General features: G+C 70.7%; 206 protein-coding genes, 1 tRNA gene and 10 pseudogenes (2 of these 217 cut by a window edge). 115 read left to right on the forward strand and 102 right to left on the reverse strand.

The features are described from left to right. Window positions 1–18 carry the start of a dihydrofolate reductase family protein gene (locus ACLJTM_RS19330; protein ID WP_411104895.1) on the reverse strand. Its footprint begins 555 nt before the window's first position, so 18 of the gene's 573 nt are visible here — the first part of the coding sequence; the start codon lies at window positions 16–18; the stop codon falls past the left edge of the window. A 128-nt stretch (window positions 19–146) separates the two neighbouring features. Continuing rightward, on the reverse strand, window positions 147–620 hold the full coding sequence (gene mscL / locus ACLJTM_RS19335) for a large conductance mechanosensitive channel protein MscL (protein WP_411104896.1): 474 nt from the start codon (window positions 618–620) through the stop codon (window positions 147–149). Between the two features lie 256 nt (window positions 621–876). Between mscL and ACLJTM_RS19340 the strand changes: the two genes are divergently transcribed. The 5 genes from ACLJTM_RS19340 to ACLJTM_RS19360 all read left to right on the forward strand — a co-directional run bounded on the left by ACLJTM_RS19340 (window position 877) and on the right by ACLJTM_RS19360 (window position 7,118). Next, window positions 877–1,647 carry an isocitrate lyase/phosphoenolpyruvate mutase family protein gene (locus ACLJTM_RS19340; protein WP_411104897.1) on the forward strand — a complete coding sequence of 257 codons (771 nt, stop codon included), beginning with the start codon at window positions 877–879 and terminating at the stop codon, window positions 1,645–1,647. 324 nt (window positions 1,648–1,971) lie between these two features. Further along, the gene (locus ACLJTM_RS19345; protein WP_411104898.1) at window positions 1,972–2,112 is read left to right on the forward strand and encodes a hypothetical protein; all 141 of its coding nucleotides are present in this window, start codon (window positions 1,972–1,974) and stop codon (window positions 2,110–2,112) included. A gap of 1,067 nt (window positions 2,113–3,179) precedes the next feature. Further along, window positions 3,180–5,465, forward strand: a complete 2,286-nt coding sequence (locus ACLJTM_RS19350) for a helix-turn-helix domain-containing protein (protein ID WP_411104899.1) — start codon at window positions 3,180–3,182, stop codon at window positions 5,463–5,465. A gap of 95 nt (window positions 5,466–5,560) precedes the next feature. Next, window positions 5,561–5,773, forward strand: a complete 213-nt coding sequence (locus tag ACLJTM_RS19355; protein WP_411104900.1) for a hypothetical protein — start codon at window positions 5,561–5,563, stop codon at window positions 5,771–5,773. A 148-nt stretch (window positions 5,774–5,921) separates the two neighbouring features. Continuing rightward, a complete protein-coding gene (locus ACLJTM_RS19360) occupies window positions 5,922–7,118 on the forward strand; it encodes a PP2C family protein-serine/threonine phosphatase (protein ID WP_411104901.1) in 1,197 nt (398 codons plus the stop codon). A 60-nt stretch (window positions 7,119–7,178) separates the two neighbouring features. Here ACLJTM_RS19360 and ACLJTM_RS19365 read toward each other — a convergent pair whose 3' ends face one another. Continuing rightward, window positions 7,179–8,594, reverse strand: a complete 1,416-nt coding sequence (locus ACLJTM_RS19365) for an NAD(P)-binding domain-containing protein (protein ID WP_411104902.1) — start codon at window positions 8,592–8,594, stop codon at window positions 7,179–7,181. A 134-nt stretch (window positions 8,595–8,728) separates the two neighbouring features. On the opposite strand from ACLJTM_RS19365, the gene ACLJTM_RS19370 reads away from it, so the two are divergent. Together ACLJTM_RS19370 and ACLJTM_RS19375 are read left to right on the forward strand one after the other, a co-directional pair. Further along, window positions 8,729–9,091, forward strand: coding sequence for an ArsR/SmtB family transcription factor (locus tag ACLJTM_RS19370; protein ID WP_411104903.1), 363 nt, complete (start codon window positions 8,729–8,731; stop codon window positions 9,089–9,091). Continuing rightward, complete coding sequence (locus tag ACLJTM_RS19375; protein WP_411104904.1) at window positions 9,088–9,582, forward strand: GNAT family N-acetyltransferase; 495 nt, start codon at window positions 9,088–9,090, stop codon at window positions 9,580–9,582. The genes ACLJTM_RS19370 and ACLJTM_RS19375 overlap by 4 nt, the downstream gene beginning before the upstream one ends. A gap of 16 nt (window positions 9,583–9,598) precedes the next feature. Here ACLJTM_RS19375 and ACLJTM_RS19380 read toward each other — a convergent pair whose 3' ends face one another. The 4 genes from ACLJTM_RS19380 to ACLJTM_RS19395 are packed head-to-tail and all read right to left on the reverse strand — an operon-like array spanning window position 9,599 to window position 12,013. After that, a complete protein-coding gene (locus ACLJTM_RS19380; protein ID WP_411104905.1) occupies window positions 9,599–10,381 on the reverse strand; it encodes a sulfite exporter TauE/SafE family protein in 783 nt (260 codons plus the stop codon). 36 nt (window positions 10,382–10,417) lie between these two features. Then, the gene (locus ACLJTM_RS19385) at window positions 10,418–10,810 is read right to left on the reverse strand and encodes a TOBE domain-containing protein (protein WP_411104906.1); all 393 of its coding nucleotides are present in this window, start codon (window positions 10,808–10,810) and stop codon (window positions 10,418–10,420) included. Window positions 10,811–10,866: 56 nt separating this feature from the next. Beyond that, complete coding sequence (locus ACLJTM_RS19390; protein WP_411104907.1) at window positions 10,867–11,646, reverse strand: aquaporin; 780 nt, start codon at window positions 11,644–11,646, stop codon at window positions 10,867–10,869. Window positions 11,647–11,698: 52 nt separating this feature from the next. Continuing rightward, window positions 11,699–12,013 (reverse strand): ArsR/SmtB family transcription factor, encoded by a 315-nt coding sequence (locus ACLJTM_RS19395; RefSeq protein ID WP_411104908.1) that lies wholly within the window; start codon window positions 12,011–12,013, stop codon window positions 11,699–11,701. A gap of 141 nt (window positions 12,014–12,154) precedes the next feature. On the opposite strand from ACLJTM_RS19395, the gene ACLJTM_RS19400 reads away from it, so the two are divergent. Beyond that, window positions 12,155–12,574 (forward strand): arsenate reductase ArsC, encoded by a 420-nt coding sequence (locus ACLJTM_RS19400; RefSeq protein WP_411104909.1) that lies wholly within the window; start codon window positions 12,155–12,157, stop codon window positions 12,572–12,574. Window positions 12,575–12,732: 158 nt separating this feature from the next. On the opposite strand, the gene ACLJTM_RS19405 is transcribed toward ACLJTM_RS19400, so the two are convergent. From ACLJTM_RS19405 to ctaD, 9 genes are all read right to left on the reverse strand, one after another. After that, the gene (locus ACLJTM_RS19405; RefSeq protein WP_411104910.1) at window positions 12,733–13,335 is read right to left on the reverse strand and encodes a hypothetical protein; all 603 of its coding nucleotides are present in this window, start codon (window positions 13,333–13,335) and stop codon (window positions 12,733–12,735) included. 241 nt (window positions 13,336–13,576) lie between these two features. Beyond that, window positions 13,577–13,885, reverse strand: coding sequence for a hypothetical protein (locus ACLJTM_RS19410; RefSeq protein ID WP_411104911.1), 309 nt, complete (start codon window positions 13,883–13,885; stop codon window positions 13,577–13,579). A 153-nt stretch (window positions 13,886–14,038) separates the two neighbouring features. Beyond that, complete coding sequence (locus ACLJTM_RS19415) at window positions 14,039–15,433, reverse strand: M20/M25/M40 family metallo-hydrolase (protein WP_411104912.1); 1,395 nt, start codon at window positions 15,431–15,433, stop codon at window positions 14,039–14,041. 421 nt (window positions 15,434–15,854) lie between these two features. Continuing rightward, window positions 15,855–16,559, reverse strand: coding sequence for a hemerythrin domain-containing protein (locus ACLJTM_RS19420; RefSeq protein WP_411104913.1), 705 nt, complete (start codon window positions 16,557–16,559; stop codon window positions 15,855–15,857). Window positions 16,560–16,846: 287 nt separating this feature from the next. Continuing rightward, the gene (locus ACLJTM_RS19425; RefSeq protein WP_411104914.1) at window positions 16,847–17,533 is read right to left on the reverse strand and encodes a hemerythrin domain-containing protein; all 687 of its coding nucleotides are present in this window, start codon (window positions 17,531–17,533) and stop codon (window positions 16,847–16,849) included. An 82-nt stretch (window positions 17,534–17,615) separates the two neighbouring features. Then, the gene (locus tag ACLJTM_RS19430) at window positions 17,616–18,812 is read right to left on the reverse strand and encodes a hypothetical protein (protein WP_411104915.1); all 1,197 of its coding nucleotides are present in this window, start codon (window positions 18,810–18,812) and stop codon (window positions 17,616–17,618) included. Window positions 18,813–19,013: 201 nt separating this feature from the next. Then, on the reverse strand, window positions 19,014–19,718 hold the full coding sequence (locus ACLJTM_RS19435; RefSeq protein ID WP_411104916.1) for a phosphodiesterase: 705 nt from the start codon (window positions 19,716–19,718) through the stop codon (window positions 19,014–19,016). Window positions 19,719–20,014: 296 nt separating this feature from the next. Beyond that, a complete protein-coding gene (locus tag ACLJTM_RS19440; protein WP_411104917.1) occupies window positions 20,015–20,353 on the reverse strand; it encodes a hypothetical protein in 339 nt (112 codons plus the stop codon). A 14-nt stretch (window positions 20,354–20,367) separates the two neighbouring features. Further along, window positions 20,368–22,107, reverse strand: a complete 1,740-nt coding sequence (gene ctaD / locus ACLJTM_RS19445) for a cytochrome c oxidase subunit I (RefSeq protein ID WP_411104918.1) — start codon at window positions 22,105–22,107, stop codon at window positions 20,368–20,370. Between the two features lie 318 nt (window positions 22,108–22,425). Between ctaD and ACLJTM_RS19450 the strand changes: the two genes are divergently transcribed. Beyond that, a complete protein-coding gene (locus ACLJTM_RS19450) occupies window positions 22,426–22,908 on the forward strand; it encodes a hypothetical protein (RefSeq protein WP_411104919.1) in 483 nt (160 codons plus the stop codon). Between the two features lie 241 nt (window positions 22,909–23,149). After that, window positions 23,150–23,545, forward strand: a complete 396-nt coding sequence (locus ACLJTM_RS19455; RefSeq protein ID WP_411104920.1) for an ATP-binding protein — start codon at window positions 23,150–23,152, stop codon at window positions 23,543–23,545. A 131-nt stretch (window positions 23,546–23,676) separates the two neighbouring features. Here the strand turns inward: ACLJTM_RS19455 and ACLJTM_RS19460 are convergent, their stop codons facing one another. From ACLJTM_RS19460 to ACLJTM_RS19470, 3 genes are all read right to left on the reverse strand, one after another. Beyond that, window positions 23,677–24,228: an isochorismatase family cysteine hydrolase gene (locus ACLJTM_RS19460; protein ID WP_411104921.1), complete on the reverse strand. Its 552-nt coding sequence runs from the start codon at window positions 24,226–24,228 to the stop codon at window positions 23,677–23,679. Window positions 24,229–24,375: 147 nt separating this feature from the next. Further along, window positions 24,376–25,083, reverse strand: a complete 708-nt coding sequence (locus ACLJTM_RS19465) for a HemK2/MTQ2 family protein methyltransferase (protein ID WP_411104922.1) — start codon at window positions 25,081–25,083, stop codon at window positions 24,376–24,378. Window positions 25,084–25,498: 415 nt separating this feature from the next. Then, window positions 25,499–25,924, reverse strand: a complete 426-nt coding sequence (locus ACLJTM_RS19470) for a DUF1360 domain-containing protein (protein WP_411104923.1) — start codon at window positions 25,922–25,924, stop codon at window positions 25,499–25,501. Between the two features lie 354 nt (window positions 25,925–26,278). On the opposite strand from ACLJTM_RS19470, the gene ACLJTM_RS19475 reads away from it, so the two are divergent. Next, window positions 26,279–26,734 carry an SRPBCC family protein gene (locus ACLJTM_RS19475; RefSeq protein WP_411104924.1) on the forward strand — a complete coding sequence of 152 codons (456 nt, stop codon included), beginning with the start codon at window positions 26,279–26,281 and terminating at the stop codon, window positions 26,732–26,734. Between the two features lie 49 nt (window positions 26,735–26,783). Here ACLJTM_RS19475 and ACLJTM_RS19480 read toward each other — a convergent pair whose 3' ends face one another. Then, window positions 26,784–27,392, reverse strand: coding sequence for a hypothetical protein (locus ACLJTM_RS19480; protein WP_411104925.1), 609 nt, complete (start codon window positions 27,390–27,392; stop codon window positions 26,784–26,786). Between the two features lie 269 nt (window positions 27,393–27,661). Here ACLJTM_RS19480 and ACLJTM_RS19485 point away from each other — a divergent pair, with 269 nt between their 5' ends. The 3 genes from ACLJTM_RS19485 to ACLJTM_RS19495 all read left to right on the forward strand — a co-directional run bounded on the left by ACLJTM_RS19485 (window position 27,662) and on the right by ACLJTM_RS19495 (window position 29,931). Then, a complete protein-coding gene (locus tag ACLJTM_RS19485; RefSeq protein WP_411104926.1) occupies window positions 27,662–28,855 on the forward strand; it encodes a PP2C family protein-serine/threonine phosphatase in 1,194 nt (397 codons plus the stop codon). Between the two features lie 146 nt (window positions 28,856–29,001). Next, complete coding sequence (locus ACLJTM_RS19490) at window positions 29,002–29,334, forward strand: STAS domain-containing protein (protein WP_411104927.1); 333 nt, start codon at window positions 29,002–29,004, stop codon at window positions 29,332–29,334. A gap of 138 nt (window positions 29,335–29,472) precedes the next feature. Beyond that, window positions 29,473–29,931: a hypothetical protein gene (locus tag ACLJTM_RS19495; RefSeq protein WP_411104928.1), complete on the forward strand. Its 459-nt coding sequence runs from the start codon at window positions 29,473–29,475 to the stop codon at window positions 29,929–29,931. A 103-nt stretch (window positions 29,932–30,034) separates the two neighbouring features. Here ACLJTM_RS19495 and ACLJTM_RS19500 read toward each other — a convergent pair whose 3' ends face one another. Both ACLJTM_RS19500 and ACLJTM_RS19505 read right to left on the reverse strand, forming a co-directional pair. Beyond that, window positions 30,035–30,466, reverse strand: a complete 432-nt coding sequence (locus ACLJTM_RS19500) for a GNAT family N-acetyltransferase (RefSeq protein ID WP_411104929.1) — start codon at window positions 30,464–30,466, stop codon at window positions 30,035–30,037. A 75-nt stretch (window positions 30,467–30,541) separates the two neighbouring features. Beyond that, entirely contained in the window at window positions 30,542–30,946 is a 405-nt protein-coding gene (locus ACLJTM_RS19505; RefSeq protein ID WP_411104930.1) for a GPI anchored serine-threonine rich family protein, read from the reverse strand. A gap of 276 nt (window positions 30,947–31,222) precedes the next feature. Between ACLJTM_RS19505 and ACLJTM_RS19510 the strand changes: the two genes are divergently transcribed. The 6 genes from ACLJTM_RS19510 (at window position 31,223) to ACLJTM_RS19535 (ending at window position 35,894) form a co-directional block, all read left to right on the forward strand. Next, a complete protein-coding gene (locus ACLJTM_RS19510) occupies window positions 31,223–31,939 on the forward strand; it encodes a hypothetical protein (protein ID WP_411104931.1) in 717 nt (238 codons plus the stop codon). 75 nt (window positions 31,940–32,014) lie between these two features. Continuing rightward, entirely contained in the window at window positions 32,015–32,818 is an 804-nt protein-coding gene (locus ACLJTM_RS19515) for an alpha/beta fold hydrolase (RefSeq protein WP_411104932.1), read from the forward strand. Next, window positions 32,818–34,149 carry a PP2C family protein-serine/threonine phosphatase gene (locus tag ACLJTM_RS19520; RefSeq protein WP_411104933.1) on the forward strand — a complete coding sequence of 444 codons (1,332 nt, stop codon included), beginning with the start codon at window positions 32,818–32,820 and terminating at the stop codon, window positions 34,147–34,149. Before ACLJTM_RS19515 ends, ACLJTM_RS19520 begins: the two co-directional genes overlap by 1 nt. Continuing rightward, complete coding sequence (locus tag ACLJTM_RS19525; RefSeq protein ID WP_411104934.1) at window positions 34,146–34,484, forward strand: STAS domain-containing protein; 339 nt, start codon at window positions 34,146–34,148, stop codon at window positions 34,482–34,484. Before ACLJTM_RS19520 ends, ACLJTM_RS19525 begins: the two co-directional genes overlap by 4 nt. Before the next feature lie 152 nt (window positions 34,485–34,636). Further along, a complete protein-coding gene (locus tag ACLJTM_RS19530) occupies window positions 34,637–35,041 on the forward strand; it encodes a hypothetical protein (protein WP_411104935.1) in 405 nt (134 codons plus the stop codon). Window positions 35,042–35,258: 217 nt separating this feature from the next. Further along, window positions 35,259–35,894: a carbonic anhydrase gene (locus ACLJTM_RS19535; RefSeq protein WP_411104936.1), complete on the forward strand. Its 636-nt coding sequence runs from the start codon at window positions 35,259–35,261 to the stop codon at window positions 35,892–35,894. Window positions 35,895–35,913: 19 nt separating this feature from the next. Here ACLJTM_RS19535 and ACLJTM_RS19540 read toward each other — a convergent pair whose 3' ends face one another. Further along, window positions 35,914–36,894 carry an L-threonylcarbamoyladenylate synthase gene (locus tag ACLJTM_RS19540; RefSeq protein WP_411104937.1) on the reverse strand — a complete coding sequence of 327 codons (981 nt, stop codon included), beginning with the start codon at window positions 36,892–36,894 and terminating at the stop codon, window positions 35,914–35,916. A gap of 627 nt (window positions 36,895–37,521) precedes the next feature. Further along, the gene (locus tag ACLJTM_RS19545) at window positions 37,522–37,971 is read right to left on the reverse strand and encodes a spore-associated protein (protein WP_411104938.1); all 450 of its coding nucleotides are present in this window, start codon (window positions 37,969–37,971) and stop codon (window positions 37,522–37,524) included. Between the two features lie 404 nt (window positions 37,972–38,375). Between ACLJTM_RS19545 and ACLJTM_RS19550 the strand changes: the two genes are divergently transcribed. Both ACLJTM_RS19550 and ACLJTM_RS19555 read left to right on the forward strand, forming a co-directional pair. Beyond that, a complete protein-coding gene (locus ACLJTM_RS19550; protein WP_411104939.1) occupies window positions 38,376–38,879 on the forward strand; it encodes an N-acetyltransferase in 504 nt (167 codons plus the stop codon). A gap of 119 nt (window positions 38,880–38,998) precedes the next feature. After that, window positions 38,999–39,568 carry a DUF6434 domain-containing protein gene (locus tag ACLJTM_RS19555; RefSeq protein ID WP_411104940.1) on the forward strand — a complete coding sequence of 190 codons (570 nt, stop codon included), beginning with the start codon at window positions 38,999–39,001 and terminating at the stop codon, window positions 39,566–39,568. Window positions 39,569–40,073: 505 nt separating this feature from the next. Here the strand turns inward: ACLJTM_RS19555 and ACLJTM_RS19560 are convergent. Then, window positions 40,074–40,580 carry a DinB family protein gene (locus ACLJTM_RS19560; protein ID WP_411104941.1) on the reverse strand — a complete coding sequence of 169 codons (507 nt, stop codon included), beginning with the start codon at window positions 40,578–40,580 and terminating at the stop codon, window positions 40,074–40,076. 527 nt (window positions 40,581–41,107) lie between these two features. Between ACLJTM_RS19560 and ACLJTM_RS19565 the strand changes: the two genes are divergently transcribed. The 7 genes from ACLJTM_RS19565 (at window position 41,108) to ACLJTM_RS19595 (ending at window position 48,201) form a co-directional block, all read left to right on the forward strand. Further along, entirely contained in the window at window positions 41,108–41,623 is a 516-nt protein-coding gene (locus tag ACLJTM_RS19565; protein ID WP_411104942.1) for a hypothetical protein, read from the forward strand. A gap of 154 nt (window positions 41,624–41,777) precedes the next feature. Beyond that, complete coding sequence (locus tag ACLJTM_RS19570) at window positions 41,778–42,143, forward strand: DUF4440 domain-containing protein (protein ID WP_411104943.1); 366 nt, start codon at window positions 41,778–41,780, stop codon at window positions 42,141–42,143. Window positions 42,144–42,329: 186 nt separating this feature from the next. Beyond that, on the forward strand, window positions 42,330–42,956 hold the full coding sequence (locus tag ACLJTM_RS19575) for an ATP-binding protein (RefSeq protein WP_411104944.1): 627 nt from the start codon (window positions 42,330–42,332) through the stop codon (window positions 42,954–42,956). Window positions 42,957–43,759: 803 nt separating this feature from the next. Then, entirely contained in the window at window positions 43,760–45,313 is a 1,554-nt protein-coding gene (locus tag ACLJTM_RS19580; protein ID WP_411104945.1) for a cellulase family glycosylhydrolase, read from the forward strand. Next, window positions 45,310–47,094 carry a glycoside hydrolase family 6 protein gene (locus ACLJTM_RS19585; protein ID WP_411104946.1) on the forward strand — a complete coding sequence of 595 codons (1,785 nt, stop codon included), beginning with the start codon at window positions 45,310–45,312 and terminating at the stop codon, window positions 47,092–47,094. Before ACLJTM_RS19580 ends, ACLJTM_RS19585 begins: the two co-directional genes overlap by 4 nt. An 88-nt stretch (window positions 47,095–47,182) precedes the next feature. After that, window positions 47,183–47,365 carry a hypothetical protein gene (locus ACLJTM_RS19590; RefSeq protein ID WP_411104947.1) on the forward strand — a complete coding sequence of 61 codons (183 nt, stop codon included), beginning with the start codon at window positions 47,183–47,185 and terminating at the stop codon, window positions 47,363–47,365. Between the two features lie 32 nt (window positions 47,366–47,397). Next, on the forward strand, window positions 47,398–48,201 hold the full coding sequence (locus tag ACLJTM_RS19595; RefSeq protein WP_411104948.1) for a hypothetical protein: 804 nt from the start codon (window positions 47,398–47,400) through the stop codon (window positions 48,199–48,201). A 265-nt stretch (window positions 48,202–48,466) separates the two neighbouring features. Here the strand turns inward: ACLJTM_RS19595 and ACLJTM_RS19600 are convergent, their stop codons facing one another. The 3 genes from ACLJTM_RS19600 to ACLJTM_RS19610 all read right to left on the reverse strand — a co-directional run bounded on the left by ACLJTM_RS19600 (window position 48,467) and on the right by ACLJTM_RS19610 (window position 52,019). Further along, a complete protein-coding gene (locus ACLJTM_RS19600) occupies window positions 48,467–50,131 on the reverse strand; it encodes a sensor histidine kinase (protein ID WP_411104949.1) in 1,665 nt (554 codons plus the stop codon). Between the two features lie 131 nt (window positions 50,132–50,262). Then, window positions 50,263–50,988, reverse strand: a complete 726-nt coding sequence (locus tag ACLJTM_RS19605) for an ABC transporter permease (protein ID WP_411104950.1) — start codon at window positions 50,986–50,988, stop codon at window positions 50,263–50,265. Between the two features lie 92 nt (window positions 50,989–51,080). Further along, complete coding sequence (locus ACLJTM_RS19610; protein WP_411104951.1) at window positions 51,081–52,019, reverse strand: ABC transporter ATP-binding protein; 939 nt, start codon at window positions 52,017–52,019, stop codon at window positions 51,081–51,083. A 276-nt stretch (window positions 52,020–52,295) separates the two neighbouring features. Between ACLJTM_RS19610 and ACLJTM_RS19615 the strand changes: the two genes are divergently transcribed. Beyond that, complete coding sequence (locus tag ACLJTM_RS19615) at window positions 52,296–52,916, forward strand: response regulator (RefSeq protein WP_411105300.1); 621 nt, start codon at window positions 52,296–52,298, stop codon at window positions 52,914–52,916. A 280-nt stretch (window positions 52,917–53,196) separates the two neighbouring features. Here the strand turns inward: ACLJTM_RS19615 and ACLJTM_RS19620 are convergent, their stop codons facing one another. From ACLJTM_RS19620 to ACLJTM_RS19630, 3 genes are all read right to left on the reverse strand, one after another. Continuing rightward, window positions 53,197–55,257, reverse strand: coding sequence for a pectinesterase family protein (locus ACLJTM_RS19620; RefSeq protein WP_411104952.1), 2,061 nt, complete (start codon window positions 55,255–55,257; stop codon window positions 53,197–53,199). 224 nt (window positions 55,258–55,481) lie between these two features. After that, a complete protein-coding gene (locus tag ACLJTM_RS19625) occupies window positions 55,482–56,363 on the reverse strand; it encodes a hypothetical protein (protein WP_411104953.1) in 882 nt (293 codons plus the stop codon). After that, window positions 56,360–56,926 (reverse strand): SigE family RNA polymerase sigma factor, encoded by a 567-nt coding sequence (locus ACLJTM_RS19630; protein ID WP_411104954.1) that lies wholly within the window; start codon window positions 56,924–56,926, stop codon window positions 56,360–56,362. The genes ACLJTM_RS19625 and ACLJTM_RS19630 overlap by 4 nt, the downstream gene beginning before the upstream one ends. Window positions 56,927–57,327: 401 nt before the next feature. On the opposite strand from ACLJTM_RS19630, the gene ACLJTM_RS19635 reads away from it, so the two are divergent. The 3 genes from ACLJTM_RS19635 (at window position 57,328) to ACLJTM_RS19645 (ending at window position 59,984) form a co-directional block, all read left to right on the forward strand. Next, window positions 57,328–58,671, forward strand: a complete 1,344-nt coding sequence (locus ACLJTM_RS19635; protein WP_411104955.1) for a polysaccharide lyase family 1 protein — start codon at window positions 57,328–57,330, stop codon at window positions 58,669–58,671. Between the two features lie 201 nt (window positions 58,672–58,872). Then, on the forward strand, window positions 58,873–59,367 hold the full coding sequence (locus ACLJTM_RS19640; protein WP_411104956.1) for a hypothetical protein: 495 nt from the start codon (window positions 58,873–58,875) through the stop codon (window positions 59,365–59,367). A gap of 203 nt (window positions 59,368–59,570) precedes the next feature. Further along, a complete protein-coding gene (locus tag ACLJTM_RS19645) occupies window positions 59,571–59,984 on the forward strand; it encodes a hypothetical protein (RefSeq protein WP_411104957.1) in 414 nt (137 codons plus the stop codon). Between the two features lie 118 nt (window positions 59,985–60,102). Here the strand turns inward: ACLJTM_RS19645 and ACLJTM_RS19650 are convergent. Beyond that, a pseudogene (locus ACLJTM_RS19650) lies at window positions 60,103–60,517 on the reverse strand (CBS domain-containing protein). A 185-nt stretch (window positions 60,518–60,702) separates the two neighbouring features. Beyond that, window positions 60,703–61,110, reverse strand: a complete 408-nt coding sequence (locus ACLJTM_RS19655; protein WP_411104958.1) for an ester cyclase — start codon at window positions 61,108–61,110, stop codon at window positions 60,703–60,705. Between the two features lie 1,056 nt (window positions 61,111–62,166). Here ACLJTM_RS19655 and ACLJTM_RS19660 point away from each other — a divergent pair. The 3 genes from ACLJTM_RS19660 (at window position 62,167) to ACLJTM_RS19670 (ending at window position 65,102) form a co-directional block, all read left to right on the forward strand. Further along, window positions 62,167–64,125, forward strand: coding sequence for an amino acid transporter (locus ACLJTM_RS19660; RefSeq protein WP_411105301.1), 1,959 nt, complete (start codon window positions 62,167–62,169; stop codon window positions 64,123–64,125). Between the two features lie 87 nt (window positions 64,126–64,212). After that, window positions 64,213–64,356, forward strand: coding sequence for a hypothetical protein (locus ACLJTM_RS19665; RefSeq protein WP_411104959.1), 144 nt, complete (start codon window positions 64,213–64,215; stop codon window positions 64,354–64,356). A 182-nt stretch (window positions 64,357–64,538) separates the two neighbouring features. Further along, window positions 64,539–65,102, forward strand: a complete 564-nt coding sequence (locus ACLJTM_RS19670) for a DUF4396 domain-containing protein (RefSeq protein WP_411104960.1) — start codon at window positions 64,539–64,541, stop codon at window positions 65,100–65,102. Window positions 65,103–65,192: 90 nt separating this feature from the next. Here the strand turns inward: ACLJTM_RS19670 and ACLJTM_RS19675 are convergent, their stop codons facing one another. Then, window positions 65,193–66,227, reverse strand: coding sequence for a magnesium and cobalt transport protein CorA (locus ACLJTM_RS19675; protein WP_411104961.1), 1,035 nt, complete (start codon window positions 66,225–66,227; stop codon window positions 65,193–65,195). A gap of 369 nt (window positions 66,228–66,596) precedes the next feature. Between ACLJTM_RS19675 and ACLJTM_RS19680 the strand changes: the two genes are divergently transcribed. The 11 genes from ACLJTM_RS19680 (at window position 66,597) to ACLJTM_RS19730 (ending at window position 79,955) form a co-directional block, all read left to right on the forward strand. Next, window positions 66,597–67,883: an ATP-grasp domain-containing protein gene (locus ACLJTM_RS19680; protein ID WP_411104962.1), complete on the forward strand. Its 1,287-nt coding sequence runs from the start codon at window positions 66,597–66,599 to the stop codon at window positions 67,881–67,883. Between the two features lie 149 nt (window positions 67,884–68,032). Beyond that, the gene (locus ACLJTM_RS19685) at window positions 68,033–68,815 is read left to right on the forward strand and encodes a Rossmann-like domain-containing protein (protein WP_411105302.1); all 783 of its coding nucleotides are present in this window, start codon (window positions 68,033–68,035) and stop codon (window positions 68,813–68,815) included. A 14-nt stretch (window positions 68,816–68,829) separates the two neighbouring features. Further along, window positions 68,830–69,936, forward strand: coding sequence for a PLP-dependent cysteine synthase family protein (locus ACLJTM_RS19690; protein ID WP_411105303.1), 1,107 nt, complete (start codon window positions 68,830–68,832; stop codon window positions 69,934–69,936). Next, window positions 69,933–70,991 (forward strand): dipeptide epimerase, encoded by a 1,059-nt coding sequence (locus ACLJTM_RS19695; RefSeq protein WP_411104963.1) that lies wholly within the window; start codon window positions 69,933–69,935, stop codon window positions 70,989–70,991. Before ACLJTM_RS19690 ends, ACLJTM_RS19695 begins: the two co-directional genes overlap by 4 nt. Continuing rightward, the gene (locus ACLJTM_RS19700; protein WP_411104964.1) at window positions 70,988–72,262 is read left to right on the forward strand and encodes an MFS transporter; all 1,275 of its coding nucleotides are present in this window, start codon (window positions 70,988–70,990) and stop codon (window positions 72,260–72,262) included. The genes ACLJTM_RS19695 and ACLJTM_RS19700 overlap by 4 nt, the downstream gene beginning before the upstream one ends. Continuing rightward, window positions 72,259–73,080: a class I SAM-dependent methyltransferase gene (locus ACLJTM_RS19705; protein ID WP_411104965.1), complete on the forward strand. Its 822-nt coding sequence runs from the start codon at window positions 72,259–72,261 to the stop codon at window positions 73,078–73,080. Before ACLJTM_RS19700 ends, ACLJTM_RS19705 begins: the two co-directional genes overlap by 4 nt. A 72-nt stretch (window positions 73,081–73,152) precedes the next feature. Then, window positions 73,153–74,730 carry an ABC transporter substrate-binding protein gene (locus ACLJTM_RS19710; protein ID WP_411104966.1) on the forward strand — a complete coding sequence of 526 codons (1,578 nt, stop codon included), beginning with the start codon at window positions 73,153–73,155 and terminating at the stop codon, window positions 74,728–74,730. Then, entirely contained in the window at window positions 74,727–75,674 is a 948-nt protein-coding gene (locus ACLJTM_RS19715) for an ABC transporter permease (RefSeq protein WP_411104967.1), read from the forward strand. The genes ACLJTM_RS19710 and ACLJTM_RS19715 overlap by 4 nt, the downstream gene beginning before the upstream one ends. After that, entirely contained in the window at window positions 75,671–76,480 is an 810-nt protein-coding gene (locus ACLJTM_RS19720) for an ABC transporter permease (RefSeq protein WP_411104968.1), read from the forward strand. The genes ACLJTM_RS19715 and ACLJTM_RS19720 overlap by 4 nt, the downstream gene beginning before the upstream one ends. Then, window positions 76,477–78,024 (forward strand): ABC transporter ATP-binding protein, encoded by a 1,548-nt coding sequence (locus ACLJTM_RS19725; protein ID WP_411104969.1) that lies wholly within the window; start codon window positions 76,477–76,479, stop codon window positions 78,022–78,024. Before ACLJTM_RS19720 ends, ACLJTM_RS19725 begins: the two co-directional genes overlap by 4 nt. Before the next feature lie 707 nt (window positions 78,025–78,731). Then, window positions 78,732–79,955, forward strand: a complete 1,224-nt coding sequence (locus ACLJTM_RS19730; protein ID WP_411104970.1) for a hypothetical protein — start codon at window positions 78,732–78,734, stop codon at window positions 79,953–79,955. A gap of 62 nt (window positions 79,956–80,017) precedes the next feature. Here the strand turns inward: ACLJTM_RS19730 and ACLJTM_RS19735 are convergent, their stop codons facing one another. Then, window positions 80,018–80,455, reverse strand: a complete 438-nt coding sequence (locus ACLJTM_RS19735) for a glutaredoxin domain-containing protein (RefSeq protein ID WP_411104971.1) — start codon at window positions 80,453–80,455, stop codon at window positions 80,018–80,020. Window positions 80,456–80,728: 273 nt separating this feature from the next. Between ACLJTM_RS19735 and ACLJTM_RS19740 the strand changes: the two genes are divergently transcribed. Next, entirely contained in the window at window positions 80,729–81,370 is a 642-nt protein-coding gene (locus ACLJTM_RS19740; protein ID WP_411104972.1) for a hypothetical protein, read from the forward strand. On the opposite strand, the gene ACLJTM_RS19745 is transcribed toward ACLJTM_RS19740, so the two are convergent. Both ACLJTM_RS19745 and ACLJTM_RS19750 read right to left on the reverse strand, forming a co-directional pair. Further along, window positions 81,319–81,666 carry an NAD(P)H-dependent oxidoreductase gene (locus ACLJTM_RS19745; protein ID WP_411105304.1) on the reverse strand — a complete coding sequence of 116 codons (348 nt, stop codon included), beginning with the start codon at window positions 81,664–81,666 and terminating at the stop codon, window positions 81,319–81,321. The two genes, ACLJTM_RS19740 and ACLJTM_RS19745, sit on opposite strands and share 52 nt — an antisense overlap. 134 nt (window positions 81,667–81,800) lie before the next feature. Then, entirely contained in the window at window positions 81,801–82,943 is a 1,143-nt protein-coding gene (locus ACLJTM_RS19750) for an FAD-dependent oxidoreductase (RefSeq protein WP_411104973.1), read from the reverse strand. 471 nt (window positions 82,944–83,414) lie between these two features. On the opposite strand from ACLJTM_RS19750, the gene ACLJTM_RS19755 reads away from it, so the two are divergent. The 5 genes from ACLJTM_RS19755 to ACLJTM_RS19775 all read left to right on the forward strand — a co-directional run bounded on the left by ACLJTM_RS19755 (window position 83,415) and on the right by ACLJTM_RS19775 (window position 86,896). Continuing rightward, window positions 83,415–84,104 carry a TetR/AcrR family transcriptional regulator gene (locus ACLJTM_RS19755; protein ID WP_411104974.1) on the forward strand — a complete coding sequence of 230 codons (690 nt, stop codon included), beginning with the start codon at window positions 83,415–83,417 and terminating at the stop codon, window positions 84,102–84,104. Window positions 84,105–84,417: 313 nt separating this feature from the next. Then, window positions 84,418–84,612, forward strand: coding sequence for a hypothetical protein (locus tag ACLJTM_RS19760; protein ID WP_411104975.1), 195 nt, complete (start codon window positions 84,418–84,420; stop codon window positions 84,610–84,612). 486 nt (window positions 84,613–85,098) lie between these two features. Beyond that, window positions 85,099–85,437 (forward strand): STAS domain-containing protein, encoded by a 339-nt coding sequence (locus ACLJTM_RS19765; protein ID WP_411104976.1) that lies wholly within the window; start codon window positions 85,099–85,101, stop codon window positions 85,435–85,437. A 308-nt stretch (window positions 85,438–85,745) separates the two neighbouring features. Continuing rightward, complete coding sequence (locus ACLJTM_RS19770; RefSeq protein WP_411104977.1) at window positions 85,746–86,333, forward strand: GNAT family N-acetyltransferase; 588 nt, start codon at window positions 85,746–85,748, stop codon at window positions 86,331–86,333. 326 nt (window positions 86,334–86,659) lie between these two features. After that, window positions 86,660–86,896: a hypothetical protein gene (locus ACLJTM_RS19775; protein WP_411104978.1), complete on the forward strand. Its 237-nt coding sequence runs from the start codon at window positions 86,660–86,662 to the stop codon at window positions 86,894–86,896. Window positions 86,897–87,054: 158 nt separating this feature from the next. Here ACLJTM_RS19775 and ACLJTM_RS19780 read toward each other — a convergent pair. Together ACLJTM_RS19780 and ACLJTM_RS19785 are read right to left on the reverse strand one after the other, a co-directional pair. Then, window positions 87,055–87,285, reverse strand: a pseudogene (locus tag ACLJTM_RS19780) (IS701 family transposase); the annotation flags it as partial. A gap of 38 nt (window positions 87,286–87,323) precedes the next feature. Beyond that, entirely contained in the window at window positions 87,324–88,250 is a 927-nt protein-coding gene (locus ACLJTM_RS19785) for a phosphotransferase (protein WP_411104979.1), read from the reverse strand. A gap of 157 nt (window positions 88,251–88,407) precedes the next feature. On the opposite strand from ACLJTM_RS19785, the pseudogene ACLJTM_RS19790 reads away from it, so the two are divergent. The 6 genes and pseudogenes from ACLJTM_RS19790 to ACLJTM_RS19815 form a co-directional block, all read left to right on the forward strand. Continuing rightward, window positions 88,408–88,920: pseudogene (locus ACLJTM_RS19790) on the forward strand (IS701 family transposase); the annotation flags it as partial. 314 nt (window positions 88,921–89,234) lie between these two features. Next, entirely contained in the window at window positions 89,235–89,786 is a 552-nt protein-coding gene (locus ACLJTM_RS19795) for a PadR family transcriptional regulator (RefSeq protein WP_411104980.1), read from the forward strand. Beyond that, window positions 89,783–90,478, forward strand: a complete 696-nt coding sequence (locus ACLJTM_RS19800; protein WP_411104981.1) for an ABC transporter ATP-binding protein — start codon at window positions 89,783–89,785, stop codon at window positions 90,476–90,478. Before ACLJTM_RS19795 ends, ACLJTM_RS19800 begins: the two co-directional genes overlap by 4 nt. Then, on the forward strand, window positions 90,468–91,802 hold the full coding sequence (locus ACLJTM_RS19805) for an FtsX-like permease family protein (RefSeq protein ID WP_411104982.1): 1,335 nt from the start codon (window positions 90,468–90,470) through the stop codon (window positions 91,800–91,802). The genes ACLJTM_RS19800 and ACLJTM_RS19805 overlap by 11 nt, the downstream gene beginning before the upstream one ends. Before the next feature lie 281 nt (window positions 91,803–92,083). Next, window positions 92,084–92,740 (forward strand): hypothetical protein, encoded by a 657-nt coding sequence (locus ACLJTM_RS19810; RefSeq protein ID WP_411104983.1) that lies wholly within the window; start codon window positions 92,084–92,086, stop codon window positions 92,738–92,740. Window positions 92,741–92,956: 216 nt separating this feature from the next. After that, entirely contained in the window at window positions 92,957–93,487 is a 531-nt protein-coding gene (locus ACLJTM_RS19815) for a hypothetical protein (RefSeq protein ID WP_411104984.1), read from the forward strand. 390 nt (window positions 93,488–93,877) lie between these two features. On the opposite strand, the gene ACLJTM_RS19820 is transcribed toward ACLJTM_RS19815, so the two are convergent. Further along, window positions 93,878–94,354 (reverse strand): hypothetical protein, encoded by a 477-nt coding sequence (locus ACLJTM_RS19820; protein ID WP_411104985.1) that lies wholly within the window; start codon window positions 94,352–94,354, stop codon window positions 93,878–93,880. A 224-nt stretch (window positions 94,355–94,578) separates the two neighbouring features. Next, window positions 94,579–96,033, reverse strand: a complete 1,455-nt coding sequence (locus ACLJTM_RS19825; protein ID WP_411104986.1) for an acyltransferase family protein — start codon at window positions 96,031–96,033, stop codon at window positions 94,579–94,581. 610 nt (window positions 96,034–96,643) lie between these two features. On the opposite strand from ACLJTM_RS19825, the gene ACLJTM_RS19830 reads away from it, so the two are divergent. Next, entirely contained in the window at window positions 96,644–97,453 is an 810-nt protein-coding gene (locus ACLJTM_RS19830; RefSeq protein ID WP_411105305.1) for a PIG-L family deacetylase, read from the forward strand. A 101-nt stretch (window positions 97,454–97,554) separates the two neighbouring features. On the opposite strand, the pseudogene ACLJTM_RS19835 reads toward ACLJTM_RS19830, so the two are convergent. The 4 genes and pseudogenes from ACLJTM_RS19835 to ACLJTM_RS19850 all read right to left on the reverse strand — a co-directional run bounded on the left by ACLJTM_RS19835 (window position 97,555) and on the right by ACLJTM_RS19850 (window position 98,081). Then, window positions 97,555–97,634 (reverse strand): annotated as a pseudogene (locus ACLJTM_RS19835). Between the two features lie 65 nt (window positions 97,635–97,699). Continuing rightward, window positions 97,700–97,779 (reverse strand): annotated as a pseudogene (locus tag ACLJTM_RS19840). 65 nt (window positions 97,780–97,844) lie between these two features. After that, window positions 97,845–97,936 (reverse strand) — tRNA-OTHER (locus ACLJTM_RS19845). 53 nt (window positions 97,937–97,989) lie between these two features. Further along, a pseudogene (locus ACLJTM_RS19850) lies at window positions 97,990–98,081 on the reverse strand. Window positions 98,082–98,254: 173 nt separating this feature from the next. On the opposite strand from ACLJTM_RS19850, the gene ACLJTM_RS19855 reads away from it, so the two are divergent. The 5 genes from ACLJTM_RS19855 to fabI all read left to right on the forward strand — a co-directional run bounded on the left by ACLJTM_RS19855 (window position 98,255) and on the right by fabI (window position 103,431). Further along, window positions 98,255–99,247, forward strand: a complete 993-nt coding sequence (locus tag ACLJTM_RS19855) for a DUF2156 domain-containing protein (RefSeq protein ID WP_411104987.1) — start codon at window positions 98,255–98,257, stop codon at window positions 99,245–99,247. 108 nt (window positions 99,248–99,355) lie between these two features. Next, entirely contained in the window at window positions 99,356–99,544 is a 189-nt protein-coding gene (locus ACLJTM_RS19860) for a hypothetical protein (protein ID WP_411104988.1), read from the forward strand. A gap of 184 nt (window positions 99,545–99,728) precedes the next feature. Continuing rightward, window positions 99,729–100,820, forward strand: a complete 1,092-nt coding sequence (locus ACLJTM_RS19865) for a fatty acid desaturase family protein (RefSeq protein WP_411104989.1) — start codon at window positions 99,729–99,731, stop codon at window positions 100,818–100,820. A 214-nt stretch (window positions 100,821–101,034) separates the two neighbouring features. Continuing rightward, the gene (locus ACLJTM_RS19870; protein ID WP_411104990.1) at window positions 101,035–102,480 is read left to right on the forward strand and encodes an MFS transporter; all 1,446 of its coding nucleotides are present in this window, start codon (window positions 101,035–101,037) and stop codon (window positions 102,478–102,480) included. Between the two features lie 141 nt (window positions 102,481–102,621). After that, window positions 102,622–103,431, forward strand: a complete 810-nt coding sequence (gene fabI, locus ACLJTM_RS19875) for an enoyl-ACP reductase FabI (protein WP_411104991.1) — start codon at window positions 102,622–102,624, stop codon at window positions 103,429–103,431. 227 nt (window positions 103,432–103,658) lie between these two features. Here fabI and serS read toward each other — a convergent pair whose 3' ends face one another. The 11 genes from serS to ACLJTM_RS19930 form a co-directional block, all read right to left on the reverse strand. Continuing rightward, on the reverse strand, window positions 103,659–104,954 hold the full coding sequence (gene serS, locus ACLJTM_RS19880) for a serine--tRNA ligase (protein WP_411104992.1): 1,296 nt from the start codon (window positions 104,952–104,954) through the stop codon (window positions 103,659–103,661). Between the two features lie 42 nt (window positions 104,955–104,996). Further along, window positions 104,997–106,217 carry a beta-ketoacyl-[acyl-carrier-protein] synthase family protein gene (locus ACLJTM_RS19885; protein ID WP_411104993.1) on the reverse strand — a complete coding sequence of 407 codons (1,221 nt, stop codon included), beginning with the start codon at window positions 106,215–106,217 and terminating at the stop codon, window positions 104,997–104,999. After that, the gene (locus tag ACLJTM_RS19890; RefSeq protein ID WP_411104994.1) at window positions 106,217–106,447 is read right to left on the reverse strand and encodes an acyl carrier protein; all 231 of its coding nucleotides are present in this window, start codon (window positions 106,445–106,447) and stop codon (window positions 106,217–106,219) included. The genes ACLJTM_RS19885 and ACLJTM_RS19890 overlap by 1 nt, the downstream gene beginning before the upstream one ends. 124 nt (window positions 106,448–106,571) lie before the next feature. Next, window positions 106,572–107,594: a beta-ketoacyl-ACP synthase III gene (locus tag ACLJTM_RS19895; protein ID WP_411104995.1), complete on the reverse strand. Its 1,023-nt coding sequence runs from the start codon at window positions 107,592–107,594 to the stop codon at window positions 106,572–106,574. After that, on the reverse strand, window positions 107,591–108,574 hold the full coding sequence (locus ACLJTM_RS19900) for a VlmB-like protein (protein WP_411104996.1): 984 nt from the start codon (window positions 108,572–108,574) through the stop codon (window positions 107,591–107,593). Before ACLJTM_RS19900 ends, ACLJTM_RS19895 begins: the two co-directional genes overlap by 4 nt. Continuing rightward, on the reverse strand, window positions 108,571–109,122 hold the full coding sequence (locus ACLJTM_RS19905; protein WP_411104997.1) for a flavin reductase family protein: 552 nt from the start codon (window positions 109,120–109,122) through the stop codon (window positions 108,571–108,573). The genes ACLJTM_RS19900 and ACLJTM_RS19905 overlap by 4 nt, the downstream gene beginning before the upstream one ends. Further along, a complete protein-coding gene (locus ACLJTM_RS19910; protein ID WP_411104998.1) occupies window positions 109,119–109,688 on the reverse strand; it encodes a hypothetical protein in 570 nt (189 codons plus the stop codon). Before ACLJTM_RS19910 ends, ACLJTM_RS19905 begins: the two co-directional genes overlap by 4 nt. Window positions 109,689–109,716: 28 nt before the next feature. Next, window positions 109,717–110,193: a type II toxin-antitoxin system RatA family toxin gene (locus ACLJTM_RS19915; RefSeq protein WP_411104999.1), complete on the reverse strand. Its 477-nt coding sequence runs from the start codon at window positions 110,191–110,193 to the stop codon at window positions 109,717–109,719. A gap of 2 nt (window positions 110,194–110,195) precedes the next feature. Continuing rightward, window positions 110,196–111,482: an aspartate aminotransferase family protein gene (locus ACLJTM_RS19920; protein ID WP_411105000.1), complete on the reverse strand. Its 1,287-nt coding sequence runs from the start codon at window positions 111,480–111,482 to the stop codon at window positions 110,196–110,198. 139 nt (window positions 111,483–111,621) lie between these two features. After that, a complete protein-coding gene (locus tag ACLJTM_RS19925; protein ID WP_411105001.1) occupies window positions 111,622–112,764 on the reverse strand; it encodes an acyl-CoA dehydrogenase in 1,143 nt (380 codons plus the stop codon). A gap of 29 nt (window positions 112,765–112,793) precedes the next feature. Then, window positions 112,794–114,428: an aldehyde dehydrogenase family protein gene (locus ACLJTM_RS19930; protein ID WP_411105002.1), complete on the reverse strand. Its 1,635-nt coding sequence runs from the start codon at window positions 114,426–114,428 to the stop codon at window positions 112,794–112,796. Between the two features lie 174 nt (window positions 114,429–114,602). On the opposite strand from ACLJTM_RS19930, the gene ACLJTM_RS19935 reads away from it, so the two are divergent. From ACLJTM_RS19935 to ACLJTM_RS19980, 10 genes are all read left to right on the forward strand, one after another. Next, window positions 114,603–114,926: an acyl carrier protein gene (locus ACLJTM_RS19935; protein ID WP_411105003.1), complete on the forward strand. Its 324-nt coding sequence runs from the start codon at window positions 114,603–114,605 to the stop codon at window positions 114,924–114,926. Between the two features lie 31 nt (window positions 114,927–114,957). Beyond that, on the forward strand, window positions 114,958–120,735 hold the full coding sequence (locus tag ACLJTM_RS19940) for an SDR family oxidoreductase (protein ID WP_411105004.1): 5,778 nt from the start codon (window positions 114,958–114,960) through the stop codon (window positions 120,733–120,735). Continuing rightward, window positions 120,732–122,363, forward strand: coding sequence for a fatty acid--CoA ligase (locus tag ACLJTM_RS19945; protein ID WP_411105005.1), 1,632 nt, complete (start codon window positions 120,732–120,734; stop codon window positions 122,361–122,363). Before ACLJTM_RS19940 ends, ACLJTM_RS19945 begins: the two co-directional genes overlap by 4 nt. A gap of 38 nt (window positions 122,364–122,401) precedes the next feature. After that, a complete protein-coding gene (locus ACLJTM_RS19950; RefSeq protein ID WP_411105006.1) occupies window positions 122,402–123,445 on the forward strand; it encodes an LLM class flavin-dependent oxidoreductase in 1,044 nt (347 codons plus the stop codon). Beyond that, entirely contained in the window at window positions 123,442–124,236 is a 795-nt protein-coding gene (locus tag ACLJTM_RS19955) for a thioesterase II family protein (protein ID WP_411105007.1), read from the forward strand. The genes ACLJTM_RS19950 and ACLJTM_RS19955 overlap by 4 nt, the downstream gene beginning before the upstream one ends. Further along, window positions 124,233–125,738, forward strand: coding sequence for an MFS transporter (locus ACLJTM_RS19960; protein WP_411105008.1), 1,506 nt, complete (start codon window positions 124,233–124,235; stop codon window positions 125,736–125,738). The genes ACLJTM_RS19955 and ACLJTM_RS19960 overlap by 4 nt, the downstream gene beginning before the upstream one ends. Before the next feature lie 344 nt (window positions 125,739–126,082). Then, window positions 126,083–127,282: a cytochrome P450 gene (locus tag ACLJTM_RS19965; protein ID WP_411105009.1), complete on the forward strand. Its 1,200-nt coding sequence runs from the start codon at window positions 126,083–126,085 to the stop codon at window positions 127,280–127,282. Between the two features lie 133 nt (window positions 127,283–127,415). Next, entirely contained in the window at window positions 127,416–128,387 is a 972-nt protein-coding gene (locus ACLJTM_RS19970; RefSeq protein ID WP_411105010.1) for a diacylglycerol/lipid kinase family protein, read from the forward strand. A gap of 98 nt (window positions 128,388–128,485) precedes the next feature. Next, window positions 128,486–128,854: a nuclear transport factor 2 family protein gene (locus tag ACLJTM_RS19975; RefSeq protein WP_411105011.1), complete on the forward strand. Its 369-nt coding sequence runs from the start codon at window positions 128,486–128,488 to the stop codon at window positions 128,852–128,854. Window positions 128,855–128,961: 107 nt separating this feature from the next. Next, window positions 128,962–130,515, forward strand: a complete 1,554-nt coding sequence (locus ACLJTM_RS19980; protein ID WP_411105012.1) for an MmgE/PrpD family protein — start codon at window positions 128,962–128,964, stop codon at window positions 130,513–130,515. Here the strand turns inward: ACLJTM_RS19980 and ACLJTM_RS19985 are convergent. Both ACLJTM_RS19985 and ACLJTM_RS19990 read right to left on the reverse strand, forming a co-directional pair. Beyond that, window positions 130,505–132,430, reverse strand: coding sequence for an acyl-CoA dehydrogenase (locus ACLJTM_RS19985; protein ID WP_411105013.1), 1,926 nt, complete (start codon window positions 132,428–132,430; stop codon window positions 130,505–130,507). The genes ACLJTM_RS19980 and ACLJTM_RS19985 overlap by 11 nt on opposite strands. Window positions 132,431–132,731: 301 nt before the next feature. After that, window positions 132,732–133,988 (reverse strand): cytochrome P450 family protein, encoded by a 1,257-nt coding sequence (locus ACLJTM_RS19990; RefSeq protein WP_411105014.1) that lies wholly within the window; start codon window positions 133,986–133,988, stop codon window positions 132,732–132,734. A gap of 421 nt (window positions 133,989–134,409) precedes the next feature. Between ACLJTM_RS19990 and ACLJTM_RS19995 the strand changes: the two genes are divergently transcribed. From ACLJTM_RS19995 to ACLJTM_RS20030, 8 genes are all read left to right on the forward strand, one after another. Further along, on the forward strand, window positions 134,410–135,069 hold the full coding sequence (locus ACLJTM_RS19995) for a ScbR family autoregulator-binding transcription factor (RefSeq protein ID WP_411105015.1): 660 nt from the start codon (window positions 134,410–134,412) through the stop codon (window positions 135,067–135,069). 268 nt (window positions 135,070–135,337) lie between these two features. Then, window positions 135,338–136,132, forward strand: a complete 795-nt coding sequence (locus ACLJTM_RS20000; RefSeq protein WP_411105016.1) for an AfsR/SARP family transcriptional regulator — start codon at window positions 135,338–135,340, stop codon at window positions 136,130–136,132. Window positions 136,133–136,288: 156 nt separating this feature from the next. Beyond that, the gene (locus ACLJTM_RS20005; RefSeq protein ID WP_411105017.1) at window positions 136,289–137,020 is read left to right on the forward strand and encodes a TetR-like C-terminal domain-containing protein; all 732 of its coding nucleotides are present in this window, start codon (window positions 136,289–136,291) and stop codon (window positions 137,018–137,020) included. Window positions 137,021–137,098: 78 nt separating this feature from the next. Further along, on the forward strand, window positions 137,099–138,307 hold the full coding sequence (locus tag ACLJTM_RS20010) for a cytochrome P450 (RefSeq protein ID WP_411105018.1): 1,209 nt from the start codon (window positions 137,099–137,101) through the stop codon (window positions 138,305–138,307). 248 nt (window positions 138,308–138,555) lie between these two features. Further along, window positions 138,556–139,398, forward strand: a complete 843-nt coding sequence (locus ACLJTM_RS20015) for an alpha/beta fold hydrolase (protein WP_411105019.1) — start codon at window positions 138,556–138,558, stop codon at window positions 139,396–139,398. Window positions 139,399–139,725: 327 nt separating this feature from the next. After that, window positions 139,726–140,169, forward strand: coding sequence for a hypothetical protein (locus ACLJTM_RS20020; protein WP_411105020.1), 444 nt, complete (start codon window positions 139,726–139,728; stop codon window positions 140,167–140,169). 49 nt (window positions 140,170–140,218) lie between these two features. Then, window positions 140,219–141,763 carry an acyl-CoA carboxylase subunit beta gene (locus ACLJTM_RS20025; RefSeq protein ID WP_411105021.1) on the forward strand — a complete coding sequence of 515 codons (1,545 nt, stop codon included), beginning with the start codon at window positions 140,219–140,221 and terminating at the stop codon, window positions 141,761–141,763. A gap of 14 nt (window positions 141,764–141,777) precedes the next feature. After that, window positions 141,778–141,987 carry an acyl-CoA carboxylase subunit epsilon gene (locus ACLJTM_RS20030; protein ID WP_411105022.1) on the forward strand — a complete coding sequence of 70 codons (210 nt, stop codon included), beginning with the start codon at window positions 141,778–141,780 and terminating at the stop codon, window positions 141,985–141,987. Between the two features lie 245 nt (window positions 141,988–142,232). Here ACLJTM_RS20030 and ACLJTM_RS20035 read toward each other — a convergent pair whose 3' ends face one another. The 3 genes from ACLJTM_RS20035 to ACLJTM_RS20045 form a co-directional block, all read right to left on the reverse strand. Further along, a complete protein-coding gene (locus ACLJTM_RS20035) occupies window positions 142,233–142,871 on the reverse strand; it encodes a hypothetical protein (RefSeq protein ID WP_411105023.1) in 639 nt (212 codons plus the stop codon). A 335-nt stretch (window positions 142,872–143,206) separates the two neighbouring features. After that, on the reverse strand, window positions 143,207–143,566 hold the full coding sequence (locus ACLJTM_RS20040) for a hypothetical protein (RefSeq protein WP_411105024.1): 360 nt from the start codon (window positions 143,564–143,566) through the stop codon (window positions 143,207–143,209). A 551-nt stretch (window positions 143,567–144,117) separates the two neighbouring features. Further along, on the reverse strand, window positions 144,118–144,285 hold the full coding sequence (locus ACLJTM_RS20045) for a hypothetical protein (protein WP_411105025.1): 168 nt from the start codon (window positions 144,283–144,285) through the stop codon (window positions 144,118–144,120). A gap of 322 nt (window positions 144,286–144,607) precedes the next feature. Here ACLJTM_RS20045 and ACLJTM_RS20050 point away from each other — a divergent pair, with 322 nt between their 5' ends. Continuing rightward, window positions 144,608–148,138 (forward strand): RHS repeat-associated core domain-containing protein, encoded by a 3,531-nt coding sequence (locus tag ACLJTM_RS20050; RefSeq protein ID WP_411105026.1) that lies wholly within the window; start codon window positions 144,608–144,610, stop codon window positions 148,136–148,138. A 398-nt stretch (window positions 148,139–148,536) separates the two neighbouring features. Further along, window positions 148,537–148,803 carry a hypothetical protein gene (locus ACLJTM_RS20055; protein ID WP_411105027.1) on the forward strand — a complete coding sequence of 89 codons (267 nt, stop codon included), beginning with the start codon at window positions 148,537–148,539 and terminating at the stop codon, window positions 148,801–148,803. 195 nt (window positions 148,804–148,998) lie between these two features. On the opposite strand, the gene ACLJTM_RS20060 is transcribed toward ACLJTM_RS20055, so the two are convergent. Then, window positions 148,999–150,219, reverse strand: a complete 1,221-nt coding sequence (locus ACLJTM_RS20060) for an MFS transporter (RefSeq protein ID WP_411105028.1) — start codon at window positions 150,217–150,219, stop codon at window positions 148,999–149,001. 608 nt (window positions 150,220–150,827) lie between these two features. Between ACLJTM_RS20060 and ACLJTM_RS20065 the strand changes: the two genes are divergently transcribed. After that, window positions 150,828–151,196, forward strand: coding sequence for a hypothetical protein (locus ACLJTM_RS20065; protein ID WP_411105306.1), 369 nt, complete (start codon window positions 150,828–150,830; stop codon window positions 151,194–151,196). Beyond that, window positions 151,193–151,873 carry a nucleotidyl transferase AbiEii/AbiGii toxin family protein gene (locus tag ACLJTM_RS20070; RefSeq protein ID WP_411105029.1) on the forward strand — a complete coding sequence of 227 codons (681 nt, stop codon included), beginning with the start codon at window positions 151,193–151,195 and terminating at the stop codon, window positions 151,871–151,873. The genes ACLJTM_RS20065 and ACLJTM_RS20070 overlap by 4 nt, the downstream gene beginning before the upstream one ends. A gap of 235 nt (window positions 151,874–152,108) precedes the next feature. Here the strand turns inward: ACLJTM_RS20070 and ACLJTM_RS20075 are convergent, their stop codons facing one another. The 6 genes from ACLJTM_RS20075 to ACLJTM_RS20100 form a co-directional block, all read right to left on the reverse strand. Beyond that, the gene (locus ACLJTM_RS20075) at window positions 152,109–152,756 is read right to left on the reverse strand and encodes a hypothetical protein (protein WP_411105030.1); all 648 of its coding nucleotides are present in this window, start codon (window positions 152,754–152,756) and stop codon (window positions 152,109–152,111) included. Window positions 152,757–153,272: 516 nt separating this feature from the next. Beyond that, window positions 153,273–154,247: a serine hydrolase domain-containing protein gene (locus tag ACLJTM_RS20080; protein ID WP_411105031.1), complete on the reverse strand. Its 975-nt coding sequence runs from the start codon at window positions 154,245–154,247 to the stop codon at window positions 153,273–153,275. A gap of 309 nt (window positions 154,248–154,556) precedes the next feature. After that, window positions 154,557–156,995: a beta-glucosidase family protein gene (locus tag ACLJTM_RS20085; RefSeq protein WP_411105032.1), complete on the reverse strand. Its 2,439-nt coding sequence runs from the start codon at window positions 156,993–156,995 to the stop codon at window positions 154,557–154,559. 192 nt (window positions 156,996–157,187) lie between these two features. Further along, window positions 157,188–158,273 carry a DUF1996 domain-containing protein gene (locus tag ACLJTM_RS20090; RefSeq protein WP_411105033.1) on the reverse strand — a complete coding sequence of 362 codons (1,086 nt, stop codon included), beginning with the start codon at window positions 158,271–158,273 and terminating at the stop codon, window positions 157,188–157,190. A 176-nt stretch (window positions 158,274–158,449) separates the two neighbouring features. Further along, window positions 158,450–160,627 carry a discoidin domain-containing protein gene (locus ACLJTM_RS20095; protein WP_411105034.1) on the reverse strand — a complete coding sequence of 726 codons (2,178 nt, stop codon included), beginning with the start codon at window positions 160,625–160,627 and terminating at the stop codon, window positions 158,450–158,452. 340 nt (window positions 160,628–160,967) lie between these two features. Beyond that, on the reverse strand, window positions 160,968–163,172 hold the full coding sequence (locus ACLJTM_RS20100; protein WP_411105035.1) for a discoidin domain-containing protein: 2,205 nt from the start codon (window positions 163,170–163,172) through the stop codon (window positions 160,968–160,970). 348 nt (window positions 163,173–163,520) lie between these two features. Here ACLJTM_RS20100 and ACLJTM_RS20105 point away from each other — a divergent pair, with 348 nt between their 5' ends. After that, window positions 163,521–164,540 (forward strand): LacI family DNA-binding transcriptional regulator, encoded by a 1,020-nt coding sequence (locus ACLJTM_RS20105; protein ID WP_411105036.1) that lies wholly within the window; start codon window positions 163,521–163,523, stop codon window positions 164,538–164,540. A gap of 151 nt (window positions 164,541–164,691) precedes the next feature. On the opposite strand, the gene ACLJTM_RS20110 is transcribed toward ACLJTM_RS20105, so the two are convergent. From ACLJTM_RS20110 to ACLJTM_RS20125, 4 genes are read right to left on the reverse strand one after another with little or no spacing between them, the layout of a single operon-like run. Next, window positions 164,692–166,047, reverse strand: a complete 1,356-nt coding sequence (locus ACLJTM_RS20110) for a GH1 family beta-glucosidase (protein ID WP_411105037.1) — start codon at window positions 166,045–166,047, stop codon at window positions 164,692–164,694. Window positions 166,048–166,080: 33 nt separating this feature from the next. Next, complete coding sequence (locus tag ACLJTM_RS20115; RefSeq protein WP_411105307.1) at window positions 166,081–166,920, reverse strand: carbohydrate ABC transporter permease; 840 nt, start codon at window positions 166,918–166,920, stop codon at window positions 166,081–166,083. A 34-nt stretch (window positions 166,921–166,954) separates the two neighbouring features. Next, window positions 166,955–167,950 carry a carbohydrate ABC transporter permease gene (locus ACLJTM_RS20120; RefSeq protein ID WP_411105038.1) on the reverse strand — a complete coding sequence of 332 codons (996 nt, stop codon included), beginning with the start codon at window positions 167,948–167,950 and terminating at the stop codon, window positions 166,955–166,957. Window positions 167,951–167,963: 13 nt separating this feature from the next. Next, the gene (locus tag ACLJTM_RS20125; protein WP_411105039.1) at window positions 167,964–169,280 is read right to left on the reverse strand and encodes an ABC transporter substrate-binding protein; all 1,317 of its coding nucleotides are present in this window, start codon (window positions 169,278–169,280) and stop codon (window positions 167,964–167,966) included. Between the two features lie 183 nt (window positions 169,281–169,463). Here ACLJTM_RS20125 and ACLJTM_RS20130 point away from each other — a divergent pair, with 183 nt between their 5' ends. Then, window positions 169,464–170,783: an ROK family protein gene (locus ACLJTM_RS20130; RefSeq protein ID WP_411105040.1), complete on the forward strand. Its 1,320-nt coding sequence runs from the start codon at window positions 169,464–169,466 to the stop codon at window positions 170,781–170,783. Window positions 170,784–170,834: 51 nt separating this feature from the next. Here ACLJTM_RS20130 and ACLJTM_RS20135 read toward each other — a convergent pair whose 3' ends face one another. From ACLJTM_RS20135 to ACLJTM_RS20155, 5 genes are all read right to left on the reverse strand, one after another. Next, window positions 170,835–172,262: an ABC transporter ATP-binding protein gene (locus tag ACLJTM_RS20135; RefSeq protein WP_411105041.1), complete on the reverse strand. Its 1,428-nt coding sequence runs from the start codon at window positions 172,260–172,262 to the stop codon at window positions 170,835–170,837. 574 nt (window positions 172,263–172,836) lie between these two features. Further along, window positions 172,837–174,516: a trypsin-like serine protease gene (locus ACLJTM_RS20140; protein WP_411105042.1), complete on the reverse strand. Its 1,680-nt coding sequence runs from the start codon at window positions 174,514–174,516 to the stop codon at window positions 172,837–172,839. Window positions 174,517–174,589: 73 nt separating this feature from the next. After that, complete coding sequence (locus ACLJTM_RS20145; protein ID WP_411105043.1) at window positions 174,590–175,099, reverse strand: hypothetical protein; 510 nt, start codon at window positions 175,097–175,099, stop codon at window positions 174,590–174,592. A 459-nt stretch (window positions 175,100–175,558) separates the two neighbouring features. Further along, a complete protein-coding gene (locus ACLJTM_RS20150) occupies window positions 175,559–178,930 on the reverse strand; it encodes an ALF repeat-containing protein (protein ID WP_411105044.1) in 3,372 nt (1,123 codons plus the stop codon). Between the two features lie 1,075 nt (window positions 178,931–180,005). Next, complete coding sequence (locus ACLJTM_RS20155; RefSeq protein WP_411105045.1) at window positions 180,006–181,001, reverse strand: LuxR C-terminal-related transcriptional regulator; 996 nt, start codon at window positions 180,999–181,001, stop codon at window positions 180,006–180,008. Window positions 181,002–181,082: 81 nt separating this feature from the next. On the opposite strand from ACLJTM_RS20155, the gene ACLJTM_RS20160 reads away from it, so the two are divergent. From ACLJTM_RS20160 to ACLJTM_RS20170, 3 genes are all read left to right on the forward strand, one after another. Beyond that, window positions 181,083–181,415 (forward strand): hypothetical protein, encoded by a 333-nt coding sequence (locus tag ACLJTM_RS20160; RefSeq protein WP_411105046.1) that lies wholly within the window; start codon window positions 181,083–181,085, stop codon window positions 181,413–181,415. Between the two features lie 262 nt (window positions 181,416–181,677). Continuing rightward, window positions 181,678–181,839 carry a hypothetical protein gene (locus tag ACLJTM_RS20165; RefSeq protein WP_411105047.1) on the forward strand — a complete coding sequence of 54 codons (162 nt, stop codon included), beginning with the start codon at window positions 181,678–181,680 and terminating at the stop codon, window positions 181,837–181,839. Between the two features lie 64 nt (window positions 181,840–181,903). Then, complete coding sequence (locus ACLJTM_RS20170; RefSeq protein WP_411105048.1) at window positions 181,904–182,968, forward strand: hypothetical protein; 1,065 nt, start codon at window positions 181,904–181,906, stop codon at window positions 182,966–182,968. A 385-nt stretch (window positions 182,969–183,353) separates the two neighbouring features. Here ACLJTM_RS20170 and ACLJTM_RS20175 read toward each other — a convergent pair whose 3' ends face one another. Next, window positions 183,354–183,725 (reverse strand): STAS domain-containing protein, encoded by a 372-nt coding sequence (locus ACLJTM_RS20175; protein WP_411105049.1) that lies wholly within the window; start codon window positions 183,723–183,725, stop codon window positions 183,354–183,356. Then, a complete protein-coding gene (locus tag ACLJTM_RS20180; protein ID WP_411105050.1) occupies window positions 183,722–185,161 on the reverse strand; it encodes a PP2C family protein-serine/threonine phosphatase in 1,440 nt (479 codons plus the stop codon). Before ACLJTM_RS20180 ends, ACLJTM_RS20175 begins: the two co-directional genes overlap by 4 nt. 975 nt (window positions 185,162–186,136) lie before the next feature. Between ACLJTM_RS20180 and ACLJTM_RS20185 the strand changes: the two genes are divergently transcribed. After that, window positions 186,137–186,307 (forward strand): hypothetical protein, encoded by a 171-nt coding sequence (locus tag ACLJTM_RS20185; RefSeq protein ID WP_411105051.1) that lies wholly within the window; start codon window positions 186,137–186,139, stop codon window positions 186,305–186,307. A 4-nt stretch (window positions 186,308–186,311) separates the two neighbouring features. Here ACLJTM_RS20185 and ACLJTM_RS20190 read toward each other — a convergent pair. Then, window positions 186,312–186,505: pseudogene (locus tag ACLJTM_RS20190) on the reverse strand (hypothetical protein); the annotation flags it as partial. A 373-nt stretch (window positions 186,506–186,878) separates the two neighbouring features. Between ACLJTM_RS20190 and ACLJTM_RS20195 the strand changes: the two are divergent. The 5 genes from ACLJTM_RS20195 to ACLJTM_RS20215 all read left to right on the forward strand — a co-directional run bounded on the left by ACLJTM_RS20195 (window position 186,879) and on the right by ACLJTM_RS20215 (window position 190,549). Then, window positions 186,879–187,145 (forward strand): hypothetical protein, encoded by a 267-nt coding sequence (locus tag ACLJTM_RS20195; RefSeq protein ID WP_411105052.1) that lies wholly within the window; start codon window positions 186,879–186,881, stop codon window positions 187,143–187,145. Window positions 187,146–187,651: 506 nt separating this feature from the next. Next, on the forward strand, window positions 187,652–188,029 hold the full coding sequence (locus tag ACLJTM_RS20200; RefSeq protein ID WP_411105053.1) for a hypothetical protein: 378 nt from the start codon (window positions 187,652–187,654) through the stop codon (window positions 188,027–188,029). A 31-nt stretch (window positions 188,030–188,060) separates the two neighbouring features. Beyond that, window positions 188,061–189,407 (forward strand): hypothetical protein, encoded by a 1,347-nt coding sequence (locus ACLJTM_RS20205; protein WP_411105054.1) that lies wholly within the window; start codon window positions 188,061–188,063, stop codon window positions 189,405–189,407. A 29-nt stretch (window positions 189,408–189,436) separates the two neighbouring features. Then, the gene (locus tag ACLJTM_RS20210; protein WP_411105055.1) at window positions 189,437–189,949 is read left to right on the forward strand and encodes a hypothetical protein; all 513 of its coding nucleotides are present in this window, start codon (window positions 189,437–189,439) and stop codon (window positions 189,947–189,949) included. Window positions 189,950–190,039: 90 nt separating this feature from the next. After that, window positions 190,040–190,549: a hypothetical protein gene (locus ACLJTM_RS20215; RefSeq protein WP_411105056.1), complete on the forward strand. Its 510-nt coding sequence runs from the start codon at window positions 190,040–190,042 to the stop codon at window positions 190,547–190,549. A 676-nt stretch (window positions 190,550–191,225) separates the two neighbouring features. Here ACLJTM_RS20215 and ACLJTM_RS20220 read toward each other — a convergent pair. Then, a pseudogene (locus ACLJTM_RS20220) lies at window positions 191,226–191,400 on the reverse strand (IS5/IS1182 family transposase); the annotation flags it as partial. Window positions 191,401–191,722: 322 nt separating this feature from the next. Between ACLJTM_RS20220 and ACLJTM_RS20225 the strand changes: the two are divergent. Beyond that, window positions 191,723–191,890, forward strand: coding sequence for a hypothetical protein (locus ACLJTM_RS20225; RefSeq protein ID WP_411105057.1), 168 nt, complete (start codon window positions 191,723–191,725; stop codon window positions 191,888–191,890). A 149-nt stretch (window positions 191,891–192,039) separates the two neighbouring features. On the opposite strand, the gene ACLJTM_RS20230 is transcribed toward ACLJTM_RS20225, so the two are convergent. From ACLJTM_RS20230 to ACLJTM_RS20245, 4 genes and pseudogenes are all read right to left on the reverse strand, one after another. Further along, window positions 192,040–192,351, reverse strand: coding sequence for a transposase (locus ACLJTM_RS20230; protein ID WP_411105308.1), 312 nt, complete (start codon window positions 192,349–192,351; stop codon window positions 192,040–192,042). Between the two features lie 21 nt (window positions 192,352–192,372). Then, window positions 192,373–192,591: pseudogene (locus ACLJTM_RS20235) on the reverse strand (transposase); the annotation flags it as partial. Between the two features lie 53 nt (window positions 192,592–192,644). After that, window positions 192,645–193,118 (reverse strand): hypothetical protein, encoded by a 474-nt coding sequence (locus ACLJTM_RS20240; RefSeq protein ID WP_411105058.1) that lies wholly within the window; start codon window positions 193,116–193,118, stop codon window positions 192,645–192,647. Window positions 193,119–193,783: 665 nt separating this feature from the next. Continuing rightward, a complete protein-coding gene (locus tag ACLJTM_RS20245) occupies window positions 193,784–194,416 on the reverse strand; it encodes an FMN-dependent NADH-azoreductase (protein ID WP_411105060.1) in 633 nt (210 codons plus the stop codon). A gap of 123 nt (window positions 194,417–194,539) precedes the next feature. Here ACLJTM_RS20245 and ACLJTM_RS20250 point away from each other — a divergent pair, with 123 nt between their 5' ends. Continuing rightward, window positions 194,540–195,175, forward strand: coding sequence for a TetR/AcrR family transcriptional regulator (locus tag ACLJTM_RS20250; RefSeq protein WP_411105061.1), 636 nt, complete (start codon window positions 194,540–194,542; stop codon window positions 195,173–195,175). 1,175 nt (window positions 195,176–196,350) lie between these two features. Here the strand turns inward: ACLJTM_RS20250 and ACLJTM_RS20255 are convergent. Further along, the gene (locus ACLJTM_RS20255) at window positions 196,351–197,340 is read right to left on the reverse strand and encodes an NAD(P)H-dependent oxidoreductase (RefSeq protein WP_411105062.1); all 990 of its coding nucleotides are present in this window, start codon (window positions 197,338–197,340) and stop codon (window positions 196,351–196,353) included. A 168-nt stretch (window positions 197,341–197,508) separates the two neighbouring features. Here ACLJTM_RS20255 and sigJ point away from each other — a divergent pair, with 168 nt between their 5' ends. The 3 genes from sigJ (at window position 197,509) to ACLJTM_RS20270 (ending at window position 201,527) form a co-directional block, all read left to right on the forward strand. Then, window positions 197,509–198,447, forward strand: a complete 939-nt coding sequence (gene sigJ / locus ACLJTM_RS20260) for an RNA polymerase sigma factor SigJ (RefSeq protein ID WP_411105063.1) — start codon at window positions 197,509–197,511, stop codon at window positions 198,445–198,447. A 709-nt stretch (window positions 198,448–199,156) separates the two neighbouring features. Continuing rightward, window positions 199,157–199,567 (forward strand): RidA family protein, encoded by a 411-nt coding sequence (locus tag ACLJTM_RS20265; RefSeq protein WP_411105064.1) that lies wholly within the window; start codon window positions 199,157–199,159, stop codon window positions 199,565–199,567. Between the two features lie 1,621 nt (window positions 199,568–201,188). After that, on the forward strand, window positions 201,189–201,527 hold the full coding sequence (locus ACLJTM_RS20270) for a MerR family transcriptional regulator (protein ID WP_411105065.1): 339 nt from the start codon (window positions 201,189–201,191) through the stop codon (window positions 201,525–201,527). A gap of 745 nt (window positions 201,528–202,272) precedes the next feature. Here the strand turns inward: ACLJTM_RS20270 and ACLJTM_RS20275 are convergent. From ACLJTM_RS20275 to ACLJTM_RS20285, 3 genes and pseudogenes are all read right to left on the reverse strand, one after another. Then, complete coding sequence (locus ACLJTM_RS20275; RefSeq protein WP_411105066.1) at window positions 202,273–202,908, reverse strand: TetR family transcriptional regulator; 636 nt, start codon at window positions 202,906–202,908, stop codon at window positions 202,273–202,275. 200 nt (window positions 202,909–203,108) lie between these two features. Next, window positions 203,109–204,227: a choice-of-anchor Q domain-containing protein gene (locus ACLJTM_RS20280; protein ID WP_411105067.1), complete on the reverse strand. Its 1,119-nt coding sequence runs from the start codon at window positions 204,225–204,227 to the stop codon at window positions 203,109–203,111. 214 nt (window positions 204,228–204,441) lie between these two features. Next, window positions 204,442–204,645: pseudogene (locus tag ACLJTM_RS20285) on the reverse strand (right-handed parallel beta-helix repeat-containing protein); the annotation flags it as partial. A 733-nt stretch (window positions 204,646–205,378) separates the two neighbouring features. On the opposite strand from ACLJTM_RS20285, the gene ACLJTM_RS20290 reads away from it, so the two are divergent. Further along, entirely contained in the window at window positions 205,379–205,768 is a 390-nt protein-coding gene (locus ACLJTM_RS20290) for a hypothetical protein (RefSeq protein WP_411105068.1), read from the forward strand. Window positions 205,769–205,817: 49 nt separating this feature from the next. Here the strand turns inward: ACLJTM_RS20290 and ACLJTM_RS20295 are convergent, their stop codons facing one another. Both ACLJTM_RS20295 and ACLJTM_RS20300 read right to left on the reverse strand, forming a co-directional pair. Then, a complete protein-coding gene (locus ACLJTM_RS20295; RefSeq protein ID WP_411105069.1) occupies window positions 205,818–206,447 on the reverse strand; it encodes a hypothetical protein in 630 nt (209 codons plus the stop codon). 148 nt (window positions 206,448–206,595) lie between these two features. Further along, window positions 206,596–208,245, reverse strand: coding sequence for a CocE/NonD family hydrolase (locus tag ACLJTM_RS20300; RefSeq protein WP_411105070.1), 1,650 nt, complete (start codon window positions 208,243–208,245; stop codon window positions 206,596–206,598). 177 nt (window positions 208,246–208,422) lie between these two features. On the opposite strand from ACLJTM_RS20300, the gene ACLJTM_RS20305 reads away from it, so the two are divergent. Beyond that, window positions 208,423–209,139, forward strand: a complete 717-nt coding sequence (locus ACLJTM_RS20305) for a TetR/AcrR family transcriptional regulator C-terminal domain-containing protein (RefSeq protein WP_411105071.1) — start codon at window positions 208,423–208,425, stop codon at window positions 209,137–209,139. A 171-nt stretch (window positions 209,140–209,310) separates the two neighbouring features. Here the strand turns inward: ACLJTM_RS20305 and ACLJTM_RS20310 are convergent, their stop codons facing one another. Further along, window positions 209,311–209,721, reverse strand: coding sequence for an SH3 domain-containing protein (locus ACLJTM_RS20310; protein WP_411105072.1), 411 nt, complete (start codon window positions 209,719–209,721; stop codon window positions 209,311–209,313). A 382-nt stretch (window positions 209,722–210,103) separates the two neighbouring features. Next, a complete protein-coding gene (locus tag ACLJTM_RS20315; protein WP_411105073.1) occupies window positions 210,104–211,222 on the reverse strand; it encodes a serine hydrolase domain-containing protein in 1,119 nt (372 codons plus the stop codon). A gap of 172 nt (window positions 211,223–211,394) precedes the next feature. Here ACLJTM_RS20315 and ACLJTM_RS20320 point away from each other — a divergent pair, with 172 nt between their 5' ends. Continuing rightward, window positions 211,395–212,054 (forward strand): TetR/AcrR family transcriptional regulator, encoded by a 660-nt coding sequence (locus tag ACLJTM_RS20320; protein ID WP_411105074.1) that lies wholly within the window; start codon window positions 211,395–211,397, stop codon window positions 212,052–212,054. 207 nt (window positions 212,055–212,261) lie between these two features. Then, window positions 212,262–212,702: a hypothetical protein gene (locus ACLJTM_RS20325; protein WP_411105075.1), complete on the forward strand. Its 441-nt coding sequence runs from the start codon at window positions 212,262–212,264 to the stop codon at window positions 212,700–212,702. Between the two features lie 131 nt (window positions 212,703–212,833). On the opposite strand, the gene ACLJTM_RS20330 is transcribed toward ACLJTM_RS20325, so the two are convergent. Continuing rightward, on the reverse strand, window positions 212,834–213,088 hold the full coding sequence (locus ACLJTM_RS20330; protein WP_411105076.1) for a hypothetical protein: 255 nt from the start codon (window positions 213,086–213,088) through the stop codon (window positions 212,834–212,836). 86 nt (window positions 213,089–213,174) lie between these two features. Here ACLJTM_RS20330 and ACLJTM_RS20335 point away from each other — a divergent pair, with 86 nt between their 5' ends. From ACLJTM_RS20335 to ACLJTM_RS20345, 3 genes are all read left to right on the forward strand, one after another. After that, window positions 213,175–213,318: a hypothetical protein gene (locus ACLJTM_RS20335; protein ID WP_411105077.1), complete on the forward strand. Its 144-nt coding sequence runs from the start codon at window positions 213,175–213,177 to the stop codon at window positions 213,316–213,318. A gap of 84 nt (window positions 213,319–213,402) precedes the next feature. Then, window positions 213,403–213,699, forward strand: a complete 297-nt coding sequence (locus ACLJTM_RS20340) for a hypothetical protein (RefSeq protein WP_411105078.1) — start codon at window positions 213,403–213,405, stop codon at window positions 213,697–213,699. Beyond that, a complete protein-coding gene (locus ACLJTM_RS20345) occupies window positions 213,696–214,436 on the forward strand; it encodes a response regulator (RefSeq protein WP_411105079.1) in 741 nt (246 codons plus the stop codon). The genes ACLJTM_RS20340 and ACLJTM_RS20345 overlap by 4 nt, the downstream gene beginning before the upstream one ends. Window positions 214,437–214,572: 136 nt before the next feature. Here the strand turns inward: ACLJTM_RS20345 and ACLJTM_RS20350 are convergent, their stop codons facing one another. Together ACLJTM_RS20350 and ACLJTM_RS20355 are read right to left on the reverse strand one after the other, a co-directional pair. Next, the gene (locus tag ACLJTM_RS20350) at window positions 214,573–215,496 is read right to left on the reverse strand and encodes an NADP-dependent oxidoreductase (RefSeq protein WP_411105080.1); all 924 of its coding nucleotides are present in this window, start codon (window positions 215,494–215,496) and stop codon (window positions 214,573–214,575) included. Window positions 215,497–215,606: 110 nt separating this feature from the next. Further along, a complete protein-coding gene (locus ACLJTM_RS20355; RefSeq protein ID WP_411105081.1) occupies window positions 215,607–216,002 on the reverse strand; it encodes a MerR family transcriptional regulator in 396 nt (131 codons plus the stop codon). A 936-nt stretch (window positions 216,003–216,938) separates the two neighbouring features. Here ACLJTM_RS20355 and ACLJTM_RS20360 point away from each other — a divergent pair. Together ACLJTM_RS20360 and ACLJTM_RS20365 are read left to right on the forward strand one after the other, a co-directional pair. Continuing rightward, window positions 216,939–217,070 (forward strand): hypothetical protein, encoded by a 132-nt coding sequence (locus ACLJTM_RS20360; RefSeq protein WP_411105082.1) that lies wholly within the window; start codon window positions 216,939–216,941, stop codon window positions 217,068–217,070. A 288-nt stretch (window positions 217,071–217,358) separates the two neighbouring features. After that, window positions 217,359–217,583: an e9imm peptide gene (locus ACLJTM_RS20365; protein WP_411105083.1), complete on the forward strand. Its 225-nt coding sequence runs from the start codon at window positions 217,359–217,361 to the stop codon at window positions 217,581–217,583. 459 nt (window positions 217,584–218,042) lie between these two features. Here ACLJTM_RS20365 and ACLJTM_RS20370 read toward each other — a convergent pair whose 3' ends face one another. From ACLJTM_RS20370 to ACLJTM_RS20380, 3 genes are all read right to left on the reverse strand, one after another. Continuing rightward, a complete protein-coding gene (locus ACLJTM_RS20370; RefSeq protein WP_411105084.1) occupies window positions 218,043–218,231 on the reverse strand; it encodes a hypothetical protein in 189 nt (62 codons plus the stop codon). A 718-nt stretch (window positions 218,232–218,949) separates the two neighbouring features. Beyond that, window positions 218,950–219,429 carry an HIT family protein gene (locus tag ACLJTM_RS20375; RefSeq protein WP_411105085.1) on the reverse strand — a complete coding sequence of 160 codons (480 nt, stop codon included), beginning with the start codon at window positions 219,427–219,429 and terminating at the stop codon, window positions 218,950–218,952. A gap of 491 nt (window positions 219,430–219,920) precedes the next feature. Continuing rightward, entirely contained in the window at window positions 219,921–220,274 is a 354-nt protein-coding gene (locus tag ACLJTM_RS20380) for a hypothetical protein (RefSeq protein ID WP_411105309.1), read from the reverse strand. An 873-nt stretch (window positions 220,275–221,147) separates the two neighbouring features. Here ACLJTM_RS20380 and ACLJTM_RS20385 point away from each other — a divergent pair. After that, on the forward strand, window positions 221,148–221,297 hold the full coding sequence (locus ACLJTM_RS20385) for a hypothetical protein (RefSeq protein WP_411105086.1): 150 nt from the start codon (window positions 221,148–221,150) through the stop codon (window positions 221,295–221,297). 42 nt (window positions 221,298–221,339) lie between these two features. On the opposite strand, the gene ACLJTM_RS20390 is transcribed toward ACLJTM_RS20385, so the two are convergent. The 3 genes from ACLJTM_RS20390 to ACLJTM_RS20400 all read right to left on the reverse strand — a co-directional run bounded on the left by ACLJTM_RS20390 (window position 221,340) and on the right by ACLJTM_RS20400 (window position 222,832). Then, complete coding sequence (locus tag ACLJTM_RS20390; RefSeq protein WP_411105087.1) at window positions 221,340–221,549, reverse strand: hypothetical protein; 210 nt, start codon at window positions 221,547–221,549, stop codon at window positions 221,340–221,342. Continuing rightward, entirely contained in the window at window positions 221,543–221,995 is a 453-nt protein-coding gene (locus tag ACLJTM_RS20395) for an NAD(P)H-dependent oxidoreductase (protein ID WP_411105088.1), read from the reverse strand. Before ACLJTM_RS20395 ends, ACLJTM_RS20390 begins: the two co-directional genes overlap by 7 nt. A gap of 258 nt (window positions 221,996–222,253) precedes the next feature. After that, window positions 222,254–222,832, reverse strand: coding sequence for a phosphatase PAP2 family protein (locus tag ACLJTM_RS20400; RefSeq protein ID WP_411105089.1), 579 nt, complete (start codon window positions 222,830–222,832; stop codon window positions 222,254–222,256). A gap of 731 nt (window positions 222,833–223,563) precedes the next feature. On the opposite strand from ACLJTM_RS20400, the gene ACLJTM_RS20405 reads away from it, so the two are divergent. Beyond that, the gene (locus ACLJTM_RS20405; RefSeq protein WP_411105090.1) at window positions 223,564–224,154 is read left to right on the forward strand and encodes a carbonic anhydrase; all 591 of its coding nucleotides are present in this window, start codon (window positions 223,564–223,566) and stop codon (window positions 224,152–224,154) included. A 7-nt stretch (window positions 224,155–224,161) separates the two neighbouring features. Continuing rightward, window positions 224,162–224,790, forward strand: partial view of a SulP family inorganic anion transporter gene (locus ACLJTM_RS20410; protein ID WP_411105091.1) — the 5' portion only. The gene runs 835 nt beyond the window's last position; only the first 629 of its 1,464 coding nucleotides appear in the window; its start codon is at window positions 224,162–224,164; its stop codon lies beyond the right edge, outside the window.

Genomic DNA, 224,790 nt, shown 5'->3' on the forward strand with positions numbered 1-224,790 from the left:
ACTGATCAGCGTGCGCATCTGCAGATTCCTCGGTGTCTGGGGTCCAGCCGGCAGAAGGTCCGGCCGGTACGCGCTTCGACCGCACCCGCGGCACCGGCACGCCGACCACTATCCATGACACCCCTGACTGCGGAGCACGGTGAAATTCATCGGCCGCGCGTCGCCGCGCCCGCTTCGTGCGGGTACTGCGGCGCCTCCGGGCCCGGGGCGAGTTCCTCCGTGCAGTACGCGCAGCGCCGTGCACGGACCGGAATCGAACTCAGGCAGGCGGGACAGTCCTTCTTGTCGGCCTGGACGTCCTGGTGCGGCGCGAACCGCTCGTGGAGCTTGTTCACGGGGAGGACCACGAGGAAGTACAGGGCCGCCGCGATCAGGGCGAAGCTGATGGCCGCGTCGATGAAGCCGCCGTAGGGGAAGTCCGTACCCGCGACCTTGAAGGTCCGTGCCGTGAAGTTGCCCCGCGCACCGGCGGCCAGGCCGACCAGCGGGGTGAGGAACGCCTTCACGAAGCCGTTGACCACGGCGGTGAAAGCGGCTCCGATCACGATGCCGACCGCCAGGTCGACCACGTTCCCGCGCAGCACGAACCCGCGGAAACCCTTCAAGCCCTTGACCAACATCCCTGCTCCTCCTCCTGGCTGCCCGGCGGGCCCGAAGGCCACGGGGGACCGTCTTCCCCCCCAGGTGCACCGCACCCCCCGCGAGAGGAATCGGCCGGGTCGATGCATGCGGCAGCCCAGGCACAGGGTGACCGCCCGTCAGCAGTGCGCCTTCCCGTCAGCAGTGCGCCCTCCCGGCAGCAGCGCGCGACCGCCCCGCCGCCGGCCGGTCCCCGGCGGCACGTTGCCGGTGGCGATTCGGGGGTAGCGTCCTGACATGGATCTTCGAACCACCGTTGAGCGCGCTCAACGCCTCAAGCAGCTGCACGCCGATCACCAGCCCCTCGTGCTGCCCACCGTCTGGGACGTCTGGTCCGCACGGACGGCAGTCGACGCCGGGTTCCCCGCGCTGACCGTCGGCAGCCATCCGCTCGCCAACTCCCGCGGCGCCGAGGACAACGAGGGGCAGACCTTCGAGGAGGTACTCGCCGCCGTCAGGCCGATCATCGCGGCGGTCGACGTCCCCGTGTCCGTGGACCTGGAGGCCGGGTACGGACAGAAGCCCGCGGACCTCATCGCCGGACTCACGGAGGCCGGCGGCGTCGGCCTCAACATCGAGGACACCGTCCACTCGGACGGCGGACGCCTCCGCAGTACGCAGGAGCACGCGCACTACATCGCCGGCCTGCGCGCGGCAGCCGACGACGCGGGAATTCCGGTCTGGATCAATGGGCGCACCGACCTGTTCCTGCACGCGGAGGATGCCGCCGGCGTCCTCGACGAGGCGATCGAGCGCCTGCGCGCCCTGGAGCAGGCCGGCGCCGACAGCGTCTACCCGGTCGCGATCCAGGACAACGACGACCTGCTCACCGCGGTGACCGCCGCCGTCGCCGTCCCCGTGAACTCCACGGCCCATCCCGTCAAGCACGACCTGGAGCGCTTCCGCCGCCTCGGCGTCGGCCGGATCACCTACGGCCCGCTGCTGCAGCTCGCGCTGACCGACGCGATGAAGGACATGCTCGGCCCGTGGGGCACCCGCAAGGCCTGATCGAACGACCGGGCGCCCGCAGCAACCGCGCTCCCTACGGCGGACCCCTGCCTCCGAGGCCTCTGCGCCGCTGGTGCCTCCGACGCCTCCGACGCCTCTCACGTCGGACGGATTCCGTTGGTGCACCCAGCGGCCCGGCCCGCACGACCGCCGTTCCGCGCCCGGGACGGCGGTCGTTCACGGAGCGCCCCGGGAGGTACGCGGTCGGCAGGCTGACCAGGACCCTGCGGGGCAGAAGACCGGAACAGCAGACGAGTAGACGAGCAGACGAGCAGACGGGCAGACGAGCCCTCAGGTCCTGAAAGACGAGACGAGGAGACCGCGATGTGGCACCAGCAGACGGAACTGTCCGAGACGCTCGCCCGCGGAGCGGCCCCCTCAAGCCCCCCGTTCTGGCTCATCGCCCTCGTCGTGGTCGCGATCGTGGGAGGAGCCTTCCTCTTCACCAGGCTTCGCAGGCGGTGACGACGACCAGCCGCCCGGTCACACCCGCCCCGTCACCGCCCGGCGGCCGGGGCACGGCAGCGCGGCCCGTCGTGCACGGTACGGAGGCGGCCACGAGCCGGCGGTCGGACCAGCGCTCGCCGCATCCTCCCCGGCAGAAGTACCGGCCGTAGTTCTGCCGGTGGAATTGCCTGGTCTGCCCGGCCCCCGCGCGCTTGGCTGGTGGCGACCCGGACGGGGGCCGACCAGCCCCGCCGGGCCGGTCCGTCGCCCGGCGCCACCCCCTCGTGTGGGGCTGCGCGACGGACCGGGGGAACCTCCAGACCTCAGCTCGCCGACGCCTTGTGGCACCGTGCCCGCGCACGCCGGCAGCCGCTTTCCACCAGGGGAAATCCGCCGTGAGAACCAGTGGTGCCGTGCCCGTGCCCGTGCCCGTGCCTCCGCTCGGGCCCGTGCCCCGTCCGGGTTCCGGCCGCCGTGCCCGCCTGCTGCGCTCGTTCGCCCTGCAGGTCCTCCCGGTCCTGGTCCTGGCCTCGACGCTGACGGTGCCGACGGCCGCGGTCGCGTCGGACGCAGGACCGTTCGGCTACGCCCGCCACGACCAGTCCGCCCGGGACTGTGAGGTCCGCGACCACAGGAGACGTGCCGGGTCGTCACGGGCCGGGGCCCGAACGTCGTGGCGGTCGCCTTCTGCCAGGACAGCCACACCCCGGCCGCCGACCCGGTGCCGGTGGTCGAGGAGCTGAACGGGTACGCGTACGGCCAGGGCGACCCAGCGTGCCTGCGACCGGCAGGGGCACAACCGGGCGGCCGCCGAGGCGCGACCGGCAGGAGTACGACCGGCGACCGGCAGGAGTACGACCGACGGACCCGGTCCGGCACCGCACGCCACGGTGCCGGACCGGGCTTCTCCGTTGCGGCCCCCGGTACCCGGCCGTCCGCGCCGGCCGCGGCACTGCGCCGGCCGCAAGCGCCGGGCCGACCGGGCGACCTCGTCCCGGGCCCGGCGCAAAAGTAGGGTCGGGCATAATTTTGCCGGCGAGGTGCGGCGTTCCGGCTGGGCCGCACCGACCAGGGGACATCCAGACGTGGACACCGGTACACCGGCCGCCAACCACTTCGGCACGCTGCTGCGCGGCCTGCGGACGGGCGCCGGGCTGAGCCAGGAAGAGCTGGCGCATGCCGCGGGGGTGAGCGTACGGGCGTTGTCGTACATGGAGCGCGGACACTCCCGGGGACCGCAGCGCCGCACCGTGCAGGCCCTGGCCGCGGCCCTCGGCCTGGACGCCCCCGCCGCACGGGAGTTGGAGCACACCGCGAGCCTGGGCCGCCCCCGCCGGACCCGTACGCCGGACGGCACGCCACCTGCCGCCGTATTGGGTGCACCGGGTGCACCGGGTGCACCGGGTGCACCGGGTGTACTGGATGGACCGGCTGCCGCAGAGCTGACCGGCGCGCCCGATCTGCTGCCGCGCGCGCCGCGCGGTTTCCACGGGCGGACGGCCGAGCTCGCCGCGCTGTCCCGGGCCGCCACGGGCGAGGCGCCCGTCTGCCTGGTCGTCGGACCCGCCGGCGTCGGGAAGACGGCCCTCGTACTCCAGTGGGCCCACCAGGGCCGCGCCCCGTTCCCCGACGGACGGCTCTACGCCGACCTGCGCGGCTTCGGCGCCACGGGCGAGCCGACCCTCTCGGAGGTGCTGCGCGAGTTCCTGCCGGCGCTCGGAGTGCCGCACAGCCGGATTCCGGAGTCGGCGAACGGCGCAGCCGCGCTGTTCCGGTCGCTCGCCGCCGACCGCCGGCTCCTCGTCGTACTCGACAACGCGCGGGACTCCGAGCAGGTCAGGCCGCTCCTGCCGGGCGGTCGCCACTGCGTCACCGTCGTCACCAGCAGACACCGGCTGCCGGGGCTGATCGTCACCGACACCGCCCGGCCCGTGGCCGTGGACGTGCTCGGGCCGCAGGACGGCACGATGCTCCTCGCCGGGGTACTCGGCACGGACCGGGTACGCGCGGAGCCGGCGGCGGCGCGACGGCTGGCCGAACTGTGCGGCGGCCTGCCCCTCGCGCTGCGGGTGGCAGCCGCCCGGCTGGCGCAACGGCCCGGCTGGCCGCTGGACGCGATGGTCGCCGAACTGTCCGACGAGACGCGCCGCCTGGGCCTGCTGGACGTGGAGGACACCGGCGTGCGAGCGGCGCTGCGCGTGACGCTGCAGGAACTCCCGCCGCAGGTCTCCCGCCAGTTCGCCCAGCTCGGCTGCCACCCCGGCACGCACGTCGACCGGTATGCGGCGGCCGCCCTGGCGGATACGGACCCGGCAGCCGCCGAGGCCTCCCTGGAGCGGCTTGCTGCGGCGCACCTCGTCACCGAGTCGGCGCCCGGCCGGTGGACGATGCACGACCTCGTACGCCTCTACGCACGCAGCCTGGACGCCGGCCCCGAGGCCCTCAGGCGCGTGCTCGACCACTCGATCGCCACGGCCCTCGCGGCCGTGGCGGCGGCCGAACCCGGCAACGAGGACTGCTTCCCGCTGCCCGCGGACCACCTGCCGCCCGCCGCCGTACGGGAGTTCCGCGACCGGTCCGCCGCCGTGGCCTGGTACGCGGCCGAACGGGACGACCTCACCCAGGCGGTGGCCGCGGCGCAGGCCGCCGGACTGCACGGCCGGGCCTGGCGGATCGTCCTGACGCTGTGGCCGCTGATGGTGTGGCGCGTCCGGGACGGCTGGGTCCCGCTGCTGGAGGCCGGGCTCGCGGCGGCACGCGCCGACCCCGACGAGTACGGCGAGTACGGCGAGTCGCGGGTGCTGAACGTGCTCGGCTGGGTCCTGACCGCGGAAGGACGCATCCCGGAGGCGCTGACCCACCTCGAAGCCGCCTCCGCCCTGGCCTCCCGGGCAGGCGACGCGGTGGCCGAGGCGAACGCCCTCATCGTCCTCGCCCTGGCGCAGGCGGCCCTGGGCGGCCTGGATGAGGCCGCCCGCGGATGCGGGCGCGCGGTGGAGCTGGCGCGCAAGGCCGGCGACCGGACCATCGAAAGGCTGGCTCTGCAGCACCTCGCCCGGCACTGGGCCGACGCCGGGAAATGGCGCCGGGCCCTCGACGCGGCGACCGCCGCCCTGGCCCTCGACGATCACCCGGGCACGGCTGACGTGCCCCGGATCCTCCTCCTCCTGGTGAGGGGAGAGGCACTGCTGGGTCTCGGGAACGAAGCCGAGGGCATCGGGCAACTCGACCTGGCAGCCCGGGAGGCGGAGTCGTCCGGCTACGAGGACGGCGCGGTCCGCGCGCTCGGCGCCCTGCTGCGGGTCGCGCCGGACCCGGCACTCCAGGCACGCTACGACGCAGCAGTCACACGCCTCACGCAGCGCCCGTGACCCCCGGAAACGAGCCTGCCGAGCGCCCCGCGGCCGAGGCACGCACGCGCCACTGCGGGTAGGTTGTGTGCTCCGGTCTCAGGTGAGGGGGCAGCATGGTCGAACTCGGTGTGTTCTTCGGTGTGATGGTGGCGGCCGCGGCCTGGATGATGCGGACCCTGCTGCGGCGGGGCAACCGGAAGACGGAGTCTGCGGACGGACTGCGGATCGAGCAGGCGCGCCGGGAACAGGCCGTGTCCGACCGGTCGTCCTACAGCTCGAACGCGGTGCACAACTCCCCGACGCACGGGCACGGATACCGGCCGTAGCGGGCTTCCCGCGGCCCGGGTCCCGGACAGCACGAAGCCGGGACCCCGGGTCCTGAACCGCAAGAAGCCGGGGCCCCGGAACAGGAACTGGGCCGTGATTGTGTCGGCCGGAGGGGAAGAGGAGGCAACACACCCTCGGGAGGCTGACGTGGCAGAGGATCGGATCGGGCTGGCGCAGGTCTTGGCGGCCTCGGAGGCCGCCGCACCGGTGGACTCCCTCGACGTGGTGGCGCACCACCTGCGGGACCGGTTCGGCGCCGCGTACGTGTCGTTTCTGTTCGTCGACGTCGTCGGCCGGCGCCTTCTGCGGGTCCATGACACTGCTGCCACGCATCGGGAGGACCGCGCCGAACACGTGCCGCTCCCCGGCAGCGGCGTCTACGACGACGTACTGCGCGACCAGCGCCTGGTTCTGGCGCCGGACACCGGGAAGGGCCGACGGGTACTCGCCCCCGTCACCAACCGGGGCGACGCCATCGGAGTGCTGGAACTCTTCCTCCCGCACGTCGCGGCGGGGGTGCTGGAGCAGGTGGAGGAAGTCGCGCACGCGCTGGCCTACGTCATCGTCACCGACCGGCGCTTCACCGACCTCTACCACTGGGGCAACCGCACCACCACGGTCAGCCTGGCCGCCGAGATCCAGCGCCAGCTCCTGCCCACCGCCTCCTCCTGCGAGGCACCCCAGTTCAGCCTCGCCGGCGCCCTGGTCCCCGCGTCCGACATCGCCGGGGACACCTACGACTACAGCCTCGACCAGAACACCCTGCACCTGTCGATCACCGACGCCATGGGCCACGACACCCAGGCCTCCCTCATGGCCACCCTCCTCGTCAACGCCTCCCGGGGGGCCCGTCGCGCCGGGCAGGACCTCGTCGGCCAGGCCCGCCAAACCCACCAGGCCCTCCTCGACCACGGCAGACGCACCTTCGCCACCGGCCAACTCCTGAGGATCACCCTGGACGGCGCGCGCGCCGAGGTCGTCAACGCCGGGCACCCCAAGCCGTTCCTGCTCCGCGACGGGGCGGTCACCGAGCTGCCCCTGGCCGTGAACATGCCGTTCGGCGTCGACCATCCACGCCACGGCGGCTACCGGGTCCAGAACCTCGACCTCCGCCCCGGGGACCGTCTTCTGCTGTACACCGACGGCATGCAGGAACGCGAAGCCGAAGCGGTCGACCTGCCCGCTCTCCTGCGCAAGACCGCCGCCGAACACCCCCGCGAGGTCGTACGCACCCTGGTCGGCGCGGTGGCCGCCGCCTACGACGACCGTCCTCCCCGCGACGACGCCACTGTCCTGTGCCTGGACTGGCACGGTTCCCGCCACGGTGCCCCGGCGGAGAGCTGAGCCGGGTCCCGGCCGAAGGGCCCGGCCCCGCCGGCAGGTCCGCGTGCGGGCCGGTCACGGTCAGGGCGCGTCCGCCCCGCGAGGCTGCGGCGCGCACCGGGAGTCGTCCTCTGCGCGGCCCTGCGAAGGCGGCTGGTCGCAGCAGCCGCCCGCGCCCGCCTCCCCGGCGCCCGCCTCCCCGGCGGCCGGCTCGTCGGCGGCCGGCTCGTCGTAGAGGCCGGCGCCACCGCACACCCCGGTCTCGGGGAGGGTGAGTTCGACGCGTTCGGCGGCCTCACGGTCACCGGCCAGGTGGGCGGCGACGGAGCGGACCTGCTCGTAGCCGGTCATGGCCAGGAAGGTCGGGGCGCGGCCGTAGGACTTCATGCCGACGAGGTAGACGTCCTTCTCCGGGTGCGACAGCTCGGCCGCCCCGTGGGGGTGGACGGTGCCGCAGGAGTGCTGGTTGGGGTCGATCAGCGGTGCGAGCGCGACCGGGGCCTGCAGGCGCTCGTCCAGGCCGAGGCGGAGCTCGCCGAGGAAGGAGAGGTCGGGGCGCAGGCCGGTCAGGACGATGACCTCGTCGACCGGGTCCAGCCGGCGACCGTCCTCACCGACGAGGACCAGGCGGCCGTCGCCGTCGGGTTCGAAGGCGTCCGTGCGGAAACCGGTGACCGCGTTCGCGTATCCGCCGTCGACGGCGTCCCGCGCGGCACGTCCCAGGGCGCCGCGGGCGGGGAGCTGGTCGGCATCGCCGCCGCCGAAGGTGGAGCCGGAGAGGCCGCGGCGCAGGATCCAGGTGGCATGCGTGCCGGTGCCGTCCTCGGCCCGGGCGAGGTCGGCGAGGCCGGCCAGCGCGGTGAAGGCGGAGGCACCGGTGCCGACGACGGCGGTGTGCTTGCCCGCGTACCGGGCGCGGACGGCCGGGTCCCTGAGGTCGGGGATCCGGTAGGAGATCCGGTGGGCCGCGGCCCTCTCGCCGAGCGCGGGCAGGCCGCTGCCTCCGGCCGGGCCCGGGGTGGACCAGGTGCCGGAGGCGTCGATCACGGCGCGGGCGTGGATGCGTTCCTCGGTGCCGTCGGCGCGGGTGCAGTGCAGGACGAAGGGCTGCTCCGCGCGGTCGGCGTCGACGATGCGGTCGCGGCCGCTGCGGGAGACGCCGGTGACGGTGGCGTGGTAGCGGACCTTCTCGCCCAGGACGTCGGCGAGCGGCTGGAGGTAGCGGTCGGCCCAGTCGCCGCCGGACGGATGGGCGGACCCGTCGGGGCGGACCCAGCCGGTGGGCGCCAGGAGCTTTTCGGCAGCCGGGTCGACCACCTCGGACCACGGGGAGAACAGACGCACGTGCGACCAGGCGCGCACTGCCGTCGCCGCGGAGGGCCCGGCCTCCAGGACGAGGGGCTGGACTCCGCGTTCGAGGAGGCGGGCGGCGGCCGCCAGACCGGTGGGGCCGGCGCCGATCACGACGACGGGCAGGGTGTCGGTGGATGCGTTCACAACGGGGCTCCCTGGTGCTGCGTGATCCGGCGGCGTTGATTCGACAATTGTCGATATCCCGAACTCCAGGCTGCCACCTCACATCGACGTTCGTCAACATAGACATCTGTCGAATTTGCGGGATGATGGAGGGCATGACGTCGAAGGTGTTGCCGCTGCTGGAGCAGGAGAGCGCGGCGCCGTGCTGCCCGCCGCTGTCGGAGCGTCCGCTGACGGCCGAGGAGGCCGAGCGGACCGCGCTCATGTTCAAGGCGCTGGGCGACCCCGTACGGCTGCGGCTGTTCTCCCTGGTGGCCTCGCACGAGGGCGGGGAAGCGTGCGTGTGCGACATCTCCGACGTCGGGGTGTCCCAGCCCACCGTCTCGCACCATCTGAAGAAGCTCCGTGAGGCCGGCCTGCTGTCCTCCGAGCGACGCGGAACGTGGGTGTACTACCGCGTCGAGCCGTCCGTGCTCGCCGCCATGGGACAGCTGCTCACCCGCGCGGCCGGCGCATGACGCCCACGATCACGAAGCTGACCGAGGCGCACGCGGACGAGGTCCTGGCGATCTACCAGGCCGGGATCGACGAGGGAAACGCCACCTTCGAGACCGTCGCCCCCGACTGGGCCCGGTTCGACGCGACGAAACTGCCCGGGCACCGCTTCGCCGCCCTCGACGCCGACGGCAGTCTGCTGGGCTGGATCGCGGCCACCCAGGTCTCCGACCGCTGCGCGTACGCCGGTGTCGTCGAGCACTCCGTGTACGTCCACCCCGCTGCCCGCGGCCGGGGCATCGCCGGCCGCCTCCTGGCGGCCCTGGTCGAGTCGACCGAGGCAGCGGGAATCTGGACGATCCAGTCCGGGATCTTCCCGGAGAACACCGCCAGTCTCGCCCTGCACCAGCGCGCCGGCTTCCGGATCATCGGTACCCGTGAACGGATCGGCCGCCACCGCGGAGTGTGGCGGGACGTGGTGCTGCTGGAGCGCCGCAGTCCGCTGATCGCCTGAGCCGTACGTACGGTGCTCAGGCCAGGGCCGCCGCGGCGTAGAGGACGCCGACGGAGGCGGCCAGAGCGCCGAGCAGCAGCCGCAACGCGGTTTCGGGCAGGCGGGGTTGCAGCCGGGCCCCGAGGTAGCCGCCGATCAGGCCGCCGACTCCGCAGGCCAGGCCGAGGAACCAGTCCGGCGAGATGTCCCCCGACTCGGCCAGAGACAGCAGCGCGTAGGTGGCCGAGCCGACGACGGACGTCGCGAAAGTCGAGGCCAGGGCCGCCGGCGCGACCCGGGCCACGGGCATGCCCCGGCCGACGAGAATCGGTCCCAGCAGGGAGCCTCCGCCGATTCCGTAGATGCCGCCCACGACTCCCACCGCGACCGCCAGCCCCGTCACGGTTCGGGGAGAAGGCTCAGCAGCCCTGTCGTGACGGGCCGGCCGCAGCGTACGGAAGCACAGCCACAGCCCCAGCGGCAGCAGCAGGGCTGCGACCAGGAGACGGAAGACGGCCGGGCCCGGCAGCGCGAAGACCCGGATCACGGCGCCGGCCACGACACCGGGCAGCGTGCCGAGCACCAAACGCCGCACCAGCGGCCCGCGCAGGCTGCCGTGACGGCGGTAGCGCAGGAGGGCGCCCGGTCCGGCGACCACATTGAACAGCAGGTTGGTCGGCGTGACCGCCGGGCTGGGCACGTTGAACACGCTGAGCTGCACGGGCAGCAGGAAGACCGCCCCCGACACCCCGACCGGCGCGGTCAGCACCGCGATGAGCAACCCCGTGGCCAGTGCGCCCAGGCCCGTCTGCCAGTCCACCCGCCCGCCTCCCTTTTCCGGCTCCGCCTCCCCGATTCAGCCGAGATCGATGTGGACGCTGGTGGACTTGACCCGCGCGGTGGCCTCGACACCCACCGCCAGGCCCAGCTCCTCGACCGCCTCACGGGTCAGCAGCGACACCAGCCGGTGCGGCCCGGCCTGGATCTCCACCTGCGCACTGACCTCTCCCAGCGTGACCGCGGTGACGATCCCCGGGAAGGCGTTGCGGGCCGAGGTGGACCGCCCGTCGTCCTCCACCGCGGCTTCCGCCGCGACCTCGACGCAGAACGCGGCCAGATCGGGCCCGTCCACGAAACGCCGATGGCCTTCACGGCGGGTGGGAAAACGGCCCGCGTCCGCCCAGCGCCGCGCGGTGTCACTGCTGACGCCGAGCAGGGTCGCCGCCTGGCCGATGGTGTAGGACTCCATGGGGCTCACAGTAGGTCCCGGCCGTGCGCCGATCGGCACCGCGGCCGTGCACCGCGTCATGCTGCCGGCCGCTCCGTGTCGGTCGTCGTGCCGCGCATGAAGATGACCGCCACCAGGGCCAGGCCCACCACGGTGCCGACGAGCTGCATGCAGATGAAGCCGGGCACCGAGCCGGGGGCGATGCCGGCGAAGGTGTCGGTGAAGGCGCGGCCGACGGTGACGGCCGGGTTGGCGAAGGACGTGGAGGAGGTGAACCAGTACGCGGCGCCGATGTACGAGGCGACCGCGACGGGCGCGAACCGCAGCCGGTCCGAGGTCGCCAGCCCGAAGATCAGCAGGATCAGGCCCGCGGTGGCCACGACCTCGCCCAGGAGGAGGTTCCCGGTCGAGCGGTCGTGCGTGGACCACTCCACCAGCGGCTCGCCGAACATCGCGTCCGCGAGGACCGCGCCGGCGATCGCACCCCCGACCTGCGAGGGCACGTACACGGCCAGCTCACGTGCACTGACGCCGGCCCCGCCGCGGCGGGCGGTCCACCACTCGGCCAGCGTCACGGCAGGGTTGAAGTGCGCGCCGGAGACCGGGCCGAGGAGCGTGATGAGGACGCCGAGCCCGAAGACCGTGGCGGTGGAGTTGGCCAGCAGCTGCAGCGCCACGTCCTGGGTGAGCTTCGTGGCCTGGATGCCCGAGCCGACGACGACCGCCACGAGGGCAGCGCTGCCGACCAGTTCGGCGGCGGCGCGGGCGATCAGCGGGGTGCGGGGCGGGGCCGCGCCGGGGGCGGGCCGGGGCCCGTCGGCAGATATGGGGGCGCCGGCGGGCTGGGTGGCGGTCAAGACGGGTTCTCCTCGGGCAGGTGGGTCACAGCACCAGGGCGAAAGAGGCGGCTCAGGGGCAGGGACGCTTGCGATGCGCTTCTGCGGTGGCCCGCGCGGTGTGGGCGAGGTCGGCGAACTGACCGGCGAGGGCTTCGACGACTTCCGGGCGCAACCGGTAGTAGATGAACCTCCCGCACGGCTCCGTATCCACGACCCCGGCCTCGCGCAGCACCTTCATGTGGTTGGACAGGTTCGTCTGCTTCGCCCCCGTCTCCTCCACGAGATGGGTGGTGCACAGCGTCTCGCGGGCAAGCAGGGTCACGATCCGGAGCCTGAGCGGGTCGGCCAGAACCCGCATCAGATCAGTGTCGACTGACGTCATCATGAGCTGATACTTTCACACCGCCGATGGCTGAAACCAGCCCCGGCTGAACCCCGGCTGAACGGTTTCGGGTCACCCACCGGAGCCGCCCAGCCGCGCCTGCCACCCCGCCTGCCACCCTGCCTGCCACCTGAGGGAGAGCCGATGCCCGCGAACCCGATCGCGTCCGTCCTGTTCGTCTGCATCCACAACGCCGGCCGCTCCCAGATGGCGGCAGGATTCCTACGCCACCTCGCCGGCGACCGCGTCGAGGTCCGCTCCGCCGGCTCCCAGCCCGGCGCCCGGATCAACCCCTCCGCAGTGGCCGCCATGGCCGAGCTCGGCATCGACATCTCCGAACAGACCCCGAAGGTCCTCACGTCCGAGGCCGCGCAGGTGTCCGACTACATCATCACCATGGGCTGCGGCGACGCCTGCCCCTACTTCCCCGGCAAGACCTACCTCGACTGGCAACTCGAAGACCCGGCCGGCCAGGGCGTCGAGGCCGTCCGCCCCATCCGCGACGAGATCAAGAGCCTCATCGAGGCCCTCATCACGGACATCGACGCCCAACAGAACACCTGACCCCCGCCACCCGACAACGAGACGACGCAGCTCAGTCGCGCTGGACGGTCTCCGCGCCGCAGGGGCACGCTGCGGCACCGCCCAGCCTGCCGCGGGGCAACAGCTGCTGAGCCGGGGCCACGGCTCGTGAACACCCGCCGGGCCGGTGGGGCGGGTCGTCAGGCGGCGTTGCTGGTGTTGACGAAGCCGATGGTGACGGCGCCCCACCAGCAGGCCTGTGACACCAGTGCGGTCGCCCCACCCCAGGCCAGCATCCGGCGGCGGATCGGAGTTCCCGGTGACGCGGCGAGGCGGCGGCCCAGCAGGCCGGCCTGGAGGCCGTTCAGGGTGAGGGTGAGGACCAGGCCCAGCTTGACGGCGGTCAGCGGGGAGTGGAGGTCGGGGTGGAGCATGGCGCCGCTCGCCACCAGGCCGCCGAGGCCGGCCCAGATCGGGACGTGCAGACGGGAGGTGGCCGCGAGCACCTCCTCGAAGGAGCAGCGTCCCATCGCCCAGAGCAGTCCGTGGTAGTCCGCCGAGAGGACCGCGCCGAAGCCCAGGACGAGCGAGGCGAGGTGGGCGAACAGGGCGGCCGAGTGCAGGGCGGGGTCCGTCCGGACATGGGCGGAGAACCACAGGGCGCCGACCAGGACGAGTACCGCGCCGAGCGCTGCCGCCGAGACCGTCCACCACGAGTCGTACACGCGGACCGGCCGACCCGGCAGAACGCGCGGGGCGGGGTCGACGACAGGGGTGGGCGCAGAGGCGACGGACGACAGCATGGGTGTGGCTCCAGGGGGGCGGTGCGAAGAGGCCCCGCACGGACCCCTCATCAGGCGAGGTAAGGCTTACCTAAAAGTTCACCAGGGTCAATATTCGGCCACTGTCCGAGACGGCGTCGTGACCCGACGGGCGACCGGGCACGGCAGGGAGGACCCTCTGACCCGCCAGCCCATGGCGTGAGTTGACCTCGACGGGGCCTGAAGGACCCGGCCGCCTCGGGTCGAGGGCCGGTGGCAGCGGTCAGGAGCCGTCGTAGTGGTCCCGGCTGCCGGATTTGGCCAGGCCGCGGCTGATCATGTAGCCGAAGGTGAGGATCACGATGTACAGCCAGGCCATGTCGGCGCGGAAGTAGTCGCGGTGTCCGTCGTCGGTGCCCACCACCATGGAGGCGATCAGGACGGCGATCACGCAAGCGATGTAGACGAAGAACTCCGTCGTCTTCAGGGCCGACTTCGTCTCGGTCGACAGGCGGCGGGTGCCGTGTCCTGAGACGTCGGTGTGGGGCGTGGGGCGGCCTCCAGGGGTGCCGCCCAGGGTCGGGTCAGTCATGGCAGATGTCCCATCCTCGTGTGGAGCGCACGCGGTGCGTTCCACAGGCCGGGATCGCGTCTCGGTCGACGCCCTCCCACTTGGCGACTACCCGGGAGCAGGCGAGTAATCATCACATAAAGGGGCAAAACGGTCGCAGGCGCTTCCCGCGCATCACGCCACCGACAGCGCGCCCAGGAATTCCGCCAGCGTCTGCGCACCCAGCTGCAAGGCCCGCACTTCCACCTTCTCGTCCGGCCCGTGCCAGCGGTCCGACAGCAGACCCGTACCGAAGAAGAGAACCGGCGCCGCCAGCGCCCCGGCGAGTTGCGCTGCGGGGGCGGCGCCCCCGTTGCCCATCCGTAGCGCGGGTCCCCCGAAGGCGTGGCTCATCGACGTCATCAACGCCGCCAGGGCGGGATGGTCCTCGGGAGTCGTGTACGGGTCCGAGATCGTCGAGGAGACCTCCAGGTCGTACGTGAAGTTCCCCCGGGCCAGCCCGTCCAGCCAATGCCGCAGCTGCCGGGCGACCTCGTCGGCGCTCTGGTCCGGTACCAGCCTCAGCAGGATGTCCGCCGACGCCGTGGCGGGGACGACTCCGCGGGCGGGCCCCTCGGGATCTCCGCCGACCATTCTGCTGACCTCGGCGGACGGACGGAACCACACGCGCTCCATCAGCCCCCGACCCTCCTCACCACCCGTACCGAACGTCCCGGTGTCCCGCATCCACGTGGCCGGATCGGGTGGCCCCAGGGCCTCAAGTCCCGCCCGGTTCGCGGCCGTAGGCTCGCGTACGGCGTCGTGGAAGCCGGGGATGTCGATCCGCCCCGCGTCGTCGTGCAGCCGGCCCAGGACGCGGCACAGCTCCGTCAGCGCGTTGGGGGCGGCGCCGGACACGGCCCCGCTGTGCACGTCCCGCTGGGCGCCGCGGACCTCCAGACTCGCGTTGACCGAGCCGCGCACCGAGGTGCACACGGCGGCGTCTTCCAGGGACCACAGCATGGAGTCGGACACCATCAGCACATCGGCCGTCAGCTGCGCCCCGTGCTTGGCCAGCAGGTCGGCGAGATGCACGGATCCGATCTCCTCCTCGCCCTCGACGAGCAGCTTCACCGTCACCGCGGGGGCTGCCCGTCCCTGCCCGGCCAGATGTGCTCGTAGGGCCCAGAGATGGCAGATGACCTGCCCTTTGGCATCCGAGGCTCCGCGCCCGTACAGCCGCCCCTCGCGCAGTACCGGATCGAAGGGGAGCGTCTCGCACCATTCGGCTTCCTTGACGGCATGCACGTCGTGGTGACTGTAGATCAGCAGGGTGGGGGCCGCGGGATCTTCTGCGGGCCAGCAGGCGTAGACAGCCGGCAGTCCCTCCGTGGCCCACTCCTCCACGACGGGGAATCCGCTCTGCCGCAGGGCCGAACACAGCCACCGGGCCGAACGGGTCACGTCTCCCGAGCGCGCCGCGTCAGCGGACACCGAAGGGATGGCCGTCCATTCGCGCAGGGCCTTGAGGAAGACCGCCGTGTCGGCGAGGACCAGTTCACGCAGCCGGGCAGAGAAGGGATCGGCCACGGCTACCGCCCGGCCCTTCCGGCCCGCGCCGCATCCGCTCGTACGCCGTACACGAGGCGCGGCGCGCGCAGGCCGCACCCGCGTGCGTCCCTGATCCGTCCGCCGTACCGTTCAGGTCGGCCCTGGTGACGGCCGGCCCGGTCGTCTCTGTCGGGAGCCACGGTGTCCCCTTTCACCCGGCCCGGGGGCCCGGGGCCCGGGGGGATCGCTCCACCTGCGCCTTCCCCGTCGCCGCGGTCCCAATCGGCGAGGCACCGCCGCCCGGCCCGACCCGCAGCAGCGCACGGACCCCGGACCACGGACCCCGGACCACGGACCCCGGACCACGGATTCCGGAGCACGTACCACGGACCACGGAGCCGGGACCGCTGCGGCGCCGGTGTCCGCTCGTCGCGGCGCTCGCGCACACCGGTCGAGCCCGCTACCGCGTGCAGGATCGCCGTTTACGCAGCACGACGAAACGCACCAGGCCGAACCCCACGGCAGCGGTCGTCAGCATCACGGCAGCCAGACGGACCGGCGAGGTGCCGGCTGGAGCGGTACGGACGGCGTCGCGGACGCGGTCGAAGACGCTCAGGGGGATGCCGGCGAGGGCGTTCCCGGGAGGCCGGCGGGAAACAGCGGGGTGAGGGCGGGTCGGGGCGGTACGCCGTACGGTCTCCCATGCGGTGCCGAGCCGGCGCAGTCGGGCCGTGTCGTGGTTCAGGGCTTCCTGCAGGCGGGGCAGCAGCACGTCCTCCTCGTCGCGGATGTCCTGCCGGATCAGAGCGAATGCCGCTGCCACGAGCTGACCGTGCCGCGGGTCCGCGGGGTCGGTGGACTCGATGTCGGTCGCAAGATCGCTGATCTGCTGGTGTTCCTCTTCCACCTGGGCGGTGAGGAGTTCGCCGTCGGGAGCCAGCCGGCGCAGGGCGGGCCACAGGACGGTCTCCTCGGCGAAGGCGTGGCTGAAGGTGAGCTGGAAGATGTCCCTGAGCGTTTTCTGCCGTTCGCGCTGCGGCAGGCCGGCGGACTCATACAGGTGCATGAGGCGGTCGAGGTCCGCGTGGTCGCGGCGCTGGCGGGCCAGGATGCTGGACTGTCCGCCGAGCTGCTGGACGCTCTGCTGCGCGATGGAGCGGATCATGGGCTGTTCTCTCCCCTCAGGAGGTGCTGCGGGGGCGGACCACGGCGCGCAACTCAGGCGTCTGCGGTCTGCGGTCCGCCGTCTGCGGTCTGCCGGCTCACGCCGTAGGCCTCCGGAGCCGCATCCTGTCGTTCCGGCGCCTGCCCTCACGTGCCCCGGACAAACGAGGAGCACGTGCCCCGGCAAACGAGGGGCACGTGCTCCGGGCAGCAGGCGAAGGGTGAGCCGCCAGTCCGGGGAGCCGCCAGCCTGGGGAGCCGCCACCCTGGGGAGCCGCCAGCCAGCCCTCAGGCGTCCGGCGCGGCGTCCTTGCCGCCGTCCTTGCCGCCGTCCGTGCCGCCGCCCTTGTCCTCGACGTCCTCGGTCTTGCCGCCGTCCTTGTCCATGGCCCCGCGGATGGCGTCACGGGTCCGGTCCACCAGCGCGGCCATGGGGCCCAGCATCATGTTGGCCGTCGCGCTCTCCACCCCGGGGTGGGGGCGGGTCGGCGCCATCTTCTCCGCAGCCCTGACGGCCTTCGCCATGGTCATGAGGCGGGCCGGGGAGGTGGTGCGGCGCAGCTGGGCGAATTCGTAGCGTTCCTCGGCGCGGGCGTGCACCAGGACGGCGTCGCGGAGGGAGAGCAGCATCGGCATGAACTTCGGGTCGCCGGTGTCCATGTCCCCGAGGCCGGCCAGCATCTCCTTGGCCGCGTTCTCCTCTGCGAGCCGTTCCTGGACGACGTCGTCGCCGCCTTCGAAGGCGCCGCGGGCGTGCGGATGCACGACCTCCTCCTCTGCCGTCTCGTGGACGGCCAGGAGCCGGACCAGACGGTGGAAGGCGTCTCTGCGCTCCTCGCCCCCGCTCAGCCGTACCTCGTCGAAGAGGCTGTGGATCTGCCCGTGTTGGCGTACGAGGAGAGCCACCACGTCCTCGCCGGCTGCGGGGTCACCGGCCTGCTTCTCTTCGTCCTTGATGTCCTTGACGTCCTTCACGACATCCTCCTGGAGACGGTTTGAGTGTGCACGTCGCGCCGGTTGACGCCGTGTGGCCGGTCTGCCGTGCGGCAGATCCGGTTCACGCGCGCTGGGCAGGGTCGGGGTGCGGCCCTTCGGTCTCCACGCGGTAGTCCCGTCCGAACATCTCCTGGTGCTGCTGCATGACCCGGTCGCTGGGCGCCGCCTCCCCGTCGTGGATCGCCGCCTGCATCTCCTCGAACCGCTCGTGGGCCTCCCGGACGTAGCCGGCCCCCAGGGTGGTGAGGTCGATCTGGGTGGCCAGGAGCTCCCGCAGGTAGGCCTTGTTGGGTTCGAAGGTGAGCACGTTCGGCAGCTCCGGTGCGAGGATCTCCTCCGGCTCGCGCCCATCGTGACGGCGCATCAGGTCGCAGGCGATCCGCAGGTGCTCCAGTTCCATGTTCAGGTGCAGCTCCCACACGGCCTTGACCTTGGGGTGGCTCTCCTGCTCCATGAAGGAGTGGTACAGGTAGCACTCGTTGTACTCGTGGGTGACCAGCTGCTCCCACCACGTCTCCCCGGGGTCGACCAGCGACTCGTAGTGGGTGACGTGCTCCTCCTCGATGAGGCCGATCTCCTGGTACAGCTGGCGGGCGATGGGTTCCATGTAGGTGGGGCCGGTGTTCATGTAGAAGTTCATCGTCTGCTGCTCCGCCGACAGGATCGTCAGCGCGTGGAGCCGCGACAGCGGATCCGTCCGGTTCTTGTCGTAGGGATCGCGCACGTTGTCCACCGGGTTGCGGTGGTGCATCGGGGTCGGCCGGCCCGGCATCACCTCGGTCAGACCGTCGACGATCGCCTCGGCCTTGCGGTGTTCGATCATCTCGTACAGGTTCGCGTACCGGTACAGGTGGTCGAAGTCCTCCAGCACCCCGAACTGGTACGCCTGCTTCAGATACGGGTCCGGCTCCATGCGCGCGACCCACGCCGTCAGGTCCACTGCCACCTGCTCGTAGGCGATCGTCGTCTCCAGCACCGACGACACGCCGGGCAGCAGCCAGTTCACGACCTTCTGCTGCTGCGCCTCGATGTACCGGGTGCGGGCGAGCTGCCGCTTGACCTCCGGGTCGACGCAGTTGCGGGCGAGGTTGTGCCCGAAGAGGATCGCCTCCACCTCGATGCCGTTCATCGTGATGATGCGGCACCGGGTGTACGGATCACTCGCATCCGGGTCGATCGGAGTGACGTTCAGCTCCCGCCAGCTGCGCAGTTGACGGTCCAGGGGGATACCGCGGTGTTGGAGCGGGTTGAAGGCCATGACGGATACCGGCTTCCCAGGTGGTTGTCCCGCGCGCCCCCAACGGGGCACGACTGCAGACCTGGGACCGCACGTGCCCCGGAAGACGGGATGAAACCAAGAAATCCGGACAGAACGAAGCCAGGCTCTTCACGATCTCAGCTACAGCGGGGCGCCGAGGGCAGATCCGTCCTCCGACGCGCGGGCTCACTCCAATGGCGTTCATGGAGAGGCTGGGCGCGCGTGACGGCCGGCTCGGGAGCCGGCGTACGCGGCGACGCGCAGGGCGGACAGAGAGGCGACGGGGCGAAACCCTGCCAGGCAGTTGCGGTACGGGTCGAAGGCGACGCCGCCCCGGCTGTCGGCCGTCATGGCCCCCTCCAGAGCGAACCGGGCCAGCGGCTGCCATCCCGCGGCTGTTCCGAAGCCCAGGTGGAACGACATCGGTGCCCGGGCCACGGCGGCGGCCACCGCCCCGGGTACGGCGGGGACGCGGTCGCTGCGGCGCTCCGGGAACGCGGCCACCACGCCGTGCCGGCCGCCGACGGAGTAGTTCAGCAGCGTGGCGTAAGGACCTGTCGTGGCACACCGGCGGGGGAGCGGCAGGTGGCGCGCCACCTTTCCGCTTCCGCTGCTGGTCAGGAGCAGTTCCAGCGGACGGCCGGGTCCTCCCGCGTCCTGGACCCGCACGGCGAGGCCCAGCCCGTCGGGCACGGGACCGGGCAGCCCCGCCGCCCGGGACCACCGCGCTGTCACCGGGTAGGCACCCGGGGTGTCGAGCCACGGTACGCCCCACGGGGTGTCGTGCCGGGGTACGTGGAGGCGTCCGGTGAGGAGGATGCCGTCGGGGTGCAGGGCGGGGCGGCCGCCGCGGCGGCGCGCCAACGCCCGGGCCGTGTCGAAGGCCGTCTGCTCGAAGCGGTTCACGTGGGCGACCTTCCCTGGTGGCCACGGCGGCGCAGGCGGCCGGGGCGGCCGAGGCGGCCGGCGACGACGCGCGTCTCGAAGGACGGCCGCCCGGCGGGGTGCGTATCCATGCCTGCCGCCTACCCGGGTCACGCCCGTCGACGCGGCGTGACCGGGGCGGCCGCGGCCACACCCGGGTCACGGCACGCGTGGCTCCCACGCAACTCCCACGTGGCTCCCCCCCGTGGGCCATACGTGGCTCATACGCGGGCTCACGCGTGGCTCCCACGTGGCTCCCCACGTGGGTCCTACGCGGCTCAGGGGCGGCAGAGGACGATCAGGACGGCTGTCCAGACGGCGAACGCGGCTGCCGCCATACCGGTGACGCGTCGGCGCAGCCGCCCGTACCGCTGTGCGTACTCGTCCTTGAGTTCCGCCGCCCGTGCCACGGTGGCGGCCAGCATCTCCCGGCGCAGGCACAGGTGGTGCTGGGCGAAGCGGTCGCTGATCTCGTCCTGTTCGCCGGAGCCGAGCCACGTCAGCGCGCGTGCGAAGGCCTGCCCCTCCTCGCGCGCCTCACGGAGGGCTGCCTGGCTCATCAGGAAGCCCTCCAGCCGGGCCAACCCGGCCGCCGCCTCTTCCGAGCCCTCGCTCACCTCGGCGGTCCCCGCTATCCGGCCTGGCCCGGGCCCTTACCCGGCAGTGATCCCCGCGGGCCGGAGGCCCCTTCCTGGTCGATGACGTCGCGCTGCTGGTTGTCGCTGTAGTCGAAAGCAGCGACCTCCGGGTGGTGGAGGTCGAAGGCCGGGGATTCGGAGCGGACCCGCGGCAGGGTGACGAAGTTGTGCCGGGGCGGGGGGCAGGACGTGGCCCATTCCAGGGAGCGGCCGTAGCCCCAGGGGTCGTCGACCTCGACACGGGGTGCGAACTTGGCCGTCTTCCACACGTTGTAGAGGAACGGCAGGGTCGACGCCCCGAGGAGGAAGGCGCCGATCGAGGACACGGTGTTCAGAGTGGTGAAGCCGTCGGCGGCGAGGTAGTCGGCGTAGCGGCGGGGCATGCCTTCGGCGCCGAGCCAGTGCTGGACGAGGAAGGTGCTGTGGAACCCGATGAACAGCGTCCAGAAATGGATCTTTCCGAGGCGTTCGTCGAGCATCGTGCCCGTCATCTTCGGCCACCAGAAGTAGAACCCGGCGAACATAGCGAAGACGACCGTGCCGAAGACCACGTAGTGGAAGTGGGCGACGACGAAGTAGGAGTCGGTGACGTGGAAGTCCATCGGCGGGGAGGCCAGGATGATGCCCGTCAGGCCGCCGAAGAGGAAGGTGACGAGGAAACCGATCGCCCACAGCATCGGCGTCTCGAAGGAGATCGACCCCTTCCACATCGTGCCGATCCAGTTGAAGAACTTCACCCCCGTCGGCACGGCGATCAGGAAGGTCATGAAGGAGAAGAACGGCAGCAGCACCGCCCCCGTGGCGAACATGTGGTGCGCCCAGACGGTCAGCGACAGTCCGGCGATCGCGATGGTCGCGCCGACCAGACCGAGGTACCCGAAGACCGGCTTGCGGGAGAAGACCGGGAAGATCTCGGTCACGATCCCGAAGAACGGCAGCGCGATGATGTAGACCTCCGGGTGCCCGAAGAACCAGAACAGGTGCTGCCACAGGAGCGCACCGCCGTTCTGCGGGTCGAAGACCTGGGCCCCGAACTTCCGGTCCGCCTCCAGCACCAGCAGGGCAGCGGCGAGGACGGGGAAGGCGAAGAGGACCAGCACCGAGGTGAGCAGGATGTTCCAGGTGAAGATCGGCATCCGGAACATCGTCATGCCGGGCATGCGCATGCAGATGATCGTCGTGACGAAGTTGACCGATCCGAGGATCGTGCCGAAACCCGACAGGGCCAGACCCATGATCCACATGTCGCCGCCGATGTTCGGCGTACGTGCCGAACTGCTGAGCGGCGTGTAGGCGGTCCAGCCGAAGTCCGCGGTGCCGTTCGGGGTGAGCACGCTGCCGACGACGATGAGGCCGCCGAACAGGAACAGCCAGAACGACAGCATGTTCAGCCGCGGGAAGGCCACGTCCGGAGCACCGATCTGCAACGGCATGATCGCGTTGGCGAAGCCGGCGAAGGTCGGTGTGGCGAAGAACAGCAGCATCACCGTGCCGTGCAGGGTGAAGATCTGGTTGTACTGCTCGTTGGAGACGATCTGCATTCCCGGCCGCGCGAGCTCGGCGCGCAGCAGCAGCGCCAGTACGCCGCCGATGATGAAGAAGCCGAACGACGCGATCAGGTACAGGTGCCCGATCTTCTTGTGGTCCGTCGTGGTCAGCCAGGAGACCAGCACGCTCCCGAACGAGCGGCCCGGTACCGGGATCGGCGTGACGGGCTCGGTCGACGTCGCCATGGGCAATCCTTTTACGTCGGACACATAGGTGGACGCGCCGGTACCCGTTGCGGCAGGTCTTACGCGCGGCTTACACATGTACTACGGAACGTGACGATGAGCCAGGTCGCCGCCGCCCGGCAACCCGATTGGCTCACCCCGCGTAGCCGATCAGGGTGCCGGGCCGTCGGCGCATGACGGGGGAACGGTGCGCGAAACGGGGGCGGTGGGAATACGCGAAGCGGGGGGGGGGGGGCGGTGGAAAGCGGTCGGGGCAGGTCTTGCGGGCGGGGGTGTTCGCCGGGCGACCGGGTAGGGGCCCGACAGGAGGTTGATGACATGGCTGTCCAGCACTTCCAGTCCCAGTCCCAGTCCCAGTTCCAGCCCCGGCACCGGTCCCACCAGGCCGCGGTCCCCCCGGCGCAGGCGCACGCCTTCCGGCAAGGGCTTCACGATCAGGTGATCGGGGTCGTCATGTTCGCCGCCTCGGCCGCGCTGTGGGTCTTCCCGATGGCGACGCATGACGGGGCGAAGGACGCCCAGGTCAACGAGGCGGTGGTCGGAGCGTTCCTGATGTTCGTGGTCGGTCTGCGGATCTACCGGGGCAGCAGCTGGCGCTCGGATGCGATCGTCGGCCTGGCCGGCCTGTGGATGATCGCCTCGCCGTACGTCCTGGGCCTGCAGAACACGGCGGTCGACAACGGCAGCCGAGTCCTCGACATCATCGTCGGCTGCGTGCTGGTGGCGTCCGCACTGGTCTCCTTGCTGATCGTCCGCGCCGACCGCCGGGCCGAAGCGGCACCCCCGCCGAGCCGACGCTGAGGCCACCGCTGAGGCCGCCGCGAAGGCCACCCCTGACGCCGCCGCTGAACCGCCCTTGAACCGTGCCGCCGCGGCCCGGCCAGGGGCGGCTTCGGCATGCCGTACGCGTAGGGCGCTCGACCCTGCCACCTCGCGGCTCCCGACCTCCCCGTCTTTCGGGCTTCACACGGCCGGTCCCGGTTCCGGGCCGTGGAGCGGGGCATGTGCGACATACGAGCCCACAGGGCGGAAGGAGGAACAGGTGAGTACAGCCGTCCTGGATCAGCCCCTCTCCCGCATGAACCGACCCGGCGCGGCAGCGCGTGACGCCACCCGCGCCTTTCTGGCCCGCGCAGCCCGTCTGCGGGCCCCGTCCCAGGACGAGAGCACGGACAACGTGCTCCTGGTGGTGGCCGAACTCGTCGCCAACGCGATCCGGCACACCGTCGGCCCCTGCACCCTGCACCTGGAACTCCTCGACGGCTCCATCGACGTCTGCGTCACCGACGACAGCCCGCAGCCTCCCCGACCCCGGACCCCCGGCACGGACGGAAGCGGCGGATGGGGCTGGTTCATGATCAAGCGGCTTGCCACCCGCATCCGCATCAAGCCGGTCCCGGACGGCGGCAAGACCATCTGCGCCGAACTCCCCTGGTAGGGCAACAGGCGACAGGGGCGACAGGGGCGACAGGGGCGACAAGGGCGCCTCGGGGCGGGTGACGTGGTCAGGTGACGGCGTCGGGCATCGCCGCGCATCGCCGCGCTTAGCCGGGCATCGCCGGGCGCGGCCTACCGGTCGGGGTCGAAGCCGAAGTCGTCCGGTTGGACGAGGGTGGTGGACATGTTGGTTTCCATCATGCGCAGCGCGGCGTCGGCCAGTTCCGCGTCGATGTGCGCGACGGCCTGCGGGATGATGGTGACGTCGAAGTGGCGGATGTGCGCGTCCAGGGCGGAGTAGAGGATGCACTGCTCGGTGACCTGCCCGCACAGCACGAGGCGTTGGATGCCCAGCTGCCTCAGGAGGTAGTTGAGGGGGGTCTCGTAGAAGACCGAGTGCCGGGCTTTGACGACGAAGAGGGAGTCCTCGTCGGGCACGATGGGGGCGACGAGTTCGCGGTGGCGGCCTGCCAGAGCCGCTTCCACGAGTTCGCCGTGGTGGGAGCGCCACTGACCGAAGTTGTCATTCACGTAGATGACCGGCACCGAAGCGTCCCGGGCCCGCTTGAGGAGCTCCTGTACGAAGGGCAGCGCGTCACGCACCGAGGACACGAGGGCGTCGGCATCCTCGTGTTCGTAGGTGTTCAGCATGTCGATCACGACGAGTGCCGTGCCGTCCGCCATTCTCACCGCCTCCTTGTCCCGGTGCACTCCCTGCGCCCCGCGGCAGCAACCCGTCCACCGAAGGACCGCGGGTGCCTGTTCTCGGGCCGGCCGGTGAGGCGGGGGACGGCCCGGCCGCGCGGGTCGTCGGCCTCCGCCGGGCGGTGGTCACAGGGATTGGGCACGGATGACCACCAGCTCTTCGAGTTCGCCGGCCCCGCCTGCGCCTGCGCCTGCGCCTGCGCCTGCCAGGCCCTGCTGCTGCAGCCACGTGCGCCGGGAGCGCAGCACAGGACCCCACGGCACCAGCGCGCGGGCCGTGACCCGCGCGCTCAACCCTGCGGAGGTCAGCAGGTCCACGGTCTCCTGCGTCCCGCACATGCCCGAATGCACCATGAGCAGGACACCGCCCGGGCGCAGGAGGGGGCGGGCGCCGGCACAGATGCGGTCGATGACGGCGCGGCCGTCGCAGCCTGCATCCCAAGCGCGTTCCGGACCCCGCACCGGAACCTCCGCGTTCTGAGCGGGCACGTAGGGCGGATTGGAGACGATGAGGTCGAACCGGCCGGTGACGGCGGAGGCGAAGTCGCCGTGGACCAGGCGCAGCGGCACCCCGTGCCGGAGGGCGTTCAGCCGGGCGCTGGCGACGGCGCGCCAGGATACGTCGACCGCCGTGACCCTGGCGCCCCGGCGTGCGGCCTGGAGGGCCAGCGCGCCGGTGCCCGTTCCGATCTCCAGCACGTCCGCTCCGGGTGCCAGGGCTTCCTGAGCGAGTGCTTCCGCCACGAGACGGGTATCGCCCTGCGGCTGGTAGACACCGGGTAGAGCGATCAGCCCGGCGTGCAGCGCAACCGACGTCAGAGCCGTACTGGCCACGGTGTACCTCCGTGATCGGTGAGACCCGCCCGCGGGTCGGCGGCGGCCTCTCGCCGCTCCCTGCCACTGCCCCCTCCGGGGCGGCTCACCCGCAGCGACGGCGATCATTTCGCCGGGCCGGATGCATCGCAACCGGTCTGCGGGCTGACGCCCGGGCCGCTTCACCCCACGGTGGGGCGCCTCCTCCACCCGGATCATTGTCCGGGGTCTCCCACGATCGCGCACGTTGCCGCCCCGCAGAGGGCTGTCGGCCCGGGAGGACACGCCACCGGCCCTCGGTCACCTGGTCGCCTGGTCACCTGGTCGCCCGGTCGCCTGGTCACCCGGTCACCCGGTCACTCGGTCACCCGGTCACCCGGTCACTTGGAGGAAAGGGGTAGGGCGCCTGCTGCACGCGCGCCGATGGGCGAGCCGGTCAGCCTTCCGCTCGTTTTGCGAGGGCCGCGTGCGCGAACTGCAAGCCGTCGGAGAGTGTCAGAGCGGTCAGGGCTCCGGTCACCGTGCGGGTGGCCTCCGGCCAGATGGCGCGGGCGCCGGTGAAGGTGGTCACGACCCACACGCTCAGGCAGAACGGGCAGCTGATCAGCTCACCCAGGGTTTCGCGCCCGGGTTCCTCGCGGGGGGTCTCGTTGAGTTCCGCCGGTGCGCCGGCCTCCTCCACATGAGTGAATGGGGCGCGCAAGGGGCGCGTGATCGTGGCCTTGGCGATCAGCCGGCTGAGCCTGTACGTGGCCGTGGCGGTCAGGGCGAGGTCCCAGGGGGCGGCAGCGGGGGGCCGGGGCCGTCCGAGCCGGCGCTGCAGGATGGTCCAGCCGACTGCGTACCCGGCGAACCCAGCCATCGCGCCCAAGTGCCCGCCGTGGGACCGCAAACCCGGGAATGTCGTCATCAACGTGCCTCGTTCCGCTCGCTCCGCCCTCGTCACGGCGTAACCGTCGTGATCGGCAGGTGGGCTGTCGAGAAGGCGTCTACCCAGCTTCGATCGGGGAACGCCTCGGCCTTGGCGGACCCTGCGGCGTGGAACCGGTGCGGGCGGGCAGGCGTAGGACGTAGGTTCCGGCCCCGCCGGCACCGAAGCCCCCACACGGCCGCCTGCACGTCGCCTGCACGTCGCCTGCACGGCCGCCCTCACGGCCGGGTGGCCGTTGCCGTCGCCGGCCCGCGCTCCACGCCGCGTCCCTTCAGGAGGACAGTCATGGCCGTACGACACCACCTGGTCCGCGCCACACCACGCCAGGTCTGGACGGTACTTGCCGACAGCTCGCGCTACGCGGACTGGGTGGTGGGCACCAGCGACTCACGCGCCCTCCGCGGGCAATGGCCAGAGCTCGGGTCCGCGCTCGAATACACCGTGCGCATCGGACCGTGGAGCGTGACGGGCACCACCGTCGTACGCCGTACCGAAGCGCCGACGGAACTGGAACTCGAAGTCGACAGCGGCCCCCTCGGCACCGCCCGGGTGGCGATCGAAGTCCGCCCCTGGGGCGAGGGAGCCCTCGTCAAAATCGACGAGCACCCGCTGCGCGGCATCGGAGGCACACTGCACAACGCCGCGGTCGATGCACTGATCCAACTGCGCCACCGCAGCATGCTCGCGCGGCTGGCGAACGTGGTGGAGGAGTACGTCACGTCGGGCAGCCAGGCAGCGTAGACACCCAGCCGCCGCATGAGGACGCCCGATGCGGGCGCCGCCTGCGGACTCAGCTGTCACCGTGGCGAGCCATGAGTCGGGCCATGTGGCCGGTACGCTCCGCCGCCGGACGGAGAGCGGCGCAGTCCAGGGGACGGTCGGTTCGGGCGCGATCCTCGGAGGGGTCCGCCATCCGGGCCAGGGGCGGCGAGTAGGCGTGGACGGTGAGCGCGGGGCCGCCGTCCGGTTCGTGGCGTAGATCGTGGACAGCTGACTCGCCGAAGCAAAAACCCTCACCGGCGGGTACGCGCCGGCCCGCGATACGGCTCCGGCTCCCGGTCTCCCGTGTCTCGTAGGCCTCGTAGCGGACGGCGCCGTGGACCACGTACACGCCCCCGCTGGAGCGGCCGTGGTCGTGGAAACCTGTGTCGTGGCCGTGGCCGTGGCCGTGGCCGTGGCCGTCGCCGTCCCAGGCGACGGCCCATACGCCGAGATGGTCATTGGTGAACAGCGAAAGCCAGGACCGCTCACCCACGTGCTCCAAACGGCCTTCCCAGAAACCGGAGCACTTCCCCAGTTCGGCTGCGATCTCCAGCAGACACTCCGGCTCCAGCAGACACTCCGGCCGGACCTGACCGTCAGACGCTTCCAGACCTGGAAGGTGGTGGTAGTCAGCCATAGCGGACACCTGCCCGTACCCCTGCTCCGCACACATGCGGCCCCGCACACGGGCCGGGCCGGCACGTAGACACCCGTGCGGACGACACGAGCGGCAGCTCGGCACCCTCCGGGGGGCGCGGGAGGACGCTCTTCGGCGGCGGACGCGTCCGGATGGTTCCGGACAGTGCGGCGTGCCTGCATCCGCGCCGCCTTCGGCGTACGAAGGTATCCAGGTGGTGAAATGCGTCGTTTCGCGGGAAGGAGAACCCGCAACTCCTGGAGGCTGATGTGGCAAACGATCGAATGGGGCTGGCCGAGGTGCTGGCGGCGGCGGAGAGCGCCGCGCCGGTGGACTCCCTCGACGTCGTCGCACGCAATCTGCGGGAGCGGTTCGGGGCACGGTACGTGTCGTTCCTGTTCGTCGACATCGTGGGCCGGCGGATGCTGCGGGTCCACGACACGCAGGGCACGCAACCGGAAGACCGTGCCGAGCGGATCCCCCTCGTCGACAGCAGCATCTACGGCGAGGTCCTGCGGACCCAGCAGGCGGTACGGGCGCCGGCCGGCGACGACGGGCAGCGGGTCCTGGCCCCGGTGACGAACCGGGGCGACACCATCGGTGTCCTGGAGCTGTTCCTCACCGACGTCAGTGACGACGTTCTGGAGCAGGTGGAGGAGGCCGCGCACGCGCTGGCGTACATCATCGTCACCGACCGCCGGTTCACCGACCTCTACCACTGGGGCAACCGCACCACCAACGTCAGCGTCGCCGCCGAGATCCAGCGCCAGCTCCTGCCCTCCGCCGCCGCGTGCGAAGCCCCCCAGTTCACGCTGGCCGGCGCCCTGGTCCCCGCGTCCACCATCGCCGGGGACACCTATGACTACAGCCTCGACAACGAGACCCTGCACCTGTCGATCACCGACGCCATGGGCCACGACGTCCACGCCTCTTTGATGGCAACCCTCCTGGTCAACGCCTCCCGCGGGGCCCGCCGCGCCGGCCGGGACCTCGCGGAACAAGCCCGACAGACCCACCAGGCACTCCTCGACCACGGCCACCGCACCTTCGCGACCGGCCAGCTCCTGCGGATCGCCCTCGACGGGTCCGGCGCCCAGCTCGTCAACGCCGGCCACCCCCGGCCCCTCATCCTGCGCGACGGCACGGTCACCGAACTCGACCTGGCCGTGAACATGCCCTTCGGCTTCACCCACCACCCCGGCATCTACCAGATCCAGAACCTCGACCTGCGCCCCGGCGACCGCCTCCTGCTCCACACTGACGGCATGCAGGAACGCGAAGCGGAAGCGGTCGACCTGCCCGGCCTTCTGCGCAAAACCACTGCCGAACACCCCCGCGAGGTCGTACGCGCTCTGGTCGGAGCCGTCACCGACGCCTACCAGGGCCGACCGCCGCGCGATGACGCAACCGTGCTGTGCCTCGACTGGCACGGCCCCCGCGCCGAGGCCGTCACCACGTCCTGAGGGCCGAAGCCCTCCTGTGTCGGGTGCCGGAGGAGATGTGGGGACGGGGGTACGGGGGGACGGCGAGACGGGGAGGGCGGGGAGGGCGGGGAGGACGGAGAGACGGGAAATGGGGAAACGGGGAAGTGTGGAGACGAGGAGACGCTGTGGAGCCGACGATCGTGACCGTTCTGTCCGACCGCGACGGGCAGCGGGTGGTGCGGTGCGCGGGTGATTTCGACTTCAACACCCTCGCGCCGCTGCGAGAAGCCTGTGACACCGCCGTTGCCGCGGCGGACGTCCACCGCCTGGTCCTGGACGTCCGCGACGTCACCTTCGGCGACTCCACCTTCCTCAACCTGCTCGTCACCGTCGCCCGCGAAGCCGAGCTTCGGCTGCTGGGCCCCCTGCCCCGCCAGCTGGCCCGCCTCCTCGCCGTGACCGGCACCGACCAGTTCATTCCCGTAGACGACGCCTCCGCCGGCGAGCCAGCCGAATAGCTCCACAAGCGGGGCCAGGCCCCGGCGGAGGACCGCTCACTCTTGATCAACTTGCGTTCTGGTGACATGTGAAATATCACATGTCATGTACGCCGCCCGGGAGCCCCTGGGCGGCGCTTCACGTCAAGGAGGAACACCATGAACCGCTTAGCCCTGCTCGCCGCCGGCACCGCAGGTCTGGCCGTTTTCGCGATCACCCCGGCCGGCGCCTCCGCACAGTCGACCGGCACCGCCGCGACCGTGACCTCCTGCGGCTACTCGGGCCTCCAGGCCGGCCTGTCCACGCGCGTGTGCGCCGCGGTCACCGGCAACACCGTCGAGTTCTACGGCACGGTCGGCTTTGCAGGCCCGCCCTCCCATGGCAGCCCGGCGCCCGCCCCGAAGGAACTGTTCACGACCCTGACCGCAGAGGTCGTCGGCAGCGGCGCCACGCCCAGCACCCAGACCAAGACGGTCATCTTTGCCCAGTCGAACCTCGAAGTGCACGGCCTGGTCACCACCGCCCCGTGCGGCTCGACCATCCGCGGCACCTTCGGCACAGCCTCGTTCCCCCGCCCGGCCAACCCCGTGGTCCACGAAGTCACCCTCAGCTGCTGAGACATGACACGTACTCGCCCCCGCGGCGCCGCCGCAGGGGCGAGTACGCCGACCGGCCAGGCCGCCAGACCCACCGCGGCCGGGCCGCCGCCCTGCGCCGCGTCTACGCGAGCGACTTCTCGAAACTGAAAGCCGTCACGGCCATGCGTTCGCGGAAGTAGAAACGGTGCGCGTCCGTCCGCTGAGTGCCGGAGTCCAGCGTGAGGGCGGAGCAGGAGGCAGCCCGCGCGTGGTCCTCCAGGTGCACGAGGAGAGCGTGCCCCACTCCGGTCGAGCGGGCGGCAGCGCTGGTGACCAGGTCGTCGACGTAAAGCATGCGCAGCATGCTGGTGTTGACGACGATCCGCCAACCGGCCGCGCCCACGCACACGCCGTCCGCGTCGTACGCGGCGGTGAAGCGCAGGCCTTGTCCCCAGCCCTCGGCGAGCACAGCGCGGAACACGTCCTCGGTCAGATGCGGGCGCAGCTCCAGCAGTACGGGGAGCAGGTCGTCCGTGAGTCGCGGGTCACCCGGCTCCAAGTCGATGATCTTCATCTCGGCAGCGTAGGCCACACCGGCTCCACCACCTGCTGCGCGCCCGTTCGCCGTGCGGCGGCGGCCCGGCGGGAGTCAGGGAGCAGCAGCGATGCGGAAGGGGCGGCTATAAGCGTCGAGCATGCCCTGACTGGTGACGAGGATGAGGTAGTCCCCCGCCGGGATGCCGGCGGGGACGGCCACCTTCACGGACGTCCGGTGTGAGGGAAGGCCGGTGGCGAGGACGGCCCGCGTCACGGTCGCGGATCCGTCGCGCTGGACGAGGTGGACGTCGACCGGGTCGACGGGGCCGGTGATGAACCAGCGTACGAGGTGCTCTTGGCCGGCGGTCCACACGGCGCCTTCCGCCGGGACCTCGACGAGCAGGTCGTCCGCGGCCAGCAGGACGGCGGCGTCGGACCGGCTGAGCCGGGAGTTGACCATCGTCGTCATGCGGCGCAGCACGGCGTGCAGACCAGTGGGGGCGGGGTTGTTGCTCACGGATGTCGTCCAGGGATCGGGGGCGGCCGGTCTTCCCTGCCACCCTAGGAAAGGGAAGGCCCGGCGGCATCGGCTCAATGGCCGATCCGCCCCCGCCGCCAAAACCGTTGCCACGTCCCACCCCCCGAGGTGGAGCCCGCCGAGCCGGAAGGCCGCAAAGCCTGCACGCCTGCACGCCTGCACGCCTGCACGCCTGAAAGAGGATGGAAGACGGCCTCCGCGGTGACTAGCGTTGCGCCGGGGCCCGCGAACGCGGGTGGGGGAGGGGAAAGCACAGTGACGGTGGTGCTGGACGGTGTGGCGGTGGAACGGCAGCGGCGCATCCGGCGGTCGGCCTGGTGGGGCGGGTTCGCGGGTCTGGTGAGTGTGGCGGCTCTCGGTGTCTCGTTCGTGCTCAGGGGAGCGGAACTGGGTATCGCCGCGTGGTTCACCGCTCCGTTGCCCGTGGTGGTCGGTGCATTGGCTGCATGGGGTGGAGCCCGCCAAGGCCGCAGGGAGGGGACGCGTGACGAGGTACGCAACGAAGCCCTCACACGGGACGAGATCGTTTTGAGCGTCTGCCCGGTGCGCGTGGTTCCGGCTGACCCCGACGGCCCCGCGTTCTCCGGTGTCGACCACTGCGACCTGATGGTGAGCAACCTGCGGCTGTTCCTGTGGCAGGACTCGACGCTGCTGTGGTGCGGGTGGTGGCGGGAGGTGAGCCTGACAGCCGAGGGCGACGAGGAGGTGATCCTGCACGACGGCGGGAACGAACCGGTCGCATGGCTCCAGGTGGAGAAGCCGACCCTGCCCGAAGAACTCGTACTCGCTGCTGCCCGGCTGAAGCGCGGGCCCCCCGCTGAAGCCCGTACTCCCTCTCGGGGCGTGGCCCGTACCCGCGTGGAGATCGACCGGGCGATCCGGACTTCTGAACGACCGGGCGATCCGGGCCTTCGGAACGAACGGGCGAGGGACCTGCCGCGGCAGGGGCGTGCTGTCTCCAGGGACGTGTGAAGGCGTGGGGTGGGGTCTGTGGGGTGATCCGGGGTCTTGCAGGAGCGGTGGGTGGGGCCTGAGAGACTGCTGGACATGGATATCCAGCGCAGGAACAACGTCACCGTCACCGGCAACCCCCACGGCCCCACGGTGGTCCTCGCGCATGGGTTCGGCTGTGACCAGAACATGTGGCGCCTCACGGTCCCCGCACTGGTCAGGGACTACCGGGTGGTGCTGTTCGACTACGTGGGTTCCGGCCGCTCGGATCTCTCCGCGTTCTCCGAGACCCGCTACGCCTCCCTCGCCGGATACGCCCAGGACGTGGTGGACGTGTGCGACGCGCTCGACCTTCGAGGCGCGGTGTTCGTCGGGCATTCGGTCTCCGCGATGATCGGTGTGCTGGCCGCCCAGATGGCTCCGGAGCGGATCGGGGCGCTGGTGATGGTGGCGCCCTCTCCCCGATACATCGACGACGAAGGCTACCGAGGCGGCTTCAGCACGCAGGACATCGAGGAACTGCTCGATTCGCTGGAGTCGAACTATCTGGGCTGGTCGGCCGCCATGGCACCGGTGATCATGGGGAACGCGGAGCGGCCCGAGCTCGGTGAGGAGCTCACGAACAGCTTCTGCGCCACCGACCCGGCGATGGCGCGCGTCTTCGCCCGCACCACCTTCCTGTCCGACTCCAGGGACGACCTCAAGAAGGTGAGCGTGCCGACGCTGGTGCTGGACTGCACCCAGGACGCCATCGCCCCGCGCGAGGTCGGCGCGTACGTCCACCAGGCGATCGAAGGCTCGACACTGATCACCCTGGACGCCACCGGGCACTGCCCGCACATGTCCGCACCCGAAGCCACCAACGAGGCGATCACCGGCTTCCTGGCAGGCCTGCGGTGATGTGCCGTACCGGTCAGCAGCCCGACCCGCGCGACCCCAGCGACGAGAAGACCTCGGATGCGGCGTTCGCCGCACTGCTGGAGGACAGCGCGGAGGAGCTGTACGAGCGCGCGCCGTGCGGGTACCTGTCCACGCTGATGGACGGCACCATCGCGAAGATCAACGCGACGCTGCTGGACTGGCTGGGGCTGAGCCGGGAGGCGGTGGTGGGCCGGATGCGGTTCGCCGACCTCCTGACGGTGGGCGGCAAGCTCTACCACGAGACGCACTTCGCGCCACTGCTGCGCATGCGGGGCGAGATCGGCGGCATCGCCCTGGAGATCAAGAGGGCAGACGGTGTCCGCATGCCGGTGCTGGTCTCCTCCACCATCAAGCACGGGGCCACGGGCGAGCCGCTGCTCATCCGCACCACCCTCTTCGACGCCCGCGACCGCCGCGCCTACGAAGAAGAACTCCTACGGGCCCGCAAAGCCGCCGAGGAAGCACACCGGCGGGCCGAAGCCGACCGGGCCCGCCTCCAGGACGCCCTCGCCGTACTCCAGTCATCGCTGCTGCCCGACACCCTGCCGCCCCTACCCGGCATGGAGAGCGCCGCGCACTACCGCACCGCCTCCCCGGACCGGCTCGGCGGTGACTTCTACGACGTCTTCCCCCTCGACCCCCTCGACGCCACACGCTTCGCCTTCTTCCTCGGCGACGTGTGCGGCAAGGGCCCGCAGGCCGCCGCGGTCACCTCCCTGACCCGCTACACCCTGCGCGCCGCAGCCCTTCACGACCCCGACCCCGTGTCCGCCCTCACCACCCTCAACAAGGTGCTCCACGAGCGTTACAGCAGCGGCGACCCCCGCTACTGCACCGCCATCTTCGGCATCCTCGCAACCGACCCGCAGTCCGGGCGGGCCACCGTCCACCTGGCCTCCGGCGGCCACCCGCCGGCCCTCGTCTTGCGCGCCGACGGCACCGCCGACTACCTGCCCACCCCCGGCGGCCTCCTCGTCGGCATCCTGCCCACCGCGCCGTTCACGGCCGCCACCACCACCCTGGCCCCGGGCGACACCCTCCTGCTCTACACCGACGGCCTCACCGAAGCCCGCACCGGCGAAAACCGTACCGACCTGTACGGAGACGAAGCCCTGCACCGCTTCGCCACCACGCACGCCGGCCGGTCCCCGCACGCGGTCATGGAGGCGCTGACCGGCCTGCTGGACGGCTTCGGCGACGGCCTGGACGACGACACCGCCCTCCTCGCCCTCGGCGTCCCCGCCCCCGCCCCAGCTCCCGCTCCCACCCCCACCCCCGCCCCCGCTCCCGCCCCCGGGGAGCCCACATGAGCCCGCTCGACATCGCCATCCGCCACACCCCGGCCGGCCCCGTAGTGGCCGTCACCGGGGAACTCGACTACGACACCGCCACCGACCTGCGCGACATCCTCGACACCCTCCCGCTCGACCCGGGCCAGCGCCTCGTTCTCGACCTGGCCCACATGGAGTTCTGCGACTCGAGCGGCATCAGCGCCCTCATCGCCGCCCGCAACCACGCCCGGTCGGCCGCGGCAGACATCGCACTCGCCGCGGTCCCGGCCAACACGCTGCGGGTACTGCGCGTCATCGGGCTGGACCAGGTCTTCCCCATCCACCCCGACGCCGCGTCCGCGACCGGGGCCTGAAGGGTTCCTTCCCGGGGCAAGCGGTCTGCGGCGTGCGTCTGCGGGATGCGTCTGCGGGATGCGTTGACGGGCGGTTCCCGGACCACTTCCGGGTAAACGGGCAGCAGGCGGCGCCATGGCCGTCCGTTCGAAGGAAGCACGGGGGAGTGGCGGTGGAAGCTGCGAAGTGGTCGGTGGACCGTGAACGCCTGACGCAGTGGGTTCCTGAGGGGGAGCGGATGACGGCCGGCTGTGCGGTGACCTACGGGCGTTCGCTGTGGGGTCTGGTGCCCAGGAGGGCTTCCCTCCTGCTGACCGACCGCCGAGTGCGAGTGCTGCGGCATCGAGGCAATGACCTCCGCTATGCGATACGTGGCATCTGGTTCGAGATGATGCGTGGCGAAGCGACGGCGGTCTGCGGGAATCCGCAGGTGCGAGTGGAGTTCGACAGGGGCCAAGAGGTCGCGTTACATCGGCGTGACGGCGGGGTCGAGCGGCTGCTGATCAGCCAATGGGATGCGGTACACGCCGAAGCCCTGTACGAAGCGTTCCCTCCCACGGAACCGGGCCCGCAGTGAAGCCACTGCATCCTCCTCCGAAGCCACTGCATCTTCTCCGGCTCTTCGCAGCCGAACACAGCCCTGCCACCACCACGGCCGCACCGAAGCCGTTACGGACCCGCCCGGGGCCCCGGGGACGTGGGGGGATGGCGCGGCCGTCACGCATCGACCGACCGGGTGCCTTCCGGCGGGACCGGTCGCAGCGTCGGCCGGTGCCGCCTCGTAGGCTGCGGCCATGACTGAGACCCAGACGCCCCGCGACGCCTTCGCGCTCCTCATGGCCGGCAACCAGCGCTTCGTCTCCGGCACCCCCGAGCACCCGAACCAGGACGCCACCCGCCGCACCGAGACCGCACCGTCCCAGCAGCCCTTCGCCGTGCTGTTCGGATGCTCCGACTCCCGGCTGGCCGCCGAGATCATCTTCGACCGCGGCCTGGGCGACCTGTTCGTGGTCCGCACCGCCGGGCACGTCGCCGGTACCGAAGTGCTCGGCAGCATCGAATTCGGCGTGAGTGTCCTCAACGCGCCCCTGGTCGTCGTCCTCGGCCACGATTCGTGCGGCGCCGTCGCCGCAGCCTGCTCCGCCCTGGAAGACGGACAGACGCCGGGCGGCTTCGTCCGGGATGTCGTGGAACGGGTGACCCCGAGCGTGCTCGCAGCCCGCGCCGCCGGACGCGAGACGGCCGAGGAGATCCTGGCCGAGCACATCGAGCACACCGTGGACCTGCTCCTGGACCGCTCCCGCGTCCTGGCCGAACGGGTCGCCGACGGCCGCCTCGCCGTGGTGGGGCTGTCCTACCGGCTGGCCGACGGCAGCGCACAGCTCGTCGCCACCCGCGGCGTCGACGCGGCGGTTCCCACCGCGTCCTGACCGTCCCGGGCGAGGCCGCTCACAGGGAGGGCCGGGGCCCGGCTGCCCGGCGAAGCCGGTTGGCGATCGCCAGCCCCAGCCCCTCCTCGGGCGGCAGGGACGCGACGATGAGGTCGCATCCCTGCTGGTCGAGCTCGCGCAAGAACCCGTACAAGCCGTACGCGTAGGCGTCCATTGAGCCGGGGACCGTCACCACGGCGTGCGCCTTCACCGGGCCGCCGGCGTAGGAGGCGGGCACGAACACGCCGACCGTGTGCCCCCGCCCCTGCGCGAGCTCGGCCTCGGCAACCACCTGCTCCGGCTCGACGAGGACAACCCGCGCACGCGGCGCGTAGTGCGACGGGTGCTGGCCCGGCACCCGGACATGACTCGTCGAGGGCACCGCCAGCGAGCGCCCCAGCACCGCTTCGAGGTCCTCGCGCGTCACCCCGCCGGGCCGCAGGATGCTCGGGATCTCCCCCGTGACATCAACGATGGTCGACTCCACACCGACCTCGCACGAGCCGCCGTCGAGCACCAGGTTGACGGCATCACCCAGCTCCGTACGGACATGGTCGGCCGTTGTGGGGCTGACCGAGCCGAAGCGGTTGGCGGACGGGGCCGTGACGCCGCCACCGAAAGCCGACAGCAGCGCGAGGGCGACCGGGTGGTCGGGCACGCGCACGGCCACCGTCTCCAGCCCACCCGTCGCCTCCAGCGGCACCCGGTGGCCGCGCCGCAGGACCAGGGTCAGCGGTCCCGGCCAGAAGTGCTCGGCCAGCAGACGCGCAGTCTCGGGTACGGTCTCGACCCAGTCCGCCAGGTGCTCCGCGGCGGCGATGTGGACGATCAGCGGGTGGGAGGGCGGGCGCCCCTTCACCTGGAAGATGCGCGCGACGGCGGCAGGGTCCTCGGCGTTCGCGCCGAGACCGTAGACGGTCTCGGTCGGAAGGGCCACCAGACCGCCGGCGCGCAGCACCTCGGCCGCCCGCTCGATGTCACTGGTCGTTGCCGTCACCATCGCCGTTCTTCTCCCCTGCTCCGCTCCCACGTCCATGCCCCTGTCGACCTCGCCGACCCCGTCGACCTCGCCGGCAGACGACGACAGACCACGCACGCCCTACAGACCTCATCATGCCGACCCGGCCCGGCGATCCACCGCCAGGGGTCGGGCCGGCCAGGGTCACTACCTGCAACGCCCCGGACGACGGGAAGGCACGGGCACAGGGGCCGCCGACTGCACGCATCCACGAAGGGCCGTTCGCAGAGGCCCACGTACACCCCCCCGCGTACACCCCCGGCCACGCCGTGAACGTCGGCGACGGGCGACCCGGAGCGGCGCCCCTCGCGGTGCACCACACCGCGGGGGTCTTGATCGAGTGCGTCCGTGCGCGTCCGTGCGCGTCCGTGCGCGTCCGTACGGGGCGGAGCGGGACCGGCTCCCGGGGCTTGCGGCGCCGCGCCGACCAACGGCCGCGCCCCGGCAGACTCGGCGAGTCTGCCGGGGCGAGCCGGACCACGGCGTTTCCCGTGCGGTCAGCGGGTCGCACATCCTGCCCCCGACGCCCGCCCGACCGCCCGACGACGCGACGGCGCGACAGCACGCCCGTGCGAGGGCACAGAACGTCGCGGTCAGGAGGAGCGCGGGTCAGCGGACCTCGGTGACCCGGTGCTCCTTGCGCGCGCCACAGTTGGAGTTGTACACCTGCACGTGCACGTTGCTGATGCCCCCGCCCCAGTCGACGCAGTGGCCCTTGCCGTACACGTAGGCCGGGCCCGCGTACGACGTGTACCGGCCGAAGTCCTCGCCCCGCTCCCAGGTGTCGGTCACTTCGATCCAGAGAGCCATGTCCACGGCCGCACCCGGGTTGTTGCGGATGGTCGCGACGCAGTTCTTGCCGTTCGAGGCGTTGTACGTCAGGTAGACGGTGCCCAGCGACCCGATGGCGGCCGAGTTCACGGTCTTGTACGCGCTTCCACAGACCTTCTGCGGCGTGGTGTTGGGCGCGGCCGAGGCGGGCGCCGCCAGTGCGGTCGTGGCCCCCAGCGCCAGGGCGGCGAGTGCGGTGGTGGTCATCACGGGACGGGTGAATTTCATGTTTCCCCCTGGTGGTCATAGGAGTTGGTGGCTCCTGCATGGTGTGACACACAGCACGGCGCAACGGTTCCGCACAGCCGGGCAAAAAAATGGGACCGCGCCAGGACGCCCGAAGCGGACAGCCCTTTCCCCGAGACACGGCGGCCCGACGGCGCCCGAGGACGCGATACCGTGCCGGGCCCGGGCCCGGTTGGCAGGGCCCCGTCGGTGGGTGTCAAGGACTGGTCAGCAACCTCCCGAGCAGCACCAGCACCAGCACCAGCAGATGTCTTCCGCCACCTCGTGGCTGGACCGACGTAAGCCGCCGCAACACACGGAAACGGTCACACCCAGGATGCCGCCAGTAAGTGGCGGGTTGGTAAGGGTGAGGCGGGTCAAGCGGTGCGCTGCTACGGTCGGGCTCCATGAGCTGGCTCCCCGACAACTTCGTCCATCCCGTTCTGGTACCACTGCCGGGTAGTGGTCATCACCTGCGGCCGATTCGGGAGGCGGACACCCCGCTCGACTATCCGGCTGTGATGGGTTCGCGCGAGCGGCTGTGGACCATCTACGGCCCAGCGTGGGGCTGGCCCGCGGCCTCCATGACCTACGAAGCCGACCAGGCCGACTTGTTGCGGCATGAGCGGGAGATCGCCGCACACCAGTCTTTCAACTACGCGCTCTTCGATGAGGCGGAGACAGCTCTGCTCGGCTGCGTCTACATCGACCCACCGGAGAGGGCCGGCGCGGATGGTGAGATCTCCTGGTGGGTGGTGGACGAGCTGGTGGACAGCAAGGTCGAGCAGGCCCTCGACGAGCTGGTGCCCCGGTGGATTGCTGCCGACTGGCCGTTCGAGCAGCCGCGCTTCCTCGGCCGGGAGATCTCCTGGTCGGACTGGCTCGCTCTGCCGGAGCACCCCGACGCGTAAGTAGCCGCCGACACCGCCCAGACCGCCGCCGGACGGCCGGGCGCCATGCGGCGTCTCGCGGGTGGCCGCCGGCTTGGCTCGTCGAACGACAGGACGTACCCGCTTCCTATCATGGGCGCATGAGTTCGATTGCGGGGGCTGAGGCGCGGCCAAAGCTGAGTGCGGCCTTGAGCGGGGGCGAGTTGTCCCGTTGGTACTGGACGCTGGCCGAGCTGACCGCGCTCGCCCGCGAGCTCGGAGTAGCGCGGGGCGGTGGGAAAACGGCACTCACGGAACGGCTGCGGGCTGTGCTGGATGGCGTCGCACCGCCGGCCGCGCCGCCCCGGACGCGCAGCACCGGCCTCCAGCTCGCTGCGCCAGTGAACGAGCGCACTGTAATTCCCGAGGGCCAGCGGTGCAGTCAGGTGTTGCGCGAGTACTTCCGCCGGGAGATCGGCCAGGGTTTCCACTTCGACGCCCACATGCGGGGATTCATAGCCGAGGGTGCAGGGCGCACCCTGGCCGATGCCGTCGCCCACTGGCACGCCACGCGCCGGGCCGCTGCCCAGATTCAGGAGATCGGCTCGCAGTTCGAGCTGAACCGCTTTCTGCGTGCCTGGTATGCCGAGCATCCGGCTGGCAACCGTGCCGAAGCCCTGGACGCCTGGCGCGCTCATCGCGACCGGCCTCGTCACCAGGCTGCGGGCTGACCGGCCCACGGTCGTCTGAGAACCTGTCCTGTTGCAGCGCAACCGACGCGCGCGGCGATGCTGACCTGCGCTGTTGGGGGATGACGCCGAGCGGAACGCTGCGCTGGGAGCCCAGTTCGTGGAACCCCAGAACTACAGCCGCACGCTGTGACGCACAGGACCGTGCTCCGTGCTCCGTGCTCCCCAGTGCGGCAGCCACCTTGCATCGAGGGCATGAGTCACGGCCGGGTACCGGTCCGGGCCACGGTCGGTGGCCCGCCTGAGTGTGCTGCGTACCCCGCACAGTCGCGGCTCCCACCGTGACGCAGCGCGTTGACCAATGTGCCCAAGCAGCGCGGGCACGGTCCGGTGAACGGTGCTGTTCAGGACCGTTCCGGCGTAGCGGTCGCAGCGGCCATGGCTTGAGCATCTTGCGGTGCTCGCGCGGTGGTGCTGTGACGCTGCTTCGTCCGGGGTCCGGCGGGTTGACACCCGGGGTGTCGGCCGGTCCGAGGCGCTCGGCCTTCTACTCGCCGACCACTCCGTCGATCGCTTCGCGCAGCAGGTCGGCGTGCCCGTTGTGACGCGCGTATTCCTCGATCATGTGGGTGAGGACGTAGCGCAGCGAGATGGTCTCGCCTCGCAAGTTGACGGTGTCGTCAAGGGAGCTGAAGGACGCGGCGACGGCACGGGCGCGGGCGCACTCCTCGCGCCAGACCGCGAACGCCTCGTCGACATCGGCATCCTCGACGTGGAACTCGGCGAACGTGCCATCGACCTCGCCGGGCCAAGGCGTCTTGACGTCTTCGGCGTTTACGACGGACCGAAACCAGCCCCGCTCGACCGAGGCCGCGTGCCGCACCAGGCCCAGAAGCGTGAGCCCCGAGGTCGGGAGCGCCTTCCGCTTCAACTGCTCGCCGGTCAGACCCGCGCACTTCATGGCCAGGGTCGCCCGCTGGTAGTCGAGGAACGAGATGAGCGACGTACGGTCGTCGGCCACCTTCGAGGGGTGTATGCGCTGGTCATCGGTCACCGGGCGATCATGGCAAGGATGTGTCTTCGCAGGCCACCCCCGGTCCGAGGTGTGGACACCGACGCCCATCCACGCCAACAGCCCCAAGGCCGGAGATCAAGGCCGGAGATCGATGGCGGGACAACCCATGGCTGGCCCGGTCGAGGAGCGCCTTCTGAAAGAGCGGCGGGACTCGGGGTCCTCGTAGCCGGGACCCTCTCGATGTGTCTCCGCTCGGCGGGCTTCGTAGGGCCGAGTCCTGAGGCGGACCGAGGCTCGCGCGATGCGCCGGGGCCACGAACGGCCAGCCGGTGCGCGGAAAGGACGGGACCCTGGAGCGACTCCGCGTCGACCGGCAAGTCGGAGAGGCCCTCACCTCACCCACGGACCCGATCCGCTCCATCTCGCCCAGGTGCCCGGGCGGCATGCAAAGACCGCGATGAGCTACGCGACTCTGTTCGGGTCCTGCGGGAACAAGCTGCCGAGCAGAAGCACCAGTGAGTGAAACCTGCTGGACCGGGATTCGAGATTGCAGCGAACATGGGCAGATGCCGTCGATCGGAGCAGCAGTCAGCGAACTGCAGGACCGCGCTGTCCTCTGGAGGGTGGGCGAGATCCCCGCAAGCGAAGTCGTCAACGCGGCTTGTGACGCGCTCGTCGCCGGTCTGGACAGCCCCGGACTCAGGGTGCTGGCAGCCTGCACAGCCGCCGAGGCGGACTACGACGTGCACTACCTGCTTCCCGAGGCGCTCGACGAGCTCGGCCTCGTTCTCCATCCGGCCGCCAGCGAGGCCGGCCAAGAAGCCGCCGCGCGAGCGCTCGCACGACGCGCGCTGGCCTGCGAGCTGAAACCTTGGGAGCTCACCTTCAGGATCAACCAGCGTTACGGACATGAGCTGCCCCTGACTGCACGGCTCGCCGAACTCGATGACGAGTACGCGTTCCTCGAAGACGGCGCCGACGAAGCAGTAGCTCGGATCAATGCTGAGGTCATAGCTGAAGCCCACCGCCTCGCCGCAGTCCACCCGCACGTTCCCGCCGAATCTACGGACGTCCCCACCTAGCACACGGACCGACCTGCGAGTTCCCGCCGAAGAGGCTTCAGGATCCCTGGATGCACGGACTCGGCGCGCCGGTCTGAAACGCCGGGCGATGCCGGCGCAATCGCGGCAGATCAATGTGCTGGGCCTTGCCACACGGCGTCCGTAGGGTTGGCGCATGACGGATGAGAGCCGACGGGCCGTGCAGGCGGCCGTCGATGCGGAGATGCAGCTGCTCGATCCTGAAGTGCGTGCTTCCCCGCACCGTGTCCTGGAGCTTCTGGATCCGGAGTTTGTCGAGTTCGGGGCTTCCGGGCGCCGGTGGGACGTGGAGTCGATCCTCTCGGTGACGAGCGGTGGCCAGGTGTCCCAGGAGTCGCCGGTGAAGGTCAGAGAAATGTCCGGAGTCGTCCTCGCTCCGGGCGTTGTCCATCTCACGTACTTTGCCGACCATCAGGGTCGTCGGGCATGGCGGAGCTCTGTGTGGCGCCTCACTGAGACGGGCTGGAGGATGTACTTCCACCAGGCCACTGTGGCCGGTTGAGTGGGTATGACCGCCGCCGTAACAGTTGCGGTCGCCCAGCCGAACCGGGCGGCTGCAGTCGGCCGTGTCTCGCCTTAGCTTGGCACCACCCCGCTCTCGCCTCACGCGGTTCAGGCACGACTGTCATGGACCGCCGTCGGCAGGGGATGGCCTCACACCGTCACCACCAGACGGGATACTTGGCTGATGGACATGTCCAGAGCCGCCTGGGTCAACACGACACATGATTGGTCCAGGGTAGTTGATACGGATCATCTGGCGCATATCCGGCAGAGACCCGCGGAGTTCGCTCCGGATGGACCTTGGCACCTCGTCCTTGAGGTACTCGCCTACGCCGCCGACGAAGCGTCGTTCAAGGGCGGGGGGCACTGCCTCGTCGTTCTCCATCCCGATGGTTCCCTCTCTGTCCGAGATGACGGACGGGGCACTGACGCCCGGATGGACGAGCACGGGCGGATCGTGAAGAAGCCGGTCATGGCTACGAAGGACCTCCGGTTCTTCGACTTCCCTCAGGTCGAGGTGCTGCCCGACGGTCACCCTCGGCGCGGCATGTCCTCGGTTGCAGCACTCAGCGACTGGCTCACCCACACCAACCGCCGACTCAACGGAGCCTGGACTCAGCGCTACGAGAACGGCGTCCCCGTTACCGGTCTTGAGGCCGTCGAGGTCGACGGCACGACCGGGACGCTGGTCCATTTCCGGCCGAACGGATCATTGGGTTCGGTGACCGGGCCGACAACCGGGGACATGTCGCGCCTGGCAGCGGCCTGGCCGCATCTGAGGGTTCGGGTCGAGGACCGGCACCGTCGCTGAATGAGTAGGCGGCGTGACGATCACGGATGATCAGCCTCTCGACCCGCTTGGCGAAGGTGCCCCCGCACAGCCTCGGTTCTCGCTGCTGCCGGCGCAGGCGCACCGACAACTCGATGAGCACGGCTGGGCGCCGACCGGCACTCCGCGCGACTTCCCGGTCAGGGTGCTGTCACCGTCCAGGACCTTCGGCGGAAGCAGGCACTGGGGCAGGTAGTCGCCCATGACCGACGCGGGGCGTTCACCCTGCACGGGGCGTACGCCACGAGTGGATTCGTGCCGTTGCAGGATCTGGGCCGTCATTGTCGGCAAGTCGACTCGATGGCGCCCGTACAGAGGGGCAGAGGGGCAGAGGGACAGAGGGACAGAGGGCCCGGGGGCCGCGAGGCCGGGGAACTCTCTGCCTCCCGGCAGAGGTTGAGGCGGGGGTCGTGCCGGCGGGCCGGGCCGTGCAGGCACTGGCCGCGGGGGCGGCGCATGCGTACGAGGCGGGGTGGGTCGGGGGCGGGACTCCATGGGGGTGGGTTCCTCGTTCTCCGTGGTCGTCAGCGGGGACAAAGACGGCTATCGGGGGCGGCTTACGGGGCTGCCAAGCACAAGTCCTGAACCAGTGGGAGCGCTCCCACTGTGCGCGGCGGACCTCAGCCCGTCAAGGTGTGCGAAGAGTCGAAGCCATCCGGAGAGCCATTTTGCCGACCCCTCTTTTGCTTGGCCCCGGTTGCCGCTACGGTCTGGCCCCAACCAGTGGGAGCGATTCCGTCAGTCGGCGCGTCGTCAGGACGCGCCCTCGCTGCAAGGAGTCGCTCATGCGACACCCCCCGCGTCTGTTCGCGCTGCTCACCGGGGCAGCGCTCGCGATGGCGAGCGGCACGTTCGCCGTCTTGGGTACGGCCTCAGGAGCCGCGGCCGCACCCGTCTGCACAGTGGAGTTCTCGGTCGTCGGCCAGTGGGCCGGCGGTTTCCAGGGCTCGGTCACCGTCACCAACAACGGTTCAGCGCTGAACGGCTGGAGCCTCGGCTTCGGCTTTCCCGCAGGTCAGACCATCAGCCAGGGCTGGGGCGCCAAGTGGTCCCAGAACGGGTCGGCGGTCACGGCCGTGAACGAGGCGTGGAACGCGAGCCTCGGCACCGGCGCCGCCGTGACGGCCGGTTTCATCGCCTCGTGGTCGGGCGCGAACACGGCGCCCAGCGCGTTCACGCTCAACGGAGCGCCCTGCAACTCCGGCCCGGGACCGGAGCCGACACCCACCTCACCGTCACCCACCCCCACCCCCACGCCCACCCCCACGCCCACCCCCACCGGGCCGACCGAGCCCCCGGGCCCGGTCTCCGGGGCGCCCGAGCTGAGCGTCTCCGGCAACCGGCTCACCGACCGGAACGGCGCGACCCGACGTCTCCTCGGAGTGAACCGCTCCGGGGCGGAGTTCATGTGCGTCCAGGGACACGGCATCTTCGACGGTCCCGTCGACGACGCCTCGGTGCGCGCCATCGCGGACTGGAAGGCCAACACCGTCCGCATCCCGCTCAACGAGGAGTGCTGGCTCGGCCTCGCCAACATCAACCCCGAATACCGGGGCGCGCACTACATCGACGCCGTCAAGGGTCTGGTCGGCCGGGTCCTCGCGCACGGCATGACCCCGGTCGTCGAACTGCACTGGACGTACGGCCAGTACACCGGCAACTCCTCCGGGTGCGCCGACGTGCACGCCTCCTGCCAGAAACCGATGCCGGACGCCCAGTACACCCCGGCCTTCTGGACCTCGGTGGCGAACACCTTCAAGAACGACCGGCGGGTCGTCTTCGACCTGTTCAACGAGCCGTATCCGGACAGGGCGACCGCCACCGCCGCACAGGCGTGGAGCTGCTGGCGCGACGGCGGCACGTGCCCGGGCATCGGCTACGAGGTCGCCGGCATGCAGGACCTGGTGGACGCCGTCCGGGCTACCGGGGCGCGCAATGTCGTGCTCGTGCCCGGCATCGCGTACTCCAACGACCTGAGCCAGTGGCTCACCCACGCCCCCGCCGACCCGACGGGGAATCTGGCCGCGGCCTGGCACGTGTACAACTTCAACACCTGCTCCAACGAGGCCTGTTGGGACAACACCCTGGCCCCGGTCGCCGCCCGGGTTCCCCTGGTCGCGGGCGAGATCGGTGAGAACACCTGCGCCCACGCCTTCATCGACCGGGTCATGGCGTGGTTCGACGCCCGTGCCCTCTCCTACCTCGGCTGGACCTGGAACACCTGGAACTGCTCCTCGGGTCCCGCCCTGATCACCTCGTACGACGGCACACCCACCCTGTTCGGCACCGGCCTGCGCGACCGTCTGCGCGCCCTGAACGGAAAGGTCCTCCCACGATGAGCCACAGCACGAGCCACAGCACGAGCCGCACGACGAGTCGCAGCACGAGCCGCAGCACGAGCCGCACCGCCCTGCTGGCGGCCCTCGGGCTGATCACCGCGGCCGGCGCCACCGCCACCGTCATGACCGCGACCGCCGGAGCCGCCGCCGCCGGCTGCAAGGTCGAGTACCAGATCACGAACCAGTGGAACAGCGGCTTCGGCGCCAACGTCGTCGTCACCAACACCGGCGACCCGGTCAGCGCGTGGACCCTGGAATGGTCCTACGCCGGTGACCAGAGGGTCAGCCAGGGCTGGAACGCGACGATCACCCAGGCGGGCACCGCAGTGACCGCCAAGAACCTCTCCTACAACGGGAGCCTGGCCACGGGCGGGTCCACCTCCTTCGGCTTCAACGCTTCCTACAGCGGTACGAACTCCGTCCCCGCGACCTTCAAGCTCAACGGGGTCACCTGCAACGGCGCCACCCCGCCGACCGAGCCGCCCACCACGCCTCCCACGACCCCGCCCACCACCCCGCCGCCTTCGGGCGGCAAGGCCGACAACCCGTACGCGGGCGCCAAGGTGTACGTGAACCCCGAGTGGTCCGCGAAGGCCGCCGCCGAGCCGGGCGGCACCAAGGTGTCCAACCAGCCCACCGGCGTCTGGCTGGACCGCATCGCCGCCATCACGGGTGTGAACGGCGGCATGGGTCTGCGCGACCACCTGGACCGGGCCCTGGTACAGAAGGGCAGCGGCGAGCTCGTCGTGCAGCTCGTGATCTACAACCTGCCGGGCCGGGACTGCGCCGCGCTCGCCTCCAACGGCGAGCTGGGCCCGACCGAGATCGACAAGTACAAGACGCAGTACATCGACCCGATCGCCGCGATCCTCGCCGACAGCAAGTACGCGGGGCTGCGGATCGTCACCACCGTGGAGATCGACTCGCTGCCCAACCTGGTCACCAACGTCTCCGGGCGTCCGACGGCCACACCCAACTGCGACGTGATGAAGGCCAACGGCAACTACATCAAGGGCGTCGGCTACGCCCTGAACAAGCTGGGCTCGATCGCCAACGTCTACAACTACGTGGACGCGGGCCACCACGGCTGGCTGGGCTGGGACGACAACCTGGGCGCCTCGGCCGAGCTGTTCAAGCAGGCGGCGACCGCCGAGGGCTCCACCCTCTCCAAGGTGCACGGGTTCATCGCCAACACGGCCAACTACAGCGCGCTGAAGGAGGACCACTTCACCATTGGCGACTCCGTCAACGGCACGTCCGTGCGCCAGTCGAAGTGGGTCGACTGGAACCGGTACACCGACGAGCTGTCCTACGCCCAGGGCATGCGGGCCAAGCTGATCTCCCTCGGCTTCGACGCGAACCTCGGCATGCTGATCGACACCTCGCGCAACGGCTGGGGCGGCGCCGCCCGGCCGACCGGACCCGGTGCGCTGACGAACGTCGACACGTATGTCAACGGCGGCCGCTACGACCGTCGCATCCACCTCGGCAACTGGTGCAACCAGTCGGGAGCGGGCCTCGGCGAACGGCCGCAGGCCGCCCCGGCCGCGGGCATCGACGCGTACGTGTGGATGAAGCCCCCGGGCGAGTCGGACGGGTCGAGCCGGGAGATCCCGAACAACGAGGGCAAGGGATTCGACCGGATGTGCGACCCGACGTACACGGGCAACGCACGCAACGGGAACAGCATGTCCGGCGCGCTGCCCAACGCACCCCTGTCGGGCCAGTGGTTCTCGGCTCAGTTCCAGGAGCTCCTGAAGAACGCCCACCCGGCGCTGTGACCCGCCACCGCTGAGCCGGTCCGCCGCCGCTGAGCCGGTCCGCCGCCGCTGCGCGGCGGACCGGCTCAGCGGGAACATCGATCGCATCGTGGCACTGGTGCTGGTGCTGGTGCTGGTGCTGGTGCTGGCACTGGTGCTGTCACTGGCTCTGTCGTCGGCGGTTCCCGTCCTCGTGAAGGTACGGCTCGCGGTGGCCTTACGAACTCCTCTGCACAGTCCTACCTTTGAGGCATGGAGACTCGGCGTCCCGGCCCGCTGGCGGAAGTTGTGACACCCGTGAAAGCCGGGTGGCGATTGCTGTTCGTGCCCAGCCGGGCACGCGAGCTGGCCTTCGCGTTCGGTGGGAGCATCATGGTCCCGCCGATGGTCGCAGCCCCCTTTCTGGTGGCTGCGCTGGTCGCCGCCGCGGTCTCGGGAAACTCATTCTTCTGGGGCAGTTTCTGGGTCCTCCTGGCACTCACGGTCTTCGCGGTGCTCCTGCTCCTCGTGGCCATGGTCTTTGTGACGGTCTCCACGACGGTGCGGTGGGTCGAGTTCCGCCCCCTGGGAAGTCCGGCCCGGATCGTGATCGCCCACTTCCTGCGATCGTCGTCCCTGGCGATGGCCGATCTGCAGCGAGTCGTCGTCATCGAACGACTCAGTCTGGGGCAGCGGAAGTCGATCAAGGTGGTGCTGCATACCCGCAGCGAGACGGTGCAGTGCGACCCGGCGACGTCCGCACCGCTGGCCCGCGTCGACGCACAGGCGCTGACCGACTGGTTGACCGAGCAAGTCGCGCCGTTCCAGGTGTCGGTGGAGCGTCAGACGGAGGTCAAGCGAGACTTCCTGCGCCCGGACGAGTGGTGGTCCCCCTCCCACACCGCCGAGGTGTGGCAGGTACCCGTCGGCGAGGTCGACGGCATAGCCGCCCGTCGCGGCGTCAAACGCCATGGGTACACGCCCCGGGCCGCCGCGATGTACAGCCCTGGCACGACGATCACCGTCTACGACCCGGGCCGGGCCTACGAAGTAGCCGAAGAACTCCGCGCCGAACGAGCCGCCCGCCGGGCAGCCGACAGCACGGCAACCCCCGGCCCGGCCGGGGACGACGCAACGGACCCCCGCTGACTCAGGCGGCCCGGCCCGGCCCAGCCCAGCCCAGCCCAGCCCAGCCCTGACGGGCTCGGAGACTGGCTTCCACGAGCGAGCGGATGACATCCCGCGCGTGATGTTGTCCTTTTCTGAGCAACGCCGTCGCATGGGACACGCGGCTCGCCGAACGGGGGCGCGGGCGACAGGGTCGGGCTCCGACCGGGGTTTCTGCTGGCCCTCGTGGCTCCGTCGCCCGACCGATCCTGGGAGCTGCTCCGCCGTATCGCTGTGGGCGGGCTGGTCAGTTCCGGTTCGCCTCCACGGTGTCCTTGGCCACGAGCGTGCCGTTGGACCAGCAGAGCCGGTAGAGGTCGACCTGGTCGAGCAGGTCGCGGCCGGAGCGGTAGAACTCGCAGTGGGTACCCGGCGGCCGGGGTGCGGAACGGGCGTGGTCGGGCGGATACGGGAAGGCGCGGGCCGGGAGGAGATGGCTGAGCCCGGCGCGGGTTCGTCCCGGCTCCAGGGCATCGAACCGGGACGGCGGCAGTACGCCCGTCGTGAGCTGCCAGGCCAGGTAGGCGGCGGCCGGGACGAGGAATGCCGCTGCGGCCGCGGGAGCAGCCACAGCGGCAACGGTGCGGCGCCGCGCGGCGCGCCGCACCGCGGCGAGTCGTTCGGCGGATTCCGGGGCGGCGCGGTGGGCGCTGTGGCTGCCGCTCCTGATCGCGACTGTCTGCGTCGGGGGGCGGGCGGGGGCCCGGTGGGGGAGGACGGCGGTGACATGGAAGCCGCCCTGGTGCGGCCCGGTGTGCAAGGTGCCGCCGAGGACCATCACCCGTTCCCGAAGCCCGGTCAGTCCCCGCCCCCCTGGGGTGGGCGCCTGCTCCGTGGCCTGTTCGGTCCGCCCGCCGTCCCCTGCGGCGGCGTTCACGACGCGCACGCGGGTGTGGTCGCCCGCGTGGTCGATTCCTACCTGGACGGCACGGCCCGGGGCGTGCTTCACGGCGTTGGTGAGCGCTTCCTGCACCACCCGGTACATGCCGCGTTCGACCAGAGGCGGCAGGGCCGGCGCCGCTCCGCGCTGCTTCCAGCTCACCGGTACCCCGGACGCGGCCGCCCGGCTGAGGAGATCCGCGACCGTGTCCCTGACGGACGGCCCGTCCGCGCCCGCCGCCGCCTCGGTTCCCGCGCCCGCCGCCGTCTCGGTTCCCGCTCCCGGCGGGTCGTGCAGGACGGTCATGGTCTGCCGCAGCTGCTCGACGGCGTCAGCGATCGTGCCGCGCAGCTCGGCGAGGTCGGCGCGATCACCGTCGGTGAGGTCGGGTGAGAGTTCCAGGGCGCCCGCGCGCAGGGCGACCAGACTCAGGACATGGCCCAGTGAGTCGTGCATGTCGGCCGCGATGTCCGCGCGTTCGGTCAGCCGGGCCTGCTCCGCGACGAGGTACTGGCGCTCCTCCAGGCTCTGCGCCAGCCTCCAGCCGTCCTGCACGAGTTCACGCCGCCCCCGCCAGTGGCGTCCCGCCAGCCACGGCAGCAGGAGAACGGCGGGTATCACCGTCAGGGTGTAGAACCACCACACGGCCGACACCCGCAGTACGGCGCACACCGCGACGTCGACCCCCAGGCACGTCGCGAGCACCATCAGCGGTCCCCGGGCCTGGGCGACGCGGACGCCGAGCAGACAGCTCAGCGCGGCCAGCGACAGCACATGGGCGTTGGCCGGGGTCGCGGAATCGGCGAGGCCCAGTGCGCACAACCCGTTGACGACGAGCACCGCCACCGCCGGCCGACTGCGGGACAGCGGTACGGTCACCAGCAGCACGGCCAGGGGAAGCAGCAGGTCCACCGCCGGGGAAGCGGACGCGCCCGCGTCCTGGAACCCGTATCCGGTGGCGGCGGCCAGCACGGCCCACAGCCCCCCGTCGGCGAGAACGAGCCTTGCCGCAGGGACGCGAGGGTGCCGCATGGTGCCTGAATCCTTTCGGTCCGATGTCGGGACGTGCTTGCGTCGATTCTCTGCGACGTGCACCGGGCGTCCGCCGGCGTCGACTGTTGTGGCAACGGTCCGGCATGGCGAGCAGAGGCGCCGACGCGCTGTCAGGCGTCCCTCCGGCGCAGCACGTACAGGCCGGTCAGGTGCGCCGCCGCGGTCCAGGCGGCCACGATCAGGACGGCTGTCCCCGAGGCGTACGGGGCATCGCCGCCGACCCGCATGACATGGTCGCCCGCTCCGTACGGCAGAGCGTCGTTCACGGCCGCGAGCGCGTCGCCGCCGAGCCCCAGGAGCACGCTCGGCAACGCCCACAGCAAGGCGACGAGGACCGACAGTGCGCCGGCCGGGTGCCGCGCGCAGAGAGCCACTCCGGTGGCGAGTACCGCCACGAACGCCTGGTAGAGCCCGATCGCGAGGATCTGACCGGCGGTCGTTCCGGCGTCGAACGAGGCCCGCCCGTCGAACGCCACCCAGGCAACGACCGTGCCCACCACGGCGAACACGGCACCGGCCAGGAAGGCGACCACGCCCGCCACCAGCGCTTTCGCCGCCTGCATTCGATGCCGCCGCGGCACCCACAGCAGGGAGGCCCGCATGGTCCCCGTCGCATACTCAGAGGTCACCGCGACCGTGGCCAGGACGACGACGGTGAACTGGGTGACGACGGTGGAGGCGGCTGCCGCGTTTCCCACGGGCTCGACCGGGTGTTCGTTGATACGGGCGATCGAGGCGTAGTAGAACGTGAACACGGCCGTGATCGCGAGCCCCGCCAGAAGACAGAAGAAGGCGGTCCGGACGGACCAGAGCTTCGTCCACTCGCATGCCACCACCCCGGCGAAACCACCAGGCGTGCCCGGTCCGGGAGCCGCCTGCTCCCCCCGCGGCCGGGCATTCGTCTGATTCCCGGATGACGTCCGGGCGCTCACTGCCGTTCCCCCGCGTCAGTGGAGCCGGATGCGTACTCGACGCTCCGCGCGGTCATGTTCATGTACGCCTGCTCCAGCGAAACCCTCACGTCACCCAGCGCGTGCAGCCGCACCCCGCAGTGGTGGGCGAGGTCACCGACCTCGGCCGCGCTCATGCCGCCCACGGCAAGTTCACCCGACGCGGACGTCTCCACGCTCACGCCGTCGACTGCCGTCAGACAACCGACCAGCGTGGAGCGCCCGTCCGGGTCCGGTACCGAGGCCCGTGCCGAGGCAGGCGACGCGGCGGCCAGGAACTCCGCAAGGGAAGAGTCGCTCAACAGGCGCCCCCGCCCGATCACGACGAGGTGATCAGCCGTCACCTGCATCTCGCTCATCAGATGGCTGGAGAGGAACACGGTGCGCCCCTGGGCCGCCTGGTCCCGCACGAGTCGGCGGATCCACTGCACACCATCGGGGTCGAGGCCGTTCACCGGTTCGTCCAGGATCAGCACGGGCGGGTCGCCAAGGAGCGCGCCCGCCACTCCCAGCCGCCCGCTCATGCCCAGCGAGTACGTTCCGGCGGGCCTGCGGGCCGCCCCGGCCAGTCCCACCGCCTCCAGTACCGCATCCACCCGGCGCACCGGGATGGCGTTGGCCCGGGCCTGGGCGACCAGGTGCGCGCGACCGGAGCGGGCAGGGTGGACAGCCCGGGCGTCCAGCATCGCCCCGACCGCCCGCAGCGGTCGGCGCAGGTCCGCATAGGGCCGGCCGGCAATCAGGGCCCGGCCGCGCGTGGGGTGGTCGAGCCCCAGGATCATGCGCATCGTGGTGGACTTCCCGGCCCCGTTCGGGCCGAGGAAGCCCGTCACCCGGCCGGCTTGGATGTCGACCGTCAGATCGTCCACGGCCAGCGTGTCGCCGTAGCGTTTGGTCAGTCCTCGGACGCTGATCACGAAAATTCCTTCGCTGTCGGTCGGAAGGCTCGCGTACGGAACGCGGGTGTGCTGCGATTCCCGTACGGGCAGGGACGACGCTACGAGTACCGGTTGCCGATACCCATGGGCCGAAAGGAAGGAGCATCCTGCCCTTCGTCGGGGGAGTGGCCCGCCCCTGAATGGGAGCCCGAGCTCACCACCGGTGTGGCCGAGGGCCGGCCGTAGGCTCCTCGCGTGGAAGAGACGACACCGAACAATCGGCCTGTACGCGTCCTGGTGGCCGACGACGAGGCAATGGTCCGGGCGGGCGTACGCGCCATCCTGGCCCGGGACCCGCACATCGACGTGGTCGCCGAGGCAGGCGATGGCAACGAGGCCCTCGCACTCACCCGCCGACACCGGCCGGACGTGGTCCTGCTGGACATCCAGATGCCAGGCCTCGACGGGCTGACGGCAGTAGCCCGGCTTCGCCAAGATCCGACACCCGTCGGTGTGATCATGCTGACGACCTTCGGCCAGGACGCACACATCACCCGAGCACTCGAGGAAGGCGCCGACGGCTTCCTGCTGAAGGCGGACGACCCCAGAGAACTCCTCAACGGCGTACGGGCGGTCGGCGCCGGCGGCGCCTACCTCTCCCCCCGCGTTGCCGGCCGGGTCATCGCCGGTATGCGCGCCCACCGCACGGCGCACCCCCACCGGTCCCTGGACCGGCTCACGCAACGGGAGCACGACGTCCTGGCCGGCCTCGCCACAGGGCTGTCCAACGCGGAGATCGCGACCCGGCTGCACCTCGTCGAGGGCACCGTGAAGGCACACGTCAGCGCCGTCCTGACGAAACTGGGCGCCCGCAACCGAGTGGAGGCGGCCATCGCCGCCCACGAGGCGGGCCTGACACCGCCGCGCCTCGACTGACCCGGCTGCCTCCCCGGACGGGTCAAGAAGACCGGCGCCCGCTCATCCGGCGCCCGCGCATCCGGGGCCGACGGATTCGGGGCCCACGCATCCGGGGCCGACGGATTCGGCGCCCACGCATCCGGGGCCGACGGATTCGGGGCCGACGGATTCGAGCGCGCCGATCCGGGGGTCCGGGGGTCCGGGGGAGCCGGGGGTCCGGGGGTCCGGGGGGTCCGGGGGTCCGGGGGAGCCGGGGGTCCGGGGGCTGCGTGGCTCCCGGACCCCTGCTCCCGCAGGCCTACGGGGTCCAGCCGCCCAGCCAGTGGGAGACCTCGTGGGATGCGGCCTGGGCGTCGGTCAGGTGGGGTCGTTCGGTGCTCTTCGGGCCGGCGCCCGGGCCGGTGTTCATGTACTCGGCGAAGCGGTCGTCCTTCCAGGCGAAGCCGCCCATGTCGGTCCAGGGAGTGCCCTTGATCGCGGCGCTGAGGTGGGAGTTGCGGACGGTGGCCTGGGGGTCGGTCGTCTTGTCGCCACCGGGATGCCAGTTCCGGCCGAGGTGGAAGGAGGACGCGGCCACATCGCCGTTGACGGTGGAGCGGTTGATGAGGATGCCGTTGCGGCCCGCCGGGGTGCTCGGGGCGGTGATGTAGCCGGCCGAGGTGCCGTTCCAGCGCTTCTTCAGGGTGATGACCGACTGGTCGATCACCGCGGTGGCCCGGCCGAAGATGAAGTCGACGTTGCCGACGACGTAGGAGTTGGTGACGTAGACGCGGCCGGGCTTGTCCGGCGCCGCGGTTTCCATCTCCAGGGTGTCCTGGTCACCGGTGACGATGACGCCGTCCAGCACGATCTTGTCCGCAGCCGTGAGCAGGGCGACTGCCTGGTGGCCGTTCAGGGACTGGTTCGCGGCCTCGTCGAAGTCGTTGGAGACGCTGAGGTTGCGGAGCTGGGAGTCATCCGACCGGACGGCGACCGTGGCGCTGCCCGGCGTGCCGTACGTGCCCGAACCGTCCGGCTTCCGCGTACCGGCCGCGTTGCCGTACACGATCACCGTGTCCTTGCGGCTCGCGCCCGCGCCCTGGATGGTGAGGTGCGGCTTGTTCGCGGGGACGTCCACCGTCTCGCGGTACGTGCCCGGCTTGACCGAGATGACCACGCGGGAGGTATTGCCGACGGGTACGGCGTCCACCGCGGCCTGGACCGTCTTGTACGTGCCGGATCCGTCCTTGGCCACGGTCAGGGTGGTCGCGGCCGCAGCGGAGGGGGTCGTCGCCGTCCTGCCGATGGCAGAGCGGGGGCCGGCGCCGGACTTCACCTTCGAGGGGACGTCGGCGGCCGCGTCGAGCGTGTAGCGGTAGTAGGTCGTGGGGTCGAAGGCCGTGCCACCGCTCTCGTTGCGGCCGGTGGTGTCCACGAAGACGTTGCCGCGCTGCACGAGAGCGGCCGTGCCGTCCTTGATGACCGGGTTGTTCATCCCCTCGAAGTAGCTGTTCTCCAGCACCATCTTCGTTCCGCCGCGCGCGTAGTTGCCGTAGGAGGAGGTGATGGACGAGTCCGGGTCGTCCTGCAGGAAGTTGTTGTAGAGGTGGGCGTGCGCCACGTTGTCCGTCGACGGGTTGCGCTGCTCGGTCTCGTGGAACCAGTTGTGGTGGATCGTGAGGTCGGCGGTGATGTGGTCGGTCCAGCCGATGCCGAAGGCCTTGTTCTCGTTCTTCAGCTGGTTCCAGGACACCGTCACGTAGGTGGTGTCCTTGCGGCTGTCGATCAGTCCGTCGGCCATGTTCCGCAGGTTGTTGTGGTCGATCCACACGTGGTGGGCGCCGTCCATCTGGATGGCGTCCCAGTCGTGGTCCTTGTCGTTCCACGTGCCGGCGTAGGAGTCACGGATCGTCAGGTTCCTGATGATCACGTTGTGGACGCCCTGGCCGAGGAAGAACCCTCCGCCGACGATGTGTCCCGAGGTGCCCGCGCCGACGATGGTCTTGTCCGAGGCGACCGCGATCTCCTTGCCCTTGGGGTTCATGGTGATCGTGCCCGCCACGACGATGACGTACGGCTTCGGGGCGGTCGCGTACTTCTCCAGGTCGGCCAGGGTCTTCACGGTGACGATCGCGCCGTCCCGGCCGCCGTAGGTGCCGTTCTGTCCCAGCGCGTTGACCGAGGCGAAGCCGTCCGCGACCTCACGGGCCCAAGCCTGGCCCGTCGTGGCGGCCGCGGCCTCCGGCCGGGCGTCCTCGCCGAACACTCCGAAGGCTCCGCCGTACGACATGCCCACTGCGGCGGCGGTGGCCAACGGGATGCCGACGGTCAGGCCGAGTCTGCGCCTGCGGTGCCGTGCCTTGGGCTGCGTGGTGTCCATTGCTCACTGTCCTTGGGGGGATGGTGGTGGGGCGTACACCTGTCAGTTGCCGCCGCGGGGGGAAAGGTTGCCGCGTGTCCGGCACCTACGCCGCCCGTTGTGCCCGTGCCGCCCGACGGTCGCCGGGTGCCCGCCCGCACCGAAAGACCGCTTCGAAGACCGTGCCCAGCTCCGGCCTGCCCAGCTCCGGCGTGCCCCGTCCCGGCTCCGCTTTTCCGTCGTACTCAGCCGTCGTGCCGGGCGAAGTCGCCCGATACGGCGAGCTGTTCGCCCCGCGTCCGGGCGGTGGCCGCGTAGCGGTCGCCCCGGGCGTCCCGGCCGCCGCCGGCGTGGTTGTACTGCCCGGCGAACACCCACTGGCCGGCCGGGACCGTACGGCCCTGCTTGAGCACCCAGGTATGGACGAGGTAACCGTCCTTCTCGGCGATCGTCAGCGTGAAGTCGGCCTCCGGCAGCGACCGCCACGCGCCGGTGGAGGTGACCTGGCCGGTCTGGGCGATCCGCAACTCGACGGTGAGGGCGGTCAGTTCCTCGCGTGTCTTGAGGGTGACGTTGCTCTGTGCCCAGAAGTCGTTGCTGTGCGGGTCCACGGAGCCGTCCGACCACAGCGGCCCGTCCTGCTCACCGGCGGTGGGCGCACCGGCATCGGGCGTACGCGGCGGGGAGGCGCTCGGGTCACGGGGCTCGCGGGGCTCGCGGGAGGCGCTCGGTGTCGGCTCCGCGGGCGCCGGATCCACGGGCGTCGGGCCCACCGGCGAGGGAGCCCGGCGCGTCGCGTCCGTCGAGGGGGCGGGCGTGGACGTGGGGGTGGGGGCGGGGGAGGGCACCGGCGGGACCGCGACCGTCCCCTGCGGAGGCATGTCGTCCACCAGGGCGGCCACGCCGTAGCCGCCTGCGGCCAGGATGCCGGCGACCGCCGCGGTGACGCCCACCGTGCGCAACCAGCCGAACCGCGGAGGGCGGGCCGCACGCAAACGCGGCAGGTCCTCCTGCGCCATGCCGCGTTCGAGCCGTGCCAGGATCCGCGCGCGGTCGGGCCGGTGCGCCCCGGCCGCCTCGTGCAGCCGGGCGCGCAACTCGTCGTCCACGTCCCCCCGCATGGTCATCGGTCCCTTCCTCCGGCCGTCCCGGTACGCGCCATCGCCGCATGCACCTTACGCGGAGCGTCCTGCGTGCCGAGCAGCCGCTGCAGCTCGGCCATCCCCTTCGAGGTCTGGCTCTTCACCGTACCGACCGACACGCCCAGGGCCAGCGCGGTGTCCTTCTCGGACAGGTCGAAGGCATGGCGCAGTACGACACACGCCCGCTTCCGGAACGGCAGCCTGCGCAACGCCCCTCGAACGTCGACCACCCCGGCCACGTCCGGATTCTCCGTCCTCTCCTCCCGGTGCGCCCAGAACAGCGCGACCCGCCGCCGCTCGCGCACCGCGCTGCGTATCCGCGACCGGGCCATATTGGCGACCACGCCCCGTGCGTACGCCACCGGCTGCCCGCTTGCCCGTACCCGGTCCCAGCGGTGCCACAGCGCGAGCAGCGCATCCGCGGCCAGGTCGTCGGCGGCATCCGCCTCGCCGGTCAACAGGTGCGCGAGCCGGGCCAATTCGGCGTGGTGCCGCTCGAAGAAGGCATGGAACTCCGCGGAGGCGGCGTCATCGACGATTGTGGCCACGGGCGATGTCTCCTCGCAGCGACCTCGGGGCCCCGGAACCGGGCGCCTGTGCCTGTCAGGTGTGCGACATGTGAATGTCCGAACGAGATCCGCAAGAGTAGCAGTGAGTAAGCGCTTGCTCTGCCACGTCCGTTGCCCGACGGCACCCGATGGCATCCGATGGCCCCGACGGCACCCGAGCGCCCCGATGGCACGCGCAGGCACTGCCGGTCTCGGCCGGCGCGCAGAGGTCCCACCTCCACCGCCCGCCCGACGTGGCCTGCACACGGCTCCCCGCACGCGGCAACCTTTCAGCGGTCGGCGGCCACTAACAAGGCGTAACCCCGGTAACCCCGGTAACCCGGGCATCCCCGTTAGCCCCGCTAGCCCCGTATCCCGCTCCTCCCCCGTAAGGAAGCCCCATGGCTGCTCGCTCCCACCGCCGGTCCCTCCGCTCCCGTCGTGGCGCCGTACTCTGCGCGGCCGTCGTGGCCGCATGCGTCGGCTCTGGCGCTGTCGTGATGAACGCCAACGCCGGGACCGCCGACCTGTACCACGAGGCGCTCACCGCCAAGGACGGCTGGGCGTCCTCCGGTACGGGGACCACCGGCGGCACCAAGGCCGACGCCGCCCACACCTTCACCGTCTCCACCCGTGCACAGCTCGTGAAGGCGCTGGGCTCGGCCTCCGACAGCACACCCCGCCTCATCAAGGTCAACGGCATGATCGACGCCAACACCGACGACAGCGGAAAGAAGCTGACCTGCGCCGACTACGCCCTCGGGACCGGCTACTCACTGCCGGCCTACCTCAAGGCCTACGACCCGGCCACCTACGGCCGCTCCAAGCTGCCCTCCGGCACCCAGGAGACGGCACGCGCCGCCGCCCAGGCCAAGCAGGGCAAGAACGTGGTCTTCAAGGTCCCCGCCAACACGACGATCGTGGGCGTCCCCGGCACGAACGCGGGCCTCACCGGATCCATGCTGCAGATCCAGAACGTGGACAACGTCATCGTCCGCAACCTGACCTTCGCCGCCACCGAGGACTGCTTCCCGCAGTGGGACCCGACCGACGGCGACGACGGCAACTGGAACTCCAACTACGACTCGGTGTCCCTGCGCGGTGCCACCCACGTGTGGGCGGACCACAACACCTTCACCGACGCGCCGCACTTCGACGGTGCCAACCCGAAGCACTTCGGCCGCGAGTACCAGATCCACGACGGCGCCCTCGACATCACCAAGGGATCCGACCTGGTGACCGTCTCGCGCAACCAGTTCACCAACCACGACAAGACGATGCTGATCGGCAGCAGCGACACCGACAGCGTCGGCAAGCTGCGCGTCTCCATCCACCACAACGTGTGGAAGGGCATCATGCAGCGCGCCCCGCTGGCCCGCATCGGCCAGATCCACATCTACAACAACTACTACGACGTCACGCCCCTCAACGGGTACACGCCGCAGTACAGCATCAACTCGCGCGCCAAGGCCCAGGTCGTCGCGGAGAACAACCACTGGAAGCTGCCGTCCGGCGCGAAGGCCGCCAAACTCCTCAGCGGTGACGGCACCGGCTCGGTCAAGGGCTCCGGCAATCTCGTCAACGGCACGGTGACCGACCTCGTGGCCGCCTACAACGCCGCCTCGTCCAAGGACCTGAAGACCACGGTCAACTGGACACCGACCCTCACCACGGGCCTGGAGCCCTCGGCGAGCAACCTTCCGACGTCGCTGGCGACGACGACGGGGGCGGGCGTGCTCAAGTAGCACCCGAGACACGCGAGGGCCGGGAGACCACGCCCAACCCCGGCCCTCGCGCACCCGTCCGGCCAGTGCGCGGAAATCGACTGCCCGACCGCCCCCGCCCCAACTGCCGCGCCACAGGGACTACTCGATCGCCCCCGGCCATGTCTACAGACCTCTGACCATGAATGGCGTTTCGCCTTCGTCCCCGTTCCCTTCGCCCCGGTGGTCGAGACGTTCGAAATCATCGACGAGGTGGGACCGTACAACGACTGGGAGACATCGCGCGCCCTGTTCCTGGGCTGGCTCTGGGGCGGCGGCTACCCCCTGAGCCCGGTCCAGAAGTTCAAGGGCGGCGATGCGTTCACGAAGGTGCTGGCGGGCGACAAGACGATCGGAAATGCCCGCGCAGTGCTGCTCGCGCAGGCTTTGGAGAGTGGAATGGAGGCGACGTTCGCCAAGGAGCCGTATGAATTCACCTACGACGATTCGGGTCCTGCCCCGGGATGCCCTTGGCGGAAATTCCATACACCTCGTGGAATCTACAACGATTTCTCCAGCGTTCCGACCAACGGTAAGCTCGGGCATGTGAACATGGCTGACGCATACCTGGGTTCGTATTCCGCAAAGGCCCAGATAGGCAGTGTTGACAAGGAGAAGGATGCCGTGCGGAATCAATTCTCGGTCAAGAACCTGAGTGACTGGAATTCGCCACGCTAAGATTCCGCGCGAGTGGAAACCATTGTTTGAATGTCTGCGGATGCTCCGTCAACTAGGCTGACCGCTAGTCGGGGTGGGGCGGATGGTACCTTCGCCCCACCTCCCTGCGAAAATATGGAGATGTAATGCGTTGTCGTCGGCTGTTCACCCTGGCAACCGTCTTACTGCTGTCTGCGTGCGCAGGCTCAGAGGAACCGCGAGCAGTGGCAGATTTCGGCACCGTCACGGGCAAATGGGCCACAAAAACCGGCGCCAGCCTGACCTTCAAAGCAGACCGCACCTTGGAGTCGCGGGGGCTCCGCTTCGACCCCTCCCTCGTCAGCGGCTGCCCCAGCGGCGCGGGCCGGGGGAACTGGGCCTTCTACGTGGACAAGGGCAAGCCCGGGGGACTGGTCGGCATGGACGAGAAGGCGCAGTCAGGCCAGATCGTCGGGGTCACCTTCAACGACATCCCCCAGGGGTCGTGCACCATCACGCTGAGCGTCATCAGGGACGGCTCGACCCTCTGCGTCTCCATGGACCCGGACCAAGTCTGCTCGTTCAAGGACCGGTTCACCCGGGTCGGGCAGAACCCCGAGCAGTCGCCTGCGGCGGAACCCTCGGCAGGACGCTCCTGAAGGTTGTTGCCGAAGGCCCGTCGCAGGCGGGCATCCTTGACGCGGCCTTGCGCCATGGGGCGGAACTCGGGGTGGAATGCCGCGGTCGGGAGAGGCTCTCCCCAGAGCGGTGAGGGCGTCAGACGGACAGGGCTTGGAGAAGGTCGCCGACCTGGGGGTCCGGCAGGGCGCGGGCCACGTCGGCCTGCGCGACGATTCCGACGAGGGTGTGGCCGTCTATGACGGGTAGGCGACGGACTTTGTGCTCGGTCATGGTCCGCAGTATCTCGCCGGCGTCGTCGTCCGCGCCGATGGTGACGGCTTCGCCTTGGGCAAGATCGCCTGCCAGGCAGGACGCGGGGTTCTTGCCGGCGGCCAGAACCTTCACGACGATGTCGCGGTCGGTCAGCATTCCCTTGAGCTTGTTGTCCGTGCCACAGATGGGCAGGGACCCGACCCCCCATGGCGGCCATCTTCTCCGCCGCTGCCAAAACCGTGTCCTGGGCTCCGATGCAGGTTGCGTCGGGAGTCATGATCTCGCGTGCAGTGGGCATGACGAGCAGTCCTCCTCCAGAGCGTGATGACGGAAGGGTTCTGTCGTGGGGCACCTGCCCTCAACGCTGCTCCCGCATGCGGTCGAGCGCCGCCCGTGGGGGTGGCCGACGCCCGGCTGCCGGCGGCGCACCGCGGCGGCGGCGGGCGGGTCCGCCGCCGCGGGTGCGAGCGGCTGACGACGGCCTCAGAACATGCCGTTGTCGTTGGCTGCCCGGGTGGGGACGTCCTGGATGACGTCCCAGTGCTCGACGACCTTGCCGTTCTCCAGGCGGAAGAAGTCCGCCAGCGCACGCCCGGGGTTGTCGGGGTTGCCGGGTTCGAGGTCGAGGTGGGAGTGGGTGACGACCATGTCGCCTTCGGCGATGACCCGCTTGATGTCCAGGCGCAGGTTCGGGTACTCGCCGCGCAGCCAGGTCACGAAGCCGGTGAACGCCTCGGGGCCGTCTTGGGCGTCGGGGTTGTGCTGGACGTAGACGGGGCCGAAGTGATCGGCGATGGCCTTCTGCGGGTTGCCGCCGAACGCCGTCCGGTAGTAGTCGACGACGATCTGCTTGTTGCGCTCGATGTGCTTGTTGCGCTCGATGTCAGACATGAAGGGTTTCCGTTTCCGAAAGGGGGGCTCCCGGAAACCTCGACGTCGACGACAGAAGATCCATAGCACCGGGAACCCAGGATTTCTCGACTGGGTTTGCCCACGCGTCACAGGGGGCTGCCTGGGCGGGCATGCCGACGCTGGTACTACTTTCTCTTGCCGCCCCGCACACAAGGGGGGCGTACAGCAGGATCCACCGCCATCCGGCGGCGATCTCCTGTCGCACCCACGACACTACCCAGCCGGCGCACACCACGCCTGCCGCGAAGGGCCCGACACAGCGGGCCGAAAGGCCCTGCCGTTTCCGGACCACGGCGGCAGCCAGTCGCGTCACGGCGCGCCTACCCGGCGGCCGGTGGGGGCCGAGACGGGACTTGCCTTCCCGGCCCTCACGCCGTGGACCGAGCCTGGGGGTGGGCGCTTGACCGCTGGCTGCAAGGACGTACGGTACGCAGCCGTCCCTCACCTACCGGGTGAGCAGGCCCCGGCACCGCCTGACCGTCCTGAACACCGTCTGGCTCGGGTGGCCACCCAGACAAACAGCACGGCCGGACAGCGGACGCGGGTGCCCCGGCGGTAACACGGCCTCGTGGGGATGGACGGCTGCTCAGACCGACGGCTCATGCCCGTACGGCTACGTACGTATGTTTGCCTGCCACCCGTGTCGGGACCACGACCCGGCACCCGCCGAGCCCACCCGTACGGCCCGCAGCCCCCGCCCGCAGCGTTCTTTCGCGGGGCTTCCGCCCGCCCACGCGTTAGGAAGTCGTCAAGGTTTCGCCTGGGGAATCCGTGGTCGGCGTGCTCGTCCGTTCCGGGTGCGGGCCCTGGGGCCTGGCAGGGCAGGGCCCGTACCCAGTTTCGCGCGGTGAGCGTGGGCGATCAGGACCCGGCAGCCCCGGGGAGGGCGGGTGATGAGCGGGGCAGATGGGGGCAGGTGCAGCCCCATACTCGGTGATCGCCACGTGTCCATGCGGCGGTAACCGTGGTGCAGGTGCGCCGGCAGGCCGGCCGGAAGGGTTGATGGGGGATATGAAGGAATCGAGTGAGCCGGTGATGCCGGAGGTGGTGGACAGTCCCGCGTTGCGGACTCAGCCCACGGGCAAGGTGGCGCAGTGGATGCTGCGGCACCGGGTGCAGCCGGTGGGGCCGGCCGCGGGTGAGGCGCACACCGAGCCGCACGCGTGGTGGAAGGTGATGTGCCTGACCGGCGTCGACTACTTCTCCAGCCTGGCCTACGTGCCCGCGATCGCCGCCCTGGCCGCCGGCGCGGTCTCTCCTCTGGCGACGCTGATCATCGTGGCGCTGACGCTGCTGGGAATGCTGCCGATGTACCGGCGGGTGGCGAAGGAGAGCCCGCACGGAGCCGGTTCGGTGGCGATGCTGGAGGACCTGCTGCCGTTCTGGTGGGGCAAGCTGTTCGTGCTGGTCCTCCTCGGTTTCGTCGCCACCTCGTGGATCATCACCATCACCCTGTCGACAGCGGACGCCTCCGTGCACGTGGTCGAGAACCCCTTCTTCCCCGCGGTCCTCCACGGCCACGAGGTCGCCCTGACGGTGGCACTGCTCCTGGTCCTGGGCGGGGTCTTCCTGCTCGGGTTCAGTGAAGCCGTCAGCGTGGCCATCCCGCTGGTCGCCGTCTTCCTCGCCCTGAACGCCGTCGTCATCGGCTTCGGCCTGGTCCACGTCTTCACCACCCCCGGCGCCTGGTCGGCGTGGACGGACGCCCTCGCCGCGGGCGGAGGCGGCTTCGGCGATCTCATGGGCCCGGCGCTGCTGGCCTTCCCCCTCCTGGTCCTGGGCCTGTCAGGCTTCGAGACCGGGGTGAGCATGATGCCCCTCATCGCCGCCAAGGGAGAAGACCCCGAGCAGCAACTGCGCTCCCGGATCCGCAACGCCCGCCGCCTGCTGACCACCGCAGCCCTCGTCATGAGCGTCTACCTGCTCTCCGCCAGCTTCGTCACCACCCTCCTCATCCCGCACAAGGAGTTCGAACCGGGAGGAGCGGCGAACGGCCGCGCGCTCGCCTACCTGGCGCACGAGCAGGTCGGGGAAGCGTTCGGCACCGTCTACGACGTCTCCACCATCCTCATCCTCTGGTTCGCCGGCGCTTCCGCCATGGCCGGCCTCGTCAACATCGTCCCCCGCTACCTGCCCGACTACGGCATGGCCCCCGAATGGGGACGCGCCGTCCGGCCCGTCGTGATCGTCTACACCGCCCTGTGCATCCTCATCACGATCGCCTTCAACGCCGACGTCGACGAACAGGCCGGCGCCTACGCCACCGGCATTCTGGCCATGATGGTCTCCGGCGCCTTCGCCGTCACCGTCTCCGTCGCCCGCCACCGCCGCCGCGTCCCCACCGTCGGCTTCGCCCTGCTCACCGCGGTCCTGACCTACGCCCTGGTCGCCAACATCATCGACAAGCCCGACGGCATCCTCATCTCCGCCTTCTTCATCGCCGGGATCATCGCCGTCTCCCTGGTCTCCCGCGTCTCGCGCACCACGGAACTGCGCGCCGACCGCATCGTCTTCGACGAGGCCGCGCGCCGGTTCATCGACGACACCCTCGCCCACGACGGCGCCATCAACATCATCGCCAACCGCCGCCAAGCCGGTGACCTCGACGAATACAGCGGCAAGGAACGCGAACAGCGCGGCATCAACCCGGTACCCGGCCAAGCCGACGTGCTGTTCCTGGAGATCGACGTCGTCGACCCCTCCGACTTCAGCGACACCCTCACCGTCCACGGCGTCGAAGTCGACGGCTACCGCATCCTGCGCGCCGACGCCCCGGCAGCACCGAATGCCATCGCCGCCATCCTCCTCGCGCTGCGCAACGCCACCAAGGTCCAGCCGCACTGCTACTTCGCCTGGGCCGAGGGCAGCCCGCTGGTCCACATGGTCCGCTACTTCCTCCTCGGCCGCGGCGACACCGCCCCGGTCACCCGCGAGATCATCCGCAGTCACGAACCCGACCCCGAGCGCCGCCCCGGCATCCACGTCGGCGGCTGACATGCCACCCGTGCGGCGTCGCCGTGCGCTGGAAGATCCCACGAGACACGAGAGGCGGGCCTCATGACGCCGACGCCGGAACGACAGATGCGTCGCAGGATCATCACTCTCACCCTCGGAGCGGCGGTCATGACCGTTGCGGGCGCCGTCGCCGGCTGGTGGTGGCTGCTCGGGATCGGAGTGTGGGTCCTGATTGCGGCATTCCTGATCGAGATGATCTACCGCCCGTGAGTCGCACGGTTCCCTCGCCGTCGAACCCCCTCAGAACTCCCCTCAGAGCTCCCCTCAGAGCTTTCCTCGACGGAAGCTCCTGCCGGGCTCCCGTCCCATGCGGAATACCCCAGGGGGGTATACGGTTATGGTGTGGGCCCGCGGGAGCGGGGCCATACTGGACGGGATTGGGGATGACGGTCATGGACCACAGCGCACACCGCACCGGCGCCGCGCACGACCGCACCGCGCAGGACCACACCGTGCACCAGGCGCATGCGCACCAGGCGGCGGACCAGGCGCCCGCGCACCACGCCGGGCACGAGAGGGGCCCGGTGACCTGGGGGGCCGCCGCGAAGGCGACGCTTCACTGCCTGACCGGCTGTGCGATCGGCGAGATCCTCGGCATGGTCATCGGCACCGCTCTGATGTGGGGCAACGTCCCGACGATGGTCCTGGCGATCGTCCTGGCGTTCGTCTTCGGGTACTCCTTCACCCTGTTCGCGGTCCGCAGGGCCGGCCTGGACTGGAAGAGCGCGATCAAGGTGGCGTTGGCCGCCGACACCGTCTCGATCGCGGTGATGGAGCTCGTCGACAACGGCATCATCGCCCTGGTCCCCGGCGCGATGGACGCCCACCTGTCGGACGCGCTGTTCTGGACGGCGCTGCTGGGCGGCCTGGCCGTGGCCTTCGTGATCACGACGCCGGTCAACAAGTGGATGATCGGCCGCGGCAAGGGCCACGCCGTCGTCCACGCCTACCACTGACGCTGAGCGGCACCCCCAACGGCAACACCGCCACCGCCACCGCACGACGGTGGTCCACCGGCGCGTTGCCCGGTCCCCTGGCCGTACCCGCTACAGCCAGTTGTTGCGGCGCAGAGCCCGGTGGATGACCGTGCAGGCGGTCACCATGAGGACCCAGACCGCCGGGTAGCCGTACGGGGATGCCAGCTCGGGCATGTGCTCGAAGTTCATGCCGTAGATGCCGACGACCAAGGTGGGGACGGCGATCAGCGCGGCCCAGGCGCTGATACGGCGCATGTCGGCGTTCTGCTGGACGCCGAGCTGGGCGATGCTGGCGCCGAGCATGCCGCTGATGAGCTCGTCGAAGGACAGGATCTGCTCGCTGACGCGCTGGTGGTGGTCGGCGACGTCCCGGAAGTAGGTGGCTACTTCCTTCGGGATCTGGGGGATCGTGCCTTCGCTGAGGCGCTGCAGTGCGGAAGCCAGGGGCATGACGGCGCGCTTGAATTCCAGGAGTTCGCGCTTGAGCTGGTAGATGCGTCCGGCGTCGACCGGCCGGTCGGGGGTGAAGACCTCGCTCTCCAGGGTGTCGACGTCCCCGGCGAACGCATCGGCCACCTCGACGTAGCGGTCGACGACCATGTCCGCGACCGCGTGCAGGACGGCCGCGGACCCGCAGCCGAGCTGTAGCGGGTCGTCCTGGAGCTGCTGGCGTACGCCGTCCAGCGACGGGGCGCTGCCGTGGCGGACGGTGATCGCGTACCCCGGGCCGGCGAAGACCATGATCTCGCCGGTGTCGACGATCTCGCTGGTCGAGGTGACCTTCTCGTGGTCGACGTAGACGATCGTCTTCAGCACCAGGAACAGCATGTCTCCGTAGCGTTCCAGCTTGGGCCGCTGATGGGCGTGGACGGCGTCCTCGACAGCGAGGGGGTGCAGGCCGAAAGCCCCGGCGACCTCCTGCAACTGCTCCTCGGTCGGCTCGTACAGGCCGATCCATGCGAACCGCCCCGCCTCCGGGTCCATCCGCTCCATGATCTCGCCCAGGTTCACCTGGCCGGGGATCCGCTTCCCGTCCTCGTACAGCGCGCAGTCCACCACTGCCGACGGCAGTTCCGCGTCCTTGCTGCCGTGCCGCGCCGCCATGTGATGCCTCTTGTCTGCCGTCGGATGTGTCGGATGTGTCGCATGCAGGGAGAGGCAACCTACCCGCGACCGGCCAATGATCACCCTGGAAACCCTGGACCCCGCGCGCAGGGCTGTTCGCCCACCGGTGCGACGACGGTCTTCACGTGTCCGCTGATGCTACGGCGGCAACGCACGGCACGCGCCTGCGGTGCGGCTTCCTTCCGGCGCTCCGGTCTCGTCAGCGGCAGGCTACCGGAAATCCAAGCTATTGGAAATGAAAACGATTTCCGATAGATTCCTTCTCGGTCCGGTGCGGACGCCTCCCGTCAGGCGGTCCGCTGCGCAGGTATGCCCCACGGTCGTGACGGCATGGTGAGAGGAAGTCCTTTGGCACATCTGCTGGTTGTCGAGAGCTGGGTGGGGTCGATGAGCAGGCTGCTGCCCAGGGCGATCGGGGAGGGAGGGCACGAGTTCACCTTCGTCACCCGGGACCTGCACCACTACCTGCGCGGCGCCGGGCCCGACGGTCCGCACCCGCTGCTCGCCGCGCGCAACATCGTCACTGCCGACACCAACGACATGGAGCTGCTGCTGCCCCACCTGGAGCGCCTGCACGCGGTGCTCGCCTTCGACGGGGTCGTCTCCTCCTGCGACTACTACCTGCCGGCCGTGGCCCGGATCGCCGAGCGGCTGGGCCTGCCCGGCCCGGCCGTCGAAGCCGTCGAGGGAGCCTGCCGCAAGGACCTGACCCGCCGGGTACTGGCCGAGGCCGGCGTGCCGGGTCCCCGCTTCGCCGTGTGTACGGACACCGCGCAAGTCGCTCTCGCCGCACGGGAGATCGGCTACCCCCTGGTGGTCAAGCCCGTGGACCTGTGCGCCGGGATGCTGGTCCGCGAGGTCCGCGACGAGCGGGAGCTGGAACTCGCCTGCCGGGCGCTGGCCGAGTTCCCGGTCAATGCGCGCGGGCAGGACCGTACGCCCTCCGTCCTCCTCGAAGAGCTGCTCACCGGCCCCGAGGTCAGCGTCGAGACCGTCTCCTCCGGCGGTGTCACCGGCGTGGTCGGGGTCACGGACAAGAGCATCGGCGGGGCGCCCGCCTTCATCGAGACCGGTCACATGTTCCCGGCGGGCATCGCGCCGGAGTCGGAGCGGGGGGCGGCCGACACGGCCGTTGCCGCGATCAAGGCCCTGGGCCTGGACCATGTCGTCTGCCACACCGAGATCAAGCTGACCCCCCAGGGTCCCAAAGTGGTGGAGGTCAACCCCCGGCCCGCCGGCAACCGCATCACCGAACTCGTCCGGCACGTGACCGGCATCGACCTGGCTGCCGCCTGCGTGGACGTCGCCCTCGGCCGCCTGCCCGACCTCATGCCGCGCCCGACCGGCGTGCACAGCGCCGCCATCGCCTTCCTGCTCCCCGCCGCCACCGGCACGCTCGCCGGCATCGAGGGCGCCGACGAGGTCCGGGCGGAGCCCGGGCTGCTGGAGCTCGCCCTCGCCGAACCCGGCCGCGCCGTGCGGGCCGCGACCAGCAACAACGAGTACCTCGGCCACATCATGACCGCCGACACCCAGGGGGGCGGGGCCCGCGAGGCCGCCGAGCGGCTCCTCGCGCAGCTGCGCCCCAGCTTCGAGGAGCAGGGTGCCGGGCCGGCGTCGGCGGTGCCCGCATGACCACGCCCGCCGTACCCGCGCCCGCCGTGCCCGCGCCCGCCGTACCCGCGCCCGCCCTGCACAAGCCCGTTCTGCCCGATGCGGCCGTGCCCGCCGTGCCCGAGCCCGCCGAGCCCGCCGAGCCCGCCGTGCGCACCGTCGACCAGCTCATGGAAGCAGTCCGCGCCGGAGCCTACGGCCCCGACCCCGCCCGGGAACGCGTCGCGCTCGCCTTCACCACCGCCCAGGCCGTCCGGCACGCCGGCCGCAGCAGCGGATACCGCAACGAGGTCCTCAGCCTGCGCCTCGACGCGGCCGTCGGATCCTGCGCGGTGGAGCCGGGAGTGCTGCCCGCCGCAGCACTCGACGACTGTGTCGGCGCCTCGGCCGCCGAGCTCCTCGCCCACCCGCTGCTTCCCGTGCGGATCGCCGCGCTCGACGCATACCTGACCCACGTACGCCCCCACACCCCCGGCCACGGCGCCCGCCCGTACGCACTGCCGGCGGGCAGCTCCCTGCACCGGTCCAGAGCCCGCGCCCGCGCCGTGGTGGATCTGCTGCCCGAGGCCGGTATCCGCCGGATCCTCGCCGTCGGCGTGGTCAACTCCCTGCTGGAACAGCTGCGTGCGCGCGGCCTGGGATACGTGCCCTGCGACCTCAAGGGCGGCGCCACCGAGTGGGGCGAACCGGTACGGACCGACGCCCTCGCGGAACTGGAGCGCTGCGATGCGATCCTCGCCTCCGGCATGACCCTCGGGAACGGAACCTTCCAGCCGCTGCTCGACCATGCCGCCGCGAGCGGCAAGCCCCTGGTCGTGTTCGCCCAGACGGGCAGCGCAGTCCTCCCGCGCTTCCTGGGCGCCGGGGTCAGCGCCGTGTCCGCCGAGCCCTACCCCTTCTTCTGGCTCGACGGCGGCCCCGGAGTCATCCACTGCTACGGAGGCACCCGGTGACCCTCGCACCCCCGATGCACCGCCCGCCGGCGCACCGTACGAACCCGGAGCTGCTGACCCTGGTCGGCCGCACCCCGCTCGCGCGGATCCGTACGGAACTGCCCTACGCCCACCCGGGCTTCTGGGCCAAACTCGAATGCCTCGGCGCAGGCGGGATGAAAGCGCGGTCCGCCGTGTCCATGCTGCGCGGCGCCCGGCAGCGCGGAGAGCTGCGCCCGGGCGCCACGGTGGTCGAATCCACCTCCGGAACCCTCGGGGTCGGTCTCGCCTTCGCCGGCCAGGCCCTCGGCCATCCCGTCGTCCTCGTCGGCGACCGTGAGCTCGAACCGTCGATGCGGCAGTTGCTCCGCGCGTACGGCGCCCGGCTGGAGCTGGTGGAGCGGCCCGCCCCCGAGGGCGGCTGGCAGGCCGCCCGGATCGCCCGGCTGCGCGAGGTCCTGGCCGACATCCCGGACGCCTACTGGCCCGACCAGTACAACAATCCCGACAATGCGGCCGGCTACCTCCCGATGGCCGCCGAACTCTGCGAACAGCTCGACCACCTGGACGTCCTCGTGTGCAGCGTCGGCACCGGCGGCCACAGCGCCGGCCTCATCGGTGCGCTGCGCCGCCGCTGGCCGCGGCTGACGGTGATCGGCGTCGACTCGGTCGGCTCGGCGATCTTCGGCCAGCCCGCCCGCCCCCGCCTCATGCGCGGGCTCGGCAGCAGCATCCACCCGCGCAACGTCGCCCACCACGCCTTCGACGAGGTCCACTGGGTGGGCCCCGCCGAAGCGGTCGACGCCTGCCGCAGGCTCGCCCGTACCAGCTTCGTCAGCGGCGGCTGGAGCACAGGAGCCGTCGCCCTCGTCTCCGCCTGGGCCGCCCGCGTGGAAGCGGGCGCGGTCGTCGCGACGGTCTTCCCCGACGGCCCGCACCGCTACCTCGGCACCGTCTACGACGACGACTTCTGCCGCATGCACGGCCTTGACCAGGCCGAACTCGCCCTGCGCCCCCTGGAGATCGCCCATCCGCACGCGACCGAGGCGATCGGCTGGACCCGGTGCCGCACCGTCCTCGACCCGCGCGCGGCCACCCGGCCGCACCACCTGCCCGTACCGACGCGAGGCGATGCCGCATGAGACTCACCTGGCACACCACCGAACTGGAACTGGCCGAGCCGCTGCGCATCTCCCGCTCGGTGACGGCCCGCCGCGACGCCGTCTGGGTCGCGGTCGAGCACGGCGGCCTGACCGGCTGGGGTGAGGTCGTCAGCAGCGAGTACCTCGGGCTGCCCACCTCCCGCATCGTCCGGCAGCTCAGCACGGTGCGGCCCGCGGTGGAACGCCTGCCCGACCCCGAGACCGCGTGGGACGAACAGGCGGCCGCCTCGCCGCCCGGCCTGCCGAAGCCGGCGCCCGGGGTGCTGGCCGGGCTGGAGGCGGCCCTGCTCGACCTGGTCGGCAAGCGGTCCGGCCGGCCCGCCCATCAGCTGCTGGGTACGCACACCGCACCGGCCGCGCGGACCACCCGTACGATCGGCATCACCGCCCCCGCACCGGCCGCAGCACAGGCCGCCCGGCTCGCCGCGAGCGGCTTCACCGCCCTCAAGGTCAAAGCCGGATCCGCCGATCCGGCCGAAGACCTCGCCCGCGTGGAGGCCGTACGCACCGGCGCCCCCGAGGCGAGTCTGCTGCTCGACCCCAACGGGGCCTGGAGCGAACGCCAGGCCCTGGAGCTGCTTCCGCGCTTCGCCGACTCCGGGGTCACCGCCGTGGAGCAGCCCATCGCGCCGGGCAGCCCCGACGCGCTCGCCCGCGTGGCCAAGGAGTCCCCGATCCCCGTCATCGCCGACGAGGATGCCGTCTCCTACGAGGACGCGGTCGCTCTCGCGGGACGGGTCCACGGCATCAACGTCAAGCTCGCCAAATGCGGCGGCGTACGGGCCGCCCTGCGCATCCACGAAGCCCTGCGCGGCACCGGCACCGACCTCATGCTCGGCTGCCTCACCGCCAGCTCGCTCGGCATCGCCCCCGCCGTCCACCTCGCCGACCGGGCCCGCTGGGTGGACCTCGACGGCCACCTGCTGCTCGCCGCCGACCCGTGGACCGGCATCGGGGGCGCGGACGGCACCGTACGGGCTCCCGACCGGGCCGGACTGGGCGTCCGGCGCACTGACACGGCGGCCGGCCGGTGAGCATCCTCAGCGCGATACGCGACTTCCCGCTCGCCGTACGACTCCTCCTGGTCAACCAGCTCGGCGTCAACACCGGCTTCTACCTGCTCATCCCGTACCTCGCCACCCATCTCACCGACGACCTCGGGCACTCGGCCGCCGTCGTCGGGACCGTCCTCGGCCTGCGCAACCTCAGCCAGCAGGGCCTGTTCGTGATCGGCGGCTCGGCCGCCGACCGGCTCGGCGCCCGCGGCGTGATCATCGCGGGCTGCGCCCTGCGCACGGTGGGATTCGGCGCGTTCGCCCTCGGCGACAGCCTGCCGCTGCTGATCGCCGCCTCCCTGCTCAGCGGGCTCGCGGGGGCCCTCTTCAACCCCGCCGTGCGGACCTACGTCGCCCAGGAGGCCGGTGAGCGCAAGGCGGAGGCGTTCGCGCTGTTCAACGTGTTCGCCACGGCCGGTGCGCTGCTCGGACCGCTGCTGGGGACCCTGCTGCTGCTCGTGGACTTCCGGGCCGCCGCCGTCACCGCGGCCGGCGTCTTCGCCGTGCTCACGCTCGCGCAGTTCCTGGTGCTCCCGGCACGTGAGGCACCGGCTCCCGACTCGGGTGTCCTCGCCGACTGGCGGGCGGTGGCGGGCAACCGCCGGTTCCTGCTCTTCTCCCTCGCCATGGTCGGGATGTACGGCCTGGAGAGCCAGCTGTACCTGCTGCTGCCCCGTGCGGCGACCGACGCGTCCGGCTGGGGCGGCTCGGTCGGCCTGCTGTTCCTCGCCGGGACCGTCGCCAACCTGCTGTTCCAGCTGCGCATCACCCGCGCCCTCAAGGCCCGGGGCAGCAGGGGGCGTTGGATCGCCACCGGACTGGGCGTCATGGCCCTCGGATTCCTGCCCCCGATGCTCGTTGCGGGCGCCACCACCGCACACCCCCTGCGTCTGCTGCCGGTGCTCGCCGGGGCTCTGCTGCTGCACCTGGGCGTGATGATCGCCTCGCCCTTCGTGCTGGAGCTGATACCGGCTTTCGGCCGAGACAGCCTCACCGGCACCTACTACGGCCTCTTCTACGCGGTCTCCGGGGTCGCGGCCGCCGCGGGCAGCGCGGCCATCGGCTGGTCCATGGACACCGCGGGCCGCACCGGTCTGACCTGGCTGCCCTACGGCTGCTGCCTCGCCCTGGGCCTGGCATCCGCAGCGGGCGTCGCACAGCTCCAGCGCCGGGGGGCCCTGCCGGAAGGGCAGGCACACCATCAGGCGGCCCCCGCTCCCCCCGGCCGGCCCCGAAGCGAGACGCGATGACAGCCGCCGGCAGCAGCAACCTGCTCACCGACCATCCCGAGCTCTACGAGCAACGCTTCCCCGACCCCGAACGGCTCGCCGCCCGATGGACGGCGGACGTGCTGACCCGCCACGGCGCCGGCCCCCGCATCCTCGATGTCGGGTGCGGCACGGGCCGTGACGCCGCCTGGCTGCACCACCGGGCAGGGCGTGAGGTCACCGGCATCGACACCTCGCAGGCCATGCTGGCGCACGCGGACGCGCACCACCCCGGCCCCGCGTACCGCCTCGCCGACATGCGCGACGTCGACCTCGGAGCGACCTTCGACGCGATCGTCTGCCTGGACAGCGCCCTGCTCTACTGCCACACCAACGAGGACCTCGCCGCCTTCCTCACCCGCTGCCGCGCCCACCTCACGCCGGGCGGACTCCTCGTGGCGGAGATGCGCAACGGCGCCTACTTCCTCGGCACCACCGAACTCCTCGACGGCCCGCGCACGAACACGTTCGCCTGGCGCGGCGTCACGTACACCTCCCACACCACCCTGTGGATCGACCACGGAGCGCAACTCCTGCGCCGCCGGAGAATCTGGACCGCCGACGACGGCTGCCCGCAGGAAGAGCAGCGCTCCGCCTGGAGGCTCCTCTTCCCACAGGAGATCCGGTACTTCCTCACCACCGCAGGCTTCGAGGTCCTCGCGCTGCACGACGGCCCCGGCCCCCGCACCGAACCGCCGTGGAGCGAAGGCAGTGCCCCGTACGGAACCACGCGCTCCGACCGCCTCCACCTCATCGCCCGGCTCAAGCCCCACCCCAGCAACGGAGACACCCCGGCATGAACGACGCCCGCTCCGGCAACGGAGACACCCCGGCATGAACGACGCCCGCTCCAGCAACGGAGACACCCCGGCATGAACGACGCCCGCTCCAGCCTCGCCGGCCTCGCCCGCAGAGGCTTCCTCATCGCCACCGGCGCCACCGCCCTCGCCTTCTCCACCGCCTGCGACGCCGGCTCCACCACTCCAGACGCCAGGAATGCCGCTGAGGGAGCAGGTCCCCGGCAGGGCGGCCGGCTGCGCGCCGCCTTCGCCGGCGGAGGCGCCAACGAGACCCTCGACCCGCACGCCGCCAACCTGTTCGTCGACGCCGCCCGTGCCAAGGCCCTCTTCGACAAGCTCGCCGACTTCGGCGCCGACCTCGCCGCCGTCCCCAGGCTCGCCGAGCGCTGGGAGCCCAACGACACCCTCGACACCTGGCGCATCACCCTGCGCAAGGCCGCCTTCCACGACGGCCGGCCCGTCACCGCCGAGGACGTCCTCTCCAGCTACCGCAGGATCGCGGACCCCAAGGCCACCTTCCGGGCCAAGGCCTCGCTGGAGCCGATCGACCTCGACGCGAGCCGGGCCGTGGACGCCTCGACCGTCGAGTTCAGGCTCAAGCGCCCGTACGCCGAGTTCCCCAACGTCCTCGCGGCATTCGGCGCGTACATCGTGCCCAAGGACGCCGTCGCCTTCGACAAGCCCATCGGCTCCGGACCGTTCAGCTTCGTCTCCTTCACGCCGGGCAGCTCCCTCCTCGTCAAGCGCAACGACGCCTACTGGGAGGGCGCCCCCCACCTGGACGAGCTCGAGTTCGTCGTCGCAGGCGAGGAATCGGCGCGCGCCGGCGCCCTGCTGAGCGGTCAGGTCGCGTACGCCCACGAGCTGGACCCGGCCACCGCCCGCACCCATCAGGGCAAGGGCAGGATCGACGTCGTCCGCCTCCCGGGCAGTGCGATGCAGGGCTTCGTCATGAAGACGGACCGCCCGCCGTTCAACGATCCCCGGGTGCGTCGGGCGTTCTTCCTCATCGCCGACCGCAAGGAACTCGTCGACGGCGCCCTCTCCGGCGCCGGCGAGATCGGCAACGACCTGTTCGGCAAGGGATACCAGTTCTACCCGGCCGGCCTCCCGCAGCGCACCCAGGACCTCGACAGGGCCCGCGCCCTGCTCAAGGAGGCCGGCGCCGAGGGCCTCAAGGTCACCCTCGACACCGCGCCCGCCGCCACCGGCTTCGTCGAGGCCGGCGGCATCTTCAAGGAGCAGGCGGCGAAAGCCGGAGTCACCATCGAGGTCAAGGTCGGCAACAAGGACACGTACTGGAGGGACATCCTGAACAACGGCACCCTCGCCTCCTACCGCTCGGGCGCCATGCCGATCGAGTCCCACATCTCGCAGCGGCTGCTGACCGGCTCCACCACCAACGCCACCAAGTGGCAGCGACCGGACTTCGACGACCTGTACCAGCAGGCCCAGTCGACCCGCGACGCCGCGCAGCGCGGAGCCCTCTATGAGCGGATGCAGCGCCGGCTGTACGACGAAGGCGGCTTCCTGATCTGGGGCTTCGCCGACTGGATCATCGCCACCGCCCCCCAGGTGCGGGGGGTGTCCAAGACGGCACCCGCCAACACCCTCGACTGGGCCCGCTTCGACAAGATCTGGATCGCGTGACACCTCACCCGTCGTGGATCGGCCGCCGCCTGCTCCTCGGACTGGGGCAGACGGCGGCCGTCGTCCTGTTCGTCTTCGCGCTCACCGAGGCGCTGCCCGGTGACGCGGCCGTCGCCCTCGCCGGGGACCAGCCCGATCCCGCCCGCATCGCCCGCATCCGCGAGACGATGGGCCTGGACCGGCCCGCCCCCGAACGCTTCGCGCACTGGCTCGCCGGCCTCCTGCACGGCGACCTCGGTACCTCCCTGGTCAGCGGACGGCCCGTCACCGGCTACCTCGCCGACGGTCTGGGCCCCACCCTCCTCCTCGCCGGCGCCACCCTCGTCCTGCTCGTCCCCCTCTCGGTCGGCCTCGGCGTGCTGGCGGCCCGCCGCGAGGGCGGGCCGCTCGACAAGACCGTCAGCGCGCTGACCCTCGGGGTGCACGCCGTACCGGAATTCGCCGTCGGGATCCTGCTCGCCACGCTCTTCGGACTGTGGCTGGCCTGGCTGCCGCCCACCGCCGTCGGCCTCGATCCGTTCACCGAGCCCGCGGTCCTCGTCCTGCCCGTCGTCGTCCTGCTGTCGCGGCCCGTGTGCACCATCAGCCGCCTCGTGCGCGCCGCAATGATCGACGCGATGGCCTCCCCGCACATCGCCCACGCCCGCCGGTACGGGGTCTCCGGCGCCCGGATCACCTGGACCCACGCCCTGCCCAACGCACTCGCCCCCGCCACCCAGCAACTGGCCCGTACCTGCGACTGGCTCCTCAGCGGAGTGATCGTCGTGGAGGCACTCTTCGTGATCCCGGGCCTCGGCACCGTGCTCCACGAAGCAGTCGCCGCCCGCGACCTCCCCGTAGTCCAGGGCATGGCCGCCGTCTTCGGCATCGTCACCGTCGCGGTCAACCTCGCCGCCGACCTGGCCGCGCGCCGCTTCGCGCCCCGGTCCGAGGCGGCGGCATGAAGCAGAAGCCGGCACGGTTCCTCGTCCCCCTCGGGCTGATCGCCCTTCCTGTCCTCCTCGCGGTGGTCGGGCCCTTCGTGGCGGGTCCGGCCGGACCCCGCTCGGTCTCCTTCTCCTCCGGCGAGGGGCACTGGCTCGGCACCGACTCCGGCGGCCGCGACGTCTGGCACCAGGTGCTCCTCGGCGGCCGCTCCGTCGTGCTCGTGGCGATCGCCGCCACTGTCCTCGCCTACCTCGTCGCCGTCCCCGTGGGCCTCGCCGCGGCCCTCACCCGCCGTACCTGGCTGGAGGAGGCGTTGATGCGGCCCCTGGACGTGGTCATCGCGGTCCCCTCGCTCCTGCTGGTGCTGCTCGTCGCGGCCACACTCACCCCGGGACCCGCCGGACTGACCGTCCTGGTCGGGCTGGCCGCCGTACCCGACGCCGCCCGGGTCGCCCACGCGGCGGCCGTCGACATCGCATCCCGGCCCGTCGTGGAAGCCCTGCGCATGCAGGGCGAGTCCTGGTGGCGCACGGCCCTCGGGTACGTGGCCCGCTCCATGCGCCGCACCCTCGCCGCCGATGCCGGGATCCGGCTCACCGGAGCCCTCTACCTGGTCGCGACCGCCGCCTTCCTCGGCGTGGGCGTCCAGCCGGACGCCGCCGACTGGGCGGTCATGGTCGACCGCAACCGCACCGGCCTCTTCCTCCAGCCCTGGGCCGTGGTCGTGCCCGCCCTGCTCATCGCGGCCCTCTCGATGGGCACCAACCTGCTCTTCGACGCAGCCCTCCAGCGGCACACCCCCCGGAAGGGAGCGACGCAATGACCCTCGTCGCCGAGGTACGAGACCTCCGCGTCGCCATCGGAGGCCGGACCATCGTGGACGGCGTCAGCCTCGCCGCCCACGCGGGCAGGATCACCGCCGTCATCGGCCCGTCCGGCAGCGGCAAGACCACCACCGGGCTCGCCCTCCTGGGCGAGTACCCCGCCGGCGCCGTCGTCGACGGCGAGATCCGCACACCGACGGGCGCGGTCGGATACATCCCCCAGCACCCGGCGTCCGTGCTCAACCCCGCCCGCCGGGTGGGCGCGCTCCTCACCGACATCGCCCGCCGCCAGGCGAAGGGCAGGCCCGCACCCCCCGGACACCGCGTCGAAGAGGCCCTGCGGCTCGCTCAGATCCCGGATCCGGAGGCGGTACTGCGCCGCTTCCCCCACCAGCTGTCCGGCGGCCAGCAACAGCGGATCGTCCTGGCCCAGGCCCTGCTGCTGGGCGCCCGGGTCATCGTCGCCGACGAACCCACCACCGGGCAGGACGCCCTCACCACACAGGGCATCGTCGCGGAGCTGGCCACCCTGGCTGCACAGGGCATCGCCGTCATCCTGCTCAGCCACGACCTGGACGTCGTACGGAGACTCGCCGACGAGGTCGTGGTGATGCGGGACGGGAGGGTCGTGGAGCGCGGACCCGCGTCGGCGGTCCTGGAGGGTCGCCTACGGGAGGCGCGCGCACGGGAGGGTCGCGTACGGGAGGCGCGCGCCCGGGAGGAGTTGCGCGCTGCGCGAGAGTTCCGCCCCCGCGGTCCGGTGCGTGTGGAGACGCGGAATCTGACCGCACGGCACCGCACCACACGCGGGGCGTCCGTGGCGCTGAGGGACATCCGCATCTCGGTCGCGGCAGGGGAGTGCCTGGCGCTCGTCGGCCGTTCCGGCAGCGGCAAGACCACCCTGGGACGCTGCCTGGCCGGGCTGCACCGGACGTACGAGGGCGCGGTCCTGCTCGACGGGATGCCGCTGCCACGCAGCCTGCGTTCCCGCACCCGCCCCGAACTGGCCGCCGTCCAGTACGTGTTCCAGGACGCGAAGGCCGCCTTCGACGAACACCGCCCCGTCCTCGACCAGGTCGCCCGCAGTGCCGTACGCCTCCAGGGCGCCACCCCGGCGCAAGCGCGCCGCACAGCGGTGCGCACCCTCGGCGCATTCGGCCTGAGCGAGAAGCTTGCCGAGCGCCGCCCCGGCCGGCTCTCCGGCGGCGAACTCCAGCGGGCGGCGCTGGCCCGGTCCCTGCTGGCCGGGCCGAGCGTCCTGATCTGCGACGAGATCACCTCCGGTCTCGACCCGACAACGCGGACCACGATCCTCGACGCCCTCGCCCGGCTCAGAGAACACCGCAAGCTCAGCCTGGTATTCATCACCCACGACCTCGCGGCCGTTGCAGCCCTCGCGGACCGCATCGCGGTCCTGGACGCAGGGCGCATCGTCGAGACCGGCCCCGCCCGCCAGCTGATCGAGCAGCCGCAGCATGCGCTCACCAAGGCCCTGCTGTCGGCCTCACGGACGGGGCTGCCAGGCAGCGCACCGGAACGCTGAGGAGGCGGCGCCGAGTCGGTCATGCCGCCGAGGTGCGGGAGGCCGTAGGGGCGCCGATGATCGAAGGTGAACGCCTTATGGCAGGCACTCACTTCCTGCACCTGGCCACCGTCCGGCCTGAGCCGGAGATCGGGCGCGGCGGCGCCCGTCTCGGCGAGGGCCGCCTCGACTTCGGCCCGTGCAGCGGTGCCGCCCCCTTCCGGTGCGAGATCGTGACCCAGACCCTGCTGCCGCTGGAGCGGCTCCGGGGTGCCGACGCCAGGTACTGGCGGCTTACCACGGCGGCGGGCGGGTCCACAGCCGTGGGCGCGGGCGGCAGCACCGCCGTCAGAACATGCTGTGGGTATCGGACTCCTGAGTGGGGACGTCCTGGATGACGTCCCAGTGCTTGACGCTTGTCGGGTGTGCCGGGTTCGGGGTCGAGGTGGAATGGTGACGACCATGTCGCCAACATGCCGCCGGTCCTCGCCCTCTCACGAACAGCACACCTCAGCCCTCCCGAGCTGACCAGCCGGACCGGAGCAGCCGGCTGGCCAGTACGACGTCCAGCACGAGATTGCCGCGCTGTGTCAGAGGGCGCAAGGCAGGCAGAGGGCGGACCGGCCCGGCCGGTTCGGACGGCGAGAACCATCGCGCCCATCGGTGGAGCCGCGTTGACGTGCACCTGTAGGTTTTCTCGTGGGAGCACGATCACGCAGGGGGAAGTGATGGACACGTCGGCCGCTCAGGGCCAAGTGCACGAGCAGATCCGGGTCCGGCTTGCGGCGGTGATGGGCGCCGATGCTGCGGAGCTCGGTCGCATCGCCGAGGAGGCCGCCCTTCGGCTGCACGAGAGCGGACAGGAACCCGACTTCGAGGTGCGGTCTGCGGACTTCGCGACTGATCCGTTCTTTGTTTGCGCCGACCGATACTGGCGGCGGCGCTTCGCCGGCAGTCCGTCCTCGGACACCGCCCTGGCCTGCGCGCGCTGGATCGCCGTGCACACCGCGGCCGGATGCCGCTCCACCGTCCGCGAGCAGTGGACCCTGGGCAACGGTTTCATCAACCGGTCCCACCTGGAGACCCGCGAACAGCTCGACGAAGCGGCCCGACACATCGCCGGAACCCCTGAGGCCGCCGACCTGGCCCTGACCGCGCTGCTCTACCACGCAGGAAAACTCCGCGCGAACTTCGCCTTCGACGACCTGAACGCCCTCCTCACCACCTCCGCCCTGGCCACCACAGCCGGCTCACACCGCGACGATCCGGTCATCCTGGCACTGCGCTCCTTCGCGGCGTTCGGCAGCCGCGCCCTCACCACCGAACACGCCCGCGAACTCCTCGACCGGGCATGGACGTCTCCGCACCCTTCACGGCATGTCGTGGACGTATGCCTGAACGGGCTGGCGTTCTCCGTGCCCTTCGACGGCCAAGGCGAACTCCTGCGCACCCTCGCGCAGGAGGCGGTGGACACCTACCCCGACCATCACATGTTCCGCTTCCGCCTCGCCACCGCCCACCACCTGTGCGCCGACCACGAGCAGGCCCTGACACACGTCGACGCCGCGCTGGCCATGCTCGCCCGCCACGGGGCCTTCAGTCGCGAACTGCTCCTGGAGCAGTACCTCGTCAAGCGGGACGCCATCCAGGAAGCCCGGCTGCGGGCGGCACGCGAGGCAGAGCACGAGGCCCGCTGGCGACGCCAGGACGCCGCCAACGCCGACCTGGAGCGCGCCATGCACCGCTCCTCCGTCCGGGCCGTCGAACTCGTGGCCGTGTTCACCTCGGCGATCGCCTTCGCGGTCGGCTCCCTCCAAGTCACCCTCAGCGGCACCCTGAAGCTGCGCGAGCGGCTGTGGATGCTGACCGCACTGGGCGCGTGGCTGACCGTCTTCGCCCTGCTCATCGTCGGCGGCACCTGGCTGATCACCCGCGGTCGCTCCCGCCGCTGACCGCCCCTCCGGCCAAGTCCATGGATCCGGCGGGCCAGGGGGGTGCAGGACGCGGTCTCCGGTCACGCGGGAGGGGAGAGCTGTTCGCGTACCCATGCGGGATCGGGGTTGGTGTGTGGCTTGCTCGCCACGACGACGGTCGGAACCGTCTCGTTGCCGTCGTTGGCTGCTCGCACCGCTGCGGCTCCTGCCGGGTCGCGCCAGATGTCGACCCAGTGCAACCGGCGGGCGCTGCGGCCCAACCGGATGCGCAGTCGGATGCAGTACGTGCACCCTGGCCGCCAGAAGACGACCGGTCGGCCGTCGACCGCGCTGCGGCGTTGTGCCTCCTGGGCACTGGTCGACCTCGGGAAGAACAGGGGTGAGTTCACGATGGCGAGCGCCAGGAACGCCGGCAGGACTGCCGCGGCCGTGCCGAGGCTCCCCGTGAAGATCTGTCCCGTCGCGACGGCCGAGCCGCTGAGCACGAGCAGCATGGGCAGGATCCAAGAGCGCATCATGGTGGTGCAGGCTATCGATGAGTCGACATGCTCCGCGTACCAGGTGTGGATCTGCCGGAGCGTACGAGGAGGTTGGACCCGTGCGGCCGGGCCCACTGGCCCACTGGCCCACTGGCCCACTGGTCCGCACCGGGCGCCTGGCGCCGCACAGGTCCGGGCAGGCTGCCGGCTCGGAGATCAGGGGGCGGGGCGCTTGCCCGAAGTGCAGGCCAGGGCCCCGGCGGCCGCCGCCTGAGCGCCGAGCGTGGCGTAGCGGCCGATTAGGGTTCAGGCATGCGTACGAAGAGGATCATCGCGGCGATGGGTGCCTTGGGCCTGTCCCTTACGGCCTGCGGGGCCGGTCCGGACGACAGCACGCAGGACTACTCCTTCCCGGAGCTGCCCCAGGCCGTCGCCCATCCGGTCCGGCAGCCGTCCGACCTGCCGATGCCGTGGGCGCAGCCCGGGGACGTCTTCGCCGAGGTCGTTGCCTCCGGTTTGCGCGGGAAGACGATCGACATGGCCAACACCGACGGGGAGACCACCGCCCGGTGCCCTGCCGACCTCGTGTTGAAGGACGGCGCCGAGGCCGTGTGCGTGAGCACGTTCGAAGGATTGGAGGTCGAGTGGGACGTCATCGTGGGCCCGGCGTCGGACGCCCACGGAAGGACGGTCCAGTGGAGCGCTGAACCCCGCCAGGGCATCCTCACCCGCGACGGCGCCGCCAACCAGGTCTACGGCGACTACAGCGAGCCCGACCTGGTGCGCTGCAGCAACATCCCCCAAGCCGTCCTCGTCCCGATGCTCGGCATCTCCGGCCACAGCTGCCAGACGGTGGTGAACGGGAAGGCCGGGAAGCCCATGCCGATCGAAGTCGGCCTGGTCTACCCGAAGCTGCAATGCAGGCACCGGACCCTCGAAGCCTGCGTGGGTTGATCCGGCTTCCTCAGCCGCCCGCCGCCGATCGGCGTTGGCGGGTTGAAGCCGATCAGGACCGGGGACTGGCGGAGCCGCGCTTCGCGCCAGGCGTCGACGCCGGCGAGCTGCAAGGCGCTGAGCACGGGGCGCAGGGCTGCGACGGCGCACACGCCGCCGTCCACACCGCAGGAGACCAGGCCGACGCCCTTGTTGTCCCACTCGGCGTATACGCGGTCGGGGGAGTTCTCCAGCACGGCGGGGGAGGAGCGGTGGTACTCAGAGCGAGGCGGTGAGGGGCCCGTAGCGCGGTGCAGGACGAGAAGGAGACTGCCCTCCCCACCGCACGTACGGTGAAGCCAAGTCGGGCATCTGGATGGTGCGCCGCAGCGCGGTCACCGATCTCGTCCTGTTCGGCGGGAATGGCTCGTGAGGTGATGGTGAGGGCGGGTCACCGGGCCGCCGGGCCGGTCGTGAAGAAATCGACCATCTGCTCCAGGCCGCGCGGCCCGAACATCGTCTCCAGGCTCTCGGCGGAGTGGGCGGCGGTTTCCTCGCTGCGCGGGAAGAGCGCCTTCTCGTAGGCCGCAAGGGCCGCCTCGGTGTCACCGGGGTGGGCGGCGATGGCCAGGGCGAGTTCGGCGCCGTCGAGCATGGCCAGGTTGGCTCCCTCACCCGCGAACGGAGACATCACGTGGGCGGCGTCACCCAGCAGCGTCACTCCCGGCACACGGTCCCAGCGGTGTCCGACCGGCAGGGCGTGGATGCGCCGCGGGGTGATCGCCTGCGCGTCGGCCACCAGGCCGCGCAAGCCCTCGTTCCAGCCCTCGAACCGGGTCAGGACCGCGGCCTTGGCGGCGGCGGGGTCGGTGAAGTCGATGGTGTCGAGCCAGCCCTCATCGGCCTTGAGCGCGGTGTAGACGTGCAGGCTGCCGTCGGTCTCCCGGTGCGCGAGGAAGCCGCGCTCGTCCCCCAGGCACAGGAAGAAGCCGTCGCCGATGACCGCGGCGCTGCGCACGTGACGGGTGTCGGCCTCGAACAGGTCCGTTTCCACGAACGAGATGCCGGTGTAGGCGGGCTGTGCGTCCGAGACCAGCGGTCGCACACGCGACCAGGCGCCGTCGGCGCCGATCAGGAGGTCGGTCGTGATCGCCGAGCCGTCCGTGAAGGTCACCTCGTGGCGGCCGCTGCCCAGGGCCCGGGCGCCGGTGACTTTTCGACCCCAGTGCACCGTGTCGTCGGGCAGGGAGTTCAGCAGGAGATCGCGCAGGTCCCCGCGGTCCACCTCGGGCCGGTCGCCGTTCCCGTCGTCCTCCTGGGACACGTACACGGTGCCGTCGGGGCCCAGCAGGCGCAGGGCCTCGCCGCCCGTGTGGACGATCTTGAGGAAGTCGTTGTGGAGTCCGGCGGCGTGCAGCGCCTTCTGCCCGTTCTGGGCATGGATGTCGAGCATCCCGCCCTGCGTGCGGGCCGCAGGCGACACCTCCAGTTCGAAGATCGCGGACTCGATGCCGTTGACGTGCAGGACGCGGGCGGCCGTCAGGCCGCCCAGACCCCCGCCGATGATCGCGACGGGGAAGTGGCTGGTGCTCATGGTGACTCCGAACGAAATGAGGATCGCATGGGTGCAGAACGACGGCCGCCGCACCGGCCGCCCTAACCCCGGGGGTGGAGCCGCGCACGGGCGGCGGGGGAGGCACGCGCGGACCCCACCAAGCTAACGAACATGTTCGCTACGAACAAGTTCGTTACCGATCACAGGCAGCCCCGCCCTTACTGGCGCGCCGTTCAGGCAGCTGCGCACCCTCGTCCCGTCTGCACGACCTGCGGCACCCATGCGGGCCTGGGCCAGCTGAGGCGGCAGGAGTGCGTGGTACGCCCGTGTGGGATGGCCCCGTTCCCTGTGCGTGCGGCCCGGTACGACCTGCTGAAGCTGCACGTCACCGCAATCGCCACCGGCCGGAACCGTCGGCACGCCCGATAAGGCATGCTGGCCACCGCGTACGGAGACCCACCCCGAGCGAACATGTTCGGAGCGAACGCGTTTCGGCGTAGCATCCGAGGCATGCCCACTCCGCAGAGCCGCCGCGAGCGGCCCGCCAAGCCTGCCCTGACCCGTGAGGGCATCGTTGACGCTGCCGTTCTGCTCATGGAGCGGGAAGGTCTGCAGCGTGTCACCATGCGCCGCCTCGCCGAGGCCCTCGACACCGGCCCGGCCTCGCTGTACGTGTATGTCGCCAACACCGCCGAATTGCATGCTGCGATCCTCGACCGCCTCCTGGGACGCGTCGACCTGGCCGCCCACTCCGGCGCCGACTGGCGTGAACGTCTCAACGCCGTGCTCGCCAGCTACGAGCAAGTCCTCTTCGCCCACCCCGCCCTCGCTCAGTCGGCCCTGACCGCACGGGCCGCGGGCAAGAACTACCTCGCCCTGCTCGAATCACTGCTCGCCCTGCTCGCCGAGGGCGGCGTTCCGGACCGCCAGGCCGCCTGGGGCGTCGACCTCCTGCTGCAGCGCTCCACCGCCTCCGCTGCCGAACACTCCGCACAGCGCGAGGACTCCCACGCCGAACGCGACTGGGCCCAGCTGCGCCAGGCACTGGCCACCGCCTCTCCCGACACGCTGCCGCACGTACGCGCACAGGCCGACAACCTCATTTCCGGCGCCCCCGCCGAGCGCCGCCGCTGGAGCATCGACACCCTCCTCAACGGCATCCTCGCCACCGGCCCCGGCCCTGGCCCCCGCACGCCATAACTCCTGGCCCGCGAGTCGGTCCTCAGGACCGGGCGGGCGGCGGCTGCGGGGCGGGACGTGCCGACAGAGGGGCCGCCGCGGCGAGGGACTACGCCCCGCTGCTTGCCCGCCGGGTTCGCCTACGTCCGGACCCTGCGAGCCCACCCCGGCCGGGGCGGCCGGGGCCGGTCGCGGCGGCTAACCCGTGAGACCGGGGGTAGGGCAGGAAGTACGGGCCTCGGGCGACTTCGCGCCACCCCGTCGATGATGCGCACCGTTACTGACCGTGCCAGCGTAGATCGACCAGCTCTCACGATCGCGAGGAGCCACCGTCATGGGCGCTATGCACGACAAGCGGGAGCAGCCGGATCAGCCGGGCAATGGACCCGACGAGGCGGCGGAACGCAAAGGCCCAGGTCAGGACCCGGCTAGGCGACGCAGGTCCTCCCACCACCTGGACGAGGAAACCAAGCGCCGCCGCGAGGAAGACATGGTGAAGGAGGGAGACGTCGAGGGCGACGAGCTGTAGCAATCCTGCCGCCGCACCGCCGGTGGCCGAGAAGTCACGGGAAGTCACGGGACGGAGTCGGGGTCGTGCTCACTGGGACCTCGGCCGCATCTGGGCGTGGGGGGCACCGCGACGAGGGCTGGACATCGGGCGAGGCGTAGCCGGCTCTGCAGCAGCTCGCGTAGCGTCCGGGCATCCGCGCCGCCTCATCTCCCGCGTCCGGGGCCTCCTGCACCGCAGGCTCGTCCGCGCCGCGGTGCTTACCCGCTCGGCCGGTGTACGCGACTTCTGCACCGGGGTTGCGGGAAACCTTGCAGGGGTAGCCGCCCTGTATCGACCAGCCTGGTCTGGCGGGACCCCCTCCCGCTGCCTGATAGCCACGGCAATGGGGCGGGTACGGGTGGCCCCGTTCGGCTGTGCGCGGCACCCGTCGCGCGCTTGACGGCCCTGCCCCACGTACGCAACGGGGCGACCGTGATGGGCTTTCTTGTGAACGGCGGATGCGCCATGGGCATCAAAGACTTCGCCGTCGATGTCACCGAGCAGCCGGGGCGGGCGATCGTGTCCGTCAGCGGTGATCTCGACTACGAGACCTGCTCTTCGCTCACCCGGGTCCTGAGCCCGCTCGTACTCCCCGGCAGGACGCTGGTCCTCGACCTCGCCCGCGTCACGTTCATGGGTACCTGCGCCCTCCACGTCCTTCTCGCCCTGCGCGCCCGCGCCATCGAGGAGGAATGGACCCTCGAACTCGCCGGCACCCCCGACCAAGGGCGTAACGTCCTGGAGCTCACCGCCACGCGCCGCCTGTTCATCCTCCGCCCCGCCGTCGCGCCGGCCCCGCTCTGAACTGCGCGAGTAGCCCGCACAGCCTCAACCGTCAGCTGCGCGACTACACCGCCCAGCCCGGCAACTCGTACGACGAACCTGTCAGCGGGCAGGTGCCTGGGTGAAACCGAGGCGGTCGGAGGCCGGCGTCCCTCGCGCGCTTACAGGGCTCCGCACGAGGAGCTACCTCGCCAACTAGTCCCTGTGACCGCTTTTGGTTCGCCGGTCGATGCTCGGGTACCGGGTACCGGGTACCGGGTACCGGGTACCGGGTACCGGGTACCGGGTACCGGGTTCTGTCGGGTGGAGGTCTGTGGAACGATGCCGCGATGATCACCTCACCCATACCGCCCGTCGTTCCCGCAGGCCGCATGGCCAAGATGGAACAGCCCGTCCTCACCCTCCCCAGTGGTCTCGAACTGCGCCCCTGGCGTGTCAGCGACGCAGACGCTCTCGTAGCCGCTGCTCAGGAACCAGAAATCCGCCAGTGGAACCGGCTCTTCGTGACGACGAGAGAGGAAGCACGCGAGCGAATCGAGCGCATGCGCGAGCGTTGGCAGACAGAGCAGAGCGCGAAATGGGCCCTCGCGCGTCCCGACGGTGGTGAGGCCGTGGGCTTGATCGGCTGGGGTGACATCGACCTCCAGGGCGGCAGCGCCGAAATCCTGTACTGGCTCTTGCCCGCAGGACGTGGCCGCGGCGCCATGGTCGAAGCTACGAAGCGCATCAGCCGGTGGGCGTTCGAAGACCTCGGCCTGCACCGTCTCCGGCTGTGTCACGCGGTGGCCAACTCGGCATCGTGCCGAGTAGCGGAGAAGGCCGGCTTCACCCTGGAGGGCACGATGCGTAGCGCCCTGCTGCACGAGGACGGATGGCACGACGAGCATCTGCACGCCTTGGTCCACGGCGACATCTGATCCCGTGACCCCGGACTCACCCGACCAAGATGAAGCGGAGGGATTGGCGACGGCATTTGCCGACTGCCGTACGGAACGGTTCAAAGAGCACGGTAGCGTCAGAATCTTCAATCCTGCAGCCGAAACGATGGCCACGGCCACTTGGTGAGTATCGGCCAGCGGGTGACAGGTGCGCGGGCCTGCTAGCCATGGGACGGGCCATCCAGTCGGGTTCAGAGGTACTTGTCAGGCGCGTCCGAACGGCAACAACCCGCACTGGTTGCCCCCCGTGCCCCCCGTACCCCGAACCCGCAGCGGGGTACCCGATGCCTGATGCCTGATGCCCTATGTCTGATGAACGCCGCGTCACGACCAGCGCGGACAAGCCCACGATCATCGTGGCGATCAGACGGGACATCGAACGGGGAGACCGGACCATGCGCTTCCTGGCGGAGCGGCACCTCGTCAGCCGCCGCCTCGTCCGCAAGGCCCTGAACTCGCCCGCGCTGCCACCCCGTACACAGCTCCCTCCGTTCGAAGTCCCTGCCAAAACCCGCTTCGGCCCGCGACCGACACCACCCTGAACGAGTACGCAGCCACACACGCGGGCGAACTCCCTTCAGTGAGGCCGATCTGGAGAGCGGCTGAGGGTGGTGCCCGTTCGGGGCTTGTCCGGGGGCTTGTCCGGGGCAGCCGGCGCGAGTCGGTGCGAGGCTGGTACTCCAGCTGTAGATCGTGATCTTCATGTCTGCGCGGCTTGCCGCCGGTAGTGGCTGGTTTGGGATCGGGCCTGGTGGCGGCGGCGCCAGTCGGACCAGCTGAGCCGGTGGACGGCATTGTGGACGGGCCGCACGGCGAGGGCGAAGAACAGGCGCTGGATCTCGTTGCAGGTGAGCGGCATCAGCTCGTCCGGCCCTGGGTGGCGGGCGTGTTCGTCAGCGCGGACGACGGCGAGGAAGGCGTGGGCGAGCAGCGGCGTGAGCGGACACTCAATGCTTACTGCGACTGGCATCACCGGGTGTGGCGCCACCAGTAGTGCCCGACGATGAGTTCCTCGAGTGCATGGAGCCTGTCCGTGGCCATCTGCGCATGTGCATCGGGGTGTTTGAGCGCGATGCAGAGGTCGGAAGCGAGGTAAGTCGCCTCACGAACCTCGCATTCCGCTCGGAGGGTTTCCAGTGAGCTCGTCGTCGCCTGGGCGATGACGTCGAGAACGGTCTCCATGTGGGGGCCGCTGAACCGGGCCAGGAAGAACCAGTCGTCGGCAGGTTCGCCGAAGCGGGCCCACTCGAAGTCCAGCAGAGCCATCACGCTCAGATCGCGTACGAGCCAGTTGTCCCAATGGCAGTCCGCGTGAACCGGGACGACGGCTTGTGCGTGCAGCGGCGCGCGCTTCGCGATCGCCGTCAAGCCGTCGAACAGAGGGCGGGGTATGGTTCCGTGCCGGTCCAGGGCGGCGAGGTTCTCAACCTCGGCAAAGAGCGCAGCCTGGCTGGTGAAACCGCCGTGGTCGAGAGGTTCCCTCAGCACCTGTCCGGTGTCGCCCTCGGGCATCCAGCTGTGCAGTCGGTCCAGCTGCTGGACTGCCTCCTCCGCCAACGAGCGTGCGGTCACAGCGTCCACGCCAGGCATGCCCATGCCGGGAGCTGCCCCCGGCACGCGGGCGTAGCAGGCGTAGCGAACGTCGCGCGTCCCCAGGCGGTGGAGCCCACTGTCGAGCAGAGGGGCCGTGAGGCCGGTGGGCAGGTGGGGCGCGAGCGCAATCTCCCGATTCAGTCGCGAGTGGCCGGCGGCATCGATGATCTTCACGACGACGTCCGAGCCGACGTAGACGTGGTGGGAGCTGCTCTCGGCAGTGGCCATGGGGCCGGGGTCTCGCCCCAGGGCCGCTGCAGCGATCGTGCGAGCGGCATTGTGGGCTTGCCGCAAGTCGGTCATGAGTACTCCAGCCGTAGGCCGTGATCTTGCCGATGGGGTCGACTGAGACGGGGTTGCGGTCACCGTTGATCATCGGTTTGTGGAGACAAACGAAGAGTAGGTAGCCGCAGGTCACAGCATAGATCCCGGCCGTTGGCGGGAGGCGTTCGAGGTGGTCATGGGCCGGATCGCGGGCCGCTTCACCCGGGTTGAACCCCGGCTGCGGGCCGCCCGGTTGGTGATGGGCTTGATGTCGGACCTGCCCCGCAAGAACTGCTGGACCATCGCTGAGTGGGTTGGGGAGAAGACTCCGCACGGCATGCAGCATCTGCTGTGCCGGGCATCCTGGGACGCCGATGCCGCGCGCGACGACGTGCGCGAGTACGTCGTAGAACATCTCCATGACGATGCTGCGGTGCTGGTCGTGGACGAGACCGGCGACGTGAAGAAGGGCACCCACACCGTCGGGGTCCAGCGCCAGTACACCGGTACCGCCGGCCGAATCGAGAACTCGCAGGTCGCCGTCTATCTCGTCTATGCAGCCGATCGCGGACACGCGGCGGTGGACCGGGAGTTGTACGTCCCACGCTCGTGGACCTCCGACCCGGATCGATGCCGGGCGGCCGGGCTCGGCGAGGACACCGCCTTCGCCACCAAGCCGGAGCTGGCCCGATCCCAGGCCAGCCACTACCGGCGGTAAGCCGCGCAGACATGAAGATCACGATCTACAGCTGGAGTACTAGAGGTACCGGCGGGCTTCATGGGCGGGGGTCACGGATGAGTTCCATCTGGTGTGGTGCGATCTCCTTCGTGTGGGCACTGGGGTGCTCGGGGCGCGAGGGTCGGCTGGGTCCAGGTAAGCAACAGGCGGAGTGCACGGCATTTCGCTGTGGTGGGTAGAGGCGTACGCCATCGAGTGAGCGGTGCCCCGGGCCGGTGCAGGGTGGCTGCTCCTTGTCCGCCAGCTATTCACTCAGTACCTATACATGGTGCATAGTGATCCGCATGAGCACCCGCCATGTCCTACTCGGGCTCCTCGCCGGGGGGCCGGGCCACGGCTACGACCTCAAAAGGCGGCACGACGAGCGCTTCCCGCAGGCCCGCCCGCTCGCCTACGGCCAGGTCTACACGACACTCCAGCGCCTCGTCCGCGACGGCCTCGCCGAGATCGAGGGCACAGAGTCCGAGGGTGGGCCCGAGCGCACCCGCTACCGTGCCACCGCCGAGGGATCAGCCGAACTCAGCGCCTGGATAGGGGAGATCGCCCCGCCCGCGCCCCATGTCGCGAACGAGATCTTCGCCAAGGTTGTCGTCACGATCCTCGCCGCGGCCGCTGGCCACGACCAGGCCGACCCCGCCGCGTATCTCAACGCCCAGCGCAACGCTCACAAGAAGCGGATGCGCGAACTGACCGCGGTCAAGACGGCCCCCGGCGCTGACCTCGCCACCGTTCTGTCCGCCGACTACGCCCTCGCCCATCTCGACGCCGATCTGCGCTGGATGACCACAACCACCGCTCGGCTCCAAAGCCTGACCAAGGAGGTCGGCTCCGCATGAGCCTGTTGACCGCACGCGGTTTACACAAGACCTACGGGAAGACGGAGGCCCTGCGGGGCGCGACGGTCGACCTGCGCGAGGGCGAGATCCTCGCCGTAACCGGGGCGAGCGGCAGCGGCAAGTCCACGCTGCTGCACTGCCTGGCCGGAATCGTCACCCCCGACGAGGGTGCGGTCCTCTACGACGGCAGACGCCTCAACACGTACGACGAGAACCGGCGCACCGAACTGCGCCGCACCGACTTCGGCATCGTCTTCCAGTTCGGGCAGCTCATCCCCGAGCTGTCGGTGCTCGACAACGTCGCGCTGCCGCTGCTGCTCGCCGGTGCCTCGCGAGGGGAGACGCACCGGCGGGCGGACGAGTGGCTGGAGCGGTTCGGCGTGCGCGGGCAGCGGGAGCTGCGGCCGGGCGAGCTGAGTGGTGGCCAGGCCCAGCGCGCGGCGCTCGCCCGCGCGCTGATCACCCGGCCCCGGGTGGTGTTCGCCGACGAGCCGACGGGCGCGCTCGACTCGCTCGCCGGGGAACAGATGATGACGGCCCTGGTGCACGCGGTGCGCGAGACGGGGGCCGCGGTGCTGCTGATCACGCATGACGCGCAGGTCGCGGCGTACGCGGACCGCGAGGTGCAGCTGGCCGACGGCGCCGTGACCGCACTCGGCCAGGACCAGGAGGCGGCGAACAGTGAGCTCTGACCTCCGCCTCGCCTGGCTGCTCCTGAGGGGCTCTAACCGTCGCGAGTGGATCCGGATGGCGCTCACGGCACTCGGCGCGCTGCTCGCCACAGGCTTCGCGCTGGCCGCAGCGGCACTTCTCTCGATGCGCGGTTTCGTGGTCCATTACGGCACCGGCATCATCGGCGACCCCGGTACCCGCCCCAACGTGGCCCTCGCCCTGCTCGCGCTGTTCATCCCCATCACCGGATTCCTCGGCCAGTGCGCCCGGATCGGCGCGGCCCACCGCGACCGGCGGCTCGCCTCGCTACGGCTCGCGGGGGCCCCGCCCCGCCAGGTGCGCAGGATCGCCGCGTTGGAGACGGGGCTCGCCTGCCTGGCCGGATCGGTCGCCGGGCTCATCGCGTTCGCCGCGCTCCGGGCGGGGTTCGACCCGGGCCGCGAAGCCCAACACCCGCTGGTATGGATTGCATTCGCGGGCTTCACCTTCGCGATTCCGGTGCTCGGCGTTCTCGTCAGCCTCTTCGCGCTGCGCCGGGTGGCGGCTTCGCCGCTCACCGAAGCGCGCCGCACCCGTACCGTGGAAGGCCGCAATCCGATGGTCACCGTGCTGCCCATCGCCGCTGTCGGCGCCGTGTTCGCAGGCATCTTCACCGCCGTGAACCCGCACTCCCTCGGGGTCCCCTTCATGGCACTCGCGGTCGTCGTAGCGACCTTCGCCGGAGCGGTCGCGGTCACAGGCGGCTGCGCTCGGCTGCTCGGCCGCCGCCTCGCCGCCTCCGCCGACGCGGCCGTACTGATGGCTGCGGCCCGGCTCCGTACGGATCCGTGGGCTGCCGCCCGTACGCATGCCGCCGTGCTCTTGGTCACCACGGTCTGCACGGCGTTCGCCGGGATCGGCCTGCGGCTGCACGAGGTCGTCACCGCTCCGGGCGCCTACACGGACACCTCCTACTACACGAGCGGCATCCGCCTGATCGGCGCCGGCTTCCTCATCGCCCTCGCAGTCGCTCTGTCCGGCCTCGCTGTCGGCACCGTCGAGGCCCTGACCTCCCGCCGCCGGAACCTGGCCGCACAGCACGCTTTCGGAGTACCGCGGCGCGTACTGCGCCGGGCCGTACTCCTGGAGACCGCCCTCCCGCTGCTGCCCGCCGTCCTCCTCGCGGGAGTGGGCGGCATGGTGATCCAGCTCGGCTGGGAGGCCATGACCGGCGGCACGACCGCCCCGCAGCTGCTCCCACTGCTCGTACCGGTCGCCGTGTACGCCGCCTGCCTGCTCGCGGCAGCCACCTCGCTCCCCCTGCTGCGCCGCACGGTCCACCCGGCCGAGCTGCGCTACGCGTAAGAGGCTGCCGGGTGGTACCGGCGCCCCGGGCCAGCGCGTCTGCCGGCGTCTGCCATGTGCAGTGACACATGGCCGCATGCCAGGGGCGCCGTGCCCGGTCGGACGCAGGGGCCGGGATGACCGAGGAGGAACCGTCGACGCTACGTTCGTCTTCTCGCGCGCGGACCTGTGGGAGGAGGCGCCCGCCGCGTCCCCGCGGACGCCACCGCACCGCGGTAGGGGTGTCACCGGGAACGGTTAGGGTGCCTCGGGAACGCGATCACGCACCCGTGGGGGATGGAATGACAGTGCACCGGCCCGGACGGCCGCAGGACCTGCCCGCCCCGGAGGTCCTGTGGGCCCGGTGGAGCGCGGTCGCCGTGCTCGGGGCGACGACCGAGGCGGAGCAGAAGCAGCCGGTCCACCGCACGGGCTGCTGGATCGACGACCGTGGGCTGCACCTCGACGACTGCGGCTGCACCTGGTGGACGCTGAAGCCGATGGGCGGGGGCCGGTTCGTGCTCTTCGGCGAGGACGAGTCCAGCGGGGTCACGTGGCACGAGCCGCCGGTCGACATGCTGGCCGGGGCTCCGCACTGGCTCCCTCACGACGAGCTCCGCGAGCTGATCGCGGGGAACGAGCTGGGGTGCGTGTACTGGTCCGAGAACGGGTCCTGGGCGCGGGCTCCGTACCCGGCGGACCTCGATGACGACGGTCTCGACTGCGGGTTGAGCCGTTTCGTCAACGAGGACGAGCTGCTGCGGGAGCTGGACGGCGGGGCCGTCCTGGGGGAGGGCCGCGCGGAGCTGGTACGCCGCGCCGAACGGTACGAGCTGACGCCGGAGCTGCTGGAGACCCTCGTCCGCGGTTCGGGCGGCGAGTCCGCTGACCTGCCGGCCATGCTGCGCGCCCTGCAACGCTCGGGCCTGTCCCACGGGAGCCCGCAGCCCGCCCCGTGACATCGGGGGACTTCCCCGACGAAGGGGAGTCGGGACGGCTCAGCAGGACGGCGCGACCGAGGGCCGCACACCACGTCACTGCCTGCCTCCGTACTCCGCGAAGCAGCTTCCGAGCGCGCCTTCCCCTCCTGGGCCGGCGAGACCGTGCCCGAAGCCACCCAGCCCTCCACCGCCTCATCGGTGAAGATCACTCCCTGAGCAGGGACGGAGCCCCGGGTGTCTCTCATCACCGAGTACAGCACCACCGCCCGACCGGACCGCAGGATCGTGGAGGTCTACGACTCGGATGCCTACCTCGGCGACGACGAGGCGTTGCAGCGGTCAAGGACCCGGGTAGTCGCCGGAAACGGCTACCACCTCTACCTCCACAGCCTGCAACCTGACATCGAAGTAGAGGTCGTCATCAGGGTCTGGGACACCCCCCAGGAGCCCCCGGAAGACGCTGAGGGCACGGTCCCTGTCTCCCTGGAATCAGAGACGGGCCAACTCGTCGTGAACCAGTGCACCTTCGGGCCGGCGGGCATCATGGACCTGCCCCGGCCCGGCGTCTACGACGGGCACGCGGCATGGAGCGGACGAGACGCCACGGCCGCCTACTACGACACATGCCTCCAGCGCGCTGCCGATGAGCAATGGGGAGCGGAAAGGATCGGAGCAGCCTGGAGGCAGTGCTCCACGGCTGAGCAGTACATCCTCGACCTATGGTTCGTAAGGGAATCCGAACCCGAGGACGAAGACGAGGCATAGCCCTGTGGACTGTTCTCCAGAGATCAGATGGTCTGGGCCTGGACGGCCTGGACGGCCTGGACGGCCCTGGACTGCGTGGTGGAGGCCATCGCCTCCTGTCGGCAGTCGCTGATATCTCCAGTTCCTCCTCCTGATCTCGCAGGAGGGGCGTCCGGCGGCTCGTTTGCGACGCGGGAAGGCCCGGCTGGTGCCCAGGTAGATGCCGTCGGCGATCACCGTCGCCCCGGCCGCTGCGGCCGGTAAATCCGATTACCGCCGGATGTGGGCGTCGGCTTGTGCGACCTTCGAGCGACGGACGAGGGGCAGCCGGGTGCACCATGCCCCCGGGGGTGTGTGCGGGGGCCATCTCTGGCACCCGGGAGACGCCGGATGGCCACCGAATTGCCCGGTTCAGCTACCTGCTTGGTCGGGCGCGAAGCGCCGGATCACCGGATGGTCGGCGATGCCCGGGACTCGCGCCGTCAGACACGCATGGGCTTCGTTTCGGAGCTCGGCGAACGCTTCGAGCAGCTGCTCGCGTGCCACGGAAGTCGCCCACGGTTTCACTGAGGAACTCATCGCGATGCGGTCTCCTTCCACGTGGAGGCGGATCACCTCCGCTCCCTCGGTGAAGTTGAACGCGCTGTCCTCCCCCGCTGCGAGGCACTTGCCGACCCATGAGACGGACAGTGCGAGGTCGACGAGAGTGATGAAACCCCTGTTCGAGATGACCTCGACATCGTTGATGGTCAGCTGGGCGCGGACTCCGAAGTGCTTGTACCGAAGGTCCATCTCTGAGATGTCCGCAGTATTCACCTGCTGCACCCGGTCCCATGTCGTATGCCACGGAGACTCCGGCTCCGGAAGGGTGAAGGAAAACTCGATCAATTGGCTCCTCTGAGACAGTGCGGCCGGCTAGGGGGGAACGCGGTGATGATTTTGCCCTCGTTCACCATCACGGTGATGCTGGTCAGGTCCCCCTCCGCCGTACTCCTCTTTCCGGCCTGCCCGCTTCACGTGACGCGTGGACGCTCGGTTACCCGTCACCGCGACGGTCTCGCCCGAGTCCGTGCGCAGGGCGATGCCCAGGGGCAGCTTGGCCTCGGTCCCGCTCAGTCAGATCGTTTTCCCTGGTCATCCGAGCCCGCGCCGGTGGCCGACCCCGCGCCCGCCAGAACCGGTTCCGCCGCCGCGGAGGCACGCGCCGGGACGACGGCGGCCGCCGCTGCCGGCACCGACTGCTCTAGGGACTGCGGCGGCCAGCGGCGGTTCATCGCCTTCGTCAGCTTGCGGCCCAGGTTCTGGAACGGCATCTCCACCAGCCGGTACACCACCCAGCAGACCACCAACAGCACCGCGACGTACCCGGCCACCCACGACCACCGCTCGACGAACGGCATCGCGGCCAGCTTGTAGTAGTAATGCTTGCTGTCCCAGCCGAGCTGCCACAGCAGGAACTTCTTCACCGGCCAGTGCAGCAGGTACACCGAGAAACTGACCGCGCCCAGCCAGGTCAGCAGGCGCGGCAGCCGCCGGTTTCGCAGCAGGAAGAAGAGCCCGAACGACGCCCACGCCGCCAGGTAGGCGTTGGTCCACGCCGGCCAAGTGAAGGTCGCGGTCGCGCTCCCCATCGCGCCCCGGTTGTACATCCACCCCACCACGGCGCCCGCCGCCACCACGAAGCCGACGGACACCCCGGCCTCGACGCGTTCGATCTGCCCGTGCTGCGCCCGGTAGATCACCGTGCCCGCGAACATCGTCGCGAGGATGGTGAAGGTCTCGTACGCGGGCGTCCGGCCATTGGTGCACACCAGCAGCAGGCCGAACCCGCCCAGCAGCAGACCGCCGATTCGGGCCAACGCCGCATTGCCACTGATCATGCAGAGCACGCCCGTGACCACGATGAGCACGGCGGCAGCCACGAGGTGGTTGAGCTCCGCAAAGGTGTTGTGGGTCAGGCTGTTGGACGGGATCCAGACGCCCAGAACGAGCGCGACTCCCGCCGCTGCGACCGCGATCGGCGTGGTACGCCGGTGCCAGGCCACAGTGAAGAGGCTGCTGACGAAGAAGTAGAAGAGCATCTCGTAGGTGAGTGTCCACGAGATGCCCAGCGCATTCACCACGCCCAGCATGTCCGACAGCATCAGGCCGTTACCTGCCAGCCAGAGCTTGTGGTGCCCGTATCCGTCGAACGTGAGGACCTGGTAGTCGTGCGGCAGGATGAACTGGGCCAGGAGCATCGTCACGATCAACGCCGGATAGATCCGAAAGATCCGGCCGATCCAGAAGGCCCGGACGTCACCGCGGCGCTCCAGCGAAGCCGGAATGATGTATCCGCTGACGATGAAGAAGGCGATGACCCCGTAGAAACCGAGATCGAAGTGGGCCCCGATGGCGCCGCCGTAGGGGATCAGCCACATGATCTCGAAGTGGTGGGCCGCCACGGCCAGCGCGGCGATCCCTCGCAGAGCGTCCAGCCAGCCGAGCCGGCTTCCCGGTGCGGCGCCGCGTTTCCCCCGATCCGCCCTCTGCGCCCCCCAGCGAGCCGGCAATGCCTTGGTCATCATCCGCCGGAGACTAGCCCATGCGGAGTAGCCGACCGCGGCAGGGGCTGGCTACGGGGTCCGGTCATGCCCAGCGCGTGACGGTGCGCTGACCACGAGTCGTGGCACCGCAGACAAGACGGCCCCGACACCCTCGCACGAGTCCGGGCATGCCTTGACCTCGGCCGCCGGCGGCAGCCCACACCCGTAGGCCGTGGCCTGCGCCGGCTCGCCATCGCGGCTGGGGGGGGGGCGGTGCGACCTCTGAGTCCGAGGGGTGTCCACCGACGGGGCGCGATGGCGGGGGCGGGCGGCGAAGACCAGGGGGTGCTCGGCTGCGTAGCCTCGTACCCGGAGTCCCGGAGCCCACTTGCTGGACCTGGCCGGCCCATAAGGCAAGGCTCAGGACGGCCGGAACCCCAACCCTGCGGTGAGCAGGGGCCGAGACGGCGGTGTCAGCGGCCGTGCGATGCTCGGGTCGACATCCGGAGCCGAAACGAGGGCAGGGTTTCGAGGGGTAACCGGGGGCTGTCCACGCCCCGCTGCCTCGCTGCCGCGTCGGCTCCCGCCCCGCCCGTACCACGACGTATGCCCGCAGGAGGACCGTATGCCCGACACCCGGCCGCTGACGCTCATGGCGGTGCACGCCCATCCCGACGACGAGGCCACCGGGACCGGAGGGGTCCTCGCGCGCTACGCGGCCGAAGGCGTCCGCACCGTTCTCGTGACCTGTACCGACGGCCGGTGCGGCGACGGACCCGGGGGCGTCAAGCCCGGCGATCCGGGGCACGATCCGCTGGCCGTCGCCCTGATGCGCCGTCAAGAGCTGCGGGCCAGCTGTGACGTCCTGCAGGTCACCGATCTGGAACTGCTGGACTACGCCGATTCCGGAATGATGGGCTGGTCCAGCAACGACGACCCCGGATCCTTCTGGCAGACCCCCGTCGAGACCGGCGCTGCCCGGCTTGCCGCGCTGATGGAGCAATACCGGCCCGATGTGGTCGTCACCTACGACGAGAACGGCTTCTACGGCCATCCCGACCACATCCAGGCCAACCGCATCACCATGGCGGCCCTGGAGATGACCGGGCTGACACCGAAGGTGTACTGGACGACGATGCCCCGTTCGGGGATGGAGCAGTTCGGCAAGATCATGCGCGAGTTCCAGGAGGACATGCCGGAGCCGGACCCCGCCGAGGAGGCGGCGATGGCCGAGATCGGCCTGCCCGACGAGGAGATCACCACCTGGGTGGACACCGCCGCGTTCAGCGACCAGAAGTTCGACGCGCTGGCCGCGCACGCCAGTCAGGGCGAGAACATCTTCTTCCTCCGCATGGGCAGGGAGAGGTTCGGCGAGCTGATGGGTACGGAGACCTTCGTACGGGTCCGGGACACCACCGGCGCGGCCGTTCCCGAGAACGACCTCTTCGCCGGACTGCGCTGACCCGCCCCCGCCCGGCGCCCCGCCTGAATGGGGGGCGGGGCGCGGACCGCTCACCGGAGGAATTCCCCGGCCATGGCCCGGACGATATCGTGACTTGTGCGCGGAGAGGGCAGGATTCGAACCTGCGTGGGTCCTTTCGGTCCCGACTTCGAGCGAGCTCTGGTCCCCGATAAGCCACTCCGGGCACCTCTCCTGGTGTCAGGGGCCGCCTGGTGGGCGGGTTGACGTTGTGGTGTGGGTTGTGCGCGGAGAGGGCAGGATTCGAACCTGCGTGGGTCCTTTCGGTCCCGACTTCGAGCGAGCTCTGGTCCCCGATAAGCCACTCCGGGCACCTCTCCTGGTGTCAGGGGCCGCCTGGTGGGCGGGTTGACGTTGTGGTGCGGGTTGTGCGCGGAGAGGGCAGGATTCGAACCTGCGTGGGTCCTTTCGGTCCCGACTTCGAGCGAGCTCTGGTCCCCGATAAACCACTCCGGGCACCTCTCCTGGTGTCAGGGGCCGCCTGGTGGGCGGGTTGACGTTGTGGTGCGGGTTGTGCGCGGAGAGGGCAGGATTCGAACCTGCGTGGGTCCTTTCGGTCCCGACCTCGAGCGAACTCTGGTCCCCGATAAACCACTCCGGGCACCTCTCCTTGTTCCTGGCCCGGTTTCCCGTGCCGTTCACATGGAGAACATTGCCAGCCCCCTCTGACGCCCCGCTGACTTCTCTCTGACGTCCCACGGAAAGAGAATTCGCACCTTCCCCGGGTCGCTGTTTCGGTGCTCTACTTTCATCGACCGAAACAGTTGACGAAAGGGCCCCCGAATGCTCGCCACCATTCAGGACGGCGCAGTTCTCGACGCCATCCGCACGCACACACAGGCCGAAAACCCCAGCGCCTTCCTCGCGCTGGGCAGCGGCAACGAAACGTTTTCCCAGACCGGCCTGAACGGGGTCGTCGTGTACCGCCGCACCGGCCGGTTCGCCGTGCAGTTCGGTGGCCCGTTCGCCGCCGAGGACGACTACGGCCCGCTGCTGAACGCCTTCCGGCAGTACGTCGCCGACGAGGGCCTGACCCTCGTCGGCGTCCAGCTCCAGGCACGGGACGCCGCCGAGTACGCCCGGCGCGGCTTCGTCGTCAACCAGGTCGGCGCCTCCTGGGCCGTCTCCCTCGCCGAGTTCTCGCTGCGCGGTACCCGCTTCATGCAACTGCGCAACAAGATCTCCCGCGCCCTGCGCAACGGTCTGGTCGTCCAGGAGGTCAAGGCCGAGGACTGGGCGGACGGCCTGCGGACCATCGACGAGGCCTGGCTGGGCTCCAAGGGAGGCGCCCGCCCCCTGGAGTTCCTCGTCGGCGAGATCGGCGGGGAAGGGCAGGCCGAGCGCCGGCTGTTCGTCGGCACCATCGACGGCGCCCCCGTCGCGTACATCTCGTACTCCCCGGTCTACGGGAGCCGGGCGGGCTGGATGCACGACCTCAGCCGGCGGATACCCGAGGGCTCCCCGGGCCTGATGGAAGCCGTGAACGCCCATGCCATCGAGGTGTTCCGCGCCGAGGGCGTGCCGTGGCTGCACTTCGGCTTCACCCCGTTCACCGGACTGGACGCGGCCCATGAGCAGGACGGCCACAGTCCGGCCTTCCAGTGGCTGATGCACGCCCTCTGGCAGGGCGGCGACGCCCTGTACCCGGCCCGTACCCAGCTCTCGTACAAGCAGAAGTGGGCTCCGGATCTGCTGGTACCGGAGTACGTGGCCTTCGACGGACCGGCCTCCGTCGCCTCGTTCGCGCACATCTTCCGTGCCTGCAACGCCTTCTGAGGTCCTGTCGGCAGGACCGGCCGTCAGCCGCATCCGCCGTATCTCCGCATCCGCATCCGCATCCGCACCCCGCGTCCCCGCACCCCACAGACAGGAGCTGGACCAGTCATGAGTGACACCGAAACCGCCGAGACCCCCGAAACCGCCCCCGAAACCGCCCCCAGCGGTCCCGACGAGGTTCAGCAGGCCGTGCTCGGCGGGCTGATGGCCGTCATCGGCGCGCCCGACGACCGCGAGACCGCCCGCACCGCCGATGCAGCGCTGCACCAGCTCGACCAGAAGCTGCGCGAGCACTGAGAACCGTCGCTGAGCGGTCGCACCGCGCAAGCGGTCAGTCCAGCATCAGTGGCGCATCAGTTCGACGCGCGAGGCTTGGCGCGCTTCAGACGGGCGCCCCGGCCTCCGCGGCGTACCCCCCCCGGAACGCCGCGGCCCGGGGCGCCCCTTTCCGCTTCTGGAACCTTCCGTCAAGGAGCTCTGCATGCAAGGTCCGCACGTCCAAGTGACCGATGTCAACGCCGTCAACGCCGCCACGCCGCGCACTGGGGCGTCGGCCACCTTTTCGGAGCTACTCAAGCGCGTCAAGGCGGAGGGACTCCTGGACCTAGACCCCCGCTACTACGTGTGGCGGCTGTCCCTCAACAGCGCGCTGATCGCCGCCGGGCTCGCCGCCTTCTTCCTGATAGGCGACTCCTGGTGGCAGATGGTGACCGCCCTCTGGATGGGCCTCTGCGGCGGCCAGTCCGCGTTCATGTGGCACGACGCCGGCCACAAGTCGATGTTCCGCAACAAGACGGCCGCCGAGGTCATCGGCTACTTCCACGCCAACGTCGTCAACGGCGTCAGCTTCGGCTGGTGGGTCAACCACCACAACCGCCACCACAGCAACCCCAACCACCTCGACAAGGACCCTGACATCGGCCGGCGCACCGCGATCTTCGACATCAAGCAGTACGCGACGCGCAAGGGCCACCAGAAGTTCGTCGTGCGCTACCAGAGCGTGATGTTCTTCGTCCTGCTGCTGCTCGAGTCCTTCAAGATGCACAAGACCGCGGTGCTGGCCATAGCCCAGGGCAAGACCAAGCGCCCCGTGCTGGAGTCCGTCCTCTTCCTGGCCCGGACCGCGTTCTACCTGACCTGCGCCTTCACGGTGCTCTCCCCGGTCCTCGCCGTGGCGTTCATCCTGGTGCAGCAGGCCTCCCTCGGTTTCTACTTCGGCATGATCTTCGCGCCGAACCACAAGGGCATGGACGTCCGGGACGGCGACGAGGAGACCCTTGACTGGCTGGAGCGGCAGGTCCTGACCTCCCGCAACATCCGCCCGTCCTGGTACATCGACTTCCTGTACGGCGGACTCAACTACCAGGTCGAGCACCACCTGTTCCCCGCGATGCCCCAGAAGAACCTGGCGCGGGCCCGGGAACTCACCCGGGAGTACTGCGCGGAGCGCGGCGTCCCGTACCACGAGGTGGGGTTCTGGGCTTCCTACCGCGAGGTGGCCACGTACCTGCACGAGGTGAGCGCCCCCGTGCGCAGCGGTGAGGCCGACAGGCAACTGGAACGGGCCGCCTAGTGCCGTGACCGGCCGTGGGCGCTGGGCGCAGCCCACACGGGCCCTCCTCACCACGAGTCCCGGGGGCCCGCCTCCCGGGACTCCGTCGTGTCGTGCCCGGCCCCGCGCCCCTCCCGACGCCCGCTTCCCCTTCTCCCCTGCCGACCGCCCACTACCCCCTCCCCCCTCCCCCCTCTCCTCCTCCTTCGTCCCCCGTTTCCCCAAGGAGCTCCAGATGGCCGAGACGGCCACCCTCGTCAAGGCGCCGGCCGACCGGGCCTCGTTGGCGACCCGGCTGGACCGGATGCCGATCACCTCCACCCACCGCAGCCTCACCGCGGTGATCGGGGTCGGTCTGCTCTTCGACACCTTCGAGAACCACCTCTCCGGCACCCTGGCCAAGGTCCTCCAGGCGGACTTCGGCTTCGGGTCCACCGAGCTGAAACTGGTCCTGGCCTCGGCCTTCATCGGGCAGTTCGTCGGCTCGCTCACCCTCGGGAAGATCGCCGACAAGTACGGCCGCCGCCGCGCCTTCCTGATCAACCTCGCGCTCTACTCGGTCTTCTCGCTGCTGGGCGCCTTCTCGCCCAACGCCGCCTGGCTGATCGTCACCAGATTCTTCGCGGGTATCGGCATCGGCGCCGAGCAGGCCCTCTCGGACTGCTACCTGGCCGATGTGCTGCCCGCGAAAAAACGCGGCAGATTCATCGCCTGGGCCTACACCCTGGCCTTCTGCGGGGTGCCCCTGGTGGGCTTCGCCGCGCTGTGGCTCGTCCCGCTCAGTCCGCTGGGCGTGGACGGCTGGCGCTGGCTGTTCATTGCGGGCTCCCTCGGCTCCGCCGTGGTCTGGGTGCTGCGCCGCCGTCTGATCGAGTCGCCGCGCTGGCTGGCGGCGAACGGCCGCAGCGCCGAGGCGGAGGAACTGGTCGCCCGGATGGAGGCGCAGGTACCCGCCGCAGCCCTGGCCGAGAGCCGCGCCACCGGCACGACTCCCGATGCGTACGCCGGTACGGACGACCCTGACGGGCAGCACGGCACGGCCGCCACCCACGCCGGGCCGCGCCTGCGGCTGCGGGACGTCTTCCGGCGCGGCCTGCGCCGCCGGACCGCCATGCTCTGGGTCTTCTGCTCGCTCTCCGTGGTCGGCTACTACGGCTTCGGCACCCTCGCCCCGCAGATCCTCGCCGCCAAGGGGCACGGGATCGTCGCCGGCATCGGCTTCACCGCCCTGTCCTTCCTCGGCTATCCGGTCGGCTCGGCCCTCGCCATCCCGGTGATCGACCGGATCGAACGCAAATTCCTGATCGCCCTCTCCGCCGCCGCGATGGTGGCCGCCGGCCTCGGCTTCGCCCACGCGGGCTCGGCCGTCCTCATCGCCGCCTTCGGCTTCGCCTACACCCTGTGCAGCAACGTCTTCGCCAGCGTCTCGCACGTCTACCTCGCGGAGCAGTACCCCACGGAGATCCGCGCCACCGCCTCCGGAGCCGCGTACTCGCTCTCCAAACTCACCGCCGCCCTGCTGCCGTTCGCGCTGCTCCCGGTGCTCCAGGAGTACGGGCCCGGGGCGCTGTTCGCCGTGATCGGCGCGGCCATGGCGGTGATGACCGTCACCGTGCTGTCCCTCGGCGACCGGACCACCGGCGCGCCGGTAGACCGCGCCGTCCCTCCCACCCGCCACTGACCGGCCCGCTCGCCCCGGCAGCCCACCGGTCCTCCTGCACTTGCGCACACCTGCACTTGCGCACACCGGCTACACCCCGCACGCCTGCACACCACCCACCACCCGCTACCCACCACCCACCACCCGCTACCGAGGGACCCCATGACGACCCACACCGCCGCCCCCACCGGTTCACTCTCCGCCCCGCTGCTCGCGGGCAAACGCCTGCTGGTGACCGGGGTGGTCACCACCTCCTCCATCGCCTTCCACGCAGCCCGCCTCGCTCAGGAGGCCGGCGCCGAGGTCGTCCTGACGGGCTTCGGCCGCCTCAGCCTCGTCGAGCGGATCGCCGCCCAACTGCCGCGGACCGCGCCGGTCGTCGAGCTGGACGTCACCGACCGGAGCCAGCTCGACAGCCTCGCGGACCGGGTCGCCGAACACCTCGGGGACGACCCGTCCCTCGACGGGGTGGTCCACTCCGTCGCCTACGGGCCGCCCGGCGCCTTCGACTTCCTGCACGGTGACTGGGAGGACGTCTCCACCGCCGTGCACGTATCCGCGTACTCGCTCAAGTCCCTGACCACCGCCTGCCTGCCGCTGCTGCGCCGGTCCGGTTCCTCGGTCGTCGGGCTGACCTTCGACGCGCGCGTGGCCTGGCCGCACTACGACTGGATGGGCGTCGCCAAGGCCGCGCTGGAATCCACCAACCGCTACCTGGCCCGGGACCTCGGCGCGTCCGGCGTCCGCTGCAACCTGGTCGCCGCGGGTCCGCTCACCTCGCTGGCCGCCAAGTCCATCCCCGGTTTCGGCGACCTCGCCGAGGCGTGGAAGGACCGCGCGCCCCTCGGATGGGACCCGTCCGACGCGGGTCCGGCCGCCCGCGCGGTGGTCGCGCTGCTGTCGGACCTGTTCCCCAGCACCACCGGGGAGATCGTCCACGTGGACGGGGGCCTCCACATCACGGGCGCCTGACGCCATGGGCCTTCCCGCCGCGGCGCCGTACGGTCCTCCGTACGGCGCCGTTCCCGTCCCACCACCCCGAGCCCGTACTCCCGCCCTCCGGCCCTCCCTCCGTCCCCCGTCCCCGGTCCTCCGGTCCCCGTCCCCGTCCCGCGCACGCCGAAGGGCCGGCGGCCGGAAAGCGTGTGCTTTCCGGCCGCCGGCCCTTCGCGCTGCCGCACCCGGCGGCCCGTTCCGGTTCAGCTGTCCGAGACGGCCCCGCCCGGCAGGATCCGGCGGAAGCCGGTGTACGGGACCAGGGCCTCGGGCAGCAGAACCGAACCGTCCTCCTGCACGCCCTGTTCCAGCAGGGCGGCCACGGACCGTCCGATCGGCAGGGCCGAACCGTTCAGCGTGGCAGCCGGCGCCTTGCGGCCGTCGGCCCCGCGGACCCGGATCCCCGCGCGCCGCCCCTGGAAGGTGCCGCAGTCGGAGACCGAGGAGATCTCCCGATAGGCGTCGGCACCGGGCAGCCACACCTCGATGTCGTACGTCATCCGGGCCGAGAACCCGATGTCGCCCGCAGGCAGCAGCACCACCCGGTAGGACAGTTCCAGACGGCGCAGGCACTCTTCCGCGTGCCCGACCATCAGCTCCAGCTGGCGGGGGGCGTCCTCGGCGGCACAGATCCGTACCAGCTCCACCTTCTCGAACTGGTGCAGCCGCAGGATTCCCCGGGTGTCCCGCCCGTACGCGCCCGCCTCGGCCCGGAAACACGGCGTGCGCGAGGTGAAGGCGTACGGCAGGGCCGCCGCATCGAGGAGCTTGCCCGCCACCAGGTTGGTGAGCGGGACCTCGGCCGTCGGGATCAGGAACAGCTCCCGGTCGCCGACCGCGGTACGGAACAGGTCCTCCTCGAACTTGGGGAGCTGCCCGGTGCCGGTCATCGTCTCGCGGTTGACCATGAAGGGCACCGCGTACTCGGTGTAGCCGTGCTCCTCGGTGTGCAGGTCGAGGAAGAAGGCGGACAGGGCCCGCTCCAACCGGGCACCGGGCCCCCGGCTGACGCTGAACCGGGCACCGGCCAGCCCCGCGGCTGCCGGACCGTCGAGGATGCCCAGCTCCGCACCGATGTCGGCGTGGTGGCGGGCGGAACCTCCGGCGGCCGGCCGGCGGGCGGGGGGACCGCCCAGCCGGACCTCCACGGCCTCCTTCTCACTGTCTCCCGAAGGGGTCTGGTCCAGGGGGATGTTGGGGATGCCCAACAGGAAGTCGGTGAGTTCACGCTCCGCGTCCCGGAGCGCGGACTCGGCCGTCTTGACCTCGGCGCGCAGGGCGCGGGTGGCCTCCTTGGCCTCTTCGGACGGCGGCCCGGAGCGCCCGGCGTTCCGGGTGGCCCGGTTCGCCTCGGCCCGGAGCCGCTCCAGTTCGGAGCGGGTCAGATTGCGGGTCTCGTACAGCCTGGAGAGGACGGACACGTCGAGATGGTGGCGGCGGCGGGCCAGCCGCCGCACCGCCTCGGTGCCCGAGTCGAGGAGCACGCTCGGATCGTGCATGGGTTCTCCCGGAGCAGGGTCGGAGGGGCCCCGAAGGGGGGCTCAGGCCCGGGCGATGGCGAGGACGGAGTTCTGCCCGCCGAAGCCCAGGGAATTGCTGAGGGCGAGATCAAAGGACATGTAGGTGGGGGTGAACGCCAGTTTCACGGCGATCCGCGGATCCGGTGTGGTGAGGTTGGCCGTCGGCGGCACCAGCCCGTGCTCGATGCTGAGCAGGGTGAACACCGCCTCGACCGCTCCGGCCGCGCCCAGCATGTGCCCCGTCACGCCCTTGGTCGAGGTGACGAGGGGCGAACCGGTCAGGGTTCGCTCCAGCATCCGGGCCTCGGCCAGGTCGTTGAGCGGGGTCGAGGTGCCGTGCGCGTTGACGTGCCCGACGTCGCCGGGAGCGGCCCCCGCGTCGGCCAGGGCCGCCCGGGCGGCGGCCTCGATACCGAGGGCGCCCGGGTGCGGAGAGGTGATGTGGTGGGCGTCCGCGGTGGAGCCGTAACCCACGATGCGCCCGTGGACGTGTGCACCACGGGCCCGGGCGTCGGCGAGCCGCTCCAGTACGACGATGCCGGCCCCCTCCCCGGCGACGAACCCGTCCCGGTCCGCGTCGAAGGGGCGGGAGGCGCCGGCCGGATCGTCCTCGCGTCTGGACAGGGCGCCCATCTGCGCGAAACCGGCCATGACCAAGGGGGTGATCATGGCTTCGGCGCCGCCGGCGAGCACGATGTCGCAGCGGCCCAGGAGGAGCAGGTCCCGTGCGACACCGATGGCGGTGGCACCCGAGGCGCAGGCCGTGGCGACCACCAGGTTGGGTCCTTGGGCACCGAACTCGATGGCCGTCTGACCGGCCAGCATGTTCGGCAGCTGCATGGGCAGCAGCAGCGGCGAGACCCGGGCGGCGCCCCTGTCGCGCAGGACGTGGTGTTGCGCTTCGACCGTTCCGGGGCCCCCGTCGGCGCACCCGAGCACCACCCCGACCCGGGCTCCGTCCCACGTCGTGGGATCGAGGCCCGCGTCGGCGATTGCCTCGCGCGCGGCGACCAGGGCGAACTGAACGAAACGGTCCAGTCGGAGGGCTTTTCGGGGAGTGAGCAGTTCCTCGGCGTCGAAGTCCGGCACCCGGCAGGAGATCCGTACCTGGTTGTCGGCCAGCAGGGGGTCGTGTGCGGCGGCCGAACGGCCGCCGCACACGGCGTCCCAGCTGGGCCCGACGCCGACACCGCCCGGGGTGACCAGGCCCAGCCCGGTGACCGCGATGTCCGAACCGGCCATCAGACCCTCGCGCTCCGCTCCTCCATGAGGCGGACCATGTCGGCCACCGTCTCGGCTTCCAGGAGCTCGTCGTCGCTTATCTCCAGGCCCAGTTCGGATTCGAGCAGCAGCGACAGCTCGACCACGGCGAGCGAGTCCAGCTCGATGTCCTCGCGGGTGGCCTCCGGGGTGATGGCGTCCGGAGAGACCTTCAGCTTGTTGGACAGGATTTCCCTGAGCATCTCCAGCATGGCGCTTCCTTAGGTCGAATGATGCTGACGGGTGGTGTGACGGGTCGTGCGTCGCACCTGGTGCGTCGTACGTGGTGCGTCGTACGTGTGGGGGGCCTGCTGCGCAGCAGCGGGGCAGGGGTGTTCAGACGGAGCGGAGTTCGGGCCAGACCAGGGTCGCCGCGCCCCAGGACAGCCCGCCGCCGAAGGCGGTGAGCAGCACCCGGTGACCGGCCGCGAGCCGGCCGTCCGCGGTGGCCTGGGCGAGCAGCAGCGGGATCGAGGCCCCACCGGTGTTGCCGACCTGCTCGATGTTGCTCAGCCGCGCCCCGGCGGGGATCTCCAGGCGGTCGGCGACCGCTTCGAGGATCCGCGCGTTCGCCTGGTGGGCGACCAGCCGGTCGATGTCGGAGATCTCCAGGCCGGCCCGGCCGACCGCCGTCCGCGACGCGTCCGTCATGTGTTCCACGGCGTGCCGGTACGTCTCGCGGCCGAGCATCTTGAAGAACTGGTCGCCCGGGTCCACGGGCTTGCCCGAGGAACGCTGCCGGGAACCGCCGCCCGGTACCTCGATGAGATGGCTCAGCGAGCCGTCGCTGCCCAGGACCAGCGGGCCGACCGCGCCCGGCTCGTCCGCGTCACCGGCGCGCAGGGCCACCGCGCCGGCCCCGTCCCCGAAGATCACGGCGGTGCCGCGGTCCTCCGGGTCGATGATGGTGGTGAACGCGTCGGCCGTGACCAGCAGGACCTGCTCGGCCGCACCGGAGGCGATCAGCCCGGAGGCCGTGGCCAGCCCGTACAGGAAGCCGGTGCACACCGCCGAGACGTCGAACGCGGCCACGGTGCCCAGCCCCAGCCGGGACGCCACCTGCGGGGCGGTGGCCGGAGTGGGCTGGTCGGGGGTGGTGGTGGCCAGGACCACCGCGTCGACCCGGTCCCAGCCCGCCGACTCCAGGGCCCGGGCGCCCGCCTCGACCGCGAGGTCCGAGGTCGCGGTCCCGGGGGAGACCACGTGCCGCCGGCCGATGCCCGTGCGGGTGCGGATCCAGGCGTCGGAGGTGTCCAGCCGCAGTGCCAGGTCGTCATTGGTGACCACGTCCGGCGGCAGGTACGACCCGATGCCGGTGATCACCGCCGCCCGGCCGGGCGGCACGGCGGACCCGTTCACGCGGTGCTGTCCCGACTGCTCAGCACCTCGACGGGCAGGCCCATGTAGGCCATCCGGGACTCGGCCATCTCGTCGGTCCACTGCTCGGCCATGTCGTAGCGCTGATCGGGAGTGGTGTCGAGCATCCGCACGCCCGGCCAGATCTCGTAGTCGCCGATCTTGTCCGCGTGCTCGGCCATCCCCTTCTGGAACAGCTCCTCGCGGTGGATGACGAACTCCCGGTCCGGGATCGAGTCCCACAGCTCCACCCCGGAGCGCAGGATCTCCATCAGCCGCGGCCGGTAGCCGGGATTGGCCTCGATGTGGTTCTTCAGGATCGTGCTGGCCACGGTGAGGTGCCGGATCTCGTCGATGGCGGTGCCCCGCGAGATCTCCCCGGTGGCGGGGGACAGCGGGGTCCACTTGCGCTCGCTCAGCTCTGCCGCCGGGGCGAGCACGCCCTCGATGACGATGGCGAACACCGCCACCCCGCCGGGGAAGTCGCCCTGGTCGCGGACGATGTCGAGGGTGAAGTCCACGACCGGGTCCAGCACGCGCGTCCGGTAGTCCGCGGCCATCTCGTCGATGTCGCGCAGCAGGGTCTTGGCGGGCATGCCCAGCTCGACCAGGTGGTTGCGGAAGACCCGGGCGTGCCGGGCCTCGTCGATCAGCTGCGTCGCGTAGAACTCCAGTTCGGGTACGCCGGGTGCGATCGCCACGTACGGGGCGAGCAGCCGGGTCGCGATCTCCTCGGACAGGCCGCGGAAGCCGAACTCCAGGATCAGCGCCTCCCGCAGCGGACCGGGCTCCTTCAGGAAGTCCGGCACCACGGCGTCCTTGTGGTGGCCCGTCTCGCCCCGGTCGCGCAGGGTGCCCTGCGCCACGGAGGTGAACCAGTAGGCCAGGTCGCACTCCTCCGGGCCGAGGGTGAGTTCCTTCGCGCCGTCGAGCAGGCCGGGAGCCAGGTCCCAGTCGGCCTCGGGTGCTACAGAGCTGGTCATGACGCGGTCGTCTCCTTCGTGGGTGTGGCCGGGAACAGGGCGCCGGAGAACAGGCCCCCGGTGTAGCTGAACAGCGGCGGGCCGGCCTGGGCGGCGGCGCGTACGACGTACCCGAGCAGCAGCTCACCGTCGCCCGCCGGATGCCGGGAGTGGAACCGGCAGCTGTAGTGCGCCATCGCGCCGTCGAGCAGCGGGGCCTTCGCGTACGGGTCCGGCGTCCACGGCACACCGTCGAACTGGGCGCCGCCGTCGGGCCGGCGGCTGTCGGCGAACCACCGCGCCAGCCCCGCCTGGCCCGCGTCGAGCACGTTGATCACGAACCGTCCCTCGGCCACCGCCAGGGCCCCGAAGGAGGAACCGGCCCGCAGGACCACTCCCACCAGCAGCGGTTCCCGGGACACCAGGGTGACCGTGCTGGCCGTGGTGCCGTGCAGCCGGCCGCCGTTGTCGACCGTGAGCACCGACACCGGCGAAGCCAGGTGGTACAGGGCCCGGCGGCGCTCCTGGGGCTCCTGCCGCACCGGCCGGCGTACGGTCGAGACGCTCATCGGGTCGCCTCCTGCGGAACCCTCACTCCGGCCGCCGGCTCCTCGACCCGCGGGGTGGCGACGGCCTTCGGGCCGAGGTGCCCCACCGGCACCGGGTCCTGGGCGTGCCCGACCGGCTTGGGGTGCGTGACGCCCAGGTCGTCCAGCAGCCTCAGGTAGCCGCCCTGCCGCACCGGCTCGAAGGGCAGCGCGAAGGACTTCATGAAGTTGCCGAACAGGGCGCGGTCACCGAACAGGTGGAAGGGCAGCACCAGCAGCGCCCACTCCGGCCCGATCGTCCAGCACCACAGCGCGGCCACCGCGGCCTGCGTGATCAGGCTGTGCATCACGTTGTAGGCGACGTAGTAGCCCTTCGAGATCGGCTTGCCGCCCGCCCGTTTGAAGGCCACGGCACCCGGCAGGTAGCCGATCAGGTCGATGTAGAAGAACAGCCCGATGGCCGGGAGCCAGCGGATCTCGTCCCAGTGGGCGATCAGCAGCCCGGTGGTGACGGCGAAGGCCACCAGGTACTCGGTCCGGTGCAGGGCGAACGTGCGTGGGGTCTCGAAGGGGTTGGCCTGGTCCATGGTCGGCTCCTGGGGGGTGAGGGGGGATTCAGGCAGCGCTGACGACGGCGGACGGGGTGGTGAGTTCGACGTCGCCCACCAGGCGGGTGTCCGGGAACAGGCCGGTGAGAGACCAGGCGACGGTCTCGCGGATCACCCGCTCCGCGATCGGGTCGAGGATGCCTTCGAGGCTCGGGATGCCGAAGTCGAAGTCGCCGTCGAAGCGGACCGCGACGTCGGCCCCCTCCTGGCGGAACTTCCAGGACCCGGTGAAGGAGTCGAAGTCGCCGTCGCTCTGCGCGAAGCGGATCTCGCCCTGCTCCGGGAGTATCTCGTCGTCCTCGGTCCACCGCAGCAGACCGCTGCGGAAGTGGAGCTCCCAGCTGGAACTTCTGCGGTCCTCGTGCACGGTCGTCGCGTTCACGTGCGGGGCCAGCTCGGGGAAGCGCTCCCACTGGCGTACGGCGTCCAGGACCGCGGAGGCCTGCTGCGCGGGTACCAGGGCTTCCAGTTCAACGTGCCGCATGATCAGTTGCCGCCTTTCGGCATGGTGGCCGCACCGCGCACGAGGTCGCGGGTGGCGAGGTCGAAGGAGTTCAGGAGGAACTCCACATCGGTGTCGGTCAGGATGGCGGGCGGGGTGAACCGCACCACCGAGCTGCCGTTCATGGAGTGGTTCGCGACCACCCCGTGGTTGAACAGTTCGATCAGCAACTCCCCGGCCAGGCCGCCCTCGGTCAGCTCCACGCCGATCAGCAGGCCCTGGCCGCGGACGTCCACGACCAGATCGGGGATGTTGCGGTGGGCGATCTCGGCGATCCGCGGGAGCAGCCGCGCACCCAGGTCCATCGACCGGGTGACCAGGCGCTCCTCCGTCATGGCGCGGACGGCGCCCTGCACGGCCGCCATCAGCACCGGCTGACCGGAGAAGGTGGAGGTGTGGACGTAGGGGTCCTTGTCGAACGGCCGGAAGGCCTTGCGGGTCGCGACGGCCGCCGAAACCGGCATCACACCGCCGCCGAGGGCCTTGCCGGTGAGCAGGACGTCCGGGGTGACCCCCTCGACGTCCGCGCCCCACCACTCGCCGAGCCGGCCGAAACCGGACTGCACCTCGTCGAGGATCAGGAAGCCGTCGTACTCGCGCACCAGCTCCTCGACCCGCTTGAGGTAGCCCTTCTGCGGGATGATCACTCCGCCCTCGCCCTGGACGGGCTCCAGGATCACGCAGACGTCGCCGGGGTGCGCGGAGAGTTCCGCCTCCAGGGCGTCCAGGTCGTCGAAGGGCAGGTGGTGGAAGCCGGGCACCAGCGGACGGAACGGCCGCTGGTAGACCTCCTTGGCGGTGGCGGACAGGGCGCCCAGGGTCTTGCCGTGGTAGCCGCGCTCCATCGACACCGTACGGCTGAAGCCGCCGGCCCGGGCCAGCTTCAGACCGGTCTCGACCGCCTCGGCGCCCGACAGCGCGAAGTGGACCCGGTCCAGCCCGGGCGGCATGACGGCCACCAGGGCCTCGGCGGCGCGGGCCACCGTCGGCTCCAGCAGGATGCGGGTGGAGGTCGGGTGGGTGCGCAGCTGGCGCTCCACCTCCTCCATGACGATCGGGTGGCGGGCGCCCATGATGAAGACGCCGTAGCCGCCCGCGTTGAGGAAGCGTTCTCCGTCGCTCGTGGTGAGCCAGGCGCCCTCGGAGGCGACCTCCATGTGACTGCCGAACAGCTCGGCGAGGGTGGCCCGGCCCTTGCTCAGGTGGGACCGGTACAGCCCGAGGATCTCGGCTTCTTCCAGCGCGGCGACGGATTCCTGTATGACGGTCACGTTCTACTCACTCCCAGGGAGATGTGGTCATGGCCCGGCGCCGGCACCCGCACCGGGCGGGCCCGTTGCACGGACGGGCCCGGTACCCGGCGTACGGCCGGAGGGACGGCGTGGCGCGGCGGCGCCGGGCGGACTCGGGTCAGGCCAGGACGAGGGCGTCCCCGGCGGCGTAGCGCAGCAGTGGCTCGGCGGCGGCGCCGCGGCCCGGTGGGTGGAAGGCGAGGGCCCGTACGGCAGCGGCCGCCCGGGCGTGGTCGGAGCCCTGGATGAAGTCCATGCCGCCCAGCAGTTCCAGCGCGCGCGCCGAGATGTCGGGCAGCGCCTTCTGCACGGCGTAGCGGGCGACGAGCACCCGGTTCACCGACGCCTCGTCGCCGGGCTCGGAGGCGATCGCCCGGGCGGCGCCCTCCAGCAGGGCCAGCGCCGCCTCCATGTCGACCAGGAGATCGGCCCGTTCCTGGACGCTGCCCCGCTCACGGTCCAGGACCAGCTCGACCAGCGCCGCGGCGCCGCCCGCGTAGCCCGTGCTGATCAGCAGCTCGAACCAGATGAAGCCGGTGGTCTGGAGGTCGTCGAGCCGGTGCGGGTCGTCCGCGCCGGCCCGTACCACCATTTCCCTGGGGACGAACACGTCCTGCAGCCGCACCTCCTCACTCTCCGCGCCCGCCAGCAGGTCACTGCCCCAGAACGGGTGGACGGAGATGCCCGGGGAGTCGGCCGGCACCAGCGCCAGCGCCAGTTCGGGTTCCGTGCCGTCCTCGCCGTGGATGGCCACGGACGCGGTGAGCAGGCTCATCGAGGAGGCGAGGCTGCACGGCTTCTTCGAGCCCGACAGCAGGTAGCCGCCGGTGACCGGACGGGCCGTCACCGAGGGCATCAGGATGTTCTGGGCGGTCTTGCCCTCGGCCCAGCCGGAGGCCATGACCTGCTGCTCCGGGACGATCCGGTGGAGCAGGTCCACCTGTTCGGGGGTGAGCCGGCCGTCCTTGGAGTCCAGGGCGTAGAGCATGCCGGCGGTGAAGTGGTGCATGGACACGGCGGCGACCAGCGAGGGGGAGACGGCGCCGAGCGCGAGCTGCACCTGCACGGCCTCCAGCGCGCCGGCCCCGTGACCACCGAAGGTCTCGGGGACGAGCAGGCCCACTCCGCCGTGGATGCGGAACAGGTCGATCACGGGGCTGCCCGGCGCCTCCCGCACCGCGTACGGGATGGTGTCCAGCTCCTTGAGCAGGCCGGGATGGAAACGTTCACAGACGGTTCGGGCGGCATCGAGGGAACGCACGAAGGACCTCCGGTTGGGGGACTGGGGGATCAGCTGCCGAAGACGGCTTCGTAAGGACTGACGTCGTGGGCGATGCTGATGCCCTGCACGTGCGACGTCTTGAGCATGGGGTAGTTGGCCTCGCCGAAGGCGCCGCCGGTGCGGCCGGTGCCACCGTGGCTGGGCAGGTACGGCAGGAAGCCGATGTGCGAGTCGTTGACCTTCAGCAGACCGCCGTTGACCAGCCGTCGCACGAAGGTCTCGATGACCTGGTCGGACCGGGACCACAGGGAGTTGCGCAGCCCGTAGTCATTGGTGTTGAGGAACTGCAGGAAGGTCTCCAGCAGTTCGTCGTCGTCCTCGACGCGTTCCGCGACCAGGACCGGGATCAGCGGGAAGAACGTTTCCTCACGGACCACGTCGAAGGTGCGGGCCCCGTTGAGGCCCTCGATCCGGACGACGGTCGGCTGGAGGAACACCCCGGTGTCGGACACGGTGCCGTCCACCTCGGTGCGGTGGCCGCCGGTGACGAGCTCGGCCCCGTTCTCCAGGGCCTGGTCGAGCAGGCGGAAGAAGCGCTCGCTGCGGCGGACCGGGGAGAGCAGGACGTCCTCCTCCTCGGGGAACCCGGGGCGGACCGTCTTGACCTGCTCCTTCACCTCGGCGATCAGTTCCTCGGCGACGTCCGGGTGGACCAGCACGTAGTTGGGCACCATGCAGATCTGACCGGAGCCGTAGAAGGACTCCGTGATGGCCTGGGCCGCGTACGGGATGTCCGCGTCCTTCCACACCACGATGCCGTCGTTGCCGGCGAGCTCCAGGATCGGCTTCTTGCCGTTGGCGACGCACTGCTGCTCGAAGCGCAGGCCCTCCTGGCTGCCGCCGATGTAGAAGATGTCATTGATCGCCGGGTCGGCGACCCAGCGGTCCATCGTCTGCTTCGGGTTGCTGCACACCGCGTTCAGGACACCGGGGGGCGCGCCCATCTCGTCCAGGATCGGACCGACGATGTCACGCAGCAGCCACATCGTGCTGAGCGCGATGGAGCGCGGGGCGCGCACGACGACGGCGTTGCCGGCCATCAGCGCGAGCACCGCGAGGGCGGCGCTGGGCAGCGGGGCGTTCTGCGGCGGGTTGAAGGCGACCACGCCGTCCGGCTGGCGGTGCAGGATCAGCCGCCGGCCGCCGTACTCCTTCTCCACCCACATCTGCTTCTGGTACCAGCGCAGGCTGCCCGGCGAGTAGATCTGGAGCAGGCAGCTGAGTTCCCACCGGGCCAGCTTGACCGGGTGCGACTCGGCGACCAGCATCTCCAGGAACTTGTCCTCGTTCTTGATCAGCTCCTCGCGGAACCGGGTGCCCAGCGTCATCCGCCGCTCCAGCGGCACCGCCGCCCAGGCGGACGCCGCCGCGGCGGCGGCTTGTGAGGCCAGGTCGATGTCGGAGTCGGCCGCGATGGCGCAACGCCCCACCACATACGGGTGGTTGGCCGCGTCCGAGTCGGGGTCCTGTTCGAGTTGCCGTTTGAGAGTGACGGCCGTGAAGACATCCTCCAGCAGAGCGCGTCCGCTGACGGTATAGACCCAACCGTCACCGGCCACGTCTTTGCCCGCGATGTAAAGGTCGTAACTCTTGAATCCGGAAGATGCGGGGGCACCTTCCTCCTGAGTAGCGCCGCTAAGCATCGTCAGCCTTTCCGGGTGGTGTGCGAGGGGTCGGGTGCGTGCCTTCGGAAGTGGCCCCGAGCCTCACAGGGGCGTCTGACCCGTTGCTGACGCCCGACTGACCGCCGCCGCCCGGCGGCCCCCGCGGACCCCGGCGTCAGTGGTGCGTCAGACCCGAACGCTTCGATGGGTTTCATGCCCTCACCCGAGTTCACTGCCGAGCGCTTGCGGGACCTGCCCGAAACGGAGCTTTTCGAGGAGGTCGAACAGATCGTCCTCGGCGTCTTCCGCACAGCCCTGATCATGGACGAGACCGAGGAGGTCCCGTTCGACCGGAGCTACTTCGACCTCGGCCTCACCTCCCTCGGGCTGAGCCGGATACGCAAGCAGCTCGAAAGCCTCCTCGACGTGCCGATCAACGCGAACGTGCTGTTCAACACGCCCACGATCGCCGAGCTCGTCGATCACCTGGTCGCCGGCCTCTCCCACCGCACCGCAGTGGCATCCGCCGAGCACTGACACCTGGATCACCCGGACAAGGAGACGGCGGATGCCGCACACGGATACACCTGGGGAGCACCCCGCAGGCGGGGCACCCGAACCGATAGCCATCGTCGGCATCGGACTGAGGTTCCCCGGCGGCAGCAACTCGTTCGACGAGTTCGACGCGTTCCTGCGCGACGGCCGGTCCGGTATCGGTCCCCTTCCCCGGGACCGCTGGAACGTCGACGAGTTCACCCCCGAAAACCCCGGGGACCGAGGCAAGATCCACACCACCGGCGGCGGTTTCCTCGACCGGATCGACGGCTTCGACGCCTCGTTCTTCAACATCTCGCCCAAGGAAGCCCAGTACATGGACCCCCAGCAGCGGATGCTGCTGGAAACGGCCTGGCAGGCACTGGAACACGCCAACATCGACCCGACCCCGCTGCGCCGCGGCAACGGCTCCGTCTACATCGGCGCCAGCTCCATCGACTACGCCCTGGAACTGGACTCCCTGCCGTACGAGGAACTCGACGGCAGCCTCGCCAGCGGCATCACCATGTTCCCGCTGGCCGGCCGCCTCTCCTACTTCCTCGGCTGGCGCGGGCCGAGCATGAGCATCGACACCGCCTGCTCCTCCTCCCTCGTCGCCCTGCACCTCGCCGTCCAGGCCCTGCGCGGCGGCGAGACCGACCTCGCACTCTGCGGCGGCGTCAACGCCCTCCACCACCCCCGCATCCCGGTGATGTTCTCCAACGCCCAGATGCTCGCCCCCGACGGCCAGTGCAAGACCTTCGACGAGTCCGCCGACGGCTACGCGCGCGCCGAGGGCTGCGGAGTCGTCGTCCTCAAACGCCTCTCCGACGCCGTCCGCGACGGCGACCGGGTCCTCGCCCTGGTCCGCGGCACCGCCGTCGGCCAGGACGGTGACAGCGCCGGCCTGACCGTCCCCAACGGTCCCGCGCAGGAGAAGACCATCCGCACCGCCCTGGCCGCCGCCCGCCTGGAGCCCGCCGACATCCAGTACGTCGAGGCCCACGGCACCGGCACCCCGCTCGGCGACCCCATCGAGTTCGGCGCCATCGGCGACGTGTTCGCCGACTCCCACACCAAGGACAGGCCGGTCCTGGTCGCCTCGGCCAAGACCAACCTCGGCCACATGGAGCCCGCGTCCGGCATCGTCGGCGTCATCAAGGCCGTCGCCCAGATCCGGTCCGGCACGATCTACCCCCACCTGAACCTGACCCGGCCCTCCGGGCGGATCCCCTGGGACCTCTACCCGGTGCGGATCCCCACCGCCTGCGAGCCCTGGCAGGCCGAGGTGCGCCGCGCCGTCGTCAACAGCTTCGGCTTCGCCGGCACCATCGGCGCCGTCGTCCTGGAACAGCCCCCGGCCACCCCGGCCGCCGACGCCCCGCGCACCCCGGCCGGCGCCACCGCCCTGTTCACCCTCTCCGGCAAGACCGCCGCCGCGCTGCGCGCCCAGGCCGAGAACCACCGGTCCTTCCTGGCCGACCGGCCCGACACCGACCTGGCGTCCCTCGCCTACACCGGCAACGTCGCCCGCACCCACCACCCGTACCGCGTCGCCGGCCCGGTCACCGACCGCGCCTCGGTGGAACGCCTGCTGGACCGGGCCACCGCCGACGGACACGAGGGCCCCGCCGGCATCCGCAAGACCGCCTTCATGTTCAGCGGCCAGGGCTCCCAGTACGCCGGCATGGGCGCCGCCCTGTACGCCCGCTTCCCCGTCTTCCGCGAGCACGTCGACGCCTGCGACGAGCTGTTCGCCGCCCACCTCGGCCGCTCCGTCCGCGAACTGCTGCTGGGCACCGCCGAGCGGCCCGAGGACATCGACCGCACCGAGTTCACCCAGCCCGCGCTGTTCACCCTCGAATACGCCCTGGCCGGACTGTGGATGTCCTGGGGCGTCAAGCCCAACGCCCTGATCGGCCACAGCATCGGCGAGGTCGTCGCCGCCGCCGTCGCGGGCCTCTTCGACCTGCCCGACGCCGTACGGCTGGTCGCCGCCCGCGCCCGCCTGATGCAGGCCGTCACCACCGCCGGCGGCATGTCCGCCGTCGCCGCCCCCGCCGAACGGGTCGAACCCCTGCTCGCCGGACACCCGGACCTCGCCCTGGCCGCCGTCAACGCCCCCGACCAGTGCGTCATCTCCGGCGCCACCGCCCCGCTCGCCGAGGTCGGCGAACAGCTGCGCGCCCAGAACGTCCGGGTGGACCCGCTGGCCGTCTCACACGCCTTCCACTCCCCGCTGATGGCCGAGGTGTACGAGGCCTTCGCCGACGCCATCGGCGCCATCACCTTCCGCGAACCGAAGATCAGCCTGATCTCCAACGTCACCGGCAGACTCGCCCGCTACAAGGAGATCGCCGACCCCGGCTACTGGGTCCGCCACATCGGCGAACCCGTCCGCTTCCTCGCCGGGATCCGCACCCTCGCCCAGCGCGGCCGGCACGCCCTCATCGAGATCGGCCCCTCCAGCGCGCTGACCGCCCTCGCCCGCCGCTGCGTCGACGCCGACGACCACCTGTGGCTCACCAGCCTGCGCCGCAAGGACCCGGCAGGCGACGCGACCCTGCGCGCGCTGTCCGAGTACTACGCCGCCGGCCTGACGGTCTCCTGGACCGGCTTCCACGCCGACGCCGAGGCACCCGCCCGCATCGACCTGCCGACCTACGCCTTCCAGCGCAAGCGGTACTGGCTGCCCTCCGTCACCCCCCGGCGCGCCACCGCCGGCGGCCCGGCCCGCCACCCGCTGCTCGGCGCCGCCGACGAGGTCCGCTTCGCCACCGGGGTACGCGAGTTCCACGCCACCTTCGTCCCGGCCGAACTCGGCGCCCTCGCCGACCTCAACGGCGCCGAACAGCCCGTACTGCCCGCGGGCGCCTACGTCGACCTGCTGCTCGCCCTCCAGGACGCCGTCCACGGCCACACGCGCGCCGCCGTCACCGACCTCCGGTTCCACGAACCGCTGGTCCTGGCGGACGACACCGAGATCGCGCTGACCACCCGGCTGCTGCCGCGCGGCGACAGCGCCGAGGTCCAGATCGTCACCCTGGCGGGCGGCGAGGAACACCTGCACGCCACCGCGCGCATCGGCGCCCACCCCGAGGCCGACACCCGCCCCGGCGCCCTCGCCGAGGCGGCGGCCACCCCCACCGGCCCCGCCGAGCAGGTGATCGACCAGGAGGACATCTACACCGACCTCGCCTCCGTCGGCCGCCCGCACGGCCCACGCATGCGGCTGCTGCGCAGCGCCGCCCGCCACCACGACGGCCTGATCACCGCCGAACTCACCGGGCGCAACGCCACCGCCGTCGAACACCTTCCCGCGGAACTCCTCGAAGCCGCCGTCCAGGCCGCCGTCGCCCTCGATCCCGAGGGCCCGGTGTTCGTCCCGCAGGAGATCGCCACCGTCCGGCACCACCGCAAGCCGCGCGGCGAACGGCTCCATGTCGTCGCCAAGGTCACCGGGAGCCAGCACCGCCGGCTGGCCGACGTCCTCCTCCTGGAGGACGGCCGCCCCGTCGCCGAACTCCTCGGCGTCCGCCTCGCCCGCCCGCTCGGCGCCCAGGGCAACGGCCAGTTCCTGCACCGGCCCGCCTGGGTCCGCCGCAGCCTCGGCGGCACCCCCGCCGCCGGAGCGCGCCACGTCCTCGTCCTCGACGCCGACGGCCGCCGCGGCGCATCCCTCGCCGGCGCCGCCGCCACCATCGGCCCCGTCCCGCCCAAGGTGACCCGCCTCGCCGCCCTCACCGACCTCAAGGCGGCCCTCGAAGACCCCACCGTCACCGACATCAGCTGGTTCTGGCAGCCCGTCGAAGGCGCCATGTCCGTGGACCGGCTGCGCACCGAATCCGAGCGGAACTACCGCGAACTCCTCGAACTGGTCACCCTCCTCGACGCCGCGGCCCTGCGCCGCCCGCCACGGCTGTGGCTGGTCACCCGGGCCGCCCAGCCGCTCCCCGGCGACCGCCCCGGAGACGGCTCCCACCTCGCCGCCGCCACCCTCTGGGGCTTCGGCCGGGTCCTGCTCACCGAGTACCCGCAGTACAAGGCCACCCTCGTGGACCTGGGCGACGACGGCGACACCGCGGCGCTGCCCGGCGAGTGGCTGGCCCAGACACCCGGCGAGTACCAGATCGCCTACCGCGGCGGCCGGCGCCACGTACGCCGCCTGCTGGCCGGCGACGCCTCCCAGACCTGGAACGGCGGCTTCGAACTCCGGGCGCCCGGCACCGGCGACCTCTCCGAGCTGGCCCTGGCCCCCGCCGACGACCGCGCCCCCGGCCCCAAGGAGGTCCAGGTCCGCGTCAGCTCCGTCGCCCTGACCCCCCAGGACGCCCGGACCGCCCTCGACTCCGGCTACCTGGACCGCGAAGAGACGGCGCCGGTCCTCGGCTCGCTCGCCTCCGGCACCGTCGTGGCCGCCGGAGCCCGCTCCGGCCACCACGTCGGCGAAGAGGTGACCGTCCGCCACGACGGGACCTTCCGCTCCACCCTGACCGTCCCGGCCACCGCCGTCACCACCGGACCGGCCGGCCCCCGGCACACCGCCGACGTCCGCTTCGCCCTGGAGGAGACCGGCGAGGCGCTGCGCACCGCCGCCACCACCCCCTCCGCGAAGGTCTGGGTCGACCTGTCCGAAGCCCCCCGGCCCCAGGCCCCGGCCGGAGTCCGGGCCGCGGACACCACCGGGGGCGAGATCCGCCCCGACCGCACCTACCTCATCACCGGCGGTCTCGGCGGCCTCGGCCTGGTCACCGCCGCCAAGCTCGTCACCCTCGGCGCCCGGCACCTGACCCTGGTCAGCCGCTCGGGCAAGGCCGGCGACGAAGCCGCCGGCATCCTGGCCGACCTCGCCGGGCGCGCCGAGGTACGCATCTTGGCCGCGGACGTCGCCGACCCCGCCGACGTCCGCCGGCTGGGCGCCGAACTGGCCGCCGGACCCCACCCGGTGGGCGGTGTCGTGCACGCGGCCGGCTCCTTCGACAAGAAGCTGATCGCCGAGCTGACCTGGGAATCCATCGACTCCCAGCTCTCCGCGAAGGCGTACGGCGGCTGGCTGCTGCACGAGCTGGCCCAGGCGTCCCTGCCGGAACTCGACTTCTTCGTCACCTACTCCTCCATCGCCTCCGTCCTGGGCGGCGCCACCCAGGGCCACTACGCCGCCGCCAATGCCGGTCTCGACGCCCTCGCCGAATGGCGCGGCCGCCAGGGCCTGCCGGGTCTCTCGGTCAACTGGGGGGCCTGGGCCAGGGTGGGCATGTCGGCCCGGCTGGAGGAGCAGCTCAGCAAGGAGATCGAGAACAGCGGCGTCCGCTTCTTCTCGCCCACCCGCGCCCTGGACACCCTCGCCCGGCTCTGGCACGGCCCCCGCAGCCAGCGGGTGGTCGGCGAGTTCGCCTGGCCCCGCTACGTGGCGGGCAACGCCGTCGGCGACGCCTTCTACGACCGCCTGGCCCGGCCCGGTGACGACGGAGCCCAGGACGGCGGAGCCGAGCTGCGGTCCCTGATCGCCCTGCCCGCCGGGGAACGTCTGGAGAAGATCACCGCGGCGGTCCGCGAACTGGTCGCCGGTGTCCTGCAGTTGGAGGCCGACGACGAACTCTCCCCGCACACCGAGTTCGTCGCGATGGGACTGGACTCGCTGATGGCCCAGACCGTCAAGGCACGCCTGGAGAAGTCGTTCCAGCTGGCCCTGCCCGCCTCGCTCACCTTCGACCACCCGACCGTCCGCCGGCTCAGCGCCTTCCTGGACGGACGCCTCAGCCCGGCCACCGAGCCGGCCGTGGCCGCGACCACCACCGGGAGTCCCGCATGACCGCCACCACCCTCGCCACGGAAAGCGCCACCGACTGGGACGTACGGCCCCGGGACACCTGGACGCTGACCCATTCCTCGCGGCTGCACGCCTGCCGCCGCGCCGACCGCCCCGCCATCATCTGCGAGGGCCGCGTCACCACCTACGCGAAGCTGCACCTGGACAGCAACCGGGCCGCGCACGCCCTGCGGGCCTGCGGCATCAAGCCGGGGGACCGCGTCGCCTATCTGGGCCGCGAGTCCGAGAACTACTACCTGTCCATCCTCGCCGGGGCCAAGGCCGGGGCCGTGTTCGTCCCCGTCAACTGGCGCCTCACACCCCCCGAGGTGGACCACATCCTGCGGGACTCCGGCGCCGCCCTGGTCTTCGTCGACGACGAGTTCTGGGACCTCGTCGACCGGGTCCGGCCCGGCCTGCCCGCCCTGCGGACCGTGATCCGCATCGACGGCACCGACTCCGACGGCGAACCGGCCCGCGGCACCGGCCTGCCCACCTGGTACGCCGACCAGCCCGGCACCGACCTCGACCCCGGCGTCGGTCCCGACGACGCGGTGGTGCAGATCTACACCAGCGGCACCACCGGTCTGCCCAAGGGCGCCGTCCTCGCCCACCGGAGCTTCTTCACCCTGCCCGACGCCTCCCGCGAACAGGGCCTGGACTGGATCGACTGGCGGCCCGACGACATCGGTCTGATCTCGCTCCCCGGCTTCGGCATCGCGGGCATCGGCTGGTTCATGCACCTCTTCAACGCGGGCGGCGCCAGCGTGGTGATGCCCCAGTTCGTCCCGCAGGAAGCGGTCCGCCTGATCCGGGCCCACCAGGTCACCACCACCTTCTCGGCCCCCGCGATGCTCCAGATGATGATGGCCGAACGCGAAGCCGGACCGGAGGCGTTCGCCTCCCTGCGGAAGATCGCCTACGGGGCGGCGCCCATGTCGCCGACGCTGCTGGTGGAGTGCCTGCGGGTGTTCGGCTGCGAGTTCGCGCAGATATACGCCAGCACCGAGACCGGCAGCGTCGCGGTCTGCCTGCCCCCGGAGGCCCACCGGCCCGGCAGCGGACTGCTCGGCTCGGTCGGCAAACCCTGCCCCGGCAACGAGCTCAAGATCATCGGATCCGACGGGCAGACTCTGCCGGCCGGCGAGATCGGCCAGATCTGCATCCGCACCCCCGCCCGCATGCTCGGCTACTGGAACCTCCCCGAAGCCACCGCGCGCACGCTGGTGGGGGAGTGGCTCCACATGGGCGACGCCGGGTACCTCGACGAGGACGGCTACCTCTACCTCTGCGACCGCATGAACGACACGATCATCGTCGCCGGGCAGAACATCTACCCCGCCGAGATAGAGAAGGCCCTCGCCGCCCACCCCTCGGTCGCCGACGCCGCAGTCGTCGGAGTCCCCGACCCCGACTGGGGCGAGGCCGTGCACGCCTGCGTCGTCCTGCGGCCCGGCACCACCGCCACCCCCCGCGAACTCGTCCTGTCGCTGCGCGGCAGGCTCGCCACCTACAAGATCCCCGGCACGTACCACTTCGTGGAATCGCTGCCCCGCAACCCCTCGGGCAAGGTGCTGCGCCGCGCGGTCCGCGAACAGCTCGCAGCCCCGCCCGCCCGGACCGGCACATGACCGCCGCCGGCCGGACCCCCGTACGAACGGAGCCCCCCATGTCCCAGCCCGCCGGACCCCTGCGCATAGGAGTCCTGCTGCCCACCCGCGAGCAGGCCATCAACGACCACTACGCGGCGGCCCCGCTGCTGGACTTCGCCCGGCAGGCCGAAGAGCTCGGGTTCGACTCCCTGTGGGCGGGGGACTCCCTGACCGCCCGGCCCCGCCTCGACCCGCTCGTGGTGCTCTCCGCCGCGGCCGCCGTCACCAGCCGGATCACCGTCGGCACCGCGGCCCTCACCCCGGCCCTGCGCCACCCGCTGATCGGCGCCAACATGGTCTCCAGCCTGGAGCACGTGGCCGCCGGCCGCCTGGTCCTCGGCCTCGGCTCCGGTTTCCCGATGCCGGAGACCGAGGAGGAGTTCGCGTCCGTCGGCGCGTCCTTCGCCGGCCGGGCCGGCCGCCTCGACGAGATCACCGCCCTGTGGCGGACCGCCTGGAACGCCGGCGCCCAGGGCAGCCCCCGGGACTTCCACGGAAAGTTCTGGCAGGCCGAGCGCCTCGACCGGCTCCCCGGCCCCGCCACCCCCGGCGGCCCGCCGCTGTGGCTGGCCGGCAGCGACACCCCCCGGGTGCTCGCCCGGGTCGCCGAGCGCTACGACGGCTGGCTGCCCTTCCTGCCCGACGTGGACGCCTACGGCCGCGCCCGCCGCCGTATCGCCGAACTCGCCGAGGAGGCGGGCCGCGGCGCCGGCGCCGTCACCCCCGCCCTGTACGCCACGCTCACCGTCGGCGACAGCGAGAGCGCCGCAAAAGCCGAGCTGGAGCACTACGTCCACCACTACTACGGACGGTCCCTGGAGCAGATGTCCACCGTCCAGGCCTACGCCTGGGGCAGCGCCGAGAGCTGCGCCGACTGGCTGGCCGGCTACGTCCGGGCCGGTGCCCGCCACCTCGTCCTGCGGATCGGCTCGCTCGACCCCCAGCCGCACCTGCGGCGGATCGCGGAAGTCCTGCTTCCGGCGGTGCGCTCGCTGGCGCCCGCAGCAGACTTCGTCCTCCCGGACACCACCCTCACTACCGTTGGGAGCCCCACGACATGACCAGCGACATCGGAGCGACGATGTCCCGAGAGGGCCAGTGGTTCCAGCCGGCCGACGCGTCCCCCGACGCGGCCGTACGCCTGTTCCTGCTGCCGCACGCGGGCAGCGGCGCCATCATCTACCGCGAGTGGGAGTCCCTGCTCCCGCCGGACATCGCCCCCCAGGCGGTGACCCTCCCGGGCCGCCACAACCGGCGCGAGGAGGTCTCCTACGAGGAGTGGGACCCGCTGCTCGACGCCCTGCACGAGGCCGTCCTGGCCGAGGCGGACGACGGCCGCCCCTTCGCTTTCTTCGGGCACTGCCTGGGCGCCCAGCTGGCCTTCCGGCTCGCCATCCGGATGGAGGAGGAGGGCGGCCCGTCCCCCGTCATGGTGGGCATGTCCGGCTGGTCCCCGCAGGGGTTCTTCATCCCCACCGAGGAGCAGAGCCGGATGCCCGACCCCGAACTCGTCGAGTGGATCAAGAAGCTGGGCTCGTTCCCGGCCGAGGTGTACGACAACCCCGAGATGCTCGCCCTGGTCGTCCCGGCCCTCCGCGCCGACCTGCGCGTCTCGGCGAAGTACGTGGACGACGGCGCGGGCGTGCGCTGCCCGCTGGCCTCCTACGGCGGCGCCTCCGACCCGCTCCAGGAACACCCCGACGCCATGAAGCACTGGACCGGCCGCAGCCCCCGGTACCTGGGCCACAGCGAGTACCCGGGCGGCCACTTCTACATCGACCAGCACGCCCAGGCCGTCACCACCCACTTCGCGCAGCGCCTGCTGCGCCTGGTCACCGCGGAGGTCGGATGAGTACCGAGGCCCAGACCCCCCTCGTCGTCCCGGACACCGGGACCGGCACCGGGCCCGCCGCGGCCGCCCGGGCGGACACGGGGGACGCCGCCGCACCCGGCTGGGGCGCGCTGATCGTCGTCCTCGCCGGGGTGTTCATCACCAACCTGGACTTCTTCATCGTCAACGTGGCGATCCCCTCGCTCCAGTCGAACATGCACGCCACGCCGGCCGACATCCAGATGGTCGCCGTCACCTTCGCCGTCGGCCTGTCGGTCCTGCTGATCACCGGCGGGCGGCTCGGCGACCTCTACGGGCGCCGCCGGATCTACGCGATCGGCGTGGCGGTCTTCACCCTGGCGTCACTGGCCTGCGGCATCGCCTCCGACATGAACCAGCTGATCGTCGCCCGCGGTCTCCAGGGCGCCGCCGCGGCCCTGGTCATCCCGCAGGCCCTGGGCATCGTGAACACCACGTACTCCGGCAAGCAGCGGGTGGCCGCGTTCAACGCCTACGGCATCGTCCTCGGCGCGGCGGCCGTCTTCGGCCAGCTCATCGGCGGGCTCCTCATCCAGGTCGACCTGTTCGGCCTGGACTGGCGCACCGTGTTCCTGGTCAACGTGCCGATCGGCATCCTGATCCTCGCCCTGACGCCGAAGCTGGTGCGGGAGTCGAAGACCGGCAACGGCAGCACCGGCCTCGACATCGGCGGTGTCCTGCTGGCCACGTCGGGCGTCGCCGCGGTCGTCCTGCCGCTGGTCCTGGGCCGGGAACGGGGCTGGCCCACCTGGACCTGGGTCTCCCTGGCCGGGGCGGTACCGCTGTTCGCGGCCTTCTGGCTGCACCAGCGCCGGCTGGCGCGCCTGGGCCGCTCGCCGCTGCTCAGCCCGTCCCTGTTCCACGACCGGGCCTTCCGCGTCGGCAGCGTCACCATCCTGGTGTACTTCTGCGTGATGGCCTCGTTCTTCCTGAGCCTGGCCCTCTACCTCCAGCAGGGCAAGGGCACTTCGGCGCTGGCGTCCGGGCTGCTGTTCGTCCCGCTGGGGCTGGGCTTCTTCGTCTCCTCCGGCCTCGCGCCCAAGCTCGTCCCCGCGATGGGCCGTCAGATCGTCGCCGTGGGCGCCCTGGTCGTCGGTACGGGTGCCGTCGCGCTCGCCCTGACGGCTTCCGCGCTGGGTGCCGACGGCTCCGTCGGCTGGTGCGTACCGGCGATGGTGGTCTGCGGCTTCGGCATGGGCCTGGTGGTCGCCCCGCTCACCTCGCTGGCCCTTGAGGGGGTGGCGGCCGACCACGCCGCAGCCGCCTCCGGCGTCTTCTCCAGCGCCCAGGAGATGGGCAACGCCCTCGGCATCGCCGTGATCGGTGTCGTCTTCTTCAGCCGAGCCGGGCACACCCCGTCGGTCGACGGGTACGCGGACGGCTTCCAGTCCGGCCTGTTCGTCCAGGCCGGGATCTGCGTGGCCGTCGCCCTGCTGGTCCAACTGCTGCCCAGAGCGGTACGCAAGCAGGAAGTGAACGCCTGACCTTCCCTCCCCGCCCCTGCCGGCGGATGCCCCCGGAGCACACGCTCCGGGGGCATCCGCCTTTTTGCGCGTCCCGGCGCGTCCCGGCGCGTCCCGGCGCGCCCTTGCGTGCCCTTCCGAGTCCTCGCGCGTCCTTGCGAGTCCGGCGGCCCGTCCGGGAGCGTGCCGTGCTCCCGCGTTCCCGCGCTCCCGCCGCGCCTACGCATGCGCGTACGCCGCGCCTACGTCTCCCCTACGACTTCCAGTGACCATTCACCCGGAATGCGCCATTCGGCGTCAGGGCGGAATCAGGCCCACCCCCGACCATACGGGCACCAGGACCAGCCAATCCCCAGGAGGAACACATGTTGCTGGAAACCGACCAGCTCGCTGTCTGGCCCATGCCCAGGACCTGCCCGTTCTCCCCGCCGGACGCCTACGCCGCACTCCGCCGGGAAGCCCCGGTGAAGGTAAGAATCCGGACAGGTGAGGCATGGCTCGTCACCCGTTACGACGACGTCAGACGTATCCTCCTCGACCCCCGGTTCAGCTCGGACGACACCCGGCCCGGGTTCCCCGTCCGGATCCCGCTGCCGCCCACCCCCCGCGCCATGTCCTTCACCCGCATGGACGGCCCCGAGCACAGCCGGCTCCGCCGCATGGCGATGACCGAGTTCACCGCCCGCCGCACCCGCGCCCTGCGCCCCTCCGTCGAGGAACTCGTCGAAACCCTCCTCGGCGCACTGGAAGCGGCCCGCGGCGACGGCCCGGTGGACCTGATCGAGCACTTCGCCGGACCGCTCCCCTCCCTGGTCATCGCCCGGATGCTCGGTGTACCCGCCGGCGACGAGCGCCACTTCTCCGCCCTCAGCAAGGCCGTCCTCGCCCAGGACGCCGCCCCCGAGGAGATCTACGCCGCCTTCGTCGAGATGACCCAGTACCTCGACCGGCTGATCGTCGCCAAGGGCAGGGCCCCGCAGGACGACCTCCTCAGCCGGCTCTCCGTCGACTACGTGGCCACCGGCCGGCTCTCCCACGAGGACCTCGTCGCCATGGCCCGCCTGCTCCTCGTCGCCGGTCACGAAACCACCGCCAACCAGCTCGGCCTCAGCGCCCTCAGCCTGCTGCGCGAGCCCGCCCAGCTCGCCGAGCTCCGCGCCGACCCCACCCTGTACGGCCAGGCCGTCGAGGAACTCCTGCGCTACTGGTCCATCACCCAGGACAACCAGGTCCGCGTCGTCGTCGAGGACGCCGAGATCGGCGGCGTACACATGGCCGAGGGCGACGGCGTCATCCTCGCCTACCCCGGCGCCAACCACGACGAGAGCGTCTTCCCCGACGCCGGCAAGGTCGACATCCACCGCGACGCCGGCCGCCACATCGCCTTCGGCCACGGCCCCCACCTGTGCCCCGGCATCTCCCTCGCCCGGATGGAACTCGAACTCGCCCTCCGTGCCCTCTTCACCCGCTTTCCCGGCCTGCGCTTGGCCGACGGACCCGATGCCGTGGTCTTCCGCGAGCAGGCCGTCAACTACGGACTCAGCAGCCTCCTCGTCACCTGGTAGACCGTCAGTCCGACGTCAGAGCCGTGTCACCGCCCGCTGGAAGACTGGGTCCTCCCGGCCCGAACACCCGCCCTGCCGGGCGCCGGCCGGCAGGACCCGCTCCAGGTCTTCCGAGCTAAGGAGTACGCCCGACATGGCTGACAGCACCACCGTCGCCGCCCCGACCCGGGCGCTCATCATCGCGAACCCGGCCTCCGGCACCCACAGCCCCGAACTGGTCGCCCGGACCGAGGAACTCTGCTCCGCATTCCTCGACGCGGTGACGGTCCACCACACCACCGCCCCCGAGGACGCGACCGACGCCGTCCGCGCGGCCCTGGCCGCCCCCGGTCCGCGGCCCGACCTGGTCATCGCCGTGGGCGGGGACGGCACCGTGCGCGAAGTGGTCCAGGCACTCTCCGGCCGCCCGGAAGCGGCCCTGTTCATCGTCCCCGGCGGCACCGGCAACTCCTACTACCGGATGCTCTGGGGCGACCGCCCCTGGAGCGAAGCCCTCAAGTCGGTCTTCGCGGACGGCGCCCCCGACGGCACCGTCCGACCCCGGCCCCTGGACCTCGCCCTGCTCGCCGAGACCGACCGGGTCGTCTGCCTCGGCTCCTGCAGCGGAGTGATAGCCGACGCCCTGATCACCGCCCGGGACATTCCGCTGGTGGGCAAGGCCCGCTACGCCCGCGCCTTCGCCGACACCGCCCGCGACTACCCGCCCTACCCGGGCCGGGTCACCGTGGACGGCCGGGTCGTGCACGAAGGCCCCACCGTCCTGGCCAACGTGGGCGGCGGCCGCTACCGCGGCGGCCAGTACCTCATCCTGCCGCACTCCCGCCTCGACGACGGACTCCTCGACGTCTGCGTCATCGGCGAGGGCACCACCGCCGCCGAGGTCCCGGGCCTCTCTCTCACCGCCGCCCACCTCGACCGGCCCGGCACGGTCTACGCCCGCGGGCGGAAGATCACCGTGGAACGCACGGACGGGCGGCGGCTCCCCCTGGAACACGACGGCGAATACCAGCACGACATCGGTGGCACCGCCACCTTCCACGTACTCCCGGGCGCGCTGACCGCCTGGGCACCGGCCGAGGACCCGGCCACGACGATCACCGACTGAGGAAGACCTCCCGGCCGCGGCCGGACCCGTCGGTGAAGCCGCACACCGTGCCGCTTGCGCGGTGCTCATACCTCTCACCCATAGAAGGAACCCACCCCATGAGCGACCTGACCCACACCGTCACCCAGTACCTCGCCCTCTGGAACGAGCCCGACGCCGACCGCCGCGCCGCCGGCATCGCCGACCTGTTCACCCCCGAGGCCCCCTACATCGACCCGCTCGCCGCGGTCGAGGGCCACGAGGGCATCGCCGCCGTCCTCACCGGTGCCCGCGACCAGTTCCAGGGCCTCACCTTCGAGCCCCACGGCACCGTCGACACCCACCACAACATCGCCCGCTTCCAGTGGGGCCTGGTCACCGCCCCGGGCACCGAGCCCATCGCCATCGGCTTCGACGTCCTCGTCACCGACGGCGCCGGCAAGATCACCGGTGTCTACGGCTTCCTGGACAAGGTTCCCGCCGCCTGATCCCACCGCACCGGCGAACACCGTCCGTGACACCGGGGCCGGGGCGCACAGCGCCCCGGCCCCGGCGTACCGTCCCACCCTGCGCGGAAAGGCCAGGTCCAGCAGCCATGGCGGACACAACCGGGGAGAGCGTGGTGCACGCCCTGTGCGAGGGCTGGCACCTGCCCGGCCCGCGGCTCTCCCACCCGATCTCCGACGCCCCCCTGCGTGAACTCACCCACTGGGCCGCGAACCTGCGCCCCCGGGACATACCCTGCCGGGTGCTGAAACTCGCCGCCAGCCAGGTGCTCTCCCAACTGGCCTCGATCCGCGCGGGCCTCGCCCACCCCCTGGGCCACAAACTCGTCGCCGCCTTCGGCAGACCCCTCCAACGCGATCCGCGCGCCTCCGCCGCGGTGCTCGCGGCGCTCGGCTCCTGGCTCAACCTGGACGACACCGCCTACGCCGGACACCTGTCCAATTCCACGGTGGCCGTGCCCGTGGCGTACGCCCACGCCCGCCGGCTCGACGGCCTCCACCTGCTGACCGCCGTGGTCGCCGCCAACGAGGTCGCCGCGCGCATCACCGCCTCCGCCACCCTGGGCCCGCTGCGCGGCCAGAGCGCCGTCCACACCCATCTGGCCGGAGCCGTGGCCGGCCGCCTGCACTGCGACATGGCGCCCGCCGAACAATGGCTGGACTCCCTCGGACTGGCCTTCGCGATGCCCAACTGGCCCCTGATGCGGGCCTTCCTGGCCAGCGACGCCCGCCTGTTCAACACCTTCACCCCGGTGCGCACCGCGATGGACGCCTGCGACGCAGCGGCCGTCGGGCTGCACGGCGCACCGGACATCATCGAACACGAGGACGGGTTCCTCGCACGCTTCGCCACCGTGCCCCTGCCCGAGGCCGTCGCCAAGGGCCTGGGCCGCCGCTGGCACACCGAGACCCTCTCCTTCAAGATGCACCCCGGCGGACCCGGCATCGACGCCGCCATCGACTGCGCCGCCGAACTCCACCGCCTCCTCGGTCCGATCCGGCCGGAGGAAGTCGCCGAGGTCGTCGTCGAGGCATCGCTGTACACCCTGTTCGCGGGCCGGCGGGCCGCCGCGTACGTCAACGGGCCCGGCTCACCGCTGGGCGCCCTCGTCCTCGACACCCCCTACCCGGTGGCCACCACGCTGCTGACCGGCGAGTTCTCCGTGGACGACTTCGCCTCCCCCGCCCTGAACGACCCCGACCGCTGGGCACTGGCCGACCGGGTCCGGCTGGAACACGACACCGACATGACCCGGGCCCTGTTCCGCTCCGAAGCCCCCTTCGGCGAAGCGGTCCGCGAAGCCGGCGACCGGGCCGCCCCCTGGATACGCGGCTTCGGCGGCCAGGACCTGCTGGACATGATCGGCCCCTCCGGCCCGGAACGGCACGACTTCTCCCGCTCGACCAAGGCCACCGGCGCCCGGGTCACCGTACGGCTCACCAACGGCCGCACCCTCTCCCGCGGCCGCCTCATACCGGTCGGCGCCGCCGGCCCCGACACCCACCTGCGCCACACCGAGACGGTCCGCGAGAAGTTCCTCGCCCTGGGCGGCTCGCACCGGGTCGCCGACACGGTCGGCCGGCTGCACCGGATGCGGCCCCACGGCGTCCGGAGGTGGATAGAGGCAGCCCTCACCCCGTGAGCGGGCCCGCACCCACCGCGCGGCCCTGGGCGATCGGTACCTGCGCGAAGAATTCCTCCGGCAGGTCGAAGGCATCCACCAGCACCGTCAAGTACGGCGCCAGCTCGGCCACCACCGCGTCGATCGCGTCCGGCAGCGCCTGCACCTCCGCCGGCATCAGCAGCCCCTCGGCCAGCAGGTCCCCGGTCAGTTCCCGCAGCCGTTCCAGCAGGAACAGCCGGCACAGCCCCTCCAGCAGGGACCGCGCCACCGGATTGGCCGCGGCGTCCACCGCCGCCAGGAACGCGTCGGCCGCCCGCAGATGCGCATGCGCCTCGATCATCTTCAGCGCCCGCGCCGACGCCGAGTTCCAGCGGCCCAGCGGATCTCCCGCCGGACCCGTACGCAGCGCGGTCCGCGCCCGCTGCTGCCAGATCCGCTCCGCCTGCGCGAACAGGCCGCGCAGGAACCGCAGGTCACCGAGGGCCCCGAGGCCCTCCACCGAGCCGAAGCCGTCACCGGCCGGCCGGCCGTACCCCGCGGCCCACTCCGGCTCCGGCTCCACCTGGTGCCCGAACACCGCCTCGGCCGCCGCCTTCACCCACACCGCGAGGTTGTCACCCTCCGCGGTGACCGCCCCCTCCAGGTTCAACGGGAACTCCGCCAGCCGGTTGTCGGGGAACAGCCCCTGCGCACCGCACCGCTCCCGGCACTCGATGGCCACCGACCGGGCCTGCCAGGTGATCCATCCCTTGGAGACGGCCACCAGCCGGTCCGTCGCGGCCTGATCGCCGGAGCCGTCGGTGGCCCGGGCCACGGTGGCCCGGTGCAGGAAGGTCATGCCGTACGCCGTCGCGATCCCCTGGAGCAGCCGGGAGTGATGGCTGCTGTGCGCGGCGATCGGCACGAACTCCCCGGCCCTGGGCGCACTGATCTGGCGGTGCTGGGAATGCCGCACCGCGATGGCCAGGGCCGCCCGGGTCACCCCGACGGCGTACGCGCTCATGCTCAGCTTGCCCGCGGTGACCCGGCCGATCGAACGCAGGTAGCGCTTGCGCCGGTTGCCCAGGCAACTACTGAGCACCCCCTCGGCGTCGAGGCGTCCGTGCTCGCCCTCCAGCAGCGCCTCGCGCGGCAGCCGTACCTGGTCGAAGGAGGTCAGGCAGTGATCGACGGGGCTGGCATACCGCTGCGGCAACCGGCTGATCCCTATCCCCGGCAGCGTCCCGTTCTCGTCACCCAGCGGTGTCAGGAACAGGAACACCCCCTGGTCCTCCCCGTCGACCAGCAGCCGCGCGGCCACCACGGCGCTCTTGGGGCCACCGACCGGGCTGGTGTTCGGCATGAACTTCCGCGCCCCTTCGTGCGGGGTGTGCAGGACGAACCCGCCGCTCTCGCGGTCGAAGGCGGCGGTGGTCTCCAGCGCGGCGGCGTCGTTGCCGTGGGCCAGCTCGGTGCACAGGAAGGTACCGACACGGCTCATCGAGGTGAAGGCCGTCAGGTCCCGGCGGTCGTCTGCGTCGTGGTCCAGCAGACTGCCCAGGAACAGGTTGTAGTGGATGCCGAGAAGCGTGGGGAGGGCCCCGTCCACCACGGCCGTCCATTCGTGCAGACTGGCCAACTGCCGTGGATCGGAAGCGAGTTCCTCTGCCGAACCGATCGCGCTGTTGACCGCACGCAGCCGGTCGTACGTCCTGGCGATGCTCTCGTCCACCGACAGGGCCGGCCGGCGGCGGAACTCCTCGCGTCTGACCAGCTCCCGCCAGGGAAGGTGCACCCGGCGGCGGTCCTCCTGGTCGAAGAGCAGGTGGGTCAGCTCGGCGATGGCGGGGAGGGGACGGCCGGACCGGCCGGCGCCGGGCGCCGGACGGCGGCCGGGGGGCGGCTCGGTCGTGGCGGCGGGAGTCATCGATCGTTCGGTCTGGATCGTGGACATGGCAGAGCACCTCGTCATGAGAAGGGCGGGCTGTGCGGACAGGGCAGGTCGAGCGGCCGCGGCGATCCCCGCGAGGGGGCGGCGGCTCGGTGGGTGCGGCTGTACGCGCGCTGCATGGGGGGATGCGGCGGTGCGCGCGCTGGTGCTGGCGCGGGTGCGGTGCGCAAAGACACGGCGGCCCCGGTGCGGGGGGCGCGGGGGAGGGGCCGTGGGGGAGGGGGTGCGGGGGAGGGGCCGCGGGAACGGGCCCGGCGGCCGGCCGGGGGTACCGGCTCAGGCGGCGGTGCGGGCCGCGGAGTTCTCAGGCGGTCGGGGCCTGTGGGCCCAGCACCACGGGCAGCGCGGTGTGGCCGTTGGAGATGAAGGAGGGCTGCGGGCTCAGCTCCCCGGGGGCGACCGCGAGGGCGAGCGCGGGGAACCGGCGGAACAGCGCGGGCAGGGCCACCGCCGCTTCCAGCCGGGCCAGCGCGGCACCGGGACAGTGGTGAACCCCGTGACCGAAGGCCAGGTGGTTGCGCCGGGTCGCCCGGGTGACGTCGAAGCGGTCGGCGTCCGCGCCGTGCACCTCGGGGTCCCGGCCGGCCGCGGCGATGGCGACGAGGATCGGGTCGCCCTTCTCGATGACCGTGTCCCCTGCGCCCTCGACGGTCAGGTCCTCGACGGCGTAGCGCAGCGGGGAGTACGCACCGGGCGCGTCCACGCGCAGCGACTCCTCGACGGCGTCCTCCCAGGACGCTTGGCCGGAGCGGATCAGCTCCAGTTGCCCCGGGTCGGCCAGGAGCGAAGCGATGACGTTGTCGAGCAGGTTCACGGTGGTCTCGTAGCCGGCGGTGAACAGCAGGATGAAGGTGTCGACGAGTTCCTTCTCGCTGAGCGGGGATTCACACCGGCCGTAGGCGGCGATGAGATCGCAGGTCAGATCATCCGCGGGGTTCTGCCGTTTGGCGGCCAGGAATTCCGCCAGCGTCCGGTACAGCAGCACCTGGTTTTCCCGGGCGGCTTCCAGAGAGGTTCCGGTGTTGAATATGCCGGTGATCATCCGGTGCAGATCGGCGCGCGATTCCTCGGGAATGCCGAAGAGCTGGCAGACCACCTGGTTGGGAAATGGTTCGGCGAATTCCCGGCGAAGATCCACCACCGACTCCTCGTCGGCCTTCCGGGAAATACCGTCGAGCAGGTCGTCGGCGATCTTCTCGATGCTTTCCCGGAGGGTGTTCACCCGTCGCGCGGTGAGTTCCTTCGTCACCGGCTTGCGCAGCCGGCCGTGCTCCTCGCCGTAGGCGGTGAACATGTTCTGCACCGACACCCAGATGGCCAGCGGCCACGTCTCGGCCAGGTCGCCGTCGATCCAGGCGGGCCAGTGCCGGTAGGCGTCGCGGGACACCCGCTGGTCGGTCACGAGGCGCTTGGTCACCTCGTGGCTTCCGCTGGTCCACGCCACGACCTGGCCGGGCAGCTCCACCCGTACCAGCGGGCCGGCCTTCCGTAACTCCGCCGCCTCGCCGTGGATATCGCGGCCGAGCGGATCGATGGCATGCGTGAACGGGCAGGCTCTCACTTGTTACCCCGGATCTCGATCAGGTTGAATAGTTCGGAAACACCAGGCTCGGTGAATGCGAAAAATGTCGTGCTGCAGGGCGGAACGAGTGGTGCTGTGCGAAGCAGTATGCCACTTGAGACTGACTTGAGCACGGGTCGAGTGCTTGTCGTGGGCTGCATGATTACACGGAGCGGTCATTTGCGGCCAGTGTTCTTTCAGTGCACTTCGTTGGTCGAAAACACAAACCTGACCGTAATGAAAGATCCGCTATTGCGGCGCGCCGTGCTCTTCGATCATCGCCCCCGACCTCCCCTGGTCGTAGCTCGTCGTCCACCGTCCCCACGGCGTCGACCCGACCTGGTGCGTAACATACATGCATGGAGGTATGCTTGGCAACGAATCGAGACGCCGCTAGCATCGGGAACATCAGGAGGGCCTAGTGAGCCAACGGGAACAGCAGTCGGCGCGTACGCGCCGGCTGATCGTGGAGACGGCCGGAGGGGTCTTCGCCGAGAAGGGGTTCAACGGTGCGATCATCGCCGACGTGTACTCCAAGCTCGGGTTGACCCGAGGGGCGTTCTACCACCACTTCAAGTCCAAGGAAGAGCTGGCCAAGGTCGTCCTGGAGGCCCAGCTGTCCGATATGTACCCCATCATTCCGCGCGCCGTGAAGCTCCAGGAGCTGGTGGACACGGGCGTCCTCTTCGCCCATCGGATCTGTAACGACCCAATGGTCCAGGGGAGCATCCGGCTCTCCCTGGAGACCGGACTGGACGAGCAGTCCCGCATCCGGCTGTTCGAGGCGTGGGACGAGAACAACCGCGGCCTGCTGGCCGCCGCGGCCGAGCGGGGCGAACTCCACCCCGACACGGATGTGGCGGATGTGGCCAGGCTGTTCGTGGGCACCTTCACCGGTGTCCAGCTGGTGTCGGAACTGCTGGAGGGTCGCAGCGACCTCCAGCGGCGGGTCGAGTTCCTCTTCCAGCACGTCCTGGCGGCGATCACCGTGCCCAGGATTCTGGCGAAACTGGACATGTCGCCCGGTCGGGCCGATCGTGTCCTGCTCGAACTGCGGGAGACGGGCCTCCTGCCGGGTTGATCCGGACGCCCCCGGGGGCGTCCGGCGCTTCACCTCGCAACACAGCACAGGCCTCATGAGGCCCACGCATATCCAACTCACATACCTTCGTGTATGTATGTAAATTAGCCGGCTGCCGCTGTCCGAGCCTGCTCAATGGCGGCAGCCGTGAGGAACCGTTCTGTTAGGAGGGCTTCATGCGGTTCGACCACCACGGGCACCTCGAAGTGACCGACGCCGAGCCGGCGCGGGCACGAAGAGCGACCGACCCCGACGTCAGGGGCACAGGATGCTGAGCTTCTCGATCCTGGGCGCACTGGAGATCCATACCCGGTCCGGCAGCCTGGAGATCTCCGGCGACCTCCAGCGCACCCTCCTCCAGACCCTCCTCGTCAACGAGCGCCAGACCATCTCGGGCGAGAGCCTCATCAACGAGATGTGGGGGGAGTCCATGCCGGACAACGAGATGAACGCCCTCCAGGCGCACATCAGCCGGCTCCGCCGCAAACTGAAGCGACTGGAACCGGACCGCAAGGGCAGCCGGGTGACGATGCACCCCTCCGGCTACCGCATCGCGCTCCAGGAAGGGGAGCTGGACGCCGCCGAGTTCGTCAAGGCCGTCCGGCAGGCCGAACTCCTCGCGGCCAAGGACCCCAGCGCCACCGCGGTCCTGCTCGGCGACGCCCTGGCCCTCTGGCGCGGACCCGTCTTCGGGAACTTCACCGGCGGCACCATCTGCCAACTCGCCTGCGCGCGCTACGAGGAGTACCGCATGCGGGCCATGGAACTGCGCTTCGAGGCCGAGCTCACCCTGGGCCGGCACGCCGCGCTCCTCGCCGAACTCCAGGACGCCCACCACACCCATCCCTTGCGCGAACGGTTCTGCGAACAGCTGATGATCGCCCTCTACCGCTCGGGCCGCCAGGCCGACGCCCTCCACACCTACCGCCTGATGCGACGCCGCCTCTCCGAAGAACTGGGCATCGACCCGTCCCCCACCCTCCGCGAGATCGAGAACCGGGTCCTCTCCCACGCCCCCGCCCTGACCCAGCGCCTCACCACCACCCTCCAACCGGTCCCCTGACCCACCCTCCCGGAGCACGCCCCCCTGCTTCCGGACAAGGGTGGAAGGAAACAGTCCATTCGTCAGTACCACGTCAGTACACCGTGTTCGTCTGGCACAGGCCGCGACCCGCAGCCGCGCACCGGCCCGGACGGACCACCAGAGAGGAGCCACCACATGAACGCCATCGACCCCTCGGGCAAGAGCGCCGGAACGGACAAGGACACCACCGAGGCGGTACGCCGAGCCCTGCGGCAGGCCGCGGCAGCCCGCCTGCCCCGACGCCGCCTCGTCGACCTCGACCTCGACGGCCTGGCCGAGGACGCGGGCGTGGACGTCACCACCGCACACGAGGTGTACCCCGGTGAATGGGACCTGCTGACCGATCTGGTCCTGGACGCCTACCACGCGATGGGCGCCGCCGCCGAACACACCGCCGCACCCGGCGGCCCCGCCCCCCGGCAGGACCCCCTGACGCGCTGGGTCGAGGTCTGCCGGAACGTACGCCGCTGGGCCCTGGACCACCCCCACGAGTACGCCCTGATCTGGGCCGCCCCCGTACCCGGTTACAGCGCCCCGCCCGAGACGATGGCCGCCGGCGCCCGCACCGTACTCGCCCTCCTGGCCACACTCCACCAGGCGCAGGAGGCCGGCACCCTCGCCACCCACGCCGGGGACCCCGAACTGTCGGAGGGGATGCGCCGCAATGTGGAACCGCTGACGAGCGGCCTGCTCGCCGGACTCCCCGACCCCGTGGTCGCCCGGATGCTCACCGCCTGGACCCAACTGCACGGCATGCTCGGCTTCGAGGTCTACGGACACATCGCCGGCGTCGCCGCCGACCCGGAGGCGTTCTACGTCCACGCCGCGACCTCCATGGGCGCGTACGTGGGCCTGCCCCGCCCCTGACCGCCGCCCCAGACCCGCCGCCGCGCCCCCCTCCTCCGCGCGAACCCTCACCCCGTACCCGCTGAAAGGCAGGACCCGATGTCCTTAGAGTCCCTCCGGGAAGTGGCCCTCGACTGGCCGTTCCCCCGCACCGAAGAGGGCACGCTGCCGCCGGTCCTCGACGAACTGCGCCGCAAGCCCCCCACGGCGGTGCGGATCCCGGAAGGTGCGACCAGCTCCAGACTCGCCTGGCTGGTGACCCGCTACGAGGACGTCCGCACGGCCCTCGCCCACCCCCTGCTCAGCGCGGACGAGACGCGCCCCGGCGCCCCCGTGCGCATCCAGCTCCCCCCGGGCGAGCGCCCCAGCTCGTACCTCCGGATGGACGACCCCGAGCACGGCAGACTGCGCGGCCTGATCCAGAAGGAGTTCACGGCCCGGCGGGTGCGCGGCCTGGAGGACGACATCAGCGCGCTCACCGAGCGGCTCCTCGACGAGTTCGCCGCGCTGCCCCAGCCGGCCGACCTCCACGACGCGTTCTCCCGGAAGCTCCCCACCCTGGTCATCGGCCGGCTCCTCGGGGTCCCGGAGGCCGACTACGCCTTCTTCATCGAGACCACCCGGGTCGTCATCTCCCAGGAGGACCCGGCCGTCGCCTACGGCGCATACCTCGACATCAGCACCTACTTGAGGGAACTCGCCGAGGCGAAGCTCGAGGAACCCAAGGACGACCTGATCAGCCGCCTGGTCACCTATGTGGCATCCGGCGAGATCACCTTGTCCGAACTCGTCGGCATCGCCCTGCTGGTGCTGGTCGCCGGACACGAGACCACCACCAACCAGATCGCGCTGAACATCCTGAGCCTGCTCGACGACGACGAACTGCGCGAACGGGTCGCGGCCGACGACGGCGCCCTCGTGCCGGAGTTCGTGGAGGAGTCGCTGCGCTTCTGGTCGATCTCCCAGGACGCGATCGTCCGGCAGGCCATCGAGGACGTCGAGATCGGCGGGGTCCTCTTCGAGGCCGGCGACCCCGTGGTGATCTCCATTCCGGCCGGCAACCACGACGAGCGGATGTACGGCTGCCCCCACAAGCTCGACATCGACCGCGACTCCAGCGGACACCTCCAGTGGGGCTACGGCCCGCACTTCTGCCAGGGCAAGCCGCTGGCCCAGCTGGAGATGCACCTCGCCATGCGGGCGCTGCTCCGCCGCTTCCCGGACATGAAGCTGGCGGCCGAGCCGCAGACCCTCTTCCGCAAGAACACCGTCTTCCACGGCCTGACCCACCTCCCGGTCACCTGGTGACGAGGGGGCCGACCCGGCCCCCGCAACCCCTCCCCCCCCGCAACCGCCGCCCGCGCGCAACCCGCCACCCCCCGGCCCGGCCCGGGCCCGGCCTCTGTGGTCGGGCCCGGCCCGGTCCCCGGGTCCGGTCCCCGGGCCTGGTCCCCGGGTCCACGCCCGGCCCCTCCACGCCCGCCCCCGACCGGTCACCCCCAACCGGCATCCGCCCGGCGCCGCCCCGCCCCGCCCACCCCCGCCCCGGAGACCCGATGACGCAGCTCACCACCCCCGACGGCACCACCCTCTCCTACCAGGACTGGGGGCAGGGCCGTCCCGTGATCCTGACCGCGACCGCGATGCTCGACTCCCGCATGTGGGAGTTCCAGGCCTCCTTCCTCGCCGAGCAGGGCCTGCGGTGCATCACCTACGACCGACGCGGCAGCGGGCGCTCGGACAAACCCTGGGACGGCTACGACTACGACACCCTCGCCGACGATCTCGCCTGCCTGCTGGACCACCTGGACGTCCGCGACGCCGTCCTCGTCGGTTACGCCCTCGGCGGCGGGGAAGCCGTGCGCTACCTGCACCGCCACGGCACCGACCGGGTGGCCAAGCTGGCCCTGGTCGCCTCCACCACCCCGTTCATGCAGCTCGCCCCGGACAACCCGCAGGGGCTGCCACCCGCCCTGCTGGAGGAGGTGACGGCAGCCATCCGCCGCGACCGCGCAGGTTGGCTCGCAGGATTCACGATCCCCTTCTTCGGCGGCCCCGAAGCCTCCCCGGAGGAGCTCGGCATCTCCCGCGACCTGGCGGACTGGCTGCTGCGCACCTCCCTGGACATGTCGCCGCGCGCGGCCACCGAGCTGTACCGCACCCTCTTCCAGACCGATCAGCGAGCCGAGGTGGCAGCCCTGGACCTGCCGGTCCTGATCATCCACGGCACCGCCGACATAGGCGCCCCGTACGACCTGTGCGCCCGCCCGACGGCGGCCCTGCTCCCCAAGGCCACGTTCCTCACCTACCAGGACGCGGCGCACGCCCTGTTCGCCACCCGAGCCGACCAGCTCTCCCAAGACCTGCTGTCCTTCGCCCGGGACGAACCCACGGGCTGACACCCCACCCCACCCCACCCCACCCCCAACCCACCACCCACGACGCGGGCGCTCAAGGCCGCCCCACCGCCCGCCGGCACCCGGCGGCAGCGTAAGCAGCGCGTCAGTACCCGGTCAGCGCACACTGCGACGCTGGACCCGCGGCCGGCGTCGCGCACACCCACACCGCCCGCACACCCACACCGGCCACATGCCGCTCCCGGGATCCCCTCTTCCACACCCCGAGAACGGCGGCCCCCCACCTCTCTCCCCACACATGCACCACCCCCACCTCCCACCCGCCGACACCCGCCCCCACACACCCAACCACCCAGCAGGAGAGATCCCATGACCACCAGCCAGACCACTCCCGCTCACGCCGTCCAGAGCGGGAGCACCTCCCGCGCTGCGGCCGCGGCCCGCCCCCTGCGCCTCTTCCTCACCCTCGACGCAGTCGTCACCGGCGTCAACGGTCTGATCTACCTCGTCGCCGCCGGCCCCGTCGGCGACCTGCTTGGCGTATCCACCGGCCTGCTCCGCGGCATCGGCGCCTTCCTCACGGTGTTCGGCCTGCTCGTCGGCCTGGCGGCCGCCCGTCCCGTCCCGTCCGCCACCGCCACCAAGGTGATCATCGAGGCCAACCTCCTCTGGACGGTCGCCAGCATCGCCACCGCGATCTTCGGCTGGGTCGACAGCAACACCGTCGGCACCGTCTGGACCCTCATGCAGGCTGCCACCGTCGGCCTGTTCGCCGTGCTCCAGATCTCCGGCCTGAAGAAGCTCAACAGCTGAAAGCAGCGAACCACCCACCACCCATCCGGCGAGATCTGCGGGGGAACACATGAGAGTCCAGGTCGCGGAACTGGCAGCCGTCCGCGAGGAGGCGCGCTCCGGCCCGAGCGAGAGGGCCACCCGGGCGCAGCACGCCAAGGGCAAGCTGACCGCCCGCGAGCGCATCGCGCTCCTCCTCGACGAGGACTCCTTCCACGAGGTCGAGCAGCTCCGCCGGCACCGGGCCACCGGTTTCGGCCTGGAGGAGAACAAGCCCTACACGGACGGTGTGATCACCGGCTGGGGCACGGTCGAGGGCCGTACGGTTTTCGTCTACGCGCACGACTTCCGGATCTTCGGTGGCGCTCTCGGCGAGGCCCATGCCACCAAGATCCACAAGATCATGGACATGGCCCTCGCGGCCGGCGCCCCCCTGGTCTCGCTGAACGACGGCGCCGGCGCCCGCATCCAGGAGGGCGTCTCGGCCCTCGCCGGGTACGGCGGCATCTTCCGGCGCAACACCAAGGCATCCGGGGTGATCCCGCAGATCTCGGTGATGCTCGGTCCCTGCGCGGGCGGTGCCGCCTACAGCCCCGCCCTCACGGACTTCGTCTTCATGGTCCGGGACACCTCGCAGATGTTCATCACGGGTCCGGACGTCGTCCAGGCCGTGACGGGCGAGAAGATCACCCAGAACGGCCTGGGCGGCGCCGAGGTCCACGCCGAGACCTCCGGCGTCGCCCACTTCGCGTACGACGACGAGGAAACCTGCATAGCCGAGGTCCGCTACCTCCTCTCCCTCCTGCCCGCCAACAACCGGGAGACCCCACCCCCGGTGCAGCCCCCGGCCCGCGGCAGTCACGACGGACGGGCCCTGCGGGACCTCGTCCCCGCCGACGGCAACCAGGCCTACGACATGCGCGGGGTCATCGCCGAACTCGTCGACGACGGCGACTACCTGGAGGTCCACGAACGCTGGGCCGCCAACATCATCTGCGCCCTGGCCCGTCTCGACGGGCAGGTCGTCGGCCTCGTCGCCAACCAGCCCCGCCACCTCGCCGGGGTCCTGGACATCCACGCCTCGGAGAAGGCCGCCCGCTTCGTCCAGCTCTGCGACGCCTTCAACATCCCCCTGATCACCCTCGTCGACGTCCCGGGCTTCCTCCCCGGCGTCGACCAGGAACACCACGGCATCATCCGCCACGGCGCCAAACTGCTCTACGCCTACTGCAACGCCACCGTCCCCCGCATCTCGCTGGTCCTGCGCAAGGCGTACGGCGGCGCGTACATCGTCATGGACTCCCAGTCCATCGGCGCCGACCTCACCTACGCCTGGCCCACCAACGAGATCGCCGTCATGGGCGCCGAGGGCGCCGCCAACGTGATCTTCCGCAAGCAGATCGCCGAGGCCGAAGACCCCGAGGCCGTGCGAGCGCAGAAGATCAAGGAATACAGAACAGAACTGACGCACCCGTACTACGCGGCCGAACGCGGCCTCGTCGACGACGTCATCGACCCCGCCGACACCCGCGAGACCCTCATCAACTCCCTCGCGATGCTCCGCACCAAACACGCCGACCTGCCGCCCCGCAAACACGGCAACCAGCCCCAGTGACCACGGAGGCACCCGTGACGACCCCGGAGTTCCGCATCGGCCGAGGCCACCCCAACGAGGAGGAACTGGCCGCCCTCACCGCGCTCCTGTGCTCCCTGGCCGCGCACCCCCCACACACCGCCACCCACCCCCACACCCCCCTCCCCGCCCCCTGGCGCATCCCCGCATCCCCGACGCCCCGCAGCTGGCAGACCAACCCCACCCCCACCCCCGACGCCGCATAGAACGTCCGGAGGCGGCGGCCGATCCCCCGTGACTAGGCCGCCGCCCCCAGACCGGTCACCGACCGACTGAACCCGTGTCGCCGACACCTGCGTCGGGGCACGCGATGAACGAGCCGTCGAGGGCGGCGGCGACACCCTTGCCAGGGCAAAGCGCTTTTGCAGCGCTCGGGGAGTGGCACGGTGAGCCCGCCCTCGTGCGGGCCGCCTCACCGGTCCGGGTCAGCTCCTGCGGGGCAAGGCGGCATTCACTGTGCGGCGACACCAGGGCCGGACTGGCGTACGCCGGGTTTCCCACCGGAGCCGTGGCGTTCGGCGAGCAGCTGCTTGCGATGGCGCCTGCGGCGGAAAGCGGTGACGAGGACGATGACGGCGCAGATGGTGATTCCGAGGATGGGGAGAACGCCGGCCAGTACCAGCCAGCCCGCAAGCGCGAAAAATCCTCCGGAGTCCCCGATGGCGTACTTGGAGGATGCGTGGGACGAACAGGCGATCTGATAGTCGCCTGCTCGTGGCACGTCGATGGTGTAGAGCGGATTCCATGTCTCACGACGGGTGAGGAACACGTCGATCCCCGGAGCGGTGAGACTGGGGTCGCCCGGCCCGGTGATGCTGCACTTCGGGGCGGCGGACGGGCCGAATTCCTCGTCCCTGATCCAGATGGCCCTCTCACTCGCCGGCTCGAGCCGAACGGTAACGATGTCGCCGTTGGCGAACGGATGGGTGGTGTCCACCGCGTCGATCGCGTTGGTGAACCGGAAGGCACCGATGGCCATGCCCGTTGCGATGAGCACGAAGGCGATCGCGCCTGCCATGGCATACCAGCGACGGTTGGGCCGGAGTTCGTCAGCCGGTATCTGCGGCGGTGGGATGGGCTTCACGAGCACACCCTAGATCGTCCGGTCCGACCGGCGAGTCGCCGGGTCATGCTGGGTCCCGAGGCCACCCCCGAACTGTGAGTTGTACCTGCTGATAGGTCAGGACGACCGGTCGGTCGCACGGTCGACGGGGTGCACTGCGCACCATCCAGCCCGCTCTCGACCGCCTCGTTGCGAGCCGCATCCGTGCCTCGCGCCACAGCACAGTCATCGGCCTCCCGAAGGCACGCGGGCCAGCCCGGTGAAAGGGGGCTGTCCAGGACGGCCCCGACGCCGTGATCACAGCAGCCACGTCGGGATCATCGCCCCGGCTGACATGCTCCCCTCGGCAAGCTGTCCCCGCATCAGTGGAACTCGTGGACCACGTGGATCTTGCCGACCATGTGGGCGTTGAAATCGTCAAGCTCCTCGGCCGGAACCCAGAGCTCAAGGATCGTCTGCCCGCCCGCCTGCTGGATGGGGTACCGGCTCAAGAACTCCGACTCGACCTCGAAGCGAGTGACGAAGCCGGCGCCATCGTGCTTCACGTTCCAGTCCCGCGCGATCCTGATCGCGTAGTCCTCATTGAGGACCGGGTAGAAGATCGGCTGCTCGGGCAGCCGGGCCGGCCAAGCACGCCAGTTCAGCTCCCGAACCAGATCCAACTCCTTGGGGCCGGTGGGGCGCCACAGGGTCGTCGTTGGTTGCTGGCTGGTCATGTGCATCGCTCTCTGAACGTAGGCCGCCGGTACAGCGGGCCAGGAGACCGGACGATACTGCCATCGCGAACTCGGCAGCTACGCAGTTTCCGCACCTGGCCTGCTCCGATTCTGTCGGGTGGTGGCGTGGGAGATGCGAGCGGCCGGTCACCGAGTCCTGGCGTCGCCGGGGCCGCGCTCAGCCGGCCGCCGAATGCTTCGACACGTTCAGCCTGATCGCCCTGCACACCGGCGTGAACACTGGAGCGGGCCGGACCGCGGTAGGTGACCCTGCCTGCCACGACACTCACCGACACCGCCCGCCACGCTGCCCCGAGACCCAGACGAGACGGCCTCGTCATGGCGAGGCAAGCCGTTTCACCTCGGTCCGGCTGTGGACTGGGGCTGTGGGTATCCAGGTGGCCGGTCCGGTAGACCCGGGTCCGCGGGGAGCGCCCCGGTGGTCGCGGCGTAGCGCGGGCTGGGGAAGGGGAACAGGGAGGTTCCGCGGCCGCGATCTGATCTCCGTGTGGCCCGTTGCCCCGACCGCCGGGTGGGTGCGTGTGGCCGTGGCCGGGTCAGATGATCGCCCCTGTTCCCGCGGGCATGGGCACGGTGTGCGGGGCGGCGTTCTGCGGGGTGGGCGCGGGGGACCGGTGAATGTGGCGGGCCAGCAGGAGGCCCAGGCCCGTGGCGACGATGGTCCAGGCGGCCAGGATGGTCAGCGCGGTGAGCCAGAGGGGCATGACACAACTCCGGTCGTGATGGTGGGCGTTGAGGACACCTTGTGCCCCGGGTGGGGGAGGGCATGCGTGTGGGTTTGTTCATATGGTCTGCACCTTCAACGTTTTGTCAGGTGGAAACGAGTCTGCGCCCTCGAATGACGATCATGGGGGCGCCGAAGCCTTGGATTGGGCGCCCAGAATCGATGAAATTCCGTGAACTGACCCTAGGTGACCTTGGTTTCGGTGGGTGACGGCGCCCCGGAACCTTTCATTCCACTGTGTGGGGGCATTGAGGATGAGGGGCGCTCGCCAGGGGGTGGGTGTTTCTTCGCATGGGGGATGCATGTCGTACGTGCGTGTCAAAAAACGCTGGTCACAAGCGGTTTGCGCGGCGGGGGTGGCCGCCGCCGTCACCGCGTGGGGGATGACTCCCGCGATGGCGGCGCCAGGGGCGCTGTCGCAGTTGGTGGCGCTGACGGAGTCGACGCAGCCGGTCCTGACGGCGAAGACCGCGGCCGGCAGTGGCCAGGTCACGGTCAAGTTCTATGCCGGTACCTACGCCGCAGGCGGCGCCAACGACCTCGTCAACGGCACCGCGGTCACGGTCAACGCCGGTGACGTGGCCCGGCTCAAGCTGCCGGACCCGATCCGGATCGGCACCCAGTTCGACTGGCAGGCCCAGGCCTGCCAGGGCAGTGACTGCACCGCGCTCACCACCCGCCAGTCCACCCGGGTCAGCCCGATGGCCGGCGCGGGCCAACGGCCGGGCGCCAGCAGGCTGAAGTTCGCCGCAGGCGACCACGTCGGAGCCCAGGTCGACGTCGGCACCGGCAACCTCCTCGTCACCACCAGCGACCTCACACTGCCCGGCATCAACGGCGATACCGGTCTCGGAGCCGCCTACAACAGCGCCTCCATCGGCACGGACGCCACCGGCGCGAACGCCAAGGCCGGCTACGGGTGGAAGCTGACCCCGTACGACGTCGCTCTGAAGGTTCACGAGGAAGGCTCGGTCACCTACTACGGGCAGGGCGGGACGACCTGGCTGTTCACCAACTCCGCCTCCGGGCTCACCGCCTCGGCCGGCGCGAAGGCGAAGCTCGTCAAGAACGGTGACGGCACCTACACGCTCAGCGCGAACGACGGCTCGGGCAAGCAGGACTTCGACTCGGCCGGGAAGCTGACGAAGACCACCGACCGCAACGGCAACGCCACCACCCTCGCCTACAACGGTGACCTGCCGACGACGATCGTCTCCACGCGGGGCACGCAGGCCCAGAGGACGGCCGTGTACGCCTCGGCGTCCGGGCACGTCACCACGCTGTCCCAGACGGGTTCGGACGGTAGGAAGCGCACCGTCACCTACACCGTGGACGGGGCCGGGGACCTGGCCTCGATCAAGGACACGCTGGGCCGCACCACGAGCTTCTCCTACGCCGCCCACAAGCTCACCGCGATCACCAACCCGGGTGGGGGAGTGACCCGGTTCGGCTACGGGTCGATCGGTGTCACCTCGATCACGCAGGAGAACAGGGCCGCCGGCTCCCCGGGCGACTCCGTCACCCGCCTCTCCTACGCGGACCCGGCCAAGACGCTCGTCGCCTCGCCCAACACCGACCAGGACCAGGCGATCACCGCGGTCCCGCACACCACGTACGAGCTGACCGACGACAAGTCGGGCCGGGTGAAGAAGGCCACTGACGCCGAGGGCCGCGAGCGGTCCAAGACGTACACGGCGAACTTCGACACCGCCACCGCCACCGACGGCGGCGGCAGCGGCGCCGGAACCACCACGAACACCTTCGGTGCCAACAGCGGCGAATCCGTGACGAAGTCCGAGTCCCCCTCGGGGGCCTCCTTCTCCGCCGCGTACGGCAACACCGCAGCCGGGTCGAAGTACCTGCCCTCCGAGTCGACGGACAGTCAGTCGAACAAGTCGACCTACACCTACAACGGGGCCGGCAACCTCACCCAGACAACCGACGCGAACGCCTCCACCGCGAAGGTCGACTACAACACCGACGGCACGGTGAAGACCTCCACCGACCCCGGCAACACCACCAGCACCACCTACAACTACGACAGCGCCACCCGGCAGGTCACCTCGGTGGACCCGGCCGGCGGGTCGCTGAAGGTGAAGTCGTACACCTACGACACCTTCGGCCGCCTGGCCAGTTCCAAGGACGGCCGCGGCATCACCAGAACGTTCACCCACGACGACGGTGACCGGATCATCAAGATCGATTACTCCGATGCCACACCCGACGTCAGCTACACCTACGACGGCTTCGGCCGGGTCCGTACGCGCACCGACGCGTCCGGCACCACCACCTACGGCTACGACAACCTGGGCAAGCTGACCGCCCGCACCGCCACCTCCGGCGGCGGCACCATCGGCTACGGCTACGACAAGAACGGCAACCAGACTTCGCTCGCCGACGCCCGCGGCACCACGGCCTACACCTACGACGCGGCGAACAAGCTCACCCAGGTGACCACCAACGCCCCCTCCACCTCGACGAAGATCGGCTTCGCCTACGACGACCGGGGCCGGCGCACCGACACGTACTACGGCACCAACGACTCCCGCACCATCTTCAAGGCGCGCGTCCACCAGGACTACGACACCTCGGGTCGCATCAGCCGCGTCTGGGCCGACCAGGGCCCGGCCACCGCGCCCACCCGCCAGTTCGACACCACCTACTGCCGTGCCATCGGCACCCCCGGCACCTGCTCCACCACCAAGGGCGACGACCGGAGCCTGCTGCAGTGGAATAAAGACAACCTGACGGGTAAGACGACCACTTACGGATACGACAGCGGCAACCGGCTGACGCAGGTCGCGACCTCGGGGGGTGGCAAGACGTACACCTACACCTACGACGCGCGCGGCAACCGCAAGACGTCCTCCGACGGCACCACCACCCAGAACCTGGCCTACGACGCAGCCAACCAGATCACCACCCCCGGCTACACCTACGACGGCCAGGGCAACCTCACCACCACCCCCGCCCTGTCCGCGGTCACCTTCGACGCCGCCGGCCGCATGGCCACCGCCAAGACCGGCAACGGCACCGGCAGCTACACCTACGCCGGCGCCAACGCCAACGAACTGGTCCACCAGAGCACCGACAAGGGCGAAAGCGTCGACTACGTCCACGGCCGCACCGACCAGTACGGCATGCCCGTCATCGAGCAGGTCAAGCTGAGCACCGGCACCGCCTACATCGAGCACGACCCCACCACCGGCCAGCCCCTGGCCCTGCGCACCACGAACGGCTACGAGGCGTACTACATCATCGACGGCCTCGGCAGCCCGGTGCAGTTCATCAACCAGTCGACCGTCCAGTCCGGCGTCTACGAGTACGACCCCTACGGCGCCGCCCAGACCGTCAAGTCCGGCACCGCGGCCACCGAGAACCCCTACCGGTTCGTCGGCGGCACCTACGACCGCACCACCGGCTACCTCAAGTACGGCCAGCGCTGGTACGACCCCACCACCGGCCGCTTCACCACCCAAGACCCCCTCACCTTCCTCGCAGACCCCGCACAGGGCAACCGCTACGCCTACGCCGGCGCCGACCCCGTGAACAACATCGACCCGACCGGACGTTCGCTGCTGAGCTTCGCCGAATCGGCGAGCAAGAAGGTCTCATTCGCCAACGACGTCATCACGATCGGTCAGCTCGGCAGCCAGGTTTCCGAAGGGGACTGGGAGGGAGCGGCAGGGACAGCCCTGTCGTTCGCGGTCGACAAGGGATTCGAGGCCGGCTGCCTGTATGTGACCGGCGGTACGGCTGCTCCCGTCTGTGCCTTCGGTGGAGCCGCAGCGGGTCAAGCCACCGAGGAAATCTACGACAACGCTACTTCATGAGGTGAGTGCAGTGAAGGAATTGGCATACAAGGGCTTCTCGTCCGGGACTCCGCTCTGGATCCTTGCGATCATCATCATCGCTGCCGTCGCGATAGCTTTCACGGTTCGTCGAAAGCGCTGACGGAACTGCAGGCCAGCGCAGACGGGACCACTGGTGGAGGCCTGGGACGCCGGGACAGTGGCTGATCCCCGGAGGCACCGGGCGGGCCAAGCCCGGGACGCGATACAGCGTCCCGGGCTTCGCCATGACGGCTCAGGGGCCCGAGCCCTGCCGACTGCCTGCTGGAGTACACGTGAGGCGTTCGAGTGGCTTCACATGACGGTCGGCATGAGGGGTCTGACCTTGGGCAGCGGCGGACCAGTCGACTCCGATCCCGACGACGAAAGCGGACCTGCAGATGTCGCTGCCGATGTGGGTGGGTGAGTACCGGACGGAGTGGGGCCGGAACCGGCAGCTGACCCGCGCGATCGACCGCGCGTTTGAGGTCGGGGATGCGGAAGCGCTGTCGGTGTTCCGCACCCGGACGCTGGCGGCCACGTTCACCGTGGGCGGGAAGTACGCCCGGATGGACGAACTCGTCCGATACGCAGCCCTGGTGGCGCTCAGCGATGGCTGCGCCTACCGCTACCACCAGCTGTTTTCCGGACCGGACCACATCGCCTGACCTATCCGGCGGCCGGGCAGCCACCGCGAGCGGCCTGGCCGGTTCTGCGTGTACTCCTTCCATCCCCGACCGGCTCGGCGGAATGCGGCCCCGCCCCTCCGTGCCCCGTGCCCCGTGCCCCGGACGCTGTCGACGAGTAGCGGGACGCGGCGGGCGCGTCTGGCCGCGCCCGCTGCTCACACCGTTGTGGGGACTCTATGACTGGGCCGCCCCGACACGGACGGCTCGGGCGCGGACCAGGAAGGGCCGGGAGAAGACGGTGATGGCGATGGAGACGGCGGCCGCACAGGTGATGACCGTGCCAGCAGTGAGGTGCTGGGCCATGCCACCAGCGATCGCGGCTCCGATACCCTGCCACGTCATCCGGCCCGCGGACTCAACTCCCTGGACCTGGCCGCGGACCGGATCCGGAGTCAACTCCAGAAGCTGCTCCTGGAGCGGCAGGGTGGCAGCGAAGCCGGCACTGGCGACGAACACCGCGGCCGTCGCCACCAGCACGGGCGGGTGGACGGCGAACAGCAGGTAGGGGGCGGCGAGCAGCAGTCGCAAGGCGAATGCGCAGCGGCGTCGCTGTCCGGCGGTGAACAGCCGCCCGACCGCAAGGTCACCGAGGAGCATGCCTGCCGATCCGGCGGCCAGGAAGACGCCGGCGTGACGGGGGGCGTAGGAGATGAACAGGGCCTCGCAGCCGACGATCAGGCCATTGGGGACCCACAGGTTCAGCAGCAGCGCGCGTTGGCCGGAGTGGGAGAGGAGTGCGATGTTCGTCGTCCAGGTCTGGCGCAGTCCAGGGCGACGGGTCAGACGGATCGAGTGTTCCCGTACCGTCATCGCCACCATGACCAACCCACCCCCGGTCAGGGCCGTCGCGACGGCGAAGACCTCCTGCGGGCTCAGGTACCGCAGCAGTACGGCGCCGATGGCGTAGCCCAGGATGGCCGTACCTCCCGAGGTGACGTTCAACAGCGAACGTGCCAGTGCATAGGCGGAGGCGGGCACTACCTCGGCGAGCAGCCCCATCCGTGTGCCCGTTCCCAGGGACTGGAAGAACCCCAGTACAAGGAGCAGACCGAACCGGGCGGCGAGCGGCAGCCCGGGAACCGCCTGCGCGGCAACACCTGCGAGCGAGACGCACTGCAGCGCGACAAGGGTCCGGCGAGGACGGCTTCCGTCCGCGACCGACATCAGCGTCAGCGCACCGAGTACCGTCGCGAAGGTGGCGCCGTACATGCTCACAGCGGTCAGGAAGGGGGACTTGGTCTGCTGGTTGACCAGCGTGCCGAGCGCGAAGCCCGACAAGGTGCTTGCGGCGACCGTCAGTGTGGAGCTGGCGTACAGGCCGAGGAAATCACGGTTGCGCAGCAGGTCACGGTAGGTGGTTGGGGGTGTGCCGGAGGCAGGGGTGTCAGAAGCCATGAAAAAAGCCTTCGCGCGCACCCGAGCGGGGGCGACGAAGGCCGACGCGTGGATGATAGCAAGTACCCCGGTCCCACCCCGGTCGGCCCGCATCGGACCAGGGGAGATGCGGACGCGGATACGCACCAGTCCCGGCCGCACCGCACATCCATCGGCGGCTTTCTCCAGGCGCGAGCAGGTTGGCCGCCTCTGAGACGCCTCGGCGAGGCAGAAGGCGGGCGGTGCCGGTGTCCGACGTCCGATGTTCGACGTCCGCGTCCGACGTCCGAGCAGACCGCCTCCAGTACGAAGTCCTCGCGCGCCCGTCCTCGGCGGCGGGCCTTGCTGCGGGTGCACGACGAGGATCTCCTCGGACCGCCCGGCGGTCGCGGAGAGCATCCGCCACAGCGTCTTCTCCCTGTTCCTCAGACCCCGAGCAGTCCCCGAGGGGGACGTACCGGGCGCCTTCCTCGGGGCCGCCCCCGCGGGGGCGCGGGCAAGCGCCGTGACCTGCGACTACAGGTGACGCGCGGGTGCAGGCGGGTCCGCGTACGCACTGTCGACAACAGCTTCCGTTCTGTCTGCGGTACCAGGGATGGGCGGGACGCGGGATAATCGGGGGCATGGTGATGGAATCCGCCGCCGATCATGCCGCTGCCGCCCGTCCGGCCGGAGAGGTGCTGTACGCCCGGTACGCCGGGCGGCTGCCCGCCTCGCTCGAGAAGCTCGCCGGGCCCACGCACGGCCTGGTCGAGGTCCCCCTGCACGTGGCCTGGTCCGGGCTTCGGACCTACGACCTCGACCGGCCCCGCCTGCGCATGGGCCTCTACCGGACCGTCCTGGCCGAGGGCGGCCACGAGGACCTCATCACCCTCCTGAATCACGACCTCCTCGTAGCCCAGTGGCCCGTGCTCCGTACGCTGATCAGCCGGCACGTCCGTACGGCCTGGGAAGACGCCTACCCGGAGCTCGTGTCTCCGGTGTCCACCGCCGCGTGAACCTCAGCAACCTGCACCGCCGGCTCCTCGCGGCCGTCATCGACATCGGCGCCCCCTACCCCCTGGTCCTCACGGGCGGGTACGCGGTGCAGGCCCACGGCCTCGTCGACCGTCTGAGCCAGGACCTCGACGTCGCCACCGAGGACCCCTCCCCGATGGCCGAGATCGTGGGCGTCCTGGAGGCGGGGCTGATCGCGCGGGGCTGGCAGGTACGCGTGATCGACGTCGACTCCCTCTCCGCCCGTCTCCTGGCCACCGACGCCGAGAGCGGCGACATGTGCGAGGTCGACGTGCTCAAGGAGCACTTCTGGGCTCCGCCCACGCAGACCGAGTACGGGCCCGTGCTCGCCTTCGACTCCGTCATCGGTACGAAGGTCCGCGCCCTGGCCGACCGCGGTGCTGTACGCGACCTCATCGACGTACACGCGGCCTCCCGCCACCGCAGCACCGCCGAGCTCGAAGGCCTGGGCGAACGCCACGGGCGCGACGAGTTCCGGCTGGAGGACCTGCGCGACCGCCTCGTGGGCGCCGACTGGGCGGACGACAGCGAGTTCGCGGCGTACGGCCTCACCGACGACGAGACGGCAGAGCTACGCTCCTGGGCCCAGAACTGGGCCGACGACCTCAACCGGCGCTTGCACCAGCACGATGACGACGATCAAGGGTACGAGGACTGACGCCACACGCCGGGCCAGCTCGTCCACCATGGCCGTGCGGAGTCGGCCGGCCAGAGCCCTCGGCGCTCCCGGAGCCACCAGGGACTGCGGGCGGGGCTAACGCCCGGGCGAGGAGCGAGCCGAGGACGGGAATAAGGCGGGGAGCGCGGCTTCGTCGCCCTCCACGAGTCGAACCTTCGCCGCGGAGAGGTCGCGTACGACTTCCAGAGCCTCCACGCGCAGCCGGGCCCGGACCTCAGCTGACGGGCAGTGTGTCCGGGTGCTTGGTGCGCGTCGGCCGTCCGATCCAGTAGAGGGCGGTGTCGACGTCGCGCGCCGTCCAGGTTTCCCCATGTGGTCCGCCATGCTGGAGGAGCTCGTCGAGCAGTTGCATGTAGCGGGCGTACCGCCCTGGAGCGGCAGTGAGTGTGAGGCCGAGCGTGTCCAGGGCGTGTTGGACACGGCGGTCGTATACCGCCATGCGCTCGGGGGCCGCTGCTGTCAGGACTGCCGAGGCCAGGGCATCACCCGTGCGGAAGCCGGGCAGGTCCGACATGAGGCTGCGGCCCGCGCGGGCTGCGTCACATCGCTGGAGCGCTGTGTCGCGGACGGTGGCGTATGCCTGCTCTGTGGTTCTTCTGACCTGGGCATCCGGCAGGGACATGAGCTCCGATACCCACCGGGTCTGCGCGGACAGCCGCTTCCACACCACAAGCGCCGCGATGTCCGACTTGCCGAGACTGCCCTCGCGTTGTGTTCGCTGCGCGACCTCCCAGAAGACCTCGTCGTAGTGCGCGGAGACGGCGGCGAGGTAGTCGGTGCGGGCGCGTAGGAGATGCCTCCACACGCGCTCTGTGGTGCGGGCGGGGTGCTCAGGAATGGCCGGATCCGACGTGATTTCCATGTCCACATCATGCAGCTCGGTCGGTCAGTGCGGGCGGCGCCGTCGCGTTGTCTGCTGCGTCGTGGGTGGATGGTCAGCCGATGCTGAGGAAGGAGGTCCAGCCGTCGTCGTCGGAGCCGGAGGCGGTTCCGATCACCCATTGCGGTCAGCTGCAAGTTGCTGCTGGCCGACGTCGCGCATCTCGTCTCCCACCAGTTCGATCGGCAACGTCAAGGCCGGAGGCCATGGCTGCCCGTTCCGGTTCCGGTTCCGGTTCCGTTGCGTCCGGCCCGGATGCCGTGAGTGGAGCACAGACCGGCTGGTACCAGGGCGATCCTTCCCCGGCGGCCGCGTGCAGGTCTTTTTTGCGGCGGTGAGTCAGGCTGCGGTGGATGCGGGCTGGAGTAGCAGGTTTTCGACGTGCGCAGGGATCTGGCCCGTCGGGACGATGACCTCGCAGCTGCGCGGGAGGCCAACCGCGAGCTGATGGCCCAGGTCAACCGCTGTCGGTCAAGCCCGGATCTCACCACGGAGGTTTCAGGCGGCGAAGTCGTTGACCGCCTTGGCGATGTCGTCCCCGGTAAGGGGCTGCTGCATGTCGCTGAGCAGGCGCGCCAAGGCGGGCAGGGCGGTGTCCTGGTTGGCGAGGGCCACGCTCACGTAGTCCCGGTCCGGGACCAGGACCATGGCGGCCCGGTAGCCGGGCAGCCGTCCGTTGAGATACATCTGGCCTGACCGTCCCAGGGCCCACCCAAGCCCGTAGGCCATGGGGTCGTCGGACCGGGTGCGCGGACGACTGATCTCCTTCAGGAGAGCCCGGTCGGCGAGCAGGCCCTCGCCGACAGCCAGGAGCTCCGACACCGACGACCACAGGCCCCCGCTGGGCCGACGGGCACGCGGATAGCCCAGCAGCGGGAGTTCAGTCGTGCCGTTCCACCCGGTGACGGACGCCGCCGAGGTCTCGAAACCCGTCCGTGCAAGGCCCCAGGGGTCGAGGAGGTTTCCCTTCAACGCACTCTCGAACGTCGTGCCGCACAGGGCCGCGAGGATCGAGCCGGCCAGGAAGTAGTTGCCGTTGTAGTAAGACCACCGCTCGCCGGACTTCCGCTCGTTGCCGGCGCGGACCACAAGCCGGGCAGTTTCCAGGAGCGCGCCGTCCCCATCACCCAGATCCTGCACGGTTGCCGCGTCCACCGATGGACGCAGGCCGGAGACCTGCCCCAGGACCTGCTCGACGGTGAGGCTCTCGTCGGCCCGCCAGTCCGGCGCAAGGCCGGGCAGCAGTTCGACGACGGGTGTGCCCAACGGGACGCCCTTGTCCCGCAACGTGCGGACCAGCGCCGCGGAGGTGAAGACCTTCGTCAGCGATGCGATACGGAAGCACGACTCCGCCGTCACCGCCACCAGTCCGTGGGTGGCCGTCGTGCGCACGCCCGCCACCGACGAACCCGTCGCTACCGCCGGGACATCGCGAAGACTCGTCTGCTCTTCCACCAGCTCCTGAAGGTTCACCGTGGGCATGGTACTGACGGCGCTTCGGGCCGACGGACGCGATGGCACCGGCCGGGGGCAGCCCGTCGGCGAGACGGGCGCAGGGGGGACTCTGCAAGAGGACAACGCAGCGGACGCGCGGATTCCGCTCGGTCGATCAGGCCGCTACTGCCAGGTGTGCGCCACATGTCGCACACCTGGCCGGCCCCGGCCCGGGCCCAGCCGTCGGCCCGTACGGCCCTGTCGCCGAGCGTGCCAGGGGCTGATCACTGCTGCGGTGGTCCCGCCCAGGGCGGCGCGGGCCCGGACCGGGGCGTGTGCTTCCCGGCCTCAGTCCGCTCGGCCGCGGAGGGACAGCACCCCTGTCCACACCAGGTCGTCGGCTGAGCGGCCCACCATGACCTGGTAGGTCCCCGGCTCCGTGCGCCAGGCCCTCTCGGCTTCGGACCAGTGCCGCAGCGCGTGCGCCGGCACCTGGACGGCGGCGACGGCCGAAGCGCCCGCTTCCGCCTGCACCGCGGCGTAGCCGGCGAACCAGCGGACGGGCCGCTCGACGGCGGAGCGCGGCCGGGCGAGGTATACCTGCACGACCTCGCGGCCGGGCCGGTCGCCCGTGTTGCGCACCTGGACGCGGACCGTGAACGGGGAGCCCTCCCTGACTTCGGCCGGGGCGTGGACCGTCCCGTACTCCCAGGTGGTGTAGCCCAGGCCGTGGCCGAACCAGTAGGCGGGCCGCCTGCCGGTGAGCAGCCACGCCCGGTGCCCGATGTGCACGCCCTCGCCGTAGGCGAGCAGGTCGTCGACGGGGTGGGCGTGGGTGACGGGTGCGTCGGTCAGGGCGGCTGCCCAGGTGGTGGGGAGACGGCCGCCCGGTTCGACGTCCCCGAACAGGACGTCGGCGAGTCCGGTCCCGGCCTCCTGGCCCGGGAACCAGGTGAGCAGCACCGCGCCCACATCGTCGCGCCAGGGCAGTTCGACCGGGGCGCCGCTGTTGACCACGGCGATCGTGCGCTGGTTGACGGCCGCCACGGCGCGGACCAGTGCGTCCTGGCGGCCGCCCAGGCGCAGGTCGCCGCGGTCGTGGCCCTCGGTCTCCGTGTGCTCGGTGGTGCCGACGACCACGATCACGGCGTCCGCGTCGCGGGCCGCCCGGACCGCCTCGGCGAGCGCGGCCGCCGCCTCGGGCTCCGGGGGCGCTGCCGCGACGATCGTGGCGCGCCCGGCTCCTGGGACCAGTTCGCGCCGGGCCGTCAGGAGGACGGGTTCCGTCGTGTCCACGGCCGCGCGCACCGTGTGGCTCGGCGGGTTCACATGGACGATGGCCGGGTCGTCGGTGGTGCACGGAAACTCGCCGTCCAGGACGGTCGTGCTGCCGAGCGTGAGGCTCATCCGGCCGAAGCCGGCGATGGCGAAGGTCCATTCCCCCGCCGTGGGCGGCCGCAGGAGTGCGCTGATCTCCACCGTCCGTGCGGCGGGAGTCACGGGCGGCTCCAACTGCGCCCCGGACAGCCGGTGTTCGGCATGAAGCTCGGCACCCGACTCGTCCAGGAGGCGCACCAGCACGCCGGGCTCCCCCGATCGCGGGTCGCTGCACCAGCCGGTGCCCAGGGGCGCGGGGGGAACGCCCAGCCCCGGACCGGTCACGTGCACGACCTGGGCCAGACCGTCCAGACGGGCGCGGATTCCTTCCAGGGGGGTGACCACGCGCGAGGGGAAGACTCCCGCGCTGCCGCCGCCCTGCACCCGCGGGGAGGCGGCGTGCACGCCGATGACGGCGACCCTGGGCACGGAGAGCGGGTCGAGCGGAAGCACCCCGCGATTGGCCAGCAGCACGGAGCCCGCGGCCACGGTGCGGCGCAGCAGGGACCGGGTCCCGTCCGGGCCGAGCGCGGGGGTACGTGGGGGCAGGTCCGACTCCAGGGCCCCCACCCGGTGGGCCAGCCGCAGCAGGCGCCGCACCTTCTCGTCGACGGCTGCCTCGGGGACGTGGCCGTCCTTCACGGCCTGGACCAGGGATGCCTCCCACGGTCCCTGCGGCCCCGGCATCGCCAGGTCGAGTGCGGCGAGCGCCGGTTCCTCGGCCGAACGCAGGGCGCCCCAGTCGGAGACCACCACCCCGTCGAAGTTCCAACCGTCCTTGAGTGGTTCGGCCAGCAGCGGACTGGCGGTCATGGTGGCCCCGTTCACGCCGTTGTACCCGGCCATCACCAGCCACACGCCCGCCTCGACAGCGGCCTCGAACGGAGCCAGGTACACCTCGCGCAGGACCCGCTCGGAGACCTGCACGTCCACGTGCATCCGCCCGGTCTCGGAGTCGTTGGCCACGTAGTGCTTGGCCGTGGCCGCCACTCCCGCCGCCTGGATGCCCCGGATCAGCGCCGCGCCCGTGCGGCCCGTCAGGACGGGATCTTCGGAGAAGCACTCGAAGTGCCGGCCGCCCAGCGGAGTGCGATGCAGGTTGAGCGTCGGGGCGAGGACGATGTCCACCCCCTTGCGGACCGCTTCCGAAGCGAGCAGGCCCCCCAGCTCCTCGGTCAGGTCCTCGTCCCAGAGCGCGCCGATCGCTGATGCCGAGGGCAGCAGCGCGGAGGTGAGCCGCTCGTCCCAGGCCTCGCCCCGCACCCCGGCCGGGCCGTCGGAGGCCACCATCTCGCGCAGGCCGATGGCCCGCTCGCCGGCCGTCCGCCATGTCGTGGCTCCGGACAGCAGCCGCACCTTCTGTACGAGGTCGAGCTTCTCCAGCAGTCGATCGAGCATGTCCTCGTTCATCCCCACCCCCCTCACTACCCCCTTCACTGAACTGCTTCGCATCCCGGGGAGAGCGCTCTCCCACAGCTTTGGTGAGTGCCGACCCGTCGTCAAGCCCCTGCTGGGAGCGGATCCTCGGCACGAGAGAAAGGGCCCGGCTCGCCCCGCAGTGCAGAGGGGGCGAGCCGGTCCGGTACGGAGGCGCCGACTGGGTCAGGGCAGCCGGTACTCCGCGTTCAGCACCGTCCCGCGTTCGGGGCGGTACAGGTCGAAGCCGCGCGGGTCGCACTGCAGACCGCCGACGATGCAGTGGTCGACGAGGGCCTTGAGCGTGCGCTCCTCCCACGCGTTGAAGAAGTCGTAGTGGAAGGAGTAGCCGCGTCCGCTGGCGAGGCGGACCTGGCTCATGTCGCCGTTGACCGGCCAGGCCATCTTGAACTCGATCATCGGCAGGGCGACCGGGTGGGAGGCCGGGCACATGTTGTCGTTGGTGCCGGGCTTGACGACGGTGTACGACATGTGGCTCTTGTGGTCGGGGGTGTCGAGGTACTTGCCGTCCCAGCAGCTGGGCGCCTGGAAGCGGAGGTTCAGCTGGACGTCGGGCCGGTTCGGACAGCTCGCCGGGAAGTCGGTGTTGAAGAAGCTCTCACCGCATTCCCAGCCTTCGACGAAGCCCTTGTGCTCGCGGAACTGCTGGGCGCTCTGCGTCGGGTTGCCGACGACGAACCGCAGGCCCTTGGGGAAGGGACGCACGCTGGTGTAGTCGGTGACACCGGCCTTGTAGTAGATCACCTGCGGTCCGGTGGGCAGGATCTTCTGGTCGCCCTTGTACAGGGAGGGCATCCAGTAGGCCGAGGCGTCCGCGGGCGCCTTGCACGCGGTCGCACCTCCGTACAGCGACTGGGTGGTGCTGTTCGCGTTGGTGGAGGTGTTGCCCATGAACGTGTGGTCGTGGGACCTGCCGGGCTGGCCCGGGTAGACGATCGGGTCGTCGGGCGCGGTGTGGGTGACGGCGCAGCCGGCCTGGAACTCGTGGTGGTAGGCGGGCGGCGGTGTCCGGTCGGACGGCGTGACGCCGGTGACCTGCGGGACCGCCGGGATGTAGCCGTCCCCGTCGGCGTCGTCGCCCGACGCCTGGAGGGAGGCGGCCGTGGTGTGTCCGCTGTGTGACGCGGCGGATGAGGAGGGGGCCGAGCTGCCGGGATCCGCTGCGCTGGCGATCGCGCCGACGCCCAGGAGGCTGGCGACGAGGGCGGTGCCGACGAGGAGCGCGGAGAGCCGTTTGGGACTTTCTGGCATGGAAGTCTCCTGCCGTTCTGGTGGGGGTGGTGTGGGGCTGCTGCTCGTGGGCGGGTGGCGGGAAGCGGCTCGTTTCCCGCCACCCGTTCTCCGGCCGCCGCCGGGCGGCCGGAGAGTCGTGGGGGCGGCAGCCCCTCAAGGGCGGGCGGACCCGTCAGGGCCGCGCCGTCAGCCGGTCAGCTGTAGACGCCGAACTCGTGGAGGGAGTAACCCCAGCCGGTGCCGCGCGCGGTCAGGTTCAGCCGCACGTGGCGCGCGTTCGCCGACACGTTGATCGTGTCGATGTCACCGTTGCCGGTCGTCGTGGTGTGCACCGTGCGCCAGGTGGTGCCGTCGTCGGAGAGCTGCACCTCGTAGGACTTGGCGTAGGCCGGGTCCCAGACCAGTTGCAGGGTGCGGATCGCCTTGGAGGCTCCGAGGTCGACGCTGATCCACTGGGGGTCGCTCCAGTCGCTGGCCCAGCGGGTGCCGGTGTTGCCGTCGGTGGCGTTGCCGGCGGGGCAGGGGCAGTCGCCGTAGGAGGCCTGCGAGGACGAGGCGGTGGCGGGCCTGTTCAGCGCGATGTTCGTGCCGCTGACGGGCGGGGCGACGACCTTGACGGACTTGGTCTCGATGCCCGCGTTGCCGTGGCCGTCCTCGGCCTGGACGTATACCTTCCAGACGCCGAGCTTGTCGGGAGCGGTGACCGCGAAGGTCCCGTTGCCCGTCGCCCGCCACTGCGCCTCGACCAGGCGCTTGTCGCCGTTCGCGTAGTTGCCGCTGAGGAAGACCTTGTACGTCAGGGGGTCGTTCTGCGGGTCACTGATGTTGGCGCGGACGGTGAACTCTCCGCCGGCCGGCGCGTTGGAGGCCCGGTCGACGACCATGTTGCTGATGACGGGCGGCGTGTTGTCGCCCGCGGTCGAGCCGGTGTACGCCTTCTTCACCGCGTAGTACGACAGCCGCTTGAGCCCGTCGGGCAGCAGGTTGAACCAGATGCCCCCGAAGTCGTGCTCGACGCCGTAGTGGAACATCGTGGCGCCCAGAGCCACGCCTTGGTGGCCGGTGATGCAGTTCCAGGCGGCGGTGTAGCCCTCGGCCGTCTGGACGTCCGTCTTCTGCTCGGGGATGCCGTTCGCGTCGTTCGGCACCTCCCACTCGCCGGCCGGCCCCGTCTCGGTGATGATGTAGGGCTTGTTGTAGCCGCCGTCCACCCAGTCCTGCTTCACCCCGCAGATGTCGCCGTAGGCGTTCATCGAGTACAGGTCGAGGTCCGGGGCGTTGCGCTTGTAGTACGGCCACGCCCCCGTCCAGGCGTCGGTCGAGGTGACCGGGTGGTCCGGGTCGATGCTGTGGATCTTCTTGGCGACGTCGTTCACGAAGGTGGTGTACGCGTTGCGCTGCGCCTCCAGCTCGGCGCCGCCGTAGCAGTTCTGCAGGCCGAGGACGGATTCGTTGCCGACGTTCCACATGAGGGTGGCCGGGTGCGACTTGTAGGTGTCCACCCATTTCGCGAACTCGGTGAGCATGGTGCTCTTGTACGCGGCGTCGGTCACGTAGTTGACGCAGCCGCCCGAGCCGGGACCACCGCCGGGCTGCAGCCAGAACCCGTTGATCACCCGGACGCCGTTCGCCGCGGCCGTGTCGAGCAGCGGCTTGCTCGACGCGTCGGTGCCCCAGGTGCGGATGGTGTTGACGCCCATGGACTTCACGTCGGGCATGTACTTCGGGGCGTCCGTGAAGGACGGACCCCAGGTGAGGCCCTTGACGGTGTACGGCTGCCCACCGACGGTCAGCTGCCAGTTGCCCTGGGAGCCCGCCACCCGCACCGCGCCCTGGGCCGGGGGTTCCCCCGGGGCGGTGCCGTAGACCTGGAACTCCCAGAGCGAGTAGCCGTAGCCGCCGGAGCGGACCAGGCCCTTCATCCGTACGTAGCGCCCGCTGCCGGAGACGGCGATCTCGTCCGTGCCGCCGTCGCTGCCGGTGACGGATGCGGCGGTGCGCCAGTTCGTTCCGTCGTCCGAGACCTGGATGTCGTAGTTCTTGCCGAACGCGCCCTCCCAGGTGAGGACGACACGGCTGAGGTTGCGGCTCGCCCCGAGGTCGACCTGGATCCACTCGGCGTCACGCCACTGGCTGGCCCAGCGGGTGCCCGTGAGGTTCCCGTCGAACGCGGCGGCCGCGGAATAGCCTGCGCCCTCCTGGGAGGAGGCAGTGGCCGGCTTGCCCTGGGAGAGCAGGGTCTCCGCGGCGACCGCCGCGGGTGCGCCGGTCAGGGTGAGCGAGGACGCGAACAGCGCGCCCAGGACGACGAGGGCGGCCGCGCCGCGCGTGCGGCGGGGTGGGGTGCCGGTGGAGGGGGGAGGGGTGAACATTGCGGCTCCTGGTGTCAATGGCGGTGGGAACTGACCGGCTCTCCCGCGGGGGCGCCCCGCCCGTGAGACGGCGCTCTCCGTGTCGACGGGCACGGCCCTGCCGAGTGCGCGGGCCCCGCTCCGGCCTGGAATGCCGGGCCGGTCGATGTGCTCAGGGCCCCTGGTCCGGGACGGGGAGGCCGGTGCACCCGGTCCAGGGGAGTCGAGCGCGGCTCCGTCGGGTCTGCGGAGCCGATGGAGCAGTGGTGCCCCCGGGCCGCGGCGGCAGGGCGGGAACCGGGCCCGGGGAGTTCGGCCCGGCTCCGGCGGGTCACCGGAGCCGGCGGGGAGGGACGGCGGCTCAGGGGAAGGAGACGACCGTCGAGGGAACCGTCGAGGTGCCGGACGGGACCGTGGACGCCCCGGTGTCGTTGATGACGTGCGCGTAGTGGCCGTTGCCGCCGAGCGACACCGTCAGGAGGCTGTGGAACCTGACGCCCGGCTTGACGGGGGCTTTGAACCCGTGGTCCTGGATGATCGTCGGATCCACGTTGTAGTTGCTGTAGGAGCCCAGGCCCCAGGCTTCGTGGGTGTTGACGGAGTCATCGACCCGGTAGGCGGCGTACCCGCGGGTGCTGCCGTTCTGGACGGCTGCCTGGTTGGGGGCGTCGTACGCCTTCTCGTTCTGGTAGAAGACCGTCTTTCCGCGCTCGCCGAACCACTCCACGTCGTACTTGTTGAAGTGCTCGACGAACAGGCCCGTGGCCAGGACGTCGTCACCGTTCACCCGCACCCCGTAGTCGGCGCGGTTGGTCTCCCAGCCCACGCCCTCGCCGTGGTCGGCGCGCCACACCCAGGTGTGGTCCACGATGGTGTCGTCGCTGTTGACGACCACGCTGGTGGTGGCCTTGCCGGCGCCCGCTCCGCCTACCCGGACGTAGACGTCCTGCACGGTGGTCGGGTTGGCGGCGTGGTCCGCGGAGGAGTTCTGCGGACCGAGCTCCAGCAGGGTCGGCGAGTTGACCGGTCCGGCGTCGATCAGGAAGCCGGCGAGACGGACGCCGTCGACGTCGGCGACCTTCATCGCGGTGACACCGTTGTCCGGGATGATCGTGGCGAGGCCGAGGCCGAGCACGATGGTGTTCACGCGGTTCACGTTGATGGTCTGGTCGACGTGGTAGACACCGGGCGTGAACAGCAGGTTCAGGCCCTGAGTCAGCGCCTGGTTGATCGTGGCGGCGGTGGCGCCGGGCTTGACCACGTAGAACTGGCCGAGCGGGACGGACTCGCCCTGCGGGGTGCCGTCGGCCCAGGTGGTGCCGCGGGCGTTGGTGCGCTTGGCCGGCGCGAACACCTTGTACTCGTTGCCGTCGACGTAGAGGTAGGGCTTCTCGCGGGAGACGGGCGTGGTGTCGAGCGTGGTGTAGCGGGGCTCGGGGAATCCGTTGGCCGGAGCGCCCTCGACGCCGGAGAAGGTCTGGTTCCACACGCTGTTGGACCAGCCGCCGATGGTGCTGTCCCGGGTGTACCACTGCTGCTGCGAGTAGTTGCCGACCTGGCCGTCGATCCTGGAGTCGGCGATGTAGCCGCCGCTGGCCCAGCCGTAGCCGTTCGGCGCCAGGTTGAGCGCGCCCTTGACGTGCATGCGGCGGAAGGAGGACGCCTGCGAGACCGCCCACCGGTTGGTGCCGCTGACCGGGTTCACGGTCAGACCCTCCGCACCGCGCCAGAAGTTCTGTGTCGCGTTGCCGTTGAACCAGCCCGCGTCGACCGTCACGTCACCGTTGATGGTGGTGTCGCCCGGGCGCAGGCCGAGGCCGGCGATCTGGGTGTAGAAGCCGATCTGGGCGTTGATGTTGTCGTACGTACCGGGCTTGAGGAGGAAGGCGTGCCGGCCGCTGCCGAACTGCGCCGACTCCTGCTCCCGGAAGACCCGGTCCAGCTCGGCCTGGAAGCCGGGGGTCGACGGGTCCACCACGTGCACGTTCGGGCCGAGGTCGCCGCCACCCGGGAGGGCCGGGCCGGTGCCCGTGCCGCCGGTGCCGAACACCTGGAACTCATAGAGGGAGTAGCCGTAGCCGGTGGCCCGGGTGACGCCCTGCATGCGGACGTGGCGGGCATTCCCGGTGATGTTGACGGTTTCGGTGCCGCCGGCGCCGGTGGTCGTGGAGTAGGCCGTGGTCCAGTGGGCGCCGTCGGTCGACAGTTCGATCCGGTAGGCCTTGGCGTAGGCGGCCTCCCAGCGCAGGACGACCTTGCCGAGTTCGGCCGCGGCTCCGAGGTCGACCTGCAGCCACTGGGCGTCGGAGGAGGCACTGGCCCACCGCGAGCCGTAGTCGCCGTCGACCGCGTCCGCGGCGGGGGTGCCGTAGTGCTCCTGGCTGGAGGCCGTGACCGCCTTGCCCTGGGACAGCAGCGGCGGCTCGGCCGGTGCGGCGGGGGCCGGGGGCGCGAACGCGAGCAGGGTGCCGAAGAGGGCGGTGGTGACGGCCCCGGCGATCCCCCTTCGCGTGACGGCAGGACGACGTCTGCGGTGCGATACGTCGACGGGTATGCCAGCAGGCATGGGTGCTCCTTTTACGAACCTGAAACGGGAGAGCGCTCTCCAGACCTTGCCCGCACCGCAATGGACCGGTCAAGGTCCGTGCCCGTCTTTTCTTTAGTCTTTCATTAAGTTCCGAGGTGGGAGGGGGTGGACGTGTGGGGCGCACGGGGCGGATCGGCCGGCAGCTGTCTCACGACCCGTCACCACGGCTGTACGGACGGACGGTTCCGCGACCGGAATGCCTGCGGAGGGACGGCCGGCCTGCCGTACGGGGGACAGCCGGCCCCGTGCTCACCGGGACGGCCGGGACGGCCGCGGCGTCCTGCGGGGCCGGGTCTCGGCGCTGGGGCGGCGCGTCAGGGTGCCGGTATGAGCAGACGAGTCCCGACGCTGGAGGACGTGGCGCGCACGGCGGGCGTGTCCCGGGCCACGGTGTCGCGGGTCGTCAACCGCACCCGCAACGTGGATGCCGACATCCAGGAACTCGTCCGCCGTGCCATCCAGCAGACGGGGTACAGGCCGAACCGGGCAGCCCCGTCCCTGGTGACCCAGCGGACGGAGACGGTTGCGCTGATCATCTCCGGCGCCGGGAACACCTTCGCCTCGCGCGTCTTCGCCGACCCGTTCTTCGGACGGGTGGTCAGCGGGGCCGTGGGATACCTGCGGGCGCACGCGATGCACCCGGTCATCCTGGTCGCCGAGTCCGAGGCCGCCAGGAAACAGGTGGTGGACTACCTGGGCCAGGGCGCCGCCGACGGAGCGCTGGTGGTGTCGATCCAGGCCGGCGACCCCCTGCCCGGGATGCTCGTCGCCGCACGGATCCCCGTGGTGCTCTTCGCCCGTCCGGACTCCGAGCAGGCCGTCAGCCACGTCGATCTCGCGCACGCCGACGGGAGCCGGCTGGCCGCCGAACACCTCCTGGCCCGCGGACGGCGGCGGATCGCGACGATCTCCGCTCCCCAGTCGATCCGGGCGGCCAAGGACCGGCTCGACGGCTTCCGCGCGGCGCTGGCCTCGGCGGGGATCTCCGAGGTGCCGGTGGCCGAGGGGAACTTCACGGTGGACAGTGGCGCTGCGGCCATGGCCCGGCTGCTGACCGAGCATCCGGACGTGGACGCGGTGTTCGCGGCCAACGACTTGATGGCCCAGGGCGCCTGCCAGGTCCTGCGCGAGCAGGGCATGCGGGTACCCGAGGACGTCGCCGTCGTCGGCTTCGACGACTCGAGTGTGGCTGCGACGTGCCGCCCCGCCTTGACCACGGTTCGCGAGCCCGTCGAGAGGATGGCTGCGGAGATGGCACGCCTCCTGGCGGAACAGATCCAGGGCACACGCACGGAACCCGCCTCCGTCGTCTTCGACGCCGAACTGGTGGTACGCGACTCGGCCTGAACCGCTCCGCCGGCGAAGCAGGGAGCCTGCCCGTACCGCACGGCCGGCCCGGAGCAGGGACGCCCGGCCGGGCGTCCCGGCCGGGCGTTCTGCGCGGGTGGAGACGGCCGACTGTGCCTGAGGCCATACCGGTCGGGAGGGGGTCCGGCGGTTACGCGTGGAGCCGGCGGTGGCTACGGAGGATGTCCGCGTAGCGGTGGCCGCTGGTCTTCACGGTGCGCTGCTGGGTCGCGTAGTCGACGTGGACGAGGCCGAAGCGCTTGTCGTAGCCGTAGGCCCACTCGAAGTTGTCCAGCAGGGACCAGGCGTAGTAGCCGGCCAGCGGGGCGCCCTGGCGGACGGCGCGGGCGCAGGCCGCCAGATGCTGTTCGAGGTAGGCGGTGCGCCCGGGGTCGTCGACCGAGCCGTCGGGGCCGACGGCGTCGGGGAACGCGGAGCCGTTCTCGGTGACGTAGAGCTTGCGCACGCCGTAGTCGTTGGTGAGGCGCAGTAGCAGGGATTCGATGCCGTCCGCGTCGATCTGCCAGTCCAGGCCGGTGCGCGGTACGTCCGGGAGGCGGACCTCGCGGGCGAAGGGGACGGGGCCGTCGGCGTCGTTCGTGACGGTGGCGGGGAAGTAGTAGTTGAGGCCGTGCCAGTCGAGGGGCGCGGCGATCGTCTGCAGGTCGCCGGGGCGCTCGGGCAGCTCCACCCCGTACAGCTCGCGCATGTCCGCGGGGAAGCCGCGTCCGTAGACCGGGTCGAGCCACCAGCGGTTGGTGTGTCCGTCCATGCGGGTGGCGGCGGCGATGTCCTCGGGGTGGTCCGAGGCGGGTACCACGGTGGAGTGGTTGGTGACGATGCCGATCTGCGCACCGGGTGCTGCGGCACGCAGGGCCCGGGTGGCCAGGCCGTGGCCCAGCAGCAGGTGGTAGGAGGCGCGAACGGCGGCCGTGAGGTCGCTCAGGCCGGGGGCCATGCGGCCTTCGAGGTGGCCGATCCAGCCCGAGCAGAGCGGCTCGTTGAGGGTGGCCCACTGGGTGACGCGGTCGCCGAGGCGCTCCGCCACGGCGGAGGCGTAGGTGGCGAGGTGTTCGGCGGTCTCGCGGACGGTCCAGCCGCCGCGGTCCTGGAGGGCCTGGGGGAGGTCCCAGTGGTAGAGCGTCACCGAGGGGGTGATGCCGGCTTCCAGGAGCCCGTCGATCACCTTGTCGTAGAAGTCGAGGCCCCGGGCGTTGACCTGCCCGGAGCCGTCGGGGACGATGCGCGGCCAGGCGATCGACATGCGGTAGGCGTTGGTGCCCAGCTGCTTCATCAGGGCGATGTCCTGCGGCCAGCGGTGGTAGTGGTCGCAGGCCTCGTCACCGGTGTCGCCGTTGTCGACCTTGCCGGGGGTGTGGGAGAACGTGTCCCAGATGGAGGGGCCGCGTCCGTCCTCCTTGACGGCTCCCTCGATCTGGTAGGCGGAGGTGGCCGTACCCCAGGCGAATTCCTGGGGGAAGGCGCCGAGGTCTATGGAATCGGGCACAGCGAACCTTTCGGAGAGCAAGGGGAGGTGGGGCTACTTGACGGCGCCGGCGGTCAGCCCGGTGACGAGGTAGCGCTGGAGGAGGAGGAAGCCGGCCACCACGGGCAGGCTCACGACGAGCGAGGCGGCCATGACCTGGTTCCAGTACACGTCGTTCTGGGTCGAGTAGCCCTGCAGGCCCACCGCGAGGGTGCGGGTCGCGTCGTTGGTCATGACCGAGGCGAACAGCACCTCACCCCAGGCCGTCATGAAGGCGTAGACGGCGACGGCGACGATGCCGGGGATGGCAGCGGGCACGATGACGCGGAAGAGGGCGCCGAGCGGACCGCAGCCGTCGACCTTGGCGGCCTCGTCGAGGTCCCTGGGCACCGAGTCGAAGTAGCCGATCAGCATCCAGATCGAGAACGGCAGCGAGAACGTCAGGTAGGTGAGGATCAGCCCGGCGCGCGAGCCGAACAGGGCGATCCCGGTGGCGTTGCCGATGTTGACGTAGATGAGGAACAGCGGCAGCAGGAAGAGGATGCCGGGAAACATCTGCGTCGACAGCACCGTGACGGTGAAGATCCGCTTGCCCCGGAAGGAGTAGCGGCTGACGGCGTAGGCCGCGAAGATCGCGATGACGACGGAGAGGACGGTCGCCGCCCCCGCCACGATCAGTGAATTCATGAAGTAGTCGCCGAGGGGGACGGTCTTCCAGATGTCGAAGTACGGCTGGACGGTCAGGCCCGAGGGGATCCACTGGAACTTCCCCGACACGTCCTGCAGCGGCTTCAGCGAACTGGAGATCATCACGTACACCGGCAGCAGGACGAAACCGGTGAGGAGCGTCAGGAAGACCAGCCGGCTGACCAGGAACGACTTGGGGGGCGCCATGGGCGACCGGGAATGCACCGCCTGCGCGTTGTGCCTAGGCATCGGTGGCGCTCCTTCCTCGGGACGTGAACAGGAGGTAGAGGCCGGTGACCACGAGCAGGAACAGCAGCAGCAGGACGGACATCGCGGAACCGGTTCCGAAGTTCCAGGTCTGGAACGAGGACTGGTAGATGTGGACGGAGATGAGGTCGGCCGAGGCCGGCGCCGACTTTCCGAACAGGACGAACGGCGTGTTGAAGTCGTTGAACGTCCACAGGAACAGCACCAGGATCAGGACCTGGTTGACCGGGCGCAGCGAGGGGAGCGTGATGCGGCGGATCTGCTGCCAGACGCCCGCCCCGTCCAGGGCGGCGGCCTCGTAGATCTCGCGGGGGATGTTCTGCAGGCCCGCCATCATGATGAGGAAGGCGAAGGGCCAGCCCTTCCAGACCGAGACGACCAGCAGGGTGATGAAGGCGTTGTCGCCGATGAGCCAGAACGGTGGGCTGTCGGTGAGCCCGAGCTGGTCGTGGATGACGTGGTTCACCAGGCCGTTGTCGCGCTGGAACATGAAGGCCCAGGTGATGACGGCGGCGTAGACGGGCAGCGCGTACGGCACCAGGAAGATGGTGCGCAGGATGCCGCGGCCCTTGAAGGTCTCCTGCATGAAGATCGCGGCCGCCGTGCCGATCAGCCAGCACAGGCCCACGGAGAAGAAGGTGAACAGGCACGTGGTGAAGAAGGAGCGCAGCAGTGCCTCGCCGACCGGTGCGTCGAAGTCGACGGTCAGGGAGTAGTTGTCCAGGCCGGCCCAGGGCGCACTGCCCCAGTCGCGGAGGTAGAACTGGGTGAGCTCCTTGAAGCTGACGACGATGCCGATGAGCATCGGGATCAGGTGGACCAGGAGCTCCAGGACGAGTGCGGGGAGCAGGAGCAGGTACGGCAGGGAGATGCGGCGCAGCCGCCCGGAGCGGGGTGTGCGGGGCGCCGCTCCGGGCTGGTTCTTCCCTACCGTCCGCTTGCCCGTACGAGGGGGTGCGGTGGTGGTCATGGAGTATCCGTGCCTACTTCTTGGGCATCTGCTGCTGGGCCTTGTCGAGCTTGGCTTTCACCGACTCCACCGTCACCGGACGGCCGGCCGCTGCGTCGGCGAAGAGCTCCTTGACCGCCGTGCCCACCACCGTCTCGAACTGTGACTCCTCGGGGACCTGCGGGAGGGCGGTGGCGCTCTTGGAGAGGGTGTCGCGCAGGACGGACAGGCCGGGGGTGTTGAACGCGGGGTCCGCCTGGGCGGACTTGACCGGCGGGATGGAGCCGTAGGCCTTGTTGAGGATCTTCTGCTCCTCGTCACCCGTCATGAACTCGACGAACTTCGTGGCGCCGTCGATGTTCTTGGTGTTCTTGAAGACGGCCATGTTGATGCCGGCGACCATGGAGTTGGTGGAGGTGCCCTGACCCGGCGTGCCGGACTGCACGGGCGCGGGGACCACGCCCCACTCGTCTTCCTTCATGCCCTGCGCGGCGAAGGTCGCCGACGCGGTCTGCCACAGCACCATGGCCGTCTTGCCCTTGGCGAAGTCGCTCAGCGACTGGTTCTGGGAGTACTCGGCGTTGCCCTTGGCGACGATCTGCGCGTCGGCCATCAGGTCGACGTACTGCTTGACGGCCTTGACGGCGCCGTCGGAGGTGAAGTCGGCCTTGCCGTCCGCGGTGAAGAAGTCCGCGCCGTGCTGCTTGCCCAGCACGAAGACCTGGTGGATGTTGTTCGACAGGTTGGAGCCCTCGACGCCGAAGCCTGCCTTGCCGTCCTTGGTCAGCTGCTTGCCGGTGGTGATCAGCTCGTCCCAGGTGGTCGGCGCCTTGGTGACGCCCGCGTCGGCGAACGCCTTCTTGTTGTAGTAGAGCGCGTAGGACATGGAGTACAGCGGGACGGCAGCCGGGTCCTGGCCCTGGACGCCGGTGGAGCCCAGCGCCGACTCCACGAACCGGTCCTTGCCGCCGATCTTCTCGAAGTTCTTGTCGTCCCACGGGAGCAGCGCGCCACTGGCCTGCAGCGAAGCGCTCCAGGTGTTTCCGATGTTCAGGACGTCGGGACCCTGGCCGGAGGTGGTGGCGGTCAGGATGCGGTTGAGGAGGTCGCCCCACGGCACGACCTCCAGCTTGACCTTGATGCCCGTCTGCTTCTCGAACTTGTCGAGTTCCGGCTGGAGGACCTGCTTGTCGACCTCCAGGCTCGATCCCTGGTTGGAGGCCCAGTAGGTCAGCGTCTTCGGCTGCTCGTTGGACCCGCCCCCGTTCGTGGAGCCACCGCCGCAGGCGGCCGCCCCGAGGACGAGGGAGAGGGTGACGGCGCCGACCGCTGCGACTCTGATTCTGCGCATGGCTCCATGGGCCTTTCAGGAAGGGACGGGATGCCGACTGCGGGGTGGGAGCGGACGTTCCGCGGGCCGCCCCCAAAACCACATGGCTTAATTTAGGATGTGAGTTAAACCTCAAGCGAAGGACTCGTCAAGAGCGTTCACGCAGGTATCTTGCAGGTATGGGCATCGATGACAGGGGACAGCGTGCGAGTGCGTAGCGGCCGGACAGTGCGTGACCTGCGGCGGGAGAACAGGACCGCCGTATTGCAACGGTTGTATTTCGACGGCCCCCTGAGCCGCTTCTCGCTGGGCCCCGCCACGGGGCTCAGTTCCGGATCGGTCAGCAACGTGGTCGCGGAGCTGGTCAGCGACGGGCTGGTGGAGGAAGCCGGGAGCGTCGAGTCTGCCGGCGGGCGCCCCCGCACCCTGCTCCGCGTCATCCCGACCAGCGGCTACATGATCGGCGTGGACGTCGGCGAGACCCGCATCCGCATCGAGCTCTTCGACCTGACCTTGACCGAGCTCGCACGCGTGGAGCGGCCCCTGGAGGTGGCGGGACCGCGCCGCATCGACCGCTACGACGTCGCCGTCGTCGTGCAGCACCTGCGCGAGGGCATCGCCGAGGTCCTGGAGGCGGCCGGCATCGCGCCCGAGCGGGTCCTCGGCGTCGGCATCGGTGTTCCCGGCATCGTCGCCAGGACCGTGGACGGCGCCGTCGTCCACGGCCAGACCATCGGCTGGGACGCGGTCCCCCTGGAGCGGATGCTGCGCGACTGCCACCTGCTGCCCGAGACCGTCCCGTACTACATCGACAACGGGGCCAAGACCCTCGGCCAGGCCGAAATGTGGTTCGGCGCCGGCCGCGGGGCGCACAACGCCGTCGTCGTGCTCTTCGGCTCGGGCGTCGGCGCCTGCGTGGTCAGCGAGGACACGCGCACCGGCCGCGCCATCGAGTGGGGCCACCTGACCGTGCGCGTCCGCGGGCGCCGCTGCCGCTGCGGAGCCCAGGGCTGCCTGGAGGCGTACGCGGGGGCAGAAGCGCTCCTGGAGCGCTGGGCCGAGGCCGGCGGCCGCCCGCCGACCGACGCCGACGAGGAGACCGCCCTCACCGCGATGCTCGCCGCGGCCTACCCCGCACCCGGCGCCGACGGCGCCACCCCGCCGGCCGACACGACGGCCCTGGCCGTCCTGGAGGAGACCGCCGAGTACCTCGGCGCGGGGTTCTCCGACCTGATCAACCTCTTCCAGCCCGAACGCATCCTCGTCGGCGGTTGGGCCGGCCTGCAGCTCGGCACCCGCTTCCTGGACTCCGTACGGTCCTACGCCACCTCCTACGCCCTGTCGTATCCGGCCGCCAACGTCCGCATCGACCTCGGAACCTTCGGCCCCGACGCCGTCACCGTCGGCGCCGGAATCCTGCCCCTGGCCGACTTCTTCGCCCAAGGAGGCCACCGCACGGAACCCGAACGCGAAGAGCCGCTCCCCGCCTGGCGCACCACCTTGCAGGAACGGGCCGCACACTGAACCCCCGGCCCACCCCGCAGTCCGCGAGGTGGGCCGGCCGACACCGGGGTGCTACCTCTCCAGCGGGGCGAGCCCGTCACCGGCCGGAGACACCCGGCGCCCCGCGTGGTCGAAGACGTACAACTGCGCGAGATCGACCAGCAGCGGGATCTGGGCCCCGACCCGCACACGGACATGCGGTCCCGTGCGCACCACGAGGTCGCTGCGCACCGCCCCCAGCCGCGGCGCAGCGATACCGGCGTCGGACCCCCGAGCGGATTGCCGAGCGGATTCCGGGGCGGATTCCGGGGCGGGCGCGGGGGCGGGCTCGGGGGTGGGCTCGGGGGTGGGCTCCGGGTGTGTGTCCAGGACCGCCACCGACCCCGACAGCCGTTCCACGGCCCGGTCCCTGAGCCGGCCGAAACCGCTCTGCTGACGCTTCAGACCGTGCCGGGGAGCGGTGGCCGGGTGCCGCGCCGACTCCAGCTCCGTCACCACCGCGGGACGTGAGCCCGTGTCCACGTGGACCAGTGCTTCGTGCCCCTGGTACTCGACGTGCTCGACGATGCCCGTCATCGCCGCCTCACCCGGCCGCGCCTGGCTGGGCGGCGCGATCCGGACCGCCTCCGACCGCAAACCGACGATGACCGGACGTCCCTGCTGGATCCGGAGCAACTGGTGATCGGTGCTGAGGGGTTCGGGCAGTGCGAGCCGATGGCGTCCCAGATCGATCCACATCCCCCCGCCCAGCGGCGCGTTGACGACGGCCTGGAGCAGGCTGATGCGGGGCGTTCCGATGAACGCCGCAACGAACACGTTCGCCGGCAGGGCGTAGGTGTCCCGCGGTGAGCTGACCTGCTGGAGGACACCTCCCCGCATCACCGCCACGCGGTGCCCCAGAGACATGGCCTCCGACTGGTCGTGCGTGACGTAGACCGTGGTGACACCCAGCTCGGACGTCAGACGGGCGATCTCGGCCCGCAGATGGCCGCGTAGCTTCGAGTCGAGGCTGGAGAGCGGCTCGTCCATCAGGAAGACCGACGGCCTGCGGGAGATCGCCCGGCCCATCGCGACCCGCTGGCGCTCGCCGCCGGAGAGCTGTCCGGGGAAGCGGTCGAGGAGGTCCTCGATGCCCAGCATCCGGGCTGTGGCCTCCACCTGCGGCTCGTGATCGCCGCGCGGGTCGCGCAGCTTCAGCGGGAAACCGATGTTGGCCCGACCCGTCATGTTCGGATACAGCGCGAAACTCTGGAACACCATCGCGATGTCCCGCTCGCTCGGCGGCACGTGGTTGGCGTACTCGCCGTCGAGGAACAGCGCGCCCTCGGTGATGTCCTCCAGCCCCGCGATCATCCGCAGGACGGTGGACTTGCCACAGCCCGAAGGCCCCAGCAGGACAAGGAACTCGCCCGGCCCGACCGTGAGGGACACGCGCTCGACGGCAGGGGAGCCCCGCCCGTACCTCTTGCTGACATCGCGCAACGCAATGGAACGACTCATGGGGATCCGCCCGAAGTGGGGACGAGGGGGAGAGCGCTCTCCAGTGGCGGGAACCTAACGCGCATTCTCGGCCGGGGTCAAGGTCACGGGCCATGTCGACCGTGCCCGGATTCCGACCGCCGACTCCGACTGGCCGCCTGTGCGGTCGAGGATGGCCGGCTGTCAATCGGAGCCTCGGCAATCACCTGGTGAGGGATGCGCTTGCTCCCCGTGAATCCCCCTGTATCCAGGTGCTCGTGAGGACCACGACAGCAGATCGGCGGTGCGCCGGTCGGCGATACGCCACGATGGCCCTCGTACCCCGCCGCAGGGGGTGAGACTGTCAGCGCTCCGCCTCCCGCGCCGCCTGAACCAGCACGGCCATCACGACGCTGCTCCGCGCGGCAGCCGTACTCGCCCTCCTCGGCGGGACCCTTCTGCTGCGCCCCGTCCGCACCCGGTCTCACCCGCAGCAAACCGCCCCTCCGGATGAGGAACGGGCGCGCCCCGGCACTTTTCGTGCAGGGGCGCGCCCGTGACCGCTCGGTGGTGCGGGCAGCGCGGCGGCGTGGGGCCGCGCCCGCCCGGCCCCCGGTCAGCCGTTGTGGTTGGCCGTGATGGCGAGGTGGCCGGGGGCGGCCGGAATGCCCTTGAGGGGGACGGCCACCGTGGTGGCCCAGGTGCGGTCGGCGCGGCGGGTGGTGTGGAGGAGCTTGCCGTCGGTGGTGGTGGCGGCGAGCTGGAACTCACCGTTGACGGCCGCCGCGGCGAGGGACTTCGTGGTCACCGTGCCCAGGTAGTCCTTGAGGTCGCCCCAGACCGTCCAGGAGCCGCTGACGTTGCGGATGGTGTGGTACTGGCGGGTGCCGTTGTCGGTGGAGATGACGAGCTGGGTGTCGTCCCCCGTGCCGGCCATGGTGAGGGAGGTGACGGGGCCGGTGGCGCCGACGACCTGGTTGACGTTGCCCCAGGGCAGCCAGCTGCCGTTGGTCTGGCGGATGCTGTGGTAGACCTTGCCGCCGCTGATCAGGCCGACCTGGAGCTCGCCGCGCACGCTTGCGGTCGCCGCCGCGGTCACCCCGGTGACGGTGCCGTTGACCTGGCGGAAGGGGGTCCAGCTGCCGGCGCTGTTGCGGACGGTGTGGAAGGCCTTGCCGTCGGCGACGGCGATGACGTGGAGGTCGTGGCCGATGGAGACGGCGGAGACCTGGGTGAGGCTGCCGAGGGAGTTGGCCGCGGCGAACACGTCACCGAACGTGCTCCACGTGCCGTCCGGCTTGCGGAGGGTGTGGAAGAGCCCGCCGCTGTTGCTGATGGCCAGGATGTGGGTGTCGCCGTTGATGCCCGCGGCGGCGCTGCTGCGGATTCCGCCGAGGCTGCCGGCCTTGTCCTGGACGTCGGTGTAGCCGGTCCAGGAGCCGTCGGCCAGCCGCACCGACTGGTAGAGGCCGGTGCCGGACTGCACGAGGGCCCTGGTCTGCCAGCCCGGGGTGGTGGACCGGATCCCGTCGATCCACTCGCGCAGACCGTCGGCCCGGGCCGCGATGGCGCCGGTGCGGGTCTCGGCCGGGTCGGCGGACAGGCAACCACCCTGCCAGGAACGGCTGTTGACGCCGACGACCTCGCCGGCGGCGTTTACCAGGGGGCCGCCGGTGTCGCCCTTGCAGATGGCGTCGGTGCCCTTGCCGGTGATGCTCAAGGTGGTGGAGTCGGAGGCGCCGAGGGTGAAGGCGCCGGTGTGGGCCTTGAGCGGCGCCCACTCGGTTGCGGTCCGGCCCAGGCCCACGGCGGTCAGTTCGGCGCCCGCGGCCGGGGCGGCAGCGGCGTAGGTGATGCCCGTGGGGCCGGTGGCGGGGGTGGCCAGACGGGCCAGGGTGAGGTCGCGGTCGGTGCGGGGGGCCAGCTCGGCGACCGCGATCCGCTTGCCGTCGGCGAGGATGACGGTGGCCTTCAGGGCGGGGGCGCCGGCCGGCACGGTCGTGCCCGGGGTCGCGGCGAAGCAACTGGCGGCGGTCAGGACCCAGGAGGCGTCGATGAGGGTGCCGGTGCACCCGCGGCCGTTCGGCTCGTCCCCGATGTTCAGCTTGACGACGGCGGTGTGCTGACCGGCGGCGGCCTCCGGGCCGGAGACGGCGACGGCGGAGCCGGCGGGGACCAGGCCGGCGGCGACGGCAGTCGTCGTGACGAGCAGGGCGGGGATGCGGGCGGCACGGGCGGTACGGATGGTACGGGCGGAACGGGCGGTACGGGCGGTGCGCGGACGGAAGGCAGACATGTACGGGTTCCTTCGGGATGAGAAGAGGAGGGCGGGCAAGCAGGGGCGGGGTCGTGCGGGTGCACGACCGCCGCTACTTGCTGATGCGGATCTCGACCAGGACGTGCTCCCGGCCGTCCACGGACTCGCCGACCCCTTCCCAGGTCTTGGCGGGGATGTCGTACTCGACGCGGTCGTTCTCGGCGGTCATCGCCAGGTGGGTCTTGACGGAGTCGTCCGTCCGCACCCCGTGCACCGAGGGGATCTCCAGGGTGAGGAAGCCCTCGTCGGCGGTGACCTTGAAGCAGACGTCGGCCCGGTCGCGGGCGAGGAACTTGAGGAGGTTCTCCTCGCTCTTGCAGTCGGCGAGCAGGATGTGGCCGTCGCCGCGCTTGAGGACGACTCCCTGCTGGGCCAGGATCTTGTCGGCGCCGGGGTAGTTGTAGTCCTCGATGGCGTAGCCGGGGCCGGTCTCGGCGACGGGCTTGCTGCTGGTCGTAGTGGAGCCGGTGGAGGGCTGGCCCGCTGCCACCACCGCCCAGGCCAGTACACCGGCCGCGGTCGCCGTTCCGAGGATGCGGGTCCAGACGTTGCGCGTCTTCATTGCTGTTCCTTGAGGTCGTGATCGACGGGGCGGCGGGAGCTTCCCCCACCGCCCCGTCGGGTCGGAGTGGTTGATGCGGAAAGAGCGGTGCGGAGGAGCCGGGTGGCGCGGAGCGCGAGCGCTACGGCGCCGTCATCCGGGCCGGTCCGGCCGAGGCCACCGTCCTCGACGACGAGATGCCGGCGAGGAGATGGACGAAGTCGGAGGGACGAAGTCGCCGGCCGGCCCGGCCCCGGGCCTTCCGGCGGACGCGGGAGCCGGCGGGGTCGCAGGACAGGTCCGCCCGTACGCCCTCGGCCCAGAACGTCCCGTCGGGGTCCCGCCGCAGCACGGGGCCCGTCCGGTCCCCGCCCTACAGCCCGGGCAGCGCGCCGGGACCGACGGGATCGGCACGGCCGGTGAGGAGGGCCTCGGAAGCGGCCGGCAGGGCGGCGAACCGCCACGGGGCCCTACCGGGGGTCACGGGCCCAGCGTGATGTCGAACTCGATGACCTGGGTCTTGGGCGACATCGGACCGCTGTCGCCGACGATCTCGTTGATGAGCGAACCGGGTCCCTTGCGCCACCAGTCCGTGTAGCCGATGACCGGAGGGTGCGTGGCCGACTCGATGGTGGACGCGTTGTAGGCGCTGTACCGCCACACCACGGAGCCGTCCGCGTTCTTGCGGTAGGGGGTCAGCCGGACCGTGTGGGAACCGAGGAAGGTGTAGGCGAGGTTTCCGGTGAGGCCGGCCGTGGTGAGCGTCCCGTAGTCCTGGAGGTACTTCCCCGCGCCGCCGAAGCCGCTGAGCGAGTAGTTGTACTTGAGCGGGGTGCCGAGCGTGTAGTTGCCCGAACGGGTGAGGGCGGCTACGCCCGCGAGTGTCTGCTGGGTGTGCTGGTGCTCACGGTAGATGCGGGTGAAGTCGTCGTTCGGACCGAAGCACTGCGCGGAGGGGCCTGTTCCGGTGAGCCAGCTCCAGCCCAGTTCCCACGGGTTGGTGGAGTTGCCGGACTCGATCGGCTGCCCGAAGGGGGTCAGGCAGCTCTCGGCTCCCGCCGGCAGGCCGAGGTCGCCGGGCTTGATCGGGGTCTTCGCGTTTTCCTGCGCCTTCTGGATCGCCTCGCGCCGCGCCGCCTCGAAGACCAGGTACTTGGCCTCCATGGCCGCAGCGGAAGCCGCGTTGGCGCTCTGGCCCGCCGCGAGCGAGGCCTGGCGGGCCGCGGCGGCGGAGGCTGCGGCGTCGGCGGCGTAGGCGGCGGCTTCGGTAGCGGACCGTACGGCGCGGGTCGCCGCGCTCCTGGCCACCTTGCTCGCCCTGGTCGCGGCCGCGGCCGCCTGACGTGCCGTCTCGGCGGAGCGTGCGGCCGCGGCTGCCGACCCCTCGGCGGCCTCGGCGTTCTTGCGGGCCTCCTCGGCGGACAGTTTCGCGGCCGCGGCGTAACCCTTGGCCAGTTCGGCCCATTCGAGGGCCTTCTGCGAGGCGTCGCGGGCGAGGGCCGCGGCTTCGGAGGCACGCGCTGCGTTCTCCTGTGCCTCCTGGGCGACCTTCGCGGCTCCCGCGATCATGGCCAGGATCGCGCTGATGTGCGTGGCGTGGTCGTGGTCGATGCGCGCGAACTCGTGCTGCGTGCTGCCGATGAACCGGCGCAGCATGTGCGCGTCGCCTTCGAGGGCGATCCGGGCGGCGGCTTTGACGTAGGGGCCGCCGTTCGCCAGCAGCGTGGTGGCCGCCACCCGGTCGTCCTCGCGGACGGCCTTGGTGCGTTCCACGTGCAGGAAGGCGTGCAGGGCCTGGGCCGTGCCCTTCTCCAGGGCTGCCTCGGCGGCGCGCCGTTCGGCGGGGCCGGTGTTGTCATCGGCGAGGACCGTGGTCACCTCGACCCGGTTGTCCTCCTTGGCGGCCTCGATCGCACCGGTTTCCAGGAACGTCCTGATCCTGGTGGTGTCGCCGCTCTTGAGCACGTCCACCGCGGCCACGGCCACGTTCTTCGTGGAGATGGCGGCCTTCGCCGCGACGTTCTCGAAGTTGTCCTGCTGCAGGGCGATGACGCGGTCGGCGTCCAGCCAGCGGACGACGTCCTCGTCCGAGCCGCCCAGCGCGAACTCGGCGGCCTGCTGGGTCCAGGTGCCCGAGCGGTCGATGAGCTGGATGGCGACCTTGCGGCCGGTCGCGACGGCCTCCGCCGTCCTGCCACCCCGCAGCGCGGACTCGGCGGAGCTGATCAGGGCGACCAACTCGGCCGACAGCCGGGCCTCCTGGGTGCGTTCCCGGTCGTACTGCGCCAGTCGGTTCGCCTCCGCGGCCGCTTCCTTGCGGGCCAGCTCGACCGCTTCCTCGGTCTCCGCGTCGAGCTTGGCCATCTCCGCGTCACGGGCAACCCGTTCCACCTCGCGTGCCTTGGCGACCGCTGCCGAAGCCTTGTCCGCAGCTTCGACGGCGGCGTTGGCTGCGGCCGTCGACCGGTTGGCATAGTCCACGGACTGCCCGGCGTGGTTCGCCGCCTCGATGGCGGCCGCAGCGGCCTTCTCGGCGTGGTCGGCGGCACTGTTGGCCGCGTCCCGGGCCACCCGGGCCGCAGCGGCTGCCTGCCCGGCAAGGCTCCGGGACTTGCCCGCGGCCGCCGTGGCCTTGGCCGCGGCGGCCTCGGCGATGGCGGCCTCCCGCTGCGCCGCGGCAGCCTCGGACTGCGCGGCGCCGGAGGAGGCGGCCGCGTCGGCCGAAGCCCGGGCCGCGGCGGCCGCGTTGACCGCGGAACTGGCGGCAGCGGCACCCGCGCCGTCGGCCGCGTCGGCGGCGGCGGCCGCGAGTTCGGCCTTCTGCGCGACCGTGCGGACGAACTTGACCACGGACGTGGCGGCCTGCGCCGCGGCCCGGGCCGCGTCCGCCATGGAAGCGTCCCGGGAGGCCCCGATCGCGGCCTCGTACGCCCGGGCGGCGGCCCGGCCCGCCGAGGCGGCAGCGGCTGCCGCGGCCTGGGCGGCCGCCACCGAACGCGAGGCGGCGACCTGCGCCGTCCGCGAGGCCGACACCGCGGTCGCCGCGGCTGCTGCCGCACCCCGCGCCGCCTGCGCCGCCTTGTTCGCGGCTTGCGCCGAGAGCTGGACGTCCTTCCCGGCAGCCAAGGCTTCGGCCTTGGCCTCCAGGGCCGCCTCCTTGGCCTTGTCGGCGGCCTTGACCGCCTGCTGCGACAGCTCGACTGCCTCGTCGGTCTTCTTGCCGGCGATCTGTCCCTCCGCCTCCACGACCTTCACCAGCTGCTGGATCGTCGCGGTCTCCTCGTCCCGGGCCCGGGCGATGTACTGGCCCGTCTCCAGGAACCACCGGACCGCCCGCGGCGACCCGTCGTCCAGAGCCCGCTGGGCGTACACCCGGACCTGCGCAGACGCCGTCACGAGGAGGGACGTCACCTGGACCCGGTCGTCCTCCTCCTGGGCGGTGAACTGCCCGCCGCTGAGGAAGGCGCGCAGCGCGAAGTCCGAACCGGCATCCAGCGCGGCGGCCCCCTCGCGCTTCACGGCACGGGCACCGCGGGCCATGACGGAGGTCACCGCCACGCGCAGGTCCTCACGCACCGCGCCCTGGAAACCACCCGCCAGATACGCGTCCACCGCCGCCGGTCCACCGGAGAGCGCCGCCCCGATGCCGTCGGACGTCGCCCGGCCCGCCGTCACCAGCGACCGCGTGAGCGTGAACCGGTTGTCCTCGGCCCGGGCCGGGGGAAGCCGCTCCTCCAGGAACTTCTTCACGTCCGCCGCGCTGCCCACCAAGGCTGCGGCGGCCGCGCTGCGGACGGCGCGGCCCCCCGTCCGGTACGCCCACACGGCCCGGCCGCGATCGGTGTCCGGCAAGCCGGACCCCCCGGGCAGAGGGGCGGCTCCGGCACCACCCGCCGCGTAGGCGGGGCGGCTGAGCACGGTGCAGTTCGGCAGGGCACACGCTGCCGCCACCCCGGCGAACGCGGTGACCATCTGACGTCTGCTGAACTGTCGCGAAGAGCGCTGGGCCATCACGACTCCCTTCTGCTGCGGTGTGTTCCCTGCCGGGCGTGTCCCCGGCTCCCCGGACCGCCGTACTCGTCGGTCCGCACCCGGCACGTCGCGTCGCGCTCCCGAGGGGAGCCGCGCGGTCATGTCCTGTGTCGGTGCCGGCCGGGTCCACGTGTCGCTCCCTGGCGGCGATCACCACTTTCGGCCCACCGGCACCACGAGTGGAAGGGCGACCGGGTGGCCGGAAGCGTCCCTGGCCCGATCTGGCCGGGGTGAGGGAAGGGTGGCCCCGGGCGGTCCCGGGGGCTCCCCGGGCGACATACGCGGCACGCGCGCGGACGCATGACGTGGGGGCACACCCGGGTGAGGAAGCGTCATGTGGTCGGAGTTCTCCGGAGCCGGGAACGCGGGACCGCGGGAACGCAAGGAGGAGGGAAACAGGGAGGCGGGGACGCAAGGAGGCGGGGAGGTGGGGAGGCGGGAGAGTGGGCAGGAAAGCGGCTGGGCGAGCGGGAACCGGAGTCGCGGAGCAGCGGGGTGCGCCTGGACGCTTGTGGCCCAGGCCGCTTGAGGCCAGGCCGTCGGCCTTCCACGGACGATGGGCAGCGGGGAGGTTGGGTGAGGCGCGTCCGACCCGCCGCCGGCCACACGGCCCCCCGGGACCCATCGGCGCGGCGTACGAACCTCCCTCAGCACCCACCGATGCCGGGATCACCATGCCTGTTCACACCCCAGCGGCCGTACGAGCCCCCCGCCGACCGACCGGGACGGCCACGGCGGCCGGCCGGGCAACGGCAGGGCCGGGCCGGGAAGCCGGCCGGGTGCGGCAGTCGTGGCGCCGTCCTCGTCCGTACGCCGCAGGGCCGCGGGCGAGGACCCGAACCAGCACAGGGCCCCCGCACGCCGCCTGGCGGCGAGGGCCCTCGGCGGGACGGGATCAGCCCGCCCGGCCGGGCAGCCAGCCGTGCTGCACGGCGCGGACACCCGCCTCGAACCGGCTGCGTGCGTCGAGCCGCTCCATGAGGTCGTTCGCGATCCGCCGGGACGTCCGGGTGGACACCCCCAGCCGCTTTCCGATCGTCTCGTCCGTGTGCCCCTCGGCGAGCAGCCCGATGACGGCGGCCTCCTGCGCGCTCAACCCGTGCACGTCGCGGACCGGCGCCTCACCCAGCGGGTGCGCCGCCTCCCAGACACTCTCGTACAGCGCACACAGTGCCGTCAGCGTGCCCTGCCCGGTCAGGACGACGGCGCCGCCCGAGGTGTCCTCGCAGTTCACGGGGATCACCGCGGTCGACCGGTCCACGATGACCAGCCGGGTGGGCAGCGCGGGCACGGTGCGGACCTGCCCGCCCAGCGAAGCCGTCCACCGGGCGTACTCCACGGTCGGCCGGTGGTGGCGCACGCTGTCCAGGTACACCACCCTGGTCCGCACCCCCCGCCCCAACAGTTCCGCGTCCAGCGGCCGGGACGCGGCGATGTTGTCCTCCGTCTGCGGCCCTCCGGGCGCGAACGTCATCACCTCGTCGCGGACCTCACGGGTCAGGCGCGCGAGGCAGTCCCGGATCCGGTCCAGGCCGATCAACTGCTCGACGCCCGGGCTCGCGGTGGCCGGCCGCAGGTCCGCGTACTCGGAGATCAGCTGCGCGGCGGCCGCGCGGGACGCCGCCAACCGCTGCTGCTGCGCCGCGATTCCGGCCTGCTGCCGGGCCATCAGGACCTCCATCCCGAGATCCGGCGAGACCGCGCGCAGCCCACCGCTGTCGGCCGAAGGCCGGACCAGCGCGAGCTCGCTGAGGACGTCAAGTCCGTCACGGACCTGTTGCTCTGTGGCGCCCGTACGCGCGGCCAGAGCGGCGACCCCGCCCCCCGGATCAGCCAGCATGGCTCGGTAGACGGCCTCCGCCATCGTATCGAGCCCCAGTGCGGTCAGCATGAAATTTCCCCCCCAGAATGTGCCCGTCTCCAGCACAAGACGATCATCATATGCCTGCGGGGGACGGCAGAAGGAAGGCAGATGTACCTCGTACACGCGCACGTACGACCGCCCGACGAAGGCAGCGAACTCCCGCCTGACCTGCGCACTCTGCTCCATGGATACGCCCGCCCCGAGGACGGCCTGGAGCACGTCAGCGTGCACGCCGACGCGCCCGCGGGGCCGGTGCTGGGCCTCTACCTCCTGGCCGACTCGCTGGCCGGAGCCGAAGCGACCGCGACCGCCCTCTGCACCCGGCTGCTGGCGGGCGACCGCGCCTTCGCGCACTGGACCCTGCTGCGCGCGGAAGCCCCGCTCATGAGGCTCGACGGACCCTGGGAACCGACGGGACCCTGGGGACCGACGGGACCCTGAGGTCCGGACGGACGTCGAGCACCGGAGCGGGCGGCCCCGCCGGCCGGCCACCGCGCTCCGGCCGCCCGGGAGTGGACACAAACGGCCGCAGCCGCTTCCGGCCACCCGCCCGCCCTTCCACCAGCACCGGCCTGCGACGACAGTGGTTCTTGCCGAAGGGACAGCAGTCCCGAAAGCGCCGGACCGGAAAGCGCCACCGCGGGGCGCCACCGGAACCGGTCACCGTCCGCACCACCCTCGTCCTCAGGAACGGAAGCACCCCATGCCGCACATGCGCATCGCCCGGGCCGCCGCGGTCCTCGCCCTTACCGTCATCGCCCCGCTCGCCGCCGGCACCACGGCGACGGCCGCCCCGGCCCCTTCCACTCCCACCGCCACCGCCACCGCCAGCGCCACCGTGCAGGGCAACATGGGCTGGCAGTAGGCCCCGCGCCTCCTGACGGCAACGGCACCCCTCGCTGTCGGTGGCTGGTGACAAGATCACCAACATGACGTTCATACGCACTACTCCGCCGCGGCCTGTCGAGGTGGCCGCAATCTTCCCTGAGCTGGCACCGCTGGCACGCCCCGCCATACGGCTGCATCCGCGTCAGGGGTCGCCGTCGGTCAGGGACAGCTCGGTCGGCGGACCGTTGCTATGGCCGGCAGGAGAGGCGTGGCCGCACTGCGAAGACGCGCACCTGCACGTGGACAGCGGCTGCCGCCGGTCACCGACCGAAGTACGGCTCACGAGACTCTTGCAGTACCGGCGTCGCCCAGACGTCCAGCCCGCGCTTACGCCCGAGGAGGAGGCGCTCAAGGAGCGCAATGCTGCGTGGCTTGCCAGACGGCTCGAAGCCAGTCCTCCGAGGCCCGCCGAATGCCCAGTCCCGATGTTGCCCGTGGCTCAGTTGTTCCTGCGTGACGTACCCCTGTTGCGGCCGCCCGGACAGGCTGATCTGCTCCAGATCCTCTGGTGCCCGTATGAGCACGATCCGGATTACAAGCCGGCGACCGCACTGTTCTGGCGGTCCGCCGCGGAGGTCGGCGACGTCCTCGTCGCACCACCGGAACCGTACGAGGCGGACTATCCGGGTTACGTGCCGGAACCGTGCCTGCTGGCGCCAGAAGCGATCACCGAGTACCCCAACAGCCTGGATCTGAGTCCAGAGCTGCAGGAGACGCTGGAGGACTGGAACAGGTGGCAGGCAGGCGGGGCCGACGTGGCCAGCTCCTACGCGGCGTATCCGCGCGACTTCTATTCCATCCATCTGGGCAACGCACCCGGCTGGAAGGTCGGCGGCTGGCCCCCGTGGGGCCGTACCGACCCGATCGCCCGGTATTGCGCCGTGTGCGAGGCACAGATGACCCCGCTGCTGACGATCGCTTCCCGGGAATGGGACGGCGACGAAGGCTGGGTGCCGCAGGAAGACCAGGCCGCCGCCGGTGGGACTCACTACGCGGGCCAGAACCCCGCGCAGCCGACGGAGGTAGAAGTAGGCAGCACGGACAACATGCAGATCTACGTCTGCCCGACCTCCCCCGAGCATCCGCACACCGACTTGATCCAATGAGCTGTCCCAGCTGTCCCAACTGGCCTTCCCACCCCGCCAACCCGTGACAGAAGGGCCACCGAGCGTCAGCCGCGACAGCCACGGCCAGGCCGAAGGCCTGCCAGAGCCCGGCAAGATCGGGTGAGGTCATCCTGCGACTTCGGCGGAGACCCCACCGCCGTGCGGTGAAGGTACCTCTTCCGACAGCGGACCGACCACGACCCACCCGCGTGCCGGATCAGGTGCATGCCCTCGGCGCCGGTCCCCATCTCCTCGAACCCGACGGGGTAAGCGCCCAGCGGGCAGTCGCCCCGGGCCGAGGGCGCTGGTGAGGTGTCCACGTATGGATCGGGCCCATCCTCTTGACGTTGCGGTGGCCGTCATCGCTCGTCGGCCACTGTAGGAGTTACGCGGTGGCTGTGTCCTGGCTGCGGGAGTGCGCGACGAGGGCGTGGGCGGCGCTGGGGTGGGCGGGTAGCAGGGTGTCGAGGCCGGTGAGGTGCAACAGCCGTTGCAGGCGGTCGGGGATGGCGGCGAGGACCAGGGTGCCCTCCGCGGTCTTGGCGCAGCGGTAGATGCCGACGAGGGCGTTGAAGCCGGAGGAGTCGCAGAAGGTGACGGCCTGAAGGTCCAGGATGAGGTGGCGGTGGCCTTGTTCGATCAGTGCCAGGGCCTGGGTACGCAGGTGCGGGGCGGTGTCGATGTCGAGTTCTCCGGCGACGTGGGCCAGGGCGAGGTCGCCGTCGGTGTGCTGTGCGGTGAGGCGGAAGTCGGTCATGGTCGGGTCTCCGGCGTCTCGCCGGCGGGGGAGATGGAGTGTGAGTGTGCGGTGGCGGTCGCGGTGAGGCCGTCCTTGATGTCGGCGCGGGGAACGGACAGGGATAGCAGGGCGACGTCGTCCCCCGCCCCATGGGGCATGGCGTCGAGGAGGCCGACGGTGTCCTCTATGACCGCCGCCGCGCTGACGGGTGCGGTGCGGGCGGCAAGGAAGCGGGTCAGGCCCTCTTCGCCGATCATTTCGCCGCCCAGGGTGCGGGCCTCGGTCAGCCCGTCGGTATAGAGGAGCAGTCCCTCACCCGGGGCGAGGTGGAAGCTGCGGGAGGCGAAGTGCGCCTCGGAGATCGCCCCGATGAGCATGCCCCCCTTGAGCTGCACCGCTTCCACCGCCCCGGAGCCGCGCAGATGGTAAGCCGGCGGGTGCCCGCCGGTGGCCACCGTGACGGTGAAGCCTTGCCTCTCGTGCGGTTCGAGGATGCCGAAGACGGCCGTGCAGAACCGGGTGCCGATCGCCGGGTCAAGCAGCAGCGCCGTGTTCAGGGAGGTGAGAACAACGTCGGGGTTCGGGTCGATCAGGGCTGCGGCGCGCAGGGTATAGCGGGTCAGGGAGGTCAGGGCGGCGGCTTCGGGACCCTTGCCGCACACATCTCCCAAGAAGAACGCCCACCGCGTACCGTCGAGAGGGAAGACGTCGTAGAAGTCACCGCCGACGTTCTGAGGGGAGGCGGTGGCGTAGTGACAGGCCAGTTCCAGCCCCGGTACCACCGGCAGGGCCGGAGGCAGCAGGGTCCGCTGGAGGGTGGAGGCGAACGCCTCGATGGCGCTCTTGTCCCGCTCCGCGCGCTGCCGCGCCTCCTCCTGCTCCCGGCGCCGTTCCTGCTCGGCGCGCAGGGCGTTCAGAGCCGACAGGCGCACTTCCAGCTCGTCAAGCACGATCGAGGCCAAGTCCGCGAGAGTTGCGGTGTCGTCCTCGGTGATCAGGCGAGGCTTGGTGTCGAGAATGTTGACGGTGCCCAACCGGTGCCCGTCGCCGGTGATGATCGGCGCGGCGGCGTAGAAGCGCACCCCCATCGGCCCCGTGACCAGGCCATTGTTGAAGGCGACGGGGTCGGTGAGCGTGTCGGGGATCACCAGCGTCTCGTCGGCAAGGATCGCCGAGCCGCACAGGCCCGGCTCGCGGCTGATCTCGGTGACGCCGTCCAGCCCGTGGCTGGCTTTGAACCAGATCCGGTCCTCGTCCACAATCGTCACGCTCGCCACCGGCACCTTGAACAGCCGGGCCGCCATCGCTGCGACACGGTCGAACGCGCCGTCGGGCGGGGTGTCGAGGATGTTGTAGCGGCGCACCGCATCCATCCGGGCCGCTTCTTCCACGGCACTGAGCGCCTCCTGCCCCGGCAGGCCTGCCGGGCTGGTTGCGTGTCCGGGTTGCGGCATCGTCTACCTCTCCTTGCCGCGCCGGCGTCGGTGCCGACGACTGCGGCAGCCTAGACCAGCCCCCCGTCGGCCGGTAACCAGCGCTCGACACGAACGGCTCGAGCCACGGGCCGGTCGGCTCCGGCATATGCAGCCACCGCCTCCCTGAAGGCGGCCGGCCCACCGTGTATCCCTGGTGCAGAGAAGCCATCGAACATGTTGACGATTCGGGGGGGGAGAGGGGACATCCGACGCTCGCCCAGACCGCCGAGTACGCTCCACTCCGGCGCCCTGGCGAGCGGCTTCGCGGCGGAGCAAGAGTTATGGACAGGGCATGAGTGTGTCCGTTGTCCGTTGTCCGTTGTGAGGCGGGAGTGGTCAGGGCGACGTGAGCCGACAGCGACGACTGGCTCAACCCGAGTTTGCCGTTTCAACCTCGGCGCGAGATGAGCCGGGCGAGTGCCTCTGAGGGTCGGCAGAGCCACGCAACACGTGGGCTTGTGACCACGAACCAGTGGACACTGATTTGGCCCCGCTCCTTGTCCAGGATCACTGGAGCCTCAGGCCGGTGGACGCAGCGGAGGAATCGACGGCGGATCGGTCCTCCAGCTATCAGCAGCACTGGTGAGGCGACAAGGACGGCCAACGGGACCAGGACCCTCGCGGCGGTGAGCTTCGCCTTCTCCTCGTATCGCACGCGCTCAGCCTGTCGTCTAACCTCAACTCCTTTAAGGGGTGGGTATGGATCAAGCGGTCTTCGAGTCCATCAGGTACTCAGCAGGGTGCCAGAACTGCGGTGCGGAGTTGGAGTGCTGGGGCGTCCATGCCCTGGTCCATGGCTCCTTGTGCTGGGACACGGAGTCCAGGTGCTCAGCCTGCGGGTTTGCGGTAGCTGACTGCGGCGGTGATCTGCCTTCCGAGCTACGAGGTCGGCTGCTCTCCGAGCGAGGACCGGCCCGCCTCCAGGTAGATCCATCAGCGAGGAACGCCGCGATCATGCGGGTTCTGCGGGCAGAACTCGGCATCGGTCTTGATGAAGTCAAGACCCTGCTGAGAGAGGTCTTGGCCGGAGATCACTCAGGCACGATGCCTGAGATGGAGTTCCTGGCCCGCAAGCTGCGGAAAGCCGGCGTCGATGCTGTTGCCGCTCGGCCGCAGAGGACCTGACTGGCTATTCAGCTGATCTCCGAGGTTTGATGCCAACCTGGTGGGAGCTGGGCGGGGGTGCGCCTCACCGGTGCCAAGGACGCGCCCGATGCAGCGGGTGGCGGGCGGTCGGTTCTTCGAGCCGAGGGGACAGCCGGGGCGGGTGGGTTTTGGTGCATCAGCCGGTGTTGCCCAACGCAAGTGGGGCCGTGGACCGCGCCAGCGACTGCCGACTGAGCCTGGGGCCACTTACGACCGGCCCATGATGATCACGAGGTGGGCTGCGACTGCGGCTGCGACTGCGGCTGCCGCGGCGCTCGCCCTTCTCCTGCCCGCCACCACCCACGCCGCCGCCGTACGTGTGGCCGGCCGCCGTGCCGCAGATCGTGCCGACTGGCGTTGCGGTCTGCGCACTGCAGCTCGGAGCCGAGGAACGCACCGCTACCAGTGCACCAGGCAAGGACTGGAATGCCGACGCCAACGCCTCCCGGTTGTCATAGCCGGGCGGAGGTGCCGATCACGGAAGCGTTCGAAAGGCCCGGGCTGCGCGCTGACCGGTGGGGTGCGTTGGTCGTACTGCGACGAGCGGCCGATGACCTCGGCTGGCCCGCTGGACATCGACCACGTGGTGCCCCTCTCCGAAGCCTGGGCCCGCTCGAACCGCTGCAAGTCCCACCAACACCCGGCGCAGTGGCTGCCGCCGATGGGCTCGCAGGATGTGCAGTACCGGTACGGCGCTGAGTGGGGAGCGACGAAGCTGCGCTGGAATCTGTCGGTCGATGAGTCCGAGCGGGACCGGCTGCCGGACATCGAGGCCGACTGCGGACGCATGCAGGTGGAGTTCGCCCCGGCTTCGTAGACAGCCGGCAGAGCTGAGGCCCCCGTCGCGCGGGGGCGGCGGCCTTTCGCTGTCGATTCGCAGGAGTACGCCGGGGAAAGTCGCCCACGTCCATGCCGGACAACGGTGTGCCCCGCCCGCCGGTCACTACCGGGGCGCCCCCGTGGTCCCGTCGTCGCCGACGGAGCGCGCCCACTGCACTCTGCGCTGCTGCGCAGGCTCGTGCGTGCCGCCGCAGAGCGGGTCCAGCTCTCTCGGTTCGTGCCAGGCACGCGCTACCCGGCACGGAACCCCACCCCCGGCCCACCCCCGGTCCGCCTCCGGTCCGACGACGCAGGGACCCCGTTCGACTCCCGTGCGCACAACGATCTTATGATCGATGCCTGCCGAGGGGGAGGCGCACCATGTCAGGGAATTCCGAACGGGAATCCGTTTTCGAAAGTGCGAGCAGCGCGGACCAGGACGCAGGCCTGCGACTGAACAGCGGTCCACCTGGGCCCTACGCGCCAGGCGTCACGCCGGACCCGGTGGTCCCGTACGCTCCGGGCGTCACCCCGCCCTCGGGAGGACTGTTCACTCCGGGCGGGTACCAGGACTTCGCTTCGACGCCGACCCAGAAGAAAGCCGCGGCCGACACGATCGAGACCGAGCTGGAGCCGAACACCAAGAAGGCCTCGGAGTACGCGGACGACGCCACCGGGTCGGCCCAGAAGGGCTTCGAAGGCTGGGACACGGCCGCCGGCCTGAAGAAGATGGCGGACACCTGGGACCAGCAGGTGAAGACCTTGATGGGCCGCCTCGCCGGTGAGAAGAACGCGCTGCGCGGCGCCTCGGGTCTCTTCACTCACAACGACACCGGCCTCCGCAACCAGTTCCTGTCGCAGTCGAAGCTGAACGGCCTGTAGGGGGACCGCTGTGCCTACGTACCACGACGTCATGACCACGGACCTCGGCCTGCTGACGACGGCGGCCACCAAGTGGGACGCGATGGCGGGCGAGTTGCACAAGGTCGAGGTCCGCTACGGCGACACGGTGCAGAAGATATCGACCGGCGGCCAGAACTGGGCCGGTGTCAGTGCAGGGGCCGCACAAGCGGGTTTCGCGGCGACCCGCTACGAGTACTCGGCCTCGCAGATCCAGGCCAAGGCGATCGCCGACCTGTTGCGGGACGCCCATGCGCAGTTCACGGACCTGAAGAAACGGGTCGAGAGTGCCCGAGCCGAGGCGATAGCCGCCGGCATGACCGTTTCGGAGCAGGGGCGCGTGGCCTTCGACTACGCGAAGCTCACCCCCGCCGAGCGCAGCGCCTACCAGCACGACCCCGACGGCGAGACCTCGATCCGCACCGCGGTCGCCAAGTGGCAGCAGCACATCGACGATCGGGTGAAGGCCGTCACCCAGGCAGACGAGCACGTCAAGATCGCCCTCGATGCCGCCGGAGTCGACAGCAACAAGGACAACTTCGGCAAGGGCGCCGACCAGACCCTCAGGGGTTTCAACGCGGGCGCCGAGGGAGAGTTGGCGAAGGTTCCGATGCCGGGAGCAGCCGACAAGGACGCCACCACGAAGACCGACGGGTGGCAGTCCGAGGGCAAGGCCTCGGCGACCGGTCCCGGAGGAGGTGCTGCCGCCTACGGCCCTCAGTACGGCAAAGAGGTTTCGGCCAAGGCCTATGCCGACCTCGGCCATGCCACTGCTGAAGGATCTCTGACCAACGGGTCCATGAAGCTTTCCGGGATCGCCGACGCCTATGCGGGGGCCCGGGCCACCGCCAACGTCGGGTTCACCGAAGGTGGCCTCACCGGCAAGGCCGAGGCGTCCGTGGGCGGGCGGGCGCTGGCGGAGGGCCGGGCGGAGTACGGGCACATGGGCTATTACGTGCGCGGTGAGGGATTCGCCGGAGCCGAGGCCGGAGTCAGCGCGGGGGCGAACCTGAGCGGCGTCAATGCGGGTGCCAAGGCGTTCGCCGGGGCGAAGGCCTCGTACGCGGGAGGTGGAGAGCTCGCCGGGATCGGCGCCGGGGGGACGGCCGAGGGATGGGCCGGGGCGGGCGCCGAGGGAAAGGTGACCTTCGGCAAGGGCGAGGACGGCAAGTTCCACATCGGTGGCGAACTCGGCGTCGCTATCGGCCTGGGCGGAAAGCTGGGCGGAGAGTTCACCGTCGACCCGGCCAAGGTCTCGGCCGCCGCGAGCGACGCCGCCGACGCCGTCGGGGACGCGGCCGGTGCGGTCGGCGACGCCGCCGGCTCCGTCAAGGACGAAGTCACCAGCTGGTTCGACTGATGTACGTTTCCGTGGAAGGAAGGACCTGAATGGCCACGACTCTGCCCCTCCCGATCGAGTTCCGCCTGCCGGAGGGCTGGATCCCGGCACCGCCGGACGAGGTCGACGCTCCGACCGTGGCCTTCGTCGCTCTGCACCCGCGGGCGGACGCCGGGTTCACTGCCAACATCACCATCGACGGCGACTTCCTTTCGCAGGGTGAGACGCTGGAAGGCGTCGCCGATGACGCGGTGGAGCGCCTGCGCGACGGCGTCGAGTCCGTGGCGGTGGTCCAGCGTAGCGGCGTCGGATCCGCGGAGGCTCCCGGCCTCACCCAACGGCTGGCACTCACGGCGGTCATCGCCGGCGTGCGCCGCGACCTCGTCCAGTCGCAGGTCTACCTGGCCATGCTGGACAGCACGGACGTGAAGCGGCGCGCCGTGATCCGGATGATCCTGACCGCCACCGCGACGCAGCACGACAGCGTCCTGGAGGACTTCCAGGACTTTCTCCGCACGGTCCGCCCGGACACCGGACAGGAGCCCTCCGGCGGGCCCCGGTAGCGGCTGGTCAGGCGAGGCGCGGGCCGGGGGCATCCGCTCCTGCTGCGGGGGGATGTTGTGGTCGGGGCCGGAGGTTCGTAGGTTGGGCGGATGGGCTTCTTCGACAGACTGACCGGCACTGAGCACCCCGACCGTGGTAGGGCCCCCCGTTCCGCGGAGGAGGTCCGGGCAGCGCTGCTCGCGCTCAACGGGCCGGACGTGCCGTTCGTCGTGCGCGGGGGTGACCCTGAAGGTGCCGACCTGGTGGCGGAATGGCGGATCTCGGACCCCGCCTGGCACACCTTCTTCGTCCGCACCCAGGTGAGCCGGGTCACCCAGTTCAGGATGCGTCTGATCCCGGCTTCCCATGAAGTCCGCACCGTCGACCGCCAGTTCGAGGTCTCGTGGGTCGGCGGTACGCCCAGGCTGGCCGTTTCGGCCGAAGGGTCGCGAGGGCAGGTGAAGACGGTGTCGTGGCGCCGGTCGGTCGAGCGGGGAGCCGAAGGCGACCTCCAGGCGACAGAGTTCTACCGCTTTGACACCTCGGACATGAAGGACCCGCTGCGGGCCGCGGTCCTCGGCGCTGGGTGGACCTGGCGCGGAGCGGTCTTCAAGCTCTGACCTCCGCCTGCCGGGCCCGCCCGGGGGCGCGGGGTTCGGACTACTGGGCAGCCAAGCACATCGAATCCGTCTACAACCGCACCGAGAAGTCGGCCTGCCTCTACGAAAGGCATCCTCGGCGATCACATTCCGCGCTCTTCCGGTCGCCTTGGACCGGACCGGACCGGACCGGACCGGAGCGGATCGGATCGGAGCGGGGCGCGACGCCGCGCTGCCGTGACCCCTCTCAGCTTGATCTTCATCTACCAGCATCTTCCGGGCTTGCCAATGGCCTTCAAGGTGGCCTCGGGGCGCTGGACGGTTTTGTCGACGTCATAGCGGGGTGCCCGTTGCGTTCTCGGTGCCGGATGGCCGGCCGGGTCCGGCGCCTTGAGGTGTGGGAGCACAGACCGGGCAGGCGAGATGAGCGCGGATGTCGGCGGATCCGGGCCGGGGTGAGCCGGTCGGAGGTGGTGGGTTGCTCCCAAGGCGAGGGGGCGCGGAGCACCGAGTGGATCTCGCCGAGTTCGATCCGGAACCCCGATCTTGACCTGGTAGTCGAGACGGCCGATGAAGTCCAGCCGGCCGTCCGGCCGTCCGGCCGCCAGTGCACCGTGTCGCCGGTGCGGACAGACGCCCACTTGGACGGCGGAAGGGGTACGCCACGAAGCGTGTCGCCGTCAGGTCGGTCCGGTCACGGTAGCCCTGGGCCACGCTCGTGGATTTTCGTTGTCAGGTCCCCGCGTGATCGGCCGAGCGCGTGATCGTCCCGTTCGTCCGTCCGGTGCTTCTACCTTTCGGCCGTTGGCGGCGGCGTGTTGGTGGGCACGGACGATGTTGGAGTCGATCTGGACCAGCCAGTCGATGTCGCCGGCTGCGTCGGCGTTGGCCTGGATCTGCTGGAGAGCCCAGGGGGGCAGAAGAACACCGAGGGTGAGAGCAGCTGGTTCATCAACATCGTGGTCGGCCTGCCCGGAGCCTCCTGTGGCATCGAGGGAAGCACCGGCGACGCCAGTACCAGGCCCTCAGCGCACGAAAAGGGCGGGAGTCGGCAAGTATCGGCGGTCAAGTACAGCAGCGCGGGAGCGTCTCGACCAGCGCCGGTCTGGGCACCTACGCCTCGACGGGTACCTGCTCTGGCGGCATACAAGTCGCGCTTTCATTAATGAGCAAAATGCATGAAGGAGCTAGAAGATGACGACGAAGGACATGGCGGTAGGAGCCTTCCTACTGATCGCAGGCGGCGGACTCATCGCAACGCGCGGCCTGTTCTTCCGCCGCGTTCAGGGAGGCAGCGGGGTTTTCAGCCGAGCGAACGCCCGGCACCCCAAGGCCGCCGGATCCGCACCCGTCGTCATCTGAGGATTCCTGATCATCCTCAGTGTCCTCTGCGCGGGAGTGCTCAGCGCTGAATGATCACTTCTAGGTGGCTCGGCAACGGACGCGGCTACCGGCGACCCGAGTGCCCCGGACCGCCGACCGTCTGACCCCGCTGCGCTCCCTAAGAACTCCTAACTCAATGCGGATCGGAGTCGTCTCCAGCAGATGAGTGAGCAGGCGAGCTTGAGGAAGGCCTCGTGAATGTCGTGACGGATCTCCCAGCGGATGCGGAGGCGTCTGAACCAGTGCAGGAGCGCGATGGTCTGTTCCACTACCCAGCGTTTGGTTCCCAGGCCTGAGTTGTGTTGATTGCGTCGGGCGATGCGGTGTCGGATCTTCCTGCTTCGCAGGAGGGCGCGGTTGGCCCGGGAGTCGTAGCCGCCGTCTGCGTAGACCTCGTCGGGAAGGCTGGCGGGAGCCGCCGCAGCGGCGGCGGGCTGCACCTGCTGAAGCAGGTGCTCCCACGTCCCGTCGCCCGACCACAGCCGGTGGCGTTCGTAAACGGTCTTCCACGGTCCGAACCGTTCGGGCAGGTCACGCCACTGCACTCCGGTCCGCACCCGGTGCAGAATCCCGTCGATCACCTGCCGGTGGTCCCGCCACCTGCCGCAACGCCTGTTACTGACCGGCAGGAACGGCCGCAGCCGTTCCCACTCTGCATCACTCAGATCACCCCGCCCCATGTCCACATCAACGATCCGCACCCGCGGCAGTAACCCGCTCCGCCGGATCCGTCCTAGTCTCCGGAGAAGCCGAAGATTCCCAGGTGAGTCGGCCTGTCATCGGAGTAGAGGACGATGTAGTAGCCGGTCCATCGCATCTGACACTCGCCGAAAAGGCTCCGCTCGTGCTCCTCATGGCTCGCAGCCTCATTGGCAGCGGCAGCGAGCTCTTCGTACTGCCCGACCGTCGGGCGGTCGGCGCCGAAGTGGTGCACCACGCGGCTGAGTGCCAGAGGGCGCAGGGTGCCGTAGTCAGCGATACCGGACTGCGTCGGAGGGGCATCCGTGGCAACAACCCTGTCGATGTCGAGGATCGTATGGGTGCCTTCTTCGCCCATGAACTCCTCATCCGCGTACAGGTCCTGCAGGCTTCGGTAGCGGGCACCGTCGCCGTACTGCTCCTGAAACACCCTTGCCTGCAGCGTCCGCAAGGCCGCCTCAGCATCGCCGTCGTACCCGGTGATGTAGTCCCATCCGCTGGCACCCATTGAGCCACCCCTCCCTGAAGATCGTGAATGGCCGAACGGTAACGGCGGGGACTGACAACGCCGGGGCTATGGCCAGAGGTCATTGACCACCACGATGATCGCCCGGACAGGTCCTAGGCCAAGGCCGGCAGGGCCGGGTCAAGAACGTCACCGTCCATGACCTGCCCGCTGCGAAGACGAAGCGCGCGTCCGGCCCGAGCGCGGGGCTTGCGGCCACCACGCGACGCGATCCGCGGCCGGCTCGCTGAGGACGACGGCACGCCGGAGTAGAGGGGCGGACCGGGAGAGGGGCAAGCCGCCGCCGTGAAGACGGCGACAGTTCGCCCCGCGGACGAACGGCGATGTCAGGCGGTCGTAGCCGCGAGGACGCCGATGGAGTCGACGATCTCCTCAAGGCGCACGAATGTCCCGCCCAGCACGATGAAGCAGTGCGCGACACGGACGCTCATCACCCTGCTCGGTGGCCCATTGCACCTGGCCACACCGCTTATGACCTACGACGTCTACGATGGCCCGCCCACCGTCGCCGACCCCATGCAGCTTCCCGGTCCCGACGGCCGGTCGGGCTCCGGAATGCAGCTGCTCGGCTCACTGCTCGCCGCACGGGCACCGGGTGACGGGAGAATCCGGCCGGCTCTCCTGATCACATCAGCCGGTGGGACGCGTCAGTTGCCGGCCAGGGCGAGTCCGGCTTCGCGCGCCTGCTCCTTGGCGGCGGTGTGGTGCTGGTCCGCGAGGTCCCGCAGCTGCTCCATCGCCGGTGTGGTCGCAGCCAGGGTCAGCTCGCGCTTGACCAGGGTGAGGTCGGCCTGCCACACGTCGCGGATGATGCGCTCAAGGTACGAGGTGGAGTGGTCCCAGCCTTCGCGCGGCGTACCGGGGCCGTAGCCGCCGCCGATGGCGGTGATCAGGGTGGTCGGCTTGCCCTTGAGTACGGGGTCGGTGGGGCCCGCTCCGGCGATCACGAGGTCGACCCACGCCTTGAAGTGCTGGGAGACCCCGAAGTTGTAGAACGGCACCGCGAGGACGACCGCGTCCGCGTGGCGCAGCTCTTCCACGAGCGTGGCCGCGAGAGCCACTGCGTCGCGCTGGGCCGGGCTCCGATCCGCCTCGGGGGTGAAGTTGGCCGTGGTCGCCAGCGCCCAGGCCTCGGAGGGGAGGGGATCGGTGGCGATGTGCCGTCGCGTCACGGTGGCGCCGGGGTGTGCGGCGGTCCACTCGGCTTCGACCAAGGAGGCCAGTTCGGCGCTGGCCGAAGTGGTCGGAAAGATGCTCGCGTCCAGGCGGAACAGGTTCATGGGGGAACTCCTCAAGGGCAGGGCAGATCTAGGGGCGGCCGGCGGAAAGGTCTGGGCAGGCACCTCGCTGACGCCATAAACGGACTATACCCCGCTTAAGGCGGAGGGCGGTAGGTTGGACAGGTGAACGGATCCCCTATCCCCCTGGGCCGGCCCCGCCCAGAACGCGCCGACGCCGTGCGCAACCGTGAGCTGCTCCTCGCGACCGTCCGGGAGATGTTGGCCGACGGGGGCGCCTGCAGCGTCACGATGGACGCCCTCGCCGAACGCGCCGGCCTGGGCAAGGGCACTGTCTTCCGGCGCTTCGGAACCCGCGCCGGCATCTTTCGCGCCCTGCTCGACGCCGACGACCGCGCCTTCCAGGAACAGGTCCTCTACGGTCCGCCTCCGCTGGGTCCGGGGGCGCCGGCGCTCGACCGCATGGTCGCCTACGGGCAGGCCAGGATCGCCTTCCTGCTGGACCATCACAGCATCGCCCGCGCGGCCCTCGACCGGAACCAGCCCGTCCCTGCCGGCCCCGCGTCGATCACGCGTGTGCACCTGCGCGTCCTGCTGGGACAGGCCGAAGTCGATCTTCCCGACCTGGACAGCCTGGCCGTCCAGCTGACCGGCGCCCTCGAAGGCCCGCTCCTGCTGTTCCTGGCCATGCCCGAAACCGACAGACCCCTCTCCTCGGCCGAAGGCCGCCCGCTGGCCGACAGCTGGAGCGTCCTCGTCCACCGCCTGCTGAGCGCCCCGCCCGACCACGCGACCGACTGACCGCAAGCGCGGTCACGGGCCCCGCGCGCGGGGCGATGGAAGGGCGTACGAGCCCTTCACCCGGGCGGCGGGGACCGTCCGTGCGCAGCCCACCGGCCAGCCGGGCACCGAGGCACAGGCCCTTGGGGGGTGGCGCGCGCCGGGTCGGGCGCGTTGGTCACTCTTCGTGAAGGGCGATGAGATCGGTGGTCCCGGATCCCCACGTGCTCGGGACGTCGAGCGGGCAGAGGCTGCAGGAGGACGTTACGGACTTCGGCCCGTTCGGGTGCTGCGTGCTGTACGGCGTCACCACCTGGTCGTAGCGGGTCGCGATCACGGTGTACCGCGCGCCGGCACGGCACGGTGTAGCCGCCCGCCGTGAGCTGCGCCTGTCAGCGAGCGCGGGGGCCCTGCCGGAGATCAACTGCTGCGCCGTCCGGATCGCAGGGGGAGCAGGCCCTGGGCAAGGGCGGCCGCTGCTCGGCCACGCCGCTGATCACGCCGTCCGCAGTGCGGTAAGTGCCCGTCAGGGAAATACTGCCGCCCTCAAGCCACTCCACATCAAGGGCGACCGCCGTATGCCACAGGTCGAGGTCCCCGGCGGCCGACGCCAGGCACTGGCGGCGCGCTACAACGGCGGGTGCATCATCCGTCTCCGGGGCGAGCGGCTGACGACGGCGTCAGAACATGCCGTTGTCGTTGGCTATGAGAGGTACTGCCCTTTCACCCAGAACTTCGCCGTGAGGAGCTGCCGTTCGTCCTCTTCGCTGGCGCGTATCGCTTGCAGAACCGTCGCGTGCCCGGCGGCTGTCAGGTCGACAACGTTGCGACGACGGTACCCGGTGTCCGGATGGCGCGCCACGAGCCCTTGGCATCCAGCCGGTCGAGCAGCGCGACCATCGTGGTCCGGTGGACCCCGAGGCACCCGGCTGCCTGCAGGCGACTCGGGACTACGGCCGTCCACAGCAGTAGCACGCCTAACTCACGCCCGCTGACCCTGATCGGCGCCAAGTGCTCGGCGTATGAGTTCTCACGGCCGACGAGGGCGCGCTTGAGCAGATAGGTCAGTTGCGCACTCAGCTGCGGCCACACGTCCCATTCGGTCGTGATGCTGCTCCTACGCCTTGCGCAGGACGGTTTCGAGTGCGCTGCTCAGCAGGACCGGGCGGGCTGGGGCAGCGCAGGGGCCGTTGACGTCACGGTTCGAGGTCGGTGACTCCCTTCCCTCCCAGGATGTCCAGCGGCACGGAGACCTGGTCGTGTGTGATCAGCCATGCGCCGTCGATCTTCCGGAAGCAGAAGGTGACCCGGACCCACATGCCACCCGCAGCCGTCCCGTCGGGCAACGTGCCGCTCAGGCGGCCGAAGCCGTGTGCGAAGGCCACGTCTTCGCCCACCGTGGGCATCAGGTCGCGTATCTCGTAGGTCACCTCTCGGAAGAAGGCGAACACGTTCGCCCAGTTCTTGAGTTTCGCGTCGATCCCCACGTGCTGGAGCGGCGGGTCGATGTCGAAGGACACCACATCCGTCGAATAGAGCCGCCTCAGACCCTCGACATCCTTGGCCCGGATCGCGTCGATGACCCCGTCGATGTGGCGGCGGATCGCCGCTTCGTCCGTCTCGCGCTGTGTGGGGGTGGCCGTCCGTTCCCCCGTGCTCTGGGCGACGACGTGATCCAGCAGGGTGTCGAGGGCCCTGACGTGGCGGGCTGCCGGCTTGAGCGTCGCGTGGTCCTCGAAGTCGGTGTGCAGCGACAGCGAGACCTGCGGGGTCACCGCACCCATCTGGAGGAGCTCACACAGGGCCCGCAGCTGCCGGGCCGCAAGGGCGCCGCCGCCCACGCCGTAGGAGACGAACCCCACGGCCTTGCGGGTCCACTCCGCGTACAGGTAGTCGATCGCGTTCTTGAGCACGCCGGGGATCGAGGCGTTGTACTCGGGGGTGACCATGACGAATCCGTCGAAGCGGGCGATGGTGTCAGCCCATGTCCGGGTGTGCCCGTGCTGGTAGTGCCCGGCGAGCGCGGGCAGCGGCTCGTCCAGATGCGGCAGCGGGTGTTCGAGCAGGTCGATCACCTCGAATGCGGCGTCGCCGCGGCGGGCCGCCCGCTCATGGATCCACCGGGCGACCTGGTCGCCCTTGCGGCCGGGGCGGGTGCTGCCGATGAGAATGCCGATCCTGGTCATCGCTGTCTCCTGATGTGTCCCACCCGGGCTCTCCGGGCGGTGGCGTCTCTGAGAGGTATGACGAAGCGACCCCGCGGAATGTCAGGCAGAGCCGAGCACCTGACAATCCGGCGTGCTGTCTCGTCGGACCTCCGAGGGACGATCCGAGATCAGGGAGCCACCGGAACCATGACCGATCACGCGAAGCCACGGCACGACCAGTCCGACGCAGCCTTGGACGGGATCATCAGCGAGCGACGGCGGCTGATAGGTCTCGCGTACCGGCTCCTCGGTTCCCTGGCCGAGGCCGAGGACGCGGTCCAGGAGACCTACACCCGCTGGTACGCCATGTCCCGGCAGCGGCAGGACGCCATCGAGTCCCCCGGCGCCTGGCTGACGACGGTCGCCACCCGCGTGTGCCTGGACCTCCTCGGCTCGGCGCGGGTCCGGCGCGAGCGTTACACGGGCGAATGGATCCCAGAGCCACTGCCCGGGCAGACCGGCTGGATCAGCGGGCGCCCAGGCACCGCCGCGACCGATCCCGTGGACCCGGCCGACCGGGTCACACTCGACGAGTCGGTGAGCATGGCGTTTCTCGTCGCCCTCGAATCCATGACCCCGGCCCAGCGCGTCGCACTCATCCTGCACGATGTCTTCGGGTACCCGTTCGCCGAGATCGCCGGGATCACCGGTCGCACTCCGGCAGCATGCCGCGAACAGGCCTCCTCCGCCCGGCGCCGCGTCCGCGCCTCCCTGCACCCTGCAGCCCACCAGGCGGGCCTCGTCAGGGACTTCAAGCAGGCATGGCACGCGCAGGACATCAACGCCCTCGTCAAACTCCTCGCCCCGGGTGCGACGTTCACGGCGGACGGCGGCGGCGTGGTCGCCGCCGCGCTCCACCCGATCGAGGGCGGCGAAGAAATCGCGCGCTACCTCACCGACCTCGCCGGCCGGGCGTCCGGCGGCCTGACGGTCCTGGAGCACACGGTCAACGGCCGGGCCGGCCTGGTGGTCGAGCACGAAGGCGTCGCCGTGGCCGTGTACGCATTCGACGTCGCGGACGACCGGATCACGCACATCTGGGCAGTGCGCAACCCCGACAAACTCCGCCCGTGGACGGCAGGCTGACCAGCCCGGACACCGTCGTACCTCACGTGCGTCCGGACCATCCGCCGCAGCATTCTTTCCCAGCCGGAGCGGCGACTACCGGCAAGCCGACGCGCTCCCTCACCGAAGCCGGGCAGGAGGCACGCCGCCGCATGCTTCCGGCCCGCCGACCGGACGGCGACGTCTCGGGCGCAGCCGGGAGTCCGGCGCTCGGGGGTGCTCAGGGCGGCGAGCATCGCGCGATAGGGCGTCGACGGTGAGTTCGTCGTCGGGGGAGAGGACGGTTCCCGGCCCGGCGGCGCAGCGACGGAACAGGCGCCGGGACAGGGTGCAGGTGCAGGGTCCCGCCCACCGGCAGCAGGCCGCCTCGGCCAGGGGCGCGGAGCGTGCACGGTGACGGCGGATGCGCCCACTCCCGGACGGCGGGGGCTTGTGGGCCTGGCGGGACCGGGTACGGGCGGCCCGGTGGACGCTGTCCGCCCGGGACCGGACCTTGCCGACGGCCTACTGTTCTCCGGCCTGCCGTTCGCGGGTGCCTGCGGGCCTGCCACCTCGGCCCTGGCGCAGGCGGACTCCGTCCCGCCCGCGGGCGCTGCGTCCCGGCGCAGCGGCGCAGGAAGCATGCCCCGAGTGCCTCTTGGCCTGGCCTTTGAGCTCAGGTTGCTGCGCAAAGCGTGCCGGTGGGGAAACTGCGGTGCGTGCCGGCACCACGCTGGGCAGACTCGCGGACATGACTGAGAAGATCACCCGCATCAACCCCGACCAACTGCATGAGACGCCCGGCTACCACCACATCACGGTGGTGGAGGCCGGTCGTACGGCCTACCTGGCGGGACAATGCCCGCTCGATCGGAACGGCGACCTCGTCGGTGCCGGTTCCTTCGAGACGCAGGTCGACCAAGTGGTCGCGAACGCGCTCACCGCCCTGGGCGCGGCGAGTGCCCAGCCGCACCACGTGGTGCGGTCAGTGATCTACGTGCGGAGCGACGAGCGGGACATCCTCGGAGCCGTATGGCGTCGGCTCACCGAGTCTGCCCTGGGGCCGGCGTTCACCACCGCCAGCACGCTCTTGGGCGTTGCCCAGCTGGGTTTTCCCGGACAGCTCGTCGAGGTGGATCTCACCGTGACGCCGCCTGACTGATGTCGAACGATCTATCGAACTGAGTAGCCCAATTCGAGAAGCGTTCGCGGAGGCGTCACGTTTCCGGTACGAGCTGTACGTGTCTGACCGTGCGGGGCAATGAGCCGTTCAAGCTGGTGGACGCGGTGCTGTGTGCTCCGGGTGCGGTGCACGCGCGGTGGCGCTGACACTGCTGCCCGAGCACCGACGCGGGCATGGCGCCAGGTGCGACGGCCACCAACAACGCCGGATCAGCGGATCAGATCGACAGCGGCCGATTGCGATCCCGGGCCGGCGCTACCCCGCTTGCGGTGCTGAATCTCGGTGGCCAAGTTCAGCGGTTCAATGTGCCGGCCTCGTCGTTGGTAGACGTCGGTGCGGGACCGGTTCGCGATGACGAGGGACGCGAGGCCCGTGCGCAGTCTCACCGCTTCCCGCAACCCCTCCGGGGCCGGTGGCGCGGGCAGGAACGGCTCCAGGGGTCCGAGGGCGTCACCACGGGTGGCCACCGTAGCGACGACGCGTATCAGCGGCTCTCGCCCCGGTGCTCCACTGCGGCTGCTGGCTGCGGATCACGCCGTCGTACAGGGTGCGGTGCGGCGGTATCCCGACAAGCCTCCTCGTCCGGTTCTCCTGCGGTCACAGCGACCTCTTGCTGCTAGATGCCGACCCGGAAGCCTTGCCTCGGATGCACGGGTCGCGACGTGCTCGGACCAGCCGCCAAGGGCTGCATGGACCGTCCCGCTTGCTCCGCGCCGCGCACCCTCCTTCCGTACCTGGGATTAGCTCAGAGGTAGACATCGAAAAATCTATGACGGCCGGAGTAGACATTGGGCAGTGTCGTGGTTATGGTTTCTCTCGTAGCCCAGAGAGACAGCAAGGCCCGGCAGGGACGAACTGCCGGGTAGCAGTACCTGTAGTTGCAGCAGTATCCGCAGTGCAGAAAGTTGCAGTCAGCAGGACGGTGCGGTGGTGGAGTGTCGAAGCCAGAGTTGTGCAGGACGGCGACGGGACTGACGACCGGACCGGGTGGCCCGCAGGCATCAGGGGCCGCCACCAGCAATACCGCAGTGGTTGCAGTACCCAGCAGTGCAGTGAAGTGAGCAGCACCTCGGTGAAGGCGTCGGCTGCGGACGTGCGCACCGGGAAGTTCGGCAGTGGGGTTCTAAGCCAGGGCAGATGCAGGATGGGCAACGGGGCTGGCTGCCGAAGTGTGGCGCTTGGTCAGGTCACCAGCAGTACGAGCAGTACGCAGTACCAGCAGGACGCAGTACCAGTGGTACCGAGTGGAGCAGTATCCGCAGTTCGCAGTACAGCAGTGCAGCAGTTCCCTGTAGGTAAGTAGTTGATCACCAGAGGGAAGAACGGAGGAGTTGGGACGCCATCAGGATCGCCCGGACGCCACGCGAGTCCGGGTACCGCAGGACATCGATAGTGAGGTGGTCTCCGGTCAAGCACCGCGATCCCCGCATCACTCGTCCCCGTTCGGACGGGTAGGCGGAAACAGAAGGCCGGCGCAGTAACAGGGCCGGCGGATGGTGTAGCAGTTCCTTCGGGGCCCTGGTGCCATAGGCGCCAGGGCCCCTCCTCGTCTCCCGATCTTCCGACCCGCTTTCCCCCACATGTTTCGCAATGAGGTGCGATGACAACAGACGATTCGTTTGGCCGTCTCGACGACGACGATTACCCCGCCTACACCATGGGACGGGCCGCCGAGATACTCGGCACCACCCAGGGCTTCCTCCGTGCCATCGGCGAAGCCCGCCTCATCACCCCGCTGCGCTCCGCCGGCGGGCACCGCCGCTACTCCCGCTACCAGCTGCGCATCGCCGCCCGTGCGCGCGAACTCGTCGACCAGGGCACCCCGATCGAGGCCGCCTGCCGGATCGTCATCCTTGAGGACCAGCTCGAGGAGGCCCGACGCCTCAACGCCGAACACCAAGCTGCCGCCGGCCCGGCGAAGCCGTCGGCTGCGGCCTGAGACCGCACCGTGCGCCCATCGGCCACCGGCCGGCTCCGGTACCCGCGGTCGAAGCGTGCTGCCGGGCTTCCTGTAGTGACAGGCCGTGTGGCCTGTACCGCCCGGGTCAACCATCGTGCTTCGGAGGTTCCCCTTGCCCACGCCTTCGGCGTGGGCATTGTGCTGTGCCGTGCCGCAGGAACCAGAGCGATCACCTCCGCCTTCCGTATGGTGCTGGAGGCGTGCATCGACTGGAAGGGCATGAGACGTGGCCACGCGAACCGTGAAGTGGTTCAACGCGGACCTGGAGCTCACGGAAGCCGGATGAATTGACCGCGGAGTACGGAGTAGTGGGCGGAGACGTCAGGGCCGTGGGCCAGACCGTGACGGCATGGGGCCGGGGCGGGGCCGCGCGCCCGCGCGGGCTTCACCCGTACCGGTAGGACGTCGGCGGCTTTCCACGGCCGGGCCCGCGTGCGGTGGCACGCTGATCACTACGCAGCCGAACGGGAGTCGGGGGCCGGCCACCCCCGATGAACCTGCCCGCAGCCGACGGACTTGCCTCAGTGGCCGGTCCGGCCGATGGGCGGCGGCTGGGGCAGGGGGATGGATGGCGGGTTTCGTGTCCCCGGGGGCGCCTGCGGTGGAGTGGAGTTGCTGACGTGCCCGGGCGCGCTCATCACGCTCATGGACGCCGGATGCGACCAGGCCCCCGAGCCGGCTTCGCCGGCGCCGTCGGTCGCGGTGATGAGCCGTTGCAGGTCGATCACTGCAGCAGTTTCAGGGCTGCGGTCGCGAGTCTCCGGGCGGTGAGATGTTGTTCGTCGGCCGGCAGGATGAGATGGCTGATGGTCATACGGACGATGACGTCCGCGGCGATCTCCAGAGACTCCGTGTGCTGGTGTGGGTAACGCGTCGCCAGCCAGCCCTGGACGAGGCTTTGCCCGGCATCGAAGATCGGGTCCGCTCGGGCGGTGAGGTAGGGCAAGAGGCTGTCGGAGCCATTGCGGGCGGCGGTGATGACGGCCCGTATGAGGGGCTGACTGTCGGCCTCCCGTAGTACGTACAGGATGGCCACCTGGAGGCAGGCGTGGGAATCGGGCACGCCGGGGTAGAGAGCATCGGCCACACCCGTCAGAAACTGCCGGGTTTCACGGACTACCAGAGCCCGGCCCAGGCCGGCCCGGTTGCCGAACTCCTTGTACACCGACGGGCGCGACACTTCGGCGCGGGCGGCGACGGCCGAGAGGCTGACCTGGTCCCAGCCGGCTTCGCAGGTGAGGTCGCGAGCGGCGTCCAATACGCGCTGCCTCATCTGCTTGCGCCAGGCAACGCGCGGTGGGTCGGGTGCCGACCCACCGGTGAGTGTCGCCACTTCGATCCGGTGCCTTGCCGCCGCCATGGTTGCCAGTCTGTCAGGGGCGCGAATCCGTTCGGCGAACCCGAACCCGAACCCGAGCCTGTGCGGCTGCGGGTGCGGGAGCGGGTGCGGGTGCGGCGCGGGTGGAGTGCGGGTGCAGTGGGGGGCGGGCGGTGGTGCCGGCCCCTGGAGAGGGGTAAGGGCCGGCACCACGTCTTGGCGCTCCAAGTGATCCGCAGGGATCAGGGGCGCTTGCGCCGCGCCGCGTAGAGGAGGCCGCCGCCGAGGGCGAGGACCACCGCCGCGATGCCGAGCGGCAGCGCCGGGTGGGAGCCGCCTGTCTCTGCGAGCGGACCGCTTGCGCTGTGCGGCTTGGGCCCGGCGATGCCCTGGGTGCCGTTGCCGGCTTGACCGCCCGGTGAGGCGGTGGGGTCACTGCCGGCGGATTGGCCGCTTCCGGCGGGGGCGTCCCCTTGCTGACCGGGAGAGGAGGCGTCGGAGGCATGTCCCGGGACGCCGCTGCTCTTGGCGCCGAAGCCGTAGGCACCCCGGTCGGGCGTGCCGAGGGCCCGGCGGGCTCCGGTGAAGTCGGTGGTGACGGCAGCGAACGGCGTACCCGAGCCGGCGGCGGGGGAGCCCTCGCTCAACCGGAAGTCCGCGTCGGCTCCGGTGCCCGTCCTGACGAGCTTCGGATCGGCGACGACATCGTTCGCGCCACGGACCTCGGGGGCTTTGCCGCCGAAGTAGATGTTGTAGTCGTAGGTGACGTCCACATTGCGGGACGTGCTGTTCGTCGCTTGCCCCGGCCGGCCGTGGGCGATGTTGTTGAGCAGCCGCACGTCGGTACTGTCATGCGCGAAAATGTTGGCGTAGCTGTCCATGCGGGTGCTGCGCCCGTTGGCGAAGGCCGTGTTGTGGACGATGTCCACGTGCTGGCTCTTGTAGGAGTGGATGCCGGAGCCGCCGTTGTCGTAGGAGAGGTTGTTGGCGACCAGTACGCGTCCCTTGTAGGCGGGGTGATCGGCGTCGCCCTTGAGGGTGTCGATGATGATGCCGTTGCCGTCGGAGTAGCAGCCGCACTTCTCCCATTTGATCTTGGTCTCATTGTAGTGGACGCGATTTCCGGTGACGCGGATCTTGTACGTACCGGCCTCGCCACCCCCCACGTCACGCGGGGTGAGGACGGAGATGCCGCTGGTGGCGTACACCGCGTACCAGGAGGTCCCGAACACGTGGTTCCCGGAGATGGTCACGTGGTCGGAGTCGATGGCTGAGATGCCGCCGCCGGCGCAATCGTGCACCTCGTTGCCGGTCACCTCGATGTGGTGCGACGGCGCACCCGTGGACCGGTCCTGTTCCACGGAGATGCAGTTGGTGTTGTAGGTGGGGTCCCCCTTCTTCGACTCCCGTTCCGCTCCGGCCAGCGTGAGGGCTCCGTTGTTGCCCTTGACCTCCAGGTTTTTGATGGAGACATCCGTGGACGCTGATGCCGTTCCACGCCTTCACCGGGTGGATCACCGGATGGTGGCCGGGATGAGCGGTGAAGGTGATGGGCGCTCCGGGCAGGCCGGAGCGCTTGATGGTCAGTACGTTCGACCCCGCAGAACCCTCGGAGTACGTGCCGTTCATGATCGAGACGGTGTCGCCCGGCTCAACGCTGTCCGCGGCCTTCTGGAGGGTCCGGAAGGGAGCCTGGGCGGACGTGCCCGAGTTGCTGTCGTTGCCGCTGGGGCTGACGAAGTACGTGCGGGCTGCGGCGTACGCAGTACCGGCTCCCATGGTGGCGAGGCCCAGCGGGGCGGATGAAGCGAGCAGTGCTGCGGTCAGGGCGAGGGTGCTCGTGCGTTTCACTGTTGCCTGGTCTCCCAGTTCGTCCTTGCGAAGCGGCTGGTGCCCTCCGCGGGCCGTAGCCGCGAGCAGAGAGCACGCAAAGGGAGACGTTTCGCCCGTGTCACCGAGCCGGGGCAAGGCGCCGGGAAGTGAAGCCCGGGGGCGTTGCGCTCCGAAGTCCGCTGTGAGGGGGGTGAGTTACGCGAGTGACAGTTCCAGACTCGAAAATCAGATGCAACCCCGGACTCGGTGTCAACGTTCTGACAGCGCGTCATGTGATGGGCCCGTCTGGCTGACCGGCGGAAGGCCTCCGGGTGCCCGGCTCACCCACGGGTCACAGCACGGCGGCTCGGAATCCGGCTGCTGCTACGGCCCGGTCGCTGTGCGACTTACCGGGACGTCCGGTGCGGTGCAAGAGGTTGAGGGCGGTGGGTTCGGCCCGTGGAGGCGGATGGTGCGGCCGTGGGTGAGGGCGGTGGGCCGGGCGGGGCGGAGCGGGATGTTGAGGCCGGCGGGGGCGCAGAACCGAGCCCCGCTGACGTCGAGGGATCTTCGCGGGGCTGCGGGTCGGTGATTCCACCTGGCAGTCGCCGCAGCCGCCCCCGGCTCCCGCCTCGGATACCGTGTTCCTCCACGGGGTGCCATCACGGATGTGGCGCCCCCCACCGGAGGTAGTCAGCGTATGAGTTCAAAGCGCAGCAAGAATCCAGCCCTGCCCGTACTTGACGACGCATTCCGACTCGCGTCGGTCAAGGACGCCGAAGAGTCCACCCGTGACGTGGTCGCGCGGCTGGCCACCACCGAGCTGCGCCGCGCTTCCCACCCGGGCCGGGTCACCTGGGAGCCCACCGATCAGCCCGAACCCGTACCGGCACCGCCGAGTGTGGTCGACGGTGACGGGGACCTGTGGCTGCGGGACCGGGGCACCGGCACCTGGACCATGCCCGAGTTCAACCCGAAGCAGTTCCCGGCCCGCTGTGGCGAGGTCCTGACGTGGAACCAGCTTGCCCAGGAGTTCGGCCCCCTGACCGGGCTGGCCGACGACCGCCGCGTCGGCGGCGGCCGGCGCTGAGCGCACGGGCGCCGCAGGAGGAGCGGTGACCAGGCGGGTCGCCGCCCGGTTACCCGGCGGGGCCGGCCGCGGTCTGTTCCGCGGCCCTGCGCCGCAGTACGTCCTCCACGCGGGCCCGCCACAGCCTCAGCGGCTCGGGCATGCCGATGCCCGCGAGTGGTGTGCCGGCCGGGGCTCCCTCGTGACCCCGGCCCGCCGTCTGGTTCCTCTCGTACAGGGTCACCAGGTGCGCAAGCTGCGGCATGTCCCGGCGCAGCCGGTCGGCCCAATCGGCTGTCAGGAAACCGTGGTTGACGACGAACCGGCCGTCGTCGCGGGCCGTCGTCACGTACAGGAGATGGCCGTCCGGGGACCAGAAGTACCGGATGTGGGGGTCCCGGCTCCAGCCCGGCGACGACGGGTACCGGGACAGTGCCTCGTGACGGGCCGCCGCCTGCTCGTGGGTCATCCACGACCGCACCCGCCCCGCGTCCTGGTACTCCTCCTCGGTGAGCGGGATCCCGAACTCCCAGAGCCTGGGCAGCATGTCCAGCTGGGCGGCCTCCTGGAGGTACTGGGCCTGGGCCCGGCCGTCCCCGCGGCGGCCGGCGGCCTCCGCATCGTGCCGGCGGCCCTCCAGGCCCCGCTCCTGGTCGAACCGCAAGAGGGCCGCCCAGTTGAGCTGTTCCGCGGCGGTCATGCGCGCCTCCCCCCGGCCCGCTCGTACCGGGCCCCCGGCCGGACCGCCGCCGGTCGGCGGCCCGTGCCCACCCGATGGTCCTCCGCCCGGAGAGCCGGCGCCAGACATCCCGGTGACAGGGCCCGTCGGGAGGCTGCGGGCTGATCGGTCAACCGTTGGGTCCGGCTTGTCGGCTGCTTCCCGTGGGGCTGAGCCCGGAACGGCGGGCCAGGGTCGCAAGCATCAGCGCTGAGTCCGCATGGAGCGTGATGCGCACCGGTGTGAAGGTGGTGGCGTCCACCGGTGACTCCCCGGTGCCGGGATTGCGGGCGTAGCGCGGATGGGCGCCTCCGCTGATCTGCCAGCGTATGCGGTGACCGACGGCGAAGCGGTGGGCGGTGGAGCTCATCGGCACGGTGATCCGCGACGGCTCCTGCCCGTCCGTCCGCAGTCGGCCCAGCCCGTCGCAGATGTTGACGGAGCGGCCTTGTGCGTCCACGTCGCACAGGCGCGTGAAGACGTCGGCGTGGCCGGTGTCCGTGGAGATGCTCAGCCGTGCGGAGACCGGGCCGAGGATGTCCAAGGGCTCGGTGAGCGGGGGGCCGGTGAAGGTCAGTACGTCGTCGCGGATCTCCAGGGTGCCGTTGTCGCGAGGACCGGCCGTACGGGAGAGCAGCGGGCCGCCGAGAGCGGGGGTGGGGTCGCCCGGGTCGTAGCGGAACGACATCAGGGGCCCGGATTCCGTGGGGGCCTGCCGGGTAAGGTGCTTCTGCCCGGTGGGAAACCACGAGTCGGCGACCGCGGCCGGCGGCCAGTCGTCGATGTCCCGCCAGTCGTCTTCGCCGCCGACGTGCACGCGCACCCTGGTGGGACGAAGGCCGGAGGGATCGCCGTACAGGTGGGCGCGGAGCCAGGCGAGGCTCTCGGCGAACACCTCGGGCCACCCCTGTTGCAGCGCGGACGTGTGCGTCCAGGGGCCGACGAGCAAGGCGGTCTCGCACCCGGCCTCACGCAGTCGGCGGTACTGCTCGAAAGTCTGGTCGCCCAGCACATCGTGCCATCCGGTGATCAAACTGGTCGGCACCGTCAGCCGCTCCGCCGCCGCCGCCAACGACGCACCGCGCCAGTACGGGTCCTCGGCATCCGGGTGCGACATCACGCCGTCCAGCCAGGGCACCTCGCCCCCGAGGGCGGACACGTGCGCCCCGCGCAGCGGCTGCGCGGTGGTGACATCACGCAGGCGCCGCTGCAGACGCAGAGTCGCCTTCACGAACGGTGCCATCCCCTGGTGCTGGTACGTCATACCGGCGCCGACGGCGAGGGCGTTCTCCAGGCGGAGCGCACCCTGTGCGTGGAACAGGGCGTGCGGATCATGCAGCCCCACCTGCACCACCATCGCCTTCAGCTCCGGTGGCGGGTCCAGGGCGAGGGCCCACTGCACGTATCCCAGGTAGCTGGGGCCGACTGTCCCCATCGTTCCGTTGAACCAGGGTTGCTCGCGCAGCCAGGACACCGTGGCCTGGCCGTCGGCGGCCTCGTTGCGCCACAGGTCGAACTCGCCGCCGGAACCACCGGTGCCGCGGCAGCTCTGCAGCACCACGTGGAAGCCCTGTTCGGCGAAGAGCACGCCGTACATGGGAGACCACGGCAGGCCCCGGCCGTACGGCGAGCGCACCAAGAGGGTGGGGAAGTCGCCCTCGGCGCGTGGGAAGTAGTGGTCCGTGATCAGCGGGCTGCCGTCGGCGGCCGGCACCGGCAGTCCCGGCTCCCACCCGACATCGTGGCGCTTGGCCGGGAGGCCGCGCCAGGTCGCCCTCATGATCCGTGAGCTCAGTGGCGGCCTACCCGAAGGCGCTGGCCAGGTCGGCCTCGTCGCAGGACCGTGTGTGCGCATGGCCATCGTTCCCCTCCTCGCTATCCGTACAATGTACGAGAATAGGCCATGCTTGGATGAGACCCGCAAGGGCCTCCTCGATCAAGGGAGGGAGCGCGGACCATGCCCCGTGCAGGAGAGGCCGGCGCCCCAGGCGTCGACCCCGAGCAGCTCTGGCTGGGCTCCGCCAAGCCCCGCAGGGGCCGCAAGCCCGCCTACAGCCGAGAGGCGATCACGGCGGCAGCGGTCGCCCTGGCGGACGCGGAGGGGCTCGAAGCGGTCACCATGCGGAAGGTCGCCGCAGAGGTCGGAGCCGGCGCCATGTCGCTGTACAGCTACGCCCCCGACAAGGAGACGCTGCTGGAACTGATGGTCGACCACGTCAGCGGCGAACTGCCGACCGCGGACCCGCCCACCGGCGACTGGCGTGCCGAGCTGAAAGCCATCGCCCACATCCAGCGCGCCCACATGCTGCGACACCCCTGGCTGCCCGCCGCTCTGGCCGGCCGCCGCATCCCCGGCCCCAACACCCTGGCCTTCCTGGAACGCGCGCTTGCCGCCCTGCGGCCCACCCGGCTGGACGGTGCGGCGAAGCTGGAGGTCTTCGCCCAGCTCACCGCATTCGTGGCCGGACACGTCGCCCATGAGATTGCCGGGGCCGCAGCCTCGCAGTCCCCCGACCGAGCCGCAGCCGAAGCCCGCTACCTCGCCGCTGTCGCCGCGGACGGCCGCCACCCCGAACTCGCCGAAGCCCTCGCCGCCCCCGGACGCCCCCTCACACCCGAAGCCACCTTCACCCGGTTCCTCAACCGCCTGATCGACGGCCTGAACACCGCCTGACCCCACTCCGCCGCGCCGTGCCGAGCCGCGCCGTGCCGAAGCCCTTCCCCCGGTCGGCCCCGGCTGGAACGGCGTGGACGCGGACCACGCCGGCCGCCGGAAGGATTTCCGGCGAGCGGCAGCCCGTTGAAGGACGGGGGAACGGAACGGTGTCCTCGGCGCGGGTCCCTGTCAGGACTCGCAGGGAAGGTTGACGATGCGGACGGTGTACGCCGAGGAGACCCAGCGGTTGGTGCCCACCTTGCGGAAGCCGTTGGTGGTGGACGACGACGCGAGGATCGTGGAGCCGTTGGCGTAGGACCCGACGACCGCGTAGCCGGTGCCGGGACCGCTGCGGATCAGCAGACCGCCGCTGGCGTTGACCTTGTAGTAGCACTGGGTGGCGAGCGCACCGGCCGGCGCGAGCTCCACGGCCGCGCCCGCCGCGCCCGCCCCGTCCGCCGTGCGGGCGGGTGCGGGTGCGGCGGCCTGGGCCGTGAGACCGCCGCCGAGGAGCGCGGCGGCGGACAGGGCCGCCACGGCCGCCGCGCGGGCGGCGGAGCGACGCGGTGACATGGTGCGGCGTGCTGCTGTGACGGTCATGGAATCGGTTCCCCTTGCGTCGTCGGTTCTGGGTGCGGAACACGTACGTAGGAGCAGGCCCGGGGCCGGCCGAGCGGTGTCACCGCTCAGAGACACCGGAGCCGCGCACCCGAAGGGCGCGCATGACGTTAGCGCCATCGGGACGAAATCAGCCGCCTGAAGCACGAGAACTCCCCAACCGGAACGGGGAAGTGGCCCGTTCCGGCGGGGGAGTCCGTAAGACGCTGAAGCCCCGGGACGCCCCTTTTCAGCGGCCCGGACGGCGTCACCGCTCGGCGCGCGAGCCGCTGCGAAGTCGCACAGGTCTCCCATCGACCAGGGCCAGCGGAACCGCGCCTCACGGCCTACGCACACTCACGTGCGAGCGGCTCTCTCCGGCCGGTCAGCCGTACATCGCCACGCGGTATAGAGCCGCAAGCGCGTCGTCGATGGGATGGGGCTGCGGCTTACCGGAGGAGTCGAGCCTGTTCCACCTCTGCATGTTCACCGCGACCGCCATCTGCCGCTTGCCGTCGGACCGGGTCATGGCCAGCGCCCCACCGCCCCAGACCGTGCCCCCATGGCCCCAGAAGGTGCCCTGACCGGGACCTTCCATCGGGTACAGGCCGAGCCCGTAGTCGATCACCCTTCCCTCTTGGGAGACGACCGGGACAGTGCGTTGCATCTGCGCCAGCGACGACAAGCTGACGATTTCCCCGGCCAGCAGGCTGGCGTAGAAGCGGTTGAGGTCCGTGACAGTCGATATCAGCGACGCTGACGGCCCCACCCAGGACATGTCGTAGACGCTGTAGTCACGCGGCGGGTCGATCATGCCGAACCACGCCTCGTAGAGCAGCGAATGCGGGTCGTCGACGTACGGTCCGTCGGGGAGTTCGGTGTCCCGGAGCCCGGCGCGCTCGATGACGTTCCGCGTGATGCACTCCTCGGCCGTCGTGCCCGTCACCTGTTCCAGGAGCTGGACGAGGAGCAGGTAGTTGGTGTTGGAGTACACCCCCGGCGTGCTGCCCGGGGAGCCGACGGCAGGTGCGGTGACCCCCAACTCGATCAGCTCGATGGGGTCGAACCGGGTGAACCGGTGGTCGTCCAGGCTCTGGGGTCCGGTGTTCGCGAGGTCGGGGAAGGCCTTGAGGGAGGGGTAGGCGTATGGGAGGTACTCGGCGAGGCCGCTGGTGTGATTGATCAGCATGCGGACCGTGATCGCGTCACCGCGTCCTCCGGGAACCAGCTCCGGAAGGTACCGGCCGACCGGTGTGTCGAGCCCGATCTGACCGCTCTCGACCAGTTGCAGGACCGCGGCGGCGGTGAAGGTCTTGGTGATGCTGCCGACGCGGTGCCGCATATGGGCGGTGACGGGACGGCCGGTGGCGGTATCGGCGACCCCGGCGGCGCCGCGCCAGACCTGTTCGCCGTCACGTACCTCGGCGAACAGGCCCGGCATTCCCGCGCGATGGACGTTGTCGAGGGCGGCGTTCAGCGCCGCGGGATCCAGTGGGTTCGTCACGTCATGCGTCCTTTCGCGTTCCCCGGGGTGAGGCTCCGCATCAGTCGCCCGACCCGGGCAGCAGGCCACGAGTGGTGTGCCGGCGTGCCCGGCACGCTCATGTCCTCATTATGCACGCGGTGCGTGCAACGCCAGGTGCACGGATAGAATGAGATCCGGCGAGAGGAGCACGATGGCAGGCCGAAGGCGTTGGTCGACCGAGGAGATCCTGGATGCGGCAGCGGAGCTGCTGCGCACGAGCGACACGGAGTCGTTCAGCGTGCGCAAACTCGCCGCGACCCTCGGGACCGATTCCTCCAGCCTCTACCGGCACTTCCGCAGCAAGACAGAGCTGCTGCGCGCGGTCGCCGACCGGATCCTGCTGGCATCCATGGACGGCTACCGCGCCGAGGGCGACTGGAAGCAGCGCATCACCGCCCTGGCCCTGCGCCTGAGAGAGGCGTTCGGCCAGCAGCCCCAGCTCGCCGCGGTCTGGGGACGGTACGCGTCAGGCGGCGCCGGTTCCCGGCTGGTCATGGAAGAGGTGCTGCAGGCCCTGCGCGCGTCGGGGTTGCCCGACGCGGAGATTCCGGCGCGCTACCACCGGCTCGCGGTCCTCATCGCCGCGTTGATCGCCTCCGAGGCCGCAGTCAGCACCATCACGCCGGAAGAGTACGAACAGGCCATGGAGCTGTTCCGCGTCGCGGTACTCGGCGCCGACCCCGAACGCTTCCCCGCCCTGGCCCACTTCGCCCGCGACGTCCGCCCCCTCGGGGCGGATCGCCGGGCCGCGTTCGAGGAGATCCTCGCCGCCCAACTCGCCCACATCGAAGCCGCAATCTGCCCGAGCTAGTCCGGCCTCGGAATGGGTACGCCCGCATGCCGAGGTGTCGCGTTTTCCCCCCTCCACTCGCGCGGGGAAGACCCGGCGAGGTTGCCGTCCGGGGCGATCCCCTGCGCGGTGGTTCCTGTCCGAAAATGCCGCAGCACTGTCGGACGGTGTGCAGACGCCGCCGGGCGCTGGTGCGCAGGTGGCGGTCGGGCAGGCTAGTTTGCTCGGATGAGTCTTCTTGATGATGTGGCCGAGCGCGACGGCTGGCGTTGCTGGGTGTGTGACGAACCGGTCGACCCCGACGAGTCGGTGAACGACCCGCGGGGGCCCAGTGTCGACAGCCGGACCGCCGACCGGAAAGCCAAGATCGCCGAGCGGCTCGCGCACCGCGGGTGCAACACCCGCAAGGGCGCGGTCAAGGCGGTCATCGCCTGGCCGGACCGGCTGTACGTAGCGGAACCCGCGCCGCTGATCGCCGTTGCCGACAGGCTGGAGCGCAAGGGGGGCCGCGAGACGGTGGCCCGTTGTCCGACGAAGAAGGACGCCCAGGAAGCGGCGGATTGGCTGGTGGACCGGTTCTCCCGACTGGTACCGGGGCTGCCGGTGACCGCCGACATCCAGCCGGGCGGCGGCCAGTTCCTCGTCGTCCTGGCCACCACTCGCCGCTGACCTACGACCAGCCGCACCAAGGCAAAGGCACGACGCCTCCCGGAAACCACGCCGCTCCGGCTCGTGGCAGTCGACGGCGTCATCCGTCGGCTGCCACGAGCCGGAGGCAGAGGCTGGTGCCGACAGGAGATCTACTCGGTGTGCAGCACCGAGGCGATGGTCATCCGGGCCGCCGACCGCGCCGGGACCAGCGCGCCGAGGACGGCGATCGTCACACCCGCGAGGAGCATCGCGGCCAACTGCGGTGCGTGCCAGACGTCTTTCATGTACGCGGGGAAGTCGACCACCCCGACGTGGTCCACGACGAGGCGGTGCGCCACGATCCCGAGCGGGATGCCAAGCAGCCCGCCGACCGCGCCCGGCCCGGCGACCGAGGTCACCGTCATCACCACCACTTGCCGGGGGGGGCATCCCGATGGATTTGAGCATGCCCAGGTCCCGGCGCCGCTCACGGGTGTTCAGGAGGACGGTGTTGAAGACGCCGAGCGAAGCGACGATGGCCAGCAGCACGGTGAACACCGTGGCGAAGGTGATGACGGTGGCGGTACCGGCGTTGCCGGAGTCCATCACCGACGGGCGCAGGCCCGGGTCGAGTGCCGTGACCGCCGCGGCGTAGGCGCGCGCATCGGCGCCGGGGGCGAGCCGCACCGTGTACTCGGTGGCGTGGGCGTCCGGTGCGAGTTGGGCGAGGGTCTGCCAGGTGGCCTCCAGGGCCCGGGCGTCGCCCTCGATGACCTGGCCCACGACGGTCGCGATGATCTTCCTGCCGTTCAGCTCCAGAGTGACCTGGTCACCCACCCTCAGCCCGCGCTCGGTCAGGAACGCGGGCCCGGCCACGATCTCACCCGAGGCGGGCCGGGCCCGGGCGAACGGGACGGGACACGGGCTGCTCGGCCTGCGGGAGCGGGTCGCGGTCTACGGCGGCCACCTGGACGCCCGACGGCGCCTCGGCGGTGGCTACCGCGTCCGCGCCCGGATCCCGCTGGACCGCCCGTGACGACGCACGGCGGGACCGCCCCGCACGGCGGGACCGCCCCGCGCGTCGTGATCGCCGACGACCAGGAGCTGGTGCGTACCGGCTTCCGGCTGATCCTGACCGCACGCGGCATCGACGTGGTGGGCGAGGCGAGAGACGGGGCCGAAGCCGTGGCCGCCGTGCGCAGACTGCGCCCCGACGTCGTCCTTATGGACATCCGCATGCCGACCATGGACGGCCTGGAGGCTGCCCGCCGCATCCTCGCGCAGTCCCCGGACTGCCGGGTGATCATGCTGACCACCTTCGACCTCGACCAGTACGTCTACGCCGCCCTCGCCGCCGGGGCCAGCGGGTTCCTGCTCAAGGACGTCACCCCCGGGCACCTCGCCGCCGCCGTGCGCCTGGTCGACACCGGGGACGCCCTGCTCGCCCCCTCGATCACCCGCCGCCTGGTGGAGCGCTTCGCCTCCGGCACTCCGGGGGCCGGTCCGGGCCCCGCGGTCCCGGCCGTCCACCGCAACCTGGCCGCACTGACACCACGCGAACGCGAGGTCCTCGCGCTCATGGGCCGGGGGCTTTCCAACTCCGAACTGGCGCAGGAACTGACGCTCAGCGAGGCGACGGTAAAGACCCATGTGGTCCGGATCTTCGCCAAGTTGAGCCTGCGCGACCGCGCCCAGGCCGTCGTCCTCGCCTACGAGACAGGACTTGTCTCACCCGGCGAGTCCGCCGACACCGCCGACCCCACGGTTTGGTGAAGATCCCTGTGTCTCCGTGGCGACGCCTGAACTGCTCAACCCGTACCGGTGAACGTGCTCAGCTGGTAATGGCCGACCACGGGCTCTCGTCAGTCCGCTGTGGACGGTCGACGGCGCCGGGCGGCCAGGCCACTCCTCATGCCACCTGGATGACCACCTTGCCCGCAGCGTGGCCGTTCTCGACGGCGGCGAGGGCGGCCGGGGCGTCGGAGAGCGGATGGACCGCAGTGATCACGGGTACAAGGACTCCGTCGAGGGCCAGCCTGGCGGACCGCTCCAGACTCTCCCGGTCGAGGCGCCGCTCGATGAAACGCCCACCGAGATCGGGCACGGACATGTCGCCCACGGCGATGACGTTCCGGCGATCCCGGGCCAGCGGAGCGACCGTCCGCAGCGAGGCTCCTCCGACCAGGTCGACGATCCCGTCGAAGCCGTCCGGAACCAGCTCGCACGCCGCGGCGACGACGTCCCCGGCGGTGTAGTCGATGAACCGCACCCCGATGGCCTCGGCCTGCTCGCGCTTGGCGGTACTCCCGGTGCCGATCACACGCAACTCGCGCCCGATGGCCAGCCGGGCGGCGACGAGGCCGACCCCACCCCCGACCCCGTTGACCAGGACCGTCGCACCGGCCGGGAGGCCAAGCTGGTCGAGCACGTCCACCGCGGTCGTCCCGGTCACGGGCAGTGTCGCCGCCACGGTCGCGGACAGGCCCGCCGGGATGCGCGCGGTGTTCGGCGCGGACAGCACCGTCGTCTCGGCGTAGGTGCCGCCACCGGTGAGTGCGAAGCCGAAGACCGCGTCACCCACATCGAGCCCGTCGACGTCCTCGCCCCGGGCGAGAACGGTTCCCGCTGCCTCCATCCCCAGCACCAGGGGAAACGGACGCCCGCCGTCGAGCCCGGGGACCAGGCCCGAGCGCAGCATGTTGTCGAGGGGATTCACGCCGGCCACGTCGACCCGGATCAGCACCTCGCCGCGACCGGGGACGGGATCGGGACGATCGAAGAACTCCTGCACCTCGGGCCCGCCGTACCTGCCGAAACCCCACGCCTGCCCCATCTTCTGCCGCCTCCCATATGACCGGCCCGGTGATTCCGGGCGGGCTCTGCAGCCATCCTCACTTCTCACATCGATGTCAGGGGCAAGTGACTGAGACGCAGGTCACAGCATCAGGCCGGCCGTCCCGCCGGCTCCGGCGACGTCGACAGCTCCGCCCGGTGCCGGCTGTTGGCCCTGATCAGCGCGTCGAGCGCATCCCGGGTCCCGATCAGGTGCGCGATGTCGGCGTCGATCCGGTCGCGCTCGCGCATCATCGCCGTGAACGTCTCCTCGGCGACGCCCAGGTCAGCCGGGACGTCCACACACGGCAGCACAGTTGCGATCACCCGGCTGGACATCCCCGCGTCGAACAGCTGCCGGATGAGCGACACGCGCTGGACCGCCGCAGCGGCATAGTGACGCTGCCCGGCATCGGAGCGTGCGCTGGTCAGCAGGCCCTGCTCTTCGTAGTACCGCAAGGAGCGCGGACTCACGCCCGTACGCGTGGACAACTCGCCGATCCGCATTCCTGAGAGCCTACGCCCGCGTGCTCCAGGTGCAGACCGCTAGCGAGCCACGGACCCCCACGGACGCCGCCACAACGGCAGGGTTGTCGTCCCGGTCTCCCATCCGAGCACGTTCGCCTGTACGCGCCTCAGCACTTCCCCCTGTACGCCGCGCCGCCGCTGGCGATCAACGCCCACCCCGGATGGACACCTCACGGGAAAACCTGCCACGACCGGTACCGACCGCCGCCGCTCTGCCGGCCATGGCCACCCAGGCAGTGTCTGATGGCACTTTGACGAGGTCGCCTAACCAAGCACGGCGGCGATTTCGTCTTCGGTCGGCCCGAGACCTGGGGTGGGGGCACCGCGGTGACCGTCATCGACACCGACCGGTACGGGACGGCGACCGCGCAGGCGTGGGACCGGCTCCATCGCCGGTTGACCCGCCGGGCCGCGTGGTTTGACGACGAGTGCCCGCAGCCGGTCATCGAGGGCACCGTAATCCTTTCCACCTCCTCAAGCGACCATTCTCTGGACCCGGCCGAAGCTGTGGGACCCACAGGCCGCCGACCGCTGGACCTGGCTCGTCCTGGCCGCACACGTGCAGCTCCGCCTCGCCCGTCCTCTCGCACGGGATCTGCGACGGCCGTGGGAGAGGCCGGCGGAACCGAACGGCCCCGCCCCTGCCCGGGTCCGCCGCCGTGGGTTCGGGAACCTGCGGGTAAAGACGGGCACGCCGGCTGGTGCGCCGAAACCCACCCGCCGCGGCCCCGGCCACCGAGATCCCGCACCCAAGGACTTCGGCGTCCCGATCGCCGCGCTGACCCGCCACCGCGCCGAACTCCTCAACAGCCCGTCTACGACAACCCCTACGCCCGCGCCGCCGCACTCGTCCACACACTCGGCCGCTGCCGCTGGCTGGAACGCCTCAACCTCACCGTCGCCTGCGCCCCCGCCATGATGTACCTCAACGCCAACGGCATCCCCGCCGACCCCGCCCGCGAACAGCTCACCGCCCTCGCCCACGAGCTGTACAAACCCCGCACCGCCACCGCCCGCATCACCGAATTCCTGCGCACCTGGGGCTGACGGCAGCGTGGGAGATCAAGCACAAGACGCACACATGCAATGAGGTTCAGAGCCTCTATCCGCCAACGTGAAAGGAGGGTCCCGATGGACCTTGCCGCCCTCTGGTTTCCCAGCGGACCCGCTGGAATCATCCTGGTAATCGTGGCTCTCATAGCAATAGGAGTCGGAATCTACATGGGCCGAAGGGGCAGGTAGCCCCCGGATGGGGCTCCCCATCGATACCTCCGGCGAGCAGTTGTCCGGCCGATCATGTGGCTGTCTAGGCTGGTCCTCCTGGAGGGGGTGGCTGTGACCGAGGCGGTTCGTGAAGCGGCCGTTGCGTCGGTGCAGGAGATCATGCATGCGGATTATGCCGACGATGCCGAGGCGTACGGCGCGCTGGAGGCGTTGGGCAATGCCCTTGGCTGTCCGGGCGGCTATGTGAGCGACTTGATCTTCTGGCCCAAAGGAAGGGCGCTGACAGCTGCCGAGGTCGTCGATCAGGCTCTGAAGTACCGGCCCTTCGCTCTGTGAGAGGTCTTCAAGTCCGCAGCCTGGTAATCAAGGCCGCCGCGCTGACGTCCACCACTCACGGCTGAGGATGGCGCTTGCCCACAGACACCCCACGGCATCACCCATGCGGAGGACACGCCAAGCCCATTTTGTCAGGAGTTCCACATACCCCTGACCGCCAACCGCCAACCGCCGGCCGCCGACCCCCAGGTGACTGCCCAGGCGGCCGGTCCGCTCCTCGCCTACGCCGCGCACACCCGTGCAAAGGCGAATGACCCGGCTGCTTTCCTTGGAGATGGCGCTGCCAACGGAGTGCCCGGCCCCCCGAAGAGACCACTCCCTGCGAGGTTGTCGCCAGACTTCTCTCGGTCGTAGGTCAGCTCGAAGTCGTAGATTCGGCCACGTCCGACAGGAGGGCGCCGTCCTCGGTCCAGGGCCCAGGCGCAAAGCGATAGACGGGCAGACCGCTCGCTCGCTCCGTCAGCGTTTCTGGGCTCGGTATTGCTTGAGGAGAGCGGTGAGCTTCGCGGGTTCGGCGGTGCCATTCAGCTCCGTCAGGAGACCGTCAGGGCAGAGCTCGTAATGGTCGCCCCACCACCTCTGCCCCTTGTTGTCCCAAATGCGATACCCGCCGGGTACCCCCCTGGCCACGTACCGTCGCTTGCGCATATCGACCGCCCCTCACGGCAGTCCCCCCACACTGCAAGTTGCTACTGAGCAGGATCATCTTCCGAAGCAGGCGGCAGCCGGCTCGTCCGGGGAGCTGCCTCTTGATTTTAGCGAGGCACCGCGCGTGACCCTCCCACGGGCAGTACGCGAGACTGCTGCGGTGGCTACGGGTGAGGCCGACTTTTTCAAGCGTTTGGACGGTGCAGGCTTGCGGGTCTTGCGGGTCAAGCAGCGGCGTGCGCCGGACGACAACCTGATCCGGAGCAGGCGCCGATCTGTTTATCCGGGGTACGACTCGCACCTGATCTGTCCCTGTCCAGGGTGCGTGAGCGCTGGCGCACACCGGTTCCTGCTCCGCGGGCTGGGTCTACGGCAATGTGGCGGGCGGCCGAGCACAAGGTGCGCGCGGCCGCGGAGCAGCTGGGCGCCGACGGCCCGCGCCAGGGGGTCGGAGATGTAGCTGCGCTCGGCAACCTGATGGTGGTGGCCGCCGTTCTTTCGCCCCACCTGGTGCGTCGCCAGATCAAGAAAGCTGCCTGCGAGTGTGCGGCCGTGGGGGCTTCCCCGGCGCCGGCACGAGGCGCAGGAGCATCGTGCTCAGGCGCAGGCTTCCGGAGCGGGCAGCGCGAGCGCCCGGTGACCGCGCCCTGCAAGGGGAATCCGGAGCCATCCGCAGGGCGGGGGTAGGGCCCTATGCTGGACCCCTCCGACGACCCCCTCACTCCTGCTCATAGGCCTCGGCGAGGATGCTTTTCAACGCATGCGTGAGCTCCGCCCGAAGCTCGTCATGTTCTGGACCCAACCGGTACTCGAGGGCGGTTCGCTCGTCCCCGTAGCGCCAGACGGGGCCGTGGAGGAGGCGCGGCGGCTCCCAGTCGTAGCGCGGGTGAATGTGGCCGTGCAAGTGCTCCCAGGAATTTCCCAGCACCTCGTAGTTGAGGCGGCGCAACGCCGAGTCCCTCTTCCTGCATACGGTTTCGACTGCCTCGCCGAGAAGTGAGAGGTCGAGGAGAAACCGTGATCGCTCGTCGCGGGGCAGATCGGTGAGGTGGTTTGCTTCGCCCGCGTACAGCAGCAGGCAGTAGCCAGGGAGGTGTTGGATGTCGCCGATGACAGCCCAGCCGGTCCGCATCCGCGCGAGCACCGTCGGATTCTCGCCACGCTCGGCGGAACCCAAACGATCATGTGTCCAGTCCATGTCCCATGGATATCAGGAAGGTCGGACCATCCCGGAAATGATGTCGCAATCAAGCCATGGGATCGCCCCATGATGCAGATCATCGGAAGTGTCGGCGACGTGGCAGAGGGACAAGAGAGGGGCACGCGCTGGATGGTCACCACAACGCAGCCCCAGGGCTGGAGGGGCCGTGTGGTTACCTAGGGTGACAGTCATGCTGGGCGTCCTCTTTTCAGGCCTCGTCCTGCTTGTCCTGCATGTCCTCTGGCTCCTGTCGCGCGCCGTTGCGTGACGTTGGTACAGGAGGAGGAGTGCAACGCGACGACCCGAGCAGGTTGCCATCGACGTTATGCCGTGATGGCAGATGACCGGCGCGAAATCTGACCCTTCAGGCAGCCCGACGCGATGTTGTCCCGCGTTGCAGAGCTACAAAAGGGCTGAGAGAACGCTGGGAGGAGGAGGGCTATGGCGTCGGTCCCCGGAGTGGTGTGCAGGTAGTAGCGCTGGAGGTGTCAAGCGATGTGCTTGTGCATCACGCCGAGGTAGTGGCGTTCCCGATGGGGCACGGCGATCAGGTCTTCTCGGAGCACGGTGGCCGGGTGGGACTCTAGGTCGCGCAAGACCAGGGGCGGCAACTTGGTCGTCGAGCCCGGCCGGAGCCTGATGCAGATTCCGCTGACGACGCGTTGGGTGACGACCAGCTTGAGGCCGTTCCAGGCGTAGGGGTAGCCGTCGATGTTCGGTCTCATCCGGATGGCGGGGTGCGGGCGTCCTCGACCCAGGAGATCTTCGGCCGCGGTCAGCTGCATGCCGCAATGAAGCGGACCGATACGGCCGGTCCGGGCGAAGTCGACGAGCACGTTCATCAAGGTCACGACGGTGACTCTGACATCTTCTCGTGCTGACACCCCCTGGATAACGGTCGAGGGGTCCTCAACATGGCTCATCCGGGCGACACGATCGTGTGCGGGTAGGGAGGTCAATGACCGGCAGCAGAGTCGCAGTCGCAGCGCGGTGCTGTGGTCGTCGCCGGGCCGGGAGTGTGCGCCCTCGATGAACGGGCCGACCCGCACGACCACGTCCCGGCCGCTGCCGCGCGTTCACTTTTCCGGGGGAGCGTACGGCGCCGAACATCGCGCGGAACTGGGCGACGGCCGCCTGGTTTTGGGAGGTGAGCTGGCCGGGGGCACCGCCGTAGCGGCGGAAGTGGCGGATCACGGGTGGCCTCCTGCTCGGGGTGAGTGGACGCCTTGAGGGCGCGCGGCAGGTGGATGTGCAGGTGCCCCACTGCGACCTCCTGACCCCGAGCGCGGAGTTCGTATCCGAGGAGCTCGATGAGTTCGGATGCCCCTTTCCGGACTAGGAGAACGATCAAGGTCCAGTCCTCGACATGAAAGCGGCCCCGCCTGTGACGGGGCCGCTCGTCGTGACATTGGTGTGGGGGCCCGTCATCTGGATCTTGGGCAGCCGGTTCAGCCGCGGAAGCCGCGGACCCTGCCCCCGGCTCCCGAGGAGGCTCCGCGGCCGCCTGGGCGGTCGGGTCGTGCTCGCGGGCGTGGAGGTGGACCTGGCTGTGCCCGGAAAGGGTCAGTGACCGTTCATCGGCATGGAGCTACCCGGGGTGCGGGGGAGCATCGCGCAACTGGTCGGTGCGGTGGCCTCCTGGGGCGCCTTGGGGTCGACTCTGGCCCGGATCTACGGCCTGGCGGACAGGCGGCCTGCATGCCGGTACTCGTCCGGTGGTGTGGTTCGCCCAGACCAATGGCCACGGCCTGGTGCCCGTGGCCGGAATCGTCCTGCGCGCCCTGACCTGCCTCGTGGCCCGCCCGGCCGCATCCTGCCCTCGCCCGACCGATCCGGCCTGCCAGGACGCCACCCGCGCAGCCTGATCCTCACCCTTGCGGCGGCGGCGGGTGTGGCCCTGCCGCGGGTCAGGTCAGGAGCACGGCGGCGTGCCGGCGTGCCTGGTCCAGCCAGGCCGCGCGCTCTTCAGCGGTCGAGTCGGTGACGGTACGAAAGACGACCCGGTCCACCTTGGTCACTCCAACATACGGCAGGACGCACGCCGACCAGATCTTCTGCAACGGATCACCGAACTCGCTCTCCTCCCGCTCGCCGGGGGTGTCGGACGTATTCAGCACGAGCGCCCTGCCCGCTCGGAGTAGTCCGGCAGGCTCCCCTCCGCGGCGCCCAGCTTGTAAGCGACACCCGGCACGAGCACACGCTGAACCCACCCGGTAAGGACGGCCGGCGGCATACCCCACCAGTTCGGATGGACGAACACCATCCCATCCACGGCGGCAACTTCGGCCCGGTGCTGCGCCACCTGCGCATCCTGAGCGGCCTCCGCCGCCTCAACCGTCCCCGTCTCATCGGCGGTCAACACCGCGGGAAACCCTTCCGCGCACAGGTCATGGGCCACGACCTCGGCCCCCCGACCGCGCAGCTCCTCCACCACGGCGTCGAACACCGCGTGGTTGAAACTCCCGGCCCGCGGATGTGCGAGATACACCGCTATGCGCATTCTTCCCCCAGCCGGCACCGGCACCCTCAAGCTGCTGCAGGCATGCACCAGCAGCAGCCTCATACAAGCATGATCGTCACCTTCCGGCAGTTGTTTCCCATGGCCGACGACGACGTGCCCGGCCGGTCCAACCGGGGCCTGGCCGCAGCGGCAGGATGACGCCATCAGTCCCCAGGGAGGAGGCGTAGGCCCGGCAGTGCGAGCCGCCGTGAACATCCGCATGGCCCTGTGTGCTCGGCGTGTGCTCGGCGTGCTCCGATCGCCGCGCCGCCATGGCGGACCCTCCCTGGGTGATGCGCACGCTGGGTCCTGACGGCGGGCTTACTCCGCCAGGCCCCGGCCACCCGCCTGCTTGCCTAGGCGGCACATCAGCAAGCGGGGTGCTGCCCGGACAAGGGCTGACGCGGCCAGGCCGATGGCGGCACCCGCTGCGACGTCGGAGGGGTAGTGCGCACCACTGCAAACCCGTTCCAGGGCCACCAGCACGGCGGGTACGGCGCATGCGGCGCCAGCCGCGGGCCAGGGTGACGCGACGGCCGCCGTAAACGCCGTGGCGGCGGCTGTGTGCCCTGAGGGGAAGGAGGAGCTGTCCGGCCGGTCCTCAACGCCGTCGTGCGGGATCCACTCCGCCGGTGGCCGGGGCCGCTCCACGAGCTGTTTTGCCACTCCGTTGGACAGGAGCTGCGCCACTCCCATGGCCGTGATGCCGAGGGCAGCGGCCCTGCGGCCCCGCCCGCCGCCGGAGGTCGCCATGATCACGGCGGCGGCCCACCACAGCTTCGTGTGCTTGGCAGCTTCCTCGACCGGCGGCAGCACCTGTCTGGCCCAGGCCGAGTCCCAGGCGGCCATCCGTCTCGTCAGCCGATGATCACTCCTGCGCATGGCATCCAGGATTTCCATGCTGCGCCGCTTCCCCCGTCCGAGCCTGTTCACGCGCCCCTCGTCAACCGTCAACCGTCAACCGTCGACCGTCCCCTCGACCACGCCTTCCTCCGGGAGTGCTCCCCGGCTGTGAAAGTCGCCGCCTGCCTGTGTGGCGGACCCCGGGCAGCGCCGAACGCCAAGGGCCGGGGATTCAAGCGGATGCCCCCGGTAGCTTCATCGCCCTGCTGATCTGGATGGCAGTGTCGCGACTCCAGCCGAATAGCTGTCCGAATCAACGGGTGAGTTCGCGCCAACAAACCTCGCATTTTCGGGCTCTTTCCCGTAGGGCATGTTGAGTTAACCGCGCAAACAGCTCGGCCGGGCTAACGTGTTCCTTGACCAAGTGTTGACTGACTCTTGGTCCGCACCAGGGATGCTGAACCTGCTGGAGGGATGGATATAGCGAGGTGGGACAGGTGGGATTGAGCTCGCACTCCGTTCCGTCGCCTTGTTAGCCGCCTGCTCCCGCCGCGTGCTTGCGTGTTCGCAGCCGTGCATGGCGCCTGCAATACCTCGGTCGAAAGCCCGTCCGGAATTGGACCCTCTACGAGGCAACGCGCGTCGGTAGTTGTCACGACGACGGCTGCGTCGGCGGGTCGGTAGACCCCCGCGCGCAACCGCCACGTTCCGCCGGCTGTTGCCCAGCACCTCCCCACGTCCTGCCCGTCCGACGCGCCGTCACGGCGCGCCAGGAGGAATGACCACGCATGCAGCCCCTCATCGACAACGCCCGCACGTTCGGACAGCGCCCTGAGGAGTTCGCCAAACTCGCTGAAGGGCAATCCCCCCGAGTCCTGTTCATCACGTGCTCCGACTCCCGGCCCGTACCGGCCCCGGTCACTGGCGCCGCCCCCGGTGAGCTCTTCGAGCTGCGCACAGCAGGCGACACCGTGCCGCCGTACGCTTCCGGGCGGCCCCCCTGCGAGGCCACCACCACCATCGAGTACGCCGCGAATTTCCTCGGCGTCCAGGACATCGTCGTCTGCGGCCATACTCACTGCGGTGCCGTCGCCCCTCTCGTGCGGGGCAACGAGCTCGACCCCGTCCCCGCCATACGGGACTGGCTCGCCCACGCCGCGGACCGGCCGGCGGAGGCCGATCCCGACCCCGTTGACCCGGCGCTCGCCGCGTCCGCGCGGCACCACCTGCTCGCTCAGATGCTGCGCCTGCGTTCGTACCCCTGTGTGGAGAGCGGACCGGCTGAGGGGCGGCTGCGCCTGCGCAGCTGGTGCTACGAGGCGCACACCGGGGCCGTACTCGAACACTGCGCGGACACCGACACCTTCCAGGCCCTGTGAGTACGGCATGAATGCCGTACTCAAGGTTCCCCATCTCAAGCAGGACTTCGCCGCCTCCCTCGTCGTCTTCCTTGTCGCGCTGCCGCTGTGCGTCGGCGTGGCCGTCGCCTCCGGCGCCCCGGCCGAACTCGGCCTGGTCACCGGCATCGTGGGCGGGATCGTCACGGGGTTCATGCCGGGCAGCAGCCTGCAGGTTTCCGGGCCGGCCGCGGGACTGACCGTGCTCGTCTTCGAGGCCGTCCGGCAGTTCGGACTGGCCGCCCTCGGTGTGATCGTGCTGGGAGCCGGGCTGCTCCAACTCCTCATGGGCGCGCTCAAGCTGGGGCGCTGGTTCCGAGCCATCTCGGTCTCGGTGGTCGAGGGCATGCTGGCCGGCATCGGGCTGGTGATCATCGCCGGCCAGCTGTACGCGGCGGCCGGCCTGAAAGCCCCGGCGTCCGGCACGGGCAAGATCACGGGGCTGCCGGAGGCACTCACCCGCGCGGTCGGCAGCACCGACGTCCTGGCCTCGCTCGGGGTCGGCGCCGCCACCGTCGCGGTGATGGCGCTGTGGAAGCGGATGCCGGAACGGGCCCGTGCCATACCGGGCGCGCTCGCGGCGGTACTGCTGGCCACGCTGGCCTCGCTGGTGTTCGC

The organism is Streptomyces sp. cmx-4-9 (genome assembly GCF_046548835.1).
Classification (GTDB): Bacteria; Actinomycetota; Actinomycetes; order Streptomycetales; family Streptomycetaceae; genus Streptomyces.

Excerpts from the sequence above, each read along its gene's own strand:
- ACLJTM_RS19775 (WP_411104978.1), top strand. The coding sequence starts at position 86,660 with ATGTCTGATGAACGCCGCGTCACGACCAGCGCGGACAAGCCCACGATC.
- ACLJTM_RS19405 (WP_411104910.1), bottom strand. The coding sequence starts at position 13,335 with ATGCTGTCGTCCGTCGCCTCTGCGCCCACCCCTGTCGTCGACCCCGCC.
- ACLJTM_RS20375 (WP_411105085.1), bottom strand. The coding sequence starts at position 219,429 with ATGGACTGGACACATGATCGTTTGGGTTCCGCCGAGCGTGGCGAGAAT.
- ACLJTM_RS20000 (WP_411105016.1), top strand. The coding sequence starts at position 135,338 with ATGCTGAGCTTCTCGATCCTGGGCGCACTGGAGATCCATACCCGGTCC.
- ACLJTM_RS20295 (WP_411105069.1), bottom strand. The coding sequence starts at position 206,447 with ATGACCGCCGCGGAACAGCTCAACTGGGCGGCCCTCTTGCGGTTCGAC.
- ACLJTM_RS20105 (WP_411105036.1), top strand. The coding sequence starts at position 163,521 with ATGAGCAGACGAGTCCCGACGCTGGAGGACGTGGCGCGCACGGCGGGC.
- ACLJTM_RS20090 (WP_411105033.1), bottom strand. The coding sequence starts at position 158,273 with ATGCCAGAAAGTCCCAAACGGCTCTCCGCGCTCCTCGTCGGCACCGCC.
- ACLJTM_RS19545 (WP_411104938.1), bottom strand. The coding sequence starts at position 37,971 with ATGAAATTCACCCGTCCCGTGATGACCACCACCGCACTCGCCGCCCTG.
- ACLJTM_RS19965 (WP_411105009.1), top strand. The coding sequence starts at position 126,083 with ATGTTGCTGGAAACCGACCAGCTCGCTGTCTGGCCCATGCCCAGGACC.
- ACLJTM_RS19475 (WP_411104924.1), top strand. The coding sequence starts at position 26,279 with ATGGCCGTACGACACCACCTGGTCCGCGCCACACCACGCCAGGTCTGG.
- ACLJTM_RS19540 (WP_411104937.1), bottom strand. The coding sequence starts at position 36,894 with ATGGTGACGGCAACGACCAGTGACATCGAGCGGGCGGCCGAGGTGCTG.
- ACLJTM_RS20225 (WP_411105057.1), top strand. The coding sequence starts at position 191,723 with ATGACGACGAAGGACATGGCGGTAGGAGCCTTCCTACTGATCGCAGGC.
- ACLJTM_RS19945 (WP_411105005.1), top strand. The coding sequence starts at position 120,732 with ATGACCGCCACCACCCTCGCCACGGAAAGCGCCACCGACTGGGACGTA.
- ACLJTM_RS20180 (WP_411105050.1), bottom strand. The coding sequence starts at position 185,161 with ATGCCGCAACCCGGACACGCAACCAGCCCGGCAGGCCTGCCGGGGCAG.
- ACLJTM_RS20170 (WP_411105048.1), top strand. The coding sequence starts at position 181,904 with ATGACGTTCATACGCACTACTCCGCCGCGGCCTGTCGAGGTGGCCGCA.
- ACLJTM_RS19615 (WP_411105300.1), top strand. The coding sequence starts at position 52,296 with ATGGTCCGGGCGGGCGTACGCGCCATCCTGGCCCGGGACCCGCACATC.
- ACLJTM_RS19950 (WP_411105006.1), top strand. The coding sequence starts at position 122,402 with ATGTCCCAGCCCGCCGGACCCCTGCGCATAGGAGTCCTGCTGCCCACC.
- ACLJTM_RS19665 (WP_411104959.1), top strand. The coding sequence starts at position 64,213 with ATGCGTCGCAGGATCATCACTCTCACCCTCGGAGCGGCGGTCATGACC.
- ACLJTM_RS20165 (WP_411105047.1), top strand. The coding sequence starts at position 181,678 with ATGCCGCACATGCGCATCGCCCGGGCCGCCGCGGTCCTCGCCCTTACC.
- ACLJTM_RS20040 (WP_411105024.1), bottom strand. The coding sequence starts at position 143,566 with ATGCACATGACCAGCCAGCAACCAACGACGACCCTGTGGCGCCCCACC.
- ACLJTM_RS19900 (WP_411104996.1), bottom strand. The coding sequence starts at position 108,574 with ATGACCAGCTCTGTAGCACCCGAGGCCGACTGGGACCTGGCTCCCGGC.
- ACLJTM_RS19725 (WP_411104969.1), top strand. The coding sequence starts at position 76,477 with ATGACCCTCGTCGCCGAGGTACGAGACCTCCGCGTCGCCATCGGAGGC.
- ACLJTM_RS19885 (WP_411104993.1), bottom strand. The coding sequence starts at position 106,217 with ATGGCCGGTTCGGACATCGCGGTCACCGGGCTGGGCCTGGTCACCCCG.
- ACLJTM_RS19770 (WP_411104977.1), top strand. The coding sequence starts at position 85,746 with ATGATCACCTCACCCATACCGCCCGTCGTTCCCGCAGGCCGCATGGCC.
- ACLJTM_RS19400 (WP_411104909.1), top strand. The coding sequence starts at position 12,155 with ATGCCCGCGAACCCGATCGCGTCCGTCCTGTTCGTCTGCATCCACAAC.
- ACLJTM_RS19960 (WP_411105008.1), top strand. The coding sequence starts at position 124,233 with ATGAGTACCGAGGCCCAGACCCCCCTCGTCGTCCCGGACACCGGGACC.
- ctaD (WP_411104918.1), bottom strand. The coding sequence starts at position 22,107 with ATGGCGACGTCGACCGAGCCCGTCACGCCGATCCCGGTACCGGGCCGC.
- ACLJTM_RS19915 (WP_411104999.1), bottom strand. The coding sequence starts at position 110,193 with ATGCGGCACGTTGAACTGGAAGCCCTGGTACCCGCGCAGCAGGCCTCC.
- ACLJTM_RS19705 (WP_411104965.1), top strand. The coding sequence starts at position 72,259 with ATGACAGCCGCCGGCAGCAGCAACCTGCTCACCGACCATCCCGAGCTC.
- ACLJTM_RS20065 (WP_411105306.1), top strand. The coding sequence starts at position 150,828 with ATGGAATCCGCCGCCGATCATGCCGCTGCCGCCCGTCCGGCCGGAGAG.
- ACLJTM_RS19940 (WP_411105004.1), top strand. The coding sequence starts at position 114,958 with ATGCCGCACACGGATACACCTGGGGAGCACCCCGCAGGCGGGGCACCC.
- ACLJTM_RS19340 (WP_411104897.1), top strand. The coding sequence starts at position 877 with ATGGATCTTCGAACCACCGTTGAGCGCGCTCAACGCCTCAAGCAGCTG.
- ACLJTM_RS19675 (WP_411104961.1), bottom strand. The coding sequence starts at position 66,227 with ATGGCGGCGCGGCACGGCAGCAAGGACGCGGAACTGCCGTCGGCAGTG.
- ACLJTM_RS20360 (WP_411105082.1), top strand. The coding sequence starts at position 216,939 with ATGATGTACCTCAACGCCAACGGCATCCCCGCCGACCCCGCCCGCGAA.
- ACLJTM_RS19750 (WP_411104973.1), bottom strand. The coding sequence starts at position 82,943 with ATGAGCACCAGCCACTTCCCCGTCGCGATCATCGGCGGGGGTCTGGGC.
- serS (WP_411104992.1), bottom strand. The coding sequence starts at position 104,954 with ATGCACGATCCGAGCGTGCTCCTCGACTCGGGCACCGAGGCGGTGCGG.
- ACLJTM_RS20095 (WP_411105034.1), bottom strand. The coding sequence starts at position 160,627 with ATGTTCACCCCTCCCCCCTCCACCGGCACCCCACCCCGCCGCACGCGC.
- ACLJTM_RS20370 (WP_411105084.1), bottom strand. The coding sequence starts at position 218,231 with ATGCGCAAGCGACGGTACGTGGCCAGGGGGGTACCCGGCGGGTATCGC.
- ACLJTM_RS19710 (WP_411104966.1), top strand. The coding sequence starts at position 73,153 with ATGAACGACGCCCGCTCCAGCCTCGCCGGCCTCGCCCGCAGAGGCTTC.
- ACLJTM_RS19635 (WP_411104955.1), top strand. The coding sequence starts at position 57,328 with ATGGCTGCTCGCTCCCACCGCCGGTCCCTCCGCTCCCGTCGTGGCGCC.
- ACLJTM_RS19930 (WP_411105002.1), bottom strand. The coding sequence starts at position 114,428 with ATGCTTAGCGGCGCTACTCAGGAGGAAGGTGCCCCCGCATCTTCCGGA.
- ACLJTM_RS19865 (WP_411104989.1), top strand. The coding sequence starts at position 99,729 with ATGCAAGGTCCGCACGTCCAAGTGACCGATGTCAACGCCGTCAACGCC.
- ACLJTM_RS19760 (WP_411104975.1), top strand. The coding sequence starts at position 84,418 with ATGGGCGCTATGCACGACAAGCGGGAGCAGCCGGATCAGCCGGGCAAT.
- ACLJTM_RS19800 (WP_411104981.1), top strand. The coding sequence starts at position 89,783 with ATGAGCCTGTTGACCGCACGCGGTTTACACAAGACCTACGGGAAGACG.
- ACLJTM_RS19515 (WP_411104932.1), top strand. The coding sequence starts at position 32,015 with ATGGATATCCAGCGCAGGAACAACGTCACCGTCACCGGCAACCCCCAC.
- sigJ (WP_411105063.1), top strand. The coding sequence starts at position 197,509 with ATGACCGATCACGCGAAGCCACGGCACGACCAGTCCGACGCAGCCTTG.
- ACLJTM_RS19585 (WP_411104946.1), top strand. The coding sequence starts at position 45,310 with ATGAGCCACAGCACGAGCCACAGCACGAGCCGCACGACGAGTCGCAGC.
- ACLJTM_RS19795 (WP_411104980.1), top strand. The coding sequence starts at position 89,235 with ATGAGCACCCGCCATGTCCTACTCGGGCTCCTCGCCGGGGGGCCGGGC.
- ACLJTM_RS20330 (WP_411105076.1), bottom strand. The coding sequence starts at position 213,088 with ATGACGGTGACCTCGGTCGCCGGGCCGGGCGCGGTCGGCGGGCTGCTT.
- ACLJTM_RS20240 (WP_411105058.1), bottom strand. The coding sequence starts at position 193,118 with ATGGGTGCCAGCGGATGGGACTACATCACCGGGTACGACGGCGATGCT.
- ACLJTM_RS19370 (WP_411104903.1), top strand. The coding sequence starts at position 8,729 with ATGACGTCGAAGGTGTTGCCGCTGCTGGAGCAGGAGAGCGCGGCGCCG.
- ACLJTM_RS19860 (WP_411104988.1), top strand. The coding sequence starts at position 99,356 with ATGAGTGACACCGAAACCGCCGAGACCCCCGAAACCGCCCCCGAAACC.
- ACLJTM_RS19660 (WP_411105301.1), top strand. The coding sequence starts at position 62,167 with ATGCCGGAGGTGGTGGACAGTCCCGCGTTGCGGACTCAGCCCACGGGC.
- ACLJTM_RS19720 (WP_411104968.1), top strand. The coding sequence starts at position 75,671 with ATGAAGCAGAAGCCGGCACGGTTCCTCGTCCCCCTCGGGCTGATCGCC.
- ACLJTM_RS19970 (WP_411105010.1), top strand. The coding sequence starts at position 127,416 with ATGGCTGACAGCACCACCGTCGCCGCCCCGACCCGGGCGCTCATCATC.
- ACLJTM_RS19420 (WP_411104913.1), bottom strand. The coding sequence starts at position 16,559 with ATGATCCGCTCCATCGCGCAGCAGAGCGTCCAGCAGCTCGGCGGACAG.
- ACLJTM_RS20395 (WP_411105088.1), bottom strand. The coding sequence starts at position 221,995 with ATGAGGCTGCTGCTGGTGCATGCCTGCAGCAGCTTGAGGGTGCCGGTG.
- ACLJTM_RS19935 (WP_411105003.1), top strand. The coding sequence starts at position 114,603 with ATGCCCTCACCCGAGTTCACTGCCGAGCGCTTGCGGGACCTGCCCGAA.
- ACLJTM_RS20010 (WP_411105018.1), top strand. The coding sequence starts at position 137,099 with ATGTCCTTAGAGTCCCTCCGGGAAGTGGCCCTCGACTGGCCGTTCCCC.
- ACLJTM_RS20290 (WP_411105068.1), top strand. The coding sequence starts at position 205,379 with ATGAGTTCAAAGCGCAGCAAGAATCCAGCCCTGCCCGTACTTGACGAC.
- ACLJTM_RS19620 (WP_411104952.1), bottom strand. The coding sequence starts at position 55,257 with ATGGACACCACGCAGCCCAAGGCACGGCACCGCAGGCGCAGACTCGGC.
- ACLJTM_RS19855 (WP_411104987.1), top strand. The coding sequence starts at position 98,255 with ATGCTCGCCACCATTCAGGACGGCGCAGTTCTCGACGCCATCCGCACG.
- ACLJTM_RS19985 (WP_411105013.1), bottom strand. The coding sequence starts at position 132,430 with ATGTCCACGATCCAGACCGAACGATCGATGACTCCCGCCGCCACGACC.
- ACLJTM_RS19910 (WP_411104998.1), bottom strand. The coding sequence starts at position 109,688 with ATGGACCAGGCCAACCCCTTCGAGACCCCACGCACGTTCGCCCTGCAC.
- ACLJTM_RS19730 (WP_411104970.1), top strand. The coding sequence starts at position 78,732 with ATGGACACGTCGGCCGCTCAGGGCCAAGTGCACGAGCAGATCCGGGTC.
- ACLJTM_RS19810 (WP_411104983.1), top strand. The coding sequence starts at position 92,084 with ATGACAGTGCACCGGCCCGGACGGCCGCAGGACCTGCCCGCCCCGGAG.
- ACLJTM_RS19905 (WP_411104997.1), bottom strand. The coding sequence starts at position 109,122 with ATGAGCGTCTCGACCGTACGCCGGCCGGTGCGGCAGGAGCCCCAGGAG.
- ACLJTM_RS20325 (WP_411105075.1), top strand. The coding sequence starts at position 212,262 with ATGAGTCTTCTTGATGATGTGGCCGAGCGCGACGGCTGGCGTTGCTGG.
- ACLJTM_RS20245 (WP_411105060.1), bottom strand. The coding sequence starts at position 194,416 with ATGAACCTGTTCCGCCTGGACGCGAGCATCTTTCCGACCACTTCGGCC.
- ACLJTM_RS20050 (WP_411105026.1), top strand. The coding sequence starts at position 144,608 with ATGTCGTACGTGCGTGTCAAAAAACGCTGGTCACAAGCGGTTTGCGCG.
- ACLJTM_RS19535 (WP_411104936.1), top strand. The coding sequence starts at position 35,259 with ATGACTGAGACCCAGACGCCCCGCGACGCCTTCGCGCTCCTCATGGCC.
- ACLJTM_RS20155 (WP_411105045.1), bottom strand. The coding sequence starts at position 181,001 with ATGCTGACCGCACTGGGGCTCGATACGATGGCGGAGGCCGTCTACCGA.
- ACLJTM_RS19690 (WP_411105303.1), top strand. The coding sequence starts at position 68,830 with ATGCACCGCCCGCCGGCGCACCGTACGAACCCGGAGCTGCTGACCCTG.
- ACLJTM_RS19575 (WP_411104944.1), top strand. The coding sequence starts at position 42,330 with ATGGACATGTCCAGAGCCGCCTGGGTCAACACGACACATGATTGGTCC.
- ACLJTM_RS19555 (WP_411104940.1), top strand. The coding sequence starts at position 38,999 with ATGAGTTCGATTGCGGGGGCTGAGGCGCGGCCAAAGCTGAGTGCGGCC.
- ACLJTM_RS20185 (WP_411105051.1), top strand. The coding sequence starts at position 186,137 with ATGCGGGTTCTGCGGGCAGAACTCGGCATCGGTCTTGATGAAGTCAAG.
- ACLJTM_RS19525 (WP_411104934.1), top strand. The coding sequence starts at position 34,146 with ATGAGCCCGCTCGACATCGCCATCCGCCACACCCCGGCCGGCCCCGTA.
- ACLJTM_RS19825 (WP_411104986.1), bottom strand. The coding sequence starts at position 96,033 with ATGATGACCAAGGCATTGCCGGCTCGCTGGGGGGCGCAGAGGGCGGAT.
- ACLJTM_RS20125 (WP_411105039.1), bottom strand. The coding sequence starts at position 169,280 with ATGCGCAGAATCAGAGTCGCAGCGGTCGGCGCCGTCACCCTCTCCCTC.
- ACLJTM_RS19450 (WP_411104919.1), top strand. The coding sequence starts at position 22,426 with ATGGCTGTCCAGCACTTCCAGTCCCAGTCCCAGTCCCAGTTCCAGCCC.
- ACLJTM_RS19460 (WP_411104921.1), bottom strand. The coding sequence starts at position 24,228 with ATGGCGGACGGCACGGCACTCGTCGTGATCGACATGCTGAACACCTAC.
- ACLJTM_RS20120 (WP_411105038.1), bottom strand. The coding sequence starts at position 167,950 with ATGACCACCACCGCACCCCCTCGTACGGGCAAGCGGACGGTAGGGAAG.
- ACLJTM_RS19495 (WP_411104928.1), top strand. The coding sequence starts at position 29,473 with ATGAACCGCTTAGCCCTGCTCGCCGCCGGCACCGCAGGTCTGGCCGTT.
- ACLJTM_RS19395 (WP_411104908.1), bottom strand. The coding sequence starts at position 12,013 with ATGATGACGTCAGTCGACACTGATCTGATGCGGGTTCTGGCCGACCCG.
- ACLJTM_RS19600 (WP_411104949.1), bottom strand. The coding sequence starts at position 50,131 with ATGCGGCACCCTCGCGTCCCTGCGGCAAGGCTCGTTCTCGCCGACGGG.
- ACLJTM_RS19625 (WP_411104953.1), bottom strand. The coding sequence starts at position 56,363 with ATGACCATGCGGGGGGACGTGGACGACGAGTTGCGCGCCCGGCTGCAC.
- ACLJTM_RS20255 (WP_411105062.1), bottom strand. The coding sequence starts at position 197,340 with ATGACCAGGATCGGCATTCTCATCGGCAGCACCCGCCCCGGCCGCAAG.
- ACLJTM_RS20100 (WP_411105035.1), bottom strand. The coding sequence starts at position 163,172 with ATGCCTGCTGGCATACCCGTCGACGTATCGCACCGCAGACGTCGTCCT.
- ACLJTM_RS20215 (WP_411105056.1), top strand. The coding sequence starts at position 190,040 with ATGGGCTTCTTCGACAGACTGACCGGCACTGAGCACCCCGACCGTGGT.
- fabI (WP_411104991.1), top strand. The coding sequence starts at position 102,622 with ATGACGACCCACACCGCCGCCCCCACCGGTTCACTCTCCGCCCCGCTG.
- ACLJTM_RS20310 (WP_411105072.1), bottom strand. The coding sequence starts at position 209,721 with ATGACCGTCACAGCAGCACGCCGCACCATGTCACCGCGTCGCTCCGCC.
- ACLJTM_RS19375 (WP_411104904.1), top strand. The coding sequence starts at position 9,088 with ATGACGCCCACGATCACGAAGCTGACCGAGGCGCACGCGGACGAGGTC.
- ACLJTM_RS19345 (WP_411104898.1), top strand. The coding sequence starts at position 1,972 with ATGTGGCACCAGCAGACGGAACTGTCCGAGACGCTCGCCCGCGGAGCG.
- ACLJTM_RS20160 (WP_411105046.1), top strand. The coding sequence starts at position 181,083 with ATGTACCTCGTACACGCGCACGTACGACCGCCCGACGAAGGCAGCGAA.
- ACLJTM_RS20350 (WP_411105080.1), bottom strand. The coding sequence starts at position 215,496 with ATGGGGCAGGCGTGGGGTTTCGGCAGGTACGGCGGGCCCGAGGTGCAG.
- ACLJTM_RS19500 (WP_411104929.1), bottom strand. The coding sequence starts at position 30,466 with ATGAAGATCATCGACTTGGAGCCGGGTGACCCGCGACTCACGGACGAC.
- ACLJTM_RS19785 (WP_411104979.1), bottom strand. The coding sequence starts at position 88,250 with ATGACCGACTTGCGGCAAGCCCACAATGCCGCTCGCACGATCGCTGCA.
- ACLJTM_RS20135 (WP_411105041.1), bottom strand. The coding sequence starts at position 172,262 with ATGAGTCGTTCCATTGCGTTGCGCGATGTCAGCAAGAGGTACGGGCGG.
- ACLJTM_RS20205 (WP_411105054.1), top strand. The coding sequence starts at position 188,061 with ATGACCACGGACCTCGGCCTGCTGACGACGGCGGCCACCAAGTGGGAC.
- ACLJTM_RS19685 (WP_411105302.1), top strand. The coding sequence starts at position 68,033 with ATGGAAGCAGTCCGCGCCGGAGCCTACGGCCCCGACCCCGCCCGGGAA.
- ACLJTM_RS19385 (WP_411104906.1), bottom strand. The coding sequence starts at position 10,810 with ATGGAGTCCTACACCATCGGCCAGGCGGCGACCCTGCTCGGCGTCAGC.
- ACLJTM_RS19890 (WP_411104994.1), bottom strand. The coding sequence starts at position 106,447 with ATGCTGGAGATGCTCAGGGAAATCCTGTCCAACAAGCTGAAGGTCTCT.
- ACLJTM_RS19955 (WP_411105007.1), top strand. The coding sequence starts at position 123,442 with ATGACCAGCGACATCGGAGCGACGATGTCCCGAGAGGGCCAGTGGTTC.
- ACLJTM_RS19830 (WP_411105305.1), top strand. The coding sequence starts at position 96,644 with ATGGCGGTGCACGCCCATCCCGACGACGAGGCCACCGGGACCGGAGGG.
- ACLJTM_RS20175 (WP_411105049.1), bottom strand. The coding sequence starts at position 183,725 with ATGACCGACTTCCGCCTCACCGCACAGCACACCGACGGCGACCTCGCC.
- ACLJTM_RS19755 (WP_411104974.1), top strand. The coding sequence starts at position 83,415 with ATGCCCACTCCGCAGAGCCGCCGCGAGCGGCCCGCCAAGCCTGCCCTG.
- ACLJTM_RS20265 (WP_411105064.1), top strand. The coding sequence starts at position 199,157 with ATGACTGAGAAGATCACCCGCATCAACCCCGACCAACTGCATGAGACG.
- ACLJTM_RS19520 (WP_411104933.1), top strand. The coding sequence starts at position 32,818 with ATGTGCCGTACCGGTCAGCAGCCCGACCCGCGCGACCCCAGCGACGAG.
- ACLJTM_RS20015 (WP_411105019.1), top strand. The coding sequence starts at position 138,556 with ATGACGCAGCTCACCACCCCCGACGGCACCACCCTCTCCTACCAGGAC.
- ACLJTM_RS20210 (WP_411105055.1), top strand. The coding sequence starts at position 189,437 with ATGGCCACGACTCTGCCCCTCCCGATCGAGTTCCGCCTGCCGGAGGGC.
- ACLJTM_RS19430 (WP_411104915.1), bottom strand. The coding sequence starts at position 18,812 with ATGGCCTTCAACCCGCTCCAACACCGCGGTATCCCCCTGGACCGTCAA.
- ACLJTM_RS20140 (WP_411105042.1), bottom strand. The coding sequence starts at position 174,516 with ATGTCTGCCTTCCGTCCGCGCACCGCCCGTACCGCCCGTTCCGCCCGT.
- ACLJTM_RS20320 (WP_411105074.1), top strand. The coding sequence starts at position 211,395 with ATGGCAGGCCGAAGGCGTTGGTCGACCGAGGAGATCCTGGATGCGGCA.
- ACLJTM_RS19765 (WP_411104976.1), top strand. The coding sequence starts at position 85,099 with ATGGGCATCAAAGACTTCGCCGTCGATGTCACCGAGCAGCCGGGGCGG.
- ACLJTM_RS20300 (WP_411105070.1), bottom strand. The coding sequence starts at position 208,245 with ATGAGGGCGACCTGGCGCGGCCTCCCGGCCAAGCGCCACGATGTCGGG.
- ACLJTM_RS19655 (WP_411104958.1), bottom strand. The coding sequence starts at position 61,110 with ATGTCTGACATCGAGCGCAACAAGCACATCGAGCGCAACAAGCAGATC.
- ACLJTM_RS19740 (WP_411104972.1), top strand. The coding sequence starts at position 80,729 with ATGCGTACGAAGAGGATCATCGCGGCGATGGGTGCCTTGGGCCTGTCC.
- ACLJTM_RS20380 (WP_411105309.1), bottom strand. The coding sequence starts at position 220,274 with ATGAACGTGCTCGTCGACTTCGCCCGGACCGGCCGTATCGGTCCGCTT.
- ACLJTM_RS20275 (WP_411105066.1), bottom strand. The coding sequence starts at position 202,908 with ATGGCGGCGGCAAGGCACCGGATCGAAGTGGCGACACTCACCGGTGGG.
- ACLJTM_RS19470 (WP_411104923.1), bottom strand. The coding sequence starts at position 25,924 with ATGGCTGGGTTCGCCGGGTACGCAGTCGGCTGGACCATCCTGCAGCGC.
- ACLJTM_RS19735 (WP_411104971.1), bottom strand. The coding sequence starts at position 80,455 with ATGATGCGCTCTTGGATCCTGCCCATGCTGCTCGTGCTCAGCGGCTCG.
- ACLJTM_RS19670 (WP_411104960.1), top strand. The coding sequence starts at position 64,539 with ATGGACCACAGCGCACACCGCACCGGCGCCGCGCACGACCGCACCGCG.
- ACLJTM_RS20025 (WP_411105021.1), top strand. The coding sequence starts at position 140,219 with ATGAGAGTCCAGGTCGCGGAACTGGCAGCCGTCCGCGAGGAGGCGCGC.
- ACLJTM_RS20305 (WP_411105071.1), top strand. The coding sequence starts at position 208,423 with ATGCCCCGTGCAGGAGAGGCCGGCGCCCCAGGCGTCGACCCCGAGCAG.
- ACLJTM_RS19570 (WP_411104943.1), top strand. The coding sequence starts at position 41,778 with ATGACGGATGAGAGCCGACGGGCCGTGCAGGCGGCCGTCGATGCGGAG.
- ACLJTM_RS20195 (WP_411105052.1), top strand. The coding sequence starts at position 186,879 with ATGACCTCGGCTGGCCCGCTGGACATCGACCACGTGGTGCCCCTCTCC.
- ACLJTM_RS20145 (WP_411105043.1), bottom strand. The coding sequence starts at position 175,099 with ATGAAGACGCGCAACGTCTGGACCCGCATCCTCGGAACGGCGACCGCG.
- ACLJTM_RS20055 (WP_411105027.1), top strand. The coding sequence starts at position 148,537 with ATGTCGCTGCCGATGTGGGTGGGTGAGTACCGGACGGAGTGGGGCCGG.
- ACLJTM_RS19870 (WP_411104990.1), top strand. The coding sequence starts at position 101,035 with ATGGCCGAGACGGCCACCCTCGTCAAGGCGCCGGCCGACCGGGCCTCG.
- ACLJTM_RS19355 (WP_411104900.1), top strand. The coding sequence starts at position 5,561 with ATGGTCGAACTCGGTGTGTTCTTCGGTGTGATGGTGGCGGCCGCGGCC.
- ACLJTM_RS19980 (WP_411105012.1), top strand. The coding sequence starts at position 128,962 with ATGGCGGACACAACCGGGGAGAGCGTGGTGCACGCCCTGTGCGAGGGC.
- ACLJTM_RS19565 (WP_411104942.1), top strand. The coding sequence starts at position 41,108 with ATGCCGTCGATCGGAGCAGCAGTCAGCGAACTGCAGGACCGCGCTGTC.
- ACLJTM_RS19580 (WP_411104945.1), top strand. The coding sequence starts at position 43,760 with ATGCGACACCCCCCGCGTCTGTTCGCGCTGCTCACCGGGGCAGCGCTC.
- ACLJTM_RS20020 (WP_411105020.1), top strand. The coding sequence starts at position 139,726 with ATGACCACCAGCCAGACCACTCCCGCTCACGCCGTCCAGAGCGGGAGC.
- ACLJTM_RS20270 (WP_411105065.1), top strand. The coding sequence starts at position 201,189 with ATGACAACAGACGATTCGTTTGGCCGTCTCGACGACGACGATTACCCC.
- ACLJTM_RS20075 (WP_411105030.1), bottom strand. The coding sequence starts at position 152,756 with ATGGAAATCACGTCGGATCCGGCCATTCCTGAGCACCCCGCCCGCACC.
- ACLJTM_RS20115 (WP_411105307.1), bottom strand. The coding sequence starts at position 166,920 with ATGGCGCCCCCCAAGTCGTTCCTGGTCAGCCGGCTGGTCTTCCTGACG.
- ACLJTM_RS20005 (WP_411105017.1), top strand. The coding sequence starts at position 136,289 with ATGAACGCCATCGACCCCTCGGGCAAGAGCGCCGGAACGGACAAGGAC.
- ACLJTM_RS19410 (WP_411104911.1), bottom strand. The coding sequence starts at position 13,885 with ATGACTGACCCGACCCTGGGCGGCACCCCTGGAGGCCGCCCCACGCCC.
- ACLJTM_RS19550 (WP_411104939.1), top strand. The coding sequence starts at position 38,376 with ATGAGCTGGCTCCCCGACAACTTCGTCCATCCCGTTCTGGTACCACTG.
- ACLJTM_RS20085 (WP_411105032.1), bottom strand. The coding sequence starts at position 156,995 with ATGAACGAGGACATGCTCGATCGACTGCTGGAGAAGCTCGACCTCGTA.
- mscL (WP_411104896.1), bottom strand. The coding sequence starts at position 620 with ATGTTGGTCAAGGGCTTGAAGGGTTTCCGCGGGTTCGTGCTGCGCGGG.
- ACLJTM_RS20405 (WP_411105090.1), top strand. The coding sequence starts at position 223,564 with ATGCAGCCCCTCATCGACAACGCCCGCACGTTCGGACAGCGCCCTGAG.
- ACLJTM_RS20355 (WP_411105081.1), bottom strand. The coding sequence starts at position 216,002 with ATGCGGATCGGCGAGTTGTCCACGCGTACGGGCGTGAGTCCGCGCTCC.
- ACLJTM_RS20060 (WP_411105028.1), bottom strand. The coding sequence starts at position 150,219 with ATGGCTTCTGACACCCCTGCCTCCGGCACACCCCCAACCACCTACCGT.
- ACLJTM_RS20045 (WP_411105025.1), bottom strand. The coding sequence starts at position 144,285 with ATGCCCCTCTGGCTCACCGCGCTGACCATCCTGGCCGCCTGGACCATC.
- ACLJTM_RS19480 (WP_411104925.1), bottom strand. The coding sequence starts at position 27,392 with ATGGCTGACTACCACCACCTTCCAGGTCTGGAAGCGTCTGACGGTCAG.
- ACLJTM_RS19975 (WP_411105011.1), top strand. The coding sequence starts at position 128,486 with ATGAGCGACCTGACCCACACCGTCACCCAGTACCTCGCCCTCTGGAAC.
- ACLJTM_RS20400 (WP_411105089.1), bottom strand. The coding sequence starts at position 222,832 with ATGGAAATCCTGGATGCCATGCGCAGGAGTGATCATCGGCTGACGAGA.
- ACLJTM_RS19695 (WP_411104963.1), top strand. The coding sequence starts at position 69,933 with ATGAGACTCACCTGGCACACCACCGAACTGGAACTGGCCGAGCCGCTG.